Here is a 230,686-nt window from a genome sequence, read left to right as displayed (position 1 = left end):
AGTGACGAACAAAAGGAAGGACAATTCGAGTCGAATCTGGTGGCCCCATGCTTTCAATTTAGCTTGGATTTGCTGGCCGCTCTGGATTCTTCTGCGGATAACCAACACAGGGACGTGTTATGACTTATTGCGCAACTTGCCCACTAATGACGGCTTTTCTACCCCTTAGATACGCCATTGGCCCTATGCGCTATGAGGGGGAGCTCTTAGCTGGGCTGGAATTGCCCGATTTACCGGACCTGTTTCCTAATATTGATCGCTATACTGATCTTCAGGATCGGAATCTTGGACTTGTTCCTCGATTTCTGAGAGATGGCTGGCTGTATGTCTGGAGTGAGTTCGAAGGGAGGTTAATTGAGTATTCGGTTAAAAATTCCCTGCTTCAGGAGACGACCCGAGGTGGGGAGGTTGTTGATCATCGCGGCAATGTCTACTTGTCTTTACCCTCTGGTGAGCCTGCTGATGTCGCCTGGAGTGAGAATCAATGGTCTGACGCTCATTTCGAAATGATTGTGAATGAACCGGGTCAGCGCAGCAAGTTTATGCGCAGGATTGTGCCAGGAGGTTCACCGAACACGCAGCTGCTTGATGAAAAGACCTTTTATGCCTTGCCAGAAGTTACCTCCATTGAGGAGTTTGACTGGACTGGCCTGACTCCAACCATTCCCCACTGGCCTCGGTTGGAGCGTTCTACCCAGCGATTTGACCAGCGCGTGATGGGGATAGTGGACGATCCATGGGGTGTTACCGAAGATCTGGCCGCATTGGTTCGTCTGGCTCACGATAACCAGGAGAGGTTAAGAGCCAGATTCGGTGGAGAGTGGAGTTTGGCGAAGACGATCAAGGATCTTTATGAGACTGATCGCCAGCTTGAAGCGAAACTTCCTGAACTTGTAGATCTGCCGAAATTACAGAGAGTGTGGCGGGAATCGGATGAGTCTCAGTCACATTTTGAAGACGTTGTTGCTGGGCTCCTTGATTCCTGGGTCCTATGGATGGATACCCTCGAATGTGCGAATGGCCCTGAAACCCTCGCAAGTTCATGCGAGAGCCTGGATCTGGCTAAAGAAGATCATCACACCATTCTGCAGGAAAAATTCGGACTTGCTTTGCTTGGTCCATCTTATTTTAGTAAAGGGGCCGGGGCTATCGGCCGCCTAGCCGCAGTTCAGGGGGAGGGGACTCGCTGGTTCTGGAATGCGTTGCTTGGGATAAGAGAGCGTGTATCACTCGGTGACGTCGAGAAGCTAGTATCAATTGGCGATATGGCTAACGATTCTGTTGAAGACCTATCCAAAGCTGCCACGGCTGTCGTTGCCGCCATAAACTCTAAGGTGTCGGGTTTAGTGGGGCGGGCACCAATTCCATCGGCTGTGCCGACACAAATACTTTTCAACGCAATTTCGCCTGCAGCCGCAGTTGAATTGAGAGGATTCCCGCATCGAATCTCACTTTTAGGCAGTGGCTTTTTGGTGTCTGGATTGGCACGAACAGGGCAGTCATTGGCGGTGGACAGTGTAGGTGCTGTTCAATCGAATCAGTGGCTGAGTGAGGCGGCGAAAAATAGTGGCAATGCAGCGGCGACTCTTAGTCCTCCTGACGTCGAAGCACGGAAAGTGCCCGTTATTCGTATCGCATCAGCAAATGCTGGCCAATATTTTAAAGGCAACCCATACAGCCTCAAGGATGCTTTAGAAAAGGCTCCCTTGCGTTCAGTTCTGGTTGTTCTGACCGGATTGAACATGGTGTCTGCAATCTCAGAATTTTTTACCGATTCGAATAAAGACGTCGAAGGTTTAGCAAAGGCTACCGGGAGCGTCACAGGTTTCACCGCTGCAGCCTTATCCTTAGAGCACAAGATTTCCGAGCTTAATTGGAATAAAGGACTCTCAAGGTCACCTAACCCAGCAGCGTATAGCCATGGAGTAGGTGCAGTTGCAGCCGCGCTCACCGCTGCCACTGCGGCTTTCGACATCATTGTATTTGGGATGCAAGCGATCGAGTCCTACCGTTCTGGTGATTTCGATACGTCTGCTCTTGAGGCCGGCTTGATGGGGGTGTCGTCGCGGCAACTGGCGCTCAGTGTGAGAGCTTTTAGAGCGTATCGTGAGGCGAGAGCTGCCGCACTAGGGTTGCAAGTTGCTTCCTCAGTCCGGGGATTGTCTAGGCTGGGTGGCTTCTATACGGCGTTGTCTCTAGGCCTAACTGCATCCTTGATTGGAGGCTTGGTCGCCCGTCACTACGCGCAGAATACACCGCTTGAGCGCTGGCTCGCTAATACTAGATTTGGTGTAAAGCCGGCCGAGTGGTCAGGAAACTATCGAGATGAAATGAAGCGGTTGTACACGGTTATTTTTCCCATCAAGTTGAGGCTGGAAAGGGTTCCAAGGTTAAATCCGCATACGGGAATCCATATGCAGGATTGCTGGTTGATTCTTGAGCTAGCAGGCCAAAGTGCTTTGAATCCTGAAACTATTTATTTTTCTGGCGATGAGTTGAGAAGCGGTGTTGGTTACCGGTCTTTGGCATGGGTTGAACGGCAATTACGAGCTGTTCTGGATACAGAGGAAAGAGAGCAAATCCTTCAGCCAAAGCGAACCCCTGTGACTTGGTCTGGTGCTGATTTCAGTCTGCATGTGGGTACAAGAGTTCATAACGCCGCAGCTACGGCCACATACAGAAGAGTTTATCACGATGATGACCAGATCTTTGGGCTGCAGGGCGAGTTAATCTATCGACCACAACCTGGTTTGGAAATGCCTCCGGTAAAGGTTGATATCTGGTGATTGAAAACGCGAAAAAGTTGTTTGACGCTGTAACTAAAAAATTTGGTAGTTCCTCAAATGCTCTTCAGCTGAGCGGTGGCTCGGGTACTGGCTATGCTCCATCCCAGCCCGGTCTCGTAGAGTCGCAAGATGAGGTGTCTTTGACTTTGAGAACCGGCAGCACCGATAGCAGAGGCATTCTTACAGGTGTAGGTTTTTTTGTGGGAGCAGTTGGAATACTGCTTGTTTTGCTGCCTAACCTATTTGGAACACCTTATAGTTCGAATTTGGACTGGTGGGTTTTCTTTCTCTCAGTTTTAGTCATTATTGCTCCTGCAATATGGGAGATTAGCCGTCCGCCCATGCTACCTGTAGTTTTTAATCGGCGTACGCGCGAGATTTACTACGATCACAAAGGCGAACTCTACTACTCAGAATGGGATGATATAGAGGCAGTCGCGTATGAATATACGATAGTCAATCAGTACTCAGGAGCCATTATTCATGGAAAATTGGAAATTGTTCTTCGGAAGTTCGGTGACCCCGAAGATCGGATAGTGCTGAATCTATCAGGCGTTTCAGCGGGCAAGCGCTTACCAACCTTATTAAGTTTCTGGGAATATTTGAGAAGCTATATGACAGTTGGCCCGTGGTTTGACGAGACCGGCAATAAGACAGAATTTAAAAATTCGTTTATAGAGAAAAACTTGAAATCCGGCGACATTTCCTTTCTTGACTTGGTTCTTGATTCAAGGAGAACTTTGGGGAGAGAACGCATAGAGGGGGAGGGTGTTTCTGGGGCTGCTTTTCTTTCTTGGGTGACCTCTTATATGCTGTTCCTGCCTGCATTCGGCATGGAAATTGTACAGAAGATTGATAGAAAGAAGGCTCGTAAACACTGGCCTGAAGTCGTTCAAGAGCGCCTAGAACCAAACGGCTCAACAACTCGCCTGATCGATATCGAAGAAAACTACATGGCGCAAAAACAGAAGGAGCTGGACGAGCTTCATGAAAGAATGCGCAAAACTCTTCCCCGGTAGGTCTTTTCTCAGCAGAGCCAATCGTTCGCTGCGTTGATAACCAGCCTCAACCCATTAACTAACCTCCCAGCACCAGAAAAATGCTCAGAAAAAACACATTGATTGGCCGCTTCTGTGGTCAGCATTAAAGATGCGGGATAGCTTAGGAGGCTTTGACAGATGTCGGGTATTGATCCGCTGAAAATAGCTTGTTTGGTAGTAGCGCAAGCATTCATATCTGGCTGTGGTGAGGATGGCCTGGTTTCTTCTGTCCTGGAACAGGCAACAGATAATCAGGTGTTTGTGAAAGGCGGTGAGTTTGTTCTTGGCGATATTGGGAAGCCTGATGGTAGCCCTTACGTGACTCTGACTGACCATAGCCGCCCTGTAGTCAAAGTTAGAGTCGATAGTTACTCCATATCTCGATACGAGACGACTTGGGGCGAGATGGCGGTTTACTACGAAGAACTCGATCGACGTCACCTGTATGCAGAAGAATTTACGCTCAAAAAGTATTTGTTAGTCTCGGATGACCCCTTGTCACCGAACTATTACCGGAAGCCCGCCCGAGTACCAAATTACGGAGAGGCTGAGGGGTATTGCGCTTGGCTCGCAGAACGTACCGGGCTGCCTTTTGCTTTGCCTACCGAAGCCCAGTGGGAGTATGCGGCTCAAAGCCGGGGGAGGGAGGTGCCCTATGCCACGGATACAGGAGATGTCGAGAGGGATCCCTACCTGCGCCGCCCAAAAGAGTATGTTGACCCTTCGATACCGCCCTCTGGCAACGCCCTAATGCACTCTTCGCTGAAGTTCGAGCGGCGCCCGGTTGGCAGCTACCCACCAAATCCGTTAGGCCTATACGACATGACGGGAAACGTAGCGGAATGGACGCAGGATTGGTTTCAGGAGGATTACTATAGATATGCTCCTTATGATAATCCGCGAGGCCCAGACTCACCGTCCGGTGAGGGACTGCCCAGTAAAACGGTGCGAGATTGGGGCGGCCGTGGCGACTGGTTTGGAGGCGGTGGGACTGTTTTCGCGCGGGGTGGTCGATCCGTAGATTTTGCAGGTATGGGCTTCCGCTGCGTCATCAACCACCCGGAGCCAATAAATTGAGGGCACGGAATGGTTGTGTGATGTTGCTCCTTGCCCTTTCAACAGGTTGCTCCTCACCTCAAGCGCCTTCCGATATTAAAATCGATGGGGTGCTCACAAGTGCCAAAAGCAATCTGGTCTTTGTCGAAGGCGGCGAGTTTTGGCTGGGAGATGTCGGAAACGAATCGGGTGTGCTTTTTAACCCGATCTCCGATGACAACAAACCGCCAAAGCTTGTGGAGATCGAGAGCTTTTTAATTCTCAAAACAGAGGTTACTTGGGGGGAGTTCGTCACGTTTCTAAAGGATGTGGGGCGAGCGGGCGACTACACAGTTGAAAAGGGCTTCAAACGTGCTGTGAGGTTGCCCATAACCTCAAATGATGATCCTACCTCGCCGAATTACAAAGACAAACCAGCGCGAAGTCCAAATTTCGAGGAGGCCGATAACTACTGTTTGTGGCTTGCCGAGAAAACGAGGCTCCCCTTTTCCCTCCCATCCGAGGCTCAGTGGGAGTACGCGGCCCGGAATCGGGGGCAGGCCATCGCATTCGCAACCGATACAGGTGAAGTGGAGCTAGATAAGTATCTTCAACGCCCCTCATATGCCATCGACCCGATGCAGCCAGTTTCCGGTAATGTGTTGATTCACTCATCAATCGATGTGGAGAGGCGCCCGGTCGGCTCTTACCCGCCGAGTCCCCTGGGCTTGCACGATATGACCGGGAACGTGGCCGAGTGGACGAAAGACTGGTTCCGCCCCGGTTTTGAACATCTTTCCACCAAGAACCCTGTGGCCATAGAGCCTAGCCGTGAGTATGCCGGTAAACGCGTGGTCAGGGATCTGGCGGGATTGGGTGATCATGTTGGCGGCAATGCGACGGTTTACGGGAGAATGGGACGAGGCCTGAACTCCTTCTATCAAGGCTTCCGCTGCGTCGTTAACCAGCCCCAGCCCATTAACTAACCTTCCAGAGCCAGAAAAATGCTCAGAAAAAAACACATCGATTGGCCGCTTCTGTGGTTAGCACTAAAGACTGACCTCGGCCTTATGCTAACGATGCTGTGCGTAGGAATAATCACCACCGCTGTGGGTGGTGGCATTTTCTACGTCGACTTTGGCGACTGGGGTGCCATGATTGCGGGAGGTTTCTTCGCATTGATGGGCGCTGGGCTGGTTCTGCTTGCTATCGTCACGACTTACTCAGGTACCAGCTACCTCTACGGCCAGGCCTCGCTACGGAAGCACGGTGTAGAGGTGGACGGCGTACTGACCAAAAAAGAAGCGGATTGTCAGTTTCATCAGGAATACGATCATCGAAATGAGCCACAGGGGGAAGGGCATTATCAGTGTAACCTTATGATTGAGTTTGATTTTCAGTTTGATGGCCAAAATCACAGCGGGGCCTTCTATCTGAGTAAGCTGGCAACATTCGACAAGTTGCGGGAGGGTGACCCGGTGCCCCTCAAGGTACTCAGGTTTGATCCCTCCGTTCACAAGGTACGAGAGCGGCGTCTGGCAAATATGTTGAAGGGGCGTGAGCCCCAAATGCCTTCTCTCGTTCCCGAAGGGGCCGAAATTGGTCAGCTGGCTTAAGGAAAGAGACCCCAAAACACAAGGATTGAACCATTGAAAACCCTGAATATCCTCAAATACGTCTTCACACTCATTGGCGCCGGTATGCTTGTTGGTGCGGTGATGAGTTACAGCAGTACGGTGTCATTTATCGAGCGAGCCACGGAAGCCACGGGCACGGTCATTGATCTGGAGCGCTCTCGCTCCAGCGATTCGACTACCTATTATCCGGTGGTCGTTTTCGAGGATATCCGTGGTCGGGAGATCGAGTTCCGGTCGCGCTCCGGCTCAAATCCGCCGTCGTTCAGTCGCGGTGACAGGGTGTCTGTATTTTACGAACCGTCGGCTCCGGAGAGTGCTCGACTCAACAGTTTCTTCTCCCTTTGGGGATTGCCCATGATTCTCGGTGGTATAGGTCTCGTATTTGGCACCATTGGCGGCGGGATGCTGTTGTTTGGTTGGAAGAAGAGCCGCTCAAAGGCCTACCTGAAAGATCACGGAACCGAGGTGCTCGCGACATTTTCGTCGGTTGAGCAAAATACCAGCCTGACCGTGAATGGCCGTAACCCGTTCCGCATTGTCTGCCAGTGGCAGCACCCTCAAACCGGTGAGCTTCATGTATTCCGAAGCGATAACCTGTGGTTTGATCCAACTAATCATATTCACCAGGAAACAGTGCCCGTGCTGGTTGATGAGGCCAATCTCAAGCGCTATTGGATGGATACATCGTTTTTGCCCAGGCTGGCCAGTTAAGAGGGCAAGTCAGGTTTTCGGTGGGCACGCCCCCTTTGTTGTCCATCGCACACGCATACTTCCGGTCGTATCGTTTGTCTGCCCAGAATACGTAAACACGCCGGGCAACGGGATAAATGACGGGCCATAGCAACGGTTTAAACAGCCATCCAAACCGCGTATGCGACCATGCGCGCACATTGGCGTGTAAGCCCGTTACCCATTCTCCGGTCCGGCTCGCCAGGTGCAGGCGGCGCAGCAGTTGTTCTCGAGAGGGTAGTTGATCGGTGATTGCCATTTCTTCATGAATATCGGCGAACAGAAGTTTTCCGGACTGCAGTTTTCTAAGCGTGCGTATCTCACGGGCGCAAAGCGGGCAAGATCCATCGTAAAACAGGATGTCGTAGCGCGATGTCATGAGTTCTCCTTAATCAGGTCTAGACGTTTCCGGATATACGATGTTTAGTGAACGTTTGGTTCAGTCGGCAAAATTCGCACGTGAACGACATGGGGCGGTTACATCAGACAAAAGGCACTGTCAGCGTCGGTTTATAAAGAGTGCCTTAGAAAGTAGTCGGTAGAATCGCCGTCCCTGCCAGAGCTGGCCGGTTAGCAAAAATCAACAATGCGCTAAACCCCCAAGGGCGTTAGACTGTGTTTTCACTCGAGAATTCACGACAGGAGAGCGCGCCCCATGGAGGAGTCGCCGCAAACGGATAATGCCCTCAAGCCTGAACAGGAAAGCAGCGTTTTGGCAGGCCTGTCCACGCCGATTTATGGACTGTTCGCGCTGGGCGTTCTTTACACCTTGTACGTTGCGCACCAGATCGTATTGCCGATAGTGTTGGCAGTGCTGGCCAGTTTGTTTCTGTCTCCTTTTGTCCATCGGGCGTATTTGAAGTTCCGGATTCCGAAAGCCGTAAGCTCCTTGTTTCTGGTATTGCTTGTTTTGGCGGGGATCGTTGGCGTCGGTGCCGCTGTGGCCACGCCAGCTCTGGAATGGGCTCAGAAAGCACCCCAGGGTATATCGCGTTTGTTAGTGGGCGACAGTCAAATTAAACGCCAGATCGATAAGGTGAGCCGTTCGGCCGAACAGGTGGAGAAATCGGTAGAAGGGCTTTCTGACAGTGGTCAGGAAAAGCCAAAAACCGTCGTGTTGGCAACCGACTCCTGGCGCAGCCAGATGGTGTCCAAGGTGAGGGACGGGGTTGCCGGTTTGGCGTTGGCGTTGGCGCTAACCTATTTCTTGCTGGTCAGCGGTGACCGGTTAATTCGCAATTTCGCGAGGCAGTTACCGAACCCTCAGCGCAGAACGGTTTTGCGTATTACTTATTACTCTCAGGTCGAGATCGCCCAGTATCTTGCGGTTTTGGGTGTGAGCAATACCTCTGTTGGCGTTCTGACGGCGTTGATTTGTTGGGCCATTGGTTTGCCTGACCCGGCAATGTGGGGGCTGGTGGCCGGGTTAGCCAGGTTTATTCCTTATTTGGGAAATATGTTGACCATTGCGTTGTTGACCTTGGTATCAGCGGTGACGCTCGACACCTTGTGGATGATGGCGCTGGCGCCGCTCAGCTTTATCCTGCTTACCACTATTGTCGGCTTTTTCCTTGAGCCCTGGATTCATGGCTTCCGTATGGCGATTAATCCCGTCATTATTTTCATCTCCATCTTTTTCTGGGGGTGGTTGTGGGGGCCAGTGGGTGTTCTTCTAGCGGTTCCGTTGATGACCGTTATCCAGGTAGTGCTTAAACAGATTCCTAAACTTCGCCCCGTTTACAAAGTTATCGCGCGATGACCCTCGGGGGCTCAGGCCGGCTCCGCTGGCCGCCCCCTCCCTCTCCAATTCAGCCTCCATTTCGAGCGCCTACAAGCCGCCGGCTAATCGCTTCTGAATAACTGAAAATAACCCTATCGAATGGCTGTCATTTTTCGGTTTTCCACCGACTGGATCACAAGTTTTGGCTCATTTTTGCCAGTTAGGCCCGATATGACCGAAAAAAGGGCTCAAAAAATAAGCGTTATTCGAGGAAGTGAGATTATACTGCGCCGAAAGCTGACAGTTCGTAGCGTTGAATAAAACAATAAGGGGATACCCCAAAAGGAGTGTGCAGTGGCTGAGAACTCTCGCCAGCGTGGTTTGGCATGTCTTGCGTTTACCGGAATGGTGTTGTCGATGTCCGGGTGTGGCGGTGATGATGGCGGCACGGGAGCGCAAGTAACTCCTGGCGCGGATAATCCTGTGGCCCCTGAGGTGGCCCCGCCTTCCAAAGACGAGCCTCGAAAGGCTGTTTACCCCTGGAAAAATACTCGATATCAGTTCGCCAATGGCTGTTACAGCCTTCAGGCCGACGGCGTTTACGTCGGGAAAATGGAGGGCGGTGAATACGGTGTCACTTCAAACCCTTCCGAAGCGGCAAGCTTCACCATGCGGCCCACGCGGTTGGGCTCCTACCTGTTGATGTCTGATTTTTCTCGTGAAGAAACCCAGGTGGGAGAGTTTGAGCTGCTGGGTATTAGTGATCCCGGCGGGGAGTTTCTCGATGCGAGTGGTCGGTTTATTGGTGAGCTGAGCTATTTGGTGGCCGGGCTCGGCGATACTCTCAATCTGGTGCTTGATCCCGTCGCCCCGCTTGGCGGCATCTTACGTGATCTGGGCGAAAGCCTGGATTTCACTGGCGGACAGCTGGCGAATGTGGATGTTCAGCCCACTTTGGCTGCAGTAAACAGCCCGAACGATCTGGCCGTTTGGAACCTCAACAAATTCGAAGGTACCGATACCTATACACTGACTTCAGATGTAACCGGACTGCTTCTTACCGCCACGGAAGAAGGGTTAACCCTGAAGTCCCCCTCACTGCGGGATTCGACGAACACGTTTACCCTGCACGAAGCGAAGGGGTGCCAAGCTTATCCCGAGGCTGATTTAGGCTTGGAAGTGGTCGATGAGCGCGGCCCTGCGATCTACCTCAAAGAGGTGGACCGCTTCAAAAATGTTAGCGGGCTCGATGATGACGATATCTTTGGTTATGTCGATGCCCACTCCCATATCTCTGCATACGAATTCATAGGTGGGCGCGTTAACTACGGCGCCCCGTTCCATAGGTTTGGCGTCACTCATGCCCTCGAAGACTGCGAAGCGGCGCATGGCCCCTGGGGCGCAACTGGATTCGTAGAACTGGTGACATCCGGCACAGGCCTTCATGACACCCAAGGCTGGCCGAGTTTCAATGACTGGCCCCGTCACAATTCATTGCAGCATCACCAGAGTTACTACCGGTGGATGGAAAGAGCTCACCTGTCCGGCATGAAAATTCTCGTTAACCATCTGGTTCACAACGAGATTTTATGCGGCATAAATCCGCAGAAACAAAATGACTGTGACCCGATGGAAGCCATACTGCTTCAGATTCAGCGCATGTATGAGATGCAGGATTATATTGACGCCCAGCACGGCGGGCCAGGCGAGGGGTGGTTCCAGATTGTGACGAGCCCGGGCCAGGCCCGGAGCGTCATTGCCGATGGAAAGCTGGCCGTGGTGCTTGGCGTCGAGATGTCCAAGGTTCTTAACTGCGGAGAGTTTTTGGATGTGGCTGAATGTACCCGCGAGGATGTTGTTGAAGGTCTGGATCAGCTTTACCGGCTAGGTGTTCGGAACATTTTCCCGGTACACAAGTTTGATAACGCGTTTGGTGGCCATCTTCCTGACCTGAGTTCGGGCATTGGCATAGGTCCTGTACTGGCGGGCGGTAACTTGTTGGAAACCGGCCACCCGGTTGAATACGAAGAATGCCCGGAAGGTACCGAATTTGTGGGTGATGAGCCCGATCAGAATGCTGCCATGCAACCATTCGGAATCATCGATCAGCTACTGTTCCAATTGGATTATTTCGGTGACCGCTTCCCGCAAACTCCCGAAGAACTGAAAGAAATGGACCCTCGCAGAGGTACCGGCCACCTGTGTAATCGTCGTGGTTTGACGGATTTGGGCGACTTCCTGATTCAAGAACTGGTGCGCCGCAAGATGATGATCGAAACCGACCACATCAGCCGGAAAGCCGCTGCTCGCATTCTCGATATCACCGGTCGGTTGAACTACCCCGTGATTAACAGCCACGGCGGCTGGGGCGGCACCGAAGCCCTGCGTGACCGCATCGCGGAACAGGGCGGTATTGCCGCATCCTTTGGTGGCACCCGTGAAGGGTGGGTGGATTCCTTGCTGCAGAACGGCAACCGTCCACGGCCCGATGAGTTCAAGGTAGGACCTTTCGGAGGCGCAGGCTTCGCCACGGACGTTAACGGTATTGCAGCACTGCCTGGCAACCCGGGCTCACCTGAAGAAGATGCTCGCCTGTATCCGTTCGAATCTGTGGACGGTCGCGTGATCCTGAACAAACAAAAAACCGGTGACCGTGAGTTCGGGCTCTACGATGGGCGCGGCATTGCCCACTACGGGCTCTACCCCGACCAAATCGCGGACATGATCCTGAACGCAGACCGCCCCAAAGAAAGCGTGGACGAAGCTGTGAACCAGTTGTTCACCTCCGCGGAAGCCTATCTCCGCATGTGGGAGCGCATCGAGAACGCTCCTTTGTAACCCATAGCGAACCAGACAACTAGCAAAAGAAAGGAAGTAGCTGTAATGAAAACGATAAAAACAATGCCCACCCCCTGGAGGGGTGGGGTGCTGGTGCTCGGCATGACGGCCATGCTGTCGATGGCGGGGTGTTTTGGCGGCTCCGGCGGGTCTGATAAGTCTTCAGCCAAGGTCGAGGCGCCTAAAAACGATCAAGAGTTGGTGGATCGGTTCAGCGAAGGGCGTACTTTCAAGGTAAACCCGGGTGAATTTGCCACCGATGACATGGTGACCGCCATGATTCAGTTGCGACCGGGCGATACGCTCGAATTTGGCTGCGGCTATTTCGAGCTATACCACGGCCTGCTTATTCAGGCCACGGAAGATGTCGAAATACGCGGTTGCGGTAAAGATGAAACGATTCTGAACTTCCGTGAAAGCGACAACGTGACGGGTCTGGAAGCACTGAACGTTCGCGGCATTACCGTCAGAGATCTGACCATACTCGATTCCCCGGGCGACGCTTTCAAGTTGAAAGGTGTGAAATGGGGTACTTTGCTGAATGTAAGGGCCATTTGGTCTGGTGGCGGTGAGCCCATCACCGAAGAAAACTACGCGTCGCGTTTGCATGTTGCATGTACCAACCCGCCGTTCAATGAAGGCGACCCGACACCAGACTACGTACCAAGCTCGTCCGCTGGCCGTTACGGCATTTACCCGGTGGAATCCGAGAATATTCTGGTGGATAACTCCGAATCCATTGGTGCGTCCGATGCCGGTATTTATGTAGGACAGACCAATAACGCCATCATCAGAAACAGTCGTGCGGCCTACAACGTGATGGGCTTTGAAATTGAGAACGTTCAGGGTGGTGAATACGACAGCAACCTTGCTGAATGTAATACCGGTGGTTTCCTGATTTACGATCTGGAAAACATTACCCAGTACGGCGACACCTCGGTGATGCTGAACAACGTTTCGAGTAACAACAACACCTACAACTTTGCCCACAGCGGCATTGTATCTGCGGTGCCTCGCGGTACAGGTTTCATTACCCTCGGTTACGACAACATCGAGATCTATGACAACGTTTTTGAGGACAACAGCACGGCCGCGATTATCTATACCAGCTATGAACTGCTGGATGGAGAAGGCAAAACGACCGATAAAAAGCTGGATCCGTATACCGAAGGCTTGAACATCCATAACAACGTGATGAGAAATTCGGGCTTTGATCTGCCGCCGCCAAATATGGAGCAGGTTGCAGCGGGGCAGGTGGAAACCCTTCTGCCCACGCTCATAGGGATCAAAAATATTGAGAACCCAGGCAAGGGAGCCCACATCGTTTGGGATGGTCTGCTGGATGACTTCGACGACACGTGCCCGTATCCCGTCGATGCCAACGGTCAGCCGGTGCCTAAGGATGAGAGCGGTAAACCTATCCATACGAACCAGCATCCCAATCCTTCTTGTCATTACAACAAGTACAAATTTGACGGCGAGGGTAATCGCAAGCTACCTGAATGGGGTTCATGCATTGCCAACAACGACATGGATGACGGGCAGGCATACATCAATTTTCACGGAATGCGTGGGCTGGAGCTGGTCAGAGCTGCGGCAGATTCCGATCTGTCCGGAATTTTCACTTGGGAAGGTCTGATGAATGTCTTGACGGGGCCGTTGGAGTTTTTCGCAGACACCCAATTGGAAGATCACGACTGTGAAAAGTTGTATGGCCGCACCTTGGAAAGCCTGCCTCGTGTAACAATTCCACCGTTTGAGCGCAGCGGTGCTGTTGATCCCGCTCCGAGCCAGGAGTACATCAAGCAATTGTGTGAAGCGCCAGTGAAGCCGGGCGAAATTAACCGTGAAGCTCTGGCGGTAGATTGCCCGCGTCTGGATCAGTACAACCTGTTTGCCGATGATCAGGACCCGCGCAGTACGCCCAATGAAGGCGGCGTGCCGTATGTGCTGAACTCCAAGTTGTTCTCTGATTACGCTACGAAATACCGGGTTGCGTTCATTCCGCCGGGTACCAAAGCGGTGTACAAAGATGGCCAGAAAGGTGGAAACCTGAACGGTTCTATCCATTTCCCGAACGGCACGGTTCTCGCCAAAACCTTCGCCTTCACCGATGAAAGCAAAGGTACCGAAGAGCTGATCGAGACGCGCCTTTTGATCAAGCGGATTTCGCAAAGTGGCAAAGCGGTCTGGAGCGGACCGGCCTACAGTTGGAGCACGGATGCCAGTGGCAAGAAAGTGGCGACGCTTGTTCCGGGCGGAGAAACGCGCAGTGTGAGCTGGCACTATCAGGATCAGCATACGGGTAAAGTGTTGTCCGGTTCGTCGGATAGCTACGCGATTCCGAACCAGAATCAGTGCATCACCTGTCACTCCAACGATGATCTGGAAGCGGGGGCTGCACCGATTGGGCCTAAGCCGAGAAACATGAACCGGGACTACAAGCCTGAGTCCAGCTTCATGGGCAACAAAGGGCAGGGCGTGCCGAATCCGGAGAACCAGCTAAAGGATTGGGTAGATCGTGGTTTGCTGACTAACGTTCCCGATTATGGGCGTATTGTGAATGGTGTGGCGACCAACATTGAGCGTCTTCCGCGTTGGAGTGTGCCCGGAGATAGCGGGGAAATGGTGGGATCCGATGCCGACATTGAAGATCGGCTGCGCGCCTACCTGGAAGTGAACTGCCAGCACTGTCATAACGATAAGGGCGCAGCTTCCAATACCGGCTACTACCTGGATCATTACCGCAAAATCGACGCCGGTTACGGCATCTGTAAGAAGCCGACAGCAACCGGTGGAGGTTCCTGTGGCAAGCAGCACGTAGTGGTGCCCGGCGAACCGGAAAGCTCGATAGTGTCTTGCCGTGTGGCGAGCGCCGATGATCCGCAGAAAAACATGCCGCCCATCGCGAAGAGTGTGGTGCATGAGGAAGGCGTTGATTTGCTCAACCGCTGGATTGCCAATGTGGTTGACGATAGCTACGAGAATGCAGACGCTTGTGGAGATGGTTTAGGTATTTTTAAATCTGTGACGCCATAAAAACGCGACGGATGGATAAGCCCCGTGCATCGCTATCGGCGATGCTCGGGGCTTATTTTTTATCTAAGGAGCTGGCAACGGAGTTTGTGACGCACAAACCTGCCTCACCCGGAAGCGTTCCAATAGAGATACAAGTTTAAAGCCACCGCTGTAGATTTCGATAGCATCGAACTCTTTAGACGTTCTGAATAGCAGGTATTGCGGATCATCTAATCCAAAGACTTGAGACAAGCCCAAGAGATCAAGCGCTGCCCCAAGTTCGCCGCCACTGTCTTGCTGAATCTCACCGTTTAGAAGTGTGCGAACCTGAATGCCTCCATTGTTAAACAGCCCTAATTCAAGCAGTTGAGGAACATCCTCGAACAAAATGCCAATCTGGTTGGCGCTCGGATATTTGAATCCTGAGTTGGGCGTTACTTGCACCCCAAGAGTGACAGAGGAAATGCCCAACAAGTTGGTGTTAAATATCTCTGCCGAGCTGTTTACGTTTCCATCGATAACATAATTGGGGTTGTTAACTCCACACAGCGCCTCGTCGAGGAGGCAGTTCTGAATGCGAATGTAGGTTACCGCAGGCGCAACGCCGTCGGATGCCAACATAGGAGAAAAACTGGACGACCCATCCGTGGTGCACGCGAATACGACATCGTCAGGTACTTCAGCGCCACAAGAGTTCGTCGGGTCATTTGGGCACGGATCGCTGATGTCATTTGACCCATCACCATCACTATCCTCGCAAGCATCGCCTATTCCGTTGTTGTTGAAATCTTCTTGTCCCGGGTTCGCCACATTAGCGCAATTGTCCCACGCGTTACCGGCATTGTTCTCGGTAAGAAAAGGTTCAATCGACGGGTAAACGGAGGGAATGCCATCGCCATCCGGGTCGGCTTTTGCGTCGCAGTGAGCCGGGTTAAAGCCAGGTACCCGTGGGCAGGGATCTTCGCTATTTTCAACCCCGTCGCCATCCAGGTCGGTTTCAGTGGGGTTCAGGTCAAACGGGTCGTAAGTGGGGTTGCCTGTGTCGGGATCGCACTCGTTGCTGGCATCGGTTGGGCATGGGTCTTGCTCGTTCACGGTGCCGTCCCCATCAATATCGGGATCACAGGCGTCTCCCACGCCATCGCCGTCCAGATCGTCCTGTTCTGTATTGGGGGCGTCAGGGCAGTTGTCCCATGGCGAATTCACCATGTCTTTGAAGATATAGGGTTCGATGGCAGGATATTTGTCCGGTATGCCGTCTTCATCAGAGTCTACAGTGCTGTCGCATAGCTTCGGATCGTTGCCGGGAACGTAGAGGCAGGCATCTTTGCTATTCAGAACACCGTCACCATCGAAATCCTTTTCATTTGGCTCCAGATTGAACGGATCATACGAGTAACCGCTCACCTGTGGAATGACTCGTCCTTCACTTTCATCGCTGCGACAGCCTGCGATGAGTGCGGATACAAGAACTACCAAAAACAGCGTTATGAATAGCTTTAACATGGTGAATACTCCTTTTCGATCACTGTAAAAGCCAGTTGTTTATTGTGCCGGCTTTTTCATTATTTCTTTGTGTTCTCCCGATACGATGGCCTCGACTCGGCGGTTTTGGCCACGGCCTTCGTCTGTATCGTTCGACGCGATTGGTTGCGACTCCCCCATTCCTGTGGTGCGGATGCGATCTGCATGTATGCCGAAATGGTCGATGAGAACTTTCATGACAGCATCGGCGCGACTTTTCGACAGTTTTTGGTTATATGAGGATGGCCCGGTACTGTCTGTGTGGCCCTCCAGAAGTATCCGCGATGTGGGGTACTGCTTCAGTGTTGTGACAAGGTTCTGTAGCTTCGGATAATAGCGCTCTGCTACCTCTGTTTTATCGTGAGCGAACTCGACGTACAGCGTTTCCTTGATCTCTCGGGTGAGTTCTTTGGCGCAGCCGTCGTCATCCACCAGCGCGCCACGTGGCGTACCTGGGCACTTGTCCTGCTGATCCGGAACCCCATCACCGTCTGAATCGGCGACCGGAACCGATAGTTTTGAGAAATCCAATGGCTTTCGGTTCGTTGGAGCCGCTGAGAACTCTCGGCCGAACACATAGTGCACCCCAGCAAAGGCTTGCGCGTCGACATATTGATCTTCAATCTCCACCCGGCCACGCACGCCGACTTCGGCAATAAAACGGGGGGCGATCAGGTTTTGAAGGCCGGCTTCTCCATAGAGCATGTCCTCACTTTCCGAACCATAAGAATCAAGATCAATGTTGGCATGGCTGTAGCCGGCACCTACAAACGGGCGCCAATCACGAAGACGATAAAGGGTCGGGTGGAATCTTGCTCCGATTGAGCCTCTGAGAATATCTGCATCTTGATTGAAATTGCGCGTTTCGGTGGTTGCGTGGCTGGCTTGAATCAGCATGCTCACACGAGGATTGAACTGGTGCGTGAAGTTAAGCCCGAACTCCGCATAATTGTCTAAATCGTCTGTGGCACCGGATTTGTCGTCTGAGTTACCAGAATCAACATACCCGGCTTCAAGGCCGAGGCTGCTATAACTGTCCGGGAATGATGGTGATGCCATTGCCATAACGGGCAAGGTAAATGCGACAAATAACGTGGTGTGCCGGGACGAGAGCATGCAGGGATCCTTATAGTGTATACCGATGATTTCAAGGCGTATTACTCGACATACTATAACCAACACTCGAGTACCACAAAGGTTGAATATGGATATAACTCGAATTCTGTCCAGCTCGATAATGTGAACTAATTCACAAATTGGGGTCGTAAAAAGTAGAGTTCAGGGCTAGTCGGGTCGGGCCATTGTTTAATAGTGTAGCAGGGTAGCGGTTACGGTTTCTGAAGCTGCATTTACCGACCGGTTATTTGTTAGAACACTAGCTGATTGTGCTGGCGGAGCTAGGGAAAAAGCTTGTTGGTCAAAAGCTTGAGTTTTTGGAGTGCTACCTTTGAGAAATTGGTTCCGGTAGTAAAAGCACTCCAAAGTAGTATTGATTTGTGATGTGGTTCACCTATTATTACTTAAACGAGATGACTAGTTACGTTTTTTTTGCAGTTTTGTTTCATGGTTCCGGTAAAAAAAGCTAAAGATTGCAAGTTACATGTAGTGGTAGTATTGAAATCAAGAGGCCCTGAGAAGATGCTGCAATTAGTTCTCGACGGGTCTTGAGGGAAGGAGCCTGAATCAATCGAAAAGCTTTCGCGTCTATATCAAAAATTAAAAGCCCCGCAGTTAGAGGAAACTTAAATGAAGCTTGATAAAACAGTAGAAGCTCGTATCCGCAACGCAGCCCCCAAGAAACAAAAAGGTGCTTCCTCCCTAGAATACATGATGCTCGCCGCAGTCCTGGTCGGCATTCTCGTCGTTGTAGCCAACACAGACCTGGGTGATACGGTTAAAACCTTCTTCACCGATATCTTTGGCGCAGCCACAGATGAAGCTGGCATTAAGTAAAGCGATTGCAATGTGAGGCTGCATCCAGTGCAGATATCGAGGAATAGAAACGCCGGTGTTGTCGCACTGGAGTTTATCTTCATTCTTCCGCTATTGATCGGCCTTCTTTATGGCGCTTTGGTTTATGGCCTGTTGTTTTTCCACAAGCTGGAGATGCAGCAGGTCGTAGACAGGGCATCCTCATCGGTATTTTTTCTGGATCGGCGCCAGCACCAAACCTTCAGTGATGAGGTTGTGGCCCACAGCAAAGCCTCCCTGGGTAAGTTGGTGGCCGGTTTGCCGACAAGGTTACGAACGCGCTTGAGTGAGCAAGTGTGCGAAAACGTATCGTCGGGTGGTGTAGATATGCTGGAGTGCAGGCTCAGCGCAGACGGCACCAAGCCGTTCTTGCCTCAGCTGAAGCTCGGATTTTTAGGGAGCTTCCCACCTCAGCCGGCGGAGTTATCCGTAACGGCGGCCGTAGCGTTCTAGAATGCATGGTACGCTAGACAAACTCGCAACAAGCATAAAAAGGTAGGAATTTATAATGAGGGCGAAATTTGTCTCGGCCTTGCCAGCGCTCCTCCTAGCGTTGGCTGCTGTAGTCTTGGCGATCGTCGGTCTGGTTAGATACAACCAAGAACAATCCTCTGGTTCGACAGGCGGTGAATCTGCGCCTTCTACTTCCACGGAAGTAAGTGAACCATCGCTTCCCACCTACCGTTATCTTTTTGCCCTTGAAGATATTGAAGCCGGTACGGAATTGGCTCCGGAGCTGTTCGCTGAAGTTGAAACCAGTGTCCAGCTGCCGGGAATGCTGACCGTTGATGACGAGCCTTTTGGCGAAACGACGGCAACCTCTCTTCGTGCAGGTAATCCTCTCGGCCAGTCCACTCTGGAAAACGCCAGTACACTCCAGGTCATCCTTGATGAGGGTATGCGGGCTGTTGCTTTTGATTTTAACCCTATTTCCAGTATTGGCGGCTTGTTGCAGCCGGGAGACGTGGTTGATGTGGTCGCCACCTTCCGGGGTGATTCTCAAGATGGTCCGTCCTCGTTAACCATACTTCGTGAAATCGAAGTGCTAGCGGTTAAAGGCGCAACAGATCCTGCTCAATTAACTTCGGAAGATGAACGCCGCCGAAATGCCACCATGGTTCTGGCCGTGCCTGATAAGCAAGTTGGGCGCTTGGCGCTGGCGGCCTCCGAGGCGAGTTTGAAATTTGTGGCGACGAGTCATGGTGGAAGTGTGATTGCGTCAGGTCCTGGCGAAGAAACAAGCGCGGAGGCTGAGTCCGTCAAAGCAGAAGGCCGGAAGGAAGAGGTTGTATTTCTGACGGATATCCGACCGCTGTCTCCTGAAGCCAAGGCTAAAAAAGCGGAAGAGGAAAAAGCCCGCCGCAAACAAGCTAAAAAAGAAGAACAGCCGGGGTTAAAGGTGCAGGTTTTTGAAGGTTCTGAAACAAGGACAGTGTATGTTCGCTAACACGATATTTACGGCCCGTTCAATAATCGCACTCTGCGCAATGTTGATTGGGGTGGCCGGATCGCATGCGGTTTTTGCTGATAGCTCTGACGTTGTAACGTTGGCGCCGGGACAGCAGCACATCATTGCGTTTACCCAGAAGCTTGCAAAAGTGGCGGTATCGAATCCGGAAGTGGCTTCGGTCCAGGCCAGTGGAGAGAAGGAAGTCATTGTGACTGCCAAGGATTCTGGCGCTGTCACGGTAAGGACCTGGCTGAAGGGCAAGTCCTCTCCGAGCACAACAGAATTTTTGGTAAGTACCACGGCAGGTAAACGGCATTCTGTGCCCATGCAGGTGCAAACCGACATTCGCGTCGTTGAGGTGAGTCGCCAGCAGCTGAATACGTTGGGATTCCATTACGCGAAACTGTTTAACGGTGGCGACAATGCATTCGGGATCTCGCCCAATGGTGGCAGTTTCACGAGTCCGGGCGGCGTTCCCGGGAGCGCCCCCGGTATTGGCGCGGACGGTTTTAACCTGTTCAGCTTCGGTTCAAATCATCTGAGCATCATAAACGCCCTTGAATCCGGTGGGTTTGCTTACACCTTGGCCGAACCGTCGCTGGTGAGTCTGAGTGGTCAAAATGCAACCTTCTTATCTGGTGGTGAGTTCCCTGTGCCGATTTCCGGCAGCGACGGCGAGGTGCAGATTGAGTACAAAGAATTCGGGGTGAGTCTGTCACTGACGCCAACGGTCGTAGATGAGAACCAAATCATTCTCAAGGTAGCGCCGGAAGTCAGTGATTTGGACTTCACGTCCGGTGTTACGACAACCGGAGGGGTATCGGTTCCGGGATTACGAGTGCGTCGAACAGAAACCATGGTGTCTATGGCTCCGGGTGAAAGCTTCGTGATCAGCGGCTTGGTGAGCCGTTCCACGTTCAATAACAGTGACAAGTTGCCCGGACTGGGGAACATTCCGATTCTCGGGGCGCTGTTCCGTTCAGATCGTATCTCCAGTGACGACCGAGAATTGATCATGGTCGTAACACCTCGGTTTGTCAGTGCAACGAAAGAGTTGTCGGAAGAGGTTAAAAGCTTCGGCAAAAAATACGAATACAGCAGTACGGAGTGGGGCGATATGCTGATCAACTCACGGGACGGTACGGAGCCTCTGGAAAGTGGCTTAAGCTGGTAAGGAGCCGGGTAGTATGAGTGAAACTCTGGTCTGTATTGCAGAGGAAGTGGGTCTTCGCGCCTGGCTCGAACGAGTATTAGGTGACACCTGGACTCTGGAGTTTGTTTCCTCTGGGGATTTGTCGCGAGTGAATCGTTTGATTCAGGCGAGTCAGGCGAAGGTCGTCATTGCGGCTGTTAACGAGACCGAGCAGGGTCGTTCTGCAAAACTTTTTTCTGCGATTCTAACGTCAAACCCGGCGGTGAGCCTGGTGGCCGTTGCTCAGCATATCTCGCAGGAGTTGCTGCTGGAGGTCATGAGAGCGGGTGCTCGGGACTGCCTGATTACAGGGGTCGATGGGGATCGGGCCAATGAGCGAATTTTGGCGCTTTCGCAATTGTCTGGTGTGGATTCAGCATCTAAACCCGAGCGCGAGGCCGGATCGTTAACGTTGGTTCTGGGCGCTGCTTCGGTGGTGGATACGCGCTTTTTCGCTCAAAACCTGGCGTGTGAGCTGAGCCATCAGCAATCGGCAGGATCCGTGCTCGCGATTGATACCATGGCGACGGAAAACCGGTCGTTCTATCTGGACAGCCTGAACAGATTGAGTTTGAACGATTTGGTCAATCGAACTGAAGCCATTGATCAGGCGTTCGTTAATACCGCACTGGAAGAGTATTCCCCGGGGCTGCGTTTGCTGTCGGGCAACATTATGGCTGAAACGCTCACCGGCGATGACGCGGCAGATTTGTTCATCGCAATATCGAGATTGGCGGAATTGTTTGACCACATGGTGATCCGGGTGGTGGAGCATCAGGCGAAGGCCTGGCTGAAAATTCTCGGGTCGGATATCACCAAAGTGGTGATCTTAGCGCACCCTGTGGTCGATCAGATCCAGTATACCGAAGCAATGCTCCAGCAAAGTCAGAAGTGGCTGGGGGCCAACTGTGAACGTTTGGTTGTCCTCGACGGATACAGAAAAGGGGCAACGTTAAAGCTGGAGGATATCGAAAAGAATCTGGGGTGTGAGGCAAGCCTCCGTCTCCCCGTTGAGTGGCTCAATCGACTGGATTCCATTAACGCGGGTGTGCCGTTAGGGGCTTTGCCGCGATCGTCTCCGTACCAGAAACGACTGGTCGATTTTGTGCACAAGCATTATATAGATTCGCACGCGGCGAAAAGGTCGTTCGCTTTCTTCAAAAAACGCTGAGGGGCATTTAAATCGTGGCTACTCGTGTCGATGAAGAGTATCAGCAACTCAAAAAACAGGTTCACGCGCACCTGATCGAGCGGTTGGATGAGGAAGGTTTTGAGGTTGAGCGAACAGACGCCAACCAACTGGAAAAGTTCGTCGAGGCGAACGTAAACCAGTACATTGCAAATCATCGCATACCTCTGGCAACTGCCGAACAGGTTATGTTGGCGCGGGAAACACTGGATGAGATTATCGGGTTGGGGCCGTTAGAGCCGCTGCTGGCTGATTCACAAGTGAACGATATTCTCGTAAACGGCCCCTTGAACGTTTTCGTAGAGGTGGCCGGTGTATTGCAAAAAGCACAAACCCGGTTTATCGATGATGACCACGTGATGCGCATCATCCGCAGGATACTGGCGCCACTTGGGCGGCGATTGGATGAAAGTAGCCCGATGGTGGATGCCCGGCTTCAGGACGGCTCCCGGGTGAATGCCATCATCCCGCCGATCGCGCTTGATGGGCCGTCCATTTCAATTCGAAAATTCACCCAGAAGCACCTTGCGGCATCTGACTTGGTCAATCTCGGGTCGTTGACACGAGAGTGCCTGGATCTGCTGGTGAAAATCGTGCAAGGGCGCCGAAACCTGCTGGTGAGCGGCGGTACGGGCACAGGTAAAACAACGATCCTCAACCTGCTCAGTCAGTTCATCCCCAAGGATGAACGGATCGTGACGATCGAGGATTCCGCTGAACTTCAGCTTGGCCATCCCCACATTGTTCGGTTGGAAACGCGGCCCGCTAATGCCGAAGGTTCCGGTCGAATAAGTGCCCGTGAGTTGGTTATCAACGCGCTCCGGATGCGCCCTGATCGGGTCATTGTCGGTGAGGTGCGAGCGGGTGAAATCATCGAGCTCATGCAAGCCATGAACACCGGACACGAGGGGTCGATGAGTACGATCCACGCCAACTCCTCCAAAGACGCGATGATTCGCATTGAAACCTTGCTGGCGGTAAACGGATACGACGCCGGCGAGCAGGCTATTGGTCGTTTGATTGGCTCTTCTTTAGACGTTCTTGTCCAGCTTAAGCGGCTTTCCAATGGTCGCCGCATCGTAAGCGAAGTCGTCGAAATGACACCGACCAAATCCAACCCGTATCAAATGAACATCCTCTATCAAGCTCCGGACGTCAGGGATGAAGTCATAGAGGTTGAAGCTCAGTGAGTGTCCAGATCTTGTGGTTGGGAGCCTTGGGGTTGGGCTTTCTAGCCGTTGTTGTGGTGCTGCTGCAATTTGTGGTTGGCCACTATCGCGGCATGGCGAACCTGCAAAAGCAGAGTTTGCGTCGATTGGCACCCCAGGAAGTTGTAGAAGAGAAAACCGTTGCTGGTATTCGACTGGGGCCCGTTGAGCAGCTGATGATAAAGGCTGGTTTTCAGGCCTCTGTTTCACGGTTGCTCATGCTCATTGTGGTTTTGCTCGGTGTCATCGCTGCAATTGTTGTTGTTCGAGGATTACTCGAAGCCCTCGTTGCCGTGGTCGCGTTCATTTTGATTGCCGTCACGCTCTGGCGGGTAAAGTTTGAGCGAATACGGCGACAGATTTTTGAGGAGCTGCCAGGCATCGTTGATGCTGTTTTGCGCTCACTCTCCGCGGGGCGCTCGGTTGAACAAAGCATGTTGGTGGCTTTTGACGATGCATCGGATGCATTTGAACCGCTTTGCTTTCGGTTACGCAGTGCCATCAGTCAGGGCCGTGATTACACGTTGGTACTTGATGGCTTTGCGGATCTTTACAGCATTCCGCCGCTGACCCAAATGGCCATTGCTTTGCGAACCTCTGCCCGTTTTGGCTCGCCCGTCCGGCCGGTACTGCAGGAAGTATCGAAAGCGATACGATCCCGCGAAGAGTTGCGTCGTGAGTTTATGGCAGCGACCGCGGAGACCCGCTTTACTGCCATTGTCTTTGCCATTATGCCTCCCGGGCTGGGGGCCTATGTCGTTTTGATGAATGAAGAGTTTTCCGAAGCGCTTTTAAATACCGCGGCGGGGCATACCATGATGATGACGGCAGGTGCGCTGCAAGTGGTGGGAACGGTGTTGGTCTGGAACCTCATTCGGGGGGTGGGCCGTGGTTAACCTTTGGTTTGTCGGCGCGATTTTGCTAGCGATTGTTTCGGTACTGTACCTGTGGGTTTGGGCACCTTCATGGGCACTGCAAGCGCGGGTTCGGGCTCGTTTGTCTCACCGGCAATTAACCACAGAGGATGAGGCCGGTAGTCCGCCACTTGAAACCTTTGTTTATTGGTTGGTGAGCCGTCCGCTGCTGGCGGGGGACTTTAAAGAATTGGAGCCGGCCCTGGACGCAACCGGTAAATCACCATACAGGGCTCGGCAGTACTATGTATTTGCGTGTTGGCTTGTGCCCCTCATTCTGACGCTGGCTGCCATTATATTTTCGGGCATGATGGTTACAGCCGTCACCTTCATGATGTCGTTTTATCTTTCACGGCAGTATATCCGCAGTGCGGGGCGTACCGCTGAAAAACAGCAGAACAGGGAATCCATAGAACTGTGCCAGATGACCCGGATGCTGATGGAAGCCGGGCTCAGTCCGGAACGGTCGCTGAAGCTGATTTCCCATCAAGCCAGAGAGTTGATGCCTCTGTTGATAACGCGGATCGACCGGTTTAATCGGGTCATGGAAAGCGGGGCAGACCGCAGTCGAGCGCTCGATGAGTTGGGCCGAAATCGCAACCTGACGGTCTTGCGCAGCTATGTCACGCTCATGAAACAGGCGGGTACGCTTGGGTCTGGTGTGTCGGGAGCGCTGGAACAAATTGTGGCCGAAGCCCATCATGAAGAGCGCAGCAAGCTTAAAGAAGAAACCAATAAAGTTGGCGCCCGAATGACAATAATCATGATGGTCTTTATGCTGCCGTCTTTGTTTATATTAATTGGCGGGCCGGCCGTGCTATCGATTATGGACGCACTCCAGCGGTAGTTGGCTATGGGGCTGAAAAAATTGAATGTGACTGTATTTATTTTGAGGAGCAACAAATGAAGTACAAGCAGGCCAGCCTGATTTCGACAGCTTTTTTTACTGCAGCACTGGTCTCGGGTTGTTCTCTTCCGCCAGTACAAGAATCCGAAATGGAATCGCGGACTTCCGGCAGTCATCTACAGATTAATTGCTCCACCAACATGACCCCTGAGCATCGCGTGGAGTTAGACGCGATCGATTCGATGATGAACGGGTCTGAAAACTATGCGGCTTTGGCGCGACTGGAGGCACTATCGTTCCAGACTCAGCATCACTGGCTGCGATGGGCGCAATTGCTCGCGAAAGTCGAGCAGCTGGATTATTCCGAAGAAGTGTATCAGCAAATTGCTGAAACCTGCGACAGCGCTCAGGCCTATCATGGTTTAGGGGTGGTCTACGTTAAGGGTGGCAAGATTGAAGAAGGCTTAAAGGCTTTAGGCATGGCAAAAGCCAAAAAACCGGCATCTGCCGATATGCGAAATGATTTTGGCGTAGTGCTTATGCAAGGTGGATTCTTCGGCCAGGCGGCGTTTGAATTGCGGACTGCTTACGAACTTTCGGGCAAGAAAGAGTCGGTGGGCAGAAATATGATTGCTGCCTATTATTTGCAGGGAGGTAACGAATCCGTTGCCAAGCTCCAGCGTGAGCTAGGTCTGAGCAATGAAGCAGTGTCGGCGGGAATTGAGTTTTCGAAGCGCTTTTCTGGAGGTGTCTGATGAATAGGAAGGTCGGTGTTTTAGCGGTTCTGGCATTGTTTGCCTCGAATGCCTTGGCAACGGAGCCAGATGCCGATCTTGGTTTGGCAGGCGTCCAGTTGGAACGTGATACCCGAACGGATGTCAGAAAAATTTTTGATAGTCAGGCGGGGCACAAAGCGGACGGCGGAGAGCTGAACATGGCTCTCTACGCAAAGACGCAGAAGCGATTGGCTGAGTCGTTTGATCAGCCGATGCCTGATCGTATTGGCGAGTCCTCTAGCGGTGAATAATCGTAATCGCCAAAAGGGCGTGTTGATTTTCCTGATGCCCTTTATTTTGGTCGCTATTGCCGTGGTAGCGACCTTGGCGATGGATGCAACGCGGCTTTACAGCGTTAGAGACGACATGCAATCCGTCGTGAATGCCGCGGCCACTGCCGCCGCTGACGAGGCAATGGCTTGTGGGGTCGGCGATGTAAGTATGATGCGCGCCCGTGCATTGGCTGCAGCGAAGCAGGCCGGGTTTGACGGCGATAGTGATGAACTGGAATTGATCGTCGGCGTTATTGATCCGAACGAGAGCGGTGAGCTCGAATTTTCAGAAACTCCCCCTAAACAGAGTAACGCGGCCGTTGTTCGTTACACGCGAAAAGAGCGGGTGTCCTGGTTGCTTCCGGAAACCATCTTTGAACCGGTCGAAATCTCTGTAAACGCTGCAGCGCGAAAAGAGCTTTATGCCACTCTGAGCGCCAATAGTTCGACCGTAAAAGTGACCAACGGACTTCTGGGGAATCTACTTGGGGGAGTTCTGGGTCAAAGTAATTACTCTCTTGATCCGACCAGCCTGACCAGCCTGGAGTCCACGTTGATGGGGGTTGGCGATCTTCTGTCTAATCTTGGCGTTAACAGTGTGACGGCTTTGCTGGACCGCCCCTTGATTGAGGTATTGGACGCTGTCGTTGACGTTGTAGGTGGTGTCACAACGCCTGTTGGCGGATTGGTTGATGACATCACGGGGGCTGCAGGGCTAACAGGACTGAAACTGTCGTCAGTGCTTGAGGTAAAAGGCAATAAAGAGGCCGCCCGAGGTGCAGAGTTCCCGCTCTACGATTTCATCATGAGCGTGGTTCTGAATAGCGCGCATCAAATCGGGAAGGCCAGTGGCACCGGATTGCTTGGATTGGATATAGATACGGCTGATGCGCCCGCGCTGAAACCGTTGCTCGATAATGGATTGTTGGGAGATCTGGATCTTGCGTTAAAGTTGGGGGTGGATAATCCCGCGCCCGTTGTTATTGGTCCGGCCCGCTACGGAAGCGATAACCAGTGGATGACGGAGATTCATTCCTCGGACGTATCGTTGGAGGCCCTTGTCGATTTAGAACTGTCCATTGGTTTTATCGGCGATTTGATTTCCGGATTAACCTTGGGGCTCGTTCAGGTCGAGTTGCTGGATAGCATTCGTGTACCGCTTGCGGTGAAAGTAGGAGGCGGTCGCGCAGAGTTTGTGGGCGCCAGCTGTGCCCGAGGTAAAAATAACGAGATCGACATAGAAGTTCTGGCGCATCCGTCGGTGGCCAGCATAGAAACCGGCACGATTCAGTCTGATGGCGAGGTTGCGAGAGAGCCGATTCACGCGACGATTCTCAAGCTCGCCTTGCTTTCGCAGCCACTGCTCAACGTGTGTGTGGATGCAGATCTCGGTGTCAATATCCCGGTTGCAGAGCAAACCCATTCATTGACCGGCGTACCGTTGTATTGCCCGGATGGGCAATGTGCCAAGAAACTTGCCAACAGTCAGCCGACCTGGATCCAAGGGCTGGATCTGGATATTCAGAATCTGGCGCTGGATTGTGGTGAGCCTAGCGCCCTCAGTATTTTGAACCCGCTCATTAAACTGCTGGAACCGGTCGTGGAAGTACTGGTGAATCTTGTAACCACAGTTTTGCTTCAGGGAATCGTGTCGCCACTTTTGATGGCATTGGGGGTCGATCTTTCGGGCTTGGAAATTACAATGACAGGAGCCGATCAGCTTAGTACTCAGTTGATTGAGAATGTTGAACTTAAAAACTGATATATTTGTCCAGCCAGACGATTTTAAGCTGCTTTGAGAGTGGCAATACAACACAAACGATGAACAAAGGCAGGCGCGTGTTACGTAAATATTCTTGGTTACCAGTATTGGCCATCACCGTTTCAGGGTGTGCATTAGAACCTCGGGTCGAGGAACAATCCGTCAGTGGCATTTATGCCTATGAGGTTGGCGCACGTGGAAACGAGGCTCCCCGTGTTGTGGCTCAGCCTCAGTATCAAGCAAAAGCCGTTTCCAAAACCTCGGACCGCCGTGCCGAAGAAACTGTGGCAAAGCCCGCACCTCAACGGGCTGCACAAACCAAGACAACAGCAGAGCCCGATCGCTCAGCGGCCCCGGTTCAGAATAGCGCGAAGGCCGCGGCTGGCGAGAACAAAGTACAAACAGTCGGTGAGCCTGTGATTGATATCCAGCCCGGCCAGTGTTGGGTGTACGCTCAAATCCACCCTCGTTCTGTTGAAGATAATCTGGAAGTAAAGGTTCGAGACTCTGAAGTACGGCTGGAAATCACGCCGGCAGAGTTTCGTCGCGGGATTAAGAAAGTGGTTACGAAGCAGGGCACCAAAACTTACCGTGTAAAACCGGCTACCTACAAAGAGGTGGTTGAAAAGGTTGAAGTGAAGCCAGAAACAACGCGTCTGGTGGTAGAGCCTGCGGTCTACGAAGATGTGCAAGAAGAAGTGGTGTTGGAAGAGGCACGGACGGAGCTTGAGCCTTGCCGGACGTCAGGGGCTGCAGCATATGCCCGAGCCTCTTCGGCCTTCGGTTTCTGCGCCAAAGAAATACCCGCCAAGACCAAAACGGTTACGGTAACCAAGCTGGTAAAGCCGGAAACAACCCGAACGGAAGTGATTCCTGCCGAATATAAAACCGTTACCCGCTGGGTGGTTGATGAGCCGGCAGAAGTCATTCCGGTCACCATGCAAGACGAAACAGATGCTCTTGAAATTGCCGAGTTGGTAAAGCCGGCTGAAACGGTTCAGCAGGAAGTGCCGGCCGAGGTGCTTTCAATGAATGTAAAGCGCTACGAAGGTAAGCCAAAGATCGTAGCCAGACAAGCTGTATGCGACCGCAATCTGACCAGCGAAATGGTTCTGGAGATGCAGCAGCAATTGGCAGAATTGGGCTACGAGCCGGGCGAACACGATGGGCTGCTAGGCCCGGCAACCCTGGATGCACTGACGCTTTATCAGAAAGAGCATGGATTGGCCTCTGGTGCGATTACCATTGAAACGCTAGAGCACCTCGAACTAATGGAATAAAAAGAAATGTTGCCAGAAGCACTTGTGTTGCCGTTGTTGGGGGGTGCCTTAGCCATAGCAGGTTTTGTGCTTCTGGTGCATTTACGTTTCCGAAAACGGGAAGCTGAGCGATATCAATCTCTTGCTTCCCGCCTCCAAGAATTTCGTCGTCAATATAACTCCTCCCTCAAAGATAGCCGCGCACTGCTGAACAAGCTCCCCGACGTTATCCTGATTTTTGAACGCCACTGGCCAAAGCTCTTGTTCGCTAATCGTCAGGCGTTAGAGCTTTTTGATTGCAGCAGCGAGCAAGAGCTCATGGACAGAATTTTTAGCCAGCCTGATGCCTGGCTACCGGCTCCGCACAGTTTGTTGGATTTCGAAGATTTGTTATCACGGACCCGAGAACAGGGTGTTGAACGCAGTGAGTGGTGCTTTTCGGCGGGCCCCAACCAGAGTTTGTGGATGGACTGTGAATTAACGCTCTCAATGTTTGCCGGTGAACCGGCAATGATTTTTTCAGGCGTAAATATTCACCATCGAAAACTGCAAAGCATTGCTGATAATCTGCGCCAAAGGGCGCTGTTCAGTGTGAACGAGGGCGGTTCACTTGAAAACATTATTGAGCGGGTATCGAAGTTGCTGGAAGCGCAGATTGCCGGCACGCATTGTGTTATTTCTCTGTATGACGAGCAAAAAGACAGTCTGGTCACGCAGGGAGTGGGGAAGTTTGCCAAGGCATTTTGCTCGGATGTTCCTTCAGTATCGGCTCGCTTTGGCGCCACATCCATTGGCTCCGCAGCCCATACGCGGCAAAGTGTGATATGTGAAACCGTTACCGACGACCTGCAATGGCAGGGGTACGCCGATGTTCTGCGCTCTCTAGGAGTGGTATCGGCGTGGTCTGAACCCGTGTTGGGCGAAGCGGGTGATCTTAAAGCCGTCATTACACTGTTCAGTGATGTCGCTAAGCGGCCCGATCATGAAGTGGTTGGCCACTTTTCGTTTGCGGTTTCTTTACTTGGCCTTGCGATTGAACGAGAGCAGTGGCGACTCGAACTTGAAGCCTCATCAGAGAATGAACGCTATGTTCGTGAGGTCAGTGTTTCCATTGTGAACGTTCCCTCGGAAGGATTCTCGTCGGGGCTGACCTGTGTGATTCAGGGTATTAGATCAAAATACGACCTGGGCTCTATCGAGGTTTGGCAGGTGGATTCGGAACGGGATTTGGTCGTTCCTGTCGCCAGCACTGAGGTGGAGGTTGAAGAACAGGCGGAGGAACCCGCGCAGTCGCGTATCTCTGTGGAGCGATTCAACGAATTGTTCCCGAATCGGGAATCTAAATATGTTACTCCTCAGGATGATTTGTATGGGTTGCTGAAAACCCATAAACAATCGAAGCCGGTGTTGGTGGTGCCTTTGCACAGTGATTCGTTGAAAGGGTATCTGCTGGGCATTCTGATTGTTGAGCCGAAGTTCCAGTATGTCGAGAAATCGACCATTGAACACCTGAGTGTAATCGGATCAGTGATGAAAACCCGATTGATCAACCAGCACTTGGTTGAGCAATTGGCAGACACGGCTGATACCGAGCGTCGGGCAAGAAAGAAGCTGGAAAGCGAGTTGACGGTTGCCAAAAGCATTCAGATGTCGATGGTCCCGGGCAACGGTTCGTACTTTAAGGAGCTTGGAAACTGGCGCATCGAATCCTGGTTGAGCCCGGCCAGTGCGGTAGGCGGAGACTTATACGAAGTTATTCCGTTATCTCGGGGGCGGTTTCTGGCGGCAGTGGGGGATGTGTCCGACAAAGGTGTTCCGGCTGCATTGTTCATGGCCAAAACCATCAGCTTGTTGAACTTTCTGGCACACAACAAGGATGGCGATCTAAAAAGCATTACCGCCGCCTTGAATCAGGAGCTATGCCGCGGCAACGACGCGTGCATGTTTGTGACACTGGTGATGGTGCTCGTCGAGACGGATACCGGCAAAGTTGAAATGATCAACGCCGGGCACACCATGCCCATGCAGGAGTTTAGCGATCGGCTGCCTCAGCTCTGGAGTGGAGAGACCATCGCCCCTCTCGGGCTTTATGAGAACATAGAGCCTGCCACCGAATTTTTGGAAGTCCACGCGGGTGGAAGCCTTGTACTATACTCTGATGGAGTTACAGAAGCGTTCAATGCTGCTGGTGAGGAATTCGGTGAGCAGCGTCTTTTAAGTCTTGGTGGTAGACCTCGCGGTCACGACGAATGCTTTTTGACCAACATTCGTGAGCGTTTGGTGGAGTATACGGCCGGGGCGGAGCAGTCCGACGACATAACAATAATGGTATTGAGCCGCCAGGGATCATGAAGCTACAGGTAAAAGCAAAGGAACCGGTCAGCCGTGTACTAACTGCCGTCGCTGCAGAGTTACAGCAGCAAGGCGTGAAAGGCACATTGGAGCATGACTTAAATGTCATTATTGACGAAATTCATGCCAATCTCAGAATGCATGTCGCGGAGGATAATCCGGACTTGAATTGGACGTTATTGGTTGAGGTGGGTGCAGAGTGTTTGGATTTGGTGGTGGAATACCCCGGCCCATACTTTGACCCAACCAATGCGACGCCAATGCTTGGCGATTCTCTCGGCTCCCGCGCGGATGGGGGGATGGGGCTGCATTTGATCTCCGCTCTTAGCGATGAATTTCACTATAACTACCAGGACGGTATCAATGCCATGATTGTCAGATGGAACCTGAAGAGCGACTCAAAGGAAAACAAGCTATGTCGTTAGAGATTTCGGTGATTCAGCAGAGTGATGAAGCGCTTGGGTTGAGATTGGACGGGGCTGTTGACAGCGACACCTCGCCCGAGCTGGAGGCGCAGCTGGACGAGATGGTTCACCCGGCAATAACCTACCTGGCGTTGAACATGTCGGGCGTTAGCTTCATCAGTTCGGCGGGTTTGCGAGTTGTCTTCAAGATGCTCAAGAAAATGAAGGCACGAGATGGCCAGTTGATGGTTACAGAAATGAATCCCGGTGTTGAAAAGGTGTTTGAAGTGGTTAAGCTCATGCCGGATCTCTCGGTGTTTGGCAGCTCTCAAGAAATGGATGAGTACCTGACCTCCCTCCAAAACCAGCAAAATAGTTAGTGGACTGGCCGGAGTCATTTATTCCGGCCAGTCAGTCATTTCTGCCCGGCGTGCGCACGCGGCCTTTCTTGGTCAGTTCGTTGGCTTGCTCCCCCCGCTTACTCTTTGCCTTTCTTAACGAATTCCACTGACACCCACTGTCAGAACAGCCAATGCCATACGTAGTTATACTGATATGGTGTGTCAAGCGAACTCTGTCACACGTACGGTTTTTTTGTCTGTGCGGCCGGTTAAACCATTGTATGGAATGGGAGTGGGAAATGAGCGATAAGCATAAGCGACTGGTGCCTTGGGTATTGTCTTTAGCCGTGGCCATCTCGGGTTGCGGTGGAGAATCTTCAGACAGTTCCGCAGCCGACAAAGCACCTACTTCCGAACCTGAAGTCAGTGATGAAAGCTCTTTGCAAATACCCGATGCCAGAGAAGTCGTTGGTCAAAGCATGACGCTGGGCAATCGGCAGTCAGTATCGCGTCTGGTTGATGTGTATGCCGATGAAGGGAAGCAGTGGCAGCCCTATGAGCGTGCGCCTGAGTATACTCACGCAGTCGCCATCGAGAATCAGACAATCACCATGTCTGATGGCACGCAGTTGTTCGCCAAGGTCACACTGCCCGGATTCGGCGCAGGTGAGCCGGCAGAGGGCTCGTTTCCCGTTGTGCTGACACAGACCTCGTATAACACGTCGTTTGGTCAGTTTGCGCCCCAAATGGGCGGTGCTAACGAGTTTCTGATTAAACGTGGTTATGCCCATGTGGTTGTGGATGTACGTGGCACAGGCAACTCTGGTGGAAGCTGGGGCGCGTTTGATGAACGCGAACAACAAGACTACCTGGAAGTACTGAACTGGATTGTTCAGCAGGATTGGGCGCAAGATCGTATTGGCTTGGAAGGGATATCCTATTTAGGCATTACCTCGGTACTGACCGCTCAGCATAACCATCCGGCGGTGAAAGCGGCATTTCCCATTGTGCCTATTGGTGATGGCTATCGGGATATTGTCTTTACCGGTGGCAACGTCAACGCGACCTTTATTCCGCTGTGGCTCGGCATGGTGACAGGCTTCGGTCTGATTCCGGCAGAGATGGCGACGGTTGATCCTGAAGCTGCGCTCAAAGCTTTGCCGGAACGGTTGTATGGTGCTTTGGCGGGTTTTCAGGTGCCCACGATTGTAAAGGCTCTGGCAGGTGAACCCGAAACAGCTTACGACGGCGATTTTTGGGCAATTCGCTCTCCGCTTGAAGGGGCAGATAAAATCAACGTGCCGACCTTTATCGTGGGCGGGTTGTTCGACCTGTTCCAGCGCAGTGAGCCGCTTTGGTTTGAGCAGTTGAATGGGCGGGTGGACACCAAATTGTTGATCGGCCCTTGGAACCACATCGAGGCCGCGGGCGTTGAGTTTTTGGGCGGCGGCGAAGCAAGCCAGCACGCAGTGCCGGATCTGGACACCTTGCGCCTGCAATGGTTTGACGAATACGTGATGGGCCTGGATACCGATGTGCAGAAGCAGCCGGATGTGACGCAGTATGTGCTCGGGTTAGACGAATACGACACCACGAGCCACTGGCCACACCCGGATATGCAGGCAGATCGTTTTTATTTGAGCCCAGCGGAAGGTTTCGCAGCTGTGGGCCAGCTGCAGCCCCAGGCTCCTGAAGAAGCAGAAAACACTCTGGTGGCTCAGCACCTGTTAAACGGGCTGTGTTCGTCCAGCCTTGATCAGTGGACGGCTGGATTGGGCGGCATGCTTCCACTTCCATGTGCTCAAGATAATTCGTTTGCAGAACTTGCGGCGGCCAAGTATGAGTTGCCAGCAGGCGAAGAGGGCCTATATCTGAACGGCCCCATGCAAGCAGACCTTTGGGTTTCAACCACCGCGAAAGACGTGCAGGTTTCGGTGAGACTCGACATCGTTAACCCGAATGGAACCACCACTCCGGTTACCAACGGCCTGATGACAGCAGGGCTTAACTCAGTTGATGAAACCCGTTCGCGATTCGTAAACGGGGAGATGATTCAGCCGTGGCACACTTTCCGTCTTGACGATGTGCAGCCCTATGAACCCGGAGAAGTGCGCAAGGTGTCAGTTGAAATCTTTGCCAGCAGTGCGTACGTGCCACCAGGGTCAAGCTTGAGAGTATCGGTGAACACCAGCAATATTGCGCAAGGCCTGCCGCCGTTGCTCACCGCTCTCAATTCATTGTTGGGTGTGATGACATTGCACACCGGGCCCGAAACGCCTTCGAGCGTGGTTCTGCCCGTTGTGCCATCGGCTAAGCTGGATTCAATGCAGGCGCCTTAACGCCTTCACGAACCCGAACAACGTCCGCCATCACTGATAAGGCAATTTCGGCGGGCGTTTTGCTTCCGATATTCAGACCGATAGGCATGTGAATGCGATCGGTCTGGGCTTCGGTTAGCCCGCCAATGCGCAGCAAGCGCTCCCGGCGTTTCTCAGACGTTCTTTGTGAACCCATTACGCCGATATAGAACGCGTCGGTTTTAACCGCTTCAATGAGAGCTGTGTCGTCTATTTTGGGGTCATGGGTGAGTGCAACGACAGCGGTTGCGCGGTGACAGCCTTCCCGGGCAATCCAGACCGATGGCAGTTCCTGACGCAGAGTGACGCCCGGCACATTGAAATGCCGAACTTCCTCCGGCCTGGGGTCGCACACGATAACCTCAAAACCGAGGCTGTGAGCAAAGCTGGCGCACACCGTCGATACCGGCGAAAGCCCTGCAATGACGAGGCGTGACACCGGGCCCACTCGCAGGCGCACTCGCTGCTCGTTTTGGTCTTCTTCGACTTTGCTGCCCAGACTTTCATCCGGGATGAGTTCAACGGTGCCGGTTTCCAGGCACAGGTTGCGCACCAGCGCGCCGGCCCCAGCCAAAGCTTCCTTCAGTGATTGAAAGTGATCAAGGGTGTGCTCATTGGCGGGCCAGTGTTCCACCAGAACATCCAGAACACCGCCACAGGGGAGGCTAACGCGAGGGTTGTCCGGGCCTTCCGAAGCACCGTATCGAACCCGGTTCAGGCGGCCCCGGAATTCTCCGTCACTCAAGCGGGCAAGAAAGTCTTCCTCTACGCAGCCACCGGAAAGCGAACCGCAGTGGTCACTATCGGCTTTCGCGATCAACCAGGAGCCGGGTGCTCGCGGTGAAGAGCCAAAGGTGCTCAGTACAGTACACAGCCAAAAGTCCTCGCCGGCTTTGCCCCAGCGGATGGCTTGCTCAACAACCTGAATGTCCAGCGGCTGCATGGGTGTCTCCCGAAACGTGATTTAAACCGTGTTGTTATCTGACTTATGAGGCTGTGCCAACTATAACAGTGCTCAAGCATGAGGTGGCGGCGCCGGTTAATCAATGCCTCGCGGTGTGCCGGTAATCACTGGGCGATTTTCCCATCACTTTTTTAAACAGGCGTGAGAAATAATAGGCGTCGTCGTAACCCAGTTGTCGGCTGATGTCGGCAAACGTTTGGCTGGTAGTGTCGAGCAATTCGCAGGCCCGCTCCACTTTCAAATGTAAGAAATGCTGAATGGGGGCGGTGCCTGTCTGTTCCCGGTAGCGGGTGGCGAAGTGCGCGGGCGACAGGCCGGCCAGTTCTGCCAATTCATTCAGGGTGAGCCGTTCTTCAAGATGTTCCCGCATATAGTTGTGGATGATATCCAGCTCCGCCTGCCGGGCCTGCCCGGTTTCGTCAGCATTGATCGGTACCGCTGCCAGCAATTGCCGCAAGCGGTTGCTGGCGTGAATCAGGCCTTGGGTGCGGAAACCGGTCTGGCGCACTGACAGCAAGCCGTTGAAATCCACCAGTAGCCGGGGTTGCCGGCCCAAGTGGCGAATGTACGTGCCATTAGTGAAACCCATGTGTTGTCGAAATGCTTCCGCCAATGGGCCGGAGTAATGAACCCAGTGAATTGACCACGGGTTATTCGGGTCGGCGGTGTACCGATGGCTGGCTCCGGCGGGGAGCAGCAGTAGATCACCCGAGCTAACCGTGTGAGGCACACCTTCTACGTTCAGGAACGCGTTTCCATCCGTGCAGTAAATCAAAAGATTGTCGCGATGATGTTCCCGGTGCATATGGTGGCCGATGGCCTTCCGGTAGTGACCAAATGCAAGCGGGTACAGCTCTCTGGTCAGATCATGACTGGCAAGCAGGCGAACGATTGGTTCCGGAATCACGTACCGAACGCTGTCCGCCGGCACCGGCCATTGCGAGGTTTGTGTTGATTGGGAGAGATTGGTTTTTCTTGCCATCGAAAAATAATCCATCAAGAGCGAAATTTAGTCAATCACCTATTGTTTGGGTGCGTGCTAGTCTGTGGGTAAATCATCGCCTTGGTTCGAGCCTGAAAATGCGGACCGGGGCGTTCCGGATAACAACAACCACGGGACATCATCATGAAAAAAGTACCTCAGTATATTGCCGGTGAATTCGCGCAGAGCCAGACCGAAAACTGGATCGACGTGACCAACCCTGCCACCAACGAAGTGATCGCTCAGGTTCCCTGTGCCACTGCCGACGAAATGCGCCAGGCCATCGACAACGCCGGTGAAGTATTCAAAAGCTGGAAAGAAACGCCGATCTCCGAGCGGGCCCGGGTAATGCTTCGTTACCAGGCTCTACTGAAAGAGCATCACGACGAGATCGCTGAAATCCTGTCACAGGAAACCGGCAAGACGTTTGACGATGCCAAAGGTGACGTTTGGCGCGGTATTGAAGTGGTTGAACACGCAGCCAACGTTGCGTCCATGATGATGGGTGAAACGGTTGAAAACGTGGCCCGTGAAGTAGATACCCACTCCTGGATTCAGCCTCTGGGCGTGTGTGCCGGTATCACACCGTTCAACTTCCCGGCCATGATTCCGCTGTGGATGTTCCCCATGGCCATTGCTTGTGGCAATACCTTCATTCTCAAGCCGTCCGAGCAGGACCCGCTAACTCCTATGCGTCTGGCGGAGCTGTTCGAAGAAGCCGGTGCCCCTAAAGGCGTACTGCAGGTTGTTCATGGTGCCAAAGAGCAGGTCGATACGCTGCTGCATGACCCGGCCATCAAAGCCATTTCTTTCGTAGGCTCTGTGCCTGTTGGTCGTTATATCTATGAAACCGGCACCAGCAACATGAAGCGGGTTCAGAGCTTTGCCGGTGCCAAGAACCATATGGTCATCATGCCGGATGCTGACAAGCAGCAAGTGTTGAACGCGCTTGTGGGTGCGTCCGTGGGCGCGGCCGGTCAGCGTTGCATGGCCATCTCTGTTGCGGTGTTTGTTGGCGCAGCCCAGGAGTGGATTCCGGAGCTGAAAGAAGCCATGGCGAAGATTCGTCCGGGCGCCTGGAACGATTCCGGCGCCAGCTACGGCCCGGTGATCAGCGCTAAAGCGAAAGAGCGTGTTGAGTCGCTGATTGCGACTGGCGAAGCTCAAGGTGCGAAACTTATGTTGGATGGCCGTGGATGCACGGTTGAAGGTTTCCCCGATGGCCATTGGGTTGGGCCAACCTTGTTCAGCGAAGTGACCACCGAGATGGATATCTACAACGAAGAAATCTTTGGTCCTGTGCTGTGTTGCATGAACGCCGACTCACTGGGCGATGCGATTGAGCTGATCAACAACAGCCCCTATGGCAACGGCACGTCGATCTTTACCAACCACGGTGGCGCCGCACGTCGATTCCAGCACGAAATCGAGGTTGGCCAGGTGGGGGTAAATATCCCCATCCCGGTGCCCATGCCGTTCTTCTCGTTCACCGGTTGGAAGGGTTCTTTCTACGGCGATCAGCATGCATACGGCAAGCAGGCAGTTCGCTTCTATACCGAAACCAAAACCGTGACCTCCCGCTGGTTCAACAGCGAAGCCACGTCGTCAGAAGCCAACTTCTCTATTCAGCTGCGCTAATCGCGCAGCCAGGAGTCGAGTTATGGATTTCAACCTGACGGAAGACCAACTCGCCTTTAGAGAGGCGGCAAGGGCCTTCACCGAGAAAACCATGGCCCCGTTCGCGGGGCAGTGGGATGTCGATCACACCTTCCCGAAGGAAGTGATGAGGCAAGCTGGCGAGATGGGCTTTATGGGGATTTACACTCCGGAAGCCCTGGGTGGTATGGGGTTGTCCCGCATAGACACCTCGGTGATTGTGGAAGAGCTGGCCATGGCTTGCCCTTCCACGGCCGCCTTTATCACCATTCACAATATGGCCACCTGGATGGTCGCCAGCTTTGCCGATGACGCGCTGAAACAAAAGTTTGTGCCGAAGATGGCGAGTGGTGAGTGGTTGGCTTCGTATTGCCTGACGGAGCCGGGCGCCGGTTCAGACGCGGCCAGCCTGCGCACCAAAGCGGTTCGCGACGGCGATAGCTATGTAATCAACGGCAGCAAGATGTTTATTTCCGGAGCCGGAGATACCGACGTGCTGGTGCTGATGGCCCGCACAGGCGATGCAGACAGCGGCGCGAAAGGCATATCCACCTTCGTAATTCCGGCGGATGCTGAAGGCGTCTCTTACGGTAAGAATGAAGAAAAGATGGGGTGGCATAGTCAGCCCACCCGAATGGTCACCCTTGAAGACGTTCGCATTCCAGCCAGCAACCGCGTGGGCGAAGAAGGCGACGGTTTTGCCATCGCCATGAAAGGACTGGATGGTGGCCGTTTGAACATTGCCACCTGTTCATTGGGCGGCGCGCAGGCTGCGCTTCTCCGAGCCCGTAATTACCTGCACGAACGCCAGCAATTCGGCAAGCCGTTGGCGGCGTTTCAGGCGCTGCAGTTCAAGCTGGCGGACATGGCCACCAATCTGGTGGCGGCGCGGCAAATGGTGCGCTTAGGGGCATTTAAGCTGGATAGCAAAGACCCGGAGGCCACGCTGCACTGCGCCATGGCCAAACGCTTCGCCACCGATGCCTGCTTTGAAGTGGCCAATGAAGCGCTGCAGTTACATGGTGGGTATGGTTATATTCGGGAATACCCTCTGGAACGGTATGTCAGAGATTTGCGAGTGCACCAGATTCTGGAAGGCACTAATGAAATCATGCGCATGATCATTGCTCGCCGATTGCTGGATGATGGCGTGGCCGAAGCCATCCAGTAACGGGCAAATAGATAACAAAAGGATTCAATCATGAGTGAACTGATCCAACTCGAAAAACGCGACCATATTGCGATTCTTACCATTTCCAATCCCCCGGCCAACACCTGGACGGTAGATTCATTAGCCGCTCTGAAAAAGACCATCGCAGAGCTTAATGACGACCAGAATATTTATGCGTTGGTGGTCACCGGGCAGGGCGAGAAATTCTTCTCCGCCGGAGCGGACCTGAAAACCTTCGCAGACGGTGACCGGGCCCGAGCCAATGAAATGGCTCAGCGCTTTGGTGAAGCGTTCGCGGCTTTGACCGGTTTCCGGGGCGTTTCCATTGCCGCCATTAACGGCTACGCCATGGGCGGCGGCCTGGAGTGTGCGTTGTCCTGCGACATCCGCATTGCTGAAGAGCACGCTCAAATGGCGCTGCCTGAAGCCAGTGTGGGCCTGTTGCCCTGTGCCGGCGGTACCCAAAACCTGCCGTGGCTGGTTGGCGAGGGCTGGGCTAAGCGCATGATCCTGTGCGGTGAGCGCGTAACGGCGGAAAAAGCGCAGCAAATTGGATTGGTTGAAGAAGTTGTGCCCTCTGGCCAATCGCTGGAAAAAGCATTGCGGTTAGCGGAAGGCGCCTGCAAGCAAAGCCCGTCATCAATCGCCAGCTGCAAACAGTTGGTGATGAGTGCGCGCGATGGCCGCAGCCACAGTGACGGCTGGCGCATGGAGCGTGAACTGTTCGTCGAGCTGTTCCACACCGAAGACCAAAAAGAAGGCGTCAACGCGTTTCTGGAAAAGCGTAAGCCGGAATGGAAAAACCAATAACCGGGGCCGTTATGAGTGATCAACCGATAGTATTTGAAGAGTGGAACAGCAGCGATGGTGCACGCATCGCCGTGGCCCGGCTGAATACGCCGCGCAACCTCAACTCGTTGTCCATGGATATGATCCGTCTGCTAACACCGCAGCTGGAACGTTGGGCCGACGACCCCAGTGTCCGAGCGGTTTGGCTGGAGGCCGAGGGCGAAAAAGCCTTCTGCGCGGGCGGCGATATTGTGTCTCTGTACCGAAGCATGACCGAGCCCGGCAAGCTGGGTGAAGGTGAGCAGTTTTTTACGGAAGAGTACGAACTGGATTACCTGATCCATACCTTCCCCAAACCCATCGTGTGTTGGGGCAACGGCATCGTCATGGGTGGCGGTATTGGTCTGATGGTGGGGGCGTCACATCGAGTGGTGACCGAAAACTCCAAGTTGGCCATGCCGGAAGTCAGCATCGGCCTGTATCCGGATATCGGTGCCGGCTGGTTCCTGAATCGTATGCCCATGCGAACCGGATTATTTCTTGGGCTGACCGGCGCACGGATGAACGCCGCTGACGCTTTGTTTGTCGATATGGCCGATCGCTTTATTACGCACGACCGGAAGGCGCAAGTGATTGAAGGCCTGAAAGCCGCAAGTTGGCAAAATGGCGATAGTCATCAGGTTGTCAGTGGGGTGCTCAGGCAGTTCGAGCAACAAAGTGCCGAGGCGTTGCCGGAATCTCCGATTCGCAAGCACTTTGACGAAATTCAGCAAGTCACCGATGCCGGCTCATTAGAGCAAGTCGTGGCGCAGCTTCAGGAACTCGGTAGCCGTGAAGACTGGTTGGGTAAAACCGTAAAAGGGGTAGCGAAAGCCTCACCAACGGCTCTCGCGCTAACCTGGCGGCACTACCACCGAAGCAAGCTGGATGGTTTGAAACAGGTGTTGGATAACGAGTTGGTGTTGTCCAAGAACTGCTTGAAGAAAGGTGAGTTTGCCGAAGGCATTCGGGCCTTGTTGATTGATAAAGATATGCAACCACGGTGGCGCTACGCCTCATTGGCGGAGATGGACAGTCAGTGGATTGATGAATTTTTCAGCCTGAACGCCGGCTAACACACCGGCGGAATGCAACAATAACAAGGAGAAGCACTATGGCGAAGATCACATTTATCGGCCTCGGCAACATGGGGGCCCCCATGGCCTCCAATCTGGTGAAAGCCGGGCATCAGGTGACAGTATTTGATTTGTCTGCCTCGGCTGTTGAGGCTCTGGTTTCCGAAGGTGCCAGCAGTGCAGAGAGCGGGAAAGCGGCTGCCGAGGGCGCCGAGTGCGTCATCACCATGTTGCCCGCAGGCAAGCATGTAGAAGCCGTTTATCTGGGAGAAGACGGGCTGCTGTCGGCGTTACCCGAAGGCACGTTGGTGATTGATTCTTCAACCATCGCGCCGGAAACAGCCCGCAGTGTCGCCGAAGAGGCAACCGCCAAAGGCCTGGCGTTCATTGATGCGCCCGTCTCCGGCGGCGTGGGTGGTGCGAAAGCCGGCACCTTGACCTTTATCTGTGGTGGTGAAGCCGACACCTTCGAAAAGGCCAAGCCGATTCTCGAAGATATGGGCAAAAACATCTTCCACGCCGGGCCATTTGGCGCCGGGCAAGTGGCCAAAATCTGTAACAACATGCTGTTGGCCATCCTGATGGCGGGCACCAGCGAGGCCTTGGCACTGGGTGTCAAAAACGGTCTGGACCCCGCTGTTCTGTCAGAGGTAATGAAGCAGAGTTCGGGTGGTAACTGGGCATTGAACGTCTACAACCCTTGGCCGGGGGTCATGGAAGGGGTACCAGCGTCCCGGAACTATGAGGGAGGCTTTTTGGTGAACCTGATGGCGAAGGATTTGGGATTGGCGTTTGATAACGCCGTCACGAATCAGGCATCTATTCCGATGGGGTCTCTGGCCCGTAACTTGTTCCAGCTGCATGCCGGGCAAGGCAATGGGGAGCTGGACTTCTCCAGCATCTTAAGGCTGTTTCAGCCAGAGTAATTCGGGGAGGGCGGCCTTGGTTCGCCCTTTTTCTTTAGCCTAAAGTTTACCTTTACGTAAAATGTATGTCGTGCTAAATCTGTACGAAGCATGTGAACGTGAACACAACAACAATAGGAGAGGACGATGAGCCTTCCGCAATACAATGATGTGTACAGCAACTTTGATGCGGCCGCCCTGGAGTCAGAGGTTCTGGACGGCCGATTGGACAGTGGCTTGAACGTCTGCCACGAGATTTGTGACAAGTGGGCCTCCGACCCGAAAAAGGTTGCGCTTTATTACGAGAAAACCGACGGTGGCGACGGTGTGCTGACCTTTGCCGAGCTTAAGGCGGCTTCCGCCCGATTCGCTAACTATCTTCAGTCTCTGGGTGTCAGTAAGGGTGATCGCGTTGCGGGTTTGTTGCCGCGCGGCCCAGAGTTGTTGATTGCTATCGCGGGTACCTTGCGCATCGGCGCGGTTTATCAGCCCCTGTTCACGGCATTTGGTTCGGGCGCCATTGAGTATCGCCTCGAAAAAGCCGGCACCCGTTTGGTGGTGACCGACCCGGACAACTACCCCAAGCTGGGCGATGTGAAAGGCTGTCCGCCGGTGCTGTGCCGCAACGCCGCAGCAACCGGAGACGACGTGCCGGATTTCGAACAGGTACTGAGCGCGCAATCCGATCAGTTCGAGCCAGTGATGATCACCGGCAGCGATCCTTTCTTGCAGATGTTTACTTCCGGAACCGTGGGTAAAGCCAAGGGTGTTGCGGTGCCGGCGAAAGCGCTGCTGGCCTTCTATGTTTACATGAAGTACGCCATTGATTTGCGTGAAGACGACGTGTTCTGGAACGTGGCTGACCCCGGCTGGGCCTATGGCCTTTACTACGCCGTGACCGGTCCGCTGCTGATGGGCCACGCGACCCATTTCAATCCCAATGCGTTCACGCCGGAATCGACCTACGACATGATCCGCAAATACGGGATCACCAACCTGGCGGCCGCTCCAACCGCGTATCGTTTGCTGAAAGCCAACGACCAGGTGCTGCCAGAAGGGGAAACGCTCGGTTTGCGTGTGTGCAGCAGCGCCGGCGAGCCGCTGAACCCCGAGGTAGTGAACTGGATTGACCGCCGATTTGGCTGCCCGGTGAAAGACCATTACGGCCAGACCGAAACCGGTATGACCTGCTGCAACTTCCACGCCATGGAACACCCGATGCGAGATGGTGCCATGGGGTATGCCTCCCCGGGCCATCGTGTGGTTGCACTGAACACCAAATACGAAGAAGTGGCTGCCGGTGAAATCGGCCAGCTGGCCGTCGATACCAAAGCGTCACCGCTGTTCCATTTTGACGGTTACACCTGGGGTGAAAAAGATCCGTTCGCCAACGGGTATTACCTGACCGGCGACATGGTGGTTTGTCATGGCGATGGCAGTTTCTCCTTCAGCGGCCGGGACGACGACATCATTACCACCGCTGGCTATCGGGTGGGTCCGGCAGATGTGGAAAGCACCCTGCTCGAGCATGCTGCCGTGGCGGAGTCGGGAGTGGTCGCGAAACCGGATGAAAAGCGTGGCTCTATCATCAAGGCCTATGTGGTGATCAAATCCGGTCAGGAGCCAGCGGACGAGCAAAGCCTGAAGGACGAGCTTCAGGAGCTGGTGCGCAGACGCTTATCGACCCATGCCTTCCCTCGGGAAATCGAATTTGTTGATGAGCTGCCCAAAACACCCAGCGGCAAGATTCAGCGCTTCATGTTGAGAAGCCGGGCGGAGGAAGAGGTATCGGCATGAAAGTTGGCTTCGAGGAACTGAACGCCTTCCTCGAGGACCATTTTCCCCAAGGCGCCGCTTATGGCGCTTTGGCGGGTCTTGGGGATGGCTGGGCGGAGATGGTGTTAGAGGTAGACGAGGGGCATCTGCGCCCGGGCGGCACGGTTTCCGGGCCAGCCATGATGGCGTTAGCCGATGTGGCGATGTACGCGGCGTTACTAGGCCAAATTGGACTGGTGCCTTTGGCGGTAACGACTAATCTTAATATTAACTTCCTGCGAAAACCGGTTGCCCATGTGCCCATTCGGGCTAGAGCGTCGTTGCTTAAGGTTGGCCGGACCATGGCGGTAGGTGACGTTTTTATCTATTCCGAGGGAATGAAAGAGCCGGTGGCGCACTCCACCCTAACTTATTCGATTCCTCCCGATAGAAACCAAAATTAGTTCTTGACGTTTACGTGCACGTAAATCTAACCTGTGGTTAGTTCATAAAGACAACAATAAAAAGGTCAAGTGGCTCATGAGTGAACCGTACGTTCTCGAGACCCGCAACCTGATCAAGGAATTCAAGGGCTTCGTTGCCGTCAATGACGTCAATCTGAAGATCCGCCAGGGGGATATCCACGCTCTGATCGGGCCCAATGGGGCCGGCAAGACAACGGTATTCAACCTGCTCACCAAATTCCTGATCCCTACCCGCGGGCAAATTCTCTACAAGGGTGAAGACATCACGTCGTTGAAATCACCCGCCATTGCCCGAAAAGGCATCATCCGCTCCTTTCAGATATCCGCTGTATTTCCGCACATGACGGCACTCGAGAATATCCGGGTTGCGCTTCAAACCGCCGAAGGTACGTCCTTCAGCTTTTGGAAAAGCGGCACTTCTCTGAACAAGCTCAATGAACGCAGCATGGAATTGCTGGAATCGGTCGGCCTGGCGGAATACGCCAACACAATCACCGTCGAGTTGGCTTATGGTCGGAAACGGGCGTTGGAGCTGGCAACCACGCTGGCCATGGAGCCCGAATTGTTGCTGTTGGATGAGCCAACACAGGGGATGGGTTCTGAAGATGTGGACAGGGTTGTCGAACTCGTTCGCAAAGCGGCCCAGGGCCGCACCGTGCTGATGGTGGAGCACAACCTCAGCGTGGTGAGCAAATTGTGTGACCGGATCACCGTGCTTGCCCAAGGTGCCGTTCTGACGGAAGGCGATTATCAGACCGTTTCTGCTGACCCGCAGGTCAGAGAAGTTTATATGGGCAGCGACGGCAGTGGCGAGCGCGGTGTTGCCAGTGCCGAAGACGACAACCTGGAGGCGGCCCAATGAGTCATTCCGATCGTGAATACGAACAGTTGCGCCTTTCAGGGTTACACGCGTTTTACGGCGAATCGCATATTCTGCACGGCATCGACATGGTGGTGAACCGGGGCGAACTGGTGACCTTGCTTGGCCGCAACGGGGCAGGGCGCAGCACTACCCTCAAGGCTATTATGAATATGGTCGGGCGCCGCACTGGCACCATTTCAATCAACGGCGAAAATACCATGCAGTGCGCACCTCACCACATCGCCCGATTGGGCGTGGGGTATTGCCCGGAACACCGAGGCATCTTTGCCTCGCTCAGTGTGCAGGAAAACCTGACACTGCCGCCGGTTGTTCGAAGTGGCGGGCTGAGCCTCGAAGAAATCTACACCATGTTTCCGAACCTGTACGAACGCCGTTTCAGTCAGGGAACCAAGCTTTCCGGTGGTGAGCAGCAAATGCTGGCGATGGCTCGGATTCTTCGCACTGGCGCCACCATGTTGCTGCTGGACGAGATCACCGAAGGGCTGGCCCCCGTCATCGTTGAAAAACTCGGCGAGGTGCTGGTCGCCCTGAAAAATAAAGGCCTGACCATCGTGCTGGTGGAGCAAAATTTCCATTTTGCAGCACCACTGGCGGACCGCCATTACGTAATGGAACACGGTCAGATTGTGGAAGAAATTCACGCCAACGAACTCGCTGCCAAGCAGTCGGTGCTGGATGGCTATCTTGGGGTCTGACCCCAAAAAGATCGAGAGCAACAAAAGCAACAACAAAACGAACCAACGCAAGACAGTATCGGAGATATAACAATGACAATGATGAAAAAACTTCTTGCTTCAGCCGTTGCATCCGCCTTGATGGTGGGCAGCGCACAGGCAGAGATCTCGAACAACACGGTGAAGATAGGTTATCTGGCTGACATGTCTGGCACCTACCGAGACCTGGCGGGTCCGAATGGCCTGAAAGCACTGGAAATGGCCATCCAAGATTTCGGCGGTAAGGTGAACGGCGCCAAGATTGAAGTGGTGAGTGCCGACGACCGTAACAGCCCGGATACTTCGTCCAGCACGGTCAGGCGTTGGGTTGAAAATGAAGACGTCGATCTGGTTGCCGGCATGGTCGCGTCATCGGTATCGATCGCTGTCAGTAAAATCCTGGAAGAAAACGATCGTTTGGGAATTATTTCCGGCTCGGCTGCGTCGAGCATCACAAACGAGCACTGCACCCCCAACCACATACATTACGTTTACGACACCTATCCGCTGGCTAACGGTACAGCCAGTGCGGTGGTTAAGGAAGGCGGCAAGACCTGGTACATGTTGACCGCGGATTACGCCTTCGGGCATGCGTTGGAAAGTGACGTCCGGCAGGTCGTTGAGGCGAATGGCGGTGAAGTAACCGGCGCGGTGCGCCATCCGTTCCCGACCCAGGACTTCTCCTCCTTCATCCTGCAGGCCCAGGCATCTGGTGCCGATGTGGTGGGGCTGGCTAATGCCGGGTCCGACACCACCAATGCCATCACCACGGCCAGTGAATTTGGCCTGACCCAATCCGGTCAGACCCTGGCCGCTTTGCTTCTGTTCCTCACCGATGTTCACGCGCTGGGCGCGGACACGGCGCAAGGCATCCAGCTGACGACCGGTTGGTACTGGGATATGAACGATGAAACCCGTAAATGGTCTGATCGCTTTATGGAAGAAACCGGTGTTCGCCCGACCATGGTGCACGCCGGTATCTATTCCAGCACCCTGCATTACCTGAATTCTGTGGCGGCAGCAGGTTCTGACGATGCGCAGACCGTGCGTAAGCAGATGATGGATACGCCGATTAACGACATGTTCGCCAAGAACGGCAAGATTCGTGTTGATGGCCGCATGGTGCACGATATGTATCTTGCGGAAGTGAAATCGCCGGCGGAGTCCGAGTCTGAATGGGATCTGTACAAAATTTTGCGGACCATCCCGGCCGATGAAGCTTATCGCCCGCTCTCGGAGAGCAAGTGCAAACTGGTGAAGATGTAAGTCGCCAAGCGCTGTCCGGCCAGCCTCATCGCAGGCTTCGCCGGGCAGCAATCGGCTGACTGACAGAATAACAACAACGCCTGCACTGCTTGTGGAGTAAGCAATATGACCATGATTTTCGGCGTCCCCCTTGCTGTGCTTTCCGGCCAGCTTCTGATCGGCGTTATCAACGGCGCTTTCTACGCCCTGTTGAGCCTTGGCCTCGCAGTTATTTTCGGCCTTTTGAAGATTATTAACTTTGCCCACGGTGCCATGTACATGCTTGGCGCTCTGGTCACGGTTGTCCTGTTTGACATGCTGGGTGTCAATTACTGGGTAGCACTGTTTTTAGCCCCGCTATTGGTAGGGGCATTCGGCATTCTCATTGAATATTTTCTGCTTCGGCGTATTGCCGGTCAGGATCACATCTACAGCTTGCTGCTGACCTTCGGCGTCGCGCTGATTATCCAAGGCGTGCTAACCAACATCTACGGTGTGTCTGGCTTGCGCTACACCATGCCGGATTTGTTCAAGGGAGGTATCAATCTCGGATTCATGTTTTTGCCCTACTACCGGGCATGGGTGATCGTGGTGGCCTTACTGGTGTGCTTTGGCACCTGGTTTGTCATTGAAAAAACCAAGCTGGGGGCCTACCTGAGAGCCGGTACCGAAGACTCTCAGCTTATGCAGGGCTTTGGCATAAACGTACCCCTGCTGGTCAGCCTGACCTACGGCTTTGGCGTGATGCTGGCGGCCTTCGCGGGTGTACTGGCCGCGCCCATATACTCCGTAACCCCGGTGATGGGGTCCAACACGCTCATTGTGGTGTTTGCGGTGGTGGTGATCGGTGGCATGGGCTCGATTGGCGGGGCCATTATAACGGGTATTCTGATGGGCGTGATTGAAGGCCTGACAAAAACCTTCTACCCGCCAGCGTCCTCGGCTGTCATCTTCCTTGTGATGGTTGTTGTATTGATGTTCCGACCCAACGGCCTGTTCGGTAAGGAGGCGTAGTCATGAATAACTCTGTTAATTCTACCGACATTCACAAGGTCATTGTTGCGCAACAAAAAGCCCAGGACCGCAAAAAAATGATGGTGAACGGCGTCTTGCTGTTGCTGTTGCTGGCTGCGCCCTTTGCGTTTTACCCGGTCTTCTTGATGAAGATTTTGTGCTTCGCACTGTTTGCGGTGGCCTTCAACTTGTTGTTCGGCTTCACCGGCTTGTTGTCGTTTGGCCATGCCGCATTCCTGGCCACTGGCGGATACACCACGGGCTATCTGTTAAGCAACTACTCGGGCCTGACCACCGAGATGGGGATCATCGCTGGTACGCTTGCGGCAACGGTCATGGGGACGGCCTTTGCGTTGCTGTCTATTCGCCGACAGGGCATCTACTTTGCGATGGTCACCCTGGCTCTGGCGCAGTTGGTGTTCTTCTTCTACGTGCAGTCTGACTTCACCGGCGGTGAAGACGGCATGCACGGTATCCCGAGAGGCAAGTTGCTTGGGGTGCTGGATCTGGAAGACAACATGAACATGTATTACTTCGTGCTGGCGGTATTCATCGGTTGTTATCTGCTGGTACAGCGGATTGTCAGCAGCCCTTACGGGCAGGTGCTGAAAGCGATCAAGCAGAACGAGCCACGGGCGGTATCACTGGGCTATAACGTGGATCGCTATAAAATCCTCGCCTTCGTGATCTCAGCGGCACTGGCCGGGTTAGCCGGTTCCATGAAGTCCGTAGTATTCCAGTTAGCCTCTCTCAACGATGCCCATTGGCACATGTCGGGCGAAGTTATCCTGATGACGCTTGTAGGCGGCATGGGCACACTGCTTGGCCCCGTTGTTGGCGCCACCTTCGTCGTCAACGTGGAATATCAGTTGGCCCAAGGGCCGCTTCGGGATTGGGTAGACCCGATACTTGGCGGCATCTTCGTGCTCACCGTATTGGCTTTCCGCAGCGGTATCGTGGGTGAGATTCAGAAATTCATGAAGAAAAATCTCGGCTAAAAAGGACTATCCCGCCCTCACTGGCACACAATGACGTGCCGGTGAGGGCACCACCACTCCGCATCTCGTTGGCGCAAAGACCGACCCTGCCCAATTCACGGAATTATACGAACGCGTTCGCAAAACCCCGTGAACCTCACAGAAAACATTGCTAACCTTCTGATAAGTTTGAAAACGAAATGATGGCCATGGGAGTTATACGCCCAGGTTTTGGAGCGTTTGTGGCTTGAATGGGGCGTATAACTCCAATCGCTGCCTCGGCTGTTTCTTTAAGATCATAATTTTTAAGATAAATCTGCTTTTTCTAATGCCGGCGTGAATGGAGTTTTACGAATGGGTGATATACGAACGCGTTCGTATAATTAGCTGTTGAACTAAACCGCTTCGCGGTAGCGGTGTGGCTGAGAATTTCCCCGGAATGGAGAGGATTGGCGGATACTTTTGAATGGCCCAAGTGGGCTTTTCAAAGAGGAGATGCCGCCATGACCCCCTTACGTCAGGCTATGATCCAGGCCATGCGTCAGCATGGTTTTTCCCCACAAACACAAAAAAGTTATCTCTACGTAGTCGCGGATTTAGCGAGGTATTACCGCCGATCCCCGGACCAGTTGGAGGTTGGGGATCTGCAGACCTACTTTAACTATCTCGTCCAGGAGCGATCTCTGGCGCCGGCCAGTTGCCGGCTTTACCTGCATGGCATTCGGTTTTTGTACCTGCAGGTGCTGCATTGGGTAGACTTCGATGTGAACCTAGTGTTGCCCAAGCGACCACAGCGCATTCCTGAGTTACTGACTCGTCAGGACGTGGCAAGGATAGTGGGAGCCACCAGGAACCCCAAGCATCGGGCCTTGCTGTTGATCACGTATGGTTGCGGCTTGCGCGTGAGTGAAGCTGTGGCGTTGCAGGTAAAGAGCATTGATAGCGAGCGTCACTTGCTCCATGTCCATCTGGGCAAAGGCAGCAAGGACCGAATGATTCCGTTGGCTGACGTGTTGCTAGACCGGCTGCGGGAATACTGGCGTCTTCAGCGCCCCATGACCTGGTTGTTCCCAAGCGAAGTGTTGGCGGGACAGCATCTCACAACTACCACTGCCCAAAAGGTGTACCGAAACGCCAAGATCGCGAGTGGTGTGCAGAAGTGTGGAGGGATACACGCGCTACGTCACGCCTATGCTACCCATCAGTTGGAGCATGGCGTGCCCCTCAATGATTTGCAGAACATCTTGGGACACAGTGATCTGCGCACCACCGAACGATATTTGCACTGGTTGCCAGGGCTTTCCTCCCAAAATCGCTCGCCTGCGGATTTGATCGCGGATCTGGGAGGTGGGCGATGACAGGGGCAATCACGGTTCAGTCGGTGCTGAGTCAGTTTTTGGTCACGGAATCGCTGGATAGCCATCGCCGGAAGGTCTGTCGTCGCCTGATAGATTGCCGAACGGCACGGATGGGCGGCATGGAAATGCAGTGTGATCAATGCAAGGTACGCACCGTTCATTACTACGGTTGCCGGGACCGGCATTGCCCACAATGCCAGGGGCGGGCAAGCCAGCAATGGTGTGAGCGCCAGCGCCGGTCGCTGCTGCCGGTTCCGTACTTCCATCTGGTGTTTACCTTACCTCATACCCTGAATGGCTGGGTGCAGGTGCATCCAGAGGTGGTCTACCGTCGCCTTTTCGAGTCGGTTTGGAACACGCTTCGTCAATTTGGCCTCAGAACCAAACACTTGCAGGGAGAGTTGGGCATGACCGCTGTCCTCCATACTTGGGGGCAGAACCTGAGTCGCCATGTTCATGTACATTGCTTGATTCCGGGTGGGGTGCTCACAGAAGCTGGTGAATGGCACCGGGCTAAACATCAGTATTTGTTCCCGGTCAGGGCGTTGTCACGGCGCTTTCGCGGACGGATGACGTCGTCGCTCAGAAGTTCAGCCAGAGCTGGCGAACTGTCCAGACTTACCGAGCCTGAGACCATTAACTCTGTGCTCAATGACTTGATGGCGAAGGATTGGGTGGTTTACGCCCGTCATTGCCTGAACCAGGCTGAAACAGTGGTGGACTACCTCGCTCGCTACTCCCATCGCATTGCCATCAGCAACGGCCGGTTGTTGGCACAGAAGGGTGAGCGGATCTTGTTTCGGTACAAGGATTACCGAGAGGGAGGCCGCCAGAAGACACAGCAACTGGGTGGGGTGGAATTCGTGCGGCGGTTCCTGATGCATATCCTGCCAAAAGGTTTTATGCGCATTTGACATTTTGGCTATTTAAGTAACCGGACGCGGCGCCAAAAACTGCGCGTCATTCACCAGGCTCTCCGAAGGCCAATCGAGCCTGACGTTGAAACGTTAAGACATTCAGGGAGGTCATGCGCCTGGCCGTGCACTCGATGTGACGAAGGCATGGTTTATCGGGTTCTACAGATTCCTGGGTGCAGAACACTGGGGAGACTAGTGACGGCCTAGCCGCATCTGGCGGCTGGCAGCATGCATACAGTTCCAGAGGAGCTGGGCGTTGACTCGCGTTCTGACTGGAAATGGAACAAAGAGCGGGTTAGTCTGGCCAGAATACACAAGGATGGGATCGTTTATGGGAACCACTGGAAGAATATTCACGTCCACCGAGTACTTTTACGGGCTCAGTTTGTTGTTCCGGCCTCTGCCTAAAAATTACTTTACCCTTATAGACAGCTAGCGGGCTTTGGTGCTGGCGGCTTAGTCCAACCCACATTTAAAGGTCATGCTGTGCACGACCATTAAATGCTTAAGTGTTAAATTTTCGGGAGTGGTGTGCAGACAACTTGTCCTACATACCTTGAAGTTGCAGACCGCTTCTATCATGATTTGACTGATCTGCTTAAGCAAAAAACGCAATGCATAAAAAGCGAGTTCTAATATGGGTAACATGAAAATAAGCGGTACGGCAGATATTACTCATGAAGGCATAAAAAAGCATTTCACTAAGTGGAAAAAATATTCATTTCAAGCGATTAACGAACTTATAGCCAACGGTTTTGATGCTGGAGCAAAACGTGTTGATGTTATTGTTGACCACAACGAATTACACGGTCTTGAATCTGTAACTATTCTAGATAATGGATCAGGGATTGATATTAATCATTGTGACTCGCATTTCTCTAAGTTCAATGAGTCATCCAAGCATGGAGATGATGACGCACAAGGTGCACATGGTAAAGGAAGGCTTGCTTTTCATTTGCTATGCTCCAGCGCCTCATGGTTCACAAAGTGTAAAAAGGCGAACGCGATAATAAAAATAGAAAGCCAAAGCCTTCGAAATTTCATTGCGGAAGAGATAGACAGTAGTAATCAACATGCACTATTAAGTTCTATGGGGTCAGGTACATGTGTGGTTCTTAAGCATTTCAAAGAGAACCTTCCAGGTGCTGAGGAAATAAGAAAACGTCTTGAGACCTATTTTGGGTGGCGATTAGCCCTAAATCCTGATCGAGAACTAACGGTTAATGGAGTGAAAGTTGAAATTCCCGAATGCAGGGTTATAGAAAAAGAAGTATCTATTGATAATGTAACTTTTAAGGTCGATTTCATCCGCTGGATAAATAAGCCAGGAGATGAGAAATCGTATAACTATGTAGTGAGTAATGAAGGGCGAATTCTTCATAGGGCTTTGAGTAGTTTTAATAATAAACCTCTTTTTTATCTGAGCACCTACGCTCGATCCGACTGGTTTGATAATTTCGACAAGCATAATACATCGTTAAACTTTTCAGGTAATATGCAAGTAAATGAGAGCTCTCCTGAGTTTAGAGAGCTTAAGAAGAGAATAAATAGACTTAGCGGCGAGATCTATGAAGAGTTTCTTCGTGAGTTTGTGGACGAAAAGATTGAAGAGTATGAGGCCAAAGGGTATTTCCCCAGCCATAAATTAATTAGCCAAGAAGAGTCTTTGTGGCGGAGGAGTAACACTAAATCTTTTGTAAAAAAATTGTATATAGCAGACCCTTCTATATTCAATAACACTAAAGAGAAGCCGTTAAAAATTCTTATCGCATTAATTGATAAAATTCTTGTGTCAAACGAAAACGATACTATTTTTGATGTTATTGGGGAAATCCTTGACCTAAGCGAAAGCCAAATCGAATTGCTGTCAGATCAAATTAATAATTCTTCGCTTGAGAACATAATAAGCACAATTGAAATATTGCAGAAACGAGAGTTTGCGGTTCATAAGTTGCGCGAAATAATGGTAAATCATTACAAGCAGGTGCTGGAAACACCTGACCTCCAAGGAATTATTGAAAGCAATACGTGGCTGTTCGGTAATCAATATGCAATTCTTGGTGCTGAGGAAGATGATTTTCAAAGAGTTGCATTGAATTTGAGAGAGTCTGTTAAGGGAATAACAATAGTAGATGAAAATGATTTTGAACCTGAAGACTTAGATGCGGGGCTAAGCATAGAAGGTGTAAGACGACAAGTTGATCTCTTCTTAGCTAGAAAAAAATTGAGTTTCAACTCTAGAGGCGAGTCCTATTACCAATGTACTATCATCGAAATCAAGAAGCCTGCAATTGCCTTAAATGAAAAGCATCTCAAGCAAATAAAGGATTACGCAAGGATTATATCTGAGCATGTGGGCTTCTCTATGGAGAAGATGCGCTTTGAAATCATTTTGGTTGGCAGAAAGATATCTGAGAGAGATTTTGACATTAATTCAGCTCTAGAAACCGCAGAAGCGAAGAATGAACCTGGATTAGTTTTCAGTACAAAAAATGATCGCATCAAGGGCTATGTTAAGACATGGGGTACGATTTTCGCTGAATTCGATTTGTCGAATCACTATTTGCTTGAACAGCTCAAAACCAAAAGAAAGTCCTTGGAAACAAAGTCATCAGACCAACTTGTTGATGATCTCAAGAGCCCGGCTTGAGAAATTTAACAAGTGCGGCCAAGGGACGCTCCTTACGTCGCGCCCTTGCCACTAGCGTTGTGGCCTAAGACTGATTAGCATTCTTGTACGTCCTTCGAATATTGAGAAAAGGGTAATTTTAAGTGTCTATATCATTTCAAAAACTGGCCAGGGGCGGGTACGTTCCTAATCAAGCTCGTAATACTGCCTATCTACAAGCTGATAACTGGGATGATTTTGGATATAAGACGCTATTTAGCCTTACCATTTTTGATGGAGAAGGCAATAAGCACTCAATCGGTAGCGTAAAAATAGGTTTTACCGGCCAAGTTGGAGGCTGGACTGAAGAACACATTCCGCACAATTTCAATGTATTGCAGGAAAAATTCTATTCGTTGGGGCAGGACCCCGACTATTATAGAAATCTTTTAGATTTCCTTTCATTTGAGATGGTAAACAGTGTGCTGATGGCGCTAGGGGACGTTGCTCATAATCCTGACCGTTTGGCGATAGCTGAAAATGAAGGGGCTTTTAATACTTCATTAATGAGGAATGTTAATCGCTCCACTATCGAGCAGCAGTTTCGACGCATCTTGCGCGGAGAAGCACCTCTCACAGACTATGACTTCTTTTATGAAAAGGCTGCCAATGATTACTACTCCGGAATTAAGGTTGAATTTCAAGTAGAGCCAAACGCCAAGCCGTCTTCGAATATTCACATATTGATTGGCCGAAACGGTGTTGGGAAAACAACCCTTTTGAACAACATGGTTGATGCACTTCTCCCTCACAGAGGTGCGGTAGAGGAGACCGGCTATTTTGCCACTAACTCCATATGGGGGGGGGCTTCCGCACTCCAAAATAATTATTTTGCCGGGATAGTCTCTGTATCTTTCAGTGCATTTGATCCCTTTACTCCACCTGATGATCAACCTGATGCAACTGCAGGGATGCGATATTACTATGTTGGCTTGAAAAAGCGTGTGCCTGAGAACGATCTGAATCAATGGGTTCTAAAAGATAAAATCGATCTATGTCGAGATTTTACTGAGAGTTTAAATCTCTGTCTTTCATTGACATCCAAAAGTAATAGGTGGGTTAAAGCTGTTAGGAAGCTAGAATCAGACTCTAATTTTGCTGAAATGGATCTATGTCAACTCGTTAATGTGTACGCTAATGATTTTTCCGATTCTAAAAGACAATTTTCTGAAAAGGCGTCCGCACTATTTGAGAGGATGAGCTCAGGACATGCGGTTGTCCTACTATCTGTAACAAAGCTCGTTGAAACTGTTGAAGAAAAAACCTTAATCCTCCTTGATGAGCCAGAAAGCCATCTTCATCCACCACTACTTTCCGCGTTCACAAGAGCGTTGTCGGACTTACTTGTTAATCGTAATGGTGTTGCAATTATCGCCACGCATTCGCCAGTTGTATTGCAGGAGGTTCCTAAGTCATGTGTGTCTATTCTAAGAAGAACTCGATTGATTTCCAAAGTAGAAAGGCCGGAAAATGAAACCTTTGCTGAGAATGTAGGCGTTTTGACGCGAGAAGTGTTTGGGTTAGAGGTATCCAAATCCGGCTTTCATGACCTACTGGAAAGCTCAGTGAATGAGGGTAAGAGTTACGAAGAAATTGAGCAGGAATACCAAAACCAACTAGGTTTTGAAGGTAAGGCGATACTGAGATCGATGGTAACTAATAAGATAATGCAGGCGAGGGGCGGAGAATGAGAAGTATCTCCGCCCCCAATGAGGACCCCAAAGAAGTTTATGAGTTATGCATAAACAGCATTTCAGATAAACGTTTGCGCTGTCGTCTCAGTGCCGTTTCTGATGTTGTCGCTGCCGCTGCATATCAATATTGGAAGAATGGTATTGAAAATACACTGTATAGCCTTCCATCCAATGACTGCAAAAACGAAGAAATAGTCATAGGCGCGGTGAATAAACAAGAACTAAAAGATGTTTATAGCGTTCATATGGTAGGCAGGGCGAAGCCTGCAAGAAAAATATATGACTCCTTGTTATCTAGAGCACCACACGGTAGGTGTCCATTTTGTGGGATTGGGAATGCCTCGACTTTAGATCATTACTTGCCGAAAAGTAGGTATCCAACTCTTTCGGTTGTTCCACAAAACCTTGTGCCTTCTTGCAAAGATTGCAACACTGGAAAAAAAGCCAATATTTCTACCGTTGCTGAAAAACAAAGTTTGCATCCCTATTTCGATAATAGTTCTGTTATTAGTGAACAATGGATTTTCGCTGATGTTGAGTCAACATATCCTGAGATAGTCAGGTTTTTTGTTCGCGCACCCGAAGATTGGGATGAAACATTAAAAAAACGCGTCCATTCGCATTTCGAGGACTTTAACCTGGCTAATAGGTTCTCAATTGAAGCCGCCGACGAGCTCGCGAATAAGAGGTATCTGCTAACTGAGTTTGAACGAAAGAATGGAGCTCAAGCATTGATTGATCTACTCTCAGATGAAGCTGACTCTCATTTTCGTGTACATAAAAATTCGTGGCAGACTGCATTCTATCAAGCGCTCCATGAACATTATATGGTGTCGAAAAAAAGTCAAAACCAAGCAACCAAAGTATGTCCAGTTTGTGAGGGTGAAGGTGTATTCGTCAATTATTTTTGTCCATGCTGTAATGGAAATGGGATTGTTTCAGGTCATATGGAAATCAATGTCTCTGATTATCAGAGGTTAAAGTGCCCAGAGTGTGATGGCCGTCCAGGATGTCGTTTGTGTGCAGGCTCAGGAGTGATTCGAAGGGAAAAAGCACTCCAGTTAGCTCGAAGCAGGCCATAACAATCGGCTGCACAGCGACCGATTTTCCGCCGCTTGGCGGCTCCAAACCGGCGCGTGAGCCGGGCGTTGAGGCTGTAGAAAAACCCTAAATCGGACTGGTTTTGGTAGCATTTAGCAAACAGACAAGGAGTCGTCGGGATGCCTCGTTTCATGCACTACAACTACGACCAGGATGCGATGGTCGTGATCAATTACCAAGAGCAGCTACAGCCGGGCACCTTTGAACACGCCGTTCATTATCTGATTGAGCACAAGTTGGATCTGTCGGTGTTTCATCCCAAATACCGCAACGACGACACCGGCCGCATTGCTTACGATCCCGCTATTCTTCTAAAGATCATCCTGTTCGCCTATTCGAAAGGCATCACCTCTAGCCGCGAAATTCAGTGGTGCTGCGAAACCAACATCATATTTAAAGCGCTGTCCTGCGACACCGTTCCGCACTTCACTACCTTGGCCAAGTTTGTTAGCAGCCACGCTGAGGAAATCGAAGAGTTGTTCGAACAGGTGTTGCTGGTGTGTCACGAGCAAGGCTTGCTGGGCAACGAACTGTTTGCCATCGACGGCTGCAAAATGTCCTCGAACGCCGCGAAAGAATGGTCGGGCACCTTTAAAGAGCTGGGTGAAAAACGCGACAAGCTGAAGCGGTTGATTCGACATCATCTGCGTGAACACCACCAACGGGATGAGGCGGAAACCGAAGCCGAACTGGATAGGGACATTCGCCGTGCGAAAACCATCCTATCGCTGGACGAAGCGATGACCAAAGTAGACCGATTCCTAAAGACGAGCAGCCCAAGGATGGGCCAAGGGAAACGGCATCAGAATCTGCCCAAAACCGGTTGGAAAACCATTATTCCCGCCAGTGAATTCCAGTTCGATCCGGTCAATCTGTCCTGTATTTGTCCTGCCGGGCAAGAGCTTCATTATGAAGCGACCCGTACGGATGGGAACGGTGTCTCCCGAGCACACTTCAAGGGCCGTCTGCTTCAGTGTCGAAACTGCCCCAAGAAACGCCAATGCATGCAAAACCCCGCCTCGGCCGATCACCGAAAAGGCAGCGGCAGGCAGGTGACGTTTGCACTGGAGCGAAATCGTGGGCCCACCTACACGGATTGGATGAAGCATCGGGTAGATAGCCCGCAAGGCAAAGAAATCTACAGCCGCTGCATGTCGGTGTTGGAACCGGTGTTCGGCAACATTGGCACAACCAAACGCCTGAACTGTTTTAGCCTGCGTGGAAAGCGAAAAGTGCAGGGGCAAAGGCAGCTGTATTGCTTGGTGCACAATATTGAAAAGCTGGCGAATTATGGGCAGATGGCTGCGTGATCGGGGGGAGGCAATGCGCCCAGAAATGCCCTTGGGCACAAGGCTACGAGCGTCTGAACACAGAAATAGCGGGATTGAGGTCTACAAAGGGCAATCAATCCGGAAACTGGAAGTTGCTGGGCGAATTGACCGGCTTAAACAAACGAGATCGTAGGCGGTGGAATGCTCGCTTATTTTTGGGTTTTTCTACAGCCTCGTTATACACGAATGGAGAAACTATGAACATCAAGGATGATTGGAAGAAGGTAAAGTCAGTTTTAGAGCAAGGCCAAGCTTCTACTGTTTACTGCTCGATCGCAACCATAAACCCCGACGGCACGCCCCACATCACGCCAGTTGGCACTGTTTTCCTTCGCGATGATCAGAGCGGATACTTTTTTGATCACTACGCAGAGGCTTTGGGTAAAAACATCGATCAGAATCCGAACGTTTGCATCATGGCGGTCAACGCCGGTCGATTCTTTTGGCTAAGGTCTCTGCTAAAAGGCCGCTTTGTTGCTCCGCCGGGCGTGAGACTTTACGGCAAGGTCGGACGAATGCGTGAGGCCACGCCCGAAGAAATCGAGAAGATAGTAAAACGGGTTAAGCCATCTCAGTGGATGAAGGGGGCGAGGTTGCTCTGGAGTGATTTCACCCACGTCAGAGATATTGAGGTTACCCATTACAAGCCAATCACCTACCCAGTGATGATGGATGGGATGTGGCCGGAACATGCATAACCAAGTCGTCAACGGAACGCCAACTACGCTGCGATTCGTTGCCGACCATTACCACCGGCGTTAATTCCCAAGGATAGCTGTGGCCATTACTTTCAAGGTAAATCACCCCATAACCACTGACCAGTTTATCGGTTTGCTGAAGAGTTCTACCCTCGGAGAGCGCCGCCCAACCCACGACCGAGATTGTATGGAGGGGGTAGTTTCAAATTCCAATCTCATTGTGAGCGCTTGGGATGATGATTTGCTGGTCGGTATCGCTCGTAGCGTCACGGATTTTCACTATGCCTGCTACCTGTCAGATTTGGCCGTTCATCAGAGCTATCAACGATCAGGAATAGGCAAACGATTACAGTCGCTGACCCAGGAACAACTGGGGCCGCTCTGCAAATTGATACTCATCGCAGCACCGGCAGCCAATTCGTACTATGGTCAACTTGGTTACACGCACAATGATCGCTGCTGGGTTCTGGATGCGGGAGTAAGCATTGGCAATTAACAAGGCATTCAAATTCGTTCCGGCCAGCGGGTGCTCCACCGGATGCCCCTGTCGGGCGGCCGCTTAGCTTGGTGGTATGAGGCAAAAAGGAGAACAACAATGGAGTATGTAGACGGCTTCGTTGCCGCAGTGCCCACGAATAATAAAGATGAGTACATCCGTCACGCAACGGAGGCGGCGCGGCTATTTAAAGAACATGGCGCAATCCGATTGGTCGAATGCTGGGGTGATGACATACCGCCAGGAGAGCAGACTTCGTTTCCCAAAGCAGTTCAATGCCGTGAGGACGAAACCGTGGTTTTTTCTTGGGTAACCTGGCCCTCAAGACAAGTCAGGGATGCTGGCATGAAAGCACTTCAAGAAGACTCGAGAATGCAGGATAACCCCATGCCATTTGATGGACGCCGGTTGATTTACGGCGGCTTTGAGATAATAGTGGACCAATAGGGGTGACTGCCAGATTGAGCTACCATCCTATAACCAGTGGCTGTTGGTGAACGTGCCTGCGCTGCATCATTGACGGGGGGGCAATGAGAATAGGCTTGATGATCATGTTAGCTTTGTGGACCCTTTCAGCAGCGTCCCAATCGCTACGGATTATGGGCGCAGACGATGGTTTTCTGCCGTATTACTATGGTAAAGATCTAAACAAAGGCATTTTTGTTGAGGCGATGAACGAATTTGCCTCAGAGACGGGCATTCCGGCCGAATTTCGTGTGATGGCCCGTAAACGCCAAGCCTGGGCCTTGGAGCAAGGGCTTGCCAATGCTGTTTTCGCTAACCCACGATGGATGCCAGCGCCCGAACGAATGCACGCCGTTGGGCCAGTGTTAACCTGGCGTGACCGTGTGTACGCGCAACCCGGCCTGCAGCCAAATTCATTCGATGATCTTCAGGGGCGCATTTGTCTGCGGAAATGGTTTGTCTACAGTGACCAACTAGACCGAAGGATTGGTACCGACCTGGTGCGCCTTAATGCAAACAATGTCCAGCATATGCTCCGCATGTTTCTGCTCAAACGTTGTGATTACGTTGTGATGAATGAAATGGAGTTCCGGTTTCTGGCGCTGCAGGGAAATTTCGACGCGACAACCTACACCACGGATTTGGTCGATGCAGAATGGCCAGTCTATCTGGGTATCCTGAAAACCGAAGAAGCTCTGATTGACGCTGCTGAAGCTTTCTTCGAATCCCACAAGATCGACGTTGAGGCCATGTTGCCCACGCTGCCACCGCCGGACCGGCGGATTTCTGTTCAATCGGACAATTCACACAGATGATCAACAGCCTGCCAGGGCTAATTGGTTGCGGGCGTATTTGGACAGACTCGCGGTCATTGTCTGTAGCTGGAAAACAAAAACCGGGAGCCACGGCTCCCGGTTTTTGTATGCGCAAGGCCTGTCAGAGCCAGGTCAGACCGGCACTGATGATGACCCCGGTAATGATCAACAGCATCAGGCAGTAGCCCATGATGTCTTTGGCTTTTAGCCCGGCAATGGCCAGAACCGGCAGTGCCCAGAAGGGTTGCAGCAGGTTGGTCCAGGCATCGCCCCAGGCTACTGCCATAGCGACTCTGGGAATCTCCACGCCGAGTTCCTGAGCAACCGGCAGCATCACCGGCGCTTGTACGGCCCACTGGCCGCCGCCGGATGGTACGAAGATGTTCACCAGCCCTGCACTGATAAAGCTCCAGAACGGCAGGCTCTCGGCCGATGCGAAGGATACAAATCCTGCAGAAATGCTGGCCGCCAGGCCGGATGCTGTCATTACACCCATGATGCCGGCATAGAAGGGGAACTGGATAACAATACCGGCTCCGCCTTTAACACCTTCATTCAGGCTTGCCAGCAAGCGTTTTGGTGTCTGGTGCAGGATGATCGCAATGAACAGGAACATGAAGTTCACAATGTTCAGGTTCAGGCCGCCATTATCCAGAAAATACTGAAAGATGAAGGCCAGGCCGCTGAAGCCGATCAACCACGCCAGTATCCGGCTGTTCTCCAGATGGTCGGCGGGGCGGTTGATGACCACTGCAGTGTCGGGCTCGTCATCCAGCAGTTTGGGGTCCACATAAATGCTGTCGCTCTCTGCCGGCAGCATCAGGCGATTCACCAGTGGTACCACGATAAACAGCGCAACAACGATGGCCAGGTTGAAGAACGCGAAGATGGTTTCGCTGGTATCGATGATGCCGATGGCACTTGCGCTGAAATGGCCGTCTGTGGCGATGGTCAGCGGGATCGAGCCAGCCAGGCCACCGTGCCATACGATGAAGCCGGAATATGCACTGGCCACCAGCAGAGGGTAGTGAACCCGGATCTGGCGAGCCAGCGCTTTCGCAAACAGTGCACCCACCACAAGGCCAAAGCCCCAGTTGATCCAGCTTGCCACCAAGGCAATGAAGGTCACCAGAACGATGGCTTGCCCGGGGGTTTTCGCCAGGCTGGCAATGCGGTTCAGTATCCCGCGAACCAGAGGCGTACTGGCCATCATGAAGCCGGTAACCAGCACCAGCAGCATCTGCATGGAAAACGTCAGCAGGTTCCAGAAGCTATTGCCCCACATTTCAACCACTGCCATGGGGCCATGGCCCTCGAAGACGATGGCGGAAATGAACGTGAGCAGGGTGAGGATAATCACGAACAGGTAAGGGTCTGGAAGGTACTTCTCTACCAGACTTACCATGGGTTTGGATGCGCGCTCTAACATACTGTTCTCCTTTGTTATTTTTTTACTTTGCTATGGTAGCAAGCAATCTGGAGAACGTATTGTCGACCAAAGGCCAATGTCGTATGCGCCGGTTTTAAAAGCGGGGGTCAAAGCCCCCAGTCTTGCTCCGCCAGTGCTTCAGCAATGAACTGATAACCGCGTTGGCTTGGGTGATAGCCATCGCTGGCTAACAGGGTTGGATCTTCGACCGTCGGGTAATTCAGATAGCGAAAGTCGTTGGGAGCTTGTGCGGCCAGTTTTTGATAAATGCGATCCAGCTGTCGCGCTCTCCAACCCATAACGTGACGTAAAGGGGAGGGCAGCGCGGTGAATTTTTCCATGGGCGGCACACTGAGCAGAGTTATCGGCGCCTGAGATAGAGCCGAGACGGCATGGCGCAACGTTTTCAGATGTTGGCGAAATTGGGCCCGGGTGGTAAAGCCGGTGGTATCGTTTACGCCCATGCTCAGCAAGATTGAATCCGCCGGCGGCAGATTTTCCGCGGCCAGCGCTTGCAGCAAATTGCCAAGGCGTATGCCGTTCACGCCGAAGGTCTGCCATCCAATCGTCTTGCCTGTGCGCTTATGAAGCCGAAGCGCCAGCTGACTGGCAAGGCCGTCATTGTGGGTGGCAACCCCAACTCCGGCTGCCGTTGATTCACCAATCACCAGCAAGCGAAACTCGGGAGTCCCGTCGCCATACTGGCCGCTCTTTGCTCCACTTGCTTCCGGCAATCTGGGCGTGGTTCGCCGGGCTCGTTTACCCTGATACAGCAATACGGGCGACAGTAAGGCGGTGGTCAGCCAGAACGGAGCGTGCATGTGGTGTCCTTCTCAATCATGGGAGCTTTCATCATAGCGCGAAGCCTGCCATGAGAGGATAGTCGGTGCCCATACTTGTGAAAGCCTTTGCTGCTGTCGTCGGCGATGTGGTGTAATTCTGCCCTTATCGATAGGGCCTCGGCCCGTATTGGAGACTTGCTGAATGATTGTACGTAATCGCCCGGGCGCCCTCCGATTAATGCTGGCGTGGAAAGGCTCTGTGGTGCCTCATATCCTGCCTCACATTCTGCTGACGGGGCTGTTTGCCGCCGGGGTTACCTGGGTATCTCGCCATCATTATCTGGATGGCATTGTGGACTACAGCCTGTTGCCGTTCACCATCATGGGCATTGCGCTGTCCATTTTTCTGAGTGTGCGCAATACCGCGACCTACGATCGCTGGTGGGAAGCCCGTAAGCATTGGGGGCATATGGTTTACGAAATTCGCAGTCTGGCAAGAACCGGCGGTATTTACCTGAACCCGCAGCGGCGCCGGGAGCTGCTGATGCGAAGCCTGGCGCATACCCATTTGCTGCGAGGCCAATTGCGAGGTGAAGACGTTCGTTTGGAGTTGCCTTCGTCATTGTCTAAGGAATTAGTAGACGCGGCATTGCGTACGCAGAATCCTGCCGCATTCATGCTGCAAAAGGCGGGAGAGGTTGTGGCGGAAGCGCTGCACGCGGGAGAATTGGATTCGATCGGCGCTGCAGCCATCGACCGCCACCTGCATGAATTAGCCGGTATTCAGGCGGCTTCCGAGCGGATTGCTCATACACCGCTGCCGTTCGCCTACACCTTGTTGGCACACCGCACGGCCTATGTGTATTGCTATATGCTGCCGTTTGGTTTGGTGGGAGTTGCTGGCTGGTTCACGCCGGTGTTCACCGCCATTGTGGCGTACACCTTTTTTGGTTTGGACCGGTTGTCAGAGCAGCTGGAGTTTCCGTTTGGCCGCCAGGCGAACGACTTGCCATTGGATGCCATTTGCCGGATACATGAAATCAGCATTGCCGAAGCGCTGGGTGAACCGGCACCCAAGCCGCTGCAGCCGGTCGGGTTTCAGCTGCAATAAGAAAAAAGGCCCCCGAACTTTCCGGAGGCCTTTGGTTTCACCCAGGTTGTAAGCCGATTATTTTTTCAGCCCCAACTCTTCGATCGACACTTCCCGCATTTTGAATTTCTGGATTTTCCCGGTGACCGTCATCGGGAATTCATCCACAAACTTGTAGTTGCGTGGAATCTTGAAGTGCGCAATTTTGCCCTTGCAGAACGCCTGCAGGTCGTCGGCACTGACCGGCTCGGCATCGGGCCGGAACTTCACCCAGGCAATCAGCTCTTCACCGTACTTGTCATCGGGGATGCCGGTAACCTGTACTTCCTCGATGGCTGGGTGGGTGTAGAAGAACTCTTCGATTTCTTTCGGGTAGATGTTTTCGCCGCCCCGGATCACCATGTCTTTGATACGGCCAACAATCTGAACGTAGCCTTCATCGTCCATGGTGGCCAAATCGCCGGTGTGCATCCAGCCGTTTTCGTCGATGGCCTCGCGGGTTTTCTCTTCGTTGTTCCAGTACTTCAGCATCACGCTGTAGCCGCGGGTGCACAGTTCACCGATTTCGCCCCGCGGTACGACATGACCGTTGCCCGGATCAACGATTTTGGTTTCCAGGTGAGGCTGAGTACGGCCTACCGTCGTGACCTGCTTTTCGAACGGGTCGAGGGAGCTGGTCTGGGTGGACACCGGGCTGGTTTCTGTCATGCCGTAGGCAATCTGAACTTCTTTCATGTTCATCTTGCCGTTGACCTTCTTCATCACCTCGGCCGGACAGATGGACCCGGCCATAATGCCGGTGCGCAGCGTGGACAGGTCGTAGCTGTCGAAATCCGGCTCGGCCAGCTCGGCGATGAACATGGTGGGCACGCCGTAAAGCGCGGTGGCCTTTTCCTGATGCACCGCCTGCAGGACGGCTTTGGGGTCAAAACCTTCACCCGGGTAAATCATGGCAGTGCCGTGGGTGATGCAGCCAAGGTTGCCCATCACCATGCCGAAGCAGTGATACAGAGGTACCGGGATAACCAAGCGGTCTTTCTCGGTCAGGCGCTGGCTTTCACCCACGAAGTAGCCGTTGTTCAGAATGTTGTGGTGGGTGAGGGTGGCACCTTTGGGATTGCCGGTGGTGCCGGAGGTGAACTGGATGTTGATGGGGTCATCGAACTGAAGTTGGTTCTGGCGCTTTTCCAGGTCTGCTGCCGATGCCTGGCCCGCAAAGCCGAGAAACTCCTGCCAGGTCCACATGCCGTCGTGTTTGTCTTCGTGAACGTTAATCACGGCGCGCAGGTCTGGGGCATCTTTGGCATTCAGTTTGCCGGGTTCGCTTTGTTTCAGCTCTGGTGCCAATTGGTAGAGCATCTCGCGATAGTTAGACGCTTTGAAACTGTCCGCAGTCACCAGCACGCTAATGCCCGCCAGATTCAAGGCGTACTTTAATTCATGCACACCGTACGAGGGGTTGATGTTGACCAGAATGGCGCCCACTTTGGCGGTGGCGAATTGGGTGACAGTCCACTCGTAACGGTTGGGGGACCAGATACCAACCCGATCGCCTTTTTCTACGCCAATCGCGAGAAACGCGCGGGCGGCTTCGTTCACTTTCTCGACAAATTCCCGGTAGTTCCAGCGAATGTCCTGATGCAGGCACACCAAGGCTTCGTTGTCTGGAAACTGTTGGGCGGTTCGGTCCAGCATGTCGCCGATGGTCATGCCCAAAAGGGGCTTATCGGCAACGCCGCTGGTGTAACTTGGGAGAGTCATGCTCATCTCACTGCCTCCATTTTTTTTGTAGTCGAGGGCTGGCAAATTGTGTGATTGCTAGCGGCTCTGGCTGTGATATTCAGGGTTCGGTTGCATATCGCTGGCGATCGCAACCCGGTTAGACATGTTGTAGAAACCCACCAGATTGCTCAGATCCCAAATGGCACGATCGCTGAAACCGGCATCTCGCAGTGCCTGAATTTCCTGCTCGGCGACTGTGGCTGGCGATCGGGTGAGGTGGGATGCGAAATCGAGCATCGCACGCTGACGCGGGTCCAGCTTGGCGCTGCGATAATTCATCACCAAGTGTTCGCCCAGCATCGGGTCACCGCTGAGAACACGCACAGCGGCGCCGTGGGCGACCAAGCAGTAAAAACACTTGTTCTCGGATGAAACCACGACCGCAACCATTTCCCGTTCCAGTTTGGTGAGTTCGCCTTCGCCCAGCATCAATTCGTTGTACAGACGGGTAAAGCCTTCCAGTTGAGGCAGGTTCTGGCTGTAGGCGGTCAGTACGTTAGGAACCATGCCCAGCTTTTCCTGGCAGATTTCAAAGTACTTTCGGGTATCTTCGGGCAGATCGCTGATCTCGGGGATCGGCAGGTCCAGAGCAACCACATTGTTATTGTTATTCATTGGCAGTGTCCTCCTAATGCCTGTCCGACTTTCGAGCCGTTAGGGCGGTTCAGTTGTTGGCTGATCCAGTCGCCGGTAGCGACCAGTTTGTTCAGATCGACGCCGGTGTCTATGCCCAATCCGTTCAGAAGATATAGCACGTCTTCGGTGGCGACGTTGCCAGATGCACCTCTGGCGTAGGGGCAGCCACCCAGTCCTGCAACCGAAGCGTCGATCACACCGACGCCTTCTTCGAGAACGGCGTAAAGATTGGCCAGAGCCTGTCCGTAGGTGTCGTGGAAGTGGGCAGCCAGCTTATTGATTGGAACGACGGCGGCGACAGCTTCCAGCATGCGCTTGGCTTTTAGTGGTGTTCCGACACCGATGGTGTCGCCCAGCGAAATCTCATGGCAGCCCATGTCGTACAGTGCCTTGGCCACGGTGGCGACCTTTTCCGGAGCGATGTCGCCTTCGTAGGGGCAGCCCATAACCGTGGATACGTAGCCGCGAACCGGGATGCCGTGTTTGCGGGCTTCTTCAACAACAGGGGCGAAGCGCTCCAGACTTTCGGCAATGCTGCAATTGATGTTTTTTTGGGTGAACGACTCAGAAGCCGCACCGAACACCGCCACTTCATCGGCGTTGGCTGCCCGCGCGCCTTCGAATCCTTTCAGGTTCGGGGTGAGGGCGGAGTACCGAACGCCGCTCTTACGAGTGATGCCAGCCATAACCTCGGCGGCATCCGCCATTTGCGGCACCCATTTGGGTGACACAAAGCTGGCGGCTTCAATGTGGCTCAGGCCGCAATCTGCCAGTCGGTCAATCAGCCCGGTTTTGATGGCCGTGGCAATCACCTCGCCGGGTTCGTTTTGCAGACCGTCCCGGGGGCTCATTTCCACAAGCCGCACCTGTTTCGGAAAGGCCATTACTCCGCCTCCCCGGTGTCTATGGCAATCAGTTCTGCGCCTTCGGCTACCTGATCGCCCTCGGCGTAGAAAATTTCGCTGACGACACCGTCGGCCGGTGCTTTGATGGCGTGCTCCATCTTCATGGCTTCCATGATCACCAGGCTTTGCCCCGCACTTACCTTGTCGCCCACTTTCGCTTGTACGGCCACAATGGCGCCGTTCATGGGGGCGGCCAGACTGCCTTCGCCAGCCACGTCTTCAAGGCCGTAAGACTCTTGATAAACGGTGCACTTGAAGGTGTCGCCTTCGTAAAACAGAACCAGCTCGTTGTTGTGCAGGTTGCCGTGCACGCTCAACCGGTGGCCGTTGAGCACGGCTTGCAGGTAGTCTTCATCCAGACGGGCGTTCAAGTGGTACACGCTGTCATCGACGAGTACCTGATAACGGTCGTCCCGCTCCAGAATCTTCAGCTCATGGATGTCGTCACCCACCTGCAAGGACAGTGGCTGAGCGAATTCCGAATTCATGCGCCAGCTGTTCTTCCGGCCAAACGGCGACCAGGGATCGGCAGTGACCGGTTCGACGGATTTCCGGTGTTCCAGAATGAAGCCGGCGGCCAGCACCAGCGCCTTGTCCAGATCCAGCTTGGGTTTCGGGAACAGGAGCGACTCGTGTGTGGCAATAAAGTTGGTGGTCAGGTCAGCCTGACGGAAGGGCTGGCTGTCCACGGAGGCATGCAAAAACCGGATATTAGTTTTCAGGCCGGCGATGCGGTAATGCTCCAGGGCCTGCACCATACGGTTGACCGCCTGATCCCGGGTTTCGTCCCAAACGATGAGCTTGGCGATCATCGGGTCGTAATGGATGCTGATTTCGTCGCCCTCGGTCACGCCGGTATCCACCCGCACGTGGGCGGATTCGTCCGGCGTGCTCAGATAACGGAGGGTGCCGGTGGCAGGCAGGAAGTCCTGATCCGGATCTTCGGCATAGATACGAGCCTCGATGGCGTGCCCGCGGGTTTTAACCTGTTCCTGAACCAAGGGCAGCGGGTCGCCCCAAGCCACTTTCAACTGCCACTCCACCAAGTCCTGGCCGGTGACCATTTCCGTGACCGGGTGCTCCACCTGCAGGCGGGTGTTCATTTCCATAAAGAAGAACGAACCGTCTACGTCGTACAGAAATTCAACGGTACCCGCGCCCACATAGTTGATCGCTTGCGCGGCCCGAACGGCGGCATCGCCCATGGCTTTGCGGGTGTCTTCGCTCAGCCCGGGGGCCGGGGCTTCTTCCAGTACTTTCTGGTGTCGGCGCTGTACTGAGCAGTCGCGCTCTGCCAGATAAATGCCGTTCCCGTGCTGGTCGCAGAACACTTGGATCTCGACATGCCGGGGCTGAGTCAGGTAACGCTCGATCAGCATGTCCGGGTTGCCGAAGGCGTTTTTCGCCTCCCGCTGGGCGGCGGCCAGCGCGTCGTCAAACTCGCCCATGTTTTCGACCACTCGCATGCCTTTACCGCCACCACCCGCGACGGCTTTCAGCAGCAACGGGAAGCCGCACTTCTCGGCTTCTTCTCTCAGCAGGTCCGGGGTTTGGTCGCTGCCGTGATAACCCGGCACCAGCGGCACGCCCGCTTCTTCCATAATGGCTTTGGCAGCTGACTTGGAGCCCATGGCCGCAATGGCGGAAGACGGTGGGCCTATGAAAACAATGCCGTTGGCTTCGCAGGCTTCCGCGAAATCGGTGTTCTCAGACAGGAAGCCATAGCCGGGATGTACGGCTTGAGCGCCGCTTTCTTTGGCGACCTCAATGATTTTGTCGGCTTTCAGGTAACTTTCGGAACTGGCGGCGGGGCCGATCAGAAAAGCTTCGTCTGCCATGGCAACGTGCCGTGCATCGGCATCCGCTTCGGAATAGACGGCCACACATCGGATGCCCATGCGGTGGGCGGTTTGGATAATCCGGCAGGCGATTTCGCCCCGGTTGGCAATCAGGATCTTGTTAAACATTATTGTGTCTCCGGAATCCAACTGGCCTTTCGTTTGTTCAGGAAGGCGCTGAGCCCTTCCTGACCTTCTTCACCCACGCGGATATCGGCGATGCGCTGTGCGGTGTCGTCGATCAGTTCTGCGGTAATGGGCTTGTGGCTAACGGCAAAGACCAGATCCTTGGCGGCTTTCATGGCCTGCGGGCCGTTATTGGCCATGTGTTTCAGTAGTTCAGTACAGCGGGCCTGCAAGGCTTGTTCGTCGTCGCAAACAATGTGTACCAGCCCGAACTGCTGCGCTTCGCTCGCGCTGAATACTTCGGCCGACAGGAAATACCGCCTTGCCTGTCGCTCGCCAATCGCCCGCACTACGTATGGGCTGATGGCGGCGGGGATAAGGCCGAGTTTGACTTCGCTCAGGCAGAAGCTGGCGGATTCGGTTGCCAGCACAATGTCGCAACAGGCTGCGAGGCCTACCGCACCGCCGAAGGCTGCGCCTTGAACCAGTCCGATCACCGGCTTGGAGAGGTGATTGAGGATGTTCATCAACCGGGCCAGCTCACGGGAGTCGTCCAGGTTTTCCTGGCGAGTGTTGTCGGCCATGCGCCGCATCCAGCCGAGATCTGCCCCCGCAGAGAAGTGTTTGCCTTCCGAGCGCAGAATGACAATCTGGGTTTCCGGGTCACGATCGACGTATTCGAATGCCTGAATAAGCTGTTGAATGATGGCATCGTCGAACGCGTTGCGTTTGTCGGGTCGGTTGAGCACGATCTCGGAGATACCGTTATCCCGCTGGTGCATCAGAACCGCTGAGTGTTGGTGTGACATGTCGGCGCTCCTTTACATGCGGAACACGCCAAAGCGCGTGGGCTTGGCGGGTCGGTTGAGGGTGGCAGACAGGCTTAATGCGACCACTTCGCGAGTCTGGGCCGGGTCGATGACGCCGTCGTCCCAGAGCCGTGCGCTGGCGTAGTAAGGGTGGCCTTGGTGTTCGTAGGTTTCGGTGATCGGCTTTTTGAATTCAGCCTCTTCTTCGGCGCTCCAGCTTTGGCCTTTGCGCTCCAGGCCTTCACGGCGTACCTGAGCCAGCACGCCGGCAGCCTGTTCACCACCCATTACGGAGATACGGGCGTTGGGCCACATCCACAGGAAATCCGGGCTGTAGGCTCGGCCACACATGCCATAGTTGCCGGCACCGTAACTGCCGCCAATCAGGACGGTAATTTTAGGTACGTTGGCACAGGCCACGGCCATCACCATTTTGGCCCCGTGTTTGGCGATGCCTTCGGCTTCGTGTTTCTGCCCGACCATGAAGCCGGTGATGTTTTGCAGGAACAGCAACGGGATGTTGCGCTGGCAGCAGAGTTCGACGAAGTGCGCGCCTTTCTGGGCGGATTCGCTGAACAGGATGCCGTTGTTGGCGATGATGCCGACCGGGTAACCGTGGATGTGGGCAAAGCCGGTGACCAGGGTGGAGCCGTAATAGCGTTTGAATTCGTCGAATTCGGAGCCATCGACGATGCGCGAGATCACGTCTCGTACGTCAAACTGTTTGCGCAAATCGGTGCCGACGATGCCGTAAATTTCGTTTTGGTCGTAGAGCGGTGCTTTGGGTTTTTGCACTTCAACCGGGACCGGCTTGCGGCGGTTCAGGTTGGCCACACAGCGGCGGGCGATTTCCAGTGCGTGCGCGTCGTTTTCTGCGTAGTGGTCGGCAACTCCTGAGATTTTGCAGTGGACGTCGGCTCCGCCGAGGTCTTCGGCGCTGACAACTTCACCGGTGGCAGCTTTCACCAGTGGTGGGCCGGCCAGAAAGATGGTGCCTTGGTTGCGTACGATGATGGATTCGTCGGCCATGGCGGGCACGTAAGCGCCGCCTGCGGTGCACAGGCCCATGACAACTGCGATCTGGGGAATGTCGTCGGCGGACATTCTGGCTTGGTTGTAGAAGATGCGGCCGAAGTGGTCGCGGTCAGGGAAGACTTCGTCTTGCCTTGGCAGGTTGGCGCCGCCGGAATCTACCAGGTAGATGCAGGGCAGGCGGTTTTCCATGGCGATTTCTTGTGCCCGCAGGTGTTTTTTGACGGTTAGCGGGTAGTAGCTGCCGCCTTTGACGGTGGCGTCGTTGGCGATGATCATGCATTCGGTGCCGGATACACGGCCGACGCCGGCAACCACGCCTGCTGCGGGGACTTCTTCGTCGTAGACGTTGTAGGCGGCGAACTGGCCGATTTCCAGGAATGGCGAGCCGTCGTCCAACAGGCGGTTGATGCGCTCGCGGGGCAGGAGTTTGCCTCGGTCGGTGTGGCGTTTTTGGTAATCCGGCCCGCCGCCCTGGTGAATTCTATCGACTTTATTCCGGAGGTCGGCGACAGCTTGTTGCATAGCCTCTTGATTGGCCAGGAATTCGTCCGATCTTGGATTTATTTTGTTTTGGAGAATTGTCATTTGTCGTGGTCCCTCGCTTTGGGGCGCGGGACTGGAGGGGTGTCGTTCCGAAAACCGCTACAAGCACGTCCGTGTGCGCTTCTCTCCGGCCATCCATGGCCTACGACATTTTCGGAACGACACCCCTCCAGCCCCTTGTCATACATTGGGAGCTGGAGTCTTTTCGTTTTACTTATTCAGAAACAGCTCTCTGCCGATGAGCATCCGGCGGATTTCAGACGTACCCGCACCGATTTCGTACAGCTTGGCATCGCGCAGCAGTCGGCCGGTGGGGTATTCGTTGATGTAGCCGTTGCCGCCTAACAACTGGATGCTATCCAGCGCCAGTTTGGTGGCCATTTCAGCGGAGTAGAGGATGGCGCCGGCGGCGTCTTTGCGGGTGGTTTCACCGCGGTCGGCGGACATGGCGACCATGTAGACGTAGGATTTTGCGCTGTTCATCCAGGTGTACATGTCGGCAACTTTGCCTTGTACCAGTTCGAACTCGCCGATGGCCTGGCCGAACTGTTTGCGCTCGCGGATGTAGGGCACGGTTACGTCCATGGCTGCTTGCATGATGCCCAGCGGGCCACCGGACAGGACGAGGCGCTCGTAGTCCAGGCCGCTCATCAGGACTTTAGCGCCGTTACCGACACCGCCAAGTACGTTTTCTTTCGGAACTTTGCAGTCTTCGAACACCAGTTCGCAGGTGTTGGAGCCGCGCATGCCGAGTTTGTCGAGTTTCTGGTGGCGGCTGAAGCCCGGGTAGTCGCGTTCTACGATAAAGGCGGTGACGCCTTTGGAGCCGCCCTTGGGATCGGTTTTGGCGTAGATGACGTAGGTGTTGGCGTCCGGGCCGTTGGTGATCCACATTTTGTTGCCGTTGAGGACGTAGTGGTCGCCTTCGTCCCGGGCGTGGAGCTTCATGGAGATGACGTCGGAGCCGGCGTTGGGCTCGGACATGGCCAGGGCACCAACGTGCTCACCGCTGACGAGCTTCGGTAGGTATTTCTGTTTTTGTTCTTCGGTGCCGTTGCGGTGAATCTGGTTCACACACAGGTTGGAGTGGGCACCGTAGGAGAGGCCGACAGAGGCGGACGCGCGGCTAATTTCTTCCATGGCAATTACGTGCGCCAGGTAGCCCATGTCGGAGCCGCCGTATTCTTCTTTGACGGTAATACCCAGCAAGCCCATGTCGCCCATTTTCCGCCACAGATCCATGGGGAATTCGTTGTTGCGGTCGATTTCCTCGGCCCGGGGTGCAATTTCAGACGCGGCGAAGCTGTTAATCTGCTCGCGTAGCATGTCGAGGGTTTCGCCAAGGCCGAAATTCAGCTCTGAGTATTGTGACTTCATGGTCGGCTACCTTTTTGTTTTGATATTGGGTTTCGGTTATCTGCCACCTTCGGCGGCAGTCTCCTCATGTTGTTGTGTGCCCGGACTATGGGCTTCTTTCTTTTTCTGTACGTCGGCAAGCGCCTCTCTGCATCTTGCTTCGGCGTTATCCATTTCCATCTCGGCCATAGCGAGGTCGGCTTTTTGTTGCTCTAGATGCGCTCGCCGGTCGGCCAGAATTTCCAGCATTTTCAGCAGTTGCTTCTCGTTACCGGTCAGGGTTTCATCCCAAAGGTCAAACAGCTCTTTGGTCTGGCCCAGAGAAAATCCCATGCGTTTGCCGCGCAGGATCAGCTTTAACCGGACCCTGTCTTTGGTACTGAAGATTCGGGTCTGGCCGCGCCGCGAAGGCTTCAGCAGGCCTTGGTCTTCATAGAAGCGGATGCTTCGGGTGGTGATGTCGAACTCTTGGGAGAGCTCGCTGATGCTGAAAGTTCGTTTGTCGCTCATGATTATTCTCATACGATTTTTTCTTAGGTTAGTTGAAGTTTACGTAAACGTAAAGGCGTTCTTGAATTAAAACTTGATTTGAGGCGTATGCCATTGATCGGCGGAGGATTGTACGTGTTTTGCAGGCGATACGGGGGGAGGGGCACCCGATACCGGGTGCCGGGGATGTTCAAGCTTCGTTAGTTGAATTCACAAACTGCTCTCTCAATGTGCGTTTGAGCAGTTTGCCGGCACTGTTTTTCGGTAATTCGTTCACAAAGTGTATGTGTTTTGGCACTTTGAACCCTGCCAGTTGAGCTTTGGCGTGCGCCAGTAGAGCATCGGCATCGTGAGGGTGGCCGTCTCGTATCACGGTGATGGCGCAGATCGCTTCGATCCATTTCTCGTCGGGAACGCCAATGACGGCGACTTCGGCAACTGAGGGGTGTTGGTACAGCGCTTCCTCAACATCTCGACTGGCCACCAATACGCCGCCGGTGTTAACGACATCTTTGATTCGATCGATGATGTAGATATAGCCAGCGTCGTCTTGGTAGCCGAGGTCTCCGGAGTGGAACCACCCGTTTCTAAACGCTTCTTCTGTGGCTTCGGGTTTGTCCCAGTAGCCCACCATCAATTGTGGCGACCGGTGGACAATCTCACCTTGCTCACCAATCTGACAGTCTTGTCCGGTGACCGGGTCAACAATTCGGGTCAGCACGGTTTGCAGGGGGCGGCCAGCAGAAGTGGGGCGCTCAGCGTGCTCATGGGGTAGAAGAACGGTCGCGAGTGGCGCGATTTCACTTTGGCCGTAGCAATTATAGAGCCCTGCTTCGGGTAGTTGTTCAGCAAGATCGCGGACGACTTGTTCCGGCATGATCGACGCGCCGTAGTAAATCTTGTTCAGGTGTTGGAGCCTGCTGGCATCAAAAGTCGGGCTCTGTAGCAGAGCAATCCATACCGTCGGTGGTGCAAAGGATGCGTTCAGTTGCTCGTCGGTTAGCATGCTCAGAATGGCGTCAGGCGTTGGTGTGCTAATTAGTCGTGTGTAACCTCCAGTCAGCAGCATTGGCATCATGAATACGTGCATTTGTGCCGAATGGTACAGCGGCAGAGCTGCCAGGCAGCGGTCGTCGGAGCGAATGTCCAGATGGTATTGAGTTGCGCTGTATTCGGTCAGCAAAGAGCGGTGAGTGTGCATGGCGCCTTTTGGATCTGACGTGGTGCCGGAGGTATATAAAATCTGTACGACGTCGGTATCGGCCAGTTCGATTTCCGGTGGCTGAGCACTGGCGTCGGAGCGAGCCATGGTGAGGATGTCATGATGGCCGTCTGCGTTGTGAAGGGTGCCTAGATAGTCTATGCGAACGTCAGAGCTCACGGCGGTCACCTGAGCATGCAAGTCGGTGTCATAAAAAAGTGCGCGAGCGCTGGATTGGTTCAGCACGTATACCAGTTCGTGTTCGACCAATGCGTAGTTTACCGGTACGTGAATCAGCCCCGCCTTGCTGCACGCCAGCCACAGCAGTACGTATGCGTCGGAATTTTTTCCGTAGGCGGCTACTCGGTCGCCTTGGTTTAGGCCCATCGCCAACAGCTGATGGGCAATGCGGTTGCTGGCGGCTTCAATGTCGCTGTAGGTCCACTGTCGATCTGAGAAAGCCAGGGCAATTTTGTTTCGATGGCATGCTGCTGAGCGGGCTATGGCATCGCCAATGGTGTTGCGTAACGCGCGATGGACGTGGCTCTGTTTGTCCGCAGTCATGGTGTTCACGGAATTAACCATACTCTGTCTCTTATGCTTGTTGTTTGTCAGTTTGCCTGCCATTAAGGCAAAGACCGGGGCCGTGAGGGAATGACCGTGTTGGTCGAAAAAGTTGACCTGATCGGACAAAGGGCTAGTGGTTGCGGGTGCTTTGCCATCGGGTGGGAGAGAAACCAGTCCAGCGTTTGAAGGCTCTGGAGAAGGCTGCGGTTTCTGAGAACCCAAGTTGTTCGCTGACCTCGGCAATGCTCAGGTTTTCGATGGTCATCAGGCGTACGGCGTGTTCCCTGCGCTGAGCCTCCTTGATTTTTCGAAGCGAGGTGCCTTCATCCTGCAGTTTGCGACCAATGTTTCGGGGGGTCATGTGTAGGAGTTCCCCAAGGGTCGTTAGACCCGGCATGTCCGCGTAGTCGTATCGCGCAAGCAGTGCCTGAATCCGCAAACGCAGGCTTTCGTCCTGGCTGGGGCGGTGCAAGATATAGGCGGGAGCAGCCTGCAGGAATTCCCGGAGTTCTTGTTCGTTGCGTACAACCGGGAGGTGAAGGAATTTCTCATGCAACTGGAATCCGCATACGCCTTGATTGAATTTTAACTCTCCCGGATACATGGCTTGGTATTCGGCCTCATGGTCGGGAGCCGGGTAGTTGAATTGTGTGTGGGCAAAGGGGATTTGTTGGTCAACGAGCCAGCACGACATTCGCTCCCACATCAGGATGAGAAATTCCTGAAGTAGGTGGTCGGTATCGTTCCGGGCATCTTTGAGATGCAGGCGAAAAAATACCTGTTTGTCGTGGGCCTCCATGGCAATGTCCAGGTTGTTGCAGACAATCCGGTAAAAATGGGCGCTTTTTCGAAGAACTGCACCCAGTGTGGCAGAGCTTATGCAGTACTCGCACATAAGCGCAAAGGTGCCGTTATTACAGCGTTCCGATGACATTCCCAAAAACTCATCCCGAGTAGCGCGCCAGACCGATTTGATCAGGTGCGTCAGTTGCTGCTCAGTGATCAGTTGCTCCGGGTGGCCCAGCCAGTCATGGGGAATGTCAGCCTGAGTCAGCAGCGAGCAGGCATCATGGCCTTGACGCTGAGCCCCTCGTATCGTGGCTTGCAGGTAGTGATTTGCAATGTGGGGTTTGGCCATTGGGTTCCGTGTTAGTGCCTAACAGGTCAATTTTTTCGGCAAGTAGGATCATTCTAGCCCTTCGCGATACGGAGTTAAATGATGACCTCTTTTAACTCATTGAATAAATGGCGAGAACGCACATGCCAAAAGAGCAGGCTGAGATCGAACTTTTCCAGACGATGATTGTTCGGGCTCTGGAGCAGGAAGTGGCACCTTTTTACGAGCAGTGGGAAGAAGCCGGTGAGCTCCCTCGAGCCCTTTGGAATACGTTGGGCGAGGCTGGCATGCTGGGTATTGATTTGCCCGAGAAGTACGGCGGCGCGGGGGCGAGTTTCGAAATCAGCCAGCTAGCCATCGAAGAAACGGCACGTATGGGGTTCGGTGGATTGGCTTCGGGCTATAACATTCACGCCAATATCGTGATGCCTTATATCCTGCATTTAGGTTCTGAAATGCAGAATCAGGCTTGGTTACCGCGGATGAGTTCGGGTGAGGTGCTGGGTGCGATTGCCATGACCGAGCCGGGTGCGGGCAGCGACCTGGCTGCAATGCGAACCACCGCTGAGCGCACTGCAGAGGGCTGGAAAATTAACGGGGCCAAGGTGTTTATAACTAACGGTTTGCAGGCTGATCTGGTGATAGTGTGCGCGAAAACAAACCCTCAAGCTGGCGCGAAAGGTGTCTCGCTTTTTCTGGTGGATACTCGTTTACCAGGCTTTTCCCGTGGCAAGGGCATCAAAAAAATTGGCCAGCACGCCAGCGATACTGCTGAGTTGTTTTTCTCGGATCTGGTCGTGCCCGAAGACGCTTTGTTGGGTGAAGAAGATAAAGGCTTTGTTTATCTGATGCAGGAGTTGCCCCGGGAACGTTTGGGCGTTGGAGCTCAGGCTATTGGTGCCTCCGAGGGTGCGCTGGCGTTGACACTCGATTACGTGCAACAGCGGCAAGCTTTTGGCCAGCGCATTGCTGATTTCCAGAATACCCGCTTCAAACTGGCAGAGGCTCGTGCTCGTATTGATATGGCCCGAGCTTACCTGAACCAGTGTGTTGCTAAATACCACCAAGGCAGCATGAATGCGACCGATGCCGCGGTTCTGAAATTGATGCTGACTGAAATGCAGTGTGATATTGCCCACGAATGCCTGCAATTGTTCGGGGGGTATGGTTACACGCGGGAATATCCGATTTCGCGCTTCTTTGTGGATGCCCGTGTTCAGACGATTTATGCCGGTACCTCGGAAATTATGAAAGAGGTCATTGCCCGTTCCATGCTGGGCAAATAACGATTCCGAAAATACGACTAGGAGTAACACATGATGAAACTGACAGACGTAGTCATCCTTGACGGTGCCCGCACCGCGATCGGTAGCTTCGGGGGCAGCCTCAGCGCATTGGCTCCGGTTGAGTTGGGTACAGTTGCGGCGCGCGAAGCTATTAGACGTGCTGGTGTGGCCGCGGAAGATATCGACCACTCGGTATTTGGCCACATCATCACGACGGGTCCGCAAGATGCGTACCTGGCTCGCCATATTGCTTTGAACGTGGGTATGCCAAAGAGCTCGGCGGCACTCAACGTTAACCGATTGTGCGGCTCTGCGGTTCAGTCGGTCATCAGTGCCGCGCAATTGATCGTGATGGGAGATAGCCGTATGGCTTTGGCCGGAGGCGCCGAGTCGATGAGCCAGGGGGCGTACATTCTGCCGAATGCGCGTAAGGGCTTCCGGATGGGTGATGGTCGGGCTGTTGACCTGACGCTTGGTATTCTCAGTGACCCGTTTGGCAGTGGACATATGGGGATGACCGCCGAGCGCATTGCGGTTAATCACGGCCTGACTCGGGAGGCTTTGGATACCTTTTCGGCAGAAAGTCACCGGCGTGCCGCTAATGCCATTGAGCAAGGTTATTTCGAAGATCAGATCGTGCCTGTCACGGTCCGGCAAGGCCGCAAGGAAGTAGTGTTTAAGCAAGATGAGCACGTTCGCGCCGGTACTACGGCAGAGAGCTTGTCGGCACTTAAACCGGCGTTTAGCAAAGACGGCATGGTAACAGCCGGCAACGCCTCTGGGATCAACGATGGGGCTGCGGCAATGGTGCTGACCAGTGCGGCCGAAGCTGAAAAGCAGGGATTGAAAGCGCGGGCGCGTTTGGTGGGTTATGCCTTCGCTGGTGTTGATCCTGAGATTATGGGAGTAGGTCCTATACCGGCCGTTCGTCAGGTGCTGAAGCAAACCGGCCTGTCTGTAGAGGATCTGGATGTAATCGAATCCAATGAAGCGTTCGCTGCACAAGCAATGGCAGTTAGTCGGGAACTGGGGCTACCTGAAGATAAAGTGAACCCGAACGGCGGCGCGGTTGCCTTGGGGCACCCGGTGGGAGCAACGGGTTCTATTCTGATTATCAAAGCGTTGTCTGAGTTGGAGCGAACCGGTGGCCGCTTTGGTCTGATCACCATGTGCATTGGTGGCGGGCAAGGGATTGCGTTGGTTGTTGAACGGTTGGACTAAAGCCGGAGTTGTTTCCGGTATCGAATTCGGGTTAATGTTTACGTTAACGTAAACTTCAGAGAAAGGCGCGCGCTCAGTGCGACAGGGCACTGAACGCAACGAGACTAATAAACGGGAAAGTGGGTTATGGAATTTCAAAACGTTCCGGCTATCGTGACTGGCGGTGCATCTGGTCTGGGTGAAGGCGCGGCTCGCGCGCTCGCCGCGGCGGGTTGTAAAGTGGCCATTCTGGATGTGAACAAAGATCTGGGTGAAAAAGTGGCTGCCGAGATTGGCGGCCTATTTCTGTACTGCGATGTTTCCTCTGCGGATAGTGCTGAAGCGGCTGTCAGCGCGGCCCGTGAAGCCCACGGCCCATGCGGTGTTGCGATCAATTGTGCCGGTATTGGCCCAGCTGAAAAGATTCTGGGTCGCGAAGGCGTTATGCCGCTGCAAAACTTTAACCGGGTTATCCAGATCAATCTGATAGGAACTTTCAACATTCTTCGGTTGGCCGCAGTCGATATGGCGCAGCGCGAGCCTAACGCCGACGGCGAGCGCGGGGTGATCATCAATACCGCGTCGGTTGCTGCATATGAAGGACAGATCGGACAGGCTGCTTACAGCGCATCCAAAGGCGGTGTGGTGGCGTTGACGCTGCAATCCGCTCGCGAATTGGCGCGAGAAGGTGTCCGCGTGAACACCATTGCTCCGGGCCTGTTTATGACACCCATGCTGGCGGGCATGCCGCAGGAAGTTCAGGACAGCCTGGCGGCAACGCTGCCGTTCCCGAAACGTCTGGGTAAGCCCGAAGAGTTCGGCATGATGGTCGATCAAATGGTACGAAACCCGTTGCTGAACGGTGAAGTCGTGCGTTTGGACTGCGCTTTGCGCATGGCGCCCCGCTAAAACAGCAACCGTAGGTGACAAGTATGACGAACCTTGTTGATCAAGAAGAGCTGAACCTGTTCCGGGACTCTGTAATCAAAGCGCTGGAAACAGAAGTTGCGCCGCATTACGAAGCTTGGGAAAAGGATGGCATCGTGCCGCGAAAGCTTTGGAACACGTTGGGCGAAGCCGGCATGCTGTGCGTTGATGTGCCCGAAGACTGTGGCGGTTGCGGCGCACCCTTCCAATATTCCGTGGTTGTCGGTGAAGAGTTGGCTCGTATGGGCTTTGGTGCGCTTTCCACCAACGTGATGGTGCATTCCGACATAGTAGCGCCGTACCTTTCTCACATCGGCAACGACGAGCAAAAGCAGCAGTGGCTACCCAAGATGGTTTCTGGCGAAGCCGTTGGTGCCATCGCCATGACCGAACCCGGCGCAGGCAGCGACTTGCAGGCCATCCGCACCAGCGCGGTTAAAGACGGCGACCAATACGTACTGAACGGCTCCAAGACGTTCATTACGAACGGTCAGCATGCGGACATGGTGATCGTGGCGGCTAAAACCGACCCCAATGCCGGCGCAAAGGGCATTAGCCTGTTTCTGGTAGACACGTCGCTGCCCGGGTTCAGTTGTGGTCGAAACCTCGACAAAATCGGCCAACATTCTGGCGATACCTCCGAGCTGTTTTTCTCTGATATGCGCATTCCCGCTTCGGCATTGCTGGGTGAGGAAGGCCAGGGGTTTGCTTATCTGATGCGTGAATTGCCCCGTGAGCGGCTGGTCATTGGTGCATTGGGTGTTGCTGCTGCTCGCGGCTCATTGGATATGACCATCCAATACACTCAGGAGCGGGAGTTGTTCGGTCAGAAGCTCAGCCAGCTTCAGAATACCCGTTTCGAAATAGCCCGTATGGAAACGGACTACCGCATCAACAAGGCCTTCGTGGATCAGTGCATTCGCCAGTACGAAGCCGGCGAGCTGGATGCGCCTACGGCTTCGATGGCCAAGTACAGCGCAACGGAAATGCAGTGCCGTGTGGCAGACGGCTGTTTGCAGCTGTTCGGCGGTTACGGTTACACCACCGAATACCCGATTTCGCGGAACTTCATTGATGCTCGGGTGCAGCGTATTTATGGCGGCACATCCGAGGTGATGAAGGAAATCATTGCCCGTTCGGTACTGGGGCGCTGAGGGCGTTCTGTAGGTTGGGCTTGGGCTCCTAGCCTTTGGGGTGTGCGGGCGGGTACGCGGGGTATGGGGTGTTTTTCTTCTGGGAAAAATAACTCGCTTCGCTCAGACATCTTTTTCCCTGCCAGAAAAGCACCCCACACCCCCCTACCGACGGGCAGCACAGGCATAGGAAGTTTTCCGGTGAACCCGTCAATGCCCGTCGGCGCGGGGTGGTCTTTTCATTTTTTGCCAGAAAATGATGTCTGAGCGAAGCGAGTTCTTTTTCAAAAAAAATGAAAAGGCCAGCGCGCAAGCCCGCCCGCACAACAGGAAGTCTGGGAGCGGAAATCGGGCCTGACGAACAATATTTTATCCAATACTGAGGAGAGCAACACTCATGAACAACGATGTCGTAATAGCTGGCTCGGCCCGAACACCGATGGGCGGGATGATGGGCTCTTTGAGCTCAGTGCGTTCCCCTGAACTGGGCGCTATCTCCATCAAGGCGGCCATTGAGCGGTCCGGATTGCAGCCGGCCGATATTCAGGAAGTGATCATGGGGTGCGTACTGCCGGGTGGGTTGGGGCAGGCCCCTGCGCGCCAGGCTTCTCGTGCTTCTGGCATTCCGGATAGCTCGGGTTGCACCACCATCAACAAAATGTGCGGTTCCGGTATGCAGGCCGTGATCATGGCTCACGACCAAATCAAAGCGGGCACCAACAACATCATGATTGCTGGCGGCATGGAAAACATGAGCCAGGCGCCTTACCTGTTGCCCAAAGCCCGTGCCGGTATGCGCATGGGGCATGGTCAGGTGATGGATAGTATGTTCCTGGATGGTCTGGAAGACGCCTATGAAGGTGGCCTGATGGGCGTATTCGCCCAGCGCACGGCGGATAAGTTCGACATTAGCCGTCAGGATATGGATGAGTTTGCCATTGGCTCGCTGCAGAAAGCACTGGCTGCGATCGAGAATGGTTGGTTCCGCGATGAGATTACGCCGGTGACTGTCTCTGGCCGCGGCGGTGATACCGAAGTGGATACGGATGAACAGCCCGGTAATGCCAAGCCCGAGAAGATTCCCCACCTGAAGCCGGCATTTGCCAAAGACGGTTCGGTAACCGCAGCGAATTCCAGTTCTATCAGTGACGGTGCGTCTGCGTTGGTGCTGGCTTCATCGGCTGAAGCCGAGGCACGCGGCCTGACACCTCAAGCGCGAATTGTTGCCCACGCAACCCACGCTCGGTTGCCCGCGGAGTTTACCTTGGCGCCGATTGGTTCCATCGAAAAAGTGTTGGATAAAGCCGGTTGGGCTGTGGACGATGTTGATTTGTTTGAAATTAACGAAGCCTTTGCCGTGGTGACGCTTGCCGCAATCAACGAGCTGAATCTGCCGGCTGAAAAGGTGAACGTTCATGGTGGCGCTTGTGCACTGGGGCACCCGATTGGGTCGTCCGGATCCCGCATTCTGATCACCTTGATCAACGCACTGAAACAGCGTGGCCTCAAGCGGGGTGTGGCATCACTGTGTATTGGTGGTGGCGAAGGAACTGCGGTGGCGGTTGAGCTGATTTAAAAAAGAGTGGCCGGACGCAGGACACGTCCGGCCATTTAGCCGAGCAGGGTTACGGCAGGTCAGTGACCGCGCCGGTGGACGCTGAACTCACCGTCCGGGCGTATTTCGCCAACACTCCGCGAGTTACTCTAGGCTCCGGAGCCTTCCAGGCCTTGCGCCGTTTTTCCATCTCTTCTTCCGAAATTTCCAGAACAATGGTGTTGTTCACCGCATCAATGGTGATGGTGTCGCCTTCTTCTACCAACGCGATCGGCCCACCGACTGCGGCTTCCGGAGTGATGTGCCCGACGACGAAACCGTGGCTTCCGCCGGAAAAACGACCATCGGTAATCAACGCCACATCACTGCCCAAACCACGGCCCATAATCGCCGAGGTGGGGCTCAGCATCTCGCGCATGCCCGGGCCGCCCTTGGGGCCTTCGTACCGAATGACCAGTACATCCCCGGCGACAACGCTGCCATCCAGAATGCGTTCTTGCGCTTCTTCTTCAGAATGGAACACCCGAGCACGACCTGAGAAATGCGTGCCTTCCTTGCCGGTGATTTTCGCCACCGAACCTTCAGGTGCCAGATTGCCGTAGAGAATACGCAGGTGACTGTCGGCCTTAACCGGATTTTCGAAAGCGCGGATAATCTGCTGATCTTCAGGGTAGGGCGTAACATCGGCCAGATTTTCAGCCAGTGTTTTACCCGTTACCGTCATGCAGTCGCCATGCAACATGCCGCGATCCAGCAACATCTTCATGAGCGGCTGAATACCGCCAATCGCTACCAGCTCAGACATCATGTAATGCCCGGACGGGCGAAGATCTGCGAGTACAGGAACGGTTTTACCAATCCGCACAAAGTCATCCAGCGACAACTCAACACCTACCGTGCTCGCCATACCCAATAAGTGCAGCACCGCATTGGTGGAGCCGCCCAGCGTAATCACCACCGTGATGGCATTTTCGAAGGCTTCGCGGGTCATGATGTCAGACGGTTTAATGTCAGCATCCAGCAGTTTCAGCACCGCCTCACCGGCGGCTTCGCAGTCGGCCAGTTTATTATTAGACACCGCATTCTGAGCCGAACTGCCCGGCAAACTCATCCCCATCGCCTCAATCGCAGAAGCCATGGTATTTGCCGTATACATGCCCCCACAGGAACCGGCCCCGGGAATCGCCGTTTCCTCGATCTGCTTCACTTCAATCAAATCCATCTTGCCCTGAGCGTGCGCGCCCACGGCTTCAAACACGGAAATAATATCGGTGTGATTCTCTCCGGGCTGAATAGTGCCGCCATACACAAACACTGATGGCCGGTTCAACCGCGCCAGCCCCATCAAACAGCCGGGCATGTTCTTGTCACAGCCGCCAATCGCCACCAGCCCGTCAAAGCCTTCACAACCGGCCACCGTCTCAATGGAATCTGCAATCACCTCCCGGGAAACCAGAGAATACTTCATGCCCTCCGTCCCGTTGGCGATCCCGTCTGACACCGTGATGGTATTAAAAATCAGACTCTTACCACCGGCCTGATCCGCCCCCTTGGCAGCCTCCCGGGCCAGCCCGTCAATGTGCATATTACAAGGCGTCAGATTGCTCCAGGTGGAAGCAATCCCGACTTGGGGCTTCCGGAAATCGGCATCCTCGAAACCCACTGCCCGCAACATAGCCCGGCTGGCAGACTTATTAATGCCATCCACCACCGGTGCAGAATAGCGACGTCGTTTATCCGTAGCCATGAAACCACCTTTATAAGTTAGAAATCAAAAACGGTAACTACCAGAGAACACCACATAGCAAGCAAGTGCAACCGTCCACCACGGCCTATCCCCAAAAGGTTAGCCGGTAGCGGGGTGCGGAGTCATTTTCTGGCAGGGAAAAAGATGTCTGAGCGAAGCGAGTTATTTTTCCCAGAAGAAAATGACTCCGCACCCCGCAAACCCGCCCCCAAAACCAGAAGGCTAGGAAGCCGAAAACGCCCAAACTCAACCCAAAGCCGACCGAACCGAACTCAACGGCTGAACCAAAACCTCCTCAACCGTATGCAACTTCTCCAACTGAGCCCGAAGCATCGCAATCGGCCGGGAACCCTCCAGCGTCAACGCAATATCCAAATGCTCGCCCCCCGAACTCATCGACATCTCCGAAATCCGAAACCCACGCACCCGAACCACCTGACACAACCGCTCAAGCGCCGCCGCCTCCGACTGCATACGACAATTCAAGTTATAGCTGGGTGTAGAACACTCTGCTTGCGGACTCATGCTACCTGCTCCTTAGTAGATGCGCTGGTGCGCCGGGTTTCATCAATCATCTCTTTATTGCTGCCACCGGGTTTCACGATCGGCCAAACGTTCTCCTCGCGGCTGATGGCAACGTGCAACAACATCGGCCCGTCATAGGCGAGAATGGCTTCAATGCCTCTGCGAATCTGATCCGTGCGCTCAATGTGCAGGGCCGGAATATCGAAAGCCCGAGCCATCGCTACAAAATCCGGGTTGTCATCCAGATTAATGTGACTCTCCCGGTTGTTGTAGAACAGTTCCTGCTGCTGGCGAACCATACCCAAACACTGGTTATCCAAAATGATCAGCTTCAAAGGCAAGTTGTAACGGCGAATGGTGGCCAGCTCCTGCGCGTTCATCATGAACGAGCCGTCACCGGTCACATTGATAACCGTGCTGCTGCGGTCGGCAAACTGTGCGCCGATGGCGGCCGGTAAACCAAAGCCCATGGTGCCTAAACCACCGCTGGTGAGATGGTGGCGTGGGTGATCAAACTCGTAATGCTGGGCCACCCACATCTGGTGTTGACCAACGTCGCAGGCAATCACGGCGTTGTCGGGTGCGATTTTTGAAAGCTGGCGAACAAACGCGGGGCCTGAAATCGGTGCCAGAGACTCTTCGTTGTCCGCAGCCTGAAAACCGCCGGTGGTGTGCCAGGTTTTGCATTGCTTTTGCCAGTCGGAGATCAACAAAGGTTCTGAACTCAATGCCTTGGTGAATGCGTCGAGGATCTGATTCAGGTCGCCTCGCAACGCCAAATCAGCCGGCCGAAGTTTATTGATTTCCGCGGCATCGGCATCAATGTGGATCATTCGGGCATTGGGGGCGAAGCCATCCAGCTTGCCGGTGGCTCGGTCATCCAGGCGAGCGCCGATCACGAACAACAGGTCGCACTCTTCAACCGCTTTGTTCGCCGCTCGAGATCCGTGCATGCCCAGCATCCCCAGGTTGTAAGGGTTGCCTTTGCCGGGGTTGCCTATGCCCTTCAGGGTAACAACGGAAGGCATGCCGGTGGCTTGGACAAATTGACGGAAGCTGTCTTCCGCCTGCGCCAGAGAGACGCCGCCACCACTGTAAAGCAATGGGCGCTTGGCCGATCGCAGCATTGCCAGCGCTTCGGCAACATCCGGGCAATTGCTTTCTGGCGTTTCTGCTTTGGTGGCAATCGGAGCAGCAACGTCGGCAAGCAGAATGTTCTTTGGAATATCAACCCACACAGGTCCCGGCCGGCTGCTCTGCGCCAGGGTGATTGCTTCTTCCATAATGGCGGGTAACGCGTTGGCATCGTCCACTAAATAGCTGTGCTTCACGATGCCTAAGGTCATGCCCAGAATGTCGGTTTCCTGAAACGCATCGGTGCCGATCAGAGGTGAGGGCACCTGACCACTGATAACCAGCATCGGAATGGAATCCATGTAGGCGTTGGCAACACCGGTAATCAGGTTGGTTGCGCCCGGGCCCGAAGTGGCAATGCAAACGCCAATGTCGCCGCTGGCGCGGGCAAAGCCGTCGGCGGCCAACGCGCAGGCCTGTTCGTGGCGGCACAGCACGTGCTCCACGCCAACATCGTCTACCAGGGCATCGTAGAGAGGCATAATGCAGCCGCCCGGATAGCCGAAAACAGTATGGATGTTGTGGCGGTGAAACGCGTCAAGAATGTGCTGTGCGCCGTTCATGGTCGTTATTTCCCTTTTCTTTTGCCGCATAAAAAGAAACCCCCGGGACCTTTCGGTGCCGGGGGTTTCTGGTGTCTGTATCAGGTTGTCGCTATTTCACCTGCTTGTCCACGCAAAAGCCCCCGGACGGTACCACGACCACCAGGATTAGCTTGACTAGGACGATTACAGCAGTGAAGTTCATAAAATCGACAGTTTGCTCTGAATAGAGTTGAACAATATGTGTAGAATCTACCGCACGTTTAAAACCGGTTGCAACTACTTATTGCAAATTGTTGGCATAAATCCAACTTTCACGGCAACCAAAAACAATGAAAACGGCGAGAGTGGTATGACGAAAGCAAAGTGGGGTTCTTTGGGGCTATCGCTGCTGGTAATTGTGGCTTTGATCCTCTGGTTGACGACCGGAGAGGTCAAAGTAGCGAGCAACGATGCGCCGGAAACGCCCGAACAGCAGGAGAAAGAGCCTACTCAGGTCGAAGTGGAAATCCTGAAAGCGGAGCTCTACCAGCCCTCGATAAAATTACAGGGGCAAATCGAACCTTGGCAGAAGGTCATGGTAAGTGCACGCACGGCGGGAACGGTTGAGCGCTTGCAGGCCAACCTGGGGCAGCAGGTAAAAGCAGGTGATCCTCTGTTGAAGCTCTCCACCGATGGCCGTGATTCTATCGTAGCCAGCTGGCAGGCACGCATACGTAAGCTGAACGCCGATTTATCTGCGGCTCGTAAGCTGAAAGCCCGAAACCTGGTGGCGGAGAAGGAAATATTGAGTCTGGAGAGCGAGCTTGCGGCGGCGCGGGCGGAGCTGACGGCGGCACAGCTGACTCTGCAGCACCTGAACCCTGTGGCGCCGTTTGATGGGGTGGTCAACCGCCGCGAAGTGGATCCCGGAACGCTGGTGAAAGTAGGCACGCCCTTGCTGGAACTGGTGCAGATTGATCGGCTGAAAGCCACAGGCCAGGTGTCTCAACAAACGGTGAAAGACGTTCAGCCCGGGCAGGCGGTTGAGGTCATATTACTGGATGACACCCGTCTGGCTGGCGTGGTCAGCTTTGTCGCCAGTGCTGCTGATACCGCCACTCGCAGCTTTGCGGTAGAAGTGGTGGTCGAAAATCCAGAGCGTAAGCGCGCGGCGGGCGGCACGGCAACGCTCAATGTGCGGTTGCCTGAGCAACAGGCCATGTTCATTTCGCCCGCGTATCTCAGCCTCAATGATGATGGGCGCCCCGGCGTGAAGTATGTTGATTCGAGCAATCAGGTGGTGTTCGAAACGGTCAAATTACTCAGCATTTCCACCGATGGAGCCTGGGTAACCGGCTTGCCCGACGAAATACTACTGATCACTCGCGGAGCCGGATTTGTGGTCGCCGGTGAGGTGGTGAATCCGGTTGATCGTTCCGACAAGCGGGGCTGATGATTGTGAGAACCCTTATCGCAGCTGCCATGGACAGAAGCCGGACCACTTTGCTGGCATTCGTGTTTCTCCTGATCGGTGGAATGATTGCTTATCAAGTGATTCCCAAGGAATCGAGCCCAGATATCGCCATTCCAATAATCTACGTTGCCATGTCGCTGGATGGCATCAGCCCGGAAGATGCCGAGCGTTTGCTTGTCCGCCCCATGGAGCAGGAGTTACGTTCGCTCGAAGGCATCAAGGAGATGCGGGGGAATGCCTCTGAAGGGCATGCGTCCGTTATGTTGGAATTTGATGCCGGGTTTGATGCTGACAAAGCCCTGCAAGATGTGCGGGAGAAGGTCGATACCGCGCGTAGCAAGCTGCCTCAAGAAGCCGATGAGCCTCGGGTGCATGAAATCAATATCTCGCTGTTTCCGGTACTTTCTATTGGTCTCTCGGGCCCCCTGTCAGAGCGTGAGTTGATCACGATCGCCCGGCGTTTTCAGGATGCCATAGAGGCGGTTCCGGAAGTATTGGAAGTGGATATTGGCGGCGACCGGGAAGACCTGCTGGAAATCGTGGTCGATCCGCAGGTACTTGAAAGCTACGGCATCGATTTCAACCAACTCGCATCGATGGTGAGCCGAAACAACCGGTTGGTGGCCGCCGGTTCCCTGGACACCGGTAACGGGCGCATGTCCTTGAAGGTGCCCGGTGTTATTGAATCCATTGAAGATGTGATGGCGATGCCCATCAAGGTGGATGGCGACACCGTTGTTACCTTCGGTGATGTCGCCATGTTGCAGCGCACGTTTAAAGATCCGACCGGATTTGCGCGCATCAACAATGAACCTGCTTTGGTGCTGGAGGTGTCGAAACGATCCGGCGCAAACATTATCGCCACCATCGACAAGGTGCGGTCTCTGGTTGAGCAGGTGAAACCCCAGTTGCCCGAAGCACTGGAAATTCGCTACATCATGGATCAGTCGGAAGAAGTTCAGGATATCCTCTCTGACTTGCTCAACAATGTAATGACCGCGATTGTGCTGGTGTTGATTGTGGTGATTGCAGCCATGGGCGCGCGCTCGGCCCTGTTGGTCGGGCTAACCATTCCGGGGGCATTCCTGACCGGTATTCTGGTGATCTGGAGTATGGGCTTAACGCTCAACATCGTGGTGTTGTTCAGTCTCATTCTGGTGGCCGGAATGTTGGTAGACGGCGCCATTGTGGTATCGGAACTGGCAGATCGCAATTTGACCGATGGCCAGCCGGTCAAAACCGCTTGGGTTGATGCCGCATCGCGGATGGCATGGCCCGTGATCGCTTCGACGGCAACCACTTTGGCGGTGTTTGTGCCCCTGCTGTTTTGGCCGGGCGTGGTGGGCGAGTTCATGAAGTTCCTGCCGATGACCGTACTGATCTGTCTCATAGCCTCACTGGCCATGGCGCTCGTGTTCCTACCGGTTATGGGTGGTGTCAGTGGTGGCCGGCGCGTTCATGAAGATGCGGTCGAGGGGCGGATCATGAAAGCCTATCGCAACACCTTGGGGAGCATTCTAAGGCGCCCCGGACTCACCCTGACCGGGGCCCTTGTACTTATCGTTTTGATCTATGCCGCCTATGGCCGCTTCAATCATGGTGTCGATTTCTTTCCGAGTGTAGAGCCGGATTCGGCACAGGTTCAGGTTCGTGCCCGGGGCGATCTTTCGGTCCTTGAGCGCGATGCCATTGTTCGTGAAGTAGAGCGCCATTTGCAGAACATGCCAGAAGTAAAAGCTCTTTACGCCCGCTCTATGCTGGCCACCGGCAACAATATGGCGCCGGATGTTATCGGTGTTTTGCAGTTCCAGTTCACCGATTGGCATACGCGCCGGCCGGCCACGGAAATATTGGAAGATTTCCGTGCACGAACCGCAGGCATCCCCGGTATAGAGCTGGAGTTCCGAAAACAGGAAGGTGGCCCGGCAGACGGGAAACCTGTTGAGCTGTTGGTCAGCAGTCTGGATTCCGGGCAGCTTGATGCCTACGTGGATGAAATTGAACAGACCATGCAGCGTATCGGCGGCTTTATCGATATTGAAGATGATCGCAGTTTGCCGGGCATTGAATGGCGCCTGCAGGTAAATCGCGAGGCTGCCGCTCGTTTTGGGACCGATGTACTGAGCATCGGTAGCGCCGTGCGTTTGGTGACCAACGGGATGGTTCTGGCTACTTATCGGCCCGAGGATGTTCGGGATGAAGTCGATATTGCGGTGCGGGTACCGAATAACTGGCGTGAGCTTGAGCACCTACAGCGGCAGACCATTAATACGCCTCGGGGGCAGGTACCATTGTCGGAATTCGTGACTTTGGAGCCGGGTGACAAAACCGGCAGTATCGTGCGTGTGGATGGTCAGCGTACCGTCACCATTAAATCTGATGTGGCGCCGGGCCGGCGCATGGACGAGCTGCTCAAGGCCTTGCAAGAACAAATGCCGGAACCACCGGAAGGCGTCACGCTGCGCTTCGGTGGCGAAAATGAAGACCAGCAACAAGCCTCTAGCTTCCTGATGAGCGCGTTTTTGGTGGCGATTGGCATGATGGTGCTTATCCTGCTCACTCAATTCAATTCCATGTACCAGACGTTGCTTATCCTTTCCGCCATTGTGCTTTCGACTGCGGGAGTACTCCTTGGCCTGCTGCTGAACGGTCAGGCGTTCGGCATCGTTATGGTGGGCATGGGTATTATTGCGTTGGCAGGTATTGTGGTGAACAACAACATCATCCTGATCGATACCTACAATCAGATGAAGCGAGAAGGCATGGAAGCGTTCGAGGCGGCACTCGAAACCGGCTGTTTGCGTTTCCGCCCGGTGCTTTTGACCGCCACCACCACGATTCTTGGCCTGATGCCAATGGTGCTGGGCGTTAACGTGAACTTGCTGGAGCCGTCGTTAGGATTGGGGGCGCCGTCCACTCAGTGGTGGACTCAGTTATCCAGCGCAATCGCCGGTGGCTTGGCGTTTGCCACCTTGCTTACCTTACTGCTGACCCCAGCTTTGCTGGTGCTGGGGGAGAACGCCGGTCAGCGTTTTCGGCTGCTGACCGGCCGCTCCGGCTAAAGCCGGACTCAGTGTTGTAAGCGCTGGGCAATGGCCTGGGCTTTGCCGGCCATTGCCTCGAGTTCCGGAACAGCCCGCAGGTTGTCTTCTGCCGCTTTGGACATTTTTTCGGAAATCTCGGCCACTTCCGTAACGTTTCGATTGATATCCTCACTGACGCTGGTTTGCTCTTCAGCAGCTGTCGCAACCTGAGTGGTCGCGTCATTTACGCTGAGCATGCGCTGATTGATAACTGCCAGCGTTTGCCTGACGGCATCCACGGAGTCGCTGCTCTCTCTGGCGACAATCCCGGAGGCCTCCATATACTCTGTGGCATCTTTAGATCCAGACTGAATATTGGCGATAATGCCGTCAATTTCCACCGTAGACGCCTGTGTTTTTGCTGCCAAATTGCGCACTTCGTCAGCCACAACGGCAAAACCTCTTCCCGCCTCTCCGGCTCGTGCCGCCTCAATCGCGGCATTCAATGCCAACAGGTTGGTTTGGTCTGCAATCTCGCGAATAACCTGCATAACATTGCCTACCTGCTCACCGCTTTTCGCCAGTTGCGCTACGGTTTCGGTAGAGCTTTGGATTTGGTCTGTCAGGCGATTCATGCTGCTGACGGCAATGTTGATCTGATCGTCGGCATGACGGGTCTGATTGGTGGTTTCATCAACCTGACCGGCCACAGAGGCCGCGTGGCGAGCGACGTCCTGCGCCGTCGCAGACATTTCGTTCATGGCGGTGGCGATCTGGTCGATACGCTGGTGTGCTTGATCTGACTGGTTCGAAACGGCATCGGCACTGGTGCGGATCATTGCGCCGGTATCAGCCAATTGTGTGGCATTCTGCTTCATCAGTTCGCCGGTATCGGTCAGGAAACGATGCAGAACCCGCGCCGTATCTGCCAGTTTGCCCAGTTCGTCCCGACGCTCAAGGGTAACCGGGTCGGACAGATCGCCTGCGCCAATTTTGGATAGCTTGCCAACGAGCTCCCGAGTAGGGCGTATCACCGAGCGAATCAATGCAATCAAGCAGGCGAGGGTGCCCAGAATGATAGCGCCAAGCAACAGACTGCCCATAAACCATGTGTCGGACCTGGCATCTTGGCGCAACTCAGCCGAGCGTGAAACGGCAACATCCCGGATTTGCGTGACCGCGCCCTCAATCATCCGGCTCGGCTCCCGGTCGATGCCGGCCACTGCCTGATCGCCTGCGGTGTGGTCGAAATTTGCGGCTTCAAATCGCATGAAGCCTTCGCGATAGGCGCGTCCCATGGTTTCATGAGACGCTTGGAATCGGCGCATCAGCGCTTTTGCTTTGGCATCCGTCAGCGTCGGGATCAATTGATCAAGCTGGTGCTGAATGTTTGCTTCCGTACTCTGAAACCTATTCCAGTACTTTTCACGCTGCGCCGGATCCGTTCCCCGAATCAATACGTTCTTCCATTCCTGAACCTGTGTTTTGAAATCGCTCAGGATGTCCTGAGCCTGTATGGCCTGAACCATTTGAGCGCTAACCAGATGATCGTAATGCGCTTGGACTTTCAAAGAACTGTTGAAATACATGGCCGCCATGGCTGCAATCAGCAGGTTGGCCAGCGAAACGACGGTGAGAATGCGGTTCAGGATACTTTTGGTGTACCACTGCATTGGAGGTAATCCTGTTTCATGTGGGGGTTGAACGGTATGATTCGGTCGTACGGAGCGGTCAGGAGAACCCTGCCGCAGATAGCTTCCTATTATCGGCCATTCGTGAAAATGCTGAACCCCCTTTTTGAAATTTATTCTGACCAGTGGCTACTGGCCGTGCACAAGCCATCCGGGCTGTTGGTGCACCGAAGCCCTATCGACAAGCACGAAACCGAGTTTGCCTTGCAATACGCACGGGAGCTGAACGGCGGCCAGCATGTGTATCCGATTCATCGGCTGGACCGACCCACGTCAGGCGTGCTGCTATTCGCTCGTGACCCGGATACGGCCCGGCTCATGGGGCAGGCGATGATGGCCGGCGAGGTGTCGAAAACCTATCAGGCGGTGGTGCGTGGCTGGACACCAGAATCCGGAGTGATTGATCATCCCCTGAAGGAGGAACCGGAAGATCGGCGATTGAAAGGGCTGGAACAGCCGGTTCGAGAAGCGCTGACTCACTACCGGAGATTGGCAACCACCGACTTGCCGGTCGAAATCGAGCGCTACCCCACCAGCCGCTATAGCTGGGTAGAGCTATACCCGAAAACCGGAAGGAAGCATCAGCTGCGCCGGCATATGAAGCACATTAATCATCCGATTATTGGCGATGCTAATCACGGTAGGGGGCGGCACAACCGGTACTTTGCCGAAAGGTTCGGGCAAGGTCGGCTATTATTGGCTGCAACGGAGCTGCACTTTAAGCATCCGGTGACAAACGAGGCAATGGTCCTGAAAACACCGCCGGAACAGAGCTTTCAGGACGTATTGACGCTCTTCCCCACCACTTAGCGTAAAGTGGGGAATCCGTGTTCCGCCTCCAAAGCGTAAGCCAGTTCGAGCAATGTGCGCTCGTCGCCGTGCTTGGCCATAAACTGCACTGATATCGGAAGATTGGTGTCGGTTAAACCCATCGGTACTGAAATGGCAGGAGCTCCGGTGGCATTGGCCAAAGGCGTGAAGTTGGAATACTGCGTCAGTCGCTCGAACAGGGTATCGAAAGGTACCGTCGGGCTAAGGTGGCCCAGAGGTGGCGTGGTGTGGGCGAGCACTGGCGTTAATACTGCGTCATAACCGGTCATCTCGCGTGCGTAATCGTGCCAGGAGCGCTTCAGACGCCAAATGGCACCAGGCAGTTTCCAGAGATTCTTACGGGTTCTGAGATCCAGGCCGTGGGTCAGGCCATTCACTCTGCGTTTATCAAAGTCGGGATGAAGCATTTTGTGTCCCTTAAGCTTCATGCCAAAGGCGAGCATACCCCAGTAAAGAGCAAAATCGTCCGGGAAGGACTTCGCGACGGGAACGCTCATGGGTTCAACGATATGCCCAGCCTGTTCCAGTAATTTGGCCGTTTTCTCAACCGTCGCCCGGGTGTCTGCATCTGTTGGATGGCCGTTAATGGAGTCCAGTACCAGGCCTATCCGCAGCCGTTTTTCGCTCGGCCCCCGCACATGGCCAACCTGCGGCAATTTCTGGTTGTAGAAATAGTGCTCTGCATGGGCGTAAAAGGCGGCGCTGTCGCGAACCGACCGCGTGACTACGCCGTCACTGACAATATCGACGGGCATGCTTTTCGCCGCTTCGTTCGGGATTACCCGACCTCGAGTGGGTTTGAGCCCGATCAGGCCGCAGCAGGCGGCGGGAATGCGAATTGAGCCGCCGCCATCGTTAGCGTGGGCAATTGGCACCACTCCAGCAGCGACCATTGCTGCGGAGCCGCCTGAGGATGCGCCGCTGGAGTAGGCAAGATTCCATGGGTTCCGGGTTGGCTCACCATTGGCAAATTCGGTGGAGGCATTGAAGCCGAATTCCGGCAGTGTGCTCTTGCCGAGGCAAATATAACCCTGTGCCATCATCTGTTCGACAAATGGACTGGTGGCCTTTGCCGGGCTGAGCGGCACAGCTTCGGAGCCGTGTCCGCTGGGTAAACCTTTTACATCGACATTGTCTTTAATGAACGTGGGAACACCTGCGAAGGGGGACTCAAGCGCACTTGCCAGTTCGGCGTGCGCCTGTGCCTGCTCGTAGTTGTCTGTGGCCACGCCGTTGAGAACGGCCTGAGCCTGCCTGGATCTTGCAATCGCTGCTTCGGTGACCTCGACGGCCGATACGTCGCCACGGCGAATTCGTTCGGCAAGATCGGTGGCATCGGACGAGCCGAGCGCATCATCCTGAAAACAATGAAAAGAGGCAGGCTGCTTGTGGTCCATTCCATACTCCGGATCAATCGATTGGAGCTAAACCATAACGCAGCTTGAAACGTGACGACATATCATTTCAGGTATGTCGCCACGATCCGTAGGGGGAGTTTTTGACAGTTGGGACCTGGGCGGCTTTTTAGTGGTTAAGACGCCTTCTTTCTGGCTTCCTTAATCACGTCGTAGGCGTGGCTGATTTCTCGTGTGCGTTCTTCGGCCATTTCGCGCATGCTCTCGGGCAGGCCCTTGCCGGCCAGTTTGTCCGGGTGGTTCTCACTCATCAACTTTCGATAAGCCCGTTTGACTTCGGCATCCGAGGCGCTTTGCGAAACGCCGAGCACTTTGTACGCATCATCCAGTTGCTGGCCAGTAGAATAGTTCGAGCTGCTGCCGGTTTGACCTGCGTGTGCGCCCCTCAACATGGCTTCGAGCTGGTCTACCTGGCTTTCCGGCAATCCCAGCCCTCGGGCAATACGAAGCAGCATTTCATGTTCCGCGGGATGCACCTGACCATCGGCCGCGACTGCGGATACCTGAATCTGAAGAAACATCTGGAGCAGGGCGGGCTGGCGGCCCGAAGCCGCCAGAAACTTCTGAAGCGCTGCGTCTAAATCAAAATCTGGCTGCTTGCCGCGGTTAAACGCCGCTTTGGCGATAGCTTTTTGTTCTTCGTTTAGACGGAAACGAACGAACATGGTTTCCGCCATCTGGATTTCGTCGCGGCTGACCACACCGTCGGCTTTACACAAGGCACCCATTACCGAGAATGCCGATTCTATGAAATTCTGCTGAATGTGCTGCAGCCCGCCGACCAGCTTGCTTTTCAGACGCTGAAACAGGAAAGCGCCAATAGCCGCGCCAATCAAAAAGCCGGGAAAGCGGCCAAAGGCGTAACCGATCAGGCCACCAAAGATCATTGCAAACAGCATTCAGGATTCCTTTAGGTCATTATCAATAGCTGAAATATACGGGTTTTTTGCCTCGACTTCATGAACAGGCTTTCATTCATCGGCTGCCCTGATTCGTGACAACGCTATTGCAACCAGGCCGCCAGTAAGCCTGCGGCGAGAGAGAGCATCATAGGGACGGCGACCAGAAGCCCAACGTGGCGATTGCCAATGGCCCAGGCAATACCCGACTTCACCAGATTGTTGACTGAGGCGGCAACAACGATCCCCAGTACGGCCGCCTCCATCGCGAGGCCGTTGTTAGACATACGAGTGAGCGACAAAGTAATGGCATCGACATCGGCAATGCCGGAGGTGGCGGCGAGGGCATAGATGCCGGCATCGCCGAAGGTATTTTTAAGAAACTCACCGAGCAGCAAAATCGCTGTAAGCAATACGCCGAATACCGCTGCGGACGCGAGATCCAGGGGGTTCTGAGACAAGATTGGTTGGCTCACCGATTTATGCCGGATATTGCTGCGCCAGATATAGAGCGCAGGGCCGTATAAAAACACGGTCATAACCAGTACGGGCATAACAAGGTCAGGTAACAGCGCCGGATTGATGATCAGACAATAAACCAGAATGCGCGGAAACATGGTGCCACAGGCAATCAGGATGCCGGCGGCGAACTGAGGGTTGAGCACGGGGTTTTGTTTCGACTGGCGCGCAAAATGCAGCGTTAGCGCGGTTGACGAACTGAGGCCGGCGAAAAGGCTGGTGAACAATATACCTTTCTGGGTGCCCGCCACGCGGATGGCAAAATAGCCGACGAAGGAGATAGAGGCGATCATCACGACCATCCACCAGATTTCTCTGGGGTTAAGCACCCCACCGGGCCCCATTCGCTCGTCGGGCAGCAGAGGCAGCATGACCACAGAAATGAGCAATAGCTTCAGTGCTGCATCCAGCTCATGTGCCTGCAGTTTTCTAACCCAATTATGAATTTCCTGTTTGTTATCCAAAATAAGCGCGGTGACAACCGCAGCGGCCGTAGCGATCACCGGGTCAATGGCAACGGCGACGGCACCAAAGCAGAAGGTCAGAAGCATGCCGATCAGGCCGGTGATGCTGAAATTCCGAATGTGTGTCAGTCGCTCCCGGTAGGCAACCAGCCCGATGGCTGCGACGCAAAAAAGCAGCGCCGGGAAGGCCCAAACGGTCATTTCGGTGGCCAGGACGGCTGACAAACCGCCAAGAAAACCCACCAGTGAGAAGGTTCGGATGCCGGCAATGCGTTCGCCGGCCTTTTGTTCTCTGGCCCCCCAGCCTCGTTCAAGGCCAACGATGGCTCCAAGCAGTAACGATAAGGCTAGGTGGATGGCGGTTTGGTTCGAGGCAATAAACTGGCTTGCAACATCGTCCATGCAGTTTCCCGTAAATAATGAGCCGGTATGTTTCAGTGTAGAAAATTACAACGCAGGGAGCACCTTTGGTGTGCGTGGTTGTGGGGTTTGTTACTTTTTTAGGCAGTTTCTGGTAAGCTTCGCGCCCCAAATCTGTAGTTATCTGCCTTCCCTGGATTTTCAGCGCGCTCTCGTAGCTGAGCATGTAACTGTTTCTTTTTTCTCTGTGTAACTGGATATCCCCAACCATGGTGAATTCTCTCAAACAAGATTGGTTCTCGAACATTCGAGGTGATTTGCTGTCCGGCATCGTGGTGGCTCTGGCCCTGATACCCGAGGCCATCGCTTTCTCGATCATCGCGGGTGTTGATCCCAAGATCGGGCTTTATGCGTCATTCTGTATCGCCGTTATTATCGCGTTTGTGGGTGGCCGACCCGGCATGATTTCGGCGGCGACCGGTGCTATGGCACTGCTGATGGTGACCTTGGTAAAAGAGCATGGTCTTCAGTACTTGTTGGCAGCGACGCTTCTGACCGGTGTGTTTCAGATAGCCGCCGGCTACCTGAAGCTAGGCAGTTTAATGCGCTTTGTGTCGCGCTCGGTGGTGACGGGGTTTGTGAACGCACTGGCCATTTTGATCTTCATGGCCCAGTTGCCGGAGCTGACCAATGTAACCTGGCATGTGTATGCCATGACAGCTACCGGGCTGGGCATTATTTACCTGTTCCCCTATGTGCCTAAGGTGGGCAAGCTGATCCCGTCTCCTCTGGTTTGCATTATCTCCATGACCGCTGTGGCCATGTTTCTGAATCTGGACATCCGCACGGTCGGCGATATGGGTGAACTACCGGATACCCTTCCGATTTTCTTGTGGCCCGATGTGCCCTTCAACCTTGAAACACTGATGATCATTCTGCCGTATTCTGCCGGGTTGGCGGTGGTAGGTTTGCTGGAATCCATGATGACGGCAACCATCGTGGATGATCTGACGGATACCACCAGTGACCGAAACCGCGAATGCAAAGGGCAGGGTATCGCCAATATCGGCTCTGGTCTGCTCGGTGGTATGGCGGGGTGTGCCATGATTGGCCAGTCTGTCATCAACATTAAATCGGGTGGCCGCGGCCGTCTATCGACGCTGACGGCGGGTGTGTTTTTGCTGGTGATGGTGTTGGTGCTTGATGAGTGGCTGGTGCAGATTCCGATGGCCGCGCTGGTTGCCGTTATGATCATGGTGTCTATTGGTACGTTCAGCTGGACCTCCGTTCGGGATCTGAAGAATCACCCGCTTTCGACTAACATCGTGATGGTGGTAACGGTCGTGGTTGTGGTTGCTACTCACAACCTGGCATTTGGAGTGCTGGCGGGCGTGCTGTTGGCGTCCTTGTTCTTCGCCAACAAAGTCGGCCATTACATGGCAGTGACGTCCGAGCTGGACGAAGCAACCAATACCCGCCGTTATACGGTAACCGGCCAGGTGTTCTTCAGTTCGTCAGAAAAGTTCACGGCTTCCTTTGACTTCAAAGAAGCGGTTGATAATGTGGTAATTGACCTCAGCCGCGCCCATTTTTGGGATATCACTGCCGTGGGCGCCCTGGATAAGGCCGTGATCAAGTTCCGTCGGGAGGGTGCGGATGTCGAGGTGATTGGCCTGAACGAAGCTAGTGCAACGATTGTTGACCGGTTCGGAGTGCACGATAAGCCTGATGCGGTCGATCAGCTGATGGGGCACTGACGTGCCCCGTGTCAACGCAAACGCGGATGGGCAATGCCATAATAACAAACAGATTTCTGATAAAGGCGAGGCAGACATGTTGAGAGTAGTAGCCTGTATTGATGGCTCCCGAGCAGTGCACGCTGTGTGCGATTATTCAGCCTGGGCAAGCCGGCACATGGAAGCACCCTTGATGCTGTTGCACGTGCTGGATGACGAGCGCTATCCGTCAGAGCCGGATTTGGCGGGTAATATCGGCTTGGGGAGTCGTGAGCAGCTTTTGACCGAGCTGGCAGAGCTCGATCGCAAACGCTCCAAGTTGGCGCTTGAGCACGGGCATCACATGCTCGACGAGGCTGAAAGCCGGATTACTGCCTCAGGTAGTGGCGAAGTGGTGAAACGTCAGCGCCACGGCAACCTGGCCGAATCTCTGGTGGCCTTGGAGCAAGACACCCGTTTGTTTGTGATGGGGGTGCACGGTGAGAGCAGCTCAGACAGTAATCTGCACATCGGTAGCCAGCTTGAGACTGTGATCCGCAGTGTGCAGCGACCGATCCTGCTGGTGCCTGATGAGTTTTCTGAGCCAAAAACCGCCATGCTCGCGTTTGACGGCAGTGCAACTGCTTTCAAAGGGGTGGAGATGCTGGCGGCCAGCCCGGTTCTGAAGGGCATACCACTACACTTGGTGATGGTGGGTGCTGACAACGCTGAAAACTGGGAGCAGTTGAAAAAGGCGGAAACCATGCTGTCCGGATTGGATGTGGAAATTACCCTGGCCATTCGGCAGGGCGATGTGGAGCCCACATTGAATGCGTATCAGCAGGAGCTGGGTATTGATATGCTGGTTATGGGCGCTTACGGCCATTCGCGTATTCGTCAGTTCCTGGTTGGCAGTACCACCACTACAATGCTGAAATCCGCAACCAAGCCGTTGGTCATTCTTCGCTAATCAGGAACGTCCGTCATGCCCGACAAGCTACAGACTTCGCTTTTCAAGTTATTGAGTTTGTGGCTTCTGTTGGGGGTGTTGACGGGGTGTGCCACGGCACTTGAACCGCTCGAGCATGACCAGACTCTGGCACACGAGGCAGTGGCTGATTCGTTCTTTACTCAGCAGGCGGAAAAACATCTATCCGACAATCAGCCGGATACAGGGTTTCTGCTCCTCAATACAGGCCGCGATGCGTTTCTCGTGCGTGCGGCTCTCATTGAATCTGCCAGCCAATCTATTGATGCCCAATACTACATCTGGAATGACGACAACTCCGGTCGTTACCTTGCTGGCCGTTTGCTGGCAGCGGCAGAACGTGGTGTTAATGTCCGGTTGTTGCTGGACGACATCAACGTGGCCGGTAAGGAATCGTTGTTTGCCGTACTGAACGGTCATCCTAAAATTCGCGTTCGCATCTTCAATCCGGCTCGCTCCCGCAGCGGTATTGGCCGTTTCTTATCATTGATTCTCGATTTCGACCGCATTAACCGGCGCATGCACAACAAAACGTTTGTGGCGGATGGCTATGCCGGCATTGCCGGAGGCCGAAATATCGGTGACGAGTATTTTGATGAGCATTCTGAGCTGAATTTTCGGGACCGTGACGTCATGGCACTGGGACCGTTAGTTGGCGATATGACCGACAATTTCGAAGCCTATTGGAATAGTCAGTGGTCGTACCCGCTTGAACATATCTACCAGCCGCAACCTCCGGAACTGGCCGCCAGCGCCCGGTCACGCTTGATCAACGAAACGGCGCAGGCTCAGTCATTTAAAGCGATACCACCTCAAGGGCATGAGGCTGGAGACACTTTGCTGGAGGAGCACTTTGCCAACTTGATTCAAGCACCGGCCAAACTGGTGTATGACCTGCCACCGAAAGACCCGGAAGCTCCCACAGATACGCCGAAACTCACAGCGCAGGCTCTCTACGGATTGGTTTCTCAGGCCGAGACAGAAATTTTGGTGGAATCGGCGTATTTTGTATTGGCTGATGAGCAGCTCAACGATTTGCGCGAGGTGGTGAAGCCGGGGCTTTCGATGCGCGCGATTACCAACTCGCTGGCGTCGAACGATTTGGTGACCAATCATTCGGCCTACGCCCGGTGGCGCGAAGAAATGCTTGAAAGCGGCATCGAGCTATACGAACTTCGCCCTGATGCAAAAGGCTGTAAAGCGTGGGTCCTTAATGAAGCGGCCTGTGATAACGGCGCCGTCAGTCTCCATTCCAAAGCCGTTGTATTTGACCAGCGTACTTTGTTTGTAGGCTCGCTCAATGTAAATCTTCGCTCAATCTATCTGAACGGTGAAACGGTGCTGATCATTCAGAGCCCGGAAATGGCTAAAGCCGTATCTGACGATATCCGTCATTCCATGACACCCGGAAACAGCTGGCATGTGACACTGGATGAGAGTGGCGATTTGTTGTGGCAATCGGCAGATCAACAGGTGCATCAAGAGCCGGATGTTGGTTTCTGGCGCCGGGCGAAATCCCGTTTCTTGTCTTGGCTGCCACTGGAGAAGTATCTATAAGTGTCTTGGGCAGCACGCCTCACCGCAGCGTATTGCTGTGCTACTGTGAATCCGAATTCTGCGTAGGCAGAATTTGGGAGCGAAGGTAATAGTCCATCAATCGATGATAATCCTCTGCCCAACCAGCGTCGAATGGCCGCTTTTCTTCCGGGTTTGGCTGATTAAATAGAGAGTCATCTTCTTGCCAGGGGTAAAACAGACCGGATTTGTCGTTACTGAACGCGCCATACTTATTGATGCTGCGCTTCAGGTTGAATCCCACGTTGCTGACTCCGTGGGGGCTTAGAAGGTTTTCGCCACCCAGAGTAATATAGTCTTGGTCAGACAAGCTGTGATGATAGAGCGTGGGAAAAATATCCCGATGTGACCCGATGCGCAGAGGGTCATACCGATTGGGTACATTTTCAAGAATTGGCTCCGGCACGTGTAACAGAAATGGTACCGCATAGGTGAGGCCGTATTCTGTGGGCTCATGTATGCTCAAGTTTCGGACGCGGTGGTCGCCGGTTACCGCAATAATGGTGTTGTCGCGAAGCGTCGTTGACTGTTTGATGCCCGACATAAATTGACCCAGCGCATCCGAGGCGTACTGGAAAGTTTCAAGCAGTACGCTGGCGTCTTCTCCTTCATATTCGGCCATCGCGGCAAACCGGTCACTGAGCTCCGTCGGCCTGGGCTCGTAGATTTCCGGTACCTGGTACGGTGAATGATTGGTGGTGGTCATTATAAAAAGCAGGGTAGGTTTGTCTGCTTCTTCCAGTACCTTGTTGGCGAACTGGAACATAAAACCATCAGGCACACCCCAGGTTCCTGAGTATTCATCCGCTTCCGGAATGGCTTCGATGATGTCATTTTCATCATAGACGCGGTCGAATCCCTGCCTTGGCAGGTAGCTGGCCAGGTTGCGCCACATGCCATTTCCACCGTACAAAAACGCCACCTCATAGCCCGCCCGCTTGTAAGGTAGAACCGCAGAACTCGGCAATGCGACCGTTTGGGCCGAGGAGTGGCTGATGGTCGCTACGGGGCTATGAAACAGTGTCATAACAATACTGTCGATGGTCCCGGATGTGCCCGCTAAAAAGCGCTTGAACAGAAAGTCGTCCTTGAAATGCGGGCGAAGTCGTCCCAATAAGTCGTTTTCAGGAGGATTGTCTTCCACCAGAACATTCATGCCCATGCCCTCCATCATCGTCACAACCACATGGGGCGGATGCTCTTGGAGGTATTCGTTTTCCGGTGTGTGGTAGACCGGGGTTGGCTGGCCCAGAACTTTCTCCATCTGAGCGGTCAGTTCGGCCTCAGAAACAGGTTCAAAGCGCTGTTGTTCCTTATAATCAGAGGTTGCCCACTCAAGCGCCATGAATACGTTTGGAGTGACCATGTTGAGCGGTTTGTATTGGGAAACGCTGGCGTGGTAACGCTTAAGGGGATGGCTGTCTAGAGTGCCCCGCGCCGTGACAAAAGTGGACAGAAACATGGCGACAACGGCCAGTGCGGTAACGCCCCAGTGCCAGTGCGCTCGTGGGTTAATTCGGCCCAACCGACTGAGGAGGAACCTCCGGGAGAAGAAATAGGCCAGCGCGCCGATCCCCAAAGCCACAAGAGAACCGCGTATGACAGGGTAGTCTTCCCAGATATTGACAAGCACTGCGGTGGAGTCATCTTCCCATAGGCCGAACACAAACAGATCTACATAACTGCCGTAGGTCGTGTAGTAATAGAAATTGCAGATGCAACCAATGACATAGAGAGTGGCTATAGCGGTATGGTAGCCGATCGAAAATCTTAACCAGCGCCGGTAAGCGCCGTGAAATGCCGCGGCAACAAGGCCGCTCAACAAAAGCGGAGAATAGGCAATCGCGGTGACCTTGGCATCAAAACGCCCGCCAACGAAAAAAGCCTGCCAGATATCATCTCCAACCCCTGTTTCTGGCAACACATCCCGTATATGCAAAAAAAACAGGTAGCGTGAAACCAACAGGATGCTGAAGGAAAACAGAAAACATTTGATTAAAAAAATCGACAGCTGACGAAAGCGGGACTGGTATTTCATCTGAGAAATGGCAACACGCGTTAAGAGGAACGGATATCAACAACCGGCTCAATCACAGACTGTTGTATGTTAACGGGCCCGAACAGCAGCGACGTTATGCATAACAAGGACGTACGTCTGAGCCAATCCACAGGATGGCCTATTGTAGCGTGTGAGTTTGTTAGTGAACAATCCTGAGAATTACAGCGATGTCATGAGCAATGAGAGGACTCGAATGGGTTGAGGGCGCGTCTTGATTGCGACATGTGTCTGGTGGTGTGGACCAATGTTTAAGATGCTTTAAGCTGAATTCCCCGCCGCCACGCCGGAGGCCCAGGCCCATTGAAAATTGTGCCCGCCTAAATGCCCGGTTACGTCCACCACCTCTCCGATAAAGTACAGATTGGGCCGGTTCAGAACTGCCATGGTCTTTGACGACAGCTGGCGAGTGTCTACACCGCCCAGCGTGACTTCGGCGGTTCGGTATCCTTCTGTCCCGGCGGGTTTTACCGTCCAGTTTCCCAGTGTATTGGCAACCTGTTCGAGTTCCGGGTTTCGATATTCCTGCAGCGGCCTGCTCCAGCCCTGTAATTCATTGAATGCCTGAGCAAAGCGCTTGGGCAAATGTTGGTTCAGGTACTGGGCGATGGTGGACTGAGGTTTGTGCTTGCGCAACGTAAACAGATCGTCCTGAATGTTTTGCGCTGGCAACAGGTTGATGTGTACCTCGTCGCCGGGTTGCCAATAGCTGGATACCTGCAGCATCGATGGACCACTTAGGCCGCGGTGGGTGACCAGCAACGGTTCCCTAAAATGATGGTTGTGACAATGGGCTTCCACCGGGCAGCTTATCCCAGACAATGGGGATAGTTGTTGCTTCAATTCAGGATGCAGAGTGAAGGGCACCAAGCCTGCTCGAGTGGGCAGTACGCTCAGACCAAATTGTTTGGCGAGCTCGTAGCCAAAGCCGGTTGCGCCCATGGTAGGGATAGAAAGCCCGCCGCAGGCGACCACCAGCGATTCACAACTCAGTGCACCGGAACTGGTATTAAGTTTGTAACCGGTCTCGTTGGGCTGCACCTGCGTGATCGACGTGGCCATACGGATTTCTGCGCCGGCCCAATCGCACTCAGTCAGCAGTACGTTAAGAATGTCTTTCGCACTGGTTTTGCAGAATAGTTGCCCTGGCGCTTTTTCTTCATGTTCGACGCCATGGCGGTCCACCAGCTCGAGAAAATCCTGCGGCGTGTAGCGCTTCAGTGCCGAAATACAGTAATGCGGGTTGTCGGAAAGAAAGTTCGCTGGCGTGCTATTCAGATTGGTGAAATTACAGCGCCCGCCACCCGACATCAGAATCTTCTTGCCGGGTTTGTTGGCGTGGTCCACGACTAGCACCTTACGCCCGCGATAACCGGCAGTGGCGGCACACATCAAGCCGGCAGCGCCTGCGCCGATGATGATAACGTCATAGTGAGATGAAGATACTGCCATTGCCTGCCCGCCACTGATAAAAAACCGGCGGGCAGTATATCAGTCTAAGGGCAGCTTTACGGAGCCTTCCATGAAGAAGGCGGCGTGGCCGGAAATTGCCACACGGTCGCCCCGAAGCTCGCAGTGAAGCCTGCCACCCCGTTTAGAGAGCTGCCTGGCAGTTAAGGACCTTTTGTCCAGTTTCTCAGCCCAGTAGGGGGTGAGCACGCTGTGAATAGAGCCAGTGACCGGGTCTTCGTCGATGCCGACACCCGGAGCAAAATAGCGGCTGACAAAATCACATTGTTCGCCCCTTGCGGTCACGATTAAGCCCTGATTGCCTAGCTGCGTGAGTAATTGAAGGTCAGGGGCTGCTGCCAGGACCTCCTCCTCAGACGCCATCACAATCATGTAATTGGTGTCGTTGGGAACAAAGAACGCTTCGCTCGGTGCTTCTGGCATCGCGGCTTTGATCAATTCAGGGGTGGCGCAGGGCTCGTAGGCGAGGTTGGGGAAGTCCAGCTCAAGAGAGTCATCCGGCCTCCGGGATACTGACAGTGGCCCGGACTTTGACTGAAATCGCACTATGTCGTGTGGCCAGGCCTGCTTATTGAACACCACCCAAGCCGCTGCCAGGGTGGCATGGCCGCACAACGGCACTTCCGATTCGGGCGTAAACCACCGAATGTGAAAGTCAGAGTCTTCCTGTTCCGGTGTTGGTACCAAAAATGCCGTTTCAGAAAGGTTGTTTTCTGCTGCAAGAGCTTGCAACACTGCATCAGGCAGCCAGCGCTCAAGCGGCATCACTGCGGCTGGATTGCCCCCGAAGAGTTTGTTGGTAAAGGCATCGATTTGGTAGATGGGAGTTTGCATGGTTTGGCCTGTCGGTTGCGAGTGCTTTGGGCTTGGTTAAGTGGACTTGGCTTTGTTATGCGGGCGTTGAAATCTGATCCGCCCGCAGTTCCTCTGGATTGAGCAGGCCAGCAGCAATTGCAATGCCAGTTACGTCTGGCAACCGGTCGGCACCCAGTCGCTTCATTACCCGCGCCCGGTAAAGATCGATGGTTTTCACGCTGACCTCCAGCTGTTCCGCGATTTCCCGACTAGTGTAGCCCTGAGCCAGTGGGAGGAACACGTCGCGCTCGCGGCGGGTGAGGGTACTGATCAGGGCTTCCGCATCGTGGCTAACGGCCATTTGGCTCTGTGCCGCAGTCGGGGTTTGCATCGCTTGCTGGATGCTGTCCAATAACAACTGTTCATTGAACGGTTTCTCGATAAAATCGAACGCTCCGGATTTGAAAGCCCGGACAACAATGGGTACGTCGGCGTGACCGGAGACGAAGATAATCGGAACGTCTATGTCTCGTTTTTGCAGTTCTTCCTGAACATTCAGGCCGCCGAGCCCGGGCATGCGGATATCCAGCACCACACAGTCGGGGCGTTTTTCGTTGACTTCGTTAAGAAACTGCCGGCCATCGCTGAATGCCTTTACGTGCAGCCCAACCGACTCAAGCAGCCACTGGGTTGATTCCAGCATGCCTGCATCATCGTCCACGACGAACACAGTGTTGGTGGCAGAGGAAGTGAGTTCAGGCATCGAATGACTCCGGTTTGTGGGTCGGGTTGGTGGTTTGGGTGTTAGGGAAGCGGCAAATCAGCGACAGTCCGCCGGTTTGTGCGGGCACTGCGTCAAGAAATCCACCAAAGCCCTCAATAATAGAACGACTCATGGAAAGCCCCAAGCCAAGTCCTTTGGGTTTGCTGGTGTAGAACGGCTGGAACATTTGTCGAATGCCTTCGTCGTCCAGTCCATGGCCTTCGTCAGTCACTACAATCAGCGTTTCATTGTGCGCGTTGACCCGTGTGCTGACCAGAATGCGTGACGATCTGGCCTCTGCCGGTTTACCGCAGGCCTCAACGTTCGCTTCTATGCCATTTCGAATCAGATTAATCAGCACTTGTTCCAGCAATATGGGATCGGCAGTAACAACCGGGTTTTCATCGGCAAGCTGCCTCAGTATTTTTACTCCGTGTTTATCTGCCTCCCACTGGCACAGTCGGGAAACATCCGAGATAACCGTGTTGAGGGCTACGGGGCCCATGCTTTTTTTGCCTTTGCGCAAAAACGCACGAAGCCGCTTGATGACCTCGGAAGCGCGATTCGCGTGGTGAATGATTTTCTGGAGGCCATCATCGACTTTCGATAATTGTTCCGGATGCTGCTCGCGGTTTTTCAGAAATCGCTGGCTGGCGCTGGCGAAGTTCACAATGGAGGCCAGTGGTTGATTCATTTCATGAGCAATACTGGAAGCCAGTTCGCCAAGTGTGGCCAGCCTCGCGGTGTGAGCCAGTTCGTCGGCCAGCAGGCGGTTCTGTTCCTCCGATTCTATTCGGGCAGTGATGTCCCGGGACACGCTGATCACTTCCACGACGGCACCCGTGTAGGTTTCGCGAATGGCGCGACTGGCAATTTCCAGCCATCTCCGGCCACCGTTCTTATGGGTGATCTCCAGAGTCATGGTGGCGTAGCCGTCGTCGCGGAGTTTTTGGCGGGTGTCGGCGAATAAGGCATCCGTTTGATGCTCTGTAAAAATATCTTCCAGAAGCTGCCCGCGTAATTCTTCGGGCCAATAACCCAACAATCGCCACGATGCTGGCGTAGCGTCAATGAATCGGCCGTCCGGCGCGTGCCGTGAAATCAGATCGGTGGTGTTTTCGGTGATTAGCCGATAGAGGCGGCTTGAGCGGGTCGCTTCTTCCTGGGTGAGAATGTCGGTTGTGGCATCTCGACCGCGAATCAAGACCTGTTGTGTGTCTGCGTCCGGAATGAAGCACCAGAGCAGAATGATGCTACCCATGCGGGATTCAACCTGTTCGATGGCCCGGTTCTGGTTCAGTGCAGACTTTATAAGTGCGGGTGTATTAACGGGCAAGAGCTCAGTGTATTGCGCCGTGTTTGCAGGTCGGAGGGACTGCGCCGCCGGGTTTGCCGATAGCACCTGTGCCTGAGCATCTACAATAAGGGAAGGGCTTGGATCTTGCGGAAGCAATGGTACGAAGCCTTTTGTGCTTGAGGTGTTACTCATGGCTATAGAATATATCCCATAATACGATGGTAGAATTCCTAGCAATATTTCTGTAATCTACCATTTGATCAGTCGAAAGAATAACCAGTCTAACCTTTCCACCGTAGACAGCATAAAAATAACACCAGAATATGAGGACCACACACATGACTTCGATCTTTGATGACGGCCTTGCGCCACGGGACGCGAATTACGCGGTCCAATCGCCCATTGATTTCATCGAACGTACGGCCAGCGTTTATCCGAATTATCCCGCCATTATTCACGGTGCTATTCGCCGGAACTGGGCAGAAACATACGAACGGTGCCTGCGTTTGGCTTCAGCTTTGAAGGGGCGCGGCATTCACCGGGGTGATACGGTTGCTGTCATGTTGCCGAATATCCCGGCAATGGTGGAGTGCCATTTTGCTGTACCGATGATCGGCGCGGTGCTGAACACCCTGAACGTTCGGCTCGATGCTGATGCCATCGGCTTCATGCTGGAACACGGTGAGGCAAAAGTCGTGATTGCGGACCGCGAGTTTGGTCAGGTGATCAAGGATGCCGTCAGTGGACTGAAAAACAAGCCGCTGGTGATCGACGTTGATGATCCCGAATACGGTGAAGGTGTTCAGGTAAGCGATCTGGATTACGAAGCGTTTTTGCAGGAGGGTGATCCCGAGTTTCAGTGGAGCTTCCCGGCGGATGAATGGGACGCGATTTCACTGAATTACACCTCCGGTACTACCGGCAACCCCAAAGGCGTTGTCTATCACCATCGGGGCGCCTACGTTAATGCACTGGGCAACCAGGCGGTCTGGTCTATGGGCATGCACCCTGTGTATCTCTGGACTCTGCCGATGTTCCACTGCAATGGCTGGTGTTTCCCCTGGACGATTACGGCGATGGCAGGGACCCATGTTTGCTTACGCCGGGTTGACCCGGAAAAGATTCTTCAGCTGATTCGCGATCATCAGGTTACCCACATGTGTGGTGCGCCAATCGTGCTGAATGCGCTGTTGAATGCGTCGCCTGAAGCCAAGGCGGGCATCGATCACGAAGTGAAATCCATGACTGCCGGTGCCGCGCCCCCCGCGCAGGTTATCGGTGCCATTGAAGAGCTTGGTATCAAGGTCACTCACGTCTACGGCCTGACCGAAGTGTACGGCCCGGTGACTGTGTGTGCCTGGAAATCCGAGTGGGATGAGCTGCCCTTGGATGAGCGTGCCAAGCTGAAGGCTCGCCAAGGTGTGCGTTATCACACCATGGGCGGCACCATGGTGGGTGACCCGAATACCATGGAGCCGGTACCCAAAGACGGCAAGACCATCGGTGAGATTTTCCTGCGCGGAAACACCGTAATGAAAGGCTACCTGAAAAACCCGACGGCGACGGAAGAAGCATTCCGTGGCGGCTGGTTCCATACCGGTGATCTGGCGGTCTGGCACGAAGACGGCTATCTGGAAATCAAGGATCGCCTGAAAGACATCATCATCTCCGGTGGTGAGAACATTTCCACCATCGAGGTGGAAGACACCCTGTACCGCCACCCCGCAGTAATGGAAGCGGCCGTTGTCGCACGACCGGATGAAAAATGGGGCGAAACACCTTGTGCGTTCGTGACTCTGAAGCCAGAAGCCGGGGATGTTTCTGAAGAAGACATCATCAGCTTCTGCCGGGAGCATCTGGCCCGCTTCAAAGTGCCCAAAACCGTGATTTTCACGGATCTGCCCAAGACCTCGACCGGCAAGATCCAGAAGTTTGTGCTTCGGGATCAGGCGAAAGAGCTGAACTGATCGGGCTATAGGCTGCGCCGCGCGGCGCAGCCCACCTCAACACAAAAACAACATTGATTGGCGCCCGCATGGGAATGCCTGGAGGTAAAGTAATGCAACTATTAAAGAGAAAGAACGGCGAAGAGCAGCCGTATTGGCCGGCTGGCCCCTTCAAACTTCGCCTTCCGTTTGTCCACTACCGGTGGGAGTTTGCGGAGATGGTGCAGGCTTTGATCATGTTCGTGGTCAGCCTTGCCATGATTCCGCTGCTGGAAAAATATCTGGGTGTTCCTTACGACGTTGCCTTGGCCTATGTGGTGATCTGTGGCATCGGTTTCATGCTGCCGGCGTTGCTGGGTGTACCGCTTGTGCCGGGTTGGATTACGCCGGGGATTCCCGTGGTGTTGTTGTTCCTTTCGGATTACGAGCCGGGTCCTGAAGCCATTCAGGCACTGTTTGCATTGCAGTTTTTGGTGTTCCTGATCTTCCTGATTCTGGGTGTGACACGGCTGGGCAGCAAATTGGTGGAGTGGATACCTCGTTCCATGAAAGGCGGCATCATCATTGGTGCAGGTATCGCGGCTCTGATGGGTGAGATTGAAGCAGGCGGACGCCTTGCCAACACTCCGATTTCTCTGATTGTCGGTGGACTGGTGTGTCTGTACCTGATGTTCTCCGTTTCGTTCAAAGGCTTTGTTGATAAAAACGCATTGGCCCGAAAGATCGCCAACTATGGCATGGTGCCGGGGATGATTGTGGCCATTCTGGTGGGCTTTGCCACCGGTGAATACGCGGTGCCAGATGTGCAGTGGGGCATCACCAAACCGGCCTTTGATCAACTTTGGAACTACCTGCCGTTTACGGTCGGCTTTCCGGATATCAATGTCTTCTTGTATGCCATTCCGACGGCTGTGATTGCCTACGTCATCGCTTTCGGTGACATAGTGGTAGGGCAGTCGTTGATGAGCCGAGTGGATCATTTACGGAAAGACGAAGACATCGATAACAGCATTGATCGCGTTCATCTGGTGACCGCACTTCGTAACGGCGGCCACGCATTCTTTGCACCTTACCCAGGCTTGGCTGGCCCAATCTGGACGGCGGTTACCGCAACCATGGCGGAGCGCTATAAATACGGTCGCAATGCGATGGATTCCATCTACAGCGGTGGCGGTACCTTCTGGATCACTGGTTTCATTGCTCTGTTTGTGCTGCCGCTGGTGAGTTTCTTCCAGCCCGTATTGCCCATCGCCTTGTCGTTGACTCTGCTGCTGACCGGGTACATCTGTTTGATGGTCGGCCTGGAGCAGCTGGAGAACAACACTGAGCGCGGCATTGCCGGCACCATGGGCGTGGTGCTCGCGGTATACGGAGCAGGCTGGGGACTGGCGACTGGTGCTGTGCTGTATTTCCTGATCGAGCGCACCCGCCTCCTGGGCTTTACCTCAGACCCGGAAGCTCCCGGCGCTGAAGTAGCCGAAGAACGCTAAATCTGCCGCCGTTGCGATCAACGGCGGCATCAACCCCTGTGTGTCCTTGGGAGGCCTGTGTGCCTCCCTTTTTTATTTGGCCCCATCTGGCGGCTGCAATGTTTTCAAGCCTGTGTGACACTACCGCCCTGAAAATAATGATAAGAAAAGGCATGCCGGTATCAAGGTAGCCTGAATATGGAGGTGTGTAGTATGCGCGTTGGCTTAATTGTCGATTCAGCCTGTGATTTACCCCATGAATTTGCCGCCAAACACGATCTGTTTATCCTGCCGGTAACCGCCATTATTAATGGTGAAACCTATATAGATACCCACGATCCGGCACTGACTCAGCAGTTTTATCAGAGTGGTCTGCTGGAGAAAGGGCACCATGCCGAAACAGAAGCTTTTTCTGTTGAGCAGATACACGATCTGTTCATGGAAAAAATTGTCCCTGAATACGATATCGCCATCTGTGAAACCGTAACCCGCAGCCGTAGCCAGATATATCAGAATGCCAGTGATGCGATGCACACGGTTATGGCAAACTACGAAGTCGCTCGCAAAGCGTCCGGGCGACCGGGCAAGTTTTCGATGCGGGTAATCGACAGCAAGCAAATTTTTGCGGGGCAGGGGCTGTTGGCGGCGCATACGCTAAAACTGATCAAACAGAAAGCCTCCAAGAATGCCTTGAAATACGAAGTCGAAAGGTTTGCCGATAATATCTTCACCTGCGTCATTCCGAGGGATATCCACTACATACGTGAACGTGCCAGACGTCGTGGCGATAAAAGTGTTTCCGCTGTTGCTGCATTTCTGGGTAAGGCTTTGAATCTTACACCCGTGATTTTCGGGCAAGGGGCGGAAGGTAAGCCTGTGGCGAAAACCTTTAATTTCGACGGAGCCGTCGAGAGAGTCATGAATTACGCCATCGCCCGCATTGAAGCCGGGCTGCTAACGCCCTACCTGAGCCTGTCCTGTGGGTTAAGCTGGGATGAAATCGAAGCATTGCCGGGGCTGGATCGCCTGCGCGAGACCTGCGAGCGTAACAATGTAGAGCTGTTGTTATCACAAATGGGCATTACCAGTTCGATCTATGTCGGGCCGGGAAGCATCTGCTTGTGTTTGGCGGCCGAACCCCATGAATTTCAAGACTACCAGTAATAATGGATAAAAACGCCTATGACCAAATCTACGCCTGAACTGGCCGACAAGCTTTTTGAGGCCCACGTTAAGCATGAACTGGCGTCTCTGAAAGGCGCGAAGCTAGGCAAGTTTCTGGATACCGAATTAGATGCTCTGCTTGATCACGCCGGTACCATTACGCTGGCACAGCTTGCCAGTGAAAAGCAGGTAATGGGGGTGATTCGTCGCGTCGTGGTGAACATGGAGCTGGATGCAGGCATTCCGGAGCTGGCCGGTGAAATGGCGGCGAAGGTGACCAATGCACCGGTTCAGGCCAACACCACGTTGGGCGACATACTGTCGCGGGAACAAGCAGCCGCTTTTGTGGAAGAGGCGCTGGAGCTCCGGCAGCAACGGGAACGCTTCATTGCTGAAATTATGGCGCACCCGGTTTATCAGGAGCTGGTCTCTAATGTGGTGTATCACGGTCTGGTCAATTATCTGTACGAAGATAATCTGCTGACCCGTTCCGTGCCGGGTGTCGGCTCGATGATGAAGTTTGGCAAGAAGGTGGCCAACAAGGCTGTGCCGGGATTGGATGAAACCTTCGAGCGGCGCATCAAGGCCTGGTTGTCTGATAGCTTGCCGGGGTTGATTGCCCGGAGTGAACAGTTCCTGCAGAAAGCCCTGACCGACGACGAGCTCCGGGACAGCGTGATGGCCGCCTGGGTTTCACTGGAGGGCGCTACGATCGCCGAACTGAACGACGGTTTAGGTGATGTACGGCTTCAGGAATTTGTTGTCCTGGGTTACGAGTTTTGGCTGAGTTTTCGGAAAACGCCGTATTTCGATGGCTGTGCCGCTGCCGTGGTGGAACATCTTTACGAGAAGTATGGCAGCGTTCCGGTTATGGAATTGTTGCAGGATTTAGGGATTACCCGCGACGTGATCGCGACCGAACTCAAGGAGTTCGCCATGCCTATGGTGGATGTCTTGCGGGCAGAAGGCTATCTGGAAGCTTTGTTGCGGAGACGGCTGGGCGCGTTTTATCGATCCGCAGCGGCCAAGAAATTATTGGTCGAGTGATTGTCGGCCGTTGTTGAGAACCTTAAACGCACAAAAAAGGCCGGAAGACATCCATCTTCCGGCCTTTTTTGTGCGGGTTTCGGCTGAAATCAGCGCTCCAGATACTGAAGCTTGTCGGTTTTGCCGTCCCATTCTTCTGCGTCTGGCAGCGGGTCTTTCTTTTCGGTGATGTTCGGCCACTTACCAGCGAGGTCGGCGTTGATCTCTACGAAAGCTTCCTGGCCAGCCGGCAGTTCGTCTTCCGAGAAAATGGCTTCTGCCGGGCACTCTGGTTCGCACAAAGCACAGTCAATGCACTCGTCCGGGTCGATGACCAGAAAGTTAGGGCCTTCGTAGAAGCAGTCTACCGGACAGACTTCTACGCAGTCGGTGTATTTGCACTTGATGCAGTTATCAGTAACGATAAACGCCATAGTCGGATCCCTGGTTCGTAGAACAATCAATCTCATCAGGAGCTCGGTAAAATCGGCCCCATTCTTAATTTATGCGCGATATTGTAGGGAGCGCCCTTGCCAGCCGCAAGCCTCAGACCGCTATAACCTTATTACTTAGGTCAAGTCAGCGTTTATTCCCGCTAGTTTCTCAGCAACGCCTTGAGTTCGTACAGCTGATTAAGTGCGTCTCTCGGGCTCAGGCCGTCAACATCCAACTTCTGCAGGGCCCGCTCAACATCGCTGGGCTCCATGCTGGCGAACATGTCACTTTGGAATGCGCCGTGGTCTGCGGGGCTGGGGGCGGATGGCGGAGCCTGGACCGGTGCCGGCTCGGATTTCCGGATCTCGGCCGCCGGGGCGGCACTGCCTTCCAGATGCGCTAATTGAGCTTTCGCGTGTTGAATAACGTCTTGCGGTACACCCGCAAGCTTGGCAACTTGAAGCCCGTAACTCTGGCTGGCCGGGCCGTCGTGAACGTTGTGCAGGAATACGATGCTGTCATCGTGTTCGGTTGCTGTCAGGTGCACGTTGACGGCGTGATCCAGGTCTTCGGCCAACTGCGTCAGCTCAAAGTAATGGGTTGCGAACAGGGTGTAGCACCGGATTTCCTTGGCCAGGTGTTCAGCGGTGGCCCAGGCCAGTGACAAACCATCAAAGGTGCTGGTGCCCCGGCCAACTTCGTCCATCAGTACCAGGCTGTGTTCGGTTGCGTTATGCAGGATGTTGGCGGTTTCAGTCATTTCCACCATAAAGGTGGAGCGGCCGCCGGCAATGTCATCCGATGAGCCCATGCGGGTGAAAATGCGGTCCACAGGGCCGAGTACTGCACGGTCTGCGGGCACAAAACTGCCGGTATAGGCGAGCAGTGCAATCAGCGCAGCCTGGCGCATGTAGGTCGATTTACCGCCCATGTTCGGGCCGGTGATGACCAGCATCCGGCGCTTGTCGTCGATCAGCAAGTTGTTTGGTACGAACGGTTCATCTAACAGCTGCTCGACCACCGGGTGGCGGCCCTCCTCGACGGTAAAGCCGGGTTCGTCGGTAAACTCCGGTGCCGTAAAGCGCAAGCTGGTGGCGCGCTCAGCAAAATTGCTCAGTACGTCGAGTTCGGCCAGTGCCTGAGCGGCGTCCTGCAGTGGTGCCAATTGCTCGGCCACGGCTTCCAGTACTTCATCGTACAGGCCCTTTTCCCTCGCCAGCGCGCGGCTCTTGGCACTCAAGGCTTTGTCTTCGAACTCTTTCAGCTCTGGTGTAATAAAGCGCTCGGCATTTTTCAGTGTCTGACGGCGAATATAGTCTGCCGGCGCTTGATCGGACTGGGCACGGCTGATTTCAATGTAGTAACCGTGCACCCGGTTGTAACCCACTTTCAGGGTGCTGATGCCGGTGCGTTCGCGTTCCCGGGTTTCCACGTCGAGCAGGTATTGGCCGGCGTTTTCGCTGATGTTACGCAGCTCGTCCAGTTCGGCATCAAAACCTTCGCGAATCACGCCACCATCGCGAATAACCACCGGTGGGTTCTCGATGATGGAGTGTTCTAACAGGTAAGCCAGTTCGGGGTACTCGCTGACCGTGTTCGCCAGATGCGCAATGTGATCCGATTGCACGGCTTTCAGAGTTTCCTGTAGGTCGGGCAGGGCCTGAAAGGCATCTCGCAGTCGCGCCAGATCGCGCGGCCGCGCGGAACGCAAGGCCACGCGGGCAAGAATACGCTCAATATCGCCGACTCGTTTGAGCAGGTCGTGCGTCGGTTCGTAGTGGAAACCGTCCAGTAATGCCGCAACAGCTTGTTGCCGCTGGCGGACGACATGGATGTCGCGCAGGGGCCGGTTTAGCCATCGGCGCAGTTCCCGGGCACCCATTGGGGTGGCGGTGCGGTCCATAACCCAGGCGAGGGTGTACTGGTGACCGCCCATCAGGTTGGTGTCGATCTCCAGATTCCGGCGGCTGGCCGCATCCAGTATGACGGCTTCTTCCCGGCGTTCGCGGGTCAGTTTCCGAATGTGGGGAAGGGCGGTGCGCTGGGTTTCTCGGGCGTACTGCAGCAAACAGCCGGCGGCGCACACCGCCAGATGCAGGTCTTCGCAGCCAAAGCCGGTCAAGTCCTTCACCTGCAATTGCTGCGTAATGATCCGGTGAGCGGTGTCCATTTCGAACAGCCACGGGCCTTGTCGGCGCACCCCGGTAAAGCCTTCAAGGATTTCGCCGTAGGGGAAATCTTCGCTGATCAGGATTTCCGCTGGGCGCAGGCGCTGAAGTTCGCCTTGCAGTGCTTCGAGGCTATCAAGCTCGGATACGGCAAACCGGCCGCTGGAAATATCCAGTGAGGCAAATCCAAACTGCTCTTTGTGGCTGAAGATGGCTGCGAGCAGGTTGTCTCTGCGGTCTTCCAGAAAGGCTTCGTCGCTCAGGGTGCCGGGGGTAACAATACGGACAACCTGGCGCTCTACTGGCCCTTTGCTGGTAGCCGGATCGCCAATCTGTTCTGCAATGGCAATAGACTGGCCGGCCCGGACCATCCGTGCAATGTAGCCTTCCGCTGCGTGAAACGGCACGCCCGCCATCGGGATGGGGTTGCCGCCGGATTGGCCTCGGGCGGTCAGAGTGATGTCCAGAAGCTCAGCGGCTTTCTTGGCATCGTCATAAAACAGCTCGTAAAAGTCCCCCATGCGGTAGAACACCATCTCGTTCGGATGTTCACCTTTGATTTTGAGGTACTGCTGCATCATTGGAGTGTGCTTGGGGGATTCCTGTTTGGCCGGATTCTTCGCGGATGCCGTCATATGTCCTCGGTAACTAGGGGCAATCGTGTAAAAGGGTGGGATGTTACCACGAGCGCTTGTGGGCTCGAAGTTCCTTTCCGGGAGATTCTGATTAAACGTCGTTTAGCCAGCCGGAGAAACCAGCTCGGGGTGGTTTTCGGTGAGCCGTTGGAGGTCTCCCGGCTCGTCCACGTCGTGCAAATAGTCGCTTTCGTAGCATGTCCAGCCCAGCGCGTTGACTCTATCCCGGGTGATCTGTGCAACGTCCGCTGTGCTCCAGGGGATGTCGGTAAACAGCGTGTCGGAAAAATGCCGCAAGCCAAGCAGCGCATAGCCACCATCCGTGACCGGGCAAAGGCAGCAGTCGTAGCTGTGCAGCGATTGCGCCATCGTTCTGAGCTGATTGGCATCTAGGTCTGGGCAATCAGTACCGATGATCAGCACCGCTTCCTCTTGAGCCAAGCCGTTGCGAGCCGCTGCGGCCATGCGGGCTCCCAAATCGCCTTCCGCCTGCGAGAAAAACGTGCAGCGTTCCGCGCCCGGCAGTTCTCGCCAATAGGGCGCGTCCCGGTCCGGTGTGATGTGCAGTTCAACCGGCCCCACGTTGGCGGCCAAGGCTTGTTGCAATGTTCTCTGGAACAAACGGTCGGCCAGGGTTGCCGCGTTTTCCTCACCCAGTGCGGGAATCAGTCGGGTTTTGGCGAGCCCCGGCCGGGGTTCCTTGGCCATAATCAGGATTCGTACAGGCTTCATCGGTATCGCTCTGCCAGTTGTTGGGCGGGTACACCCCGCCAGTATGCCCACCGAAGTTGCCACATGAGAAGGATCGTCGACCAGCTGCCACGGGTGTCCCATCTTCGGCCGGAGGTAACCACTTTATCCCTGAGGCAAACCGGTGTGCAGAGTTGTTTCAATCGTTTGCTCATCTCGATGTCTTCCATCAAGGGTTGTTGTGGAAATCCGCCGGTTTGATGAAAGAGTTCCCGGCTCATGAACAAGGCCTGGTCGCCGGTTGCGATACCGCTGAGCCTCGAACGCCAGTTCATCAATGCCGCGATCACCGGCAGCATTCTGGAGCGCCCTTTAATCACCACATCGAAGCGCCCCCATGCCGGCTCGCTGGAATTAAATGTACGGGTCAGAAGCTGATCGGCATCGTCCGGTAGCCGGGTGTCGGCATGGAGAAAAAGCAATCGCTCCGAATGGCTGGTGCCCGCGCCGGCGTTCATCTGATTGGCTCGGCCGGCTGGAGCGGTGACCACGTCGAAGCCGGCATTGCGAGCCATTGCTACGGTTTGGTCGGTGCTGCCGCCATCAACTATCACGATTTCCGCTCCCCGTGTTTGCCAGTGGGCTAAGTGCGCCAGCAGGTCGGTTAATACCGCCGCTTCATTCAGCACTGGTACGATGATGGAGAGCTCAGGTTGAACCGAGGAGGTACGTGGCACGTAGATCAATAGCTCCGTAACATTTCCGGGGGCAGTGTTATAAGCGATAACCTTGTTATCTAACCAGATGGAGTCGCACTTGAGAACACCTTTATTTGCGCTGCGTCGCCGGTCAGTGTCGGAGGCGCAATGAGACGGCTGATCATGATGGGGGCCGGGCACGCGCACCTGATTGTCTTGAAATACTGGGTGGCGGCGCCTCTGAAAGACGTGGAGGTGGTGCTGGTTACGCCCTCGCAATGGCAATATTACTCAGGCATGATCCCCGGATGGATTGCCGGCCATTACTCCGTCGAGCAGTGCCGAATTGATGCGTGGTCGCTGGCGCAGAAGGCGGGCGCCAGGATTGTGCTGAACAGTGTCGCGGAGGTGCGGGCGGATCAAAAGCAGATTCGGCTGGCGAACGGCGATCTTCTGGATTACGACTGGCTTTCAATCGACGTCGGTGCGAAAACCGCCCTTGGTAGCCTGCGCGGTTATGCGGGCCCGCTACTTAGCATTAAGCCGTTTGGGCAGTTTCAGCAGCACTGGTCAAGACACCTTGACAGTTCAGGTGCCAGGAGAGCGCATCTGGCGCTGGTTGGTGGTGGCGCGGCGGGGGCCGAGCTGGCGATGGCGGCCGCGCGTGCGGGGCGAACGGGCGCGGCATTAGCAGCGAGAATAAGTTTGGTAACCGGTAGTCAGGGGCTTCTGCCAGACTTTCACCCGCGCATCCGTAAGTTGGCCTACACCAAACTGGCGGCGCTGGGGATACAGATTTTTGAGCAGCGTGCGGAAGCTGCGGGCCATGACCTGGTTCTAACCGATGGCGCGATACTGCGTCCGGATCTGGTTATGGCAGCAACCGGTTCAGAAGCGTTTTCGTTTCTGGCCACAAGCGGGCTGGCGGTGGACGCCCGAGGGTTTGTGTTGGTCAATGAGCATCAGCAAAGCCGCTCCCATCCTGAAGTATTTGCCGCGGGTGATGTCTGCAGTCGTTCGGATCAATCACTAAGCCGGTCGGGTGTGCACGCGGTTCGCGCGGCGCCGGTGCTGGCGGAAAATCTGCGCGCTGCGACAGAATCCGGTGCATTCACGGCCTTTCAGCCGCGAACCCATTCGTTGTACCTTCTTTCTTGTGGCGACAAAACCGCGATCGGCAGTTATGGCCCATTGGCGTTTTCCGGAAGGTGGGTCTGGCGCTTGAAAGACAAAATTGATCGCAGGTTTGTGGGTGGATTCTAGTAGGAGAAAGAGTAATGCAGGCATCGGATCAGGCGCTTCAACACGCTGGCAATGAGTTGGCCAAATTACTGGAGAGTCAGGGGCGAACGATGGCGACCGCCGAGAGTTGCACCGGTGGCTGGGTAGCGAAGGTCCTGACGGATAGAGCGGGGTCGTCAGCGTATTTCATGGCAGGGCTGGTGACCTACAGTAACGACGCCAAGCAGAGCATTCTCGGCGTGGAGGCCTCAGCGCTGGACGAGCATGGCGCTGTAAGTGAAGCGGTGGTCCGTCAGATGGTTTCCGGCGCGATGAAAACGGTCGGCGTTGACGTAGCCGTGGCGACCAGTGGCATCGCAGGTCCGGGAGGAGGCAGTGACGCCAAGCCGGTTGGTACTGTCTGGTTTGCATGGGGGGCCGGGGACGGAAGAACAGAGGCCAGCGTGAAACGCTTTGATGGTGACCGCGACCAGGTGCGACGCCAGGCGGTTTTGTATGCGCTGCAAGGGGTTACAGAGTTTCTCCGGAAGCTGTGATGTTTTTCGCTAGAGCGGGGGTTGGTCTCTGCCAACGCTTATGTTTTAATACTGTTCAAATATACAGGAAAAGCACTGGTTAGCTGTCAGTGCATTCTTTCGAATATCGGTGCTGACCACAAACCTTTTACGGGTCGGCCGCTCAGGTAAACAAGGTGAGGCAATAATGGAAGACAACCGCAAGAAAGCACTCAGCGCAGCACTGGGCCAGATTGAGCGACAGTTCGGCAAAGGTGCCGTGATGAAAATGGGCGATCAGCCCCGCGAAGCCATTCCTGCGGTATCTACCGGTTCCCTGGGGCTGGATGTGGCCTTGGGTATAGGTGGCTTGCCTTACGGCCGTATTGTCGAGATCTACGGTCCGGAAAGCTCCGGTAAAACCACTTTGACCTTGCAGGTGATCGCGGAAGCCCAAAAGCAGGGTAAAACCTGTGCCTTTATCGATGCAGAGCACGCGCTCGATCCGGTCTATGCTGAGAAGCTGGGCGTTAACGTAGACGACCTGCTGGTCTCGCAGCCGGATACCGGCGAGCAGGCACTGGAAATTGCCGACATGCTGGTGCGTTCTAACGCCATTGACGTGATCATCGTTGACTCCGTAGCGGCTCTGACACCGAAAGCTGAAATCGAAGGTGAGATGGGCGACAGCCACGTAGGCCTTCAGGCACGTTTGATGTCGCAGGCGCTGCGTAAGCTGACCGGTAACGTCAAACATGCGAATTGCCTGATGGTGTTCATTAACCAGATTCGTATGAAAATCGGCGTTATGTTCGGTAGCCCAGAAACCACCACCGGTGGTAACGCACTGAAATTCTACTCGTCTGTACGTCTGGATATTCGCCGTATCGGTGCCGTCAAAGACGGTGACGAAGTAGTGGGTAACGAAACCCGTGTTAAAGTCGTCAAGAACAAGGTGTCTCCGCCGTTCAGGCAGGCCGAGTTCCAGATCATGTACGGTAAGGGCATCTACCACATGGCCGAAGTGCTAGATATGGGCGTGAAAGAAGGCTTTGTTGATAAGGCAGGTGCTTGGTACGCGTACAATGGCGACAAGATCGGCCAGGGCAAGGCAAATGCTTGCAAGTATCTTGAGGAACATCTGGATGTGGCCCAGGAAATCGAGGCCAAAGTCCGTGAGAAGTTGATGCCTAAGCCTGTGAAGAAAGACGAAGCTGAGGCCGCGCCGGCAGAGGTGAACGGCGAGCTGCTTTAAATATAGTCGCAGGAGGTGAGTTATGAAACGGCTGCTTATTGTGGCTCATGCCCCATCTCCGAACACTTTGCGGTTGCGGGAGGCCGTTGAAAACGGCGCCCGCCACCCGGACATAGAAGCCGTTGAAGTGGTCGTGAAAGCGCCGCTGGACGCGGGCCCCGAGGATGTGCTGGCATGTGACGCCATCATTCTTGGCACCACCGAAAACCTTGGCTATATGTCCGGGGCGCTCAAAGATTTCTTCGACCGAAGTTATTACCCCTGCCTTGAAGAGACCCAAGGTCTCCCTTTCGCTTTTTATATTCGTGCCGGACACGATGGCACGGGCACCCGACGAGCCATAGAGAGTATCACCACAGGATTGCGCTGGAAGCTGATTAACGAACCGTTGACTTGTCGTGGCGATTACAAAGATGAGTTTGTCGAGCAATGTGAAGAACTGGGAATGTACGTTGCCGCCAGTCTGGATGCTGGCCTGGTGTAAAACCACCAGACAGTGGCAATTGGATAAATCCGGAAGTGATAGGCGACAGTCCGCAGCGCAAGCACTACAATGCAGGGTTGTTTTTACCATTTGAAATCGACCTCGACGGGTACCAATCTTGAAGTCATTGCCGCTGCAACAGTTGTACAAATCCTGTGTTCTGAAAGACCTGCCATTTAAAACGACCCGGCAATTGGAACCGCTGGCCGAAATCGTGGGCCAAAATCGCGCTGAAGAGGCTGTTCGCTTTGCGTTGGCCATGCCTCACGGCGGCTATAATGTGTACGCGGTTGGCCGAAACGGGTTGGGCAAGCGCACGATGATGCTGCGTTACCTCGAGCACCACACGGATACCCAGCAGCAAATTCACGACTGGTGCTACGTCGCCAATTTCGATGAGCCCCGGAATCCCAAGCTACTCAAGCTTCCTGCGGGTATGGGGCATCAACTCAAACAGGACATGGACAAGCTGATGTCCCGTTTGGTCAAAATGATTCCTCAGACGTTCGAAGGCGACGGTTTTCTTGAAAGAGCCGAAAGTCTGAAAAACGACTACGTCAAAATGCAGGAAGACGAACTGGAGAAGGTGGCCGCACAGGCACGTCGTAAAAAGGTGAGTCTCACCGTGACGACGCCGGGTGGCTACCGGTTGGTTGCCATGAACGGTGATCAGCCTCATACGCCGGAAAGCTTTAAAGAATTGACGGATGCCCAGCGAGATAAGTTTGAGGAGGTCATAAACAAGCTCGAGAAAAAGCTGCGGCAAGCACTTCGTAAGTTGGCCGACTGGGAAATGGAGTATGCCGAAAAGCAGCAGGCGCTCAACCAGGAAACGCTGGAAGGTATATCCGGGCATCAGTTCGACGAACTGGAAGCAGAGTATGAAACGTACTCGGATGTGGTTGCCTATCTGAAAGCTGTGCGCAAAGACCTGGCCGAAAATCTCGATATCTTTCTGGAAGATGGCGAGGAGCAAGCGGCCATGGCCTATGCGTCGCTCGATAGAAAGGCTCCGCGTCGCTATCTGATCAACCTGTTGGTGCATCAAAACAACCACGAAGTACCTGTAGTGGTAGAGGAGAATCCCACGTACCACAGTTTGTTCGGTTACGTAGAGAACGTAACGTACAAGGGTACCGTGTTCACGGATTTCTCCCTGATCCGGCCGGGCAGTCTGCATCGCGCCAATGGTGGTTACCTGCTGATGGATGCAGACAAGGTGCTGGAGCAGCCGTTTGTGTGGGATGCGCTGAAGCGAGCCCTTCGCTCTCACTCGATCGAGATTAATTCCCTGGAGCGGGAGCTGACCTTGTCGGGCACGATCTCTGTCGAGCCCGAAGCCGTTCCGCTGGATGTCAAAATTGTGCTTTTCGGGGACCGTGAAACCTGGATGCTGCTTCAGGAATACGATCCGGAGTTTGCAGAGCTGTTCCGGGTGACGGCAGACTTTGAAAACGAAATGTACCGCACCGTGGACAGTCAGGTTCAGTACGCCAAGTTTATCGCCAGTCTGGTTGTCGAGAAAAAGCTGTTGCACTGCAACGCTAAAGCGGTGGCGCGAATCATCGAGTACAGTGCACGCCGGGCTGAGCACCAGGACCGGCTGTCGTTGCACGCCGCCGATATTGCCAATTTACTGCGGGAATCAGACTTCTGGGCGCGGCAGGCCGGTGCTCGTCTGATCAGTGATGCGCACGTAACCCGTGCACTGGAAAGTGCCCGCTACAGGGATAGCCGCATTCGGGATCATTTTTACGATTCCATTCGGGATGGTACAACGCTGGTTAGCACAACCGGCACCTGCGTGGGCCAGGTCAACGCGCTCTCGGTTCTATCGACAGGTGGTTTCGAGTTTGGTTTGTCTAACCGGGTAACGGCTTCTTGCTACTATGGTGACGGGGAAATCATCGACATCGAAAGAGATGTGAAGCTGGGCGGTAATATTCACTCCAAGGGCGTGATGATTCTCAGTTCCTGGTTGTCCTCGCATTTTGCCATGAACGATCCCATGCACCTGTCGGCCAGCCTGACGTTCGAACAGAACTACGGCGAGGTGGACGGAGACAGCGCTTCCCTGGCGGAGCTGGTGGCGTTGATATCGACCTTGTCAGGTGTGCCTGTGCGTCAGGATTTGGCGATTACCGGGTCGGTGAACCAGTTTGGAGAAGTTCAGCCGATTGGCGGGGTCAATGAGAAAGTAGAAGGTTTCTTTACCACCTGTGAACTGAAAAGCGGCCTGACCGGCACGCAAGGCGTGATCATTCCTCACACCAATGTACAGAACCTGATGCTGGATACTGAAGTGCTTCAGGCGGCTAAAGCCGGTAAGTTTTCGGTGTATCCGGTTGCCCGGGTCGAAGATGCGATTACACTGTTGTTGGGCAAGTCGGCCGGTAAAGTGGACAGTAAAGGCAGGTACCCTAAACAGAGCGTTTTTGGCATTATCCAGCAACGGCTCGAAAAAATGCGTGAACATGAGCGCCAGGAACAAGCTCGGGACGATCAAAAAGATCCGTCCATTCACTGATGGCCCCCATAACAAAACGGACAGGAGAGTGAACTTTCATGACTGATACCCCGCAGACTGTGTACGTAGTAGAGGACGATGAAGCCGTCCGTGATTCATTGGCACTGCTGCTTAAATCAGACAGCAAGCCGGTGAAAACCTACGAAAATGCAGGCGCTTTCCTGAAAGATTATTCGGAAGAGATGGCTGGCTGTATCGTGCTGGATATCCGGATGCCTGGCATGGATGGCATGGAGTTGCAGAAGAAACTCAATGAAAAGCATTCCATTCTTCCGATCATCTTCGTGACCGGACACGGTGACGTGCCGATGGCGGTTGATGCCATGAAAGAAGGTGCTGTGGACTTCATCCAGAAGCCTTATCGGGAAGAGGCGCTTCTGGAAAAAATTGAAGCCGCACTGGCGCAAGACCGTGAACAGCGCAAGACTCTGGGCGAGCGCATGGAAATTGTCCGCCGGGTGAAAAGCTTGACGCCCCGGGAAACGGAGATCATGGACAGGATGATCGCCGGGCAAGCGAATAAGGTGATCGCCATCGAGCTGGAAATCAGTCAGCGCACCGTTGAAATTCACCGTTCCCGGGTGATGCACAAGATGGGCACGCATTCCCTCGCACACCTTGTACGTATGGTGCTGTCCGTAAAGGACCTTATCGACTGATAGGGCTGGTATGGTCATCATGCCAGAATCCTTATAACCGATTAGGTTGACTATGACTGCTAGTGCCAGTGAAAACTCAGAGGTGACGGTTCTGTTGGTGGATGATAATCCGCAGAACCTGAAGGTCCTATACGAAACCCTGAAAGACAAGGGGTATCGATTGCTGATTGCCAATGAAGGCGCAAAAGCTCTGGATCTGGCCCACCGTCACCGTCCTGAAGTTATTCTGCTGGATATCATGATGCCGGAGATGGACGGCTACGAGGTGTGTGAACGCCTCAAAGGTGATCCGGTTACCTCCGATTGCGCCGTGGTGTTTCTGTCAGCCCTTGATGACCTGTCTTCCAAGGTGAAAGGGTTTTCGCTGGGTGGTGCGGATTATATTTCCAAGCCTTTCCAGTCACAGGAAGTGATTGCGCGCGTGGATACCCACGCCAAAGTCATTCGGCTTGAGAGAGAGCTTCAGGCCCGCAATCGTGAGCTGGTCAGCGACCAGGCCCGTATCCTTAATTCCATCAGCGAAGGTATTTATGGGCTGGATGAGAATGGCGTCATCGAGTTTGCGAATCAGGCTGCTGCGCTGATCGTGAACTGTCCTGTGGAAGATCTCATCGGGAAAAACTTCTTTGACCTGCATTTTGCCACCGCGTCCGACAGTGATATATGCCTGCCTGTGATGAGGACGTGTCGCCAGGGCGTGGCAGAGCATCAGCGCAATATCCAGTTGCAACGGGTTGATGGCGGCGCTTTCCCTGCAGAGTATCGGGCAACCCCTAAACTGGACAATGACGAGTTGCATGGGGCGGTAGTGGTGTTCCGTGATATTACCGTCGAACTCAACAACGAGCGCGCTTTGGAAGAAGCGCGCGCTCTTGTACAAGAGCAAAGGGATCAGCTGGCCCACACCTCGCGTTTGACCACCATGGGTGAAATGGCGGCGGGGTTTGCGCACGAGGTTAATCAGCCTTTGACGGCCATTTCGAATTACGCGCGGGTTTCAGGACGAGTGATGGCTAAGGAGAACCCGGATCTCTCCTTGCTGAACGAAACCATGGGGAAGATTGAGGCGCAGTCCCACCGGGCCAGCGAGATCATCCGTCGCATTCGCCGGTTTATGAAAAAACCGGCGACCGGAAAAGAAAAGCTGGCGGTGCCCACGCTGCTTGAAGATACCCGCCAGTTTGCGGAAGTGGATATGCGCAACAACGAAGGAGGAATTGAGGTGGTTGTCGAGGATGACTTGCCGGATGTGGTTGCGGACCCGGTGCAGGTGCAGCAGGTGGCCCTGAACTTCATTCGAAACGCTCTGGAGGCGACTCGAGCCGCCGGCTCCTCAGCGCCCGTCGAGGTCACGGCTCGTCGCTGTGGCGAGAAATGCGTACGCGTGCAGGTTCGGGACCACGGCGTGGGTGTTGCTGAAGAGGCGGAAGATAAGCTGTTTCACCCTTTCTTCACCACGAAAGAGGACGGTATGGGTATCGGTTTGGCAACCTGCCGCTCGTTGATACAGGCGCAGGGCGGGGAGATAGGCTACGAGCGACCTGATGGAGTAGGAGCCTGCTTTTACTTCACGCTTCCCGTCGCAGGCGCGGGTGACGATGCTTGCACTGCCGAGTAAAAAAAAGACTGCCTGATTGGTCAGGCAGTCTTTTTGTTCTTCTGGCTCCCTCAGAGCCAGTCTACACGGCCGCTCAGATGCGGTGCCGTGCCTTTTGAGTTCAGAACCTGATAGTCCCAGCCATCGTGGCCTTCCTGCCAGTTAAGTTGTGCCGTTCCTGGAAGCAGTAGCGGGGTTTTAAACTGGCACGTGATGGTGAAGGCGCCTTCCTTCCAGTCGTCTCTCTGTTCCAGCTGCGCAAGTGCATGTGCCTTGCTCCACATCCCGTGTGCGATCGCTCTGGGGAATCCGAAGGCTTTTGCGGTCAATGCGTAAAGATGAATCGGGTTTTGGTCGCCAGCAACCTTTGCGTACTGTCTGCCGATATTTTCCGGGGCGGTCATCAGTTCGGTAAACGGCAAGGTTTCCGGCTTTTTGCGTGTTGATTCCGGTTTGGATTCAGTAGTTTTAGGGCGTGCCATGCGGAAGAGGTTAGTGCTGGTTTCTTCCCAGATGAGAGCGCCGGCAGAGCGGGCTTCGGTCACCAAATCAAACTCAATGCCTTTGTTCGTTCGCTGTTGGTTTCCCAGTGTTACGCGAATATCCAGATTTTCGCCGGTCATAATGGGGCGATATTGAGTGATGCTATTGCGAATGTGTACCAGCCCAAGCAAGGGCAGGGGAAACTTGGGGTCGGTCAGTAGCTTCAAATGCAGAGGAAAGGCCAGAATGTGGGGCCAGGTGGCCGGCAATTGAGACCCCGCCTTGAAGCCGCATACTTTGCGGTAGTTGGGCAACGAATCGGTGTCGGTGGCAATACCGACGACTTCAGCCTGAAGTTTTGGGATGTGTGTGTTTTCGCTCGGTTTCTGCTGTTTAGGAAGGAGCGCCCGGCCAAAAAGTGGAAGCAGATTAGGGGTCTTGTTGCGGTAAATAGTCGATTCTGGCATTGAGACTTTCTCCGTTGCCGGGTTGTCGTCGTAGTGTGAATGACAGTTAGTTGCATTGCTTAGGTTATTTTTGTGATTTAGTTCAACTAACCTTCTATGGCCTGATATGATATTAGCCATTGGCCTAAGTCGCGGCTGCGAGGAAGTCTGTCAAACCCCATGACAACGGGCATTGACCAGGCATGCTTGGGGCGTTGTCCAGCGGGCCAAGGATATCGCTGTTAACTATAAAAACGCGGGATACAAGGGAAACTATGCAGGAATTACGTGATGCGGGTGTGATGTTGCGCTTGATCTACGAAGCGATGAAAAGGAAAGGTATCGATACCGACGCGGTTTTTAGTCGATTGGGCGTAGATGAAAGTTATGTATACACAGAACAGCTTCGAACACCCCACAGTGCGCAGCTGTATTTCTGGCAGGCAGTAGAAGATGAATCGGAAGATCCGGATATCGGATTGCATTTAGGGGCCGCATTGCCACCCTACAAGGGGCAGGTTCTTGAGTATTTGTTTTTAAGTAGTCCTACCTTTGGCGAAGGCCTTCGCCGAGCTCAAAACTATCAGCGCTTACTGAGCGACGCGGCAAACACCGCCTTTCTGATCGAAGGGAATGAAGCCTGCATGGTGCTGGATGCCGCCTCAGAAGAAGTGCGCCGGCTGAAACATTTCAATGAATGCTTTGTGCAGGGGCTGGTTACCTTTTTCAAGTCAATCACTGGCGACCGCTTTCATCCGTCCCGCATTGAGTTTGAGCACGATCGCGATCGCGGCATTGAGCATGTAAAAGAAGTTCTGGGCTGTGACGTGGTGTTTGGTGCTGAGGAAAACCGACTGTATTTTCCGGTTGAAGTGCTGTCGTATGCGTCGCCACATGCCGAGCCTGAGTTGTTGGCGTTGCATGAGCGCTTTGCCAGCGAACAGGTTGCGCGACTCGAGAAGAAGGATATCGTTGGCGCTGTGGAGCGTATCGTGGCCGAGTTGCTCGACAGTGGTGAAGTAACGCTGGATTCCGTCGCTGAGCGATTGGATATCAAACCTCGCACGCTTCGTACCCGCCTGACCGAGGCTGAAACCAGCTTTAATCAGGTGCTGGCGGATTTCCGCTACCGGCTTGCCAGGCAGTTGCTGGCAACAACGGACGAGTCAATCGACGAGATCGTATATCTGACCGGATTTTCCGAGCCGAGCACTTTTTACCGGGCGTTCAAGCGCTGGTCCAACATGACGCCGATCGAGTATCGCAAGACGGCTCAAAGCAAAGATGTCACAGAAGTGACTGCTTAATGATCAATTTAGAGAAAAATGAAAAAAGTTTCGAGAAAGCGTTGACATAGCGGCCGGGGTCTATATAATTCCGCCTCGTTGTCAGCAAGCAATCACCGCTTGCAAAGACAGACCGCGCGGAGCGGTAGTTCAGTTGGTTAGAATACCGGCCTGTCACGCCGGGGGTCGCGGGTTCGAGTCCCGTCCGCTCCGCCATTTTTCTTCTCTTTTCTTCTCGTTTTTCCTGATTCAAGTTTCCTGACGTATCGCTTTCCGGCTTTCGCCCGGACTGATTCCGTACCAGCGTTGATAGGCTTTGTGGAATGCTGGCGGGTTGGCAAAGCCCAGCAGCCATGCAATTTCAGAAAGCGACGCATTGGTTTCCCGGATATAGTCCTGTGCCAGTTGTTTCCTTGTTTTATCCAGCAGTTGCCTGAATCCGGTTCCTTCTGAGCTTAGCTGCCGTTGCAGTGTCCAGGGGGTGGTGCCCAGTTTGGCTGCTAATGTCTCCAAGGTAGGGGTCTCCCCTCTGAGCAGCGGCGTTAATAGCCGCTGTACGCGGTCGGCCACACTCCAGCCTTGCCGTATCTCCCTGAGTTCTTCCTCGCACCACTGGGTCAGCTTGTTGTGCATTGCTGGATGGGCTTGAGCGGGGGTTTGGTGCCATACACTTTCTTTCAGCTGAATCGAGTTCTCCGTGGCGCTAAATTCGACCGGGCAGCGGAACCAGCTTTCAAACAATTCGTCCTGACCGATCGATGGATATTCGATGCGAACTCTTTCGAGTACATCGTAGCGACCGGTCATGTGGCGGACGAGTTGTACCCATGCTGCCAGAATCGAATCGACAACAAAATAGTTGTATTGATTGTAGGGGGCGATGGAATGAAAGCGCGCAAGCCGCCCGGTTTTATCAATCGACGGCTCGCCTCGGGAGTTCTGGCTGGTAAGCAGTGAGTATCGGATAAGTGTTGACAATGCCTGGCCCGCTGAGTGGGCCGTTTCAGCGGCGAGCCCGGCCAGTCCGGCGTCTGCAGGGCGGGTCAAGGCTCCCATTCTTAACCCGAGTGCGCGATTGCCTGTCAGGGTGATTCCGGCATGCCCCAGCCTCATGTAGCGCGGGATGCTGATTCGAGAGTCCGGTGAGGCAAGCGCCGAATCGCTCAGGTGAAATTGAGTTTTGAGTTTATCGGTTGCGCCACCTTCCGCTTCAATGGCTCGTATCATTACCGATACGTAGAGAAGGCTGATGTCGCCTAAGGCGTTTGTGGCTTTGGGGCGTGTTTGTAGGGTCATGGCTTTATTATTGGTGTTATCTGAAGATAGTCAAATGTAGTTTCAGGATATTGTTGGTGGGCGGGCGGCTGGGTAATGTAATCGCCATAACATAAGCGGGGAGACTTCCCCGGCCTGATAAGACATATGATGAGGAGCACATCGATGACCACAAGCCCTGGTGCCAGCAAATACCCGCATCTTCTGGAGCCTTTGGATCTTGGTTTTACCACCTTGCGCAATCGGGCCTTGATGGGTTCGATGCACACCGGTCTGGAAGAGTCGCAAGAAGGCATCGAGCGCCTTGCGACGTTCTACGCCGAGCGAGCGCGCGGCGGGGTCGGGCTTATCGTTACTGGCGGTATCGGGCCGAACGCTGAAGGCGCCGTATTCCAGCACGCCGCGAAAATGACGAACGAGGAAGAGTCTGATTCACATAAGGTGATTACTCAGGCTGTTCATGAGGCCGATGGCAAGATCTGCATGCAGATTCTTCATGCCGGCCGCTATGCGTACTCCCCGGCTCTGGTAGCTCCCTCTGCCATTCAAGCCCCTATTAACCCGTTCAAGCCCAAAGAGCTTGATGAAGAAGGCATTCAGGGGCAAATCGAAGATTATGTAAACTGTGCGGCCTTGGCCCAGCGTGCCGGATACGACGGCGTCGAGATCATGGGTTCAGAAGGCTACTTCATCAACCAGTTCATTGTGTCGCATACCAACCACCGCACCGACCGTTGGGGTGGCAGTTATGAGAATCGTATTCGTCTGCCAATCGAGATTGTGCGCCGCGTTCGCGAGCGGGTGGGTGAGAACTTTATTATTATCTATCGCCTGTCGATGCTTGATCTGATTGAAGATGGCAGCACCTGGGAAGAAGTGGTTCATCTTGCTAAAGAAATCGAAAAAGCGGGCGCGACCATCATCAATACGGGCATTGGCTGGCACGAAGCGCGTGTTCCGACCATTGCCACATCCGTTCCGCGAGCGGCCTTCACCAAGGTGACGGCACGCATGAAGAAAGAAGTAAGCATTCCGCTGGTGACGACCAACCGCATCAATATGCCGGACGTGGCCGAGAAGGTTCTGGCGGAAGGTGATGCCGATATGGTTTCTATGGCCCGTCCATTTTTGGCGGATGCAGAGTTGGTGCTCAAGGCGGCCGAAGACCGTGCGGAAGAGATCAACACCTGCATCGGCTGTAACCAGGCCTGTTTGGATCACACCTTCAGTGGCAAGGAAACATCCTGCCTGGTTAACCCGAGAGCCTGTAACGAAACCAAATTGGTTTACGTGCAAACCATGAAGCCTAAATCGATAGCCGTTGTCGGTGCGGGGCCTGCGGGGCTCGCCTTTGCGACAGTAGCAGCAGAGCGTGGCCACAAGGTGACTGTGTTTGATGATGCCAGTGAGATTGGCGGTCAGTTCAACGTGGCCAAGCGCATACCGGGTAAAGAAGAGTTCTACGAAACGCTGCGCTACTTCCGTGTGATGCTGGATAAGCACGGCGTGGATGTGCGCTTGAATACCCGTGTAACAGAAGAGGATTTGAAAGCCGGAGGATTTGACGAAGTGGTTCTCGCCACCGGCGTTAAGCCTCGGACTCCCGACATCGAAGGGATCGACCATCCGAAAGTGATCGGCTATCTGGACGCCATTCTGAAGCGTAAGCCGGTTGGTCAGAAGGTTGCTGTGATCGGGGCTGGTGGTATCGGGTTCGACGTTTCGGAGTTCATCGTGCACGAGGGCGAATCCCCGTCATTGAACACTGAACACTTCATGAAGGAGTGGGGCGTGGATCTGACCGTTGAGCACCGGGGCGGTATCAAAGGTGTCGAGGCTGAAGTGCCCGCTCCGGCACGCGAGGTTTACCTGTTGCAGCGCAAGGTTTCCAAGGTCGGTAAGAATCTGGGTAAAACCACCGGTTGGATTCACCGTACCTCCTTGAAAAACCGCGATGTGCAGATGATTCCGGGTGTTAGCTATCGCAAGATCGACGACGAAGGTCTGCACATCACTGTCACTCCGAAAGGTGCCGAGCAAGGCGAAGATAAGGTGTTGCCGGTAGACACGGTGATCATCTGCGCCGGCCAGGATCCGCTGCGGGAGTTGCAATCCGGATTGGAAGCGGCCGGCCTGCCTGTGCATCTGATTGGCGGTGCCGATGTCGCCGCTGAGTTGGATGCCAAACGCGCAATCAATCAAGGTAGCCGGTTGGCCGCCGAAATCTGATCACAAAACGTTGCAGTTTTTCTCTGTGTTTCGGGATAGGTCTAGCTAGACTGTATCAAGGATGACTCGATCTGGAGTCTTGGCGCGCCTGATAGCGCCTTGTAATAGAGTTCCCGAAGCACGGAGAAGGTTAATGGTTATTGCCAGCCAAGCTGCCGAGGCGCACTCGGCAGTATTTTTCATGGATGGAGTGCAGGTTGCACGTCAAATGCGTTTGTCGGAATTCGGCGCGTTTCTGGACGGATATGTGGGGCTTTCCGACCTCGCAGAAACGGAAGTGCGAGCGGTGCTTGTCAATCTGAACCCGGATCTTACGGTAGCGGCTCTGGTTTTTTTCAAAATCTGGTTTGATGAGGACGGTCAGGCCGATAGAAGCTGGAGCATTCCGGTTGAAGCATTGGCAGAGCAAGGATCGAAAGGCCCGGATCTGGGCGGTGGCCCGATCCGTTTGGTGTGCCGAAGCCAAACGCCGGATGCCTCGGTAAAAGAGTCTCTTTGGGACCCGGATATGACGCCCGGGAATAGCCACTTCCATTCCATACGCAAGTCAGTTCAGGCGAATTCTCTTCGGTTTCAAAAAGTGGAAGCGCGGGAGGCCGATATTCCCACCCTTGACCTTCCAGACGATGTCCCGAATGACGACGACTCACAGCAGCGTTCTCGCATGGCTCAATTGTTGCGCGAGCACCGTCTGCGGATTAAAACTCTCCAAAGTGTGCACCGGGATGTCTTGAGTGACCTGCGGCGTGAACATCGGGTTGAAATGCAGGCGCTACGGAATGAGTTTCTGGAGCTTGAGCAGCAATATGAGCGTCTTAAACATACTAATGGGCAGTTGAAGCAGCGCTTGGCCGAGCGCAACGAACAATACCTGTCGATGCAGCAAAGTATGGCCGGGAACCACTCGGAATCCGGTGACAAAGCCAGTGCCGAGTTGGTTTTGTTGCGTGAACAGCTTGAACGCAAGCAGCACGAGTTGAAACTGCGTGACGAGGCGATTGATGCCCTAGAGCAGGAGAACGATGAGCTCAAGAACCGCGAGCCTCTGGAGGGGTCTGTTTTAGCGAAACTGCAGGACCACTCGGTGTTTTTAGTGGCTTTTCATCATGGTGTAGGCCACATTTCTCTTCCGGCCGCTGACATTAGCACCTACTTCAAGAATCCCGTGGCTTATGCCGCCGAGCGCTGTGGTTTGAGCGAAGCAGCTTATCAGGAATGGCTGGAACACTACGAACATCCGCACTGCGTGCAGCACAATGAGGCCGGGGTGCCGTGTGATGAGCCGATCGTCCGCGTGACGCAGCCAGCCGAATTCAAGGCGGGCATCGATGATCGCTGCGACGCCCACAAACCGTGATATCGATCTTTTTTTAGTATCTGCGCGAGTTTCGTTAAACTGTCCCTAACTTCGGAAAAAGATCAGGGTGGCAGATCGCTGCGCCTGTCGCATAAAGGCACCACAGGATACTTCATGGATCAATTCAGGAATATCGGCATCATTGGCCGCATGGGCAGCGTCAAAGTGGTCGAGTCGCTGCGTCAGCTTAAGCAATACCTGACGGCCAATAACTATCAGGTCATTATTGAAGAAGACACCGCCACCATGATTCCTGGCCACGGGCTTCAGGTGGCCAGTAAAAAACTGCTCGGAGAGATTTGCGATCTTGTTATCGTCGTTGGCGGTGATGGCAGCCTGTTGGGCGCGGCACGTGAGCTGGCAAAGTCGAAAGTGCCCATTCTCGGGGTAAACCGGGGCCGCTTGGGCTTTCTGACCGATATATCGCCGGTGGATCTCGAAGAACGTCTGGCGCAGGTTCTGGCTGGCGATTACATGGAAGAATCGCGCTTCCTGCTGGATGGCCATGTTGAGCGGAACGGCCAACCTTTGGGTTTCGGGTCGGCACTGAACGATGTCGTGCTGCACCCCGGTAAATCTACCCGGATGATTGGTTTCGATCTTTATATCGACGGGCACTTCGTTTACAGCCAGCGTTCAGACGGCCTGATCGTGGCAACGCCCACAGGCTCTACAGCTTACTCCTTGTCTGCGGGCGGCCCGATCATGCATCCCAAACTGGATGCAGTTGTTCTGGTTCCCATGTTTCCGCACACCTTGAGCAGTCGGCCGATCGTGGTTGACGGCAAAAGCGAGATCAAACTGGTGATCGGGGAAACCAATGAAACCTATCCGCAAGTCAGTTTTGATGGGCAGATGAATATTGCGTGTGCCCCTGGCGATATCATTCGTATCACCAAGAAGCCGTTCAAGATCCGTCTTATTCACCCGACCGATCACAATTTCTACGCCACCTGTCGTGACAAGCTGGGTTGGGCAAGCGAGATAGCAGCGAGTTGATCATGGTGAGAGCAAACGAAGTGGGCAAACGCGGTTACGACATCATCGGTGATGTGCACGGGTGTGCGAATACCCTTGAGCAATTGCTGGTTCAAATGGGGTATCGCAAGCACAACGGCGTATACGAGCATTCGCGCCGTCAGGCAATTTTCATTGGCGACATCATTGACCGTGGCCCCAGAATTCGCGAATCGCTGCATCTGGTTCGGGATATGGTTGAGCGGGGCTCTGCCCGAATTGTCATGGGCAATCACGAATATAACGCGCTGGGTTACTGTACCCGTGCCCGTCCGGGTAGCGGAAAACAGTTTCTTCGCGAACATAATCCCCGCCATGACCGGTTGATCAAGGAAACGCTCGAGCAATTTGATGCGTATCCCCATGAATGGAATGAGTTTCTGGAGTGGTTTTACACCATTCCGCTATTTATTGAAGAAGAGGGTTTTCGTGTCGTTCACGCCTGCTGGGATCAAACGTTGATTGATCAGTTCCGCGAGAACCAGGGGGGTGCGTGCATTGATGAGGACTTTCTTCACGCATCGGCTGCCATAGAGTCGTTCGCCGGTCAGGTCATGGACACATTGCTGCGAGGGACGGACCTTCGTTTGCCAGAAGGGGTAAAAATTACCGGGCGGGATGGCTATACCCGGGAGTTTTTCCGCACTAAATTCTGGGCCGACAACCCTCAAACCTATGCAGATGTCGTGTTTCAGCCCGACCCGTTGCCACCGGAAGTGGCCGCCATGGAGTTGACGCCAGACGAGCGGGCGCAATTGATTACCTACCCCAAGGATGCGCCCCCGGTTTTCGTTGGCCACTATTGGATGGACAGTGAACCAGCTCCTTTGAAGCACAACGTCGCCTGCATTGATTACAGTGCCGTGAAGTATGGACGAATGGTGGCGTACCGGATGGACGATGAAAAGGTCTTGTCGAAAGACAAGTTTGTTTGGGTGGATGTGAGTCGTCCTGACCAAACCGATTATCCGATCAGTGAAGACAGTGTCGCTCGATAACCCTGCGAGGTAAGTTTGGAGAACCGGAATTCATTCCCTGTGACCCCGGATGGCCGCTGGCAGCCGGGGCCGAAGCATGCGCCCCTTGTGACCGCAGTACTTGTGCTGGCCCTGATCATGGTTTGGCTGACGGGTATGGGGCAAAATGCCCTGGCGGTCAAAATGACAGCCGTAGATCCCCGAATCGTGCCCTGGCATGTGTTTGATACCTTTCAAGGTCGGCTCGACGCGTTGTTAGCAACCTTGGCTGCCGGCGAAGTCTGGCGCTTGATTACGCCAGACTTCCTGCACTTCAGTTGGACCCATCTGATTTTTAACGCCGTGATGCTCTGGTTTCTTGGCAGTCAGATCGAGTGGATCGACGGTAAGGCGAGGCTTATTGGTCTGTTCGTGGTGACGAGCCTTGCCTCCAACGTGCTTCAGTATCTGGTGTCCGGACCGTTATTTGGTGGTTTGTCAGGCGTCGTCTATGGGGTGTTGGGGTATTGCTGGTTGAGTCAGCAGAGGCAACCCCGGTTTCAGTTCCCGCCGGCGCTGGTAACCTTCGCGTTGGTCTGGATGGTTATTGGATTTACGCCTATTCCCGAATGGGTCGGGTTGGGTCGAATGGCGAACGAAGCACATCTGGGCGGTTTTCTGGGGGGATTGGCGATGGCGCTGATAGTGCCTCCCCATAAAAAAAGCCCCACCAAAAGGTGAGGCTGAAAAGAGCTAATAGCTCCTGATGAGAGAGACCAAATGAAACGACCAGTGACATTTGGTTTGAAAATAATAATCGTTATCATTTGCGTCTGTCAAACGGATTTGCCGATTTTTTTTACGAACCTATTTTCAAGAGGTGGGTCATGACCTACGACGAACTGATTGAGCGGCTGGATCCAACCATCTACCGCAACCTCAAACAGGCCATTGAGCTGGGCAAGTGGCCTGACGGTCGAGCCATTTCACGTGAGCAGCGCGCGATTTCTCTCGAAGCGGTCATTTATTACGAAAACAAGCACAACATCCCCGAGGAAGAGCGGGTGGGGTACCTGGATCGCGGCGAAAAGGCCGGGACGGCTTGTGACCCCTCTGTGCAGTTCCGAAAAGATCGCCAGGCACAGAACAACGATGTCGATCCGGATCAATTTGTTGAGGTTAAGGTTTGACGGACTCTATCGATGTGACCGGGCGTTTGCGAAAAATGCCCGCAGAGGCGGGACATCCGGTGGCGTACACTCTGGCAGTGGGCGATACCCGAATCCCGATGAACGAGCTGATCGGAAAGAAGCTGAGACTGGATTTTGAGGGTGTGATTCGCTGCATCAACTGCGACCGCATCACCAAGAAGAGTTTTAACCAGGGTTTTTGTTACCCCTGTTTCCGTAAGCTGGCGGCCTGCGACAGCTGCATTATGAGCCCCGAGAAGTGTCATTTCCATCTAGGCACCTGCCGCGAGCCAGAGTGGGGCGAGGCTAACTGCATGGTTGAACACGTGGTGTATCTGGCCAATTCCAGCGGATTGAAAGTTGGCATCACACGGGGCACCCAGGTCCCCACGCGTTGGATCGATCAGGGCGCTGTTGATGCCATTCCTATGTTGCGCGTGTCGAGCCGCTATCTGGCAGGTCTGGCGGAAGTTGCGTGTAAGAGCCATGTTGCTGACCGCACCAACTGGCGTGCAATGCTGAAGGGCGATGTGCCGGAACTGGATTTGGTTGAAGAGCGTCAGCGCATATTGGCGTTGGTCGAAGACGATCTGGCCGAGTTAAAGCGCCAACACGGCGAAGACAGTTTGCGAATTGTGGATGAGGCCTCACTTGGGTTGGGTTATCCGGTGCAAGTCTGGCCGGCGAAGGTCAAAACCCATAATCTGGATAAAACGCCCGAGGTAGAAGGCGTGCTGGAAGGTATCAAAGGCCAGTACCTGATGCTCGATACCGGCGTGATCAACGTCCGAAAATTTACCGGTTACGAAGTCCGGTTCCGGGTTCTCGACTGAGCCTGTCATGTTTTTTGTTTGGAGAGTATGAATGCGAACCAATCAGCCGCAAACCATTTACCTGAACGAATATCAGGTTCCCGCCTATTTGGTTGATCGTGTGGATTTGCGTTTCGAATTGTTTGAAGACGGCGCCCGGGTCTACAGTACCATGGCCGTGCGCCGAAACCCTGAAAGCACCGAGGCCGAAGCGCCTTTGCAGCTCGACGGTGATAGCTTGAAGCTGGAATCTGTGTCGCTCGGTGGCGAGTTGTTGTCGGGCGATGCCTACGAAGAGCAGGGTGACAAGCTGGTTATAAAAAACGTGCCAGCCCGGTTCGAATTGAATGTAGTGACCTGGATTGAGCCGCAAAACAACACTCGCCTGGAGGGGCTGTACAAATCCTCCGGCATGTTTTGCACTCAGTGCGAAGCCGAAGGTTTCCGCTGCATTACCTATTACCCGGATCGCCCTGACGTGATGGCGGTGTTCCGCACCCGCGTAGAGGCTGACAAGGCGGCTTATCCGATTTTGCTTTCCAACGGCAATCCGATTGACCAGGGTGAGCTTGAAGGCGGGCGGCATTTCGTGACTTGGGAAGATCCGTTCCCTAAGCCGGCTTATTTGTTTGCTTTGGTTGCCGGCGATCTGGTTGAGAAGAAAGACACCTTCACAACCTGTTCTGGCCGTTCTATCGATTTGCGCATGTATGTTGAACCCCGCAACGCGGCCAAGTGCGACTTCGCCATGGATGCTTTGAAGCGTTCCATGCGTTGGGATGAAGAGGTGTATGGCCGGGAATACGATCTCGATATCTTCATGATCGTGGCGGTCGATGACTTCAACATGGGCGCGATGGAAAACAAGGGGCTGAATATTTTCAACTCGTCCTGCGTGTTGGCCAGCCAGGAAACGGCGACTGATGCCTCTTTCCAGCGAATTGAAGCGATCGTCGCCCACGAATACTTCCACAACTGGTCCGGCAACCGGGTTACGTGCCGCGACTGGTTCCAGTTGAGCCTGAAAGAAGGCTTTACGGTGTTCCGGGATGCCCAGTTCTCAGCAGATATGGGCTCACCCACGGTAAAGCGCATTGAGGATGCAACGCTCCTGCGCACTGCTCAGTTTGCAGAAGATGCCGGCCCGATGGCGCACCCGGTTCGCCCTGCGTCGTATATGGAGATTTCCAACTTCTACACGCTGACCATCTATGAGAAGGGTGCCGAAGTTGTGCGAATGATCCATAACCTGCTCGGCGAGGAACTGTTCCGCAAAGGCAGCGATCTCTACTTTGAGCGTCATGATGGCCAGGCGGTTACCACCGATGACTTTGTGCGGGCAATGGAAGATGCCTCCGGCCGTGATTTAACGCAATTCCGCTTATGGTACGAGCAGGCGGGTACGCCGGTGGTCACGGTGAGTGATGAATATGATGAGCAGCGCGGCGTGTACCGTCTGAATATTCGTCAGAGCATTCCCGACACTCCGGGCCAGCCGGATAAGAAGCCCCAGCACATTCCGTTCGCTCTTGGTTTGCTTGATAAAGCGGGCCAGTCTTTACCCTTGAATCTGAATGCCGAAGAGCAGGGCGGGCCGGTTGATCGTGTGCTTGAGCTGACAGAGGCAGGGCACAGCTTCGAGTTCCACGGCCTGTCGGAACGCCCGATACCGTCGTTGTTGCGGAGCTTTTCTGCGCCTGTTCGAGTGCAGTACCCATGGACCCGTGAGCAGTTGCTGTTCCTGATGAGCCACGATCCGGACGGCTTTAACCGATGGGATGCCGGTCAGCGTTTGGCGGTTGATGTCATTCAGTCTTTGATGGAAGCATCGGACGATGCAGAGATTGATCCGAGATTGGTCGAGGCCTACCGAAGTCTGCTGAACGACACGTCACTGGATCAGGCGCTGGTCGCAAAAATGCTGCTGCTCCCTTCAGAGGCCTATCTGGTTGAGCTGGCGGATCAGGCGGATGTGCCGGCAATTCATGCGGCCCGTGAACGAGTGCTGACGCACCTTGCCGAATCGCTGCGAGACGAATTGGTGGCGTGCTATCAGCGCAGCCAGGCGCAGGGCGACTATCAGCTGACGCCGGATGCGATTGCGCACCGCAGTCTTCGCAATACGGCGCTCGCTTGGCTGTTGCACATTAAAGATTCTGATGGCTTGGCGTTTGCGCTCGACCAGTATCGTTCAGCTGATAACATGACAGACCGTTTGGGCGCATTACGGGCCTTGGTGAACTCTGACTTTGTTGATGAGCGCGAGCAGGCTCTGGTCGAGTTCTATCGTCAGTTCAGTGATGACCCGCAAGTTGTTGAAATGTGGTTCTCCGTCCAGGCCTCAAGCCATCAAGCCGGCCAGCTGCCACAGATACAGGCGCTTCTTCAGCATTCTGCGTTCGATTGGAAAAACCCGAACAAGGTTCGCTCGGTGATCGGGGCGTTTGCAGGTCAGAATCTGGCCGCGTTCCACAAAGCCGACGGCAGTGGTTATCGGTTCCTGGCTGATCAGGTGTGCAGGCTGGACGACAGCAATCCTCAGATTGCCGCGCGTTTGATTTCGCCGCTGACCCGTTGGAAGAAGTTTGCGCCAAAGTACGGTGACCAAATGAAAGCTGCGTTGGAGCATGTGCGCGACAAAAGCGAGCTTTCACGGGATGTTTATGAGGTGGTTCTGAAAAGTTTGGCCGATTGATGCCGATAAAATGGAACCCAGACGCCGTTGGTTCCGTGTAGGGGGGGGAGCCAACGGTGGCGGGCTGTTGTAGATACAAAATCGCACTTTTGGTCGATAGACTTTGTTGCTCGATCGACTAACCTGAAAGAAAGTTTGAGTAGTATCAGACAATAACAAGATGGCCCGTTAGAGGCTTTCAGACACTTTAAGGTTACACAATGAAATATAAGAAGAATCTATGGCTTGGCGGGCTGCTGGCTCTGTCATTTGCCGCGTCACCGGTTACGGCTGCCGTCTCTTCGAGCCAGGCCGCACGTCTTGGCAATGATCTCACACCGTTCGGATCGGTTAAGGCCGGTAATGAGGCTGGTACGATTCCGGCGTGGACCGGGGGCTTGACTGAAGCACCAGCCGGCTACGAAGGCAGCGGGCAGCATCACATTGATCCATTTCCGGACGACGAGGTTCTGTTCGAGATTAATGCCTCCAATATGGATCAGTACAGCGAGCATTTGACCGATGGCGTCAAAGCCATGCTGGAAGCCTATCCGACTACCTTCAGAATTCCTGTGTACCAGTCCCGGCGTACGCACGCTGTGCCAGACTGGGTTGCAGAAAACACAAAGAAGAATGCGACCAAAGCTCGAATCGTAGGCGAAGCAGAGGGGCTGAAAGGTGCCTACGGCGGTTACCCTTTCCCGATTTTGCATGGGTCTAACGAAGAAAAAGCCTGGCAGGTTATCTGGAACCACCTGACTCGCTGGCGCGGTATCAGCATCACTCGCCGCAGCAGCGAAGTGGCTGTGCAAACCAACGGTACTTATGGTCTGGTGACATCCCAGCAAGAAGCGTTCTTTAACTTCTATAATCCTGAAGGTAGTGAAAAGGATCTTGATAACGTTATTTTCTACTACCTGAGCTTCACCCAATCGCCTCCGCGTCTGGCCGGTGGTGCGATTCTGGTTCATGAAACCCTGAACCAGATAATTAACCCGCGAAATGGCTGGGGGTATAACGCCGGTCAGCGGCGGGTTCGCCGAGCGCCCAACCTGGGCTATGACTCACCCATCGCCGCAGCCGACAACCTGCGTACGGCCGATGATACCGATATCTTTAACGGCGCCATGGATCGCTACACCTGGAAATACGAAGGCCTTAAAGAGATCTATATCCCCTACAACAACTATCGAATTGGCGAGAAGGGTACGCCTTATTCCGAAATTCTCGGAAAAACCCACCTGAACCCAGATCTGACCCGTTGGGAACTGCATCGGGTGCACGTTGTGGAAGCTAACCTGAAAGAAGGCGAGCGTCACATTTATGGCAAACGCCGTTTCTATGTCGATGCCGACAGCTGGAATACGGTTCTGCTTGACCAATACGACGGTCGGGGCGAACTGTGGCGCGTGACCATGGGTATCCTCAAAAACTACTATGATTTACCGGGGGTTTGGACGGTTCTGGATGTCTATCACGACCTTCAGGCTCGCCGCTATCACGTGCTGGGTTTGGATACGGAAGAGCCGAATACACGGGTGTTCAGCGATGATATTCCTAACAAGCGATATTTCTCACCGTCGTCCCTGCGTAGACGCAGTGTTCGATAGGTTTCAAGGGACCCGATTAGTGTGTCGCTGAGTTCAAAAATAAGACTAAGGCCGGCAGCGAGGGCTGCCGGCTTGCTGGCGGCATCTGCGGCAACAGTTTCATGATTCAATCAACGTAAAGGCAATCTGAATGGCTAATAGATTCAAGTGCGCGACACTGGGTTCTGCCTGTATCGGCCTCTCCATGGCATTTGCGGCACCCTCGGCGTTTGCGCTTAAAGATATCATTGATATTCCCGCGCGGGATACAGAATTGGCCCCCGAGTCGTTGCTGAATGATGTAACCCGCACCGGGGATCGTATTGTTGCGGTTGGTGAGCGCGGGCACATTATTTATTCCGATAACGAGGGTGAAAGCTGGGCACAGGCCGAAGTGCCAGTGTCGGTCACACTGACAGCTTTGGATTTCGGCACCGAAAACCACGGCTGGGCTGTCGGGCACAGTGGTGTTCTGTTGCATTCTTCGGATGCGGGCGAGAACTGGGTTCTGCAGTTTGATGGGCTGAAAGCAGCCGCGCTGACCATCGAAAGCAAGAAAGCGCAGATAGCTGAGATGGAAGAGACCATCGAGCAGGCCCCTGAAGATCAGAAAGACGATCTTGAGTGGGCGTTGGATGATTTGGTTTTTGCGCTTGAAAACGCGGAAGCCGATATGGAAGTAGGGCCGGTTAACCCGCTACTCGATGTTTGGTTCGAGAACGATAAGCACGGTTTTGCAGTTGGTGCCTACGGAATGATTTTGCGAACTCAGGACGGCGGCGAATCCTGGCAAGACTGGTCGCCGTACATCGATAACGCTCAAAACTTCCATTACAACAGTATTGACCGGATCGACGGTGGTGCCTTGGTGCTTGTCGGTGAGGCGGGACAGATTCATGTTTCCGTCGACAACGGTGACACTTGGGAACGTCGCGAAAGTCCCTATCCAGGCTCGCTGTTTGGTGTAACGGGCACTGGTAGTGCCAATGAAATTCTGGCATTCGGTCTGCGCGGAACCACGATTTTCTCAAATGATCTGGGGCGCAGTTGGACCATCGTCCCGAATGAGGGTAATACCACGTTGAATAATGCGATTGTGACTGAAGATGGTCGCATTACGCTGGTGGGGAACAGCGGCGCAGTTTTGATGAGCGTAGATGGTGGTGAGACGTTCAGCGCATATTTCCGCAATGATCGCGGGAGTGTGATGGGGGCCGTTCCGCTGTCGGAAACCAATCTTTTGCTGGTCGGTGAGGGTGGAGTGAAATTCACCGATTCTCGCGGTAAGAACCTTAAATAACGCCCTGGTGTGGCATCAACGGAATAAAGGATAGAGGGCTTATTAATGTCTGACCCGATGCATGACAGGGGTGAACATTACCTGACAACGCCAAAAGCGGAACCGTTTCTTGAGCGTTTGATATTTAACAACCGGGCTTTGATTTTGTTCGGATTTCTCGTGCTGACACTGTTTCTTGGCTATAACGCTGCCAAGATCCAGCCGGATGCCAGCTTTGAGCGGATGATTCCGCTGGAGCATCCGTACATCGTCAACATGCTCGACCATCGGGATGACCTGGAAAATCTGGGTAACTTCGTCCGTATCGCCGTAGCGGTTGAAGACGGAGATATTTTTGATCCCGAATACATGGAAACCCTGAAGCAGATCACCGATGAGATGTTTTATCTCAATGGTGTGGATCGTTCCGGGTTGAAATCGCTGTGGACGTCTAACGTTCGATGGGTGGAAGTGACCGAACAAGGTTTCCAGGGCGGCACGGTTATTCCGGACAACTACGACGGATCGCGTGAGAGCCTCGAGCAGTTACGTCAGAACGTTCTGCGTTCGAACGAAGTGGGTCGCCTGATCTCGGATAATTTCCAGTCGACGGTTGTTTACGCGCCACTGTACGAGAAAAACCCGGAAACCGGCGAAGCGTTGGATTACGCGGAGTTTTCTCGTCAGCTGGAAGAAAAAATCCGGAACAAATATGAAGGCCAGAATCCTGAAATCAGCATCCACATCGTCGGCTTTGCCAAGAAAGTGGGAGATTTGATTGAAGGCATCGGCTCTATTGCCTGGTTCGCGGGCATTACCATTTTGCTAACCACGCTGCTGCTGTTCTGGTACTCGCGCTGCATCGCTGGAACTTTGGTGCCGGTGTTTACCTCGATCATTGCGGTGTTCTGGCAGTTGGGTGCGCTCAGGTTGCTCGGGTATGGCCTGGATCCCTACTCAGTACTGGTGCCTTTCCTGGTATTTGCTATTGGTATCAGTCACGGCGTTCAGATTGTTAACGCCATGGCGGTTGAATCAGCGAAAGGCTTCGATGCCGTAACGTCTGCCCGCCTGGCTTTTCGTGCGCTGTATATCCCGGGCATGCTGGCGCTGATTTCAGATGCCATGGGCTTCCTGACCCTGGTGTTTATCGAAATCGACGTTATCCGCGATCTGGCAGTGGCTGCCGGCTTGGGTGTCGCCTTCGTGATCGTCACGAACCTGGTGTTGCACGTTCTGATTATGTCTTACATTGGCATTTCCAAGGGCGGCGTGCGTCACGTTCAGAATCATGGTGAAAAGCAGGATCGAAAATGGCGCGTTATGTCCTACTTCTCACACCCGGGTGTGGCGCCTATTTCCTTGTTGATTGCGGTAATCGGCCTTGGCTTGGGTATGTATTACAAGCAAGACCTGAAAATCGGTGACCTTGACCAGGGTGCGCCAGAGTTGCGAGCGGACTCCCGTTACAACAAAGATAATGCTTTCATTATCGATAATTATTCCACCAGTGCCGACGTATTGGTTGTTATGGTGAAAACGCCTGAAGAACAGTGTACCCAGTACAACGTGCTTCGGGCGATGGATAGCCTTCAGTGGGAGCTGCAGAACACGCCGGGCGTTCAGGGTTCTGTATCGCTGGCCGACGTGTCCAAGTTGGTGACCAAGGCACTTAACGAAGGTAACTGGAAGTGGTTCGAGATTTCTCGTAACCAGACCATCATCAACGCGTCCATCCGTGATGCACCTTCGGGCTTGATCAACACAAGCTGTGATCTGACTCCGGTGCTGGTGTTCCTGGAAGACCACAAAGCAGAAACTCTGCAGACCGTTATCGAAAGAACAGAGGCATTCGCCCAGGCGAACAGCAACGAAGAGCATACGTTCTTGCTGGCGGCTGGTAACGCGGGTATCGAGGCGGCGACTAACGAAGTGATTTCCGGCGCCAAGGACATCATGCTCCTGCTGGTATACAGCGTTGTGAGTTTACTGTGCTTCCTGACGTTCCGCTCGCTGCGTGCAGTTGCGTGTATCGTGATTCCGTTGGGGCTGACCTCGATTCTGTGTGAGGCCATCATGGCGATGTCCGGTATCGGCATCAAAGTGGCAACCCTGCCGGTTATTGCGCTGGGTGTGGGGATCGGTGTTGACTACGGTATCTACATCTACAGCAAGCTGGAGCACTTCCTGTTAGAAGGCAAACCTCTGCAAGAGGCTTATTACGAAACACTGCGTTCAACAGGTAAGGCCGTTATCTTTACCGGCGTAACGCTGGGGCTTGGTGTGGTGACCTGGATCTTCTCGCCGATCAAATTCCAGGCGGATATGGGCTTCCTACTGTTCTTCATGTTCTTGTGGAATATGGTGGGGGCTATCTGGTTGTTGCCAGCATTGGCACGGTTCCTGTTGCGGCCAGACAAGATGTTGGCCAAGGCAAGAACTGCGGCCAAATCCTGATAACCGTCAGTAACTATGAAAAAGCCCGCATCTGCGGGCTTTTTTTGTTTTCTGTTCAGCTGTTTAGCGGCACAATCGTTCCTTTATTTATTGCCTGATGTGTTCTATGTTTTAATTCGAGCGAAAGATTTGCCCATGGACTGAGTGGGCGAGTGACAATAATGACTGAAAAAGGGAAGAGTACACATGACACTGAAACTTAAAGCGTCCGCAATGGCCGTCGCTGCAGCTGTTAGCCTTGGCGCAGCATCCACTTCTGTTTCAGCCCAGGACCAGCGTTTTGTGACGATCGGTACCGGTGGTGTAACAGGTGTTTATTACCCGGCAGGTGGTGCAATTTGTCGTTTGGTTAACATGGACCGCAAAGAACACGGTATCCGCTGTTCAGTGGAGAGTACCGGTGGCTCGGTATACAACCTGAACGCGATCCGCGCAGGCGAGCTGGATTTGGCTGTGGCCCAGTCTGACTGGCAGTATCACGCTTACAACGGAACCAGCCAGTTTGAGGATTCCGGTAAGGACGAAAAACTGCGTGCGGTTTTCTCTCTGCATCCAGAACCGTTTACTGTAATCGCCAGCAAAGGCTCCGGCATCAAAAACTTTGAAGATCTGGAAGGCAAGCGTGTGTCGGTCGGTAACCCGGGCTCAGGCCAGCGTGCAACGGCTGAAGTGTTGATGGACGCTATGGGCTGGGGTATGGACAAGTTCTCTCTGGCTGCAGAAATCAAAGCTGCCGAGCAGTCGCAAGCACTTTGCGATGGCAACATCGACGCGTTCTTCTATACCGTTGGTCACCCCTCTGGTGCTATCAAAGAAGCCACCACCTCTTGTGACAGCGTTGTTGTCAACGTAGACAACAAGGCCAGCCAGAAGCTGATCGCTGATAATCCGTACTACCGTCAAGCAACCATCCCGGGTGGTATGTACCGCGGAACCGATGCAGATGTAACCACCTTTGGTGTGGCGGCGACATTCGTTTCCTCCACTGATGTGCCCGATGATGTTGTGTACGCGGTTGTCAAAGCGGTGTTCGAGAACTTCGACAGCTTTAAGCGTTTGCACCCAGCGTTTGGCAACCTGAAGAAGGAAGAAATGGTTGCTGATGCTCTGAGTGCGCCTCTGCACCCAGGTGCTGCAAAGTACTACCGTGAAGCCGGCCTGATCGACTAACAGGCCGTGCACGCATCAGGGCGAGCTGTGCTCGCCCTGAATTTCCCATCAAGTTATCTACACATCACAGGTACATTCAATGACAAAGAATGACTCCGGTTCCGGCGCGAGTGTGGATGCTGCCAAAGTCGAACAGGTATTACAGACGGAAACCGGGGGCAGGGCGCTTGTCGGGCCTGCGGCTGCAATCCTTTTCGTTATTCCAGTGTGCTGGTCTTTGTTTCAGCTTTGGATTGCGTCACCACTTCCGTTTATTCTGAATTTCGGCATCTTCAACTCCACAGAAGCCCGTTCGATCCATTTGGCGTTTGCGGTGTTTTTGGCTTTTTCTGCGTTTCCCATGTTCAAGGGCGTGCACACCACCAAAGTGCCCATCTACGATTGGATTCTGGCAGCGGCCGCTGCGGCTTCAGCGTCTTATCTTTACGTTTTCTATGACCAACTAGCCCAGCGTCCCGGTGCACCGATTACTCAGGATCTCTGGGTTGCGCTGGTTGGTTTGGTATTGCTCTTGGAGGCGACGCGTCGGGCGCTCGGGCTTCCGTTAACAGTTGTCGCCGCGGTGTTTATTGGATACTCGCTGGCGGGCCCCTACATGCCCGATGTGATCTCGCATAAAGGTGTGAGCCTTAACAAGCTGGCCTCTCATCAATGGCTGGGCACCGAAGGCGTTTTCGGTGTTGCCTTGGGTGTTTCCACCAGTTTCGTTTTCCTGTTTGTACTCTTCGGCGCATTGCTGGAGCGTGCAGGGGCAGGTAATTACTTTATTAAAGTCGCCTACGCCATGCTTGGCCACATGAAAGGCGGGCCTGCCAAGGCGGCCGTGGTTTCCAGTGGTCTGAGCGGTGTTATTTCCGGTTCATCAATCGCCAACGTGGTGACTACGGGTACCTTTACCATTCCTTTGATGAAACGTGTTGGTTTCCCTGCTACCAAAGCCGGTGCTGTTGAAGTAGCTGCCTCCACAAACGGCCAGTTGACGCCGCCAATCATGGGGGCGGCCGCCTTTCTCATGGTGGAGTACGTCGGGATCTCCTACCTGGAGGTTATAAAGCACGCCATCTTGCCGGCGATGATCTCTTACGTTGCCCTGATCTACATCGTGCATCTTGAGGCCTGTAAGTTGAAAATGCAGGGCATCGAGCGCTTGAATCGCCCAACGCTGGCGCAGCGCATGCTGAACTGGGTGGTGGTTTTGCTCGGTCTGTTCGCATTGACGGCGGTAGTGTACTACGGCATTGGTTGGACTAAGGAATACCTCGGTGCCGCAGCGATATGGGTGTTAGGCGGTGCTTTGCTGCTGAGTTACATTGCCCTTATTGGTTATGCGACCAGGTTCCCCGAGCTGGAGGTGGATGATCCGGATGAGGATATGGGGAAACTTCCGGAAGTGGGGCCAACGGTCAAGACCGGTTTGTATTATCTACTGCCGGTTGTCGTGCTGGTTTGGTGCCTGACGGTTGAGCGTTTCTCGCCGCAGCTGTCTGCTTTCTGGGCAACCTTGTTCATGATCTTTATCGTCATAACCCAGCGTCCGTTGAAGGCTTTCTTCCGCAAGCACGGCGGCCTGATGGGCGAGTTCGTTGGTGGTATATCAGATCTCTTCCACTCCCTGGCCACCGGCGGACGAAACATGGTCGGCATTGGTGTGGCAACGGCTACTGCGGGTATCGTGGTCGGTACGGTCACGCTGACGGGCATCGGGCTGGTGATGACTCAGTTCGTGGAGTTCTTGTCGGGCGGTAACCTGCTGCTGATGCTGATATTCACGGCATTGATCAGTCTTGTGCTGGGCATGGGGCTGCCAACCACGGCCAACTATATTGTTGTGTCTACCTTGATGGCGCCGGTTATTGTCACACTGGGGGCCCAGAACGGCCTGTTGGTGCCGCTCATTGCGGTGCATCTATTCGTGTTCTACTTCGGGATACTGGCGGATGATACGCCGCCCGTGGGGCTGGCCGCCTATGCGGCGGCTGCCATATCCGGAGCAGATCCGATCCGTACGGGTGTGCAGGGCTTCACCTACGATATCCGTACCGCGATCTTGCCCTTCATGTTCATTTTCAATACGCAGCTGCTGCTGATTGGTCTGACCGGGTGGTTTGATCTGTTGGTCACGATCGCCAGCGCGGTCACGGCAATGCTGGTGTTCTCGGCGGCCACACAAGGCTTCTGGTTCACTCGCACCCGTTGGTGGGAGACGATCGCGCTGTTGCTGATCACCTTTGCGCTGTTCCGCCCGGGATTCTTCTGGGATATGGTCTACCCGCCCCACGAAGAGGTGCAGGGCGCTGCGATTATGGAATACGTTGAAACGGCACCTAAAGACGAAAGCGTTGTCTTCAGGGTGTCCGGAATGTCTCTCGATGGCAGCGACGTAACCACTTACGTGCAGCTCGATATGCCGGCCGGTGAAACTGCCGCCGAGCGTTTGGCTGCTGCTGGCCTTGAAGTGTCAGAGTTTGATGGCGCACTGGCGGTGGACTTCGTCAACTTCGGTAGCCCTGCGGAGAAAGCAGGTATCCAGTTTGGCTGGACCATTGAGGCGGTTCAGGCGAAGCTGGAACGGCCGCCGAGGGAGCTGATGTTCATTCCGGCTCTCTTGTTGCTAGGGTTTGTGGCTTACGGCCAGCTCAGGCGAAAGGCGAAAGAAGAGGCGCAGCCACAACCAGCCTAAATTCAAGGGTAGGTTGGTGTTAGTAGAAGCCCGGCATTGTTGCCGGGCTTTTTTCTGTTAAACTCGCCCTCAAATCGGCCCGCGGTTTGTGTCGCGGAGGCTGACAACCATGTGATCTTTGGTATAGATCACCGCTGAGGAATCATCAGGAGAGCTTCATGCCCGTCATTACCCTGCCAGATGGCAGTCACCGCAGTTTTGCAGAACCCGTTACCGTACACGATGTTGCCGCTGATATTGGCGCAGGCCTGGCTAAGGCTGCCCTGGCAGGCAAAGTGGATGGTCAGCTCGTCGATACCAGCCACTTGATTGAAAACGACGCGGAGCTGGCGATCGTGACCGAGCGGGATGAAGACGGCGTGGACGTGGTGCGCCACTCAACGGCTCACCTGTTGGCAATGGCGGTCAAAGAACTTTTCCCGGAGGCTCAGGTAACGATCGGCCCCGTGGTAGATAACGGGTTCTACTACGACTTCAAATACGATCGTCCGTTTACCAATGAGGATCTGGCGCGTATTGAAAAGCGCATGGAAGAGTTGGCCAAGCAGGATATTCCGGTTTCCCGCTCTGTTATGTCTCGGGAAGAGGCGGTAAAACTGTTTGAAGACATGGGCGAAGAGTACAAAGTCCAGATCATCGAAGACATTCCCGGTGACGAAGATCTGTCTTTCTATCGCCAAGGTGACTTCATCGACTTGTGTCGTGGCCCTCACGTGCCAAGCACCGGTAAGCTGAAAGCCTTCAAGCTGACTAAGGTGGCGGGCGCCTTCTGGCGTGGTGACCACAACAACGAGCAGTTGCAGCGGGTTTACGGCACCGCTTGGGGCAACAAGAAAGATCTTAAGGCTTACCTGAACCGTCTGGAAGAAGCGGAAAAGCGTGACCACCGCAAAATTGGTAAGAAGCTGAAGCTATTCCATATGCAGGAAGAGTCGCCGGGTATGGTGTTCTGGCATCCGGATGGCTGGTCGCTGTATCAGGAAATCGAGCAGTACATGCGTGGAAAGCTGCGCAACCACGGCTACCAGGAAATCAAGACTCCGCAAGTGGTTTCCCGCACACTATGGGAAAAGTCCGGTCACTGGGACAAGTTCTCGGATGCGATGTTTACCACAGAGTCCGAGAAGCACGATTACGCCATCAAGCCCATGAACTGCCCCTGTCACGTGCAGGTGTTCAATCAGGGCCTGAAGAGCTACAAGGATCTGCCGCTTCGTCTGGCGGAGTTCGGTTCCTGTCACCGAAACGAAGCTTCTGGTGCACTGCACGGTTTGATGCGTGTTCGTGGCTTTACTCAGGACGATGCGCACATTTTCTGTGAAGAAGACGCCATTCAGGAAGAAGTGTCGGCATTTATCCACTTGCTGCACGAAGTGTATGAGGATTTCGGCTTCTCTGAAATCCTGTATAAGCTTTCAACCCGTCCGGAAAAGCGTGTGGGTTCTGACGAAGTATGGGATAAGTCCGAGGCGGCTCTTGAAGAAGCGTTGAACCGTGCCGGTGTTGACTGGGAATTGCTGCCGGGTGAAGGTGCGTTCTACGGCCCGAAAATTGAGTTCTCTCTGAAAGACTGCATCGGCCGTGTTTGGCAGTGCGGTACGATTCAGGTGGATTTCTCTATGCCCGGTCGTTTGGGGGCTCAGTATGTGGCCGATAACTCCGAGCGGAAAACGCCGGTCATGCTGCACCGTGCCGTTCTCGGGTCTTTTGAGCGATTTATCGGTATACTGATCGAAGAATACGAAGGTGCGTTCCCCACCTGGCTGGCCCCAACACAGATTGCGGTTCTGAATATCACTGATAATCAGCGTGATTACTGTGAAAAATTGGCTAAAAAATGGGATTCTTTGGGATATCGGGTAAATGCTGACTTGAGAAACGAGAAGATCGGCTTTAAAATCCGCGAGCATACTCTTAACAAGGTTCCCTACCTTGTCGTTGTAGGCGACAAAGAAATCGAGAACAACGCGGTTGCCGTGCGCACCCGCAAAGGGGAAGATTTAGGAACCTTATCGCTTGAAGCGTTTGAGCAGCTGTTGGCTGCCGATATCGAACGTAAAGGCAAAACTGAAACGGAGATCTAATTATTAAACAGCGAGCGAATCGGGGGCGTACTCCAAAAGCGCCTATCAATGAGAATATTGACGCAACTGAAGTCCGCTTGATCGATGCCGAAGGCAATCAGGTTGGTGTTGTTCCAATTGAGGACGCTCTCCGCATGGCGGAAGAAGCGACACTTGATCTGGTACAGGTTACGGATTCCGATCCGATCGTCTGTAAAATAATGGACTACGGCAAGAAAATCTTCGAAGAGAAGAAAGCGAAAGCAGCTGCCAAGAAAAAGCAGAAGCAGACGCAGGTCAAAGAGCTTAAGTTCCGTCCAGGAACTGAAGAAGGGGATTATCAGGTAAAACTACGCAACCTGGTACGTTTCCTTGAAGCCGGGGACCGCGGCAAGATCACCATTCGTTTCCGGGGCCGTGAGATGGCACACCAAGAAATTGGTATGAAGCTCATGAACCGAATCGAAGCGGATGTTGAAGAGCTTGCAACGGTAGAGATGCGGCCGAAAATGGAAGGCCGGCAGATGACCATGATTGTGGCTCCCCGCAAAAAGAAGTGAACCTGATCCAATGATGGGTCCCCCGCATTAGCGGGGGATTTGTCGTTCAGGGGCACAAGTGTTTTTCCTAAAATAGAATGCGGAGTTTTAAAAAATGCCTAAGATGAAAACTAAGAGTGGAGCTACCAAGCGGTTCAAGAAAACCGCTACTGGCTTCAAGCACAAGCAGTCCTTCACCAGTCACATCCTGACCAAGAAGAGCCCTAAGCGTAAGCGTCAGCTGCGTGGCACCAAGCTGATTGCCAAGTCCGATGTGGCTTCAATCAAGCGCATGACGGCGTGCTGATTCAGCCGCTAACTTCTTGATCAAGTATATTAAGGTAGAAGGATAATAGTATGGCTCGTGTAAAACGTGGCGTGGTAGCACGTCGTCGTCATAAGAAGATTCTCAAGCAGGCCAAGGGTTACTACGGCGCTCGTAGTCGTGTATTCCGCGTTGCCAAGCAAGCGGTTATCAAAGCCGGTCAGTACGCATACCGTGACCGTCGTAACCGTAAGCGTGCTTTCCGCGCTCTGTGGATCGCTCGTATCAACGCTGGTGCTCGTGCAAACGGTCTGTCTTACAGCCGTCTGATCGCTGGTCTGAAGAAAGCGAATGTTGAGATCGACCGTAAGGTTCTGGCTGACCTGGCCATGAACGAGCAGCAGACTTTTGCTGTTATTGTTGAGAAGGCCAAAGCGTCCCTGTGATCGCTTAAGCTCTTTCATCGATTACTGATCGATCAGGGCGCCTCATGAGTTCATGACGGTGCCTTCTGAATAGGGGAAGGGCGCGCTCTTCCCCTATTTTTGTTTTAACCTACCTCATTTCAGGTTTGGAGCAGGGTCAATGGAAAACCTTGAACAGTTGGTTCAGGACGGATTGAGTGCAGTCGAAGCGGCAGACAACCTTCAGGCGCTTGATCAAATTCGCGTAGAGTACCTCGGTAAGAAAGGCTCTATTACTCAGCAGGCCAAAACACTGGGTAAGCTTTCCGCAGAGGAACGCCCTGCAGCCGGCCAGAAGATCAACGAAGCCAAAGGGCAGGTTGAACAGGCTATTAACGCCCGCCGTGCCGATCTTGAAAAGGCCGCCATTGAGGCCAAACTGGCCAGCGAATCCATTGATGTGACCTTGCCGGGCCGCGGACAGGATCTGGGTGGACTGCACCCGGTGACCCGCACACTTCAGCGTATTGAAGAGATTTTTGCTCGCGCCGGTTACAGCGTCGAGCAAGGGCCGGAAATCGAAGACGACTACCATAACTTCGAAGCCCTCAATATTCCGGGGCATCACCCCGCTCGTGCCATGCACGATACCTTCTATTTCAATCCGGGCACGCTGCTGCGTACTCATACATCCCCTGTTCAGATCCGTACCATGGAAGCCGGTAAGCCGCCGTTCCGAATGATCTGCCCGGGACGGGTATACCGCTGTGACTCGGACATGACGCACACGCCTATGTTTCATCAGGTAGAAGGCTTGCTGATCGAAAAAGATGTGAGCTTTGCTGATCTCAAGAGCACCGTAGAAGAGTTCTTGCGCGTGTTCTTCGAGCGAGATTTGAAAGTACGCTTCCGTCCCTCTTATTTCCCGTTCACCGAGCCTTCTGCGGAAGTGGATATCGAATGGGGCCGGGAAGCCGACGGCAGCATTAAGTGGTTGGAAGTCATGGGTTGCGGAATGGTGCACCCGAAAGTGTTCGAGCATTGCGGCATTGATGCCGAAGAATATCGCGGATTTGCGTTTGGTCTGGGCGTTGAGCGCCTGGCCATGCTTCGCTACGGCGTGAAAGATCTGCGAATGTTCTTTGAAAACGACCTGCGTTTCTTGCGCCAGTTCCGATAAGCCGAAGGGCTAAAAGGCGCAAGCAAGTCTCCGAATCAACCGCATAAATGGCATCAGGACAAGGCTAGAACGATGAAATTCAGTGAACAGTGGCTGCGAGAGTGGGTTAATCCGGGCATAGATTCCCAGGCATTGATGGATCAGATCACCATGGCTGGTCTGGAAGTAGACGGATTTGAGCCGGTAGCCGGTGAGTTTTCCGGTGTAATCGTGGGTGAAGTGGTTTCTGTGGAAGCGCACCCGGACGCCGACAAGCTCCGCGTTTGCCAGGTCAGTAATGGTGACGAAACCGTACAGGTTGTTTGTGGTGCACCGAACGTGCGCGAAGGGCTGAAGGTGCCGTTTGCCGAAGTGGGCGCAGTGCTGCCGGGTAACTTTAAGATTAAAAAAGCCAAGCTGCGCGGTCAGCCGTCTCAAGGCATGCTGTGTTCTGAATCGGAACTGGCGCTGTCTGAAAGTCATGATGGCTTGATGGAATTGCCGGACGACGCTCCGGTTGGTCAGAGCATGGTGGATTACCTGAAGCTGAACGACATCGCCATTGATGTTGATTTGACCCCCAACCGCAGTGATTGCCTGTCAATCAAAGGGTTGGCCCGCGAAGTAGGTGTACTGAATAGCTCGGTGGTGGAAGCCCCTGAAATCGAGCCGGTTGAGGCGGTTCATTCAGAGGTTCCGGCGATTCGTATCGAAGCACCGGAAGCGTGCCCCCGTTATCTGGGGCGTATTCTGCGTAACGTAAATCTGAAAGCCGAAACGCCGCTGTGGATGCAGGAGAAACTGCGTCGTTCCGGCATTCGCTCCATCGACCCAGCGGTTGATGTGACGAACTACGTGATGCTGGAACTCGGCCAGCCTCTGCATGCGTTCGACCGGGAAGAAGTTTCCGGTGGCATCGTGGTTCGAATGGCGAAAGCCGGCGAGAAACTGGTGTTGCTGGACGGTCAGGAAGTTGAACTGACGGCTGAAACTCTGGTGATCGCCGATCACGATAAGCCGATCGCCATTGCTGGCGTGATGGGCGGGGAGCACTCGGGCGTCAACGAAAAGACTCAGGATCTGGTTCTGGAATCGGCCTATTTCGAACCCATTGCAATGGCTGGAAAGGCCCGACACTACGGTTTACATACCGACGCGTCTCACCGGTTCGAGCGTGGCGTGGATTATGAGTTGCCGCGCGAGGCAATGGAACGCGCGACTCGCCTGCTGATGGACATCGTTGGTGGTGAACCGGGCGAGATTGTTGAGGTGGTCAGTTGGGAAGATCTGCCCGCGGCCAAAACTGTGGATCTCCGCGAGAAGCGCTTGGCTGATGTGCTGGGCTTGGCGATTGACCGCACCACCGTTGAGGAAATTCTGTCCAGGCTCGGCTTGCGTGTTGAGAAGCTTCTGAAAGACGGCTGGCGCATCAGCGTACCCAGTTTCCGTCCGGACATTTCAATCGAAGAAGATTTGATTGAAGAAGTCGGGCGTATCTATGGCTACAACAACCTGCCGGTCACAGAGCCAACGGGCTCGCTGGGTTTGAGTGTTCGGGAAGAAGCTACCCGTCCGTTGTCTGTTGTTCGTAACTTCTTTGTAGCCCAAGGGTATCAGGAAGCCGTTACCTATAGCTTTGTAGACCCGAAAGTGCAGCAGTTGGTTGATCCGGAGCGCGAGGGCATTGCCTTGGCGAATCCGATTTCTGCAGATTTGTCGGTTATGCGCACCACCTTGTGGAGCGGTCTTTTGAAGACGGTGCAACACAACCAGAATCGCCAGCAACCTCGAATCCGCTTGTTCGAGACGGGCCTTCGCTTTGTGAAAGATGGTGACGAGATCGATCAGCAACCCATGTTGGCCGGTGTTGTGGTGGGCAACCAGAACCCGGAAAACTGGACCAACGGTCGCCGTGCATCCGACTTTTTCGATGTAAAAGGCGAGCTGGAAAGCCTGTTCCAGGTGCTCGGTATTGAGATTCAGTTCAGGGCTAGCCAGCACCCTGCATTGCACCCCGGCCAAACCGCAGAATTGCTTCGCGATGGCGAAAGTGTCGGCTGGTTGGGAACTTTGCACCCTCAAGTGCAGAAAAACCTTGAACTTAATGGCACGATTCTGATGTTTGAGCTATTCTTGAATTCGATCGTGACCGGATATGTGCCTAATTTCAAAGATGTTTCGAAATTCCCGGAAGTTCGAAGAGATTTGGCTATCATTATCGGAAGCGACGTATCGTTCGCACAGGTTGAAGAGGTAGCTCGTAAACAAGCCGGCGAACACCTGACAGATATGCGTGTGTTTGATGTCTACGAAGGCGAAAGTCTGGGTGAGGGCAATCGCAGTTTGGCTCTGAGCCTGTTTTGGCAGCACCCTGAACGCACGTTGAATGAAGACGAAGTGCATACGCTCTTCAACGGGGTGATCGATTCCCTTAAAGAAGAGCTGGGGGCAACACTGAGGAGTTGACGGATGGCGGCTTTGACGAAAGCGGATATGGCAGAGCGCTTGTACGAAGAGTTAGGTTTGAACAAGCGGGAAGCCAAAGAAATGGTAGAAGCTTTCTTCGATGAGATCAGAGGTGCTCTCAGTCACAATGAGCAGGTCAAGTTGTCAGGATTCGGCAACTTTGACCTCCGTGACAAGAAGCAGCGCCCCGGGCGAAACCCCAAAACGGGCGAAGAGATTCCGATCAGCGCCCGGCGCGTCGTTACCTTCAGGCCCGGCCAAAAACTGAAACAAAAAGTAGAAACGTATGCTGGAACCGAGTCATAACAACGAGCTCCCCGTTATTCCGGGTAAACGCTATTTCACCATCGGTGAGGTTGCTGAGCTGTGCGCCGTAAAGGCACACGTTCTGCGGTATTGGGAGCAGGAATTTCCACAGCTCGCACCGGTCAAGCGCCGGGGTAACCGTCGTTATTATCAGCGTGCCGATGTTATAACCATCCGTCAGATTCGCAGTTTGCTGTACGATCAGGGCTACACCATTGGCGGCGCTAAGCAAAAGCTAAGTAGCTCCGAGGTGAAAGACGACACCTCGCAGTACAAGCAACTGATTAGACAGATGATTACCGAGCTGGAAGAAGTGTTGGATGTATTGAATGCGCCGGCCCGTTAATTAACAGCAGCCGGTATGGTTACAGAAAAGCCGAGACGTTAATCGTCTCGGCTTTTTTCGTTTAAGTGCTTTTAATCGTGCTTTCTTAGAGCGTGGGTAAGCCGAGCAAGTTGTTCCGCGCATTGTTCCAGGCTGGTCTCTGCTTGAGCGTAGGCGCTCTGGAGCTCCATAGGGCCCCGAGTGATCGAAAATGCTGCAGTCAGGCCCTGTGCCTGCAGGGCAGAGAAATCCAAGCCCAGCATGCCGGCAAAGCCGACCACCGGCACACCGTGTTTCCTGGCCATCTGGGCCACACCGGCGGGAGTTTTTCCGTAAGCGCTTTGGTTGTCGATGGCTCCTTCGGCAGTGATTACCAGATCCGCATGTTGGATGTGGCGTTCCAGCTCGACGGTTTCCATCACAAGCTCGATACCGGGGCGCAGTTGAGCGCCGAGAATGCCGGCCGCCATCCCCCCTATGCCGCCGGCTGCGCCGCTGCCAGGGAAGCTGGCGATATCCCAACCCTGCTTTTTGGCCAGTCGGGCAAAGTGAGCCAGATTGGTGTCCAGTTTAATGAGTTGTTGGATGCTGGCGCCTTTCTGGGGGCCGAATACAACGGCGGCACCTTTGGGGCCGGTCAACGGGTTGTTGACATCGCAGGCAACAACCAGTCGGGTGTCTCCGAGAGCATCAATGGCTGGTTGCAAGTCCAGACTGGCGAGTTTGCCCAGACCGATGCCGCCGGCCGGGATACGGTTACCGTTCTTGTCGAGAAGCTTCGCTCCCAGTGCCTGCAGAATTCCGGCTCCGCCGTCCGTTGTGGCGCTACCGCCCAGCCCCATAACCAGGACTTTCGGTTTGTGTTCCAGTGCTTCCAGCATCAATTCGCCTGTGCCATAACTTGAGGCCATCAGGGCGTTTCGTTCGTCAGGAGCCACGCAGTGCAGGCCGCTTCCTTCGGCCACTTCAATAATCGCTGTATCGGAGTCATTTGCGATGCCATAACGGGCGACGACGGGGTCTCCCAGTGGCCCGGTTACAGTGACGGAATGCAATGTTCCGTTCAGTGCTTCCGTTAGCGCAACGGTTGTCCCTTCTCCACCATCGGCCAGAGGCACTTCAATGATTTCGTCTCGGGGCGCAGCGTTTGCCCAGCCCCGGCCCAGCGCTCTGGCAACCTGATCGGCGGCCAGACATTCCTTGAACGAATCAGGAGCAATGACGACGCGCATGTTATAAGGCCACCAGTGAGGTTAGCCACACGCATGCGATGGTCACCAGCCCCATTACCAGCGTTGCTGTGGTGTGAGACTTGTAGGCGGTGGCAACGTTCATTTTGCTGAACTGTGACACGACCCAGAAGTAGCTATCATTGGCATGAGAGACCGTCATCGCCCCGGCACCCACCGCCATAACAGTCAGTACCCGGCCCAGCTCGGAATCCAGTCCGAGCTGCGGAAGCAACGGAGCAACCAATGCAGACGCGGTCACCAGTGCTACGGTAGACGAACCCTGAGCCGACTTTAGTGCCGCCGCGACGATAAACGGCATGATGACGCCCAAGCCCAGAGTCGATAGGGTATCGCCGAGGTAGCTACCTAGCGGTGTTGCCGCCAGAACCGCTCCGAACGCACCACCGGCGCCAGTAATCAGGATGATTGGCGCTGCTACTTCCAGCCCTTTGCTGGTGTGGCGACCAAACTCTTCAAACTTGTTTCTGCCTTGCAACAGTGTGAGTGCAAATCCAAGACCGATAAGCAAAGCGTTCAACGGCTTGCCGAGAAAGTTCAGAATGTCATACGCCATTCCATCACCGAGCGGTGCGGTTGGGTAGTTGGCAACGGAACCTGTGCAGATCAACAAAATTGGCACAAAGATCGGAGCAAACGCTTTGGTGGCGGAAGGCAGTTCGCCGTAATGTTGTTTGGCCTCTTGGAATGCCTCTTCTGCCTGCTCGAGTTCCGTGCTGGGTAGATCTTTACAGCGGGATGCCCAGAACAGGCCGGCAAAAGCCGCGATGATCGCAAACACCAAACCGATTCCGATGACCATGCCCAGGTTGTTTTCCAGGCCGAGGTTTCCTGCCGCCGCAATTGGGCCGGGGGTTGGTGGAACCAGAGTGTGGGTGGCGAACAGGCCCGTAGACAGGGCAACGGTCATGGCTACAGGGGAAGCATTGAGCGTTCTCGCCATGGAGCGTTTAAGGCTGTTTAAAATCACATAACCGGAATCGCAGAACACAGGGATGGCGACAATAAAACCAACGATGGACATCGTAAGTGTCGGGAACCTCTGACCGAGGCATTTGACCACGCTTTCAGCCATCACAATGGCAGCACCGGTGCGCTCAAGAATCACACCAATGATGGTACCCAGAACAATCACCAGGCCGATGTAGCCCAGAATATTTCCAAAACCGGCACGAATGGTTTTTTCGATGTCTGCCAACGGCAGGCCGAAGGCAAAAGCGGCCAGAAACGAGGCGAGCAGCAGGGTAATAAAGGGGTTCAGTTTTAGTCGGCTGGTCGCGAACACAATAAAAATTATAACCGCGACCAATATCAGCACCAGATGCATTGGAAATCTCCAGAATCAACCCGATTGTGACACCGACTCTGTGGCCGGTTATGTGGTGCTAAGTGTAAGAGCTGATTGGCAAGATTTCGTTATGCATGTGAACAGAGTTGTTCTATTTTTGCTCGACTTAATTGTTCGTTCGCATAAAAGAGTGATTGGATTCCATTGCCAGGTAGAGAAGCGCCAGGTCCTCAAGCCGGAAAGGCGACAGGCCTGTCAACGCCTTGATACCTTTTAGGCGGTACCGTACTGAATTACGGTGCAGATGAAGTTGCCGGGCGCACCGCTGTATATCTCCATCGGAGGAAATGAAGGCGCGAAGAGTCTTGAGGTATTGATCACTGCGGGCATGGTTGAGTAGAGCGCGAAGCGCCTGGTTCAGTTGCTCTTGCTGCCATGTCGGATGCAGGCTACGCCAGAGTGTCGCCAGCGGAAAGTCTTCGTAATGCCCACGAACAGGCGCCGGAGAGCGCTGCTTGGCGGCCTGTAAGGCCGCTTCGGCTGACTCGTAGCAGGCTTGCAGATTGTTGGTGAAGATGGCTCCGGTAGCCGCGGATGTTGCCGTTTCCAGATTCTGCGGAAGCCTTGCGATTGCGGCATTCATGGCATCTTGCGGCAATCTATCGGTAAAAAAGAAAGCGATCTTCTGATCCGGAGTCTGAACCACTAGTGCCTCGGGGTCAGTCCGCTCCAGATCTCGGGCTAGCGTGACGATATCGGTTAGCCAGGGCAGGTGCGGTTGACCCGGTTCGAGCACCACGGCAATCCGCGGTTTACTCAGGTCAATCGATAATTGCTCAAGCCAGTGTTCCGATACCGCTTCGCCATTCAGTAATGCCAGTAAGGTGTTTTCAATCTGGTGCCGGCGTTGGCGGCTGACTTCTATCAAAGATGCCTGTTCCAGTATCAACTCGGCCGTCACCCTTACCAGATCCGCAAACGGCAATACCTTTTCCGGCGTGCCCGAAATACCGACAACCGCGACGATCTTGCCCGCTACTTCAACCGGCAAATTAACGCCCGCTCGCGTACCGGTATATCGGCAAGCGTCTTGCTCGGTTATCACTACCGGTGCACAGGTTTCGGCCACTTGCCGAGCCGCCTGATGTATGGCGCCCACTCGCAGAGAGTCACCCGAGGCGATAATGATGCCGTCCGGAGTCATCACGTTGACGGAATGCCCGATTACGGGCATGGCGCGGTCCACGATGCGTTGAGCGGTGGCTCGATCAAGAGTGGTCATTAGAGGCCCCGGTCTTTCACGTTTTCCATGACTACAAAGGTACTGGTTTGCAGAACATGGGGCAGGTTGGAGATTTGCTCCCCCAGCACTTGTCTATACTCGGCCATGTTCCGTGTGCGGATTTTCAGCAGATAATCAAAATTAGCGGCCATCATGTGACATTGCTCCACTGCAGAGATCTGTTTGACGGCGTTGTTGAATGCGGCCAAAGCCTTGCTGGAGGTATCACTCAGGGTTACTTGAGCAAAGGCTACATGAGAATGACCGAGTTTTGTCTGATTCACCATGGCGGAATAGCCCGTAATGTACCCCTGTTCTTCAAGGCGCCGCATGCGTATTTGGCAAGGGGTTTTGGACAGGCCCACCCGGGAAGCCAGATCGGTAACGGTAATGCGCCCGTTGTTCTGCAGTTCCCGGATGATGGCAAGGTCGATTCTATCGAGATCCGACATGGCTGCTATCCTTGTTGTGTGCGATCGAAATAGGCCTTTCTAAGCCGGTTTTCCTAATTTTAATGGATATGCAGTTTTTTTGATAACGATGATGGTCCAATTAAAGGAAATAAGTCCGGATAAAGGTGTCTAATAGGAAAATAGAATATACCGCCTTCGCTACAATGCGGCCAGTATTCCAATAATCAGGAGGCATAACCATGAGTGTGCAGCAATCCGCGGCAAAAGAGCTCCACGAAATTCGTCAGGCGCTACGCAATAACTATCTGGCGGACGAGTATGAGGTGATCCACCGACTGATTGAGCAGGCTCAGTTGTCTGATGAAACCCGCCAAGCGATCTCTGCCCGAGCAGCAGAGCTGGTGCGTGATGTACGTGACAACGCCAAGCCTACCATTATGGAAAAATTCCTGGCTGAGTACGGGCTGACCACCAAAGAAGGTGTGGCACTGATGTGCCTGGCGGAAGCGCTGCTGCGGGTGCCCGATAACTTTACTATCCAGGATTTGATTGAAGATAAAATTACGTCTGGCAACTGGGGTGCCCACGTCGGTAAAGCGAAATCCGGCTTGATCAACTCCGCCACTCTGGCGTTGCTGATGACCAGCAACCTGCTGAAGGATTCTGAGCGTCAAAGTGTAGGCGACACCCTGCGTCACTTGGTGAAACGTTTGGGCGAACCCGTGGTTCGGGTGGCGGCCGGTCAGGCCATGAAAGAAATGGGCCGCCAGTTCGTATTGGGCAGAGACATTGAAGAAGCCCAGGAAAATGGCCGGGAAATGGAAGAGCAGGGCTATACCTATTCCTACGATATGCTGGGTGAAGCCGCTCGCACCGATGCCGACGCCGAGCGCTATTACCAGGCTTACGCCACCGCCATCGACAGTATCAGCAAACGATGTGAAGGCGACGTTCGAACCAACCCGGGCATCTCGGTGAAGCTGTCCGCATTGCTGGCCCGATACGAGTATGGTCAGAAAGAACGGGTAATGAACGAGTTGGTGCCCCGAGCACTGAAGCTGGCCAAAAAAGCGGCTGCCGCGAACATGGGGTTCAACATTGACGCGGAAGAGCAGGATCGTCTGGACCTATCTCTGGATGTCATCGAAGCCATCTTTGCCGATCCAGCGCTGGATGGATGGGATGGCTTTGGCGTGGTGGTTCAGGCGTTCGCCAAGCGAGCTTCACAGACCCTCGACTGGCTGTATGCACTGGCTGAAAAACACAACCGCCGAATCATGGTGCGTCTGGTGAAAGGCGCCTACTGGGATGCCGAAATCAAGCGCGCTCAAGTGATGGGGCTTGAGGGCTTTCCGGTGTTTACCCGTAAAGCCTGCAGTGATGTCTCTTACTTGTCGTGCGCCACTCAACTGCTCGGCATGACCGACCGCATCTATCCGCAATTCGCCACCCACAACGCGCATTCGGTATCGGCGGTTCTGGAGCTGGCGAAAGATTTGAGTCGAGAAAAGTTCGAGTTCCAACGCTTGCACGGCATGGGTGAGTCTCTGCACGACCAAGTACTGAAAGCAAGCAACGTTCCGTGCCGGATCTACGCCCCGGTGGGTGCACATAAAGATTTGTTGGCTTATCTGGTTCGCCGGTTGCTGGAAAATGGCGCCAACAGCTCCTTCGTTAACCAGATTGTCGATACCAGCATTACCCCGGAAGAGATCGCCAAAGACCCGATTGATGCCGTGAATGCGCTGGGTCGCGATGTTTCCAGCCAAATGATCGTGAAGCCGGCGGATATCTTCGGCGAGCAGCGCCGTAATTCAAAGGGGTGGGATTTGACCGATCCCGTCACCGTGGCCGAGCTGAACGAAGGGCGAGGCAAGTATAAAACACACCAGTGGCAGGGTGGTCCCGTAACGGTCACCGAAGCAAAGGGTGGCGAGGTAGTAGATGTTCGCAACCCTGCTGATCTGGACGACGTAGTGGGTCAGATTACCTATGCTTCCGAAGCAGACGTGGATGCCGCTGTCGAAGCGGCCCGTAACGGTTTCGAAGACTGGGCGGCCGTCCCGGCAGAAAAGCGTGCTGAGCTGATCCGTAAGGTGGGGGATCTCTACGAAGAAAACGTGGATGAGCTATTCGCACTGACGACTCGGGAAGCAGGCAAGTCTTTGTTTGACGCCGTGGCCGAGATTCGTGAAGCGGTGGACTTCGCCATGTTCTACGCCAACGAAGGTATTCGTTATAAGGATGCCGGAGAAGCCCGTGGTGTGATTTGCTGTATCTCGCCCTGGAACTTCCCGCTGGCCATTTTTACCGGTCAAATTTTGGCTAACCTGGCAGCCGGAAATACCGTGGTGGCCAAGCCTGCGGAGCAGACTTCTTTGTTGGCCGTGCGTGCGGTTGAGTTGATGCACGAAGCTGGTATTCCGAAAGACGCGATCCAGCTCCTGCCGGGCGACGGTGGCACCGTGGGTGCTGCGCTGACGTCGGACTCGCGCATTGAAGGGGTTTGTTTCACTGGTGGTACCGATACCGCCAAACTCATCAACAAGGCAATGACCAAAAACATGGCTCCGGATGCACCGCTGGTTGCCGAAACCGGTGGTATGAACGCCATGATTGTGGACTCCACGGCATTGCCGGAACAGGTGGTGCGTGACGTTCTGGCTTCCTCTTTCCAGAGTGCCGGTCAGCGTTGTTCAGCCCTGCGTATGCTCTACGTGCAGAAAGACATTGCCGATGGCTTGCTGGAGATGCTCTACGGCGCCATGGAAGAGCTGGGTATTGGCGACCCGTGGGAGCTCTCCACTGACGTGGGGCCGGTGATTGACGAGGAATCTCGTAAAAAGATCAACGATCACTGCAAAAAATACGAGCAAAAGGGCAAATTGCTCAAAAAGCTGCCGGTGCCGGAAAAAGGTATGTTCGTCTCGCCTGCAGTTCTGCAAGTCAGCGGTATTGAGGAAATGGAAGAAGAAATCTTCGGCCCGGTGCTGCATGTGGCTACCTTTGAAGCCAAGGATATCGACAAAGTGGTGGACGCGGTGAACGCCAAAGGCTACGGCCTGACATTCGGCATTCATAGCCGGGTAGATCGCCGTATCGAGCACATTGCCAGCCGAATCAAGGTGGGTAACACCTACGTTAACCGCAACCAGATTGGCGCTATTGTTGGTTCTCAGCCCTTTGGTGGTGAAGGATTGTCTGGGACCGGCCCGAAAGCGGGTGGCCCGCAATATGTGCGCCGCTTTATTAAGGGCGACGTTGTTGAAAAGGCCGCGGGTGAGGGCAAAGCCGTTGGCGCTCGAAAGGTGCAGAAGCTGATCGATCAGCTGGCCAAGCTCGATGTGCCCGCTCCGGAAGGCCGTCAGCAGGCACTCAGTCCGTTCTTTGGTGAGGTTCCGGCACCGCTGGATCTCGGCCATGAAGAAATGCCAGGGCCGACGGGTGAGCAAAACCATCTGTCTTGCCACGCTCGGGGCGTTGTCTTGTGTCTGGGGCCGGATACTGACTCGGCCGTTGAGCAGGCTGGCGTGGCCATGTCGCAGGGTAACAAGGTTGTGGTGGTTGCTCCGGGCGCGGAAAAAGCGCTGGCGCGTGCAATTAACGCGGGCCTCCCGGTTATCGCCTGTGATGGTTTGCTGGAGCCCGAAGCCCTGACTCAGCTTGGCGGCTACGAGGCGGTTGTGAGTGTGGCGGATAAGCCGTTACTCAAGCGCTACCGTGAAGCGCTGGCTGTACGGGATGGTGCTCTGTTGCCTGTGATCACTGAGCACAAGCTGGATCAGCGTTACGTCATTGAGCGCCACCTATGCATCGACACCACCGCTGCTGGAGGTAACGCCAGCTTAATCGCTTCAGCGGAATAACTCGCATCAACGCAATCCTCTCCAAGCGCAGCATCTATTCAGAAAAACTGAATAGATGCTGCAGTTTTCTTCGTTTTAATTCAATGAATGCTCTGTTTATAGTGGTCCTACAAACTGAAATTTTGAAGTAAAAAGGAAGGATGGCTATGTCTCTCAAACTTCAAACCATTATCTGTAGTACCCGCCCGGGCCGCGTCGGCTCTTCCGTCGCAGAGTGGTTCAACAAGGCTGCTAATGAGCAGGGTGGATTTGACAGTGAGCTGGTGGACTTGGCAGATTTTAACCTGCCGGTTTATGACGAACCGAATCACCCGCGCATGCAGAAGTACGAGCATGATCACACTAAGGCTTGGTCAGAGAGCGTGTCCAAGGCCGATGCTTTTGTATTCGTGATTCCGGAATACAACTTCTGCCCGCCACCGTCTTTCATTAATGCGGTTAACTACCTGTTCAACGAATGGAATTACAAGCCGTGTGCCTTTGTAAGCTACGGCGGCGTGTCTGGCGGCCTTCGTTCAGCACAAACGGCCAAACAATTGGTGACCACGGTGAAAATGATGCCAATGACTGAGGGGGTTATGGTTCAGATGCCGTGGGAAAAGCTGGACGAGAAGCGCAAGTTCCAGGCTGAAGATGTGCATACGCAATCTGCAAACGCAATGCTGGAAGAGCTGGAGAAGTGGGCGCAAGCGCTGAAAACGATGCGTTAAGCTTCAAGTAAAAAACCGGGCTGCTGCCCGGTTTTTTATGGTGAATGAAAGCGGTAACTAGTCGCTAACCGGGTTTTCAGTCATCGCCGATTTCATGCGTCGCCTCAGGAGTGGGCCGACAATCACTGGCAGCACCAGACCTAAACCGGCAACCACCCAAAGACCCAGAGCCAGCGGGCTGCTCCAGAGTGTGCTCCAGTCACCGTCAGACAGAATCAGCGCATGGCCCAGGTTCTTCTCCATCTCGGGCCCCAATAGCAAGCCGAGAATGATCGGCACCAGCGGTATCTCCAGTTTGCGCAGAAAATACCCGGCGACCCCGAACGCCACCATGAAGTAAAGATCGAAGGTGCTGTTGCTGATGGAGTAGATACCGACAAACGCCACCATCGTGACGATGGGAAGCAGGAACATCGGCGGTATCGACAGTAGCCTGACAAACACACCAATCATTGGAACGTTGAGCAGTAGCAGCAGTACGTTACCGATCAACAGGGCGGCGATAACACCCCAGACAATATCCGCGTTCTGGGTGAACATCAGCGGGCCAGGAGTGATGTTGAGAGAAATCAACATCGCCAGAAGAACGGCGGTTGTGCCGCTGCCCGGAACGCCCAGTGTCAGCATAGGTACCAAGGCGCCGGATGCCGCACCGTTGTTGCCGGCTTCAGGAGCGACAACCCCGCGAATATCACCGTTGCCGAAGTTGCCCTTCTTGCCAACTGCCCGTTTTTCCAGGGTATAGCTGATAAAGCTGCCCAGCGAAGCACCGGCACCGGGCAACACGCCCGCGATGAAGCCCAGAACGCCGCCACGAAGTTGAGAGGGGATCGTGGTGATCAGTTCTTTAAAGGACAGCGTCAGTTTGCCCACGTTCACCTTTTTGTGGCCACTACCCAGGCGTGACTCGACGAAAAACAGCAGCTCGGAGATCGCAAACAGACCTACGATAGCCAGGATGAAATCAATCCCCTCGTAAAGCTCCAGAACGCCAAACGTATAGCGTTGGGTGCCGGTAGAAATGTCGATACCCACGGTGGAGATCATGATGCCAAGTGCTGCCGCGATGACAGTTTTCATCGGGTTCTTGCCGGTGATGCCGCCGAGGGTGGCAAAAGCCAGTACGAACAGCGCAAAGTACTCAGCAGGGCCGAAGGTCAGGGCAAACTTCGCCAGTACGGGGGCCAGCATGATCAAACCAATGGTGCCGATCAGACCGCCGGAAAACGACGCAATGGCGGAGATTGCCAGGGCATCGGCCGCCCGGCCTTTCTGTGCCATCGGGTAACCGTCCAGGCAGGTCATCATCGCGGGTTCATCGCCTGGGATGTTCAGCAGGATTGATGAGATCCGGCCGCCGTACATAGCTCCTGCGTACACAGACGTCAGCAGAATCATGGAGGTTTCCGGAGGCAATCCCAGCGTGAATGCCAGAGGAATAAGGATGGCGACACCGTTAGCGGGCCCGAGCCCCGGCAGACAGCCGATCAACGTTCCGACAAAAGCGCCGAATAACGCGTACATAAGGTTGTACGGGGTGAGAGCCACCGCAAACCCGTCGATCAAAAATCCGAGAGTTTCCATTAGCTAAACTCCAACAGGCCAGCGGGCAGGCTCAGAGACAAACCGTAATTAAACAATCCGTACACCACAACCGCGCTGATTAAGCCGGTCAGAAACGCACTGCGTGGCTGGGCGCCCATGCGCCAGCTCAACGCGCCAACGGTCAGGGTAGTGGAGATTACGAACCCCAAGGGTTCCAGGAGTAGGGCGTAGATCACCAAAACGATCACTGAGAACAGAAGTTCCAGAGCGGTTTTGCCCCACGGCCACGGAGTGTCCGGATCCGGTTTTACCATCAGGTACAGGCTGCCAATGACCAGAATGAACGACAAAATGGTCGGGAAGGTTTCGGGCCCCATGCCATGGGAGCCGCCAAACGGTTCTGGCCACTGCTGCGCGACCCAGCCGTAGGCAACGGCCAGGACCAACAGGCCCAGGCCGAGTAAGCGGTCATTCAATCCAGTCATTTCATCAACCCGATTTCGCGAGACAGGTTGTTGATGTCCTGCACCTGTTGATGGACGAAGTCTTCAAACTGGTCGGCATCCGGATGGAAGGGGATCAGGCCGTTGCTCTTCATGACCTCTTTCCACTCCGGGCTGGCGTACAGGGTATCGATGGCTTCAACCCAGTATTGCTTGGCTTCATCGCTGGCGCCTTTGGGCATATAAAAACCGCGCCAGTTAGGCCCAAGGGCATCAATGCCTTGCTCTCGGGCGGTGGGAATGTCGCTGAACTCACCCGGCAGGCGCTCTTCAGATAGTACCGCCAGTACCCGTAAATCGCCGGATTCCATAAAGCCGGTCGCCTCGGAGATGTCGCCGGTAAAGGCATCAACTTGCCCACCCACTACCTGGGTCATCGCTTCGCCGCCGTTGTTGTACGACAGATAGGGGATAGACGGCAGGTTCTCGACCCCGGCCGCCTTCGCGGCAATCAGGACCTTCAGGTGATCCCAGCCGCCACGGGCGCTGCCGCCGGAGAATTTAACCGAACGAGGATTTGCCTTGCTGGCTTCAAACAGCTCGTTCAGGGTTTTATAAGGAGAGTTCTTGCCCACGGCAATGATGCCGTAATCTGCGCCCAATGCACCGACCCACTTCACCATATCGGCATCCAGACCGGGGAATTGCTTTTGTGCAAGGCGAGTGGTGGTGGCCGTTGAAGCCGCTACGATAAGTTTGTCGTCTTTGTTACGTTTGCTGACCGTGTGGGCGTAGGCAACGCCTCCTCCGGCACCAGCCATATTGATCGTCTGTACCGTGCCTTCGACCAGCTTGAGTGACTGCATTACGTTGCCAACACTGCGGCAGGTAAAGTCCCAGCCGCCGCCCGGATCGGCTGGCGCCAGACATTCGACTTTGCCGGAAGGCTGCCAAGCCATGGCGGACATGCTGAAAGCGGCTGCTGCTGCGAAACTCAGGGTTCGTTTGATAAACATGAATGTGGTCCTTCGATTGTTGTTTTCGGCACTCCGGAGGAGCTCTTGTTGTAGATTAAAAGCTGGTCATTTTGCTAAAAAGTTTGTGAGCGTATTGCCTTTAAAAAACCTAAAGGCCATTAAGTTCATAAAGTTCACGGGCAAAACGGCCCTTTGTGCTTTAATCTCACGGCTGAATGACAACAAGATCTGATAAGCCTGTGGCAAGAAAAACCCGACTAAAAACCCGAATGATTCTCACGTTGGCTCTGGTCAGCGCCCTGCAAACCGCCTTGATTGGAGGGGTGGCGGGGTACTACCTGAGCGAATCGCTGTACAGCGAAATTGGTCAGCGTGCTTTGATGGTGGCGAAAACGGTTGCCGCCACACCGTCTGTTGTCTCCGGGATACAGCAGCGTGATACCGAGGCGTTGAATCGCCTGGCCTCTTCGATGGCAGCTACCAACGAAGCCCTCTTCATCGTGATTGGCGATCAACGCGCGATTCGGCTGGCGCATCCTTCTCCAGATCGAATCGGCCGCTCAATGGCAGATGACGACGGAGATGATGGCGGCGAAGCTCTGAAAAACGGACGCGGCTATGTGTCGAGAGCGGTAGGTACCTTGGGGGATACGGTGCGGGGAAAAGCGCCGGTCATTGCGCCTTCAACCGGAGAGATCATCGGGATCGTATCGGTTGGCTATAGCGTTGCCCAGGTCGGTAATACCATTCAGCGTTACAAATTTGTTTTCTATGGCATTGTGGGCGTGATGCTGCTGATCAGCATTTTGATTGCGGTCGTGATTGCCGGGCGTTTCAAACGGGAGATTTTTGGTTTGGAGCCGGAGGAAATTGCCCGCCTGTTTGAGGAGCGCAACGCCACCCTGCAGTCAGTGCGTGAAGGCATTATTGCCGTTAACAGAGAAGGCATCATCACCACGGTAAACCGGGCAGCGCTTGAAACACTGGGTTTCGATACCGGTACCTCGCTGGTTGATCAGCCCATACATGAGGTTCTGCCCGACAGCGATTTGCTCTCGGTGCTGAAGACGGGTATTCCGGAGTTTGACCGGGAAGTTTGGCTCAGGAACCGGCAAATGGTGGTTAACCGGCTACCGGTTCGACAGGGTGACGAGGTCATTGGTGTGGTGGCCAGTTTTCGTTTGCGAGACGAGTTGGACCATGTCAGCCAGCAGCTAACTCGTATACAGCAGTATGCGGATACACTGCGCAGCCAAACCCACGAATATTCCAACAAGCTGCACACCATTGCTGGCCTGATTCAAATTGGCGCTCACGACGATGCATTGAATTTGATTGGTCGCGAAACCAGCGACCACCAGAGTTTGATTCATCTGCTTTTGGAGGCAGTGCCCGACCCGGTTATTGCCGGTTGCTTGTTGGGTAAATATAACCGGGCCCGGGAAATGGGGCTGCACCTCGACATAGACCCGGGCAGTCAGATGAGTGATATTCCCGATGCCATGCCCAGAGATCAATTGGTCAGTGTGTTGGGCAACCTGATCGATAACGCGCTGGAAGCAACGCGCCAGCACGCAGGTGAGGGAGGGCGAGTGACGCTCTCGATGACCGACCTTGGCCAGGAGTTGATCTTCGAGGTGGATGATCAAGGGCCGGGGGTTGTTGAGAGCGAGCGCGACCGGATTTTTGAAAAAGGCGTTACCAGTAAGCCGGGTGTAGGGAAACGGCACGGCTATGGGTTGTATCTGGTGCGTCAGTTTCTTGATCGTTGGGGAGGCTCAATAACGGTTGAAAGCCTGCCTGACATTGGCAGTCGGTTCACTTTATATTTACCCAAGGTTCCGGAACTCAGGAGCGCCCATTGAACACGATTCGGATATTGATCGCTGAAGATGACCGCCAGATTGCGGAAATTCAGCGAAGGTTTGTTGAGCGGCTCGATCATGTTGAGCTTTGCGGTATTGCCCACAGTTTGGCCGATGCTCGTGACCTTGCGGAAGTGTTGGCCCCGGATTTGATTTTGTTGGATGTCTATTTTCCGGATGGCAGTGGTCTGGATTTATTAAGAGAGCTCAGAGCGCAAGACAGCAGCAGCGATGTCATCTTGATTACTGCGGCCAAGGAAGTGGATACCCTGCGCAGCGCATTGCGAGGGGGTGTTTGCGATTACATTTTAAAGCCGTTGGTGTTTGAGCGTCTGGAAGAGGCAGTAAACCGCTTCCGTGCCCGGCTTGAGCATTTGTCGGGACTGAATCAGCTGGCGCAGAGTGAAGTGGACGCGTTGATACCTCGTGCCAGTGACGAAGAAGCTCAAGCGGCAAGTGGCCGGTTACCCAAGGGTATCGACGCTCTGACGCTTGAAAAAATTCAGGACGTGATCCGTGATGGCGAACCGTGGAGCGCAGAAGCGGTGGGCAGTGCCATTGGGGCTTCGCGGACAACCGCGCGACGTTATCTTGAATACATGGTTGGAGAAGGAAAGCTGGAGGCCGAAGTGACTTACGGCAGCGTTGGCCGGCCGGAAAGGCGGTATCAATTAGCCGAGTGAGGGCCAGAAACAACAAAGCCCGGATCTTGCGATCCAGGCTTTGAGTAGGGAATTCTGGTCGGGACGGTAGGATTTGAACCTACGACCCCTTGCACCCCATGCAAGTGCGCTACCAAGCTGCGCTACGCCCCGTAAACTGCTCACCGCCAAGAAAAAAGTTTATCTCAGTGGCTTAGCGGGAGCGAAGTATACGCCAGCGCCAAATAAAAATAAACAGGTGGCGGGCGACTTTCTTTAGAACAATTAACGCAGTTTCGTTTCTCTTAGTTTCAGGATGAATTTGGGTGTCTCAAAGGTGTCCGGTGCGCTCAAGCAATCGCGCACGCTAATGTATAGCTTTACCGAAGTTCAGAGCCTCCTCTAAATCTGCCAAGGCATCTTCAAGGCCCGAGGCTAAGCGTTGCATGTGCGGAAGGGTGTCGCGGCAGGCGATGATCCCCACATTCAAATGATTTGCATGGCTATAGCAGGTAAAGCTGACAGCTAATCCGGGAAAGACAATGTTGGCGGGATATAGGTGCAACAGGCGTGCACTGCGTAAATACATCTCTTTCCGGCTTCCGGGGACGTTTGACACAACCGTGTTGAACATCGGAGGAAGGTGTTTTGCCACACCGGTCATCATGGCGGCAATGGAGGGAGCCATGCTTAGGATGGAATATGGCACTCGCATTTCCGGTTCCAGACTAAGAATCTGCTCTTTTGCGAGCGCTACGGATTCATGCACTTTTGCTAGTCGCAGGGCCGGATCTGCGATGTTCGTACCAATCATGCCGTAGATCATTCCTACCGAATTCCCGACACTTTGATCCCCCTCTGCTCGGAGGGAAATGGGGATAGCCGCAGTCAGACTGTCTGAGGGCAGAGCGGTCTTCTCTTGCAAGTACTGCCGCAGCGCACCTCCTACTAGAGACACCACCACATCGTTCAGTGTGACTTCAGCTTGCTTGGCAACCGCTTTCAATCGATCAAGCTCGAAAGCATGAGTGGCAAATCGGCGCTGTGCGCTGATCTGTCCGTTTATGGCTGTTCTTGGTGCAGAGCGCAGAGTTGTCAGGTGCTCATCTTTTCGGAAGAGCCGTATGATCTTGCCAGCGGTGCCAATAATCGATTGAGCCGATGGGATGGAGAGTGCTGACGGTTGGAAAGGCTTATCAGGTGCCGAGTGAACCCAGAATGGCGGCATTTGAAGGTCATTCACACTATCTGAAAGCCCTCGCATTAGCAGGTTTGAGGCGCTGATTCCATCGACGATTGCGTGATGGAACTTGACGAAAATGGCAAACCGGTTGTCCGCCAGACCATCGATGAAATTGCACTCCCACAGCAGTTTACGCATGTCCATTGGCTGGCTATGCAAGCGCGCAACCATCTGCCCCAGTTCCCGCTCCCCTCCCGGCTCGGGCAACGAAACGTGCCGGACATGGTATTCAAGATCTGGATCAAAAGTGTCTTCAAGACTGGGGGCCAACTGCCATCGAGAGGGCGAGCGAAGTTTCTGGTTCCAGGGCGCACAGATTCGGGTTTCTCTGCGCCAATCTTCGACGATGGTTTTAACAAATTCGTCACCGCCTTTTTCTGGTTTCTCAAAAACCATCAGGCCTGCAACATGCATAGGAGCGGACGGGCTTTCAAGCTGAACGAATGCGGAGTCCATCGGGGAGAGTCTTTTGTACGTCATTATTTTGCCTCGTGGCCAGAGCGTTTCGGATCTAGGTGTCGCTGGATAAAGCGAACGATGTCGTGTCGAGCGGATTTTGCTTCTGGGATCCACTCCTCCAACAGCGGGAATGCATGGGGCATTGATGGCCAAAGTGCCAGCTCTGTTTCAACGCCGGCCTCACTGGCTTTTCGGGCAAAGAGCACGCTATCGTCTCTGAGTACCTCTTCATGGCTAGCTTGAATCAAGAGTGGAGGGAGCCCCTGAAAGTCACCCATTAGTGGTGATATTTCCGGATTGGCAGCGTCTTGTGTTCCTACGTACCAGTCCCTTGCGTGTGCCAGGGCACCGAGTGGCAACATGGCATCCGTCTTGGCATTGGCTGCTCGTGACGTTGGGCCGTGGAGTCGCGCCATGTCGAGAATTGGCGAAATAGATACAGCACAGGCAGGCAGGGGAAGTCCAACATCGCGCAGTCGTAGAAGCAGTGCAACCAGTAGGTTCCCACCGGCTGATTCGCCCCCGATAATAATTTTTCCGGGGGCGACGCCGGAATCGAGCAAGAGTCGGTAGGCACGTTCGCAATCGTCCAGCCCGGCAGGGAATGGGTTTGCAGGCGCGAGTCGGTAGTCTGGCACAAATGCGTCTGCGAGCAGGGAGCGACATAGCCGTTTAACGAAGAGTAAGTGACCGTCTGGCATGGTAGGAAAAACAAAGGCCCCGCCATGTAACCAGAGTACAACCGGTCGGTCTGACTCTGCGAATGGGGCTCCCATGGTATGGCCTGGTACAGCGGTGTCCCCTATGCCCCAGTAGTGGTAATCGTAGTCAATCGGTTGGGTTTGTTTCGGAAGACGTGCCGCAATGTGTAATTGCATGTTGGCCACGCGAGTAGCGCTGCCTCGCATGACAAAGGCGAGCAATGGTCGTATGCCTCCGCGAAGGCAAAAAAGGAAGACCTTGGATCTGAAAGAAAGTCGAAGTTGATCTCGAGAGAAGGTTGTTGAGTAAGTTGTTATTTTCACCGATGCCCATCCTGAGTGTCGTGATATGGATGGGAGTATGATGAACAAACGAACGAGGTCGGTTTTCTTACAGTGTCAGCTTCTTGCCATTTGGCGCCACCGAGTAGGGCTCACTTAGTCTCGAGAGCTAGCGGTCCATTTGAGTAAGGAACGTCTCTAGGCGTGCCGGGTTTTCGAGTTTGATACTGCCATAATCCAAGCTTATCAGCTCGGCTTCCTCAAACACCCGGATGGCTTTTTGTACGGCTTGGCGAGTTATGCCAATCATATTTCCGAGCTGTTCCCTGGTTAGGCGAAGCGTAACCGGCTGGCTCGTGATTTTTCCATCACCCTGGAACATGTTGAGCATCAGCAGGCGCCGGCCAATTCTCGCAGGGGTATTCCTGGCGGTGTCGTCTTCAATGATCGACATGGCGGCGCACAATCTGCTGGCCAGTTGGTCGACGATAACGGGGTAACCTTGAGGGTAACGTTTGAGCAAGCTTTTAATCTGAGCTTCGGAGAATTCCAGAACTTGGACAGCCTCGTGGGCTGTGGCCCCATAAACTCTGGCTGGCACTGAGCTAAAAATGGCATCGCCGAGCCAGTTTCCTGCTCCAATAATGGCCAGAATTGATTCTCGTCCTGAAGGCAGGAATGACGTTATACGTACGGAACCAGAAGCAACAATGGTTAACCTCTTGCTATGGGCCCCTCCGGCGTACAGAGCTTGTTCTTCAGAAAATTCCCGGTAGATGCAGATTTCCGCCGCCTCTTTCAGGGCGGACTGCGGAAACCCGGAAAATAGGGCACAACGGGAAAGAAATTCAAGTTTCTCTGACATAGTAGATTGTTCGGTTGTTGACGGTCTCTCGTTTTATTTTCGAACTAGACTGACAAACCTTGCTCCGACAAATTGGATGCGTTTTTAACAGCTAGGCTTCTACGGGAGAATAACATGAACAAGAAGCGAACCGGGCTGACTCAGATTTTGACAAGCCTTACCGTCATTCTAACGGCTGCAGTGGCTCAAACATTGCACGCGGCAGAACGCCCTAACATCTTGGTGATTATGGGCGATGATATCGGGATTACCAACATCAGTAAGTACAGCCATGGGCTGATGGGTTACAAAACCCCAAACATCGACCGAATTGGCAATGAGGGCATGATGTTTACCGACTATTACGGTGAACAAAGCTGTACGGCTGGTCGTTCGGCCTTTATCACGGGCCAGCACCCTATACGAACCGGCTTGACTAAGGTTGGAGTGCCGGGCGCTGCTGTCGGTATTCAGCCCGAGGATCCGACCTTGGCTGAGCTACTGAAACCTTTGGGTTATGTGTCTGGTCAGTTTGGCAAGAACCACTTGGGTGATCGCGATGAATTTCTTCCAACCAATCACGGTTTTGACGAGTTTTTTGGCAACCTCTACCACCTAAACGCTGAAGAAGCTCCCGAAGACCCGGCATGGCCGAAAGATCCCAAGATTGCGGAGTTGGTCACTCCTCGCGGCGTTATCCGCAGCAGTGCGGATGGAAAAGTAGAAGATCTTGGTCCGTTGAACTCCAAGCGTATGGAGACGATTGATGAGGAGTTCCTGCAAGCTACGCTGAATTTCATTGACCGATCCCATGCCGATGGCAAGCCTTTTTTCGCATGGTTCAACTCGAGCAGAATGCATTACTACACCCACATTAAGGAAGAGTCTAAGGGGCTTTCAGGTCAGGGGTTTTACAACGACGGTATGGTTGAACACGACAATCAAGTCGGCGAACTTTTGGCAAAACTGGATGAGCTGGGTATTGCAGATAACACCATTGTGCTCTACACGACCGATAACGGTGTTCATTTCAATCAGTGGCCTGATGCCGGTATTACACCGTTTCGCGGCGAAAAGAACACCAACTGGGAAGGTGGGTTTCGGGTACCGGCCTTTGTTCGCTGGCCAGAGCATATTGAAGCAAACGCGATTTCCAACGACATAATTGCGCATCTGGACTGGGTACCTACGCTGATGGCGGCGGTCGGTGTGCCGGATATCAAGCAAAAACTATTGGAAGGCCATGAGGCGGACGGAAAAAACTTCAAGGTTCACCTTGATGGGTACAACTTCCTGCCGTACCTGACGGGAGAGGTAGGCAATGGGCCCCGTTCGCAGTTCATCTATGCGAGTGATGACGGCGACATCATCGGTCTTCGCGATGGAGATTGGAAGTTGGTGTTCGCAGAACAGCGTGCGAAAACCTTTGAGGTGTGGCGAAATCCGTTTGTGAAACTGAGAATTCCGAAAATGTTCAATCTGAGACAGGATCCTTATGAGCGGGCGGACCAGAATTCGAATATGTATGAGCGTTGGCTCGATAAAAAGCTCATGGCTCGGGCTATCCCTGGTGTGATCCGAGTAAAACAGTTCCTCGAAACGTTCAAGGACTACCCGCCTCGACAGCGCCCCGCATCGTTCACCATTGATCAGATCATGGAACACTACCTAGGCTATGATAAGTCATAGGAGGGGCATAGAACATGACGCCATGGCATGCAATGCAAAGTCTGAGAGAGCGTGTTGATCGTCAGATTCTGGGTCAGTCTGAATTAATCGGTCAGATCATGGTGGCGTTGTTGGCGGATGGCCATGTTCTGCTCGAAAGCCTGCCCGGTTTGGCTAAAACCCGAACAGTGAAAACGCTTGCAAAAAATCTGGATGCACAGATGAAACGCATCCAGTTTACGCCGGATTTGTTGCCCTCGGATCTGACCGGTGCGGAGGTCTTGCACCAGGAGGGAGGGAGTCAAATGTTTCGTTTTGATCCGGGGCCGTTGTTCGGCAATCTTGTTCTTGCGGATGAGATTAATCGAGCACCCGCTAAGGTTCAGGCGGCTTTGTTGGAGGCCATGGAAGAACGGCAGATTACGGTGTCTGGCACGACTCATACCATGGCACCTCTGTTTATGGTGTTGGCAACGCAAAACCCAATCGAGCAGGAAGGCACGTACCAGCTTCCAGAAGCTCAGTTGGACCGATTTCTGATGAAGGTGACCTTAAATTATCCGTCTCACGCCGATGAGTGTGAAGTGCTGCGATTGGTGCGCGCGGAGACAGTAAACATGTCTTCTGAAGTGGGGACTGAGCGTTTGTCAGCTGATTGGGTGCTCGCAGCCCGACGGGAAGTAGATCAATTGTTTGTGGCGCCAACGATTGATGCCTACATTGTTGATCTCATTCATGGCACCCGGCCAGGGCAGCTCACCGACAGAAAGATTCAGAGTTGGCTTGACGCTGGTATTAGTACGCGGGGCGCGATTTCGCTGGACCGTGCGGCGCGTGCCCATGCCTGGCTTGCTGGGCAGGAGTATGTTACGCCGGACAATGTCCGCGCTGTTTGTCACCCAGTCCTTCGTCATCGCGTGCGACTCAACTATGAGGCGATAGCGGATCAAGTGAGCCCCGATCAGGTGATTGATCGGTTACTCGAGCAGGTGTCCGTTCCTGCGTAAGGGGTGATCATGGCATCAGGACAGGCAAGAAATCAGCATGATATAGCCTCCTCCGTTTCAGGCGAGGAGGGTGTGTATGTTGATATGAGCAGCCTGATCACACTGGAAACGCCAGGGCGGCTGATGAGTGTTAGGTGTCCGTGGAACCGAAACAGTCTTTTGGCTGGCGGGCACACCTCTCTGTTTCGTGATCGTGGGTTGGATTTTGAAGAGTTACGACATTACCAGCCTGGTGATGATCTCAGGTACATAGATCGTCGGGCGACGGCGAGAACGGGCCAGCCATTTGTACGCAGTTTTTTGGAGGAGCGGGATCGCCCAACCATAGTGGTTTGCGACCAGCGGATGAACATGTTTTTCGGCTCCTGCCTGAATTTTAAATCGTATACCGCTGCGGAACTTGGCGCACTCCTTGGGTGGAGTGCGTTTCACAGCGGAGATCGTGTGGGCGTTATGGTGTTCAACGACCAGCGTATTGATACGGTAGCGCCTCATCGGTCCCGCCAACGACTGCAGCAGTGTCTGGCCACGATACATCGCCAAAATCGGGAGCTGCATGCCGAGCGCGGGGTGTCCGGAGCCGTCGATTTTGATCAGTTGTTAGCTCGATGCCTGAACAGCGCGCCTCACGACCATACCATTTACCTCGTAAGTGACTTTATGGGCATAAGTGACAAGGGCGAAGAAACGACCACGCTCAGACGTATCCGTCGGTTGGCCCGGCATAATGACGTGCTGGCCTTTCAGGTCTATGACCCCATCGCTTTGAATCTGCCTACCTATGGTCGAGTTACGCTGATGGAGGGTGAACAGCAGATCTCACTGGATTTGGGGCGCCGACGTATGCGAGAGCCCATCTCTGAGTATCTGAAACAGCGCTTGGAGGGTGTTCAGGCGGTGATGCGAAGAAACCGAATACCCGTTTTGCCAGTCAGTGCCGGTGAAGCAACCGTTGACCAGTATCTTCGTGGGTTTGGGGGTAAGTTGTGAGCCTGTCGAAGACATTAGCCAACCTGCAGGAGCTTCCAGCTCCCGAGTTACCGGCGTTCTGGCCCCAAACATGGGGGTGGTGGGTGATTTTTGTTGTGAGTGGCTTACTTGTTTCTTACTTTGTTTTTCGCCGTCTGCTCGCATTTTATCAGAACCGCTATCGCCGTGAGGCTCTCGCCGAGCTCGCGCAGCTTGAGCAGACGTGGCGCGAACAGCCGGATAGTGTGTCGGCCCTCCGAGATCTACCGGTGCTTATGAAGCGGGTAGTCCTTTATGTGGATATGAGTTCTGGGCAGAACAGAGCTCAGGCCTCACTGTCTCTTTGTATGCAGCGGCTTGCTACGGAGCCGGTCGCCGACGATGTGGGGCGGCGGCTTGTTGAACTGGCCTATGCGCCCGATCATCGTTTGCTCTCTATTCAGCCCGCTGACTTGATAAAACAATGTCGGCACTGGTTGGAAACCCACCGTGCTCCAGTTTGATTACCCCTGGTTGCTCCTATTGGCAATACTGCCATGGTTCGTCTATCGCTGGCTGCCGTGCTTTCAAGAGGAGGAGCCTGCTCTAAGGGTTACCTTCACGCCCGAGCTTCAAGCAACGCTTGCGACTGAAGTGGCGGCGAGTAAGTGCATTCGGAGCGACTATTGGCTTGCAGCTTCTTGGCTGGTTTGGTTGCTGCTTTTGGTAGCCGCTGCCAGGCCAGTGGAATTACTCCCGCCTATATCCGTCCAAGAGCCGGTTCGGGATCTGGTATTGGCCATTGACTTATCCCAATCAATGGCAACAGGCGATTTCGAACGACCAGACGGATCTGTGACAGATCGCTTGTCAGCCGTTCGAATGGTGGTCGATGAGTTTATTACTAAACGGCGCGACGATCGAATAGGGTTATTGGTGTTTGGTGATCGTGCGTTTGTGCAAGCGAATCCGACAAAAGATCATGCCACTGTACGCCGATTGTTGGCCGATCTGCGCACCGGATTGGCTGGGTCAAATACAGCAATCGGTGATGGTATCGGGTTGTCGATTAGCATGATGGAAGACAGTCACCAGAACCAAAAGATACTGATTTTGCTCACCGATGGGAAGGATACCGCCAGCAGGCTGAGCCCATTGCAAGCGGCAGAAATTGCAAAGCGGAAGAGGGTTCAAATTCACACCATCGCGGTGGGACGTTTGGGATCCCGCGGAGATGAGGAGGTCGATGCAGAAAGCTTGACTGAGATTGCCGAGAGTACTGGCGGCCAATTTTTTATGGCATCAGACGCCAAGGCGCTGGAGTCGGTGTATGACACGCTTGATGGGCTGACGCCCCATGAAACGGAAACGTTGTCTTTTCAGCCCAAGGTCCAATGGTTCTGGGTACCTGTCCTACTGGCATTGGTTGTTTTGATCGTGTTCTTTTTGAATGAAATTGTCGGTGCAGCGAATCGTAATAGCCCGCAATTGGGTTGCGGAGAGCCAGATGATAGGGGGTGAACTAGATACGCTGCACCTTATCCGGCCTTGGGGGTTGGTTTTTGTTTTGGTTGGTCTGTTGCTGCCGTACACGCAGAGAGTTCTCAGAGAGAGAGAGTCGGGGCGGACGTCTGTCATCCCTTTGCGCTTTGCCCGGCACTTGCGGGTGGAGTCTAGGCCGACCTGCCGGGTCCGACGGGTTCATTTGCTCAGCGCTATGTTAATCGTTGGCGGAATAGCCGTGGCGGGGCCGAGCTGGAACAAGGAACGGCCACCGTTTATGGAAAATATTGCGCCCCTCATTCTAGCTATCGATGTGTCGGACAGTATGGGCGAGCCGCGTGATGCATCGACGCGGATGGGGGTAGCGAAGGCCAAAGTTCAGGCTTTGATTGCCCGCAATCCCACCACTCGAATTGGATTAATAGCCTACGCAGGAACGGCACACCTGGTGCTGCCACCCACTCGGGATTCAGACCTACTTAACCTGTATTTAGATGCGCTGACGCCGGGGCTGGTTCAAACGGAGGGGCGCAATATGCTGGCAGTCGTCGAGCAGGCGCGGTTTTTGTTGGACAATGGTCAGACTCCCGGGACATTGGTTTTCCTCACCGATCGGGTTTCTCCGGATCAAGCTAAGGTCATGCATGCTCGCCTGAAGAAAATGAAACTACAACTGCTGGTTTTGATGCCGGCGTCTGAATTGGCTGTTGGTCGGATACAAGCATTCGCCGACACTGTGGATGCGAAGGTTGGAAGCATGGCAATCGATACCAGTGATCTGGAATGGCTGGAACTGAATGCCTTGGCACATTTTCGAGATGCGGGCTATCAGGACGCCGCCCTACTCTGGAAGGACGGTGGATACTGGCTGGTTTGGGTATTATTGGGTCTGATTTTACTAGCGTTCCGGTCGTCCGGCTGGGCGTTGAGATTGATGTGCTTTGCGGTTCTGGTTCCTGGTGTTGGGATCGGTCTGGTGCCTGTTGCATTGGCTGGTCCGTTGGAGGATGCCTTTCTAACTGCCGACCAGCAGGGCCGCGTGGCTTTTGAGAAGGGACAGTATGCGCTCGCAACGAAACGGTTTCAGGACCCATATCTTAAAGGGCTTTCAGCATACTACGCGGCGGATTATGAGGCGGCAGTGTCGAGTTTTGCTGAGTTAGATTCGGCGAATGCCTGGTTTTACCGTGGCAACAGTTTGGCCAAGCAGCTCAAGCTCGAGAAAGCATTGGATGCCTTTCGGGAGGCCTTGTCCCGGCGATCGAACTTTCCTGAAGCCGAGGCGAATCTTGGCGTTGTTGCACGATTGCATGCGAGTTTGGTTAACGAGCGCGGCCAGTCTCCGGTCATTGGCGCTGATGAGGTAGTTGTTGATCCGGCTACCGCCAGTGGCAATGAAAAAGCGATGCTGCAGCCGATCTCCACAACCGAAGAGGTGTGGCTAGAGAACCTTTATGCCTCCCCCAGAGCTTTTTTGCGCCGCAAGTTTCAGTATCAGGTGCAATCTGGCGAGGGGCAGCAACCGTGAGGAAGTGGGTGCATGTATTATTGCTAGTGCTGATGGCGCTTTCTGGTCCGGTGTTTGGTAGTCCGAATTACTGGATGCAAATGCGCTTGACCCCCAGCGAAGAAGTGACGATTGGCAGTACGGTTACACTTGAAGTTGATGTCATGGCTGATACTTGGTTTAAGGAGCCGCCTCGTTTTAGCGACTTGGATTTGCCGGGGGCCCGAGTAGTTTTTGAAGGCTCGAAGGGGCGTAACTTGCATATCACCCGCGATAGGCGAAGATACGTGGGACTTACGTTCAGCTACCGAGTGGTTCCGGCGACCCCCGGTGCCTTCGTGATTCCCGCCTTGGAAGTCACCTTAGAGCTCGGTCAAACCGAACAGCCTGTGTCTCTGCACACAGATCCCGTTCGGTTTGTAGCAATTCTGCCAGAGGCGCTGGCCGCTCGTGGGCCAACGTTGATGGCTAATCAGGTGAACGTCACTCAACAGCTCAAGCCAAACGTCCGTGAATTGGCAGTCGGAACCCCCTTTGTGCGTGAGTTTTCGGTGCATGCAGTCGGGGGGGAGGCGATGCGGATGCCACCGATTGAACTGCCGAACCCTACTGGATTAGCCGGACAAAGGAATTCCCCCAAAATCAGTGCATTGACTAACCAACGAGGCCAAGTTATTGGAGCACAACGTGTTGATGCGGTTACGTATGTGGCGGACCGGCCGGGTTCTTTGACGCTTCCGGCAAAGACTTTGACCTGGTGGAATAAAGCGTCCCACCAGTTGGTTGAGACAACTGTGCCTGCGCTCGAATTGGTCATCCATCCGGCGCCGGAAGTGAGCCATCCGTTTCCGGTGGCTGAGGCTGTCGCAACAATGAAACCTCGCTTTAAAGGGCCTCTGCCTTTATGGGGTGGCTTGTTGCTTATCGTGTTATTCGGTGTTGTGTGGAGGAAGTATTTCCCCGGCTTTTGGTCAAAGCCCCTCCGGTGGATAAAGGGTAGCGTGTGCGTAGGGTGTTTTTCACCACTCTATCTGCGTTGGCGAGCGCTATGTTTGCTTTGCAGGCGGCGGGTTGATCTATTAGGGATCTATCGCTTGCAGTCCCATCTGCGGTGCTCACCACATAGGAGAGGCGCGCAAGAGCTTGTAGCGGCCGCTGCATATCGTCAAATGTTGGCTCAGGGGCTTGCCGCATACTATGGTCTGAAACCAAACCGGACGCTCGCCCGACGAACTTTATGCATAAGCGTTTTTTTGCTGCGCAAGCAAGCTATTGATAGAGTCGACTCGCCCAGCAGGGTTTTACCGCCACTGAATCACCGGGACGAATCGAGCCGCGCGTCCAGTTCCATAAGCAAACGCTCCGTTTGAGGATTACCCGGAGCGAGCTGATTAAGGCGTTTGGCAAAAGTCCGTGTATTTTCCAGTTTGCCTTGTTGGAGGCTTAGGTAAATCAGGGCATCTAGCAGGCTGGTATCGTTCGGGTGTTTATGGGTGCCCTTAAGCAATACCTTGCTGGCCTCCTCTAAATTCCCCACCCGTGCGAGTACCAAACCATAGTTATAAAAAATTCGGGCATTATCCGGGTTCAACTCGGTTGCCAGTTTGAACTGTGGAAGGGCGGCTGAGGTATTGCCCTCGTCAACATGGGCGAGGGCAAGCAGGTAGGCAAGGTGTCCTCGGTCAGACGGCGGTGTATTCGCTCTCGATACGCCCTCTTCCAGAGTTTTTATGGCGAGTTCGTTGTTGCCTCGCGCGCTGGCTAAACTCGCAAGATTGATTCTTGCCGGCGCAAACACAGGATCCATTCTGAGCGCTGCCTGGTAGTGGCTCAGCGCTTCGTCGTATCTGCCTTCCCGTTGCAAGTAGGTGGCGAGGTTCAGGCGGGTTCCGGGTAAGAATGCTTGGGCAATCAGACGTTTTTCATAGTCCTTCCTGAGTGCCACAATAATTGATCGCTGCTCTTCAGGGAACGCCGATGACTCGATGCCCGCAAGCGCGCGAATGGCTTGGTCGCGAACGGCGGTCGGCTGATCCATAGCTAATAGAGGCATCAGCCAATTTACGCGCTCTTCCACAGGCAGTAAGGTGGTGCTGTTAGCCGCATAGGCTCTGACGATGGGCTCGTTTGCCAGCAAGCCTGATCGCAACGCTGAACTTGCGCCTGGCCCAAAGCGGGCAAGATGTTCTCCTGCAGTGGCCCGCGCGATAGCGGGGGTGTCTGTTTTGCGGATCAGCCCAGCCAGTTTGATGAACGCATTTTCCTCGGCCTTGCGAAACGAACTTAGGGCATTGGCATAATGGTGGGGGCGTTGGGGGGCTTCAAACCAGCGGTCAATCGCGGCTGCGGCCCAGGCCGGCGTTTCGGCTGTGTGGCAATTGTTGCAGGCGTTGGGGCTGCCGGTTGTTTCGGTAAGATCCGGTCGAGGAATTCGGAAACTGTGGTCTCGCCTAGGGTCTACCACCATGTATGTCTGCTCTGCCATATGGCAATTGACACACTGTGCGCCTTCTGAGCCTTCTCTATGCCGGTGGTGACTTGCTGACGCATAGTCACCGGCTTCCAGTGATGGAAATCGTTGTGGCGGGGCCGAGTTGTGGCACTGCAAGCAGAGCCCGTTACCTTCGGCGACGAGCTTGGTGGTATGGGGGTTATGGCAGTCAAGGCAATCAACACCAGCGGCTGACATCTTGCTCTGGATAAAGGATCCGTAAACATAGACTTCGCCTTGTATTTGGCCGTCAGAATGATACAAGTCGGGTCGAAGTGTCGTTGGTAGCGCTTTATCCAAATACGGCTCTTGCGCGTGATGCCCATCTTTGATGGATTGGCGTCGGCTATGGCAGTAAGCGCAGGTTTCGACCACACGTTCTGCAGACAGATTGTTGAACTTGACGTCCAGGCCTTTGTCCTCTGGCAAGGACTCCTTGGGTGGCCGGGAATTCAGGGAGGTTGCCCAGTTCACATGCCTCTGTCCTGGACCGTGGCATCCTTGGCAGCCGACATTTTGCTCTTGCCAGGTTGTCGAAAAGGTATCGTCTTTGGCACTGTAATTTACAGTAAGGTTGGTCGAGTGGCAGTCTGCACACATGGCGTTCCAGTTCTGGTAACGCCCAGTCCAATGAAGCGCGTCGCCAGACGCGAAATGCTTTTCGGGATAGAGAGAGAACCAGCGCTGACCACCGTCCTTCTTTGGGCGCGAATCCCAGGCAATGGTCAGTGCTTGTAACCGACCGCCCGGAAACTCTATCAAGTACTGTTGTAGTGGCTTGTAGCCGAAGGTGTACGCAACCCGGTAAGCCTCCAGTAAACCCTCAGGGCCTGAAATCTCCACCCAATAGTTGTTTTCTCGCATGACAAAACGGGTTTCGCTGTCTCCCTCTATGAACCGCGTGTTGTTAAAATCGCCAAGCACGGATTGATCGGTCGCTGGTCGCATCGCCCAAGCATGGTCTGAATCGGACCAGGACTCATGTTCTGATTTATGGCAGCTCTCGCAGGTGTGAGCGGCTACATATCCTCGGTCTTCCGACGAATAACCCGGTGTTGTGGCGGCCTTTGCCGATAGGGAAATCAAGGCGAAGAATAAAACTATGACAAACGAGTTAAGGGGCAGCATTCATCAGGCCTTTAATGGAAGTTTGTCTGATTGAGTGGAGGTTACCAGATCCAATCTCGGAAGAAACAAAAAGAGCCACCCCGTAGGGTGGCAAAGGTTGGGGTGCAACAAGTCAGCTGTTGGTGTGTGCCTCCCTATAGTTTGGGGAGGTGATCGTCTGTGAGCTTGCTTTCGGTGCGGCAGACTGGCGCACCAACGTTGATTTTCGGCCGCGGAGCAGAAGCGCTGCGATGGCTGGCAGCAACAGGATGGCTCCGAGTAGGTTCACTAGAAACATGAACGCAAGCAGAATGCCCATATCCGCCTGGAACTTCAGATCCGAGAAGTACCAAGTGGCCACTGATACCGTCATGGTCAAAGCGGTGAAGGCCGATGCGGTGCCTCGTTGTTTCAGGGCTTCATAGAATGCCTTCTGAACGCTGGCGCCTTGATCCAATTCGTGTTTCATCCGTTCAAACAAGTAAATGCCATAGTCGATGCCGCTACCGACACCGAGTGCAATCACGGGAAGCGTATTGACCTTCAGGCCAATGCCCAACAAAGACATGAACGCGTTGCAGAGCAGGGTGACCAGGGCGAGGGGAAGGATGATGCACAGACTGATCTTCAGGCTACGGAACATGGCCAGACACAACAAGGTGACCGAAACGAATAATGCCGCGTTTACCCAGGGGTTGGCTGCTGTGACGGCTTCGTTGGTTGCTGCCATTACGCCAACATTGCCCGCTGCTAGACGGTAGGTAAGCTGATCGTTGTCATAGGTTGTTTTGAATGTTTTAACCGCAGCTACGATGTCGGAAATGGTGTCGGCCTTGTGATCGCTGAGGAAAACCGACATTGCCATGGCATCGCAATCGGCGTTCATCATTGTGCTACCGCTGCGTGTTGCAAAGGCAACGCCCTGAGCCACTTGGGCCTTGTTGCCGGGCACTACATGCCATTTCGGACTGGTTTCCGCGTAATTCTGGGTCACGCCTTTTACAAAACCAGGCAGCGCATTAACCGACGCGACTCCCGGCTGCTGACGAAGAAATAGCTCAAACTCTTCCAGTTGCTGCATTATGCTGGGCTGGACGCAGGGCATGTTGCCACCCTCGACTTCAACGATAACCTGAAGAACATCAATACCGACCGAGTATTGGGAGACAACGGCTCTCACATCTTGGTTGTAACGAGCGTTGTCACGCAATTCCGGTACACCGTCACTCAGATCGCCGACGTGCATCTTATCGGCCTGGTAGGCACCAAATACCGTCAGTGCAATGGCACAGGTAATAGGTACGTAGGCCTTGGGGGTGGTGGCAAGCACACTCAACTTTTCCCAAAACCAGAAATGGGAGCCTTTGCTGGTAAGCCGTTCGAGTGCGTGTTCATCCATTTTTGTCATCGACAGCATGGGCGGCAGCATCAGTGCATTTGTCAGAATCATGACGCCGACACCCAGAGTGGCCGTGAGTGCCAGTTCATGAACCATTTCAATGTCGACAAAAGCGATCACGAGAAAGCCAAGAACGTTGGCCGTTAGTGCCACGACACTTGGCACTAGCAAGTCACTGAGACTGTCTTCAGCGGCGTGCCGTATATTGGCACCATTGAGCACGTCGAGCTTCCATGCGTTGCACATTTGTACTGCATGAGAGACCGCGATTGCGAAAATGAGGAAAGGTACCAAGATTGACATGGGGTCCAGCGTTAGGCCCAGAATTGGCAGAAGGCCGAGTAGCCACACAACCGGTACGGCCGCTGTAATCAGTGTCAGGGTTGTGAGTCGCTTCGAGCGGGTATACCAGAATAGCATCACGGCAATGATCAGCACGGCAACAGCGAAGAATACAAGAACGCCTCGCGCGCCGTTGGCGATATCACCGATGGCCTTGGAAAATCCGATGATATTGACCGTAATGTCATCTGTTTCCAGCTCTGAGCGGATTTCTTCGAGGGCGTTACCGATCGCTTGCAGGTCGATTTGTTCGTTCGTTTCAGGGTTGATCTCTTGGAGGGTAGCCACAACCATTGCTGATTGAAGGTCATTGGATACAATGCGACCGACCCAATTCGATTTAAGGGTCCTTTCGCGAATGTCCCGCAGTTCCTGTTCGGTGCCGGAGTAATCGGCTTCGATCAGGTTGCCGCCTGTAAATCCTTCTTCGACGACCTCAGAGTACCGGGCATTGGGGGTGAAAAGCGAGGTGACAGAGCTGCGCTCTACGCCGGTCAGGTAAAACACCTCCTCAGTTGCTTGTTTTAGGGACGCCAGAAACTCTTTATCGAACACCGTGCCATTTTCATTGCGCAATGACACCATGATCCGGTTTGCGCCAACGAATTCGCCTCGGTAGTCCAGAAAGGTTGTCATGTATTCGTGGCTGAGCGGGATCATTTTCATGAAACCAGCTTCAACGCGCAGTTTGCTGGCAGAGTAGCCCAGAATGAGGGTGATCAAAACCATAATCGTGAGCAGCAGGCGGCAATGGCGCAATACGGCCTGAGCAAATATTCGCGTGAAAGTATGTGGATTCTTGGTGGTCTTCATTACGTTACTCCTCCCGTGCCTGCCACAGGCGAACGCCTGCTGTACTGCCGATCAGCCACTTTCCATTAAGTCGGGTGGCGGCGGTAATATCACCGGGCACACCACTGCGTTGAGCCGGTTCAAAACTTCGACCGTCGTTTTTGCTGATCAGCACTTGCCCGCCATTACCAAACAAATAGAGTTGGTTTTGCGGTCCTATTCCGTGGGCATTGAAAGCAACTTGGGTATCGGTTGAGCTGCGTTTCCAGGTTAGGCCTTGATCTTCACTGCGCCAGACCTGGCCTCGCATGCCGTAGAGAAGCAACGCTCCGTCTGGAGTTGCTGTGCCACCGAAAAACGAGCCAGCATATGGCGATTGTCGTTGGGTCCAGTTGACGCCTGCGTCGTTGCTGGTGAAAAAAGACCCGCTTTCACCTATGAGCAGCCAGTCGTTGCCAGCTTTTACGATGGCGTAGAGATGGCGATCGAAATAATCTTCGGATATGGAAACCGGTTGCCAGCTAAGCCCTCCGTCGCTTGAACCCATGGCCAGACCAAAAGCCCCGATAGCGAGAAATCGGTTGCCACCAAGGTGCGCGACATCCATGAAAGGGTCGCCGCGTGTATGGGCTTGAACGTCAATCGACGTCCATGTGTGGCCTCCATTGGTCGTGGACAGAATGACGCCACCTTGACCTACCGCAACACCGTGCCCGTTGAGGCCGAATGCCAATCCTATGAGGGATTGCGGCTCTGGTAGACGCTGACTTTGCCATTGATCAGGGTGGGAACGAGTGCTGGAAAGCAGGACTCCTCGTTCGCCGACTGCAAAATAGCGATCGCCCATGGTAGCAACCTCGAAAATGGCTAGGTGACGAGGAGAAATGTCAAACTCAAGCCGAGGTGCCTCTGCCCGAACCACCGGCGCTGCAGCGCCCAAGGCGAGAGCGAGCAGGCTCGCGCCGAATCTGTAATTGAACATGATAGGAATATCCTGTTTGAGGCTGGGATAGACGGCAACGAATGTTGCCGCCAGTTGTTGTTATCGTCCCCGTCGGCGCAGCGCGTCTGGCTGGAATTCAATGTACCGGCCTTCGATTCCGAATTTCCAAGGTTCATCTACTTCGTTAGCGAGGTTGGAGACGAGGTAAGAGCCATTGTTCAAGTCGTGGAACAAGTTGAACCGATACCAGGGTACCTGGGCGTCGTAGAACTGAATCAGGCCGTGCAGGCTGACGCGCCATAGGTCACCGCGAGTGTCGTACGCGTCTTCCATCAGGACGCTCCAAGAATCCTCATCCAGGTAGAAGGTCCGTTTGCCGTAGATATGGCTGCTGTCTTCCCGGAGCGTTGCTTCAACTACCCACACTCTGTGGAGTTCGTAGCGCATGAGCTCAGACTTGATGGTGTTGCTCTCAAGAATTTCATCGTATGTCAGAGACTTGTCGCTCAGCTTATAGGTGTTGTAGGGAACATAAATTTCCTTTTTGCCTTTCAGTTCCCACTTGTAGCGATCCGGAGCGCCGTTATATGCATCAAACTGATCGGTGGTGCGAAGACCTTCCGTGCCATCGTTGGCATTGTCGTACGCTAGATCTGGGGCACGGCGTACCCGTCGTTGACCGACGTTATAGATCCAGGCTGAACGAGGTTCCTTGACTTGGTCGATGGGCTCATGAACCAATTGAATGGTGCCCTCGAGCGTCGGCGGATTGGTGAACTCGGCCATGTAGTTCAACAAGCGGTTTTCCGATGGGCGGTCCATGTTTTCGTCGAATACGCGCTTCTCGTGGAAGCCGACTTTGTAATAGTCACCGTTTCCGCGAACAGGGAACCAATGGTATTCCCGGTCGACACCGCCACCAACGTAACGGACGTTGTGGTTCCAGATGGCCTGTAATCCGTTCTCCGGAATCGGAAACGGCACATTAGAGCCGTTTAGGTTTTTGATACCGACACTCTGAAGTTCGACCGCACCCGCATGTTTCTTGATATTGGCGTAAACGTCCTCGGGCAGCGCGGCGGTGCGACGAGTCTGGTAAATAGGCATGTTGAAGTTGTCGTACTTCTGGATCAGTGCGATTTGGCCTTCGCTCAGCTTGTCACGGTACTGCTCTACGTTGTCTCGGTTGATGGTGAACTTAACCTGATCTTCAGGAAAGGGGTCGGTGTATCCTTGCTCTGGAGACCACCCGTCAGGTGGCGAGGTCAAGCCACCAGTCCAAGCAGGAATGGTGCCATCCGCGTTCGCATCGGGGTTAGCGCCAACGGGTGTCAGTTCGGTGCCAAGTTTAGCTATTTGCTCTTCAGAGAGTGCGGCAGTTGCGGGGCTGGTCATGACGATGCTGGTCGAAACCATGATCGCTTGGAACAGTGCATTTCGAGCAATATTCATTGTATTTTCCTCAGTTTTTTGTTTTAGAACGTGTAGCTATAGTTGACGGAACCGTAGTCGCGGTCTCGGTGGTCGTTGTAGTCGGCGGAATCAGCGAAGTGCACCAGACTCAAGCCGAATTTATGTCGTTTCAGGTAGGTGAAATCAGCGCCCGCCGCGACAGAGATGCGGCCTTCCTGGAACTGACTGTCGAGCGAGGTACCTTTGACGTCATGACCGACGAATAGGGAGGGCTGAACCAACATGCCGAGGCCGAATGGATTTTGGTAATCCAGCGAGCCGCGAACGCGGTATCCCCACGAAAAGTCCGTGACGTAGCCGTCGTTTTTGCAGCCTTGGGGTGATGTGTTTACACCGATATCGCAAGGGTTAGCGCCATTGGCAAGATCTTCATGCTTGCCAAAACCAAAGGTGAAGCCACGTCCGTATCGTCGTTCGGTGGAGGACTCAGGAATATCTCCGCTGTATTGGAAACCGACCTCCGCAATCAACAAGGCGGTTTGGGCGCCCAATACGTTGGACCAGAGATTCAACCCGTTGATCTGGAATTGGGTCTTGTCGAAACGGTCATAGCCTCTGACATTGGCGTTCGCTCCGGCGGTCTGGAAGGTTTGGCCCATTGGGCCCGCCCCAGTAGCCGCCCCCACGACAAGGTCTGCACCGTTAATGATGACCGGAAAGTTGTTGGTATGAGTGAGTTCAGCACCGACCGACCAGCTTGCTATGTTAGTAGCGGCACTGATGCCGTAGAGCTGAATGTCCTCAGGATAGACCCAGGCGACATCCGCGGGAGTCTGGCCAAATTGTTCATCCAGTTTTAAAGGAAGTTGTGTCGCAACCCCTGTCCCAAACCCACTGCCAGTGTTCACATTGAGCATAGGAAGTTTCGAATGGTAGTTGATGGCGTACAGGCCGAACTCGGTTTCAATGGCGTCGACAGGGAAGCGAAGTGCAATACCGAATTGGCCCTGATCATCGGTGTCATTGCGATCAGCCTGCGGATAGTAAGTGCCGTTTTTTAGGTCTTCAGGGCTGGATCCAGGCCCCACCCCAACCGCTGAAATGCAGCCGCCAACGTTGGGTGATATCGTGTTTTCGGTGACTGCCCAATAGTGACCACAACCTTCAATCGGCGAGTTTTGCCATTCAAACTGGTAGTAGGCTTCAACCGATACACCACCACCTAACCCCAAGTTTGCGTACAGCATGTTGCTAGGCAGAAGTACTTCTCTAAGCTCTGTCCCCGGTCGGCGGAATGCAGGTACATCGATCGGGTTGATCCCTTGATTCACGCCCGAGATAAAAAGGCTTTCGCCCCAGTTGACCACTTGCCGACCCAGGCGGATCTGAAGTGGTCGATAGTCGATGTCCCAAGTGTTGTAAATGAAGGCATCCATAAGTTGGATGCCGGAGTACTTCAGCAAGTTGTCATAGCCTCGGTCAGAAAGGGGCTCGTTCTTTCGGTAGTCGTTGGCTTGGTTACCGAATCTGACATCTTTGTCCTCAAGGGCCTGGTCATACCAGCCCTTCACACGGATCAAAGCGCCCATGTAGTCTTTTTCGAGGGAAAGTTCCGTCAGAAACTTTGCAACCGTTGAAAAACGGTCACCTTTGTCATAGTTGAGGTTGCCACCGTCAGATTTACCGCCGGTTCCTGGTTCCTCGCCGACAACGGCGGCGTTCGCCGAGGAGTAAAGACTCGGATCTGGGTTCTGAAGTCGCCAGCTTGCGCCGAGTGACACAGTCGTGTTCAACGCGCCATCCCATTCTCCGGCATCGAACGTAAATGCACTGGTTGCGCTTGAAAAGCCTGACACCACCGTTGCAAGTGTGACGCCCAAAGAAAGCTTGTTTAACAAAAAACGTCGGTTTTTATTCATAGCGATTTGATCTCCAATGCACGACCATCAAGGCACCGTGCGAATCTTGTTATTGTCTTAACGAACGATACGTAGTATTCCGAACTAGTTAGTTCGAATGTTTGATTTGAAATGACAGGTTTTTAGCCTTTGACGACAGAGGTGGCATGCAAATTCTTCCCAAACGAGCCACAATAAAAAGTCGGTAGCATGAAAAGAGCCTGTGGCCAGGGGCTTCATTCTCGATTCTGTAATTCAGAAAAGAATAAAAAAGCGGGAGTTGAATAGTGAACTCAATGCTGCGCGCCCGAGCAATGACGGGCATGCCTGAAACGATTAGAGAGCTGGGCGGAGACCCGAAAGCGTTTATGGATGTTTTCAATCTGAAAGAGGATATGATTCTTAATCCGAAACAGATGATCCCTTATCTGACACTCATTCAAATGCTGGAGAGGGCAGCAGAAGAGTTCGATTGTCCGGATTTCGGTATTAGGGTGGGGCTCAAGCAAGGGATGAGTGTTCTGGGTCCAATTTCTGTTATTGCGCAGAATTCGTCGACTGTCGAAAACGCACTGCATCATATTGCCAAATACATCAGCTATCACAGCCCAGCGATTAGTTTGACGCTTGACCCGCCAACAAAGGAAAGGTATCGCGGGCTCCACTTCGATATCACGATTACCCAGGGGCAATCACGAGCCCAAACGCTCGAGATGAGCCTTCTTCTTGCGGTCCAGGTTATTCGCATATTGATCGGCGATGACGCTCCGGAATTGCATGTTCACTTCCGGCACGCAAGAGTCAGTGACGCCGCCAGATATCGCTCCGCATTTAAGTCGACCGTTACGTTTGAAGCCTCGGAGAATGTCGTTTTTATTCCATCTGACGCGGTAATGAGGGAGATTCAGGCAAGTGATCGTGCTCTCAAAGAGGCCATGGAAGAATACGTGGGCCAGCATATCGACACTGCGGTTCACTCTTTGAAAGAAAACGTTCGATCGCTTGTGATTTCCCTCTTGCCGTTGGAGCGCCGATGCACCATTTCGCTCATTGCCAGACACCTAACAATGAGCGAACGAACCTTGCAGCGGCGATTGAAGAAAGAGAATATCGTGTTTGAGGAGTTGGTGGATGAGGTGCGTTGTGAGCTGGCCAAAGAGTATTTAAAGGATCCGCGAATGACCATCTGTCAGGTTGCAGGTTTAATTGGATACGGCCAGCAGAGTTCATTTAACCGAGCGTGTATGCGGTGGTTTGGTCAATCGCCAAAGCTCTTGCGGGAAGAGCTGGTTACCTGATAGCGCGGTGGTCGAGATGTAAGTGCAAATGGTGCGTTTTACAAAAAGTTTGTCGTGAAAAGAGAAAATGCCGTGCTGTGATTTGGGTCACTATGTTGAGACAGGTAAAAACAAACACAAGAGGAGAACTCCATGTTTCCTGTTTCTGTTCAACAAGACACCGACCTACTGACACTGAATGTAAAAGATACTCCGGTATACAAAGATATTCTTGTTCCCGGTGTTGATGTACAGCCTCTATTTTTGGATCCCAACAACGGCGTTTGGGGGTTGCGAGTCTTTTTTGCGCCGGGCGTAAAGCTTCCTACACACTACCACACCGGTACCGTCCATCTATGGACTCTGTCAGGTAGTTGGAACTATGTGGAGCACCCTGACCAGCCGCAAACGGCAGGCAGCTATTTGTTCGAGCCAGGCGGTAGCGTTCACACGTTCTCTGTGCCAGAAGACAATACGGAAGTGACCGAAACCATCATGATCGTGCATGGCGCAAACATCAATTTTGATGAAAATGGCCAGTATCACAGCACGATGGATGCCAGCTCCATTCTTGCGATGATTGAAGAAGCCGTTCGGGAGCGGGGATTGGATCCGGCTGTGTATATCAAAGCGCCTTTCCCTAAGTCTGCAGCGAACACAGACCTTTAATCCCATCTGTAATGGGGAGCTTTGTCTCCCCCATAGAATTTAAACCAACCAGCCGATCTCCAGTGCTCGTGGCTTACGTGATGTCATCCAAATGTCCGTGCCGGCCGAGCGAGCCTGACGCGTGGGATTGGTCGGTCGTTCACTCGGGAGTTGATAAGATGAACAACCAACCCTGGCTTCAGCACTATCCTGTGAATATCCCTCAGTCGATCAATCCGGATCAATTCAATTCTGTGACTGAGCTGTTTGATACGGCGGTTAGAAAATTCGGTGATCAAAACGCGCTAGAGTGTTTCGGCTTGACGCTGAGCTACCGAGAACTCGACCTTATGTCGGATGCTGTTGCTGTGAGTCTTCAGCGTGATTTTGGTTTAGTAAAGGGTGATCGTGTCGGAGTTATGCTTCCGAACATTCCAGCCTACCCCATAGTGATGTTGGGCATCCTCAAGGCTGGAGGGATACAAGTAAACATCAACCCTTTGTATACCCCGCGAGAGCTTTCCCACCAGTTGAATGATTCCGGTGCAGAGTTGATCTTCGTGTACAACGGATCCACGCCGGCACTTGCTGAAGTGAAGCACGAAGTTTCAATTCACCATGCCATTTGCGTGGCAACGGGTGATGGTATGTCGGGTGGCTTGCCGTCTCCGACCGTCAGTGATGGCCTGGGTGCCAAGTCTGAACTGTTCGCGATACTCAGAAAGTACTCGGGGCAAAAGCCTAAAAGCGTTGAAATTGGCGGCGAAGATGTGTTGTTTCTTCAGTACACCGGGGGAACGACTGGGCCATCCAAAGGAGCGACGTTGACGCACAGGAATTTGATTGCAAACACGCTTCAATTTAAGGCGTTCGTGCCGGATGCGAATGCACCCGGTGAAGAGGTGGTGGTCCTTGCTCTGCCTATGTATCACATTTTTGGCCTGATGATTTATGTCGCCTATGCGGCCATTGGCGCTAAGGCCATTCTTATTCCCAATCCGCGTGATATGGATGCGTTCATTGGTGCGATAAAGAATGCGAAGTTTAGTGTGATGGGGGGGGTAAATACACTGTTTGCAGGTATGACTGCGCATCCGGATTTCGAAAAGATCGATTTTTCAGCGCTGAAGGTTTCGTTTGGAGGCGGATCCAAGATATTTGGCAGCACATCTGAACGTTGGAAAGCAGCTACCGGTTCTCACATTCTTGAGGGGTTTGGGCTATCTGAAACCAGTCCGATTCTTACCCTGAATTTGATGGGGCGTGAGCATTTTAGCGGCACCATTGGGTTTCCTGTGCCATCCACTGATGTAAAAGTTTTGGGTCCTGACGACGACGTGATGCCTGTCGGTGAGCCGGGTGAACTGTGCGCTAAAGGGCCTCAGGTGATGCGAGGTTATTGGAAACGCCCAGAGGCAACATCTGAAGCGTTTACCAGCGACGGTTATTTCCGGACGGGTGATGTGGCCATTATGCACGGTGATGGCCAGTTTGAGATCGTCGATCGCAAGAAAGATATGTTAATCGTGTCGGGATTCAACGTGTATCCCAACGAAGTTGAGAGCGTTGTGTGTGAGATGGAAAGCGTTGCCGAGGCTGCATGTGTTGGCGCCGCGGACGACAAAACCGGTGAGAAGGTTAAGTTGTTTGTCTCTCCATCGGGTAAGGGAGATATCGATATCGACGCGATTGTTGCGCACTGTCGCTTAAATTTAGCGGCTTACAAGGTTCCCAGAGACGTCGTGATACTGGATGAGCTACCCAAATCTAATGTCGGCAAGATCCTGCGGAAAGATCTTCGCTAGCATTTACCTCTCAGATATTTGGAGTATTTATCATGATTGATTCAACAATACCGATGGGTACCGGTGGGCAGAAGCCTTCTCTGCCAGACCGTGTGTTTATTACCGGGGCGTCAGGTTTCATCGGAAGGAAGCTATATGAGCGATACCAGGCGCTAGGGTGCGACGTCTGTGGTATGGACATACATCCGGACGAATCCAGAAACGTGATCGCGGGAGATCTGACGAAACCGAGTGTGTGGAAAGAACATGCGGCTGGTTGTGACCTTTTTATCAACACCGCGTCCTTGGTCTCTTTGGCTGGTGAATGGAGTGCGTATAAAGCGGTTTCTCTGGCAGGCGTCCGCCATGCACTTGATGTCGCGATCGCGGCTGGAGCTAAACGGTTTGTACACTATTCGTCCATCGCGGCGATGGGATGGGACTACGAACCGGGCGCAGATGAAAGGTCTCCGGTTGCGATTGGCGAAGACTATCGTTATGGCGTTGCGAAAGGCGCATCTGAGCATACAGTTTTGGCGGCCCACGCGGCTGGTGAGATTGATTGCACCATTATCCGTCCGGGCGACGTTTATGGTCCGGGCTCAAGGCCCTGGCTACTCGAACCTTTGAAGTTGGCGCGTAGTGGAAAGCTGATTCTGCCGAACCGTGGGCAGGGTATTTTTACGCCCGTATACATTGACGATCTGGTCGATGGGACCATTCTTGCTGCAGGCCTGGAAAGTGGTAGCGGCCGGATTTTCATCCTCTGGGGCAACGAGGAAATCAGTTGCAGGGATTTCTTCTCCAATCATTGGCGCTGGGCGGCAAATAAAGGACGCCCGCCAAGTTTGCCTTTGGCCGCAGCGCTGAAACTCACACGCGGTATTTGGTGGATGAATCGAGCAATGAAACGAGCCGATGAGACCACGCCTGACATTATGTTGATGTTCGCACGCAAAGGCGGTTATTCCATTGAAAACGCAAGAAAACATCTTGGCTGGGAGCCGAAAGTGAAGCTTGAGGATGGCCTTAAGAACTCAGAGGAATGGCTCAGAGAAATTGGCGAAATCCAATAACAGGTGGGCTGAGATCTGTTCGACCAGAATAAGAGGAGTTTACGAAATGCGCGGAGCCGTTGTTGAAAATAGTACTCTGAGCGTTATTGATCTACCGGAACCCAAGCCTCAAGAAAATGAATTGCTTGTTAAGTCATTGGTTTGTGGCATTTGTGGAACTGACCTTCACTGCCTTCACCATTCTCATGAACTGGCTGAAAGCTCCCGTGAGATTGTGGGCAGCCCATTGGTCGATACCAATAGGCCTATCCTTCTCGGGCATGAATTTGTTGGTGAGGTTCTTGATAGTAAAGCACCAGATTCACCGTTCCGAGAAGGTGATCGAGTGGTCGCTCTTCCGTTTGTCATGCGCGAGGAAGGAATGGGTTTCATTGGGTCGGGTGCGCCTGAGCTCCCCGGTGGTTTCTCTGAGCGTCTGCTGATCGACAGCCGATTAACAATGAAAGTCCCTAACGGTTTAGATTCAGACGTTGCGTCGCTAACCGAGCCTATGGCCATTGCTTATCATGCCGTCCGTAGAGGCGAGCCGACCCAGAATCATGTTCCGCTCATTATAGGCTGTGGCCCGATTGGCCTGGCAATTATCGCTGTGTTGAAAATGATGAATATTGGGCCGATTGTGGCTTCAGATTTTTCAAAGGTACGCCGGGACCTGGCACTGGAAATGGGGGCTGATGTTGTCGTCAATCCAGCGGAAAACAGCCCGTATAACAGTTGGAAAGATGCGGCGAAGACGGAAGAGCCGGAGCAGGCGGGGCCAAGTTCACCGTTGTTCGGAGGCGCGGATCTTAAGCCGTCCCTGATCTTTGAGTGTGTGGGCGTTCCCGGCCTGATCCAGAACGTGTGCGCGGGCGCTCCTTATGGTGCCCGAGTCGTGGTTGTCGGCCTTTGCATGGAAAAAGATGCGATGGTACCAGCGTTTCCGATTCTGAAAGAGTTGGATCTACGGTTCGCGAGCTTTTATAGCCCGGAGGAATTCGGCGAGACACTGCACTACCTTGCTGAGGGCGCCCTTCAGGCGTCTGCTCTGATCTCCGATAAGGTCGGCTTGAATGACATTGGTGCGGCCTTTGAGAGACTTGGCAAGCCTGATAGAGACGTTAAGATTTTGGTTAGCCCAGATGTTTAGGCTATCTCTGTCTGTGGCGCCAAAAGACAATGAATCGTCGGCTCAGGCCAATCTAGGATCGGGGCGATTCAGTAAGATTTGATGGTGTGTTCGTTGATGTGTTTTTGCCGCTGCCCCAAAGCGGCTTTTTTTTGCTTTTTGTTTCGCGACAAACAGTGATCGTTAAATACAAGCGTTTTGTCACTGTCGTAAATCAAAGAATCAACGCAGTTTCGTTTCTCTGAGTTTCAAGACGAATTCCGGCGGCTCAAAAGTATCCGGTTGCGCACCGTTCCAATATTTATCGAACACCTTTAATCCGGTTTCACCCTCAAGCAGTATGCCCGGCTCGAGAAAATGGTATAGGTCGAGATAGCTCTGCACCTTGGTTTTCGACGCGCGTCGAACAATGTGCTCCGGCCCAAGTTCGGAGGGGTGGTTCAGGCCAGAGGCTTCCAGTAGATTCTGGAGAGCATCGAGCGTTTTGGCGTGGTAGTTATACACCCGCTCGCTTTTCAGCGGCACGTCCAGTTTGTTGCCCCGGCGCGGATCTTGGGTGGCAACACCAGAGGGGCACCGGCCTGTATGGCAATTCAGAGCCTGAATACAGCCCAACGCGAACATATAACCCCGCGCAGCGTTGCACCAGTCCGCACCCATGGCCAGCGTTCGGGCAATATCGAAGGCGGAGGTGATCTTGCCAGCTGCTCCCAAGGCGATGTCTTCACGCAGGTTGGCACCAACCAGGGTATTGTGTACCAGCAGCAGCGCTTCGTTCAGCGGCATACCAAGGCGATTGATGAACTCCAGTGGAGCCGCCCCTGTGCCGCCTTCTCCGCCATCGACAACGATGAAATCCGGTTTTTTGCCGGTTTTCATGATGGCTTTCACGATCGCGAACCACTCCCAGGGGTGCCCGATGGCGAGTTTGAAGCCAACAGGTTTGCCACCGGAAAGTTCCCGCAGTTGCTCGATAAACTCAAGCAGTTCAATAGGGCTTGAAAACGCCGAGTGGCTAGAGGGAGAAACGCAATCTTCGCCCATGGGCACTCCGCGAGCCTCTGCGATTTCTGCGGTGACTTTCTCGGCGGGCAGAATGCCTCCGTGGCCGGGTTTGGCCCCCTGAGATAGTTTGATCTCTATCATTTTTACCTGGTCCAGACGGGCATTTTCCTGGAACCGCTCCGGGCTGAAGGTGCCGTCGGGATGGCGGCAGCCGAAGTAGCCTGAACCAATCTCCCAGACCAGATCTCCACCCGGTTCTCTGTGATAGCGAGAGATAGAGCCTTCTCCGGTGTCATGGTAGAAGCCGCCTTTCCTGGATCCGGCGTTCAGACTCAGGATGGCGTTCGCTGACAGCGAGCCAAAGCTCATGGCAGAAATGTTAAAAACGCTGGCACTGTAGGGCTTTGCGCAACGTTTACCGATCACTACCCGAAAGTCGTTGGAAGGCAGTGTGGTAGGCGTGAGGGAATGGTTCATCCACTCAAACCCTTCCTCGTACATTGATAATTGTGAGCCAAACGGGCGCTTGTCGAGCACGCCTTTGGCGCGCTGATAAACAATGGCGCGCTGCTCTCGCGAGAACGGCCGTTCTTCGGTATCCGATTGAATAAAGTACTGGCGAATCTCCGGCCCTATGGACTCAAGCAGATATCGAAAGTTGGCCATGATCGGATAGTTGCGACTAACCGTATGTTTTCGTTGCAGGAGATCGCGGGTTCCCAGAACCGTTAGCGCGGCAAAAATGAGTGGAAAGATGTATCCCGATCCGGCCCCCAGTGAGAGCGGAAGTGAAATGAGCAGCCCCGCTATGCTGAGCGCGTAGGCGGAATAGCGAAAAGGGAAGGTGGTGGTTTTAACCATGAATACCTCGAATGGCCCTGAAGGGTGAATACCCTCAGTATATGCCAGACGGTTCAAGGCATAGCAAGCTGCTGAAAAGAATTGAAAAAAGCCTTCGCTCTTTTTTACGTGGTCTATAATTCGGTAAAAGGACGCGACACAAGGCGCACTTTGATGTTTTGAGGTCAAAGTAATAGGATAACGCGCTTGTAATCTTTTAGAGCGGCTGGGAATGGCCTCTCATCATCCATCTTTCAGACATCACACCAAAACCAGGAGGCTCCACGTGGGCGAGGTAGTGAAAGACGAATATCAAACGGACTACGTTGCAGGCCAGGATAATATCAATCCGTTTGGCCTGGATCTGCATAACTGGGTGTTCCCGGTTACCGCAGTGGTTGTAGTGGCGTTTGTCATAGGGACTCTCATGTTTCCGGCAATGGCCAAGGAAACACTTGATGGAGCAAAGTGGGGAATCATCGCCAGTTTTGACTGGTTCTTCTTGCTAAGCGCCAATGCCTTTGTGATCGTGAGCCTTGCGCTGATCTTCATGCCCGTGGGAAAGATTCGTCTTGGAGGGCAAGATGCCAAGCCGGAATTCACTCGGATATCGTGGTTTGCCATGTTGTTCGCAGCCGGCATGGGTATTGGGCTTATGTTCTGGGCCGTTGCTGAACCGGTGGCGTATTACACCGGGTGGTATGAAACCCCGTTTAATGTTGAGGCGAACACCGAAGCGGCTCGTGATCTGGCCATGGGATCAACCATGTACCATTGGGGCCTGCACCCTTGGGCCATCTATGCGATCGTCGCTCTGTCGTTGGCCTTCTTCGCGTTTAACAAGAACATGCCGCTGACCATTCGCTCTGCGTTTTTCCCGCTTCTGAAAGATCGGGTGTGGGGATGGCCGGGGCATATTATTGATGTGCTGGCGGTTGTGGCGACTATTTTTGGTTTGGCGACTTCTTTGGGTTTTGGTGCGCAGCAGGCTGCTTCAGGCTTGAACTACCTGTTTGATGTGGGTGCGGGTACCAACGTTCAGATGGCCATCATTGTGGGTGTAACCGCTCTGGCATTGATGTCGGTTCTGCGTGGTCTGGATGGTGGTGTGAAGGTGTTAAGTAACATCAACATGCTCACGGCGGGTGTGTTGCTGTTCTTTATCCTCTTCGCTGGCCCGACCATGACCATTCTGGAAACCATCTGGATTACGTCTACTTCTTATGTGACCAACGTGGTGCCTCTGAGCAACCCGTTTGGCCGTGAAGATTCCGCCTGGATGCAGGGTTGGACTGTGTTCTACTGGGCATGGTGGATTTCCTGGTCGCCGTTCGTCGGTATGTTTATCGCGCGTGTGTCCAAAGGGCGTACGGTGCGCGAATTTGTCACAGCGGTCCTGATTATCCCAACGGTAATTACAACCATCTGGATGAGTGGCTTTGGCGGTACTGCGCTGGAGCAGATTCAGAATGGTGTGGGTGTGCTTGCAGAAAAAGGTCTGACGGAGGTGTCGCTGGCGACCTTCCAGATGTTTGAAGGCTTGCCGCTGACCGGCATTATCTCCTTCGTGGGTATCATTCTGGTTCTGGTGTTTTTTGTCACCTCATCGGATTCGGGTTCGCTGGTTATCGACAGCATCACTGCTGGTGGTAAAACTGATGCTCCGACTGCTCAACGAGTGTTCTGGGTGGTTATGGAGGGTGCCATTGCGGCGGCGTTGATCTTCGGCGGCGGCGATGATGCGCTCGGGGCTATCCAAGCGGTGGCGATCAGTGCTGGCTTGCCGTTCACCGCAATTTTGCTGATCATGACGTGGGGCTTGCTCAAGGGTCTTTCTCAAGAGCGGAAACTGCTGCTTCAGCGGGGCGAACTGCTCTGATCGATTGAGTAAACCATAAAAAAACCGGCGCCAATTTTGGTTCCGGTTTTTTTATGTCTGAACGAACGTTTATTGCATTCGGCTGAAGCTTTTCATCGCAAACTGAGCACGTTCGCGCGGGCTGAAATGAGGGCGCTTTAAGCCCTCGATCGCTTTCAGGCGCGGCATCAAACCGCAGCCGTTGGCCATCTGAATTGCTAAGCCGGGGCGGGCGTTCAGCTCCAGTAGCAAGGGCCCCTGGTGCGCATCCACAACCAGGTCCACGCCCATATAGCCCAAGCCCGTTGCTTCATAGCAACGAGAGGCCATTTCCAGCATGTTCTCCCAAGATTCAATCTGAATGTTCTCTAGAGCCAACCCGGTATCCGGGTGAAGGGTGATGGGGCGGTTAAACTGAACGGCATTCAGGCTTCGGCCGGTGCCGAGATCCAGGCCGACACCGACGGCGCCTTGATGCAGGTTCGCTTTGCCGTCCGAGGCTTTGGTGGCCAATCTCAGCATGGCCATGATGGGATAGCCCTGAAACACGATGATGCGAATGTCTGGCACGCCCTGGAAGGAGTATTTGGCAAGACCGGGTGAGGACTCTACCAGGTCTTCCACGATCGCTACATCCGGTGTGCCGGCCAGAGAGTAAAGCCCGGCCAAAATATTGGTCAGATGCCGCTCTAGCATGGCAACGGGGATTCGGGCGCCAGACGCCTTGATGAAGTCGTCACCATCACGACCGGTGATTACAGTGATGCCCTTTCCGCCGGAGCCTTTGGCGGGCTTGATGGCAAACCCGGAGAGGTCCTCGGCCATTTCACGGAAGTGGGAAATCTCGTGTTGCTGGCGTACAACCTGAAGAAGTTGTGGGGTTTTAACGTCGTATTCGCCCACGGCCAGCTTGGTTTTCAGCTTGTTATCCACCAGAGGGTACGACGAGCGGTCATTGTACCGGGCAATGTAATCCACATTGCGCCGGTTCATGTTCAGCATCCCGATTCGATTCAGCCTGCGTGGGGAGATCCAATCCATATCAGTCGTAGGCCTTCATCGGGTTGAATCGACGAAGTTCGCTGAGTTTGTAGCCGGTGTACTGGCCCATCAGCAAAATCAGTCCCAGAATGACCAAGTGCAATTCCGGGAAGTTGAAGGTCAAGTGACCCGCCAGCGGCAGGCTCATGACCAGGTAGGCGCAGATGGCCACAAACAAGCTGCCCGCACCTTGCACCGCGACTTCCCGGGGGCCTTCTTCCTCCCAGAGAATCGACATGCGCTCAATAGTCCAGGCAATGATGACGGTGGGGAAGAAGGTTACGGTCATGCCGGTGTTAAAGCCCATCTGGTAGCCGACGATGCTCAAGCCTGCGGTAATGAAGATCACCAGTATGATCAGCGCCGAGATTCGGGAAACCAGCAACAGGTTAAGGCTGGAGAGGTAGCCCCGAAGCAGCAGCCCGATCGCCACAACTGACAGAAAGGCAATCAACCCCGGTACCAGCGTGGTTTGAACAAAGGCCACGGCAATCAATACCGGCATAAAGGTGCCCGATGTGCGAACACCAATGACCATGCGCATGAATGCGACCATCAAGGCGCCAATGGGCAGCAACAACAGCATTCTGAACATGCTTTGTTCTTCAATCGGCAGCTGGTAAAAACTGAGGGCACTCAAGCCGTTAGAGGCCGCTTCCCGTGCTGCTAGCTGCAATGCAGGGATGGTTTGGCGGAGCATGGAAAAGCTGACTTGGGAGTTGTCGCCGCCCACAACGTCGAGCAGGGATTCCGAACCTTGACGCCACAGCAAAAGATGCTCCGGTACGCCTTGCTCCGCCGTGCGCGGATCAAACGTCAGCCAGCGTTCACCGTTATAAATCTGAATGAAGGGCACAAGGTGCTGACGCCTGCGCGCATCCTCGAGCTTGAGGGCGTCCGCCGTACGAGCGGCGATGCCGGCGTGATTCAGCATCCTGACCAGAATCTGCAGGTAATTTTCATCAGACACCAGCATGGTGGAATTCTGGGTGCGGTTGTCTGGCTGCATGAGGGTGATCAGCTCCCGGGTCAGGCTTTCGGGAGAGCTGGAGCGTTCTGTGGCTTGGTTAAGCAGTTCTCTTACAGCGGTGGCCTGTGGCTCTTCCCAAAAGACGGTTTGGGGCTGGGGTGGGCGTTTGGGTGGCTGCTGGACAACGGTTTCGTCGGGCACGAACTGTGTTTTGAAGTAAAGGGTTTGCGGGCCCGTAACTTCCCGCTTGGTCCACTCAGCGCGCCGGCTGCCGTTGTTCTCCAAAATCGAGAAGCCGTATCCGGGCGAAGCCGCCTGTTCGGTCAAAATACGAAAGCCGGGGGGCTGTTGCGGCACATGCAAGTTTACTTGCGCCGATTCGCCGTACCCTTGAAAATCCACTCGTGCTTCAACCATCCACACCGGTTGCTGCTCGCCGGTCATCCATGGGATACCCATTTCGAAATGTCGCCAGGTGGCAACGGAAAGTCCTGCGGTAATGAGCAGGAACACCGCCACGTAAAATGGAATGCGGGACCTCACGGTCATGCGTCATCTCCCGTCTGGGTTTTATTTCGGTAACTTTTGGGAAGTTCGGTGGCGAATTCTTTACCCACATCGATCAGCATGACATCGCGTAATACGTTGCGGCCAATCAGGACTTCATAGGTGAGGTTGGTGCGATCGGCAAGCGTGAATTCGGCAACCTGTTCATGATCGCCAATGGCAAACTGAAGCTCTACGACCACTCGGCGTTCCGCCTCATCCGCGGCGGACTGGATGATTTTGACGCGACGAGAGATTTCTTTTTCGAGGGTAACCCATTGTTCACCGGAGCTGCCGGGAACCGGGACGTCAAACCGCACCCAGTTGCTACCATCACGCTCGAAGCGTTTTACATTACGGGTATGTATCGAAGAGGTTTCTGCACCGCTGTCAATGCGTGCGGTGTATACCGTTTCGGCGTCTGCGAGGTAAAGTTTTTCAACTTCACCGACAACAACCTTGCCCCTCAGGCGGTCGGCCCGGCCTGTGTCTTTAGGGACAGGGGGGCAGCTTCGTTGAACTACCGGTGGGCAGGTCGGTTTTTCTACCTGGGTGGCGATGGCGTCCAGAATCGTTTGTGTGGATTGTTTTTGGTGGCCGAGTAGCTGTTCCTGACGCACACCGGCATTGTTCTCCATCGTTATCATCGTCGCTCGCTGTTTGTTCAGCGATGCGCGTATGTCATCGACCCCTTCCTTTGGGACCATGAAATATTGGTCCGCAGTACATCCGGACAAGACCAAAAGTAATGCTGTGATGCCGAAAGCAACTAGTGGTCGAGGTTTGAAGAACCTGTCACCCATGAATTTCCCCTGAAGTGGCTGCTCAATTGCTCGGCCGTGGAGTTTGTGCCGATGAGCCTTCATTGTGTTGTCGGTTAGGGAGATGAGTATACTACAAGCTGCATATTCAGCGCCTTTACAGATGGTTAAGACGCGGACTTATTTGCCAAAAAATGGACCCGTTCCGAGGGTGGTTTCCGATCGAAGGTATTCCTGAATCACGGGCGAGCAGTTGAGGTAGAACAGAAGCAGTTCACGCTGGATGTCCTGGTCCTGAATGCGGGAGGCATAGCTGATGACAGCTTTCAGTGTCTCGTCGTCGGCGGCAGGATTGTCTGGCGCCTCGAACGTTTGATCGTAACGATCATGCAACAGCTGGTTTAGCCGTTCAAGGTGAAACTCGCCGGTATGGGTGATGTGGGGCAGCATCTTGGCGCCGCTGCGCCGTCCTGGTGTTTGGTATTGTGCCCAGCTGGCTTCTTCTGCAGCGGCATCTGTTTGCAGAAGTTCGGATTCCAGTTTTCTCCAGAGTTCTTTCAGCATGCTCCAGTCCTGCAGGTGAGCATTTGGTTGGCGTGCCATAAAAATTAATCGCAGTTTTATTCTTTTTAGATGAATTTACTCCGTGCGTCTAGAGCGATGTCGGTCAATTACGTTAAATGCCAAACAGTCGAGCCCGTTGTTGAGGTGCTTTTCCAATTTCCCCCCAAAATCAGATCTCTGGGTTAGACTGTCAGGCTTGGGCTATTGATCAAAGCCCTGCTTCATCTGTTGAATGTTCAGGAGTTACCGTAAGTGGTAGAGGAATTCGCTCAATTCAGTTCAGCTAACCCGGAATTGGTACTCGGGGGCAGTGCGTTTTTGCTGGTCGTTTGCTTGGGACTACTAGGCTTGTTAGTTCAAAGAACGTCCCGTTTAAATGCCGTCCACCAATCGGGCGCATTGCATGAGCAGGAAATCCGGTATCTGGAAAAAACGCTGGCAGAGAAACAGGACCGCGTGGAGAAACTGGAGCATGCTGTAGAGAGCTGGCGGAATCAGGTTGCTGTTCTGCAGGCCGATCTGCGTGAGCAGCAGGTAGCGTTGGATAAAGAGCGCCGCGCCGCCAGAGAAAAACTGGAATTGCTGGAAAAGAATCGGGACAGCTTAAAGCAGGAGTTTGAGAATCTGGCCAATCGTATCTTCGACCAGAAGAGCGAACGCTTTAGTCAGCAATCGAAAACCAATTTGGACGCTTTGCTGACTCCGTTTCGAGACCAGCTACAGGATTTTCGCAAGCGGGTAGAAGACGTGTACACCACAGAAACCCGTGATCGTCAGGCTCTGCGCAGTGAAATTAATTCGCTGCAGGATTTGAACCGGCAGATCACCGAAGAAGCCGCTAATCTTACGAAAGCCCTGAAGGGCGATAAAAAGGTGCAGGGTAACTGGGGCGAATTGATTCTGGAGCGTGTGCTTGAGCGTTCCGGTTTGCGCAAAGGTATTGAATACGAAACCCAGGGCAGCTACCGCGACAGCGACAACCAGCTGTTGCGCCCGGATGTCATCGTTCACCTGCCTGACCAACGTAATTTGGTGGTGGATTCGAAAGTGTCACTGGTGGCCTATCAGCAATGGGTGATCGCTGAGAATGACGAGGCCAGGGAGCAGGCCTTGAAGCAACACGTAGATGCGGTGCGAAACCACATACGCACGCTGAGCGAGAAGGATTACAGCCAGCTCAACGGACTGCATTCGCCCGACTTTGTGCTCTTGTTTATGCCCATTGAGCCTGCGTTCGTGGCAGCTTTTCAGCAGGATGATAACTTGTTCGCTGAAGCGTTCGAAAGAAAGATTATTGTGGTAACACCGACCACTTTGTTAGCAACTTTGCGCACGATCGAGAATGTCTGGCGTTATGAACGGCAGAGTCAAAATGCCCGCCGGATTGCCGAGCGTGCCGGAGCTGTGTACGACAAGTTGCGTGTCTTTGTGGAAGCCATGGAGCGCCTTGGAAGCCAGCTGCATACCGCGCAGGGTACGTACGATAATGCGATGAATACCCTGACCCGGGGCCGTGGTAACCTTATCTCTCAAGCTAACCGGTTTGTGGAGCTGGGTGTTCGGGTGAAAAAGGAACTGCCGAAAAGCATTGTCGAGCAGGCAGAGGTGGATGCTGACGATGTTGAAAATGCAGACGAGCCCGAGTCGCGCCGTGAAGCAGAGCCGGCGGGCATTATGTCAGATGGCACCAATATTCATCAGGAGTAGCAGTATGTTGTTAACTCGCAAACGGCGTATGCCCGCGCCCCTTTCATGGTTGGCCGGATTGGTGTTGTCGTGCTCGTTGGTTGGTGTTGGTCATGCTCAGTCGCTGGAGCCGGAGCATGAAATTCGCCGTCTTATGCTGGCCACCGAAGAAGCTGTGAGCGCGGAACGTTGGAGTGAAGCCGGCGAGTACCTGAATCGCCTTCAGGTAATGAAAGGCGAGAAACCCGCGGAGTACCTGTATTACCGTGGCCGGGCCATGTTACAAGCCAAGCATTTTAACGAAGCGCGATCAGCCCTTGAAGGGTATGTGAGTCGCGTGGGTGCAGACGGCAAGCATTATCAGCAGTCACTGAAGCTGATTACCGATATCGAAAAGCAAAGCAAAGCGAATGCCCGGGCATTGGTAGAGGGCAACGTGGTGGTTAAAGAGCCCGTGGCGGTGATCGAGCCCGCAGGTGAAGAAGGATTGGCAAGCCTGCGTAAATTGTATCTCGCGAAAACCGACCGGGAGGCGTTGACGATCCACTTGAATGCTTTGCTGGACGCGAACGGTTGGCGGAAAGACAAAACCGTTGTGCGCCTGGATCGGCCAGCGGATATTCAGTATCGGGTGACGATAAACGACAGCGAGCTGACCGTTCAGCAAGTGCGACGGGAGATCGACGGTACACTGGTTCGGAAAACAAGTCCGCTTCCGGTTTATGGTGTAAACCCTCAGCCTCGCTGGGATTGCGAGGCGGTTGTAGGTGCCTGCTGGATCTACGACCCTAGGGATGGTTCGAGATTGTTCCAGCTTGCCCACAATCCGGCGAAGGTGAGCGAAATCGCCCGAACCTTGGGGCGCCTCATCCGTAACCTTCAGCAAGGCAGTGCCGGCAATTGAGTTTTTAGTTCACCGCCAGATTGCCCCGTTCGCCATCGCGCCAGGCGCCCGGGGTCACGCCCGTCCACTTCTTGAACGCACGATGGAACGTGGACGGTTCGGTAAAACCTACTCGTTCGGCAATGTCATTGATCGGCAAATCCTGATGGCTCAGGTAATAAATGGCCATATCCCGCCGCAGCAGGTCTTTTATCTCCTGAAACGACGTATTCTCCTGTTTCAGCCTTCGCCTAAGCGTTTGCGGGCTGGTGTGCAGCTCTTGAGCTATCCAGTCAAAATCTGGCATGGGCTTGGAGAAGTCCCGGCCAATCAAGCCTCGAATGCGGCCGGTCCAGGTATTGCTTTCGTCGGGCCGGGATAGCAAATCCGCCGGAGAGGTTTTCAGGAATTGGCGCATCTCGGGCTTGTCCCGAATCACTGGAGCCGACAGAAAGCGTTTGTTAAAGGTGAGGGCGGTGCAGTCTGATTCAAACGCCAGTGGGCAACGGAAAATATGCCGTAATTCATCACCGTGTTCGGGCTTGGCGTAATGGAACTCGGCCTTTTCAAGCTCCACCGGCTGACCGATCAGCCAGCTGGCCAGGCGGTGCCAGATCACCGGCAAGCTTTCCTGAAGAAAGTGGTCCGGGTCGCAGTATTCGCCCTCAATCTTCGACACCAGTCGTGCGCTGTTTTCGTGGATTTCTAGCTTCATACCCGCCATGGGTTCGAACAGGCGAGAAAACTCGTACGTTTGCCGTAACACTTCCTCCAACGTCTGGCAGTTAATCGCCAGCTCACACATGGTGGCAAACGTGCCGGATCGGGCACGCCTTGGCCCCATGCCCATGAATTCATCACCGGTTTTTGCCCAGATCACTTGCATCAATCGGCTGAATTGGGCGCTGTTAACCCGGGCTTTCTCAATGCGCAGTAAATCGGGCGAGATGCCGGCTTCCAGTAACAGTTCGCGAACATCAAAACCCAAGCGCTCGGCGCCGGTGAGGGATGCTTCAACAAAGTGCCTGGAAACCGTAAGAGCAGACATACACGAACCTTTTGTGAGACGCCATTCATCATAAGTGCCCAGAAAGACAATGCAACCGCTTGAATGACCGCGAAGATGGAAGATTTCGCCAATGGGATTGGCCAAACGGGTAGTTGGCCGAGGCATGAAAAAACGGCAGCATGAGTTCATCGACTAACAAAATAACAGGAGATTGCCGTGACCGCCCCGCTCAAAGAATTGAAAGTCCTCGATTTCAGCACGTTATTGCCCGGGCCTTACGCCACTATGATGCTGGCAGATATGGGTGCTGAGGTACTACGGGTGGAAGCGCCAGACCGAGTAGATTTGGTGAAGGTGTTACCGCCGTTTGATGGCAAGTTCAGTACGGCATACTCCTACCTGGGGCGCGGAAAGCAAACCTTAGAGCTTAACCTCAAACAGGAAGGCAGTGCCGAAAAGATCAAAGAACTGGTCAAAGAATACGACGTGGTAGTGGAGCAATTTCGCCCCGGCGTGATGGACCGCCTCGGTATTGGTTATGAAGCTCTTAAAGCCATCAATCCTAATCTGATCTATTGTGCCATTACTGGCTATGGCCAAACCGGCCCCTACAAAGATCGAGCCGGCCACGACATTAACTACCTTGCCATTTCGGGCGTGGCCAGCCACTGCGGCCGGGCCGACAGTGGGCCACCGCCCATGGGTATACAGATCGCCGACGTGGCCGGCGGTTCTCATCATGCGGTAATGGGTATCCTGGCGGCCGTTATACGGCGCCAGCAAACCGGTGAGGGCGCTTTCATTGACATCAGCATGACCGACGCAGCCTTTTCTATGAACGCCATGGCGGGTGCTGCAGCCATCGCTGGCGGCCAAACTCAGAAGCCAGAGAGCGGCATGCTGAACGGTGGCACCTTTTATGACTACTACCAGACCAGCGATGGCCGATGGCTGTCCGTAGGAAGCCTGGAGCCGCAGTTCTCCGCGCGTTTGTGCGATGCGCTGGAAATTCCGGAGATGAAGAGTTTTGCCCTAAGCCAAAATCCGGAACAGCAGCAGGCGCTGAAAAAAGCCATAAAACAAAAAGTGGCTGCGAAAACTTTTGCAGAGTGGCGCGAGATTTTTGCGCACGTGGATGCCTGTGTGGAGCCGGTGTTGACGATTGAAGAGGCAGCGGAGCATCCGCAGATGAAGGCTAGGGCGATGGTTGTTGAGAGGGATCGGGGGGATGGAGAATTCCAGAAACAACTTGGTTCGGTGTTCCGAGATATGGGGTGTTAGAGACACAAAAAGGGCTCCCGCTATGGGAGCCCTCTTTCATTCTGCCCAGTTGGGTCTATCAGGGCGCGGTACAGAATGCAGGCAGTTCCGCTAGGCCGACGCCAAAGGTCACCAAGGTCTCGCAGACCATGCCGCCAAATACAGCATCATTATTAGCCGAGACCGGAGTGCCGTGATCACCCGCTTGATATGTAGTCAGCTGGTCACCTCCAAGACCGATGGTCAGGGGCTTTGTGCCAGCCAGGGGAGCGCTGAAGCTATCAACGGATACTGGTACAGGCAGGCCTGTTACTGCCGGCGAGAAGGTATCCGACAAAGCATCAATGCTCCATTGTTTCTTGTCAGCGGCGTTCGGAATCACATTATCTCCTGCAACCTCAGACAATAGGATTGGTGTTCCCCCTGCGCCAAGTGAGGCAGTGAAGTTTACCGGATCGGTTGAATCGATCGCAGCCTGGAAAACGTTGAAGAACGTCTCAAGATTTGCGTCGCCTTGCTCCAACCCAGCGGCCTGCTGCAATCCAAACAGAATGCGAGGTGCGAACGACGGCGAGTTCTCCAGCAGTCGAACCACACCGCCGCCCGGTGTCAGGAGGCTGGCCGACTGGATATTGTTGAACGCAGATGGCAATGAGCTACTGCCGTCAGGTGCGGTGAAAATGGTATCCGCGATCTGATCCTCGTTGACGGCTGATAGGAACGGCATGCCAGTGATGGTGCCGAGCGAGTGGCCAACAAAGTAGACGGGATCGTTGATGTCGATAGTCAGCGCGCCGTCATCTCCACCCGCTGCTGCTGGTTTCTGAAGTGTCATGCCTGCACGGCTCGCTGCAGGGCTACCGGCCAGCGTGGCGCGCAGATTCAACTGGTCAACAACGCTCTGACGAATATTGTCCCTGCCGGCCAGGAAATTCTGGAGGTTGATGAAGAAGCTGCCGGAGCCGTCGGTACCGGCTGCGTTGGCGGGGTCGAACTCCATTGGCGCCGGTGTACCCGCAGGGGTGGCGTACAGGCCGTAATGGCGCTCAAATGTATCCGGCGCGAGGCCGGGGATGGTACTGCCGGCGTTAGCCACAGTATTGATCAGGGAGCGCGCTTTGAGTGTCGTTTCCTGAGTGGCGGTTCCCTCGCCGAGAGCGGTTGCGAGTTGCGCTTCATTGCCGCCTATAACTAGCGGAGCGAGCCCTTGTGCTTCTGATTCGGTAGCGCCACCTGCAACGAGCAGTTTAAGCGCCAGAGACTCCTGTTCTTCAGTCGTGAAAGGTGCAATACCATGTAGTGGCTGGTCGATGGCGACAACCACGTAACCCTGGGCTGCCAGTGCGGTGCCAAAGGTCAGAGCAGCGCTGCGATCCGTGGTAATGCCGTGCTGGTACATGACCACGCCGCGCTCCTCACCGCTGTTGGGGTAGAGTACCAACATGGGCGCTTCTTGGGTGCTCTGCCGCTTCGGGAACGGGAAGACGTAATTAACGGCCTTGGATACGGAGGCATCCGCCTGCGGCAGACTCAGGCCCAGGGCCGAGAAAGTGGTGTTCAGGGACTCGGCTAGTGGTTTGTCCGCAACCCAGTTTACGGCATTGTCACCGGCGATGCCGGCGGGCGTGTCGCCAAGATAATAGGGGAGCGAAACGCTTCCCTGAACGGCTAAGACACTATCGGCACCGGGGATGCTGCCAGCAACGGCTGATAAAAGGCCAACGGGCTGGATGGTTCCGTTGTCAATGGTGATTGCGTCAGTGAAACTGGTTCCATCAAATACGTTACGGTTAACACCCGGAAGCGGCGTTGGCAATGCATCGCGGAATTGCGAGGCAAGAGACGTCGACAAGCAGTCAATGGAGCCAGCGCCTAAATCGGCAGGGCCGCTAATCGGGCAAGGCCCGGTGGGCGCGAACACCGCATTCAGGGGGGATGCCGGGTTCTCAGGAAGTGATTGCGGGAATTGAGCTATAGCCGCATTTGCCGCCGCTGCGAGATCTGCATACTCGGAAGCTCCGGCGTCGCGGGCCGCAGTGACGGCGCTCGTACGAACAAAGGCTGTAATCTGGTCAGCAAACCAGGCGGCGGGCTCGGCGATGTATTGCAGAACTTTTGCATCATTGGACGTTGTGAAGCTGTAAGTTAGCGCAATCTGCTCCTCTGTTACGGGAGCTCCGACAGCTGCGGCGTATTTCATTGCCACAGGTTCCCATAGGCCGTTCACCAAGCTGCGAACAGGAGCTAGTGCCGAACTTAAGAGACCGTCATTTGGGTTTTCTGCAGTGCCTGTGCCGGTAATGTTCCGATATACTGGGTCTTGAACAATGGAGTCGCCATTGATGTCTTTAACCCCGGTTGTCACTAGTACAATGTAACGTTTCTGAGGATTTAGGGGTTTGAGTGGGAGAATTCGAATAGCCGATTGTCCGTCAAGTGATTCAACGTCTGCCCGGAAAGACACTGGTGGTTTTTGCAAAGCTACTGCCAGTGTGGGTGGCTCGCTGTTGGATAGGGCGCGTACGGGATCGCCACTAGCGTATTCGAGTTCGATCAGGTGCACCGTTTTTCCTGCTACTACAGTGCTCTCATCGAGTTGACCGTTGGTTTGGATAACGGCAGGGGCCACGGTGGAAGCGCCGGAAAGTTCATTGAGCGCAGTAGTGACCGGTGGTTTAGTGTCCGCTACACCAAAGGTTCCGTCCCCTTGTTTGCTATCAAAAATCAAGTCGTTTGGCAGAGGCAGTTGACTGGTCGCCGGATTAAAAACCGGCCAAGTCTTCCCATCAATAGAAGAGTCTTTGTATTTCGGACTTGGGTTAGCGTTACTGTTGTCGCTTGCGCTATCAAAGCAGCCCGTCAACCCTAAAGTAGAAGCCACGGCAAGACTTAGTAGAGTTTTCTTGAACATGGGTGGAACCTTTTCCTGTTGTTGTATCGTTATATCCGGCTTAGACGGAACCGGTCGGCCCCTGAATTCCGCTCTTTTGCCTGTTCTGCTTAGTTGTCTGAAATCGTAGCCAGCACGTTAAGCCAATTTCTGTAGCATTGACTATAGCGACACCTTGGCAAGTGTTGATCAGCCAAAAGTGTGATTCTGCGTTGCAACCCCTCCTCGCACAGATGGAGTTGCCTCCTTGAAAAATAGAGTGCGTTTAGGGGTTTGTCGAGTTAGGGCAGGCTGCGGCCGAGGAATTTAACAATTTGTTTCAAAAACAGCCTGAGGGCGTCATAGATTCCGGCTAGTGAGGTCATAGTGTGTTTCGCCTTCCGTCGCATCCCTCGCGTGTCGAAATTTCTGGTAAACTCTCGCTTCCTTTATCAGCAGGGCCACTTTTGCGGTTCTGCGCACTTCCATAATCAGAAAGCTGATGAGGCGACTATGACCACCGTAATCCGCCAGGACGACCTGATCGAAAGCGTAGCCGATGCGCTGCAGTTTATTTCCTATTACCACCCGAAGGATTTCATTCAGGGCGTGTACGAGGCCTACAAGAAGGAAGAGTCTCAGGCGGCGAAAGACGCCATGGCCCAGATCCTGATCAACTCGCGCATGTGTGCCCAGGGCCACCGCCCGATTTGTCAGGACACGGGGATTGTGACCGTTTTCGTGAACATCGGTATGGATGTGAAATTCGAGTGCGACATGGCGCTGGATGACGTAATCAATGAAGGCGTTCGCCGTGCTTACACCCATCCAGACAATGTGCTTCGTGCCTCCGTTTTGGCCGACCCGGACGGAAAGCGCCAGAACACCAAAGACAACACCCCTGCCATCATCCACTACAAGATGGTTCCGGGGAATACCGTTGAAGTGCACGTGGCAGCGAAAGGTGGCGGCTCAGAAGCCAAGTCCAAGTTTGCCATGCTGAACCCGTCTGACTCGGTTGTAGAATGGGTTCTGAAGATGATTCCGCAGATGGGGGCTGGCTGGTGTCCGCCTGGCATGCTGGGTATCGGTATCGGTGGTACCGCTGAAAAGGCGATGGAGCTGGCGAAAGAATCCCTGCTGGACCCGATCGATATTCACGAGCTGCAAGAACGCGGCGCCTCTAACCGTGCCGAAGAGCTGCGTCTTGAGTTGTTCGAGAAAGTGAACGACTTGGGTATTGGTGCCCAGGGTCTGGGTGGTTTGACCACGGTTCTGGACGTGAAGGTAAAAGATTACCCGACGCACGCTGCCAACAAGCCGGTTGCGATCATCCCGAACTGCGCCGCGACTCGTCACGCGCACTTCACGCTGGACGGCACTGGCCCGTCGCTGCAAACGCCGCCGAGCCTGGACGACTGGCCGGAAATCACCTGGGAAGTGGGTGAGAACGTTCGCCGCGTGAACCTGGACACCGTGACCCCGGAAGACGTGAAAGACTGGCAGCCGGGTGAAACCGTTCTGCTGTCCGGCAAGATGCTGACCGGCCGTGATGCGGCTCATAAAAAGATGGTCGATATGATCGAGCGCGGCGAAGAGCTGCCAGTGGACCTGAAAGGCCGCTTCATCTATTACGTTGGCCCGGTTGATCCTGTGGGCGAAGAAGTGGTTGGCCCGGCTGGCCCCACCACCGCCACCCGTATGGACAAGTTCACTGACACCATGCTGGAGAAAACCGGCTTGACCGGAATGATCGGTAAAGCCGAACGCGGACAGGTTGCCATCGACGCTATCAAGAAGCACGGTGCGGTGTATCTGATGGCTGTGGGTGGTGCGGCTTATCTCGTTTCCAAAGCTATCAAGGGTGCTGAAGTTGTGGCCTTCGAAGAGTTGGGAATGGAAGCGATCTACGAGTTTGAAGTGGAAGACATGCCGGTAACCGTGGCAGTCGATTCTCGTGGTAGCTCTGTGCACCAGACCGGCCCGGTCGAGTGGCAAGAGAAGATTATCGCAGCCAAGGCTGTGTAATCTGAGTTTTCTGCTTTAATCAGTGCGGCCCTGAGCGATGGTTCAGGGTTGCCACTGAAACCTTTTCATAGACACCTTCCCTTTGTTTACTTCTACCCCTTCCAATCGCAGCTTTTCAGTTTGCAGTTGGCGGGTTTCTGTGCCTTCAGGAAAGGCGATCTGGCCGTTGCTCCGGAGTACCCGGTGCCAGGGGATGCTGTGGCCGGCGGGCAATTTGCCCAGCGCCCGGCCAACAAACCGGGCTTGCCGGACAAGCCCCGCCATGGCGGCAACCTGGCCGTAGCTGGCCACGCTCCCCGGAGGGATCGCCGCCACTACTTGCCAGATTTTTTGTTCTTTAGTGGGTTCGTTATCGATTCCGCCCACCTAGAACTCCGCAATTCGCCGACTAGAGGCGAAGTGCACCGTCAACTTCGATCATACGACCAGATACGTAGTCGTTCTCGAAGATGAACGCGGCAGCTGAAGCGATTTCTTCAGGCTTACCCATGCGCTTGAGCGGGATGCCCGCGGTCATTTTTTCCAGTGCTTCCGGCTTCATGGAGGCGGTCATTTCGGTTTCGATGAAACCCGGGGCGATGCCCATGCAGCGGATGCCGTAACGGGCCAGCTCTTTCGCCCAAACCGGCACCAGTGCAGACACGCCGGCTTTAGCGGCAGAGTAGTTGCTCTGGCCCATGTTGCCAGCACGAGAGATAGAAGCGATGTTGATGATCGCACCTTTATCACCGTTTTCGATCATGCGGGTAGCGGCTTCACGGCCACACAGGAACACGCCGGTGAGGTTCACGTCGATCACCGACTGCCACTGGCTCAGCTCCATGCGCTTCTCAAGCTTGCCGTCCTTAACTTTCACCATCAGGCCGTCGCGCAGGATACCGGCGTTGTTGATCAGGCCGTTTAGCTGGCCGAAGTCGGCAACGATGGCTTTGAATGTATTCTCTACATCTTCTTCCTTGGCCACGTTGCACACGTAGGCTTTGGCTTCAACGCCGGCTGCTTTGCAGGCTTCAACCGCTTCGGCCAGCTTGTCTTCCATCAGGTCGATCAGCGCCAGTTTTGCGCCTTTAGCCGCCAGGTATTCGGCCATTGCACGGCCCAGACCCTGGCCGCCGCCAGTAATTGCGATTACGGAGTCTTGAAGTTTCATGGTTTGCCCTTAGTTAGTTTCTCAGTGATGGTAAGAATTAACTGTGTGCCCGTGGCTTTGAGTCATTATTTGTATGGCGCGGAGTATACCAGACGTTGCCGAACACACATTCACGATCTCGAGGCCAATATGCCGGTTTTTTTGTTTCTTTTTATTGTCATGCCCGTTGCCGAACTGGTGGTGCTCATCAAAGTAGGGGGCATGATTGGCGCGCTAAATACGATTGCCTTGGTGTTTCTGACGGCTATTGTGGGCGCCTGGCTGCTACGCAAGCAGGGCTTACAGACCTTGTTGAAGGCGAATCAGCGCCTCAACAGTGGTGAGCTGCCGGCGAAAGAAGTAGCGGAAGGTCTGATTTTGGCGGTAGGCGGTGCCATGCTGCTCACACCGGGCTTTATAACCGATGCCTTTGGCTTCTTCTGCTTGTTGCCGGGAACACGGCATTGGCTGGCCGGGCAAGCGATGAAACGTATGGTGGTTGCGGGGCAAAGCCGAAGCTTCCACTTTCAGGCTGGCGGTTTTGGTTCGGGGCCTTTTGGACCGCAGCGTCCGTTTGATCGCCATGCCGATGGCGACATCATTGAAGGCGAGTATCAGGACCAGACCGAGTCGGACCGGGACAAGCTGGAAAAAAAGTAAAAAAATTTCATCGTGGGGTGTTGAAAACCTATCGGGCAGCCCCATTTAAGTTGCACAGATTCGCCGCAGGTTGAAAAGCTCTGACTTTCAGATGTTTGGAGACCGGGCAGTTTGTCGGGTCCGGGGTTTCCGGCCAGACATTTTTTAACAAGCAATTGTCATTGCCACATTAATCTGACTATTGGAGAAACCGAGCAATGAAGATTCGTCCGCTACACGACCGTGTTGTTGTGCGCCGTAAGGAAGAAGAAGAAAAAACTGCAGGTGGCATCGTGCTGCCGGGTAACGCTAAAGAGAAGCCGTCCCAGGGCGAGGTAATCGCAGTGGGCAACGGCCGCATTCTCGATAATGGCGAAACTCGTTCACTGGCAGTCAAAGTGGGTGACACCGTTGTTTTCGGCCAGTACGCCGGCAATACCGTGAAGGTAGACGGTGAAGAGCTGCTCATCATGAGCGAGAACGATATCTACGGCGTGCTTGAGTGATCGCCTAAGCGACTCGCACGAACGAACATTTATCCGATCGATCAAATTTCGGTTTAACGAACAGGAATTAGAGACATGGCAGCAAAAGAAGTTCAGTTTGGTGATAGCGCCCGCAAGCGCATGGTAAAAGGTGTAAACGTTCTGGCTGACGCCGTGAAGGTTACCCTGGGTCCCAAAGGCCGTAACGTGGTTCTGGAAAAGTCTTTCGGCGCTCCGACCGTAACCAAAGACGGTGTATCTGTTGCGAAAGAAATCGAACTGAAAGACAAGTTCGAGAACATGGGCGCGCAGATGGTTAAGGAAGTTGCTTCCCAGGCCAACGAAACTGCCGGTGACGGTACCACCACTGCAACCGTTCTGGCTCAGGCAATTGTTAGCGAAGGCATCAAAGCCGTGACTGCTGGCATGAACCCGATGGACCTGAAGCGCGGCATCGACAAGGCGACTGCTGAAGCCGTTAAAGCGATCCGGGAAATGGCGACTCCTTGCGACGACAGCCGCAACATCGCCCAGGTAGGTACCATCTCTGCCAACGGCGACGAAACCATTGGTAAGATCATCGCCGACGCTATGGATCGTGTTGGTAAAGAAGGCGTGATCACCGTTGAAGAAGGCCGTGGTCTGGAAGACGAGCTGGACGTGGTTGAAGGTATGCAGTTCGACCGTGGTTTCCTGAGCCCGTACTTCATCAACAACCAGGACAACATGTCTGCAGAGCTGGACGACCCGTTCATCCTGTTGGTAGACAAGAAGATCTCCAACATCCGCGAACTGCTGCCAGTACTGGAAGCTGTTGCGAAAGCGGGTAAGCCGCTGCAAATCATCGCCGAAGACATCGAAGGCGAAGCGTTGGCCACTCTGGTAGTGAACAACATGCGCGGTATCGTTAAAGTGAACGCGGTTAAAGCGCCTGGTTTTGGTGACCGTCGTAAGGAAATGCTGCAGGACATCGCCATTCTGACTGGCGGTACTGTGATTTCCGAAGAAGTGGGTCTGACTCTCGAGAACACCACTCTGGATGACCTCGGCACCGCTAAGCGTGTGAACGTCACTAAAGAGAACACCACCATCATCGATGGCGCTGGTGCTCAGGCTGACATTGAAGCCCGTGTTGAGCAGATCCGTAAGCAGATCGAAGACAGCTCTTCTGATTACGACAAAGAGAAGCTGCAAGAGCGCGTAGCCAAGCTGGCTGGCGGTGTTGCGGTTATCAAGATCGGTGCTGGCTCTGAAGTAGAAATGAAAGAGAAGAAAGCCCGTGTTGAAGACGCACTGCACTCTACCCGCGCTGCCGTTGAAGAAGGCATCGTTGCAGGTGGTGGTGTCACTCTGATTCGCGCTATCGCAGCTCTGGATAACGTTGATGCGATCAACGAAGAGCAGAAAGCCGGTGTTAACATTCTGCGCCGCGCGATGGAAGCGCCTCTGCGTCAGATCGTATTCAACGCAGGCGGTGAATCTTCAGTCGTTGTTGCGAAGGTTCGTGAAGGCGACAAGGCCTTCGGTTACAACGCAGCAACTGAAGAATACGGCGACATGCTGGAAATGGGTATTCTTGACCCAGCTAAAGTTACCCGCTCTTCCTTGCAGGCTGCTGCATCTGTAGCGTCTTTGATCATCACCACTGAGGCGATGGTTGCTGACGAGCCGGCTGAAGAAGGTGCTGGCGGTGGTATGCCAGACATGGGCGGCATGGGTGGAATGGGTGGAATGGGCGGCATGATGTAAGCATCGTGTAACTCATTCGCTCGCGTCCATCGCGTTCGAAAACCCCGAAAGTCTCTGGCTTTCGGGGTTTTTTATTGTTTGTATGGTTATATTTCTTGATTCTCCGGCAGTCTCAGGGCTATAGTTTTCTTGTTAAATGAGCCATTGACCCATGTCACAATTGTTGGTGTGAGTAGGTTGGGTTGTCGTGCATGGACGTGAGTTGCCTGATTTACTGGAGTCTCTGTCCTAAACATCAGGTCTGATTGCTAATTGTCGGAGTTTTAATCAATGAAAAGTTTTCGAAATAAAGTGGCAGCGATTACCGGGGCCGCCTCGGGTATTGGGCAAGCCCTTGCAATTGCCCTCGCGAAAGAAGGTTGCCACCTTGCGTTGAGTGATGTGGACACCGTCGGCTTGAAGAAAACGGTAGCTGAGTTGAAACAATACGATGTCAGCGTGTGCCACGACGTACTGGACGTGTCTGATCATTCAGCGGTAAAAAACTGGGCCGACAAAGTTGTTGATTATCATGGCAAGGTAAATCTGATTTTTAACAATGCCGGTGTGGCGATGGGAGGCACCGTTGAAGACACGCCGTTGGAAGATTACGAATGGATCCTCAATATTAATCTGTGGGGCGTGATATATGGCACCAAGGCTTTCTTGCCGTACATAAAATCGTCCGGTGAGGAAGGCCATGTGGTGAATATTTCAAGTGTGTTTGGCTTGTTCTCGCAACCCACACAAAGTGCTTACAATACGTCAAAGTTTGCCGTCAGAGGATTTACAGAATCGCTCAGACAAGAGCTGGATATGGAAAAGGGGAGCGTGTCCGCGAGCTGTGTTCATCCCGGCGGTATAAAAACCAACATCGTCAAAAATGCGCGTATGAACAAAAGTGTTGAGAGTATCGGTAAGCAAGCGAGTGCCGAGGAGATGCGCGATCAGTTTGAGAGTCTTTTCATCACCACATCTGAGAAAGCGGCGTCAGTCATTTTGAAAGGTGTAAAGAGTAATCAGCGCAGAATACTGATCGGACCAGATGCCAAGCTTCTGGATGTCATGGCGCGGGCGTTACCGGCCTCGTATCAAACCTTGGTGGAAAAATCGCTGGCGTTCACGGCGAGGTAGTCATCCTGAGAAGGGCGCGGACTGCAAGGCTTACAGTCCGCGTTCTGACGCTTCATCATCAGGCGGCTATGGTTTCCTGATCCGCGAGAAACTGGTCGATTTGCTGCAGGTACTCACGGTTGTCGTGATCCCAGGGGTGAAAATCGGGTCGAAAGTAATCCAGATAATTGCCGATTTGACGACGTAGCAAGCCTATATCTCCCATCGTGTATCTGAAAAAACGCTTCCAGCCGTCCCAGTTGGCTATTTGGCCTTCTGTGCGCAAAGCGGCGATAAACGCAGGAATGGTTAAACCCCAAAAGATCACGGTCGCAGTAACGAAGCCGGCACTTCGGCCCAGATAGGCTCCTGTGCCTCGCCCCATCACCACATCCCAAACATCATAAGCAACGGCCTTGTGCTCGGTCTCTTCTAGCGCGTGCCAGCGCCACATAGCGGCATATTGCGGGTCCGCGCCTTCGGTGAGCAGTGGTTCGGACAACACCCCGTCCGCTAATAGGGCCGTAAAATGCTCCAGAGCTATCGTTGATGCAAGCCCGAAAGATTCGGGTGCATATTTGGTCGCGCTTTTCAGAAGTTTGGTGACTCCCCATTCAAATGTTCTGGCAGCCGGAGTTTTGGCCAAGAACGCGGAATTGTATGCCTCATGCTCGCGTCCATGCATAGCCTCTTGGCCAATAAAGGCTGTGACGGCTTTTTTGAGCTCAGGGTCTTCTATTTTGTCCCGGTAAGCTCGAACGCTATCGATAAAGAATCGCTCTCCGACGGGGAGAATGGTTGAAAAGATATTAAGAAACGTCGTGAAAACCGGGCCGCCGGAATAGTGCCATTCACTAATAATGTTTGGGTCCAAAGCGAACCTAATGTCGCGTCTCGTTGGCATTAACATCGGCGTTCTCTTGTTGGGCTGACTCATATTAGCCTCCAAATGGTGTTGATTTTTGTGCTCACCAACTGATCACCTGTACAACGTTACATTGCGCAGTGTAGCATTGTCTATAGTTTCTGTTCTCTCTGCTGTTTTAGTGTGGTCGGGAGGGTGGTTGTGTGATGGGCCTGTTGGCGCGGAGGTAATATGAGTAAGCACTTGGATGTATTGATTATCGGGGCCGGCTTGTCTGGGGTAGGGGCAGCTGCTCATTTGAGAAGAAATTGCCCGCAAAAGACATTTTCGATTCTGGAAAGCCGATCGTCTATGGGAGGCACTTGGGATCTGTTTCGTTACCCGGGTATTCGGTCAGATTCTGACATGTTCACGCTTGGGTACAGCTTTAAACCATGGACCAGCGAGAAGAGCATTGCAGATGGCGCTTCTATTCTGAATTACATAAAAGAAACGGCGCGTGAATACGGCATTACGGAGCATATCACCTATGGAATGCGGGTTGTCCGTGTCGAGTGGAGCAGTGTGCAGGCACGATGGACCGTTATTGCAATCCGGGAAGGTAGCAACGAAGAATGCGTTTATACGTGCAATTTTCTGATGGGTTGTACGGGTTACTATAACTATGAAGCGGGTTATACACCTGAGTTTCCGGGCGTTGAAAAATTCAAGGGAGAGGTTGTTCACCCGCAGAAATGGACAGACGACATTCAGTATAAAGGTAAAAGAGTCGTTATTATCGGGAGCGGGGCCACGGCCGTTACCTTACTGCCTGCGATGTGCGGTCAGGCTGAGCATGTGACGATGTTACAGCGGTCGCCTAGCTACGTGGCGTCTGTACCGGAGAAAGATCATATTTCTATTGGCTTACGCAAAGTGTTACCTGAAAAGTTGGTCTATAAACTGGCTCGCGCAAGAAACGTTGGTGTCCAACTGGGTGTTTACCGGCTTTCCAAGCAGAGGCCTAAAGCGGTCAGACGACTTTTGCTGATGGCAGCCAAAAGCCAGCTAGGCAGCGATTTCGATATGACCCATTTCTCGCCTCGTTATAATCCGTGGGACGAAAGGTTGTGCGCAGTTCCCAACGGAGACCTATTCAAAGTACTGAAGGAAAAACAAGCTTCGGTTGTTACTGACCATATCGAAAGTTTTACTGAGCAAGGAATTCGGCTGAAGTCCGGCAAGGTGCTGAAAGCAGATCTGGTGGTGACAGCGACTGGTTTGGATATGCAGATATTCGGTGGGGTCAAGCCCGTCGTTGATGGGTGCCCTGTGAAGGTGGGGGAATCTCTTATCTATAAAGGCTCTCTTGTTAGCGGTATGCCAAACTTCTCGATGACGTTTGGCTATACCAATTCTTCCTGGACCCTGAAAGCGGATTTGATAGCGGAGTATTGCTGTCGGTTGATCAACTACATGGATAAACACGGAATTCCGTACTGCGTCCCCGAGGCCCGACGTGACGATTTTTCTGATGCGCCTTTCCTGGATTTGCAGTCGGGTTACGTGGCACGAGCCCGGCATCTATTGCCAAGGCAAGGCAATAGTGGCCCATGGAAGGTTGTACAAAGTTACTTGCGTGACACAGCAGTCATTCGTTTTTCAAAGGGCAATGAACCGGGCTTGAGGTTTGCAAAATCCGCCCCGAGGAAAAAGCCAATTACCGCCATACTCGGGCTTGGCTAGCACAAAAACCCCGCGCTGGATCACATCCTCGCGGGGTTTTTTCTTGCTTTCATCATGCGCTTGGCAATGGTGTTTGTTAGACTCGGCAACCGACTTTTAAATGTGCACGATGTAATGAGTGACGATTCCTCAAAATCTTTTTTTCGCCCTGGCAAGTTAGTCTTGCTCTTGTTGCTTGGGGTGCTTGTCTTTACGGTGACGTTTGCCATTCGAATGCCTGTTGGCTGGGCATGGCATCAAGTGTCGGGGCAGATTGATCTCCCGCCACAGGTACAAGTCCAACAAGTGTCCGGTAGTGTGTGGGGTAGTGCCGCTAAATTACATTTGGCGGGCTTTCCGGCCAGGCTTCAATGGCAGCTGGATTGGCCTTCGTTCACGGATCTGACCCTTCCGATCGCGTTTTCAGTGTCTTCGTCACAATCTCGGTTACAAGGCGTGACGACGGTCGGCTGGCCCGGTAATTTTGAGGTATCGGCTGGCGGAGTGGTAACCGTTGAAGAATTTAAGGACCTGATCCGTCAGAGCGGTGGTGCAATGATTGAAGGTGTGGTCGCTATTGATCATCTGAACCTGCGCTGGGCGGATGAGCGGCTACAACACGCTGAGGGTTTGGGGCGCTGGGATGGAGGTATGGTTACCTGGCCAATGGGAAGTCAGACGGGGCAGGCCCGGTTTCCGCCGATGCAAGCCAATCTGAACACCGTAGATGGCGGTGTTGCACTGGATATTTGGGAGCAGGGCGGAGACGGCCCGGCAGCGGATGCCAGCATTCTTTGGAATGGCATGATGGAAATTCGCGTGTATAAACGCATGGTCGATTTGGCACAACAACCGTGGTCTGGCAACAGCAAACCCAGCGATGTGGTCTTTCGGGTGAAGCAACCGCTGTTGCCGGGAGGCTTCTGACGTGTCTGGCTTACCCGTGAAAACACAAGAACGCTTGTCACGCATGCTCGCGAACCTGCTTTTGGTTGTATTGGTTGTGTACCTGGGAGTAGAGCTCGCGCGCATGACTTGGTGGTCTATCTGGCCCGATCAGCCTGTACCCGAAATATATGGAGAGGTATCTGGCGCGCAAGGTGCCCTGAAAGGCGATGATCTGGCCCCCATTGCCGGTTACGAAATTTTTGGCCGGCCTGAGTCGCAGTCCGGTGTAGCGGATGTTATTCGGGAATCCGCTCCGGAAACAGGCTTAAGATTACGCCTGGAAGGCGTGTTGATAGGGCGGCGTCCGGAAGACTCCGGTGCTATAGTTGCCGGAAGCAACGGAGAAACGGAATACTACCGGGTAGGCGATAGGCTGCCGGGTAACGCAGAACTTGCTGAAGTTGAGCCCACTCGCATATTAATCAGACGGGGTGGGCGATATGAATCGCTGGCCTTTGAAGAGGTGCTCGGGGTTGACGGGATTGTGGCGAAAACACCAAAGGAAGAATCTCGTCCCGTAGGTTCGCCTGACGACATTCTGGCCAGCGCCAGGGCTCAACTGGATGCTCAGGGCGCAGCGGCTCTGCGCGCTTACGGGTTGAGCCCCGCCAGCGACAATGGCCAATCCGGATACGTGTACGATGGCTCGAATGCCATGCTGAACGCCGTTAATCTGAAACCCGGTGATGTGATCACAGCATTGAATGGTCAGCGGTTGGGCGATTTTGAACAGGATAAAGCGTTGTTTGACGAATGGCGCAGCCAGCCGCGGCTGGATATAGAAATAGAACGTAACGGAAGTCTACTTACGGTCAGCTACGCCATTCCCGAGCAATGGCGCAATTGATCGGGCAATTCAATACAGGACGATACCGCCAGATGTATAACCATAAAACAAACATCCTCAGGGCACTCTTATTTGTTTTTCTGCTGCCGTTAGTGGCCGTGGCACAGGCGCAGGAAGAAACCTGGAGGCTGAATCTCAAGGAAGCCGATATTCGGGCCTTCGTAACCCAGGTTGCGGACATCACAGGCTACAGTTTTGTGGTAGACCCGCGAGTGAAGGGCAAAGTCACGGTGCTGTCGAGCGCACCGATGAGCAAAGACGAAATTTACGATCTCTTTTTGGCGGTACTGAACGTGCACGGCTTTACTGCCATTCCTGGCGAAGAGGTCGTGAAAGTGGTGCAACAGGTGGATGCTAAACAATCCGCTGAAATACTGGATCGGTTTAACGCAACACCCTCTGAACAACTGATTACCCGGGTTATCCAGATTGATAATGCCAACGCGCTGGAGTTGGTGCCGATTCTTCGCCCCTTGGTTGCTAAATACGGGCATTTGGCCGGCGTGGCGGCGGCCAATGCCCTGATCGTGAGTGACCACTCATCCAACATTCAACGCATCGAACAGATCGTTCGTGAGCTCGACAGCCCCTCCCGTTCTGAGGTGGAAGTTATCCAGCTGCGTGAAGCTTGGGTTGGCGACATGGTGAAGTTGCTGCAGGAATTGGCGCCAAGTGAATTGGGCCGTGCCGGTAACGACAATGTGGCCAAAAAATACAACGTGACGGCCGATGAACGCAGTAATCGCCTGATTCTGCGTGGCGACGAAGTCTTCCGTGAAAAGATGCGGGTGCTGATCCGCAAACTGGACCAGCCCTCCGCAAGCGGCGGCACAACCAAAGTCATCCGCCTGCGCCACGCCGATGCCAAAACCCTGACCGAAATACTCAAAGGCGTTATGGGCGAAGCCATTAAAGAAAGTGGCGGCTCTGGCGGTGCCGGTGGCAGTGCAGGTAACCCGAACAACAACTTTGCAGTGTTCGCAGACGAGGGTTTGAATGCCTTGGTGGTTCGCGGCGACCCTTCCTTGATGCAAGAAGCGGAACAGATCGTTTCTCAATTGGATGTTCGCCGTGCTCAGGTGATGATCGAGGCGGCGATTGTTGAGATCAGTGATGAGCTGGGCGACCAGCTAGGTGTGCAACTGGCCGCTGGCGACGAATCCGCGTCGGCTCTGCCAGTACTGGGCACTAACCTGACCAGCGGTTCGGGCATGGTTGGCTTGAATTCTGTGATTGGGGCGTTGGTTGGCGACGTGGTGCCGCAACTGGGTTCGGGCGTCACCATTGGTGCGGGCAACCGTGACGAGAACGGAATTACGTGGGGGGTGCTGATTCAGGCATTGTCCTCAGCGTCGGCGGCAAACCTGTTGTCTACGCCGAGTATCATTACACTGGATAACCAGGAATCAGAAATTATTGTGGGTCAGAACGTGCCATTCCGCACCGGACAATCTACGGTCACCGGCGACGGGACAACCAACCCATTCACCACCATAGAACGCCGCGACGTAGGCTTGTCACTGAAAGTAACCCCCACCATCAGCGCAGATGGCCTGGTGCGTATGGTGGTTGAACAGACAACCGAGGATATTTCGGCGACAACAGTAGCCGGAGCCTCTGATTTGATTACCAATAAGCGGGAGATCAAAACCACGGTGCTGGCAGACGACGGCGAAACCGTTGTACTGGGCGGGTTGATCAAAGACGACTATCAGGTCAACAAGAGTAAGGTGCCGCTGTTGGGCGACATTCCGTATCTGGGCCGGCTGTTCTCGTCTGAGAGTGAGAGTCGTGTGAAACGTAATTTGCTGGTGTTCCTACGCCCGACCATCATGCTTGGAAAGCAAGATGCGGCAGCAGCGACTCTGCAGAAGTTCAACCGCTTGTGGGATGTGAATCTAGAGGTTCGCGAGAAATTGGGCTTGCCGGAGCCTAATGCCGAACCTGCGGTGGAAATGCTGTTTGATGGGCGCCGCTATTAAACGCTGATCAGACATGAAAGGGGCCAGTTCCCGGCACACTTAAGGCTTGCGAGCCGTGCCGGGAGCTGGCCTTTTTCGTGTTCGGGGTTAGCTTCAAGATGTTGAGGTTGGCCGTTTTGGTCGCAAAGCGAACATTCACAACTCAAGAATCCATCGCGCTTTTTCAGGTCAGTTACTTAATGTCGTGCTCGTCTGACCACACCCGCAAATCGTCCAGAATCTTCAAAGCACTACGCCCAAAGTCTGTCAGCTCGTAGGTCACCGCTACTGGCCGGTCATTGATCACTTTCCGCACCACCATCTGTCGGGCTTCCAGCTCCTTCAGCCGTTGATCAATCATTTTCTTGCTGGCGCCACCCAGCATACGGGCCAGGTCGTTGAAGCGTACCGGGCCGTCTTTCAGATGAAAGATGATCGACCCCGTCCACTTACCGCCGATAATCCGCATACCCCGCTCGATGGCACAGGGTTCAAGGCAAGCATTGATCGCAGTCTTTCTTCCCTTTGTGTCCGTTTCAACATGGCTTCCCATAATCTCACCCTAAAAAATTTGTAGGTTACCAAAAGTATACTAATTGATCAGATAATACAGGTAACCATAATATACCTGCAACGGATAAGTTACTTACTAACTGACCAAATCGGAGAATCCCATGAGCAACGTTCTTATCATTAATGCCCATCATTACTACCCGTTCGCTGAGGGTAGACTGAACGGCACCCTAGTGCAGATGGCCGACGAACTTCTGACGGCCAAAGGTCATCAGACTCGAATCGTGGAGGTGGACAAAGGCTGGGACGTGGACCAGGAACTGGAAAACCACCAATGGGCAGACATCGTGATTTTGCAGACTCCGGTCAACTGGATGGGCGTGCCCTGGACTTTCAAAAAGTATATGGACGAGGTGTACACCGCCGGCATGGGCGGCGCAATGTGCCATGGTGATGGCCGCACCGAGGAGGCACCCAAAGCGAATTATGGTACCGGCGGCACCCTCGCAGGCAAGAAGTATCTGATCTCACTGACCTTCAACGCGCCGAAAGAATCCTTCGACGATCCGAATGAATATCTTTTTCAGGGCAAAAGCGTGGATGACCTGCTGTTTCCCATGCACATGAACTTCCGATTCTTTGCCATGGAACCGCTCGAAACCTTCGCCTGCTACGACGTGATGAAAAACCCGCAGGTGGAAGACGACTTTCAGCGCTTTTCCCAACACCTTGAAGCCCACATTCCGGGATAAGTCAGGAGCCGATGATGTCACTCAAAACACACCCAAGACTGCTGCTGTTAGCAATGCTCCTGTCGGTGACTGGTCTAGTCGCCGCAGAGGAGGAGCCTCATCAGGCTGCCCATATCACATCTCCGGACTATTACAATGTGCTAAAGGAGAACGATCAGGTTCTGGTACTGAAAATGGTTCTTGAGCCCGGTGAATCCGACGCCATGCATCGGCATCACGATGAGACAGTGTATTTCCAACAGGGCGGCCAATTAAGCATTGAATTGTTAAACGGCGACACCTTGGAGGCCAAAGTACCAGACGGCCATGTGATGTGGCATCAGGCCTGGACCCATCGGGTGACCAACGTCGGAGATGACACCGTGATCGCGATCATTGTTGAGGACAAGCCGTGAGGACAAAACCATGACTGAGCAACACGCCGTCCACTGCGATTGCGGCGCGGTGGAAGTCACCATGACCGGTACCCCCAAGGTTCACGGTTACTGCCACTGCGAAGACTGCAGGGACCTGCTCCAGGTGCCCTACCACTCCGTTCTGGCGTGGGAGTCGGAGCAGGTGGAGGTTACCCAGGGAGCGGAATCGGTGAAAACCTTTCAGCACCCCACCAAACGCATGACGAGGGTGTTTTGCACTGATTGCGGCGAGGTGTTGTACAACACCAACGCTATGGGCTGGAAGCTAATCTCACAACTGTTGGTTCTGAAAAACCGCAACCACACCCTTCCGGAGAGCTACCAGCCCAGTAGTCATTTCTTCTACGACCGCAGAATCATCAACATTGATGATCCGCTGCCGAAACGATGAATGCAGGCGGCTGGTTTTCCGGGCCGCCTTTCAAGTTCTGAACGTTCGCTTTTGTTTAGCGACGGGAGGAGTCTGATCGAAGCCCGAGGGTGATCATCGACCGGGGCTGGCAGCGTTTGCGGCATCCAAAGGGACCAAATACAGAAGCTACGCACCTAAATTTCAATACTCTCAGCTATCTCCAGAGCATCCTCGACCTCGACACCAAGGTACCGCACGGTGCTCGACATATTCGTGTGTCCCAACAGCAACTGGACGGCTCGAAGATTCTTGGTCTTCTTGTAGATCAATGTCGCTTTGCTCCGTCTCATTGAATGGGTTGCGTAGACTGAAGGATCAAGTCCAATGCTGGTAATCCACTTTTTGACAAGACGGGCGTATTGGTGAGTAGTGATATGGTCGAACTTTCGCATCCGGCTCGGCCACAAATAATCCATACCTGCGAGTCCTCGCAGCTCGATCCATGCTTCGACCGATTCGCGCGTCTTTTTGGTTATCTCAAACTGAACAGGCTGACTGGTCTTCTGCTGGATGACTTGCGCCCGGTCCAGAACCTCACCGTTTCTGGAAATATCTCGAACCAATAGCTTTACCAGATCGCAGGATCGGAGTTTGCAGTCAATTGCCATGTTGAACATCGCCAGTTCGCGGATGTTCTTTGCTATCTCTAACCGAATACGGATAGCCCATATTTGTTCGAGTTTGAGCGGCAGCTTCTGGCCGACGAGCTTCCCTTTGTTCCAGGGAACTTTGCTGGTAGGAAACGTCATGACGTGGCCCTCTTCGGAGGGTAAGGGTCTTTAAGTATGGTTCAGAAAATTGTTCCCTGCTGGCCAGCCTGGTCGCAAAGCGAACATTCGAGCAGGACGATTAACGAAGGAGGTCATCACTCACACGCATCATCATCCTGGCCCGGGCAACAGCGCCCACAAAGAGGCCGGATGTAGAGCCGCAGTCTCAAACCGCTTCGGAATCAAATGGCGTTGCTTGACCGCAGGGGGAGTCCATGTAGCAAAGCTAAGCGGCGGCCCGTCAGGGACGTCCGATGGACGGCCGCGAGGCCGGGAACGTACTTAAGCGATTGGTTAGCGTAGTTCAGGATCGGCGCAACCTGCTCGAAAAGTATGAATCGCTACCATGCAGCGTAACACCGGAATCCCCAGGAGCCTCAGGGAAGCGCTGCGGCGGAATATTTGTAAGACGAAACGGTATATCCACCTGATTATTGCCAGCACCTACACAGAAGTCATTTAGCCTGACGAGCGATCTCCTGAAGTCAGTAGCTGGCTCCCAAAGAACCATAAATGCCAGCGGAAAAAATTTTAAAACGGAGCTAACCAGTGGCGGTGTGCCGGTATGAACCAGAAAACCAAAATTGCGAATCGCCACTTGATCCCAGAATGGATAGACCCAGTAGTAAAAGTGTAGGCTGTCTGGGATTTCTTTATCTGGGTTTAATACCAAATCCGCCATAGCATCGCCCATATCTCCCCTTGGAAAACGTTCGACTCCGAGCGCGAGAATGTGGCCACATACAGCACGAATAATTTTGCCCGGCACAACGGGAAAAGTGGTCGCATTAGGGCGAGCCACCAAACTATGTAGGTACGAGCCAACGTTGTTAGCGAAATTTTTTAATTCTTGGTCGTAGAGCCCACCGAGATAGTCGTTATTGCAGACGGAGCAAATACTTCGGAATTTAACACCTTGCTGAAAATCCCTCCCCTTCCGATCTTTTTCAGTTTTTGCATTGAGCACCTCGCTGATGCCGTACAGGGTCATTCTAGGAAACTTAATCGTGCCTTTAGGTGGCACATGGTCTTCAGTCAGCTTGCCATGCGTCCCGCAGATATTGCATAACCCTTTTGGGGGACCTTTGGTTTTAATAAAAGGCATGGCTATCTCCCGAAAACGCTAACGCCCGGCTCACGCGCCGGTTTGGAGCCGCGAAGCGGCGAAAAATCGGTCGCTGTGCAGCCGATTGTTAGCGCTTGGCTATCAGCTGTACTTCTTGTTCAGAGAAGTGAGTCGTAATTGATTCTCTTATGTTTCCGACCTTAAGTAACTCCGCCATCTTGGCAGCAGGTATGGACCGGGAGACAATCCGGGAGTCTTTGGCTACGACATTTTTTGCACTTTGAACCAATTCGAAAAACTTATCTGGATCGGCTGACAGTGGATCAGCTGCAATTGAGTAAAGCTGTCGAACAGGCCTTACAAAATTAAAAACTGAAACTATTCTTCTCCACCTCACCTTTGGAGGTGTGAGCAGCGACTCGGGAACAATAGCGTCGAAGCTTTCATTGACCCTCTGGGTTTGAGCAATAATATCCGCTTGCGACATGCATGC

189 protein-coding genes and 2 tRNA genes (1 of these 191 cut by a window edge) are annotated in these 230,686 nt (G+C 53.8%); 126 read left to right on the top strand and 65 right to left on the bottom strand.

The features are described from left to right. The 7 genes from JAO79_RS14010 to JAO79_RS13980 form a co-directional block, all read left to right on the top strand. A protein-coding gene (locus JAO79_RS14010; protein WP_199007879.1) for a DUF4123 domain-containing protein crosses the window boundary here: on the top strand, positions 1 to 123 show its 3' end. The gene continues 495 nt to the left of window position 1, outside the view; 123 of the gene's 618 nt are visible here — the last part of the coding sequence; its start codon lies off the left edge, out of view; it ends in the stop codon at positions 121 to 123. Further along, complete coding sequence (locus JAO79_RS14005) at positions 120 to 2,786, top strand: toxin VasX (protein WP_320158967.1); 2,667 nt, start codon at positions 120 to 122, stop codon at positions 2,784 to 2,786. The genes JAO79_RS14010 and JAO79_RS14005 overlap by 4 nt, the downstream gene beginning before the upstream one ends. After that, positions 2,783 to 3,805 carry a DUF6708 domain-containing protein gene (locus JAO79_RS14000; protein WP_199007877.1) on the top strand — a complete coding sequence of 341 codons (1,023 nt, stop codon included), beginning with the start codon at positions 2,783 to 2,785 and terminating at the stop codon, positions 3,803 to 3,805. Before JAO79_RS14005 ends, JAO79_RS14000 begins: the two co-directional genes overlap by 4 nt. A 159-nt stretch (positions 3,806 to 3,964) precedes the next feature. Beyond that, positions 3,965 to 4,903 carry a formylglycine-generating enzyme family protein gene (locus JAO79_RS13995; protein ID WP_199007876.1) on the top strand — a complete coding sequence of 313 codons (939 nt, stop codon included), beginning with the start codon at positions 3,965 to 3,967 and terminating at the stop codon, positions 4,901 to 4,903. A 20-nt stretch (positions 4,904 to 4,923) separates the two neighbouring features. After that, the gene (locus JAO79_RS13990; RefSeq protein ID WP_199007875.1) at positions 4,924 to 5,847 is read left to right on the top strand and encodes a formylglycine-generating enzyme family protein; all 924 of its coding nucleotides are present in this window, start codon (positions 4,924 to 4,926) and stop codon (positions 5,845 to 5,847) included. An 18-nt stretch (positions 5,848 to 5,865) separates the two neighbouring features. Continuing rightward, complete coding sequence (locus JAO79_RS13985) at positions 5,866 to 6,477, top strand: DUF3592 domain-containing protein (RefSeq protein ID WP_199007874.1); 612 nt, start codon at positions 5,866 to 5,868, stop codon at positions 6,475 to 6,477. 33 nt (positions 6,478 to 6,510) lie between these two features. Continuing rightward, complete coding sequence (locus tag JAO79_RS13980; protein ID WP_199007873.1) at positions 6,511 to 7,209, top strand: DUF3592 domain-containing protein; 699 nt, start codon at positions 6,511 to 6,513, stop codon at positions 7,207 to 7,209. On the opposite strand, the gene JAO79_RS13975 is transcribed toward JAO79_RS13980, so the two are convergent. Beyond that, entirely contained in the window at positions 7,160 to 7,606 is a 447-nt protein-coding gene (locus JAO79_RS13975; RefSeq protein WP_199007872.1) for a thiol-disulfide oxidoreductase DCC family protein, read from the bottom strand. The genes JAO79_RS13980 and JAO79_RS13975 overlap by 50 nt on opposite strands. A 276-nt stretch (positions 7,607 to 7,882) precedes the next feature. Here JAO79_RS13975 and JAO79_RS13970 point away from each other — a divergent pair, with 276 nt between their 5' ends. The 3 genes from JAO79_RS13970 to JAO79_RS13960 all read left to right on the top strand — a co-directional run bounded on the left by JAO79_RS13970 (position 7,883) and on the right by JAO79_RS13960 (position 14,824). Further along, positions 7,883 to 8,986, top strand: coding sequence for an AI-2E family transporter (locus JAO79_RS13970; protein ID WP_199007871.1), 1,104 nt, complete (start codon positions 7,883 to 7,885; stop codon positions 8,984 to 8,986). A 315-nt stretch (positions 8,987 to 9,301) separates the two neighbouring features. Next, positions 9,302 to 11,785, top strand: coding sequence for a hypothetical protein (locus JAO79_RS13965; RefSeq protein ID WP_199007870.1), 2,484 nt, complete (start codon positions 9,302 to 9,304; stop codon positions 11,783 to 11,785). Positions 11,786 to 11,830: 45 nt separating this feature from the next. After that, entirely contained in the window at positions 11,831 to 14,824 is a 2,994-nt protein-coding gene (locus JAO79_RS13960) for a parallel beta-helix domain-containing protein (protein WP_199007869.1), read from the top strand. 63 nt (positions 14,825 to 14,887) lie between these two features. Here JAO79_RS13960 and JAO79_RS13955 read toward each other — a convergent pair whose 3' ends face one another. Continuing rightward, on the bottom strand, positions 14,888 to 16,309 hold the full coding sequence (locus JAO79_RS13955) for a thrombospondin type 3 repeat-containing protein (protein WP_199007868.1): 1,422 nt from the start codon (positions 16,307 to 16,309) through the stop codon (positions 14,888 to 14,890). Between the two features lie 39 nt (positions 16,310 to 16,348). Beyond that, on the bottom strand, positions 16,349 to 17,443 hold the full coding sequence (locus JAO79_RS13950) for an OmpA family protein (RefSeq protein WP_199007867.1): 1,095 nt from the start codon (positions 17,441 to 17,443) through the stop codon (positions 16,349 to 16,351). Positions 17,444 to 18,073: 630 nt separating this feature from the next. On the opposite strand from JAO79_RS13950, the gene JAO79_RS13945 reads away from it, so the two are divergent. The 16 genes from JAO79_RS13945 (at position 18,074) to JAO79_RS13870 (ending at position 34,603) form a co-directional block, all read left to right on the top strand. Then, complete coding sequence (locus JAO79_RS13945; RefSeq protein WP_199007866.1) at positions 18,074 to 18,280, top strand: Flp family type IVb pilin; 207 nt, start codon at positions 18,074 to 18,076, stop codon at positions 18,278 to 18,280. Between the two features lie 27 nt (positions 18,281 to 18,307). Continuing rightward, the gene (locus tag JAO79_RS13940) at positions 18,308 to 18,751 is read left to right on the top strand and encodes a TadE/TadG family type IV pilus assembly protein (protein ID WP_199007865.1); all 444 of its coding nucleotides are present in this window, start codon (positions 18,308 to 18,310) and stop codon (positions 18,749 to 18,751) included. Between the two features lie 55 nt (positions 18,752 to 18,806). After that, positions 18,807 to 19,745, top strand: coding sequence for a Flp pilus assembly protein CpaB (gene cpaB / locus JAO79_RS13935; RefSeq protein WP_199007864.1), 939 nt, complete (start codon positions 18,807 to 18,809; stop codon positions 19,743 to 19,745). Next, a complete protein-coding gene (locus tag JAO79_RS13930; RefSeq protein ID WP_227664644.1) occupies positions 19,735 to 20,922 on the top strand; it encodes a type II and III secretion system protein family protein in 1,188 nt (395 codons plus the stop codon). Before cpaB ends, JAO79_RS13930 begins: the two co-directional genes overlap by 11 nt. A gap of 13 nt (positions 20,923 to 20,935) precedes the next feature. Next, complete coding sequence (locus JAO79_RS13925; protein WP_199007863.1) at positions 20,936 to 22,111, top strand: AAA family ATPase; 1,176 nt, start codon at positions 20,936 to 20,938, stop codon at positions 22,109 to 22,111. A 14-nt stretch (positions 22,112 to 22,125) separates the two neighbouring features. Beyond that, entirely contained in the window at positions 22,126 to 23,319 is a 1,194-nt protein-coding gene (locus tag JAO79_RS13920; protein WP_199007862.1) for a CpaF family protein, read from the top strand. After that, on the top strand, positions 23,316 to 24,233 hold the full coding sequence (locus JAO79_RS13915) for a type II secretion system F family protein (RefSeq protein WP_199007861.1): 918 nt from the start codon (positions 23,316 to 23,318) through the stop codon (positions 24,231 to 24,233). The genes JAO79_RS13920 and JAO79_RS13915 overlap by 4 nt, the downstream gene beginning before the upstream one ends. Then, on the top strand, positions 24,226 to 25,098 hold the full coding sequence (locus tag JAO79_RS16460) for a type II secretion system F family protein (protein WP_199007860.1): 873 nt from the start codon (positions 24,226 to 24,228) through the stop codon (positions 25,096 to 25,098). Before JAO79_RS13915 ends, JAO79_RS16460 begins: the two co-directional genes overlap by 8 nt. Positions 25,099 to 25,154: 56 nt before the next feature. After that, on the top strand, positions 25,155 to 25,853 hold the full coding sequence (locus tag JAO79_RS13905; RefSeq protein ID WP_199007859.1) for a tetratricopeptide repeat protein: 699 nt from the start codon (positions 25,155 to 25,157) through the stop codon (positions 25,851 to 25,853). Continuing rightward, complete coding sequence (locus tag JAO79_RS13900; RefSeq protein ID WP_199007858.1) at positions 25,853 to 26,125, top strand: hypothetical protein; 273 nt, start codon at positions 25,853 to 25,855, stop codon at positions 26,123 to 26,125. The genes JAO79_RS13905 and JAO79_RS13900 overlap by 1 nt, the downstream gene beginning before the upstream one ends. Further along, on the top strand, positions 26,118 to 27,908 hold the full coding sequence (locus JAO79_RS13895; protein WP_199007857.1) for a pilus assembly protein TadG-related protein: 1,791 nt from the start codon (positions 26,118 to 26,120) through the stop codon (positions 27,906 to 27,908). Before JAO79_RS13900 ends, JAO79_RS13895 begins: the two co-directional genes overlap by 8 nt. A 218-nt stretch (positions 27,909 to 28,126) precedes the next feature. Continuing rightward, positions 28,127 to 29,188, top strand: coding sequence for a peptidoglycan-binding domain-containing protein (locus JAO79_RS16530; protein ID WP_199007856.1), 1,062 nt, complete (start codon positions 28,127 to 28,129; stop codon positions 29,186 to 29,188). Positions 29,189 to 29,194: 6 nt separating this feature from the next. Then, positions 29,195 to 31,519, top strand: a complete 2,325-nt coding sequence (locus tag JAO79_RS13885; RefSeq protein ID WP_199007855.1) for a GAF domain-containing SpoIIE family protein phosphatase — start codon at positions 29,195 to 29,197, stop codon at positions 31,517 to 31,519. Continuing rightward, entirely contained in the window at positions 31,516 to 31,944 is a 429-nt protein-coding gene (locus tag JAO79_RS13880; RefSeq protein ID WP_199007854.1) for an ATP-binding protein, read from the top strand. Before JAO79_RS13885 ends, JAO79_RS13880 begins: the two co-directional genes overlap by 4 nt. After that, positions 31,935 to 32,303: an STAS domain-containing protein gene (locus JAO79_RS13875; RefSeq protein WP_199007853.1), complete on the top strand. Its 369-nt coding sequence runs from the start codon at positions 31,935 to 31,937 to the stop codon at positions 32,301 to 32,303. The genes JAO79_RS13880 and JAO79_RS13875 overlap by 10 nt, the downstream gene beginning before the upstream one ends. Before the next feature lie 260 nt (positions 32,304 to 32,563). Next, entirely contained in the window at positions 32,564 to 34,603 is a 2,040-nt protein-coding gene (locus tag JAO79_RS13870) for a CocE/NonD family hydrolase (RefSeq protein WP_199007852.1), read from the top strand. Here the strand turns inward: JAO79_RS13870 and JAO79_RS13865 are convergent. Both JAO79_RS13865 and JAO79_RS13860 read right to left on the bottom strand, forming a co-directional pair. After that, entirely contained in the window at positions 34,575 to 35,564 is a 990-nt protein-coding gene (locus JAO79_RS13865) for an XdhC family protein (protein ID WP_199007851.1), read from the bottom strand. The genes JAO79_RS13870 and JAO79_RS13865 overlap by 29 nt on opposite strands. Before the next feature lie 100 nt (positions 35,565 to 35,664). Then, positions 35,665 to 36,567 (bottom strand): AraC family transcriptional regulator, encoded by a 903-nt coding sequence (locus JAO79_RS13860; protein WP_320158966.1) that lies wholly within the window; start codon positions 36,565 to 36,567, stop codon positions 35,665 to 35,667. A gap of 144 nt (positions 36,568 to 36,711) precedes the next feature. Between JAO79_RS13860 and JAO79_RS13855 the strand changes: the two genes are divergently transcribed. The 22 genes from JAO79_RS13855 to JAO79_RS13750 all read left to right on the top strand — a co-directional run bounded on the left by JAO79_RS13855 (position 36,712) and on the right by JAO79_RS13750 (position 60,818). Beyond that, on the top strand, positions 36,712 to 38,205 hold the full coding sequence (locus tag JAO79_RS13855) for a CoA-acylating methylmalonate-semialdehyde dehydrogenase (RefSeq protein WP_199007849.1): 1,494 nt from the start codon (positions 36,712 to 36,714) through the stop codon (positions 38,203 to 38,205). Between the two features lie 22 nt (positions 38,206 to 38,227). Beyond that, complete coding sequence (locus JAO79_RS13850) at positions 38,228 to 39,394, top strand: acyl-CoA dehydrogenase family protein (RefSeq protein ID WP_199007848.1); 1,167 nt, start codon at positions 38,228 to 38,230, stop codon at positions 39,392 to 39,394. Positions 39,395 to 39,424: 30 nt separating this feature from the next. Then, positions 39,425 to 40,204 carry an enoyl-CoA hydratase gene (locus JAO79_RS13845; RefSeq protein ID WP_199007847.1) on the top strand — a complete coding sequence of 260 codons (780 nt, stop codon included), beginning with the start codon at positions 39,425 to 39,427 and terminating at the stop codon, positions 40,202 to 40,204. A gap of 11 nt (positions 40,205 to 40,215) precedes the next feature. Beyond that, on the top strand, positions 40,216 to 41,298 hold the full coding sequence (locus JAO79_RS13840) for an enoyl-CoA hydratase/isomerase family protein (RefSeq protein WP_199007846.1): 1,083 nt from the start codon (positions 40,216 to 40,218) through the stop codon (positions 41,296 to 41,298). A gap of 38 nt (positions 41,299 to 41,336) precedes the next feature. Then, positions 41,337 to 42,224 (top strand): 3-hydroxyisobutyrate dehydrogenase, encoded by an 888-nt coding sequence (mmsB, locus tag JAO79_RS13835; RefSeq protein WP_199007845.1) that lies wholly within the window; start codon positions 41,337 to 41,339, stop codon positions 42,222 to 42,224. A gap of 126 nt (positions 42,225 to 42,350) precedes the next feature. Further along, complete coding sequence (locus tag JAO79_RS13830; RefSeq protein ID WP_199007844.1) at positions 42,351 to 44,000, top strand: AMP-binding protein; 1,650 nt, start codon at positions 42,351 to 42,353, stop codon at positions 43,998 to 44,000. Further along, a complete protein-coding gene (locus tag JAO79_RS13825) occupies positions 43,997 to 44,422 on the top strand; it encodes a PaaI family thioesterase (RefSeq protein ID WP_199007843.1) in 426 nt (141 codons plus the stop codon). The genes JAO79_RS13830 and JAO79_RS13825 overlap by 4 nt, the downstream gene beginning before the upstream one ends. Before the next feature lie 76 nt (positions 44,423 to 44,498). Next, entirely contained in the window at positions 44,499 to 45,305 is an 807-nt protein-coding gene (locus JAO79_RS13820) for an ABC transporter ATP-binding protein (RefSeq protein WP_199007842.1), read from the top strand. Further along, a complete protein-coding gene (locus tag JAO79_RS13815) occupies positions 45,302 to 46,021 on the top strand; it encodes an ABC transporter ATP-binding protein (RefSeq protein ID WP_199007841.1) in 720 nt (239 codons plus the stop codon). Before JAO79_RS13820 ends, JAO79_RS13815 begins: the two co-directional genes overlap by 4 nt. A gap of 72 nt (positions 46,022 to 46,093) precedes the next feature. After that, on the top strand, positions 46,094 to 47,305 hold the full coding sequence (locus tag JAO79_RS13810; protein WP_199007840.1) for an ABC transporter substrate-binding protein: 1,212 nt from the start codon (positions 46,094 to 46,096) through the stop codon (positions 47,303 to 47,305). 105 nt (positions 47,306 to 47,410) lie between these two features. Further along, entirely contained in the window at positions 47,411 to 48,298 is an 888-nt protein-coding gene (locus tag JAO79_RS13805) for a branched-chain amino acid ABC transporter permease (RefSeq protein ID WP_199007839.1), read from the top strand. A gap of 2 nt (positions 48,299 to 48,300) precedes the next feature. Next, the gene (locus tag JAO79_RS13800) at positions 48,301 to 49,296 is read left to right on the top strand and encodes a branched-chain amino acid ABC transporter permease (protein WP_199007838.1); all 996 of its coding nucleotides are present in this window, start codon (positions 48,301 to 48,303) and stop codon (positions 49,294 to 49,296) included. Between the two features lie 482 nt (positions 49,297 to 49,778). Then, positions 49,779 to 50,633: a tyrosine-type recombinase/integrase gene (locus tag JAO79_RS13795; protein ID WP_199007837.1), complete on the top strand. Its 855-nt coding sequence runs from the start codon at positions 49,779 to 49,781 to the stop codon at positions 50,631 to 50,633. Continuing rightward, a complete protein-coding gene (locus JAO79_RS13790; protein WP_227664643.1) occupies positions 50,630 to 51,547 on the top strand; it encodes an IS91 family transposase in 918 nt (305 codons plus the stop codon). Before JAO79_RS13795 ends, JAO79_RS13790 begins: the two co-directional genes overlap by 4 nt. 640 nt (positions 51,548 to 52,187) lie before the next feature. Beyond that, complete coding sequence (locus JAO79_RS13785; RefSeq protein ID WP_199007836.1) at positions 52,188 to 54,200, top strand: ATP-binding protein; 2,013 nt, start codon at positions 52,188 to 52,190, stop codon at positions 54,198 to 54,200. A gap of 122 nt (positions 54,201 to 54,322) precedes the next feature. Continuing rightward, the gene (locus JAO79_RS13780; RefSeq protein ID WP_199007835.1) at positions 54,323 to 55,909 is read left to right on the top strand and encodes an AAA family ATPase; all 1,587 of its coding nucleotides are present in this window, start codon (positions 54,323 to 54,325) and stop codon (positions 55,907 to 55,909) included. Further along, positions 55,906 to 56,994 (top strand): HNH endonuclease, encoded by a 1,089-nt coding sequence (locus JAO79_RS13775; RefSeq protein ID WP_199007834.1) that lies wholly within the window; start codon positions 55,906 to 55,908, stop codon positions 56,992 to 56,994. The genes JAO79_RS13780 and JAO79_RS13775 overlap by 4 nt, the downstream gene beginning before the upstream one ends. A gap of 138 nt (positions 56,995 to 57,132) precedes the next feature. Then, positions 57,133 to 58,323, top strand: coding sequence for a transposase (locus tag JAO79_RS13770; protein ID WP_199007833.1), 1,191 nt, complete (start codon positions 57,133 to 57,135; stop codon positions 58,321 to 58,323). Positions 58,324 to 58,541: 218 nt separating this feature from the next. After that, on the top strand, positions 58,542 to 59,042 hold the full coding sequence (locus JAO79_RS13765) for a pyridoxamine 5'-phosphate oxidase family protein (protein WP_199007832.1): 501 nt from the start codon (positions 58,542 to 58,544) through the stop codon (positions 59,040 to 59,042). Positions 59,043 to 59,121: 79 nt separating this feature from the next. Beyond that, complete coding sequence (locus tag JAO79_RS13760) at positions 59,122 to 59,538, top strand: GNAT family N-acetyltransferase (RefSeq protein ID WP_199007830.1); 417 nt, start codon at positions 59,122 to 59,124, stop codon at positions 59,536 to 59,538. 99 nt (positions 59,539 to 59,637) lie between these two features. Beyond that, positions 59,638 to 59,985, top strand: coding sequence for a DUF1428 domain-containing protein (locus tag JAO79_RS13755; RefSeq protein WP_199007829.1), 348 nt, complete (start codon positions 59,638 to 59,640; stop codon positions 59,983 to 59,985). A 98-nt stretch (positions 59,986 to 60,083) separates the two neighbouring features. Further along, positions 60,084 to 60,818: a substrate-binding periplasmic protein gene (locus JAO79_RS13750; protein WP_227664642.1), complete on the top strand. Its 735-nt coding sequence runs from the start codon at positions 60,084 to 60,086 to the stop codon at positions 60,816 to 60,818. A 121-nt stretch (positions 60,819 to 60,939) separates the two neighbouring features. Here JAO79_RS13750 and JAO79_RS13745 read toward each other — a convergent pair whose 3' ends face one another. Both JAO79_RS13745 and JAO79_RS13740 read right to left on the bottom strand, forming a co-directional pair. Beyond that, positions 60,940 to 62,247, bottom strand: coding sequence for a short-chain fatty acid transporter (locus JAO79_RS13745; protein ID WP_199007827.1), 1,308 nt, complete (start codon positions 62,245 to 62,247; stop codon positions 60,940 to 60,942). Positions 62,248 to 62,354: 107 nt separating this feature from the next. Next, on the bottom strand, positions 62,355 to 63,068 hold the full coding sequence (locus tag JAO79_RS13740) for an SGNH/GDSL hydrolase family protein (protein ID WP_199007826.1): 714 nt from the start codon (positions 63,066 to 63,068) through the stop codon (positions 62,355 to 62,357). 163 nt (positions 63,069 to 63,231) lie between these two features. On the opposite strand from JAO79_RS13740, the gene JAO79_RS13735 reads away from it, so the two are divergent. Then, positions 63,232 to 64,140: a bestrophin family protein gene (locus tag JAO79_RS13735; protein WP_199007825.1), complete on the top strand. Its 909-nt coding sequence runs from the start codon at positions 63,232 to 63,234 to the stop codon at positions 64,138 to 64,140. A gap of 57 nt (positions 64,141 to 64,197) precedes the next feature. On the opposite strand, the gene JAO79_RS13730 is transcribed toward JAO79_RS13735, so the two are convergent. The 10 genes from JAO79_RS13730 to JAO79_RS13685 all read right to left on the bottom strand — a co-directional run bounded on the left by JAO79_RS13730 (position 64,198) and on the right by JAO79_RS13685 (position 76,544). Next, the gene (locus JAO79_RS13730; RefSeq protein WP_227664662.1) at positions 64,198 to 65,880 is read right to left on the bottom strand and encodes an AMP-binding protein; all 1,683 of its coding nucleotides are present in this window, start codon (positions 65,878 to 65,880) and stop codon (positions 64,198 to 64,200) included. A 57-nt stretch (positions 65,881 to 65,937) separates the two neighbouring features. Beyond that, positions 65,938 to 66,516, bottom strand: a complete 579-nt coding sequence (locus JAO79_RS13725) for a peroxidase-related enzyme (protein WP_199007823.1) — start codon at positions 66,514 to 66,516, stop codon at positions 65,938 to 65,940. Further along, positions 66,513 to 67,421, bottom strand: coding sequence for a hydroxymethylglutaryl-CoA lyase (locus JAO79_RS13720; protein WP_199007821.1), 909 nt, complete (start codon positions 67,419 to 67,421; stop codon positions 66,513 to 66,515). The genes JAO79_RS13725 and JAO79_RS13720 overlap by 4 nt, the downstream gene beginning before the upstream one ends. After that, a complete protein-coding gene (locus tag JAO79_RS13715) occupies positions 67,421 to 69,409 on the bottom strand; it encodes an acetyl/propionyl/methylcrotonyl-CoA carboxylase subunit alpha (RefSeq protein ID WP_199007820.1) in 1,989 nt (662 codons plus the stop codon). Before JAO79_RS13715 ends, JAO79_RS13720 begins: the two co-directional genes overlap by 1 nt. Beyond that, a complete protein-coding gene (locus tag JAO79_RS13710) occupies positions 69,409 to 70,215 on the bottom strand; it encodes an enoyl-CoA hydratase/isomerase family protein (protein WP_199007819.1) in 807 nt (268 codons plus the stop codon). The genes JAO79_RS13715 and JAO79_RS13710 overlap by 1 nt, the downstream gene beginning before the upstream one ends. Before the next feature lie 12 nt (positions 70,216 to 70,227). Then, positions 70,228 to 71,835: a carboxyl transferase domain-containing protein gene (locus tag JAO79_RS13705; RefSeq protein WP_199007818.1), complete on the bottom strand. Its 1,608-nt coding sequence runs from the start codon at positions 71,833 to 71,835 to the stop codon at positions 70,228 to 70,230. Between the two features lie 168 nt (positions 71,836 to 72,003). Next, on the bottom strand, positions 72,004 to 73,170 hold the full coding sequence (locus tag JAO79_RS13700) for an isovaleryl-CoA dehydrogenase (RefSeq protein WP_199007817.1): 1,167 nt from the start codon (positions 73,168 to 73,170) through the stop codon (positions 72,004 to 72,006). Positions 73,171 to 73,206: 36 nt separating this feature from the next. Continuing rightward, positions 73,207 to 73,659 carry a MerR family transcriptional regulator gene (locus JAO79_RS13695; protein WP_199007816.1) on the bottom strand — a complete coding sequence of 151 codons (453 nt, stop codon included), beginning with the start codon at positions 73,657 to 73,659 and terminating at the stop codon, positions 73,207 to 73,209. A 169-nt stretch (positions 73,660 to 73,828) separates the two neighbouring features. Then, complete coding sequence (locus tag JAO79_RS13690; protein WP_199007815.1) at positions 73,829 to 75,424, bottom strand: fatty acyl-CoA synthetase; 1,596 nt, start codon at positions 75,422 to 75,424, stop codon at positions 73,829 to 73,831. A 112-nt stretch (positions 75,425 to 75,536) separates the two neighbouring features. Continuing rightward, positions 75,537 to 76,544, bottom strand: coding sequence for an AraC family transcriptional regulator (locus JAO79_RS13685; protein WP_199007814.1), 1,008 nt, complete (start codon positions 76,542 to 76,544; stop codon positions 75,537 to 75,539). A 122-nt stretch (positions 76,545 to 76,666) separates the two neighbouring features. Here JAO79_RS13685 and JAO79_RS13680 point away from each other — a divergent pair, with 122 nt between their 5' ends. The 5 genes from JAO79_RS13680 to JAO79_RS13660 all read left to right on the top strand — a co-directional run bounded on the left by JAO79_RS13680 (position 76,667) and on the right by JAO79_RS13660 (position 82,645). Further along, positions 76,667 to 77,809: an acyl-CoA dehydrogenase family protein gene (locus JAO79_RS13680; protein WP_199007813.1), complete on the top strand. Its 1,143-nt coding sequence runs from the start codon at positions 76,667 to 76,669 to the stop codon at positions 77,807 to 77,809. A gap of 33 nt (positions 77,810 to 77,842) precedes the next feature. Beyond that, the gene (bktB, locus tag JAO79_RS13675) at positions 77,843 to 79,030 is read left to right on the top strand and encodes a beta-ketothiolase BktB (RefSeq protein WP_227664661.1); all 1,188 of its coding nucleotides are present in this window, start codon (positions 77,843 to 77,845) and stop codon (positions 79,028 to 79,030) included. A 126-nt stretch (positions 79,031 to 79,156) separates the two neighbouring features. Beyond that, positions 79,157 to 79,918 (top strand): SDR family NAD(P)-dependent oxidoreductase, encoded by a 762-nt coding sequence (locus JAO79_RS13670; protein ID WP_199007811.1) that lies wholly within the window; start codon positions 79,157 to 79,159, stop codon positions 79,916 to 79,918. 23 nt (positions 79,919 to 79,941) lie between these two features. After that, positions 79,942 to 81,090 (top strand): acyl-CoA dehydrogenase family protein, encoded by a 1,149-nt coding sequence (locus JAO79_RS13665; protein WP_199007810.1) that lies wholly within the window; start codon positions 79,942 to 79,944, stop codon positions 81,088 to 81,090. Positions 81,091 to 81,466: 376 nt separating this feature from the next. After that, complete coding sequence (locus tag JAO79_RS13660) at positions 81,467 to 82,645, top strand: thiolase family protein (RefSeq protein ID WP_199007809.1); 1,179 nt, start codon at positions 81,467 to 81,469, stop codon at positions 82,643 to 82,645. A gap of 49 nt (positions 82,646 to 82,694) precedes the next feature. On the opposite strand, the gene ilvD is transcribed toward JAO79_RS13660, so the two are convergent. The 3 genes from ilvD to ilvG all read right to left on the bottom strand — a co-directional run bounded on the left by ilvD (position 82,695) and on the right by ilvG (position 86,593). Further along, positions 82,695 to 84,371, bottom strand: coding sequence for a dihydroxy-acid dehydratase (gene ilvD / locus JAO79_RS13655; RefSeq protein WP_199007808.1), 1,677 nt, complete (start codon positions 84,369 to 84,371; stop codon positions 82,695 to 82,697). 246 nt (positions 84,372 to 84,617) lie between these two features. Further along, positions 84,618 to 84,896 (bottom strand): ACT domain-containing protein, encoded by a 279-nt coding sequence (locus JAO79_RS13650; protein WP_199007807.1) that lies wholly within the window; start codon positions 84,894 to 84,896, stop codon positions 84,618 to 84,620. Beyond that, positions 84,893 to 86,593 carry an acetolactate synthase 2 catalytic subunit gene (gene ilvG, locus JAO79_RS13645; protein WP_199007806.1) on the bottom strand — a complete coding sequence of 567 codons (1,701 nt, stop codon included), beginning with the start codon at positions 86,591 to 86,593 and terminating at the stop codon, positions 84,893 to 84,895. Before ilvG ends, JAO79_RS13650 begins: the two co-directional genes overlap by 4 nt. A 331-nt stretch (positions 86,594 to 86,924) precedes the next feature. Here ilvG and JAO79_RS13640 point away from each other — a divergent pair, with 331 nt between their 5' ends. Continuing rightward, positions 86,925 to 88,007, top strand: a complete 1,083-nt coding sequence (locus JAO79_RS13640) for an efflux RND transporter periplasmic adaptor subunit (protein WP_199007805.1) — start codon at positions 86,925 to 86,927, stop codon at positions 88,005 to 88,007. 5 nt (positions 88,008 to 88,012) lie between these two features. Then, positions 88,013 to 91,090, top strand: a complete 3,078-nt coding sequence (locus JAO79_RS13635) for an efflux RND transporter permease subunit (RefSeq protein ID WP_199007886.1) — start codon at positions 88,013 to 88,015, stop codon at positions 91,088 to 91,090. Between the two features lie 8 nt (positions 91,091 to 91,098). Here JAO79_RS13635 and JAO79_RS13630 read toward each other — a convergent pair whose 3' ends face one another. Continuing rightward, positions 91,099 to 92,724 carry a methyl-accepting chemotaxis protein gene (locus JAO79_RS13630; protein WP_199007804.1) on the bottom strand — a complete coding sequence of 542 codons (1,626 nt, stop codon included), beginning with the start codon at positions 92,722 to 92,724 and terminating at the stop codon, positions 91,099 to 91,101. A 108-nt stretch (positions 92,725 to 92,832) separates the two neighbouring features. Here JAO79_RS13630 and JAO79_RS13625 point away from each other — a divergent pair, with 108 nt between their 5' ends. After that, positions 92,833 to 93,552 carry a pseudouridine synthase gene (locus JAO79_RS13625; protein WP_199007803.1) on the top strand — a complete coding sequence of 240 codons (720 nt, stop codon included), beginning with the start codon at positions 92,833 to 92,835 and terminating at the stop codon, positions 93,550 to 93,552. Here JAO79_RS13625 and JAO79_RS13620 read toward each other — a convergent pair. The 3 genes from JAO79_RS13620 to JAO79_RS13610 all read right to left on the bottom strand — a co-directional run bounded on the left by JAO79_RS13620 (position 93,549) and on the right by JAO79_RS13610 (position 97,272). Then, complete coding sequence (locus JAO79_RS13620; protein ID WP_199007802.1) at positions 93,549 to 94,970, bottom strand: amidase; 1,422 nt, start codon at positions 94,968 to 94,970, stop codon at positions 93,549 to 93,551. The two genes, JAO79_RS13625 and JAO79_RS13620, sit on opposite strands and share 4 nt — an antisense overlap. Positions 94,971 to 95,104: 134 nt before the next feature. Next, on the bottom strand, positions 95,105 to 95,887 hold the full coding sequence (gene djlA / locus JAO79_RS13615; protein ID WP_199007801.1) for a co-chaperone DjlA: 783 nt from the start codon (positions 95,885 to 95,887) through the stop codon (positions 95,105 to 95,107). Positions 95,888 to 95,991: 104 nt separating this feature from the next. Beyond that, positions 95,992 to 97,272, bottom strand: coding sequence for an MgtC/SapB family protein (locus JAO79_RS13610; protein ID WP_199007800.1), 1,281 nt, complete (start codon positions 97,270 to 97,272; stop codon positions 95,992 to 95,994). Between the two features lie 227 nt (positions 97,273 to 97,499). On the opposite strand from JAO79_RS13610, the gene JAO79_RS13605 reads away from it, so the two are divergent. From JAO79_RS13605 to JAO79_RS13595, 3 genes are all read left to right on the top strand, one after another. Further along, positions 97,500 to 98,987, top strand: coding sequence for a SulP family inorganic anion transporter (locus JAO79_RS13605; RefSeq protein WP_199007799.1), 1,488 nt, complete (start codon positions 97,500 to 97,502; stop codon positions 98,985 to 98,987). Between the two features lie 76 nt (positions 98,988 to 99,063). After that, positions 99,064 to 99,915, top strand: a complete 852-nt coding sequence (locus JAO79_RS13600; RefSeq protein WP_199007798.1) for a universal stress protein — start codon at positions 99,064 to 99,066, stop codon at positions 99,913 to 99,915. Between the two features lie 15 nt (positions 99,916 to 99,930). Continuing rightward, positions 99,931 to 101,490, top strand: coding sequence for a phospholipase D family protein (locus tag JAO79_RS13595; protein ID WP_199007797.1), 1,560 nt, complete (start codon positions 99,931 to 99,933; stop codon positions 101,488 to 101,490). Positions 101,491 to 101,530: 40 nt separating this feature from the next. Here the strand turns inward: JAO79_RS13595 and JAO79_RS13590 are convergent, their stop codons facing one another. The 5 genes from JAO79_RS13590 to JAO79_RS13570 form a co-directional block, all read right to left on the bottom strand. Beyond that, a complete protein-coding gene (locus tag JAO79_RS13590; protein ID WP_199007796.1) occupies positions 101,531 to 103,432 on the bottom strand; it encodes an LTA synthase family protein in 1,902 nt (633 codons plus the stop codon). 393 nt (positions 103,433 to 103,825) lie between these two features. Then, positions 103,826 to 105,016, bottom strand: coding sequence for an NAD(P)/FAD-dependent oxidoreductase (locus JAO79_RS13585; protein WP_199007795.1), 1,191 nt, complete (start codon positions 105,014 to 105,016; stop codon positions 103,826 to 103,828). A gap of 39 nt (positions 105,017 to 105,055) precedes the next feature. Further along, complete coding sequence (locus tag JAO79_RS13580; protein ID WP_199007794.1) at positions 105,056 to 105,868, bottom strand: PhzF family phenazine biosynthesis protein; 813 nt, start codon at positions 105,866 to 105,868, stop codon at positions 105,056 to 105,058. 55 nt (positions 105,869 to 105,923) lie between these two features. Continuing rightward, on the bottom strand, positions 105,924 to 106,592 hold the full coding sequence (locus JAO79_RS13575; protein ID WP_199007793.1) for a response regulator transcription factor: 669 nt from the start codon (positions 106,590 to 106,592) through the stop codon (positions 105,924 to 105,926). Continuing rightward, positions 106,585 to 108,081, bottom strand: a complete 1,497-nt coding sequence (locus JAO79_RS13570) for a sensor histidine kinase (RefSeq protein ID WP_199007792.1) — start codon at positions 108,079 to 108,081, stop codon at positions 106,585 to 106,587. The genes JAO79_RS13575 and JAO79_RS13570 overlap by 8 nt, the downstream gene beginning before the upstream one ends. Positions 108,082 to 108,227: 146 nt before the next feature. Between JAO79_RS13570 and JAO79_RS13565 the strand changes: the two genes are divergently transcribed. The 4 genes from JAO79_RS13565 to JAO79_RS13550 all read left to right on the top strand — a co-directional run bounded on the left by JAO79_RS13565 (position 108,228) and on the right by JAO79_RS13550 (position 113,515). Beyond that, positions 108,228 to 109,856 (top strand): acyl-CoA synthetase, encoded by a 1,629-nt coding sequence (locus tag JAO79_RS13565; RefSeq protein WP_199007791.1) that lies wholly within the window; start codon positions 108,228 to 108,230, stop codon positions 109,854 to 109,856. Between the two features lie 92 nt (positions 109,857 to 109,948). Continuing rightward, positions 109,949 to 111,325, top strand: a complete 1,377-nt coding sequence (locus tag JAO79_RS13560) for a solute carrier family 23 protein (RefSeq protein WP_199007790.1) — start codon at positions 109,949 to 109,951, stop codon at positions 111,323 to 111,325. Positions 111,326 to 111,517: 192 nt separating this feature from the next. After that, positions 111,518 to 112,468: a DegV family protein gene (locus JAO79_RS13555; protein WP_199007789.1), complete on the top strand. Its 951-nt coding sequence runs from the start codon at positions 111,518 to 111,520 to the stop codon at positions 112,466 to 112,468. Between the two features lie 18 nt (positions 112,469 to 112,486). Beyond that, positions 112,487 to 113,515, top strand: coding sequence for a hypothetical protein (locus JAO79_RS13550; protein WP_199007788.1), 1,029 nt, complete (start codon positions 112,487 to 112,489; stop codon positions 113,513 to 113,515). A gap of 89 nt (positions 113,516 to 113,604) precedes the next feature. On the opposite strand, the gene fdxA is transcribed toward JAO79_RS13550, so the two are convergent. The 4 genes from fdxA to JAO79_RS13530 all read right to left on the bottom strand — a co-directional run bounded on the left by fdxA (position 113,605) and on the right by JAO79_RS13530 (position 118,159). Then, positions 113,605 to 113,928: a ferredoxin FdxA gene (gene fdxA, locus JAO79_RS13545; RefSeq protein ID WP_199007787.1), complete on the bottom strand. Its 324-nt coding sequence runs from the start codon at positions 113,926 to 113,928 to the stop codon at positions 113,605 to 113,607. Between the two features lie 161 nt (positions 113,929 to 114,089). Beyond that, a complete protein-coding gene (mutS, locus tag JAO79_RS13540; RefSeq protein WP_199007786.1) occupies positions 114,090 to 116,732 on the bottom strand; it encodes a DNA mismatch repair protein MutS in 2,643 nt (880 codons plus the stop codon). A gap of 102 nt (positions 116,733 to 116,834) precedes the next feature. After that, positions 116,835 to 117,464: a TIGR04282 family arsenosugar biosynthesis glycosyltransferase gene (locus JAO79_RS13535; RefSeq protein ID WP_199007785.1), complete on the bottom strand. Its 630-nt coding sequence runs from the start codon at positions 117,462 to 117,464 to the stop codon at positions 116,835 to 116,837. After that, entirely contained in the window at positions 117,461 to 118,159 is a 699-nt protein-coding gene (locus tag JAO79_RS13530) for a TIGR04283 family arsenosugar biosynthesis glycosyltransferase (protein ID WP_199007784.1), read from the bottom strand. The genes JAO79_RS13535 and JAO79_RS13530 overlap by 4 nt, the downstream gene beginning before the upstream one ends. Positions 118,160 to 118,288: 129 nt before the next feature. Here JAO79_RS13530 and JAO79_RS13525 point away from each other — a divergent pair, with 129 nt between their 5' ends. The 7 genes from JAO79_RS13525 (at position 118,289) to JAO79_RS13495 (ending at position 126,399) form a co-directional block, all read left to right on the top strand. Further along, a complete protein-coding gene (locus JAO79_RS13525; protein ID WP_199007783.1) occupies positions 118,289 to 119,383 on the top strand; it encodes an FAD-dependent oxidoreductase in 1,095 nt (364 codons plus the stop codon). A gap of 14 nt (positions 119,384 to 119,397) precedes the next feature. Continuing rightward, entirely contained in the window at positions 119,398 to 119,898 is a 501-nt protein-coding gene (locus JAO79_RS13520) for a CinA family protein (protein WP_199007782.1), read from the top strand. A 166-nt stretch (positions 119,899 to 120,064) separates the two neighbouring features. Further along, positions 120,065 to 121,111: a recombinase RecA gene (recA, locus tag JAO79_RS13515; RefSeq protein WP_199007781.1), complete on the top strand. Its 1,047-nt coding sequence runs from the start codon at positions 120,065 to 120,067 to the stop codon at positions 121,109 to 121,111. Between the two features lie 22 nt (positions 121,112 to 121,133). Then, positions 121,134 to 121,595 carry a flavodoxin family protein gene (locus JAO79_RS13510; RefSeq protein WP_199007780.1) on the top strand — a complete coding sequence of 154 codons (462 nt, stop codon included), beginning with the start codon at positions 121,134 to 121,136 and terminating at the stop codon, positions 121,593 to 121,595. Positions 121,596 to 121,713: 118 nt separating this feature from the next. Continuing rightward, positions 121,714 to 124,122 (top strand): Lon protease family protein, encoded by a 2,409-nt coding sequence (locus JAO79_RS13505; RefSeq protein WP_199007779.1) that lies wholly within the window; start codon positions 121,714 to 121,716, stop codon positions 124,120 to 124,122. 38 nt (positions 124,123 to 124,160) lie between these two features. Beyond that, entirely contained in the window at positions 124,161 to 124,781 is a 621-nt protein-coding gene (fixJ, locus tag JAO79_RS13500; RefSeq protein ID WP_199007778.1) for a response regulator FixJ, read from the top strand. A gap of 52 nt (positions 124,782 to 124,833) precedes the next feature. After that, on the top strand, positions 124,834 to 126,399 hold the full coding sequence (locus JAO79_RS13495) for a response regulator (protein ID WP_199007777.1): 1,566 nt from the start codon (positions 124,834 to 124,836) through the stop codon (positions 126,397 to 126,399). Positions 126,400 to 126,449: 50 nt separating this feature from the next. Here the strand turns inward: JAO79_RS13495 and JAO79_RS13490 are convergent, their stop codons facing one another. Further along, positions 126,450 to 127,328, bottom strand: coding sequence for a MaoC/PaaZ C-terminal domain-containing protein (locus JAO79_RS13490; RefSeq protein WP_199007776.1), 879 nt, complete (start codon positions 127,326 to 127,328; stop codon positions 126,450 to 126,452). A gap of 254 nt (positions 127,329 to 127,582) precedes the next feature. Between JAO79_RS13490 and JAO79_RS13485 the strand changes: the two genes are divergently transcribed. Together JAO79_RS13485 and JAO79_RS13480 are read left to right on the top strand one after the other, a co-directional pair. Beyond that, a complete protein-coding gene (locus JAO79_RS13485; RefSeq protein WP_114333197.1) occupies positions 127,583 to 128,614 on the top strand; it encodes an AraC family transcriptional regulator in 1,032 nt (343 codons plus the stop codon). A 118-nt stretch (positions 128,615 to 128,732) separates the two neighbouring features. Beyond that, a tRNA-Asp gene (locus JAO79_RS13480) sits at positions 128,733 to 128,809 on the top strand. Positions 128,810 to 128,842: 33 nt separating this feature from the next. Here the strand turns inward: JAO79_RS13480 and JAO79_RS13475 are convergent. Then, positions 128,843 to 129,889 (bottom strand): AraC family transcriptional regulator, encoded by a 1,047-nt coding sequence (locus tag JAO79_RS13475; RefSeq protein WP_199007775.1) that lies wholly within the window; start codon positions 129,887 to 129,889, stop codon positions 128,843 to 128,845. 144 nt (positions 129,890 to 130,033) lie between these two features. Here JAO79_RS13475 and JAO79_RS13470 point away from each other — a divergent pair, with 144 nt between their 5' ends. From JAO79_RS13470 to JAO79_RS13370, 21 genes are all read left to right on the top strand, one after another. Continuing rightward, positions 130,034 to 132,097, top strand: a complete 2,064-nt coding sequence (locus tag JAO79_RS13470) for an NADPH-dependent 2,4-dienoyl-CoA reductase (RefSeq protein ID WP_199007774.1) — start codon at positions 130,034 to 130,036, stop codon at positions 132,095 to 132,097. Between the two features lie 133 nt (positions 132,098 to 132,230). Then, on the top strand, positions 132,231 to 133,454 hold the full coding sequence (locus JAO79_RS13465; protein ID WP_199007773.1) for a DNA repair protein: 1,224 nt from the start codon (positions 132,231 to 132,233) through the stop codon (positions 133,452 to 133,454). 114 nt (positions 133,455 to 133,568) lie between these two features. Continuing rightward, the gene (locus tag JAO79_RS13460; protein ID WP_199007772.1) at positions 133,569 to 134,453 is read left to right on the top strand and encodes an NAD(+) kinase; all 885 of its coding nucleotides are present in this window, start codon (positions 133,569 to 133,571) and stop codon (positions 134,451 to 134,453) included. 2 nt (positions 134,454 to 134,455) lie between these two features. After that, complete coding sequence (locus JAO79_RS13455) at positions 134,456 to 135,469, top strand: metallophosphoesterase (protein ID WP_199007771.1); 1,014 nt, start codon at positions 134,456 to 134,458, stop codon at positions 135,467 to 135,469. A gap of 15 nt (positions 135,470 to 135,484) precedes the next feature. Beyond that, entirely contained in the window at positions 135,485 to 136,168 is a 684-nt protein-coding gene (locus JAO79_RS13450) for a rhomboid family intramembrane serine protease (protein ID WP_199007770.1), read from the top strand. 146 nt (positions 136,169 to 136,314) lie between these two features. Next, entirely contained in the window at positions 136,315 to 136,617 is a 303-nt protein-coding gene (locus JAO79_RS13445; protein ID WP_199007769.1) for a YeaC family protein, read from the top strand. Continuing rightward, positions 136,614 to 137,450 (top strand): DUF2797 domain-containing protein, encoded by an 837-nt coding sequence (locus JAO79_RS13440; protein WP_199007768.1) that lies wholly within the window; start codon positions 136,614 to 136,616, stop codon positions 137,448 to 137,450. The genes JAO79_RS13445 and JAO79_RS13440 overlap by 4 nt, the downstream gene beginning before the upstream one ends. A 31-nt stretch (positions 137,451 to 137,481) precedes the next feature. Next, positions 137,482 to 140,124 carry an aminopeptidase N gene (pepN, locus tag JAO79_RS13435; protein WP_199007767.1) on the top strand — a complete coding sequence of 881 codons (2,643 nt, stop codon included), beginning with the start codon at positions 137,482 to 137,484 and terminating at the stop codon, positions 140,122 to 140,124. Between the two features lie 200 nt (positions 140,125 to 140,324). Further along, positions 140,325 to 141,713 (top strand): DUF1329 domain-containing protein, encoded by a 1,389-nt coding sequence (locus JAO79_RS13430; RefSeq protein ID WP_199007766.1) that lies wholly within the window; start codon positions 140,325 to 140,327, stop codon positions 141,711 to 141,713. 130 nt (positions 141,714 to 141,843) lie between these two features. Then, the gene (locus JAO79_RS13425) at positions 141,844 to 142,992 is read left to right on the top strand and encodes a WD40/YVTN/BNR-like repeat-containing protein (protein WP_199007765.1); all 1,149 of its coding nucleotides are present in this window, start codon (positions 141,844 to 141,846) and stop codon (positions 142,990 to 142,992) included. 45 nt (positions 142,993 to 143,037) lie between these two features. Beyond that, positions 143,038 to 145,428: an efflux RND transporter permease subunit gene (locus tag JAO79_RS13420; protein ID WP_199007764.1), complete on the top strand. Its 2,391-nt coding sequence runs from the start codon at positions 143,038 to 143,040 to the stop codon at positions 145,426 to 145,428. A gap of 186 nt (positions 145,429 to 145,614) precedes the next feature. Next, positions 145,615 to 146,598 (top strand): TAXI family TRAP transporter solute-binding subunit, encoded by a 984-nt coding sequence (locus JAO79_RS13415; RefSeq protein ID WP_199007763.1) that lies wholly within the window; start codon positions 145,615 to 145,617, stop codon positions 146,596 to 146,598. A gap of 79 nt (positions 146,599 to 146,677) precedes the next feature. Next, positions 146,678 to 149,278 carry a TRAP transporter permease gene (locus JAO79_RS13410; protein ID WP_199007762.1) on the top strand — a complete coding sequence of 867 codons (2,601 nt, stop codon included), beginning with the start codon at positions 146,678 to 146,680 and terminating at the stop codon, positions 149,276 to 149,278. A gap of 158 nt (positions 149,279 to 149,436) precedes the next feature. Continuing rightward, positions 149,437 to 151,362 carry a threonine--tRNA ligase gene (gene thrS, locus JAO79_RS13405; RefSeq protein ID WP_199007761.1) on the top strand — a complete coding sequence of 642 codons (1,926 nt, stop codon included), beginning with the start codon at positions 149,437 to 149,439 and terminating at the stop codon, positions 151,360 to 151,362. A gap of 2 nt (positions 151,363 to 151,364) precedes the next feature. Further along, complete coding sequence (gene infC / locus JAO79_RS13400) at positions 151,365 to 151,901, top strand: translation initiation factor IF-3 (RefSeq protein ID WP_199007885.1); 537 nt, start codon at positions 151,365 to 151,367, stop codon at positions 151,899 to 151,901. A gap of 94 nt (positions 151,902 to 151,995) precedes the next feature. Beyond that, positions 151,996 to 152,187: a 50S ribosomal protein L35 gene (gene rpmI, locus JAO79_RS13395; RefSeq protein ID WP_007151842.1), complete on the top strand. Its 192-nt coding sequence runs from the start codon at positions 151,996 to 151,998 to the stop codon at positions 152,185 to 152,187. Positions 152,188 to 152,237: 50 nt separating this feature from the next. Next, a complete protein-coding gene (gene rplT / locus JAO79_RS13390) occupies positions 152,238 to 152,591 on the top strand; it encodes a 50S ribosomal protein L20 (protein WP_114333214.1) in 354 nt (117 codons plus the stop codon). Between the two features lie 139 nt (positions 152,592 to 152,730). Then, complete coding sequence (gene pheS / locus JAO79_RS13385; protein WP_199007760.1) at positions 152,731 to 153,729, top strand: phenylalanine--tRNA ligase subunit alpha; 999 nt, start codon at positions 152,731 to 152,733, stop codon at positions 153,727 to 153,729. A 72-nt stretch (positions 153,730 to 153,801) separates the two neighbouring features. Beyond that, entirely contained in the window at positions 153,802 to 156,174 is a 2,373-nt protein-coding gene (gene pheT, locus JAO79_RS13380; RefSeq protein WP_199007759.1) for a phenylalanine--tRNA ligase subunit beta, read from the top strand. A gap of 3 nt (positions 156,175 to 156,177) precedes the next feature. Next, positions 156,178 to 156,480 (top strand): integration host factor subunit alpha, encoded by a 303-nt coding sequence (gene ihfA / locus JAO79_RS13375; RefSeq protein ID WP_022989370.1) that lies wholly within the window; start codon positions 156,178 to 156,180, stop codon positions 156,478 to 156,480. After that, on the top strand, positions 156,461 to 156,826 hold the full coding sequence (locus tag JAO79_RS13370) for a MerR family transcriptional regulator (RefSeq protein WP_199007758.1): 366 nt from the start codon (positions 156,461 to 156,463) through the stop codon (positions 156,824 to 156,826). The genes ihfA and JAO79_RS13370 overlap by 20 nt, the downstream gene beginning before the upstream one ends. Positions 156,827 to 156,897: 71 nt before the next feature. Here the strand turns inward: JAO79_RS13370 and JAO79_RS13365 are convergent, their stop codons facing one another. The 4 genes from JAO79_RS13365 to JAO79_RS13350 form a co-directional block, all read right to left on the bottom strand. Then, positions 156,898 to 158,037, bottom strand: coding sequence for a glycerate kinase (locus tag JAO79_RS13365; RefSeq protein WP_199007757.1), 1,140 nt, complete (start codon positions 158,035 to 158,037; stop codon positions 156,898 to 156,900). A gap of 1 nt (position 158,038) precedes the next feature. Next, positions 158,039 to 159,382, bottom strand: a complete 1,344-nt coding sequence (locus JAO79_RS13360) for a GntP family permease (protein WP_199007756.1) — start codon at positions 159,380 to 159,382, stop codon at positions 158,039 to 158,041. A gap of 127 nt (positions 159,383 to 159,509) precedes the next feature. Beyond that, positions 159,510 to 160,625, bottom strand: a complete 1,116-nt coding sequence (locus tag JAO79_RS13355; protein WP_199007755.1) for a CdaR family transcriptional regulator — start codon at positions 160,623 to 160,625, stop codon at positions 159,510 to 159,512. Continuing rightward, positions 160,625 to 161,077, bottom strand: coding sequence for a winged helix-turn-helix transcriptional regulator (locus JAO79_RS13350; RefSeq protein ID WP_199007754.1), 453 nt, complete (start codon positions 161,075 to 161,077; stop codon positions 160,625 to 160,627). The genes JAO79_RS13355 and JAO79_RS13350 overlap by 1 nt, the downstream gene beginning before the upstream one ends. Positions 161,078 to 161,277: 200 nt before the next feature. Between JAO79_RS13350 and putA the strand changes: the two genes are divergently transcribed. Then, complete coding sequence (gene putA / locus JAO79_RS13345) at positions 161,278 to 164,904, top strand: bifunctional proline dehydrogenase/L-glutamate gamma-semialdehyde dehydrogenase PutA (RefSeq protein WP_199007753.1); 3,627 nt, start codon at positions 161,278 to 161,280, stop codon at positions 164,902 to 164,904. 146 nt (positions 164,905 to 165,050) lie between these two features. Further along, positions 165,051 to 165,614: an NADPH-dependent FMN reductase gene (locus JAO79_RS13340; protein ID WP_199007752.1), complete on the top strand. Its 564-nt coding sequence runs from the start codon at positions 165,051 to 165,053 to the stop codon at positions 165,612 to 165,614. Positions 165,615 to 165,671: 57 nt separating this feature from the next. Here JAO79_RS13340 and JAO79_RS13335 read toward each other — a convergent pair whose 3' ends face one another. Genes JAO79_RS13335 through JAO79_RS13325 form a run of 3 tightly spaced genes read right to left on the bottom strand, consistent with a single transcriptional unit; the run spans position 165,672 to position 168,618 of the window. Further along, complete coding sequence (locus tag JAO79_RS13335) at positions 165,672 to 167,198, bottom strand: tripartite tricarboxylate transporter permease (RefSeq protein ID WP_199007751.1); 1,527 nt, start codon at positions 167,196 to 167,198, stop codon at positions 165,672 to 165,674. Beyond that, positions 167,198 to 167,644 carry a tripartite tricarboxylate transporter TctB family protein gene (locus tag JAO79_RS13330; protein WP_199007750.1) on the bottom strand — a complete coding sequence of 149 codons (447 nt, stop codon included), beginning with the start codon at positions 167,642 to 167,644 and terminating at the stop codon, positions 167,198 to 167,200. The genes JAO79_RS13335 and JAO79_RS13330 overlap by 1 nt, the downstream gene beginning before the upstream one ends. Then, entirely contained in the window at positions 167,641 to 168,618 is a 978-nt protein-coding gene (locus JAO79_RS13325; RefSeq protein WP_199007749.1) for a Bug family tripartite tricarboxylate transporter substrate binding protein, read from the bottom strand. Before JAO79_RS13325 ends, JAO79_RS13330 begins: the two co-directional genes overlap by 4 nt. Before the next feature lie 230 nt (positions 168,619 to 168,848). Between JAO79_RS13325 and JAO79_RS13320 the strand changes: the two genes are divergently transcribed. Both JAO79_RS13320 and JAO79_RS13315 read left to right on the top strand, forming a co-directional pair. Beyond that, on the top strand, positions 168,849 to 170,444 hold the full coding sequence (locus JAO79_RS13320) for a sensor histidine kinase (RefSeq protein ID WP_199007884.1): 1,596 nt from the start codon (positions 168,849 to 168,851) through the stop codon (positions 170,442 to 170,444). Beyond that, positions 170,441 to 171,127, top strand: a complete 687-nt coding sequence (locus JAO79_RS13315) for a response regulator (protein WP_199007748.1) — start codon at positions 170,441 to 170,443, stop codon at positions 171,125 to 171,127. Before JAO79_RS13320 ends, JAO79_RS13315 begins: the two co-directional genes overlap by 4 nt. Positions 171,128 to 171,182: 55 nt before the next feature. On the opposite strand, the gene JAO79_RS13310 is transcribed toward JAO79_RS13315, so the two are convergent. From JAO79_RS13310 to JAO79_RS13295, 4 genes are all read right to left on the bottom strand, one after another. After that, positions 171,183 to 171,259: transfer RNA gene (locus JAO79_RS13310), tRNA-Pro, on the bottom strand. Between the two features lie 193 nt (positions 171,260 to 171,452). Then, positions 171,453 to 172,808: a WS/DGAT/MGAT family O-acyltransferase gene (locus JAO79_RS13305; protein WP_199007747.1), complete on the bottom strand. Its 1,356-nt coding sequence runs from the start codon at positions 172,806 to 172,808 to the stop codon at positions 171,453 to 171,455. Further along, positions 172,808 to 173,710: an alpha/beta hydrolase gene (locus tag JAO79_RS13300; RefSeq protein ID WP_199007746.1), complete on the bottom strand. Its 903-nt coding sequence runs from the start codon at positions 173,708 to 173,710 to the stop codon at positions 172,808 to 172,810. The genes JAO79_RS13305 and JAO79_RS13300 overlap by 1 nt, the downstream gene beginning before the upstream one ends. Positions 173,711 to 173,939: 229 nt before the next feature. Then, entirely contained in the window at positions 173,940 to 174,635 is a 696-nt protein-coding gene (locus JAO79_RS13295; protein WP_199007745.1) for a Crp/Fnr family transcriptional regulator, read from the bottom strand. A 114-nt stretch (positions 174,636 to 174,749) separates the two neighbouring features. Between JAO79_RS13295 and JAO79_RS13290 the strand changes: the two genes are divergently transcribed. The 7 genes from JAO79_RS13290 to JAO79_RS13260 all read left to right on the top strand — a co-directional run bounded on the left by JAO79_RS13290 (position 174,750) and on the right by JAO79_RS13260 (position 182,617). Next, positions 174,750 to 176,303, top strand: coding sequence for an arylsulfatase (locus tag JAO79_RS13290; protein ID WP_199007744.1), 1,554 nt, complete (start codon positions 174,750 to 174,752; stop codon positions 176,301 to 176,303). Between the two features lie 14 nt (positions 176,304 to 176,317). Continuing rightward, positions 176,318 to 177,289 carry an AAA family ATPase gene (locus JAO79_RS13285; protein WP_227664637.1) on the top strand — a complete coding sequence of 324 codons (972 nt, stop codon included), beginning with the start codon at positions 176,318 to 176,320 and terminating at the stop codon, positions 177,287 to 177,289. Between the two features lie 84 nt (positions 177,290 to 177,373). After that, on the top strand, positions 177,374 to 178,279 hold the full coding sequence (locus JAO79_RS13280) for a DUF58 domain-containing protein (RefSeq protein ID WP_199007743.1): 906 nt from the start codon (positions 177,374 to 177,376) through the stop codon (positions 178,277 to 178,279). Continuing rightward, entirely contained in the window at positions 178,276 to 178,761 is a 486-nt protein-coding gene (locus JAO79_RS13275; RefSeq protein WP_199007742.1) for a DUF4381 domain-containing protein, read from the top strand. Before JAO79_RS13280 ends, JAO79_RS13275 begins: the two co-directional genes overlap by 4 nt. A gap of 271 nt (positions 178,762 to 179,032) precedes the next feature. Beyond that, complete coding sequence (locus JAO79_RS13270; RefSeq protein WP_199007741.1) at positions 179,033 to 179,758, top strand: VWA domain-containing protein; 726 nt, start codon at positions 179,033 to 179,035, stop codon at positions 179,756 to 179,758. Positions 179,759 to 180,017: 259 nt separating this feature from the next. Next, a complete protein-coding gene (locus JAO79_RS13265) occupies positions 180,018 to 181,268 on the top strand; it encodes a vWA domain-containing protein (protein WP_199007740.1) in 1,251 nt (416 codons plus the stop codon). Then, on the top strand, positions 181,265 to 182,617 hold the full coding sequence (locus tag JAO79_RS13260; protein ID WP_199007739.1) for a BatD family protein: 1,353 nt from the start codon (positions 181,265 to 181,267) through the stop codon (positions 182,615 to 182,617). The genes JAO79_RS13265 and JAO79_RS13260 overlap by 4 nt, the downstream gene beginning before the upstream one ends. Here JAO79_RS13260 and JAO79_RS13255 read toward each other — a convergent pair. From JAO79_RS13255 to JAO79_RS13235, 5 genes are all read right to left on the bottom strand, one after another. Continuing rightward, positions 182,563 to 184,866, bottom strand: a complete 2,304-nt coding sequence (locus tag JAO79_RS13255) for a tetratricopeptide repeat protein (protein ID WP_199007738.1) — start codon at positions 184,864 to 184,866, stop codon at positions 182,563 to 182,565. The two genes, JAO79_RS13260 and JAO79_RS13255, sit on opposite strands and share 55 nt — an antisense overlap. Positions 184,867 to 184,978: 112 nt before the next feature. Then, a complete protein-coding gene (locus tag JAO79_RS13250) occupies positions 184,979 to 187,399 on the bottom strand; it encodes an efflux RND transporter permease subunit (protein WP_199007737.1) in 2,421 nt (806 codons plus the stop codon). A gap of 4 nt (positions 187,400 to 187,403) precedes the next feature. Continuing rightward, on the bottom strand, positions 187,404 to 188,360 hold the full coding sequence (locus JAO79_RS13245) for a YCF48-related protein (protein WP_199007736.1): 957 nt from the start codon (positions 188,358 to 188,360) through the stop codon (positions 187,404 to 187,406). Between the two features lie 60 nt (positions 188,361 to 188,420). Beyond that, on the bottom strand, positions 188,421 to 189,773 hold the full coding sequence (locus JAO79_RS13240; RefSeq protein ID WP_199007735.1) for a DUF1329 domain-containing protein: 1,353 nt from the start codon (positions 189,771 to 189,773) through the stop codon (positions 188,421 to 188,423). A gap of 23 nt (positions 189,774 to 189,796) precedes the next feature. Continuing rightward, the gene (locus tag JAO79_RS13235; RefSeq protein ID WP_199007734.1) at positions 189,797 to 191,653 is read right to left on the bottom strand and encodes a DUF1302 domain-containing protein; all 1,857 of its coding nucleotides are present in this window, start codon (positions 191,651 to 191,653) and stop codon (positions 189,797 to 189,799) included. 275 nt (positions 191,654 to 191,928) lie between these two features. On the opposite strand from JAO79_RS13235, the gene JAO79_RS13230 reads away from it, so the two are divergent. From JAO79_RS13230 to JAO79_RS13210, 5 genes are all read left to right on the top strand, one after another. Further along, the gene (locus JAO79_RS13230; protein WP_227664649.1) at positions 191,929 to 192,930 is read left to right on the top strand and encodes an AraC family transcriptional regulator; all 1,002 of its coding nucleotides are present in this window, start codon (positions 191,929 to 191,931) and stop codon (positions 192,928 to 192,930) included. Positions 192,931 to 193,062: 132 nt separating this feature from the next. Next, the gene (locus JAO79_RS13225; protein WP_199007732.1) at positions 193,063 to 193,578 is read left to right on the top strand and encodes a 2,4'-dihydroxyacetophenone dioxygenase family protein; all 516 of its coding nucleotides are present in this window, start codon (positions 193,063 to 193,065) and stop codon (positions 193,576 to 193,578) included. 158 nt (positions 193,579 to 193,736) lie between these two features. Beyond that, complete coding sequence (locus JAO79_RS13220) at positions 193,737 to 195,362, top strand: AMP-binding protein (protein ID WP_199007731.1); 1,626 nt, start codon at positions 193,737 to 193,739, stop codon at positions 195,360 to 195,362. A 32-nt stretch (positions 195,363 to 195,394) separates the two neighbouring features. Next, positions 195,395 to 196,417: an NAD-dependent epimerase/dehydratase family protein gene (locus JAO79_RS13215; RefSeq protein WP_199007730.1), complete on the top strand. Its 1,023-nt coding sequence runs from the start codon at positions 195,395 to 195,397 to the stop codon at positions 196,415 to 196,417. 46 nt (positions 196,418 to 196,463) lie between these two features. After that, on the top strand, positions 196,464 to 197,546 hold the full coding sequence (locus JAO79_RS13210) for a zinc-binding dehydrogenase (protein WP_199007729.1): 1,083 nt from the start codon (positions 196,464 to 196,466) through the stop codon (positions 197,544 to 197,546). A 201-nt stretch (positions 197,547 to 197,747) separates the two neighbouring features. Here JAO79_RS13210 and JAO79_RS13205 read toward each other — a convergent pair whose 3' ends face one another. After that, positions 197,748 to 199,391, bottom strand: a complete 1,644-nt coding sequence (locus tag JAO79_RS13205) for an FMN-binding glutamate synthase family protein (RefSeq protein WP_199007728.1) — start codon at positions 199,389 to 199,391, stop codon at positions 197,748 to 197,750. Positions 199,392 to 199,656: 265 nt separating this feature from the next. Here JAO79_RS13205 and JAO79_RS13200 point away from each other — a divergent pair, with 265 nt between their 5' ends. After that, positions 199,657 to 201,249: a BCCT family transporter gene (locus JAO79_RS13200; RefSeq protein WP_199007727.1), complete on the top strand. Its 1,593-nt coding sequence runs from the start codon at positions 199,657 to 199,659 to the stop codon at positions 201,247 to 201,249. Positions 201,250 to 201,318: 69 nt separating this feature from the next. On the opposite strand, the gene JAO79_RS13195 is transcribed toward JAO79_RS13200, so the two are convergent. The 4 genes from JAO79_RS13195 to JAO79_RS13180 form a co-directional block, all read right to left on the bottom strand. Beyond that, positions 201,319 to 202,269 carry an alpha-L-glutamate ligase-like protein gene (locus tag JAO79_RS13195; protein WP_199007726.1) on the bottom strand — a complete coding sequence of 317 codons (951 nt, stop codon included), beginning with the start codon at positions 202,267 to 202,269 and terminating at the stop codon, positions 201,319 to 201,321. Position 202,270: 1 nt separating this feature from the next. Next, positions 202,271 to 203,788: an inactive transglutaminase family protein gene (locus JAO79_RS13190; protein WP_199007725.1), complete on the bottom strand. Its 1,518-nt coding sequence runs from the start codon at positions 203,786 to 203,788 to the stop codon at positions 202,271 to 202,273. After that, positions 203,785 to 204,492, bottom strand: a complete 708-nt coding sequence (locus JAO79_RS13185) for an ATP-dependent zinc protease (protein ID WP_227664633.1) — start codon at positions 204,490 to 204,492, stop codon at positions 203,785 to 203,787. Before JAO79_RS13185 ends, JAO79_RS13190 begins: the two co-directional genes overlap by 4 nt. A 234-nt stretch (positions 204,493 to 204,726) precedes the next feature. Further along, positions 204,727 to 205,149: a hypothetical protein gene (locus JAO79_RS13180; RefSeq protein WP_227664631.1), complete on the bottom strand. Its 423-nt coding sequence runs from the start codon at positions 205,147 to 205,149 to the stop codon at positions 204,727 to 204,729. Between the two features lie 213 nt (positions 205,150 to 205,362). Between JAO79_RS13180 and rmuC the strand changes: the two genes are divergently transcribed. Both rmuC and JAO79_RS13170 read left to right on the top strand, forming a co-directional pair. Then, entirely contained in the window at positions 205,363 to 206,817 is a 1,455-nt protein-coding gene (rmuC, locus tag JAO79_RS13175; RefSeq protein ID WP_320158965.1) for a DNA recombination protein RmuC, read from the top strand. 4 nt (positions 206,818 to 206,821) lie between these two features. After that, on the top strand, positions 206,822 to 207,700 hold the full coding sequence (locus JAO79_RS13170; RefSeq protein ID WP_199007723.1) for a hypothetical protein: 879 nt from the start codon (positions 206,822 to 206,824) through the stop codon (positions 207,698 to 207,700). A gap of 4 nt (positions 207,701 to 207,704) precedes the next feature. Here the strand turns inward: JAO79_RS13170 and JAO79_RS13165 are convergent, their stop codons facing one another. After that, positions 207,705 to 208,727, bottom strand: coding sequence for an AraC family transcriptional regulator (locus JAO79_RS13165; protein ID WP_199007722.1), 1,023 nt, complete (start codon positions 208,725 to 208,727; stop codon positions 207,705 to 207,707). Positions 208,728 to 208,904: 177 nt separating this feature from the next. On the opposite strand from JAO79_RS13165, the gene JAO79_RS13160 reads away from it, so the two are divergent. After that, entirely contained in the window at positions 208,905 to 209,969 is a 1,065-nt protein-coding gene (locus tag JAO79_RS13160; RefSeq protein ID WP_199007721.1) for a CaiB/BaiF CoA transferase family protein, read from the top strand. A 58-nt stretch (positions 209,970 to 210,027) separates the two neighbouring features. On the opposite strand, the gene JAO79_RS13155 is transcribed toward JAO79_RS13160, so the two are convergent. After that, entirely contained in the window at positions 210,028 to 212,859 is a 2,832-nt protein-coding gene (locus JAO79_RS13155) for a hypothetical protein (protein WP_199007720.1), read from the bottom strand. Positions 212,860 to 213,330: 471 nt separating this feature from the next. Here JAO79_RS13155 and JAO79_RS13150 point away from each other — a divergent pair, with 471 nt between their 5' ends. Continuing rightward, on the top strand, positions 213,331 to 214,845 hold the full coding sequence (locus JAO79_RS13150; protein ID WP_199007719.1) for a fumarate hydratase: 1,515 nt from the start codon (positions 213,331 to 213,333) through the stop codon (positions 214,843 to 214,845). A 42-nt stretch (positions 214,846 to 214,887) separates the two neighbouring features. Here the strand turns inward: JAO79_RS13150 and JAO79_RS13145 are convergent, their stop codons facing one another. Both JAO79_RS13145 and JAO79_RS13140 read right to left on the bottom strand, forming a co-directional pair. Continuing rightward, complete coding sequence (locus JAO79_RS13145) at positions 214,888 to 215,211, bottom strand: MGMT family protein (protein WP_199007718.1); 324 nt, start codon at positions 215,209 to 215,211, stop codon at positions 214,888 to 214,890. Between the two features lie 22 nt (positions 215,212 to 215,233). Next, positions 215,234 to 215,995, bottom strand: coding sequence for an SDR family oxidoreductase (locus tag JAO79_RS13140; protein WP_199007717.1), 762 nt, complete (start codon positions 215,993 to 215,995; stop codon positions 215,234 to 215,236). 129 nt (positions 215,996 to 216,124) lie between these two features. On the opposite strand from JAO79_RS13140, the gene JAO79_RS13135 reads away from it, so the two are divergent. The 4 genes from JAO79_RS13135 (at position 216,125) to JAO79_RS13120 (ending at position 219,960) form a co-directional block, all read left to right on the top strand. Continuing rightward, the gene (locus tag JAO79_RS13135; RefSeq protein WP_199007716.1) at positions 216,125 to 216,634 is read left to right on the top strand and encodes an FxsA family protein; all 510 of its coding nucleotides are present in this window, start codon (positions 216,125 to 216,127) and stop codon (positions 216,632 to 216,634) included. 197 nt (positions 216,635 to 216,831) lie between these two features. Continuing rightward, positions 216,832 to 217,119 (top strand): co-chaperone GroES, encoded by a 288-nt coding sequence (groES, locus tag JAO79_RS13130; RefSeq protein ID WP_199007715.1) that lies wholly within the window; start codon positions 216,832 to 216,834, stop codon positions 217,117 to 217,119. A gap of 75 nt (positions 217,120 to 217,194) precedes the next feature. Continuing rightward, the gene (groL, locus tag JAO79_RS13125; RefSeq protein ID WP_199007714.1) at positions 217,195 to 218,847 is read left to right on the top strand and encodes a chaperonin GroEL; all 1,653 of its coding nucleotides are present in this window, start codon (positions 217,195 to 217,197) and stop codon (positions 218,845 to 218,847) included. A gap of 270 nt (positions 218,848 to 219,117) precedes the next feature. Beyond that, positions 219,118 to 219,960, top strand: coding sequence for an SDR family NAD(P)-dependent oxidoreductase (locus JAO79_RS13120; protein WP_199007713.1), 843 nt, complete (start codon positions 219,118 to 219,120; stop codon positions 219,958 to 219,960). 58 nt (positions 219,961 to 220,018) lie between these two features. Here JAO79_RS13120 and JAO79_RS13115 read toward each other — a convergent pair whose 3' ends face one another. Next, on the bottom strand, positions 220,019 to 220,876 hold the full coding sequence (locus JAO79_RS13115) for a metal-dependent hydrolase (protein WP_199007712.1): 858 nt from the start codon (positions 220,874 to 220,876) through the stop codon (positions 220,019 to 220,021). A 159-nt stretch (positions 220,877 to 221,035) separates the two neighbouring features. Here JAO79_RS13115 and JAO79_RS13110 point away from each other — a divergent pair, with 159 nt between their 5' ends. From JAO79_RS13110 to gspD, 4 genes are all read left to right on the top strand, one after another. Then, entirely contained in the window at positions 221,036 to 222,529 is a 1,494-nt protein-coding gene (locus JAO79_RS13110) for a flavin-containing monooxygenase (RefSeq protein ID WP_199007711.1), read from the top strand. Between the two features lie 114 nt (positions 222,530 to 222,643). Next, positions 222,644 to 223,435, top strand: coding sequence for a type II secretion system protein N (gene gspN / locus JAO79_RS13105; protein WP_199007710.1), 792 nt, complete (start codon positions 222,644 to 222,646; stop codon positions 223,433 to 223,435). A gap of 1 nt (position 223,436) precedes the next feature. Further along, positions 223,437 to 224,303 carry a type II secretion system protein N gene (locus JAO79_RS13100; protein WP_320158964.1) on the top strand — a complete coding sequence of 289 codons (867 nt, stop codon included), beginning with the start codon at positions 223,437 to 223,439 and terminating at the stop codon, positions 224,301 to 224,303. A 32-nt stretch (positions 224,304 to 224,335) separates the two neighbouring features. Then, positions 224,336 to 226,285: a type II secretion system secretin GspD gene (gene gspD / locus JAO79_RS13095; RefSeq protein ID WP_199007709.1), complete on the top strand. Its 1,950-nt coding sequence runs from the start codon at positions 224,336 to 224,338 to the stop codon at positions 226,283 to 226,285. 172 nt (positions 226,286 to 226,457) lie between these two features. On the opposite strand, the gene JAO79_RS13090 is transcribed toward gspD, so the two are convergent. Then, complete coding sequence (locus JAO79_RS13090; protein ID WP_199007708.1) at positions 226,458 to 226,817, bottom strand: winged helix-turn-helix transcriptional regulator; 360 nt, start codon at positions 226,815 to 226,817, stop codon at positions 226,458 to 226,460. 121 nt (positions 226,818 to 226,938) lie between these two features. On the opposite strand from JAO79_RS13090, the gene JAO79_RS13085 reads away from it, so the two are divergent. The 3 genes from JAO79_RS13085 to JAO79_RS13075 are packed head-to-tail and all read left to right on the top strand — an operon-like array spanning position 226,939 to position 228,336. Further along, positions 226,939 to 227,529, top strand: coding sequence for an NAD(P)H-dependent oxidoreductase (locus tag JAO79_RS13085; RefSeq protein ID WP_199007707.1), 591 nt, complete (start codon positions 226,939 to 226,941; stop codon positions 227,527 to 227,529). A 14-nt stretch (positions 227,530 to 227,543) separates the two neighbouring features. Beyond that, positions 227,544 to 227,924, top strand: coding sequence for a hypothetical protein (locus tag JAO79_RS13080; RefSeq protein ID WP_199007706.1), 381 nt, complete (start codon positions 227,544 to 227,546; stop codon positions 227,922 to 227,924). A gap of 10 nt (positions 227,925 to 227,934) precedes the next feature. Next, positions 227,935 to 228,336: a GFA family protein gene (locus JAO79_RS13075; RefSeq protein ID WP_199007705.1), complete on the top strand. Its 402-nt coding sequence runs from the start codon at positions 227,935 to 227,937 to the stop codon at positions 228,334 to 228,336. A gap of 155 nt (positions 228,337 to 228,491) precedes the next feature. Here JAO79_RS13075 and JAO79_RS13070 read toward each other — a convergent pair whose 3' ends face one another. From JAO79_RS13070 to JAO79_RS16315, 3 genes are all read right to left on the bottom strand, one after another. Next, a complete protein-coding gene (locus JAO79_RS13070; RefSeq protein WP_092032349.1) occupies positions 228,492 to 229,106 on the bottom strand; it encodes a tyrosine-type recombinase/integrase in 615 nt (204 codons plus the stop codon). A 325-nt stretch (positions 229,107 to 229,431) separates the two neighbouring features. Continuing rightward, positions 229,432 to 230,232 (bottom strand): hypothetical protein, encoded by an 801-nt coding sequence (locus JAO79_RS13065; RefSeq protein WP_199007704.1) that lies wholly within the window; start codon positions 230,230 to 230,232, stop codon positions 229,432 to 229,434. An 88-nt stretch (positions 230,233 to 230,320) separates the two neighbouring features. Beyond that, a partial coding sequence (locus JAO79_RS16315; RefSeq protein ID WP_227664630.1) for a hypothetical protein occupies positions 230,321 to 230,686 on the bottom strand: 366 nt, incomplete at its 5' end.

The sequence above is a fragment of the Marinobacter litoralis genome, assembly GCF_016427555.1.
GTDB classification, from domain to species: Bacteria; Pseudomonadota; Gammaproteobacteria; order Pseudomonadales; family Oleiphilaceae; genus Marinobacter; species Marinobacter litoralis_A.
This window is presented reverse-complemented; position numbering and strand designations above follow the sequence as displayed.

What these genes read in the sequence shown, in the direction of transcription:
- JAO79_RS14005 (WP_320158967.1), top strand. Translation starts at nt 120, where the DNA reads ATGACTTATTGCGCAACTTGCCCACTAATGACGGCTTTTCTACCCCTT.
- JAO79_RS13995 (WP_199007876.1), top strand. Translation starts at nt 3,965, where the DNA reads ATGTCGGGTATTGATCCGCTGAAAATAGCTTGTTTGGTAGTAGCGCAA.
- JAO79_RS13990 (WP_199007875.1), top strand. Translation starts at nt 4,924, where the DNA reads ATGTTGCTCCTTGCCCTTTCAACAGGTTGCTCCTCACCTCAAGCGCCT.
- JAO79_RS13985 (WP_199007874.1), top strand. Translation starts at nt 5,866, where the DNA reads ATGCTCAGAAAAAAACACATCGATTGGCCGCTTCTGTGGTTAGCACTA.
- JAO79_RS13975 (WP_199007872.1), bottom strand. Translation starts at nt 7,606, where the DNA reads ATGACATCGCGCTACGACATCCTGTTTTACGATGGATCTTGCCCGCTT.
- JAO79_RS13970 (WP_199007871.1), top strand. Translation starts at nt 7,883, where the DNA reads ATGGAGGAGTCGCCGCAAACGGATAATGCCCTCAAGCCTGAACAGGAA.
- JAO79_RS13960 (WP_199007869.1), top strand. Translation starts at nt 11,831, where the DNA reads ATGAAAACGATAAAAACAATGCCCACCCCCTGGAGGGGTGGGGTGCTG.
- JAO79_RS13955 (WP_199007868.1), bottom strand. Translation starts at nt 16,309, where the DNA reads ATGTTAAAGCTATTCATAACGCTGTTTTTGGTAGTTCTTGTATCCGCA.
- JAO79_RS13950 (WP_199007867.1), bottom strand. Translation starts at nt 17,443, where the DNA reads ATGCTCTCGTCCCGGCACACCACGTTATTTGTCGCATTTACCTTGCCC.
- JAO79_RS13945 (WP_199007866.1), top strand. Translation starts at nt 18,074, where the DNA reads ATGAAGCTTGATAAAACAGTAGAAGCTCGTATCCGCAACGCAGCCCCC.
- cpaB (WP_199007864.1), top strand. Translation starts at nt 18,807, where the DNA reads ATGAGGGCGAAATTTGTCTCGGCCTTGCCAGCGCTCCTCCTAGCGTTG.
- JAO79_RS13930 (WP_227664644.1), top strand. Translation starts at nt 19,735, where the DNA reads ATGTTCGCTAACACGATATTTACGGCCCGTTCAATAATCGCACTCTGC.
- JAO79_RS13925 (WP_199007863.1), top strand. Translation starts at nt 20,936, where the DNA reads ATGAGTGAAACTCTGGTCTGTATTGCAGAGGAAGTGGGTCTTCGCGCC.
- JAO79_RS13905 (WP_199007859.1), top strand. Translation starts at nt 25,155, where the DNA reads ATGAAGTACAAGCAGGCCAGCCTGATTTCGACAGCTTTTTTTACTGCA.
- JAO79_RS13900 (WP_199007858.1), top strand. Translation starts at nt 25,853, where the DNA reads ATGAATAGGAAGGTCGGTGTTTTAGCGGTTCTGGCATTGTTTGCCTCG.
- JAO79_RS13885 (WP_199007855.1), top strand. Translation starts at nt 29,195, where the DNA reads ATGTTGCCAGAAGCACTTGTGTTGCCGTTGTTGGGGGGTGCCTTAGCC.
- JAO79_RS13880 (WP_199007854.1), top strand. Translation starts at nt 31,516, where the DNA reads ATGAAGCTACAGGTAAAAGCAAAGGAACCGGTCAGCCGTGTACTAACT.
- JAO79_RS13875 (WP_199007853.1), top strand. Translation starts at nt 31,935, where the DNA reads ATGTCGTTAGAGATTTCGGTGATTCAGCAGAGTGATGAAGCGCTTGGG.
- JAO79_RS13870 (WP_199007852.1), top strand. Translation starts at nt 32,564, where the DNA reads ATGAGCGATAAGCATAAGCGACTGGTGCCTTGGGTATTGTCTTTAGCC.
- JAO79_RS13865 (WP_199007851.1), bottom strand. Translation starts at nt 35,564, where the DNA reads ATGCAGCCGCTGGACATTCAGGTTGTTGAGCAAGCCATCCGCTGGGGC.
- JAO79_RS13860 (WP_320158966.1), bottom strand. Translation starts at nt 36,567, where the DNA reads ATGGCAAGAAAAACCAATCTCTCCCAATCAACACAAACCTCGCAATGG.
- JAO79_RS13855 (WP_199007849.1), top strand. Translation starts at nt 36,712, where the DNA reads ATGAAAAAAGTACCTCAGTATATTGCCGGTGAATTCGCGCAGAGCCAG.
- JAO79_RS13850 (WP_199007848.1), top strand. Translation starts at nt 38,228, where the DNA reads ATGGATTTCAACCTGACGGAAGACCAACTCGCCTTTAGAGAGGCGGCA.
- JAO79_RS13845 (WP_199007847.1), top strand. Translation starts at nt 39,425, where the DNA reads ATGAGTGAACTGATCCAACTCGAAAAACGCGACCATATTGCGATTCTT.
- JAO79_RS13840 (WP_199007846.1), top strand. Translation starts at nt 40,216, where the DNA reads ATGAGTGATCAACCGATAGTATTTGAAGAGTGGAACAGCAGCGATGGT.
- mmsB (WP_199007845.1), top strand. Translation starts at nt 41,337, where the DNA reads ATGGCGAAGATCACATTTATCGGCCTCGGCAACATGGGGGCCCCCATG.
- JAO79_RS13830 (WP_199007844.1), top strand. Translation starts at nt 42,351, where the DNA reads ATGAGCCTTCCGCAATACAATGATGTGTACAGCAACTTTGATGCGGCC.
- JAO79_RS13825 (WP_199007843.1), top strand. Translation starts at nt 43,997, where the DNA reads ATGAAAGTTGGCTTCGAGGAACTGAACGCCTTCCTCGAGGACCATTTT.
- JAO79_RS13820 (WP_199007842.1), top strand. Translation starts at nt 44,499, where the DNA reads ATGAGTGAACCGTACGTTCTCGAGACCCGCAACCTGATCAAGGAATTC.
- JAO79_RS13815 (WP_199007841.1), top strand. Translation starts at nt 45,302, where the DNA reads ATGAGTCATTCCGATCGTGAATACGAACAGTTGCGCCTTTCAGGGTTA.
- JAO79_RS13810 (WP_199007840.1), top strand. Translation starts at nt 46,094, where the DNA reads ATGACAATGATGAAAAAACTTCTTGCTTCAGCCGTTGCATCCGCCTTG.
- JAO79_RS13805 (WP_199007839.1), top strand. Translation starts at nt 47,411, where the DNA reads ATGACCATGATTTTCGGCGTCCCCCTTGCTGTGCTTTCCGGCCAGCTT.
- JAO79_RS13800 (WP_199007838.1), top strand. Translation starts at nt 48,301, where the DNA reads ATGAATAACTCTGTTAATTCTACCGACATTCACAAGGTCATTGTTGCG.
- JAO79_RS13795 (WP_199007837.1), top strand. Translation starts at nt 49,779, where the DNA reads ATGACCCCCTTACGTCAGGCTATGATCCAGGCCATGCGTCAGCATGGT.
- JAO79_RS13790 (WP_227664643.1), top strand. Translation starts at nt 50,630, where the DNA reads ATGACAGGGGCAATCACGGTTCAGTCGGTGCTGAGTCAGTTTTTGGTC.
- JAO79_RS13785 (WP_199007836.1), top strand. Translation starts at nt 52,188, where the DNA reads ATGGGTAACATGAAAATAAGCGGTACGGCAGATATTACTCATGAAGGC.
- JAO79_RS13775 (WP_199007834.1), top strand. Translation starts at nt 55,906, where the DNA reads ATGAGAAGTATCTCCGCCCCCAATGAGGACCCCAAAGAAGTTTATGAG.
- JAO79_RS13770 (WP_199007833.1), top strand. Translation starts at nt 57,133, where the DNA reads ATGCCTCGTTTCATGCACTACAACTACGACCAGGATGCGATGGTCGTG.
- JAO79_RS13765 (WP_199007832.1), top strand. Translation starts at nt 58,542, where the DNA reads ATGAACATCAAGGATGATTGGAAGAAGGTAAAGTCAGTTTTAGAGCAA.
- JAO79_RS13755 (WP_199007829.1), top strand. Translation starts at nt 59,638, where the DNA reads ATGGAGTATGTAGACGGCTTCGTTGCCGCAGTGCCCACGAATAATAAA.
- JAO79_RS13750 (WP_227664642.1), top strand. Translation starts at nt 60,084, where the DNA reads ATGATCATGTTAGCTTTGTGGACCCTTTCAGCAGCGTCCCAATCGCTA.
- JAO79_RS13745 (WP_199007827.1), bottom strand. Translation starts at nt 62,247, where the DNA reads ATGTTAGAGCGCGCATCCAAACCCATGGTAAGTCTGGTAGAGAAGTAC.
- JAO79_RS13740 (WP_199007826.1), bottom strand. Translation starts at nt 63,068, where the DNA reads ATGCACGCTCCGTTCTGGCTGACCACCGCCTTACTGTCGCCCGTATTG.
- JAO79_RS13735 (WP_199007825.1), top strand. Translation starts at nt 63,232, where the DNA reads ATGATTGTACGTAATCGCCCGGGCGCCCTCCGATTAATGCTGGCGTGG.
- JAO79_RS13730 (WP_227664662.1), bottom strand. Translation starts at nt 65,880, where the DNA reads ATGACTCTCCCAAGTTACACCAGCGGCGTTGCCGATAAGCCCCTTTTG.
- JAO79_RS13725 (WP_199007823.1), bottom strand. Translation starts at nt 66,516, where the DNA reads ATGAATAACAATAACAATGTGGTTGCTCTGGACCTGCCGATCCCCGAG.
- JAO79_RS13720 (WP_199007821.1), bottom strand. Translation starts at nt 67,421, where the DNA reads ATGGCCTTTCCGAAACAGGTGCGGCTTGTGGAAATGAGCCCCCGGGAC.
- JAO79_RS13715 (WP_199007820.1), bottom strand. Translation starts at nt 69,409, where the DNA reads ATGTTTAACAAGATCCTGATTGCCAACCGGGGCGAAATCGCCTGCCGG.
- JAO79_RS13710 (WP_199007819.1), bottom strand. Translation starts at nt 70,215, where the DNA reads ATGTCACACCAACACTCAGCGGTTCTGATGCACCAGCGGGATAACGGT.
- JAO79_RS13705 (WP_199007818.1), bottom strand. Translation starts at nt 71,835, where the DNA reads ATGACAATTCTCCAAAACAAAATAAATCCAAGATCGGACGAATTCCTG.
- JAO79_RS13700 (WP_199007817.1), bottom strand. Translation starts at nt 73,170, where the DNA reads ATGAAGTCACAATACTCAGAGCTGAATTTCGGCCTTGGCGAAACCCTC.
- JAO79_RS13695 (WP_199007816.1), bottom strand. Translation starts at nt 73,659, where the DNA reads ATGAGCGACAAACGAACTTTCAGCATCAGCGAGCTCTCCCAAGAGTTC.
- JAO79_RS13690 (WP_199007815.1), bottom strand. Translation starts at nt 75,424, where the DNA reads ATGGTTAATTCCGTGAACACCATGACTGCGGACAAACAGAGCCACGTC.
- JAO79_RS13685 (WP_199007814.1), bottom strand. Translation starts at nt 76,544, where the DNA reads ATGGCCAAACCCCACATTGCAAATCACTACCTGCAAGCCACGATACGA.
- JAO79_RS13680 (WP_199007813.1), top strand. Translation starts at nt 76,667, where the DNA reads ATGCCAAAAGAGCAGGCTGAGATCGAACTTTTCCAGACGATGATTGTT.
- bktB (WP_227664661.1), top strand. Translation starts at nt 77,843, where the DNA reads ATGAAACTGACAGACGTAGTCATCCTTGACGGTGCCCGCACCGCGATC.
- JAO79_RS13670 (WP_199007811.1), top strand. Translation starts at nt 79,157, where the DNA reads ATGGAATTTCAAAACGTTCCGGCTATCGTGACTGGCGGTGCATCTGGT.
- JAO79_RS13665 (WP_199007810.1), top strand. Translation starts at nt 79,942, where the DNA reads ATGACGAACCTTGTTGATCAAGAAGAGCTGAACCTGTTCCGGGACTCT.
- JAO79_RS13660 (WP_199007809.1), top strand. Translation starts at nt 81,467, where the DNA reads ATGAACAACGATGTCGTAATAGCTGGCTCGGCCCGAACACCGATGGGC.
- ilvD (WP_199007808.1), bottom strand. Translation starts at nt 84,371, where the DNA reads ATGGCTACGGATAAACGACGTCGCTATTCTGCACCGGTGGTGGATGGC.
- JAO79_RS13650 (WP_199007807.1), bottom strand. Translation starts at nt 84,896, where the DNA reads ATGAGTCCGCAAGCAGAGTGTTCTACACCCAGCTATAACTTGAATTGT.
- ilvG (WP_199007806.1), bottom strand. Translation starts at nt 86,593, where the DNA reads ATGAACGGCGCACAGCACATTCTTGACGCGTTTCACCGCCACAACATC.
- JAO79_RS13640 (WP_199007805.1), top strand. Translation starts at nt 86,925, where the DNA reads ATGACGAAAGCAAAGTGGGGTTCTTTGGGGCTATCGCTGCTGGTAATT.
- JAO79_RS13630 (WP_199007804.1), bottom strand. Translation starts at nt 92,724, where the DNA reads ATGCAGTGGTACACCAAAAGTATCCTGAACCGCATTCTCACCGTCGTT.
- JAO79_RS13625 (WP_199007803.1), top strand. Translation starts at nt 92,833, where the DNA reads ATGCTGAACCCCCTTTTTGAAATTTATTCTGACCAGTGGCTACTGGCC.
- JAO79_RS13620 (WP_199007802.1), bottom strand. Translation starts at nt 94,970, where the DNA reads ATGGACCACAAGCAGCCTGCCTCTTTTCATTGTTTTCAGGATGATGCG.
- djlA (WP_199007801.1), bottom strand. Translation starts at nt 95,887, where the DNA reads ATGCTGTTTGCAATGATCTTTGGTGGCCTGATCGGTTACGCCTTTGGC.
- JAO79_RS13610 (WP_199007800.1), bottom strand. Translation starts at nt 97,272, where the DNA reads ATGGACGATGTTGCAAGCCAGTTTATTGCCTCGAACCAAACCGCCATC.
- JAO79_RS13605 (WP_199007799.1), top strand. Translation starts at nt 97,500, where the DNA reads ATGGTGAATTCTCTCAAACAAGATTGGTTCTCGAACATTCGAGGTGAT.
- JAO79_RS13600 (WP_199007798.1), top strand. Translation starts at nt 99,064, where the DNA reads ATGTTGAGAGTAGTAGCCTGTATTGATGGCTCCCGAGCAGTGCACGCT.
- JAO79_RS13595 (WP_199007797.1), top strand. Translation starts at nt 99,931, where the DNA reads ATGCCCGACAAGCTACAGACTTCGCTTTTCAAGTTATTGAGTTTGTGG.
- JAO79_RS13585 (WP_199007795.1), bottom strand. Translation starts at nt 105,016, where the DNA reads ATGGCAGTATCTTCATCTCACTATGACGTTATCATCATCGGCGCAGGC.
- JAO79_RS13580 (WP_199007794.1), bottom strand. Translation starts at nt 105,868, where the DNA reads ATGCAAACTCCCATCTACCAAATCGATGCCTTTACCAACAAACTCTTC.
- JAO79_RS13575 (WP_199007793.1), bottom strand. Translation starts at nt 106,592, where the DNA reads ATGCCTGAACTCACTTCCTCTGCCACCAACACTGTGTTCGTCGTGGAC.
- JAO79_RS13570 (WP_199007792.1), bottom strand. Translation starts at nt 108,081, where the DNA reads ATGAGTAACACCTCAAGCACAAAAGGCTTCGTACCATTGCTTCCGCAA.
- JAO79_RS13565 (WP_199007791.1), top strand. Translation starts at nt 108,228, where the DNA reads ATGACTTCGATCTTTGATGACGGCCTTGCGCCACGGGACGCGAATTAC.
- JAO79_RS13560 (WP_199007790.1), top strand. Translation starts at nt 109,949, where the DNA reads ATGCAACTATTAAAGAGAAAGAACGGCGAAGAGCAGCCGTATTGGCCG.
- JAO79_RS13555 (WP_199007789.1), top strand. Translation starts at nt 111,518, where the DNA reads ATGCGCGTTGGCTTAATTGTCGATTCAGCCTGTGATTTACCCCATGAA.
- JAO79_RS13550 (WP_199007788.1), top strand. Translation starts at nt 112,487, where the DNA reads ATGACCAAATCTACGCCTGAACTGGCCGACAAGCTTTTTGAGGCCCAC.
- fdxA (WP_199007787.1), bottom strand. Translation starts at nt 113,928, where the DNA reads ATGGCGTTTATCGTTACTGATAACTGCATCAAGTGCAAATACACCGAC.
- mutS (WP_199007786.1), bottom strand. Translation starts at nt 116,732, where the DNA reads ATGACGGCATCCGCGAAGAATCCGGCCAAACAGGAATCCCCCAAGCAC.
- JAO79_RS13535 (WP_199007785.1), bottom strand. Translation starts at nt 117,464, where the DNA reads ATGAAGCCTGTACGAATCCTGATTATGGCCAAGGAACCCCGGCCGGGG.
- JAO79_RS13525 (WP_199007783.1), top strand. Translation starts at nt 118,289, where the DNA reads ATGAGACGGCTGATCATGATGGGGGCCGGGCACGCGCACCTGATTGTC.
- JAO79_RS13520 (WP_199007782.1), top strand. Translation starts at nt 119,398, where the DNA reads ATGCAGGCATCGGATCAGGCGCTTCAACACGCTGGCAATGAGTTGGCC.
- recA (WP_199007781.1), top strand. Translation starts at nt 120,065, where the DNA reads ATGGAAGACAACCGCAAGAAAGCACTCAGCGCAGCACTGGGCCAGATT.
- JAO79_RS13510 (WP_199007780.1), top strand. Translation starts at nt 121,134, where the DNA reads ATGAAACGGCTGCTTATTGTGGCTCATGCCCCATCTCCGAACACTTTG.
- fixJ (WP_199007778.1), top strand. Translation starts at nt 124,161, where the DNA reads ATGACTGATACCCCGCAGACTGTGTACGTAGTAGAGGACGATGAAGCC.
- JAO79_RS13495 (WP_199007777.1), top strand. Translation starts at nt 124,834, where the DNA reads ATGACTGCTAGTGCCAGTGAAAACTCAGAGGTGACGGTTCTGTTGGTG.
- JAO79_RS13490 (WP_199007776.1), bottom strand. Translation starts at nt 127,328, where the DNA reads ATGCCAGAATCGACTATTTACCGCAACAAGACCCCTAATCTGCTTCCA.
- JAO79_RS13485 (WP_114333197.1), top strand. Translation starts at nt 127,583, where the DNA reads ATGCAGGAATTACGTGATGCGGGTGTGATGTTGCGCTTGATCTACGAA.
- JAO79_RS13475 (WP_199007775.1), bottom strand. Translation starts at nt 129,889, where the DNA reads ATGACCCTACAAACACGCCCCAAAGCCACAAACGCCTTAGGCGACATC.
- JAO79_RS13470 (WP_199007774.1), top strand. Translation starts at nt 130,034, where the DNA reads ATGACCACAAGCCCTGGTGCCAGCAAATACCCGCATCTTCTGGAGCCT.
- JAO79_RS13465 (WP_199007773.1), top strand. Translation starts at nt 132,231, where the DNA reads ATGGTTATTGCCAGCCAAGCTGCCGAGGCGCACTCGGCAGTATTTTTC.
- JAO79_RS13460 (WP_199007772.1), top strand. Translation starts at nt 133,569, where the DNA reads ATGGATCAATTCAGGAATATCGGCATCATTGGCCGCATGGGCAGCGTC.
- JAO79_RS13455 (WP_199007771.1), top strand. Translation starts at nt 134,456, where the DNA reads ATGGTGAGAGCAAACGAAGTGGGCAAACGCGGTTACGACATCATCGGT.
- JAO79_RS13445 (WP_199007769.1), top strand. Translation starts at nt 136,315, where the DNA reads ATGACCTACGACGAACTGATTGAGCGGCTGGATCCAACCATCTACCGC.
- pepN (WP_199007767.1), top strand. Translation starts at nt 137,482, where the DNA reads ATGCGAACCAATCAGCCGCAAACCATTTACCTGAACGAATATCAGGTT.
- JAO79_RS13430 (WP_199007766.1), top strand. Translation starts at nt 140,325, where the DNA reads ATGAAATATAAGAAGAATCTATGGCTTGGCGGGCTGCTGGCTCTGTCA.
- JAO79_RS13425 (WP_199007765.1), top strand. Translation starts at nt 141,844, where the DNA reads ATGGCTAATAGATTCAAGTGCGCGACACTGGGTTCTGCCTGTATCGGC.
- JAO79_RS13420 (WP_199007764.1), top strand. Translation starts at nt 143,038, where the DNA reads ATGTCTGACCCGATGCATGACAGGGGTGAACATTACCTGACAACGCCA.
- JAO79_RS13415 (WP_199007763.1), top strand. Translation starts at nt 145,615, where the DNA reads ATGACACTGAAACTTAAAGCGTCCGCAATGGCCGTCGCTGCAGCTGTT.
- JAO79_RS13410 (WP_199007762.1), top strand. Translation starts at nt 146,678, where the DNA reads ATGACAAAGAATGACTCCGGTTCCGGCGCGAGTGTGGATGCTGCCAAA.
- thrS (WP_199007761.1), top strand. Translation starts at nt 149,437, where the DNA reads ATGCCCGTCATTACCCTGCCAGATGGCAGTCACCGCAGTTTTGCAGAA.
- rpmI (WP_007151842.1), top strand. Translation starts at nt 151,996, where the DNA reads ATGCCTAAGATGAAAACTAAGAGTGGAGCTACCAAGCGGTTCAAGAAA.
- rplT (WP_114333214.1), top strand. Translation starts at nt 152,238, where the DNA reads ATGGCTCGTGTAAAACGTGGCGTGGTAGCACGTCGTCGTCATAAGAAG.
- pheS (WP_199007760.1), top strand. Translation starts at nt 152,731, where the DNA reads ATGGAAAACCTTGAACAGTTGGTTCAGGACGGATTGAGTGCAGTCGAA.
- pheT (WP_199007759.1), top strand. Translation starts at nt 153,802, where the DNA reads ATGAAATTCAGTGAACAGTGGCTGCGAGAGTGGGTTAATCCGGGCATA.
- ihfA (WP_022989370.1), top strand. Translation starts at nt 156,178, where the DNA reads ATGGCGGCTTTGACGAAAGCGGATATGGCAGAGCGCTTGTACGAAGAG.
- JAO79_RS13370 (WP_199007758.1), top strand. Translation starts at nt 156,461, where the DNA reads ATGCTGGAACCGAGTCATAACAACGAGCTCCCCGTTATTCCGGGTAAA.
- JAO79_RS13365 (WP_199007757.1), bottom strand. Translation starts at nt 158,037, where the DNA reads ATGCGCGTCGTCATTGCTCCTGATTCGTTCAAGGAATGTCTGGCCGCC.
- JAO79_RS13360 (WP_199007756.1), bottom strand. Translation starts at nt 159,382, where the DNA reads ATGCATCTGGTGCTGATATTGGTCGCGGTTATAATTTTTATTGTGTTC.
- JAO79_RS13355 (WP_199007755.1), bottom strand. Translation starts at nt 160,625, where the DNA reads ATGACCACTCTTGATCGAGCCACCGCTCAACGCATCGTGGACCGCGCC.
- JAO79_RS13350 (WP_199007754.1), bottom strand. Translation starts at nt 161,077, where the DNA reads ATGTCGGATCTCGATAGAATCGACCTTGCCATCATCCGGGAACTGCAG.
- putA (WP_199007753.1), top strand. Translation starts at nt 161,278, where the DNA reads ATGAGTGTGCAGCAATCCGCGGCAAAAGAGCTCCACGAAATTCGTCAG.
- JAO79_RS13340 (WP_199007752.1), top strand. Translation starts at nt 165,051, where the DNA reads ATGTCTCTCAAACTTCAAACCATTATCTGTAGTACCCGCCCGGGCCGC.
- JAO79_RS13335 (WP_199007751.1), bottom strand. Translation starts at nt 167,198, where the DNA reads ATGGAAACTCTCGGATTTTTGATCGACGGGTTTGCGGTGGCTCTCACC.
- JAO79_RS13330 (WP_199007750.1), bottom strand. Translation starts at nt 167,644, where the DNA reads ATGACTGGATTGAATGACCGCTTACTCGGCCTGGGCCTGTTGGTCCTG.
- JAO79_RS13325 (WP_199007749.1), bottom strand. Translation starts at nt 168,618, where the DNA reads ATGTTTATCAAACGAACCCTGAGTTTCGCAGCAGCAGCCGCTTTCAGC.
- JAO79_RS13320 (WP_199007884.1), top strand. Translation starts at nt 168,849, where the DNA reads ATGATTCTCACGTTGGCTCTGGTCAGCGCCCTGCAAACCGCCTTGATT.
- JAO79_RS13305 (WP_199007747.1), bottom strand. Translation starts at nt 172,808, where the DNA reads ATGACGTACAAAAGACTCTCCCCGATGGACTCCGCATTCGTTCAGCTT.
- JAO79_RS13295 (WP_199007745.1), bottom strand. Translation starts at nt 174,635, where the DNA reads ATGTCAGAGAAACTTGAATTTCTTTCCCGTTGTGCCCTATTTTCCGGG.
- JAO79_RS13290 (WP_199007744.1), top strand. Translation starts at nt 174,750, where the DNA reads ATGAACAAGAAGCGAACCGGGCTGACTCAGATTTTGACAAGCCTTACC.
- JAO79_RS13285 (WP_227664637.1), top strand. Translation starts at nt 176,318, where the DNA reads ATGACGCCATGGCATGCAATGCAAAGTCTGAGAGAGCGTGTTGATCGT.
- JAO79_RS13280 (WP_199007743.1), top strand. Translation starts at nt 177,374, where the DNA reads ATGAGCAGCCTGATCACACTGGAAACGCCAGGGCGGCTGATGAGTGTT.
- JAO79_RS13265 (WP_199007740.1), top strand. Translation starts at nt 180,018, where the DNA reads ATGGAAAATATTGCGCCCCTCATTCTAGCTATCGATGTGTCGGACAGT.
- JAO79_RS13255 (WP_199007738.1), bottom strand. Translation starts at nt 184,866, where the DNA reads ATGCTGCCCCTTAACTCGTTTGTCATAGTTTTATTCTTCGCCTTGATT.
- JAO79_RS13250 (WP_199007737.1), bottom strand. Translation starts at nt 187,399, where the DNA reads ATGAAGACCACCAAGAATCCACATACTTTCACGCGAATATTTGCTCAG.
- JAO79_RS13245 (WP_199007736.1), bottom strand. Translation starts at nt 188,360, where the DNA reads ATGTTCAATTACAGATTCGGCGCGAGCCTGCTCGCTCTCGCCTTGGGC.
- JAO79_RS13240 (WP_199007735.1), bottom strand. Translation starts at nt 189,773, where the DNA reads ATGAATATTGCTCGAAATGCACTGTTCCAAGCGATCATGGTTTCGACC.
- JAO79_RS13235 (WP_199007734.1), bottom strand. Translation starts at nt 191,653, where the DNA reads ATGAATAAAAACCGACGTTTTTTGTTAAACAAGCTTTCTTTGGGCGTC.
- JAO79_RS13230 (WP_227664649.1), top strand. Translation starts at nt 191,929, where the DNA reads ATGCTGCGCGCCCGAGCAATGACGGGCATGCCTGAAACGATTAGAGAG.
- JAO79_RS13225 (WP_199007732.1), top strand. Translation starts at nt 193,063, where the DNA reads ATGTTTCCTGTTTCTGTTCAACAAGACACCGACCTACTGACACTGAAT.
- JAO79_RS13220 (WP_199007731.1), top strand. Translation starts at nt 193,737, where the DNA reads ATGAACAACCAACCCTGGCTTCAGCACTATCCTGTGAATATCCCTCAG.
- JAO79_RS13215 (WP_199007730.1), top strand. Translation starts at nt 195,395, where the DNA reads ATGATTGATTCAACAATACCGATGGGTACCGGTGGGCAGAAGCCTTCT.
- JAO79_RS13210 (WP_199007729.1), top strand. Translation starts at nt 196,464, where the DNA reads ATGCGCGGAGCCGTTGTTGAAAATAGTACTCTGAGCGTTATTGATCTA.
- JAO79_RS13205 (WP_199007728.1), bottom strand. Translation starts at nt 199,391, where the DNA reads ATGGTTAAAACCACCACCTTCCCTTTTCGCTATTCCGCCTACGCGCTC.
- JAO79_RS13195 (WP_199007726.1), bottom strand. Translation starts at nt 202,269, where the DNA reads ATGGATTGGATCTCCCCACGCAGGCTGAATCGAATCGGGATGCTGAAC.
- JAO79_RS13190 (WP_199007725.1), bottom strand. Translation starts at nt 203,788, where the DNA reads ATGACCGTGAGGTCCCGCATTCCATTTTACGTGGCGGTGTTCCTGCTC.
- JAO79_RS13185 (WP_227664633.1), bottom strand. Translation starts at nt 204,492, where the DNA reads ATGGTCCCAAAGGAAGGGGTCGATGACATACGCGCATCGCTGAACAAA.
- JAO79_RS13180 (WP_227664631.1), bottom strand. Translation starts at nt 205,149, where the DNA reads ATGGCACGCCAACCAAATGCTCACCTGCAGGACTGGAGCATGCTGAAA.
- JAO79_RS13170 (WP_199007723.1), top strand. Translation starts at nt 206,822, where the DNA reads ATGTTGTTAACTCGCAAACGGCGTATGCCCGCGCCCCTTTCATGGTTG.
- JAO79_RS13165 (WP_199007722.1), bottom strand. Translation starts at nt 208,727, where the DNA reads ATGTCTGCTCTTACGGTTTCCAGGCACTTTGTTGAAGCATCCCTCACC.
- JAO79_RS13155 (WP_199007720.1), bottom strand. Translation starts at nt 212,859, where the DNA reads ATGTTCAAGAAAACTCTACTAAGTCTTGCCGTGGCTTCTACTTTAGGG.
- JAO79_RS13150 (WP_199007719.1), top strand. Translation starts at nt 213,331, where the DNA reads ATGACCACCGTAATCCGCCAGGACGACCTGATCGAAAGCGTAGCCGAT.
- JAO79_RS13140 (WP_199007717.1), bottom strand. Translation starts at nt 215,995, where the DNA reads ATGAAACTTCAAGACTCCGTAATCGCAATTACTGGCGGCGGCCAGGGT.
- JAO79_RS13135 (WP_199007716.1), top strand. Translation starts at nt 216,125, where the DNA reads ATGCCGGTTTTTTTGTTTCTTTTTATTGTCATGCCCGTTGCCGAACTG.
- groES (WP_199007715.1), top strand. Translation starts at nt 216,832, where the DNA reads ATGAAGATTCGTCCGCTACACGACCGTGTTGTTGTGCGCCGTAAGGAA.
- groL (WP_199007714.1), top strand. Translation starts at nt 217,195, where the DNA reads ATGGCAGCAAAAGAAGTTCAGTTTGGTGATAGCGCCCGCAAGCGCATG.
- JAO79_RS13120 (WP_199007713.1), top strand. Translation starts at nt 219,118, where the DNA reads ATGAAAAGTTTTCGAAATAAAGTGGCAGCGATTACCGGGGCCGCCTCG.
- JAO79_RS13115 (WP_199007712.1), bottom strand. Translation starts at nt 220,876, where the DNA reads ATGAGTCAGCCCAACAAGAGAACGCCGATGTTAATGCCAACGAGACGC.
- JAO79_RS13110 (WP_199007711.1), top strand. Translation starts at nt 221,036, where the DNA reads ATGAGTAAGCACTTGGATGTATTGATTATCGGGGCCGGCTTGTCTGGG.
- gspN (WP_199007710.1), top strand. Translation starts at nt 222,644, where the DNA reads ATGAGTGACGATTCCTCAAAATCTTTTTTTCGCCCTGGCAAGTTAGTC.
- gspD (WP_199007709.1), top strand. Translation starts at nt 224,336, where the DNA reads ATGTATAACCATAAAACAAACATCCTCAGGGCACTCTTATTTGTTTTT.
- JAO79_RS13090 (WP_199007708.1), bottom strand. Translation starts at nt 226,817, where the DNA reads ATGGGAAGCCATGTTGAAACGGACACAAAGGGAAGAAAGACTGCGATC.
- JAO79_RS13085 (WP_199007707.1), top strand. Translation starts at nt 226,939, where the DNA reads ATGAGCAACGTTCTTATCATTAATGCCCATCATTACTACCCGTTCGCT.
- JAO79_RS13080 (WP_199007706.1), top strand. Translation starts at nt 227,544, where the DNA reads ATGTCACTCAAAACACACCCAAGACTGCTGCTGTTAGCAATGCTCCTG.
- JAO79_RS13075 (WP_199007705.1), top strand. Translation starts at nt 227,935, where the DNA reads ATGACTGAGCAACACGCCGTCCACTGCGATTGCGGCGCGGTGGAAGTC.
- JAO79_RS13070 (WP_092032349.1), bottom strand. Translation starts at nt 229,106, where the DNA reads ATGACGTTTCCTACCAGCAAAGTTCCCTGGAACAAAGGGAAGCTCGTC.
- JAO79_RS13065 (WP_199007704.1), bottom strand. Translation starts at nt 230,232, where the DNA reads ATGCCTTTTATTAAAACCAAAGGTCCCCCAAAAGGGTTATGCAATATC.